Source organism: Burkholderia sp. 9120 (assembly GCF_000745015.1).
GTDB lineage: Bacteria > Pseudomonadota > Gammaproteobacteria > Burkholderiales > Burkholderiaceae > Paraburkholderia.
Map to the genome: position 1 here is coordinate 4,534,772 of NZ_JQNA01000002.1, position 230,686 is coordinate 4,765,457.

At 63.3% G+C, this 230,686-nt stretch carries 207 protein-coding genes and 4 pseudogenes (2 of these 211 cut by a window edge); 93 read left to right on the forward strand and 118 right to left on the reverse strand.

Translation table 11 applies throughout. The features are described 5' to 3' along the window. Both FA94_RS28340 and FA94_RS28345 read right to left on the reverse strand, forming a co-directional pair. Positions 1–585 carry the 5' portion of a GNAT family N-acetyltransferase gene (locus FA94_RS28340; RefSeq protein ID WP_231585047.1) on the reverse strand. 120 nt of this gene lie to the left of the window's left edge, so the window shows 585 of its 705 coding nt (coding positions 1–585); its start codon is at positions 583–585; its stop codon lies beyond the left edge, outside the window. Positions 586–609: 24 nt separating this feature from the next. Beyond that, positions 610–1,122: a GNAT family N-acetyltransferase gene (locus FA94_RS28345; RefSeq protein WP_035557577.1), complete on the reverse strand. Its 513-nt coding sequence runs from the start codon at positions 1,120–1,122 to the stop codon at positions 610–612. A 386-nt stretch (positions 1,123–1,508) separates the two neighbouring features. Between FA94_RS28345 and FA94_RS38850 the strand changes: the two genes are divergently transcribed. Beyond that, positions 1,509–2,285, forward strand: a complete 777-nt coding sequence (locus FA94_RS38850; protein ID WP_156126724.1) for a hypothetical protein — start codon at positions 1,509–1,511, stop codon at positions 2,283–2,285. Between the two features lie 259 nt (positions 2,286–2,544). Here FA94_RS38850 and FA94_RS28355 read toward each other — a convergent pair whose 3' ends face one another. The 4 genes from FA94_RS28355 to FA94_RS28375 all read right to left on the reverse strand — a co-directional run bounded on the left by FA94_RS28355 (position 2,545) and on the right by FA94_RS28375 (position 6,632). Beyond that, a complete protein-coding gene (locus FA94_RS28355; RefSeq protein WP_081936190.1) occupies positions 2,545–3,027 on the reverse strand; it encodes a GNAT family N-acetyltransferase in 483 nt (160 codons plus the stop codon). Between the two features lie 131 nt (positions 3,028–3,158). Further along, positions 3,159–3,743 carry a GNAT family N-acetyltransferase gene (locus FA94_RS37420; protein ID WP_051980824.1) on the reverse strand — a complete coding sequence of 195 codons (585 nt, stop codon included), beginning with the start codon at positions 3,741–3,743 and terminating at the stop codon, positions 3,159–3,161. 550 nt (positions 3,744–4,293) lie between these two features. Next, positions 4,294–4,752, reverse strand: a complete 459-nt coding sequence (locus tag FA94_RS28370; RefSeq protein WP_035557582.1) for an NUDIX domain-containing protein — start codon at positions 4,750–4,752, stop codon at positions 4,294–4,296. 77 nt (positions 4,753–4,829) lie between these two features. Next, positions 4,830–6,632, reverse strand: a complete 1,803-nt coding sequence (locus tag FA94_RS28375; RefSeq protein WP_035557584.1) for an ABC transporter transmembrane domain-containing protein — start codon at positions 6,630–6,632, stop codon at positions 4,830–4,832. Between the two features lie 352 nt (positions 6,633–6,984). On the opposite strand from FA94_RS28375, the gene FA94_RS28380 reads away from it, so the two are divergent. The 4 genes from FA94_RS28380 to FA94_RS28395 are packed head-to-tail and all read left to right on the forward strand — an operon-like array spanning position 6,985 to position 10,830. Further along, positions 6,985–7,824, forward strand: a complete 840-nt coding sequence (locus tag FA94_RS28380; protein WP_035557586.1) for an ABC transporter permease subunit — start codon at positions 6,985–6,987, stop codon at positions 7,822–7,824. After that, positions 7,821–8,564, forward strand: a complete 744-nt coding sequence (locus FA94_RS28385) for an ABC transporter ATP-binding protein (RefSeq protein ID WP_035557589.1) — start codon at positions 7,821–7,823, stop codon at positions 8,562–8,564. The genes FA94_RS28380 and FA94_RS28385 overlap by 4 nt, the downstream gene beginning before the upstream one ends. Positions 8,565–8,599: 35 nt before the next feature. Beyond that, on the forward strand, positions 8,600–9,604 hold the full coding sequence (locus FA94_RS28390) for an NrtA/SsuA/CpmA family ABC transporter substrate-binding protein (protein WP_035557591.1): 1,005 nt from the start codon (positions 8,600–8,602) through the stop codon (positions 9,602–9,604). An 11-nt stretch (positions 9,605–9,615) separates the two neighbouring features. Then, on the forward strand, positions 9,616–10,830 hold the full coding sequence (locus FA94_RS28395; RefSeq protein WP_035557595.1) for an acyl-CoA dehydrogenase family protein: 1,215 nt from the start codon (positions 9,616–9,618) through the stop codon (positions 10,828–10,830). An 80-nt stretch (positions 10,831–10,910) separates the two neighbouring features. On the opposite strand, the gene FA94_RS28400 is transcribed toward FA94_RS28395, so the two are convergent. Both FA94_RS28400 and FA94_RS28405 read right to left on the reverse strand, forming a co-directional pair. Beyond that, positions 10,911–11,972: an LLM class flavin-dependent oxidoreductase gene (locus FA94_RS28400; protein ID WP_035557598.1), complete on the reverse strand. Its 1,062-nt coding sequence runs from the start codon at positions 11,970–11,972 to the stop codon at positions 10,911–10,913. A 141-nt stretch (positions 11,973–12,113) separates the two neighbouring features. Then, positions 12,114–13,238, reverse strand: a complete 1,125-nt coding sequence (locus FA94_RS28405) for a branched-chain amino acid ABC transporter substrate-binding protein (RefSeq protein WP_035557601.1) — start codon at positions 13,236–13,238, stop codon at positions 12,114–12,116. A gap of 343 nt (positions 13,239–13,581) precedes the next feature. Between FA94_RS28405 and FA94_RS28410 the strand changes: the two genes are divergently transcribed. From FA94_RS28410 to FA94_RS28430, 5 genes are all read left to right on the forward strand, one after another. Continuing rightward, the gene (locus FA94_RS28410) at positions 13,582–14,673 is read left to right on the forward strand and encodes a GlxA family transcriptional regulator (protein ID WP_051980826.1); all 1,092 of its coding nucleotides are present in this window, start codon (positions 13,582–13,584) and stop codon (positions 14,671–14,673) included. A 147-nt stretch (positions 14,674–14,820) separates the two neighbouring features. Then, complete coding sequence (locus tag FA94_RS28415) at positions 14,821–15,813, forward strand: asparaginase (protein WP_035557605.1); 993 nt, start codon at positions 14,821–14,823, stop codon at positions 15,811–15,813. A 236-nt stretch (positions 15,814–16,049) separates the two neighbouring features. Continuing rightward, on the forward strand, positions 16,050–18,005 hold the full coding sequence (locus FA94_RS28420; protein ID WP_035557609.1) for an AI-2E family transporter: 1,956 nt from the start codon (positions 16,050–16,052) through the stop codon (positions 18,003–18,005). Between the two features lie 210 nt (positions 18,006–18,215). Continuing rightward, positions 18,216–19,949: an FAD-dependent oxidoreductase gene (locus tag FA94_RS28425; RefSeq protein WP_035557612.1), complete on the forward strand. Its 1,734-nt coding sequence runs from the start codon at positions 18,216–18,218 to the stop codon at positions 19,947–19,949. A 15-nt stretch (positions 19,950–19,964) separates the two neighbouring features. Continuing rightward, positions 19,965–20,156 carry a hypothetical protein gene (locus FA94_RS28430; RefSeq protein ID WP_035557615.1) on the forward strand — a complete coding sequence of 64 codons (192 nt, stop codon included), beginning with the start codon at positions 19,965–19,967 and terminating at the stop codon, positions 20,154–20,156. A gap of 60 nt (positions 20,157–20,216) precedes the next feature. Here FA94_RS28430 and FA94_RS28435 read toward each other — a convergent pair whose 3' ends face one another. The 3 genes from FA94_RS28435 to FA94_RS28445 all read right to left on the reverse strand — a co-directional run bounded on the left by FA94_RS28435 (position 20,217) and on the right by FA94_RS28445 (position 23,343). After that, positions 20,217–21,200 carry a 2-dehydropantoate 2-reductase gene (locus FA94_RS28435; RefSeq protein ID WP_035557618.1) on the reverse strand — a complete coding sequence of 328 codons (984 nt, stop codon included), beginning with the start codon at positions 21,198–21,200 and terminating at the stop codon, positions 20,217–20,219. 70 nt (positions 21,201–21,270) lie between these two features. After that, positions 21,271–22,062, reverse strand: a complete 792-nt coding sequence (locus tag FA94_RS28440; RefSeq protein ID WP_035557622.1) for a class II aldolase/adducin family protein — start codon at positions 22,060–22,062, stop codon at positions 21,271–21,273. Positions 22,063–22,143: 81 nt separating this feature from the next. Further along, complete coding sequence (locus tag FA94_RS28445) at positions 22,144–23,343, reverse strand: amino acid aminotransferase (protein ID WP_035557625.1); 1,200 nt, start codon at positions 23,341–23,343, stop codon at positions 22,144–22,146. A 142-nt stretch (positions 23,344–23,485) separates the two neighbouring features. On the opposite strand from FA94_RS28445, the gene FA94_RS28450 reads away from it, so the two are divergent. Beyond that, complete coding sequence (locus FA94_RS28450; RefSeq protein WP_035557628.1) at positions 23,486–24,427, forward strand: LysR family transcriptional regulator; 942 nt, start codon at positions 23,486–23,488, stop codon at positions 24,425–24,427. 26 nt (positions 24,428–24,453) lie between these two features. Here the strand turns inward: FA94_RS28450 and FA94_RS28455 are convergent, their stop codons facing one another. Next, positions 24,454–25,272, reverse strand: coding sequence for a helix-turn-helix transcriptional regulator (locus FA94_RS28455; RefSeq protein ID WP_035557630.1), 819 nt, complete (start codon positions 25,270–25,272; stop codon positions 24,454–24,456). A gap of 96 nt (positions 25,273–25,368) precedes the next feature. Further along, positions 25,369–26,259, reverse strand: a complete 891-nt coding sequence (locus tag FA94_RS28460; protein WP_035557631.1) for a LysR family transcriptional regulator — start codon at positions 26,257–26,259, stop codon at positions 25,369–25,371. A gap of 107 nt (positions 26,260–26,366) precedes the next feature. Here FA94_RS28460 and FA94_RS28465 point away from each other — a divergent pair, with 107 nt between their 5' ends. Then, positions 26,367–27,725 carry an MFS transporter gene (locus FA94_RS28465; RefSeq protein WP_081936192.1) on the forward strand — a complete coding sequence of 453 codons (1,359 nt, stop codon included), beginning with the start codon at positions 26,367–26,369 and terminating at the stop codon, positions 27,723–27,725. Between the two features lie 24 nt (positions 27,726–27,749). Continuing rightward, complete coding sequence (locus FA94_RS28470; RefSeq protein ID WP_231585048.1) at positions 27,750–29,300, forward strand: TonB family protein; 1,551 nt, start codon at positions 27,750–27,752, stop codon at positions 29,298–29,300. 25 nt (positions 29,301–29,325) lie between these two features. Here the strand turns inward: FA94_RS28470 and FA94_RS28475 are convergent, their stop codons facing one another. After that, entirely contained in the window at positions 29,326–29,637 is a 312-nt protein-coding gene (locus tag FA94_RS28475) for an H-NS histone family protein (RefSeq protein ID WP_035557633.1), read from the reverse strand. A gap of 193 nt (positions 29,638–29,830) precedes the next feature. Between FA94_RS28475 and FA94_RS28480 the strand changes: the two genes are divergently transcribed. The 3 genes from FA94_RS28480 to FA94_RS28490 all read left to right on the forward strand — a co-directional run bounded on the left by FA94_RS28480 (position 29,831) and on the right by FA94_RS28490 (position 32,307). Beyond that, positions 29,831–30,409: a TetR/AcrR family transcriptional regulator gene (locus tag FA94_RS28480; RefSeq protein WP_231585049.1), complete on the forward strand. Its 579-nt coding sequence runs from the start codon at positions 29,831–29,833 to the stop codon at positions 30,407–30,409. Positions 30,410–30,483: 74 nt separating this feature from the next. Then, positions 30,484–31,458, forward strand: a complete 975-nt coding sequence (locus FA94_RS28485) for an alpha/beta hydrolase family protein (RefSeq protein ID WP_035557637.1) — start codon at positions 30,484–30,486, stop codon at positions 31,456–31,458. A 252-nt stretch (positions 31,459–31,710) separates the two neighbouring features. Further along, positions 31,711–32,307, forward strand: a complete 597-nt coding sequence (locus FA94_RS28490; protein ID WP_051980831.1) for a P-loop nucleotide/nucleoside kinase family protein — start codon at positions 31,711–31,713, stop codon at positions 32,305–32,307. A 180-nt stretch (positions 32,308–32,487) separates the two neighbouring features. On the opposite strand, the pseudogene FA94_RS38260 reads toward FA94_RS28490, so the two are convergent. From FA94_RS38260 to FA94_RS28500, 3 genes and pseudogenes are all read right to left on the reverse strand, one after another. Next, positions 32,488–32,850: pseudogene (locus FA94_RS38260) on the reverse strand (DDE-type integrase/transposase/recombinase); the annotation flags it as partial. A gap of 249 nt (positions 32,851–33,099) precedes the next feature. Continuing rightward, entirely contained in the window at positions 33,100–33,906 is an 807-nt protein-coding gene (locus tag FA94_RS28495) for a DUF4410 domain-containing protein (RefSeq protein ID WP_035557639.1), read from the reverse strand. Between the two features lie 308 nt (positions 33,907–34,214). Then, positions 34,215–34,913 (reverse strand): O-methyltransferase, encoded by a 699-nt coding sequence (locus FA94_RS28500; RefSeq protein WP_035557640.1) that lies wholly within the window; start codon positions 34,911–34,913, stop codon positions 34,215–34,217. 194 nt (positions 34,914–35,107) lie between these two features. On the opposite strand from FA94_RS28500, the gene FA94_RS28505 reads away from it, so the two are divergent. Further along, positions 35,108–35,944, forward strand: a complete 837-nt coding sequence (locus FA94_RS28505; RefSeq protein WP_035557642.1) for an AraC family transcriptional regulator — start codon at positions 35,108–35,110, stop codon at positions 35,942–35,944. A 216-nt stretch (positions 35,945–36,160) separates the two neighbouring features. On the opposite strand, the gene FA94_RS28510 is transcribed toward FA94_RS28505, so the two are convergent. The 7 genes from FA94_RS28510 to FA94_RS38265 form a co-directional block, all read right to left on the reverse strand. Then, the gene (locus FA94_RS28510; protein ID WP_035557644.1) at positions 36,161–36,658 is read right to left on the reverse strand and encodes a hypothetical protein; all 498 of its coding nucleotides are present in this window, start codon (positions 36,656–36,658) and stop codon (positions 36,161–36,163) included. A gap of 298 nt (positions 36,659–36,956) precedes the next feature. Next, positions 36,957–37,301 (reverse strand): immunity protein CdiI family protein, encoded by a 345-nt coding sequence (locus FA94_RS28515; RefSeq protein WP_051980833.1) that lies wholly within the window; start codon positions 37,299–37,301, stop codon positions 36,957–36,959. 558 nt (positions 37,302–37,859) lie between these two features. After that, positions 37,860–38,171: a hypothetical protein gene (locus FA94_RS28520; RefSeq protein ID WP_197070253.1), complete on the reverse strand. Its 312-nt coding sequence runs from the start codon at positions 38,169–38,171 to the stop codon at positions 37,860–37,862. 231 nt (positions 38,172–38,402) lie between these two features. Then, positions 38,403–39,278: an NAD(P)-dependent oxidoreductase gene (locus tag FA94_RS28525; RefSeq protein ID WP_035557646.1), complete on the reverse strand. Its 876-nt coding sequence runs from the start codon at positions 39,276–39,278 to the stop codon at positions 38,403–38,405. Between the two features lie 32 nt (positions 39,279–39,310). Further along, positions 39,311–40,330, reverse strand: coding sequence for an alpha/beta hydrolase (locus tag FA94_RS28530; protein ID WP_156126725.1), 1,020 nt, complete (start codon positions 40,328–40,330; stop codon positions 39,311–39,313). 319 nt (positions 40,331–40,649) lie between these two features. After that, a complete protein-coding gene (locus FA94_RS39945) occupies positions 40,650–41,276 on the reverse strand; it encodes a hypothetical protein (RefSeq protein ID WP_353611451.1) in 627 nt (208 codons plus the stop codon). Further along, positions 41,176–41,550 (reverse strand): tetrahydrofolate dehydrogenase/cyclohydrolase catalytic domain-containing protein, encoded by a 375-nt coding sequence (locus FA94_RS38265; RefSeq protein WP_502690850.1) that lies wholly within the window; start codon positions 41,548–41,550, stop codon positions 41,176–41,178. The genes FA94_RS39945 and FA94_RS38265 overlap by 101 nt, the downstream gene beginning before the upstream one ends. Here FA94_RS38265 and FA94_RS28540 point away from each other — a divergent pair. Next, positions 41,469–42,119 carry a GNAT family N-acetyltransferase gene (locus FA94_RS28540; RefSeq protein WP_156126726.1) on the forward strand — a complete coding sequence of 217 codons (651 nt, stop codon included), beginning with the start codon at positions 41,469–41,471 and terminating at the stop codon, positions 42,117–42,119. The genes FA94_RS38265 and FA94_RS28540 overlap by 82 nt on opposite strands. A 90-nt stretch (positions 42,120–42,209) precedes the next feature. On the opposite strand, the gene FA94_RS28545 is transcribed toward FA94_RS28540, so the two are convergent. The 3 genes from FA94_RS28545 to FA94_RS28550 form a co-directional block, all read right to left on the reverse strand. Next, positions 42,210–43,130, reverse strand: a complete 921-nt coding sequence (locus FA94_RS28545; RefSeq protein WP_035557652.1) for a proline dehydrogenase family protein — start codon at positions 43,128–43,130, stop codon at positions 42,210–42,212. A 127-nt stretch (positions 43,131–43,257) separates the two neighbouring features. Next, the gene (locus FA94_RS38855; RefSeq protein ID WP_156126727.1) at positions 43,258–43,443 is read right to left on the reverse strand and encodes a hypothetical protein; all 186 of its coding nucleotides are present in this window, start codon (positions 43,441–43,443) and stop codon (positions 43,258–43,260) included. Positions 43,444–43,475: 32 nt separating this feature from the next. Further along, positions 43,476–44,999, reverse strand: coding sequence for a hypothetical protein (locus FA94_RS28550; protein WP_156126728.1), 1,524 nt, complete (start codon positions 44,997–44,999; stop codon positions 43,476–43,478). Between the two features lie 122 nt (positions 45,000–45,121). Between FA94_RS28550 and leuB the strand changes: the two genes are divergently transcribed. Further along, on the forward strand, positions 45,122–46,201 hold the full coding sequence (leuB, locus tag FA94_RS28555; protein WP_035557656.1) for a 3-isopropylmalate dehydrogenase: 1,080 nt from the start codon (positions 45,122–45,124) through the stop codon (positions 46,199–46,201). Between the two features lie 46 nt (positions 46,202–46,247). Here leuB and FA94_RS28560 read toward each other — a convergent pair whose 3' ends face one another. Beyond that, positions 46,248–47,273, reverse strand: a complete 1,026-nt coding sequence (locus FA94_RS28560) for an AraC family transcriptional regulator (RefSeq protein ID WP_408305048.1) — start codon at positions 47,271–47,273, stop codon at positions 46,248–46,250. Positions 47,274–47,323: 50 nt separating this feature from the next. On the opposite strand from FA94_RS28560, the gene FA94_RS28565 reads away from it, so the two are divergent. Next, positions 47,324–48,163, forward strand: a complete 840-nt coding sequence (locus tag FA94_RS28565) for an oxidoreductase (protein WP_035557658.1) — start codon at positions 47,324–47,326, stop codon at positions 48,161–48,163. Between the two features lie 32 nt (positions 48,164–48,195). Here the strand turns inward: FA94_RS28565 and FA94_RS28570 are convergent, their stop codons facing one another. Continuing rightward, a complete protein-coding gene (locus tag FA94_RS28570; protein ID WP_408305066.1) occupies positions 48,196–48,651 on the reverse strand; it encodes a hypothetical protein in 456 nt (151 codons plus the stop codon). Positions 48,652–48,855: 204 nt separating this feature from the next. On the opposite strand from FA94_RS28570, the gene FA94_RS28575 reads away from it, so the two are divergent. After that, complete coding sequence (locus FA94_RS28575; RefSeq protein WP_035557660.1) at positions 48,856–49,521, forward strand: glutathione S-transferase family protein; 666 nt, start codon at positions 48,856–48,858, stop codon at positions 49,519–49,521. A gap of 33 nt (positions 49,522–49,554) precedes the next feature. Here FA94_RS28575 and FA94_RS28580 read toward each other — a convergent pair whose 3' ends face one another. Beyond that, positions 49,555–50,442, reverse strand: a complete 888-nt coding sequence (locus tag FA94_RS28580; RefSeq protein WP_035557662.1) for a class I SAM-dependent methyltransferase — start codon at positions 50,440–50,442, stop codon at positions 49,555–49,557. Between the two features lie 73 nt (positions 50,443–50,515). Here FA94_RS28580 and FA94_RS28585 point away from each other — a divergent pair, with 73 nt between their 5' ends. After that, entirely contained in the window at positions 50,516–50,947 is a 432-nt protein-coding gene (locus FA94_RS28585) for a helix-turn-helix domain-containing protein (protein ID WP_035557664.1), read from the forward strand. A 66-nt stretch (positions 50,948–51,013) separates the two neighbouring features. On the opposite strand, the gene FA94_RS38860 is transcribed toward FA94_RS28585, so the two are convergent. Next, positions 51,014–51,412 (reverse strand): hypothetical protein, encoded by a 399-nt coding sequence (locus FA94_RS38860; RefSeq protein WP_156126729.1) that lies wholly within the window; start codon positions 51,410–51,412, stop codon positions 51,014–51,016. A gap of 77 nt (positions 51,413–51,489) precedes the next feature. Here FA94_RS38860 and FA94_RS28590 point away from each other — a divergent pair, with 77 nt between their 5' ends. Continuing rightward, entirely contained in the window at positions 51,490–52,317 is an 828-nt protein-coding gene (locus FA94_RS28590; RefSeq protein WP_035557667.1) for a hypothetical protein, read from the forward strand. Between the two features lie 64 nt (positions 52,318–52,381). Here the strand turns inward: FA94_RS28590 and FA94_RS28595 are convergent, their stop codons facing one another. The 5 genes and pseudogenes from FA94_RS28595 to FA94_RS28620 form a co-directional block, all read right to left on the reverse strand. Beyond that, a complete protein-coding gene (locus FA94_RS28595) occupies positions 52,382–52,759 on the reverse strand; it encodes a hypothetical protein (RefSeq protein WP_156126730.1) in 378 nt (125 codons plus the stop codon). A gap of 91 nt (positions 52,760–52,850) precedes the next feature. After that, positions 52,851–53,861 carry a response regulator gene (locus tag FA94_RS28600; protein WP_035557671.1) on the reverse strand — a complete coding sequence of 337 codons (1,011 nt, stop codon included), beginning with the start codon at positions 53,859–53,861 and terminating at the stop codon, positions 52,851–52,853. A gap of 232 nt (positions 53,862–54,093) precedes the next feature. Next, positions 54,094–54,468 (reverse strand): annotated as a pseudogene (locus tag FA94_RS40005) (response regulator); the annotation flags it as partial. A 7-nt stretch (positions 54,469–54,475) separates the two neighbouring features. Further along, positions 54,476–55,813, reverse strand: a complete 1,338-nt coding sequence (locus tag FA94_RS28615) for a sensor histidine kinase (RefSeq protein WP_035557677.1) — start codon at positions 55,811–55,813, stop codon at positions 54,476–54,478. Between the two features lies 1 nt (position 55,814). Next, a complete protein-coding gene (locus tag FA94_RS28620) occupies positions 55,815–57,221 on the reverse strand; it encodes a class I SAM-dependent methyltransferase (protein ID WP_035557679.1) in 1,407 nt (468 codons plus the stop codon). A 480-nt stretch (positions 57,222–57,701) separates the two neighbouring features. On the opposite strand from FA94_RS28620, the gene FA94_RS28625 reads away from it, so the two are divergent. Together FA94_RS28625 and map are read left to right on the forward strand one after the other, a co-directional pair. After that, positions 57,702–57,914, forward strand: a complete 213-nt coding sequence (locus FA94_RS28625; protein ID WP_035557682.1) for a ParD-like family protein — start codon at positions 57,702–57,704, stop codon at positions 57,912–57,914. After that, positions 57,911–58,678: a type I methionyl aminopeptidase gene (gene map / locus FA94_RS28630; RefSeq protein WP_035557685.1), complete on the forward strand. Its 768-nt coding sequence runs from the start codon at positions 57,911–57,913 to the stop codon at positions 58,676–58,678. Before FA94_RS28625 ends, map begins: the two co-directional genes overlap by 4 nt. Positions 58,679–58,700: 22 nt before the next feature. Here map and FA94_RS28635 read toward each other — a convergent pair whose 3' ends face one another. Then, positions 58,701–59,357 (reverse strand): HAD family hydrolase, encoded by a 657-nt coding sequence (locus tag FA94_RS28635; protein WP_035557688.1) that lies wholly within the window; start codon positions 59,355–59,357, stop codon positions 58,701–58,703. A gap of 49 nt (positions 59,358–59,406) precedes the next feature. Continuing rightward, complete coding sequence (locus FA94_RS28640; protein ID WP_035557691.1) at positions 59,407–59,721, reverse strand: YdhR family protein; 315 nt, start codon at positions 59,719–59,721, stop codon at positions 59,407–59,409. Between the two features lie 246 nt (positions 59,722–59,967). Here FA94_RS28640 and FA94_RS28645 point away from each other — a divergent pair, with 246 nt between their 5' ends. Then, complete coding sequence (locus FA94_RS28645; protein ID WP_035557693.1) at positions 59,968–60,282, forward strand: winged helix-turn-helix transcriptional regulator; 315 nt, start codon at positions 59,968–59,970, stop codon at positions 60,280–60,282. A gap of 41 nt (positions 60,283–60,323) precedes the next feature. On the opposite strand, the gene FA94_RS28650 is transcribed toward FA94_RS28645, so the two are convergent. The 11 genes from FA94_RS28650 to FA94_RS28700 all read right to left on the reverse strand — a co-directional run bounded on the left by FA94_RS28650 (position 60,324) and on the right by FA94_RS28700 (position 73,387). After that, positions 60,324–60,740, reverse strand: a complete 417-nt coding sequence (locus tag FA94_RS28650) for a VOC family protein (protein WP_035557696.1) — start codon at positions 60,738–60,740, stop codon at positions 60,324–60,326. Further along, positions 60,737–61,279, reverse strand: a complete 543-nt coding sequence (locus FA94_RS28655) for a helix-turn-helix domain-containing protein (protein WP_035557699.1) — start codon at positions 61,277–61,279, stop codon at positions 60,737–60,739. The genes FA94_RS28650 and FA94_RS28655 overlap by 4 nt, the downstream gene beginning before the upstream one ends. A 118-nt stretch (positions 61,280–61,397) precedes the next feature. Further along, complete coding sequence (locus FA94_RS28660; RefSeq protein WP_035557702.1) at positions 61,398–62,525, reverse strand: hybrid sensor histidine kinase/response regulator; 1,128 nt, start codon at positions 62,523–62,525, stop codon at positions 61,398–61,400. 9 nt (positions 62,526–62,534) lie between these two features. Next, positions 62,535–63,164: a chemotaxis protein CheB gene (locus FA94_RS28665; protein ID WP_035557705.1), complete on the reverse strand. Its 630-nt coding sequence runs from the start codon at positions 63,162–63,164 to the stop codon at positions 62,535–62,537. A gap of 6 nt (positions 63,165–63,170) precedes the next feature. Further along, a complete protein-coding gene (locus FA94_RS28670; RefSeq protein ID WP_035557708.1) occupies positions 63,171–64,016 on the reverse strand; it encodes a CheR family methyltransferase in 846 nt (281 codons plus the stop codon). Between the two features lie 52 nt (positions 64,017–64,068). Next, the gene (locus FA94_RS28675) at positions 64,069–67,623 is read right to left on the reverse strand and encodes a response regulator (protein ID WP_035557711.1); all 3,555 of its coding nucleotides are present in this window, start codon (positions 67,621–67,623) and stop codon (positions 64,069–64,071) included. Positions 67,624–67,853: 230 nt separating this feature from the next. Next, complete coding sequence (gene katE, locus FA94_RS28680; RefSeq protein WP_035557714.1) at positions 67,854–69,965, reverse strand: catalase HPII; 2,112 nt, start codon at positions 69,963–69,965, stop codon at positions 67,854–67,856. A 188-nt stretch (positions 69,966–70,153) separates the two neighbouring features. Further along, entirely contained in the window at positions 70,154–71,050 is an 897-nt protein-coding gene (locus FA94_RS28685; RefSeq protein WP_035557716.1) for a MipA/OmpV family protein, read from the reverse strand. A 394-nt stretch (positions 71,051–71,444) separates the two neighbouring features. Continuing rightward, on the reverse strand, positions 71,445–72,191 hold the full coding sequence (gene msrA / locus FA94_RS28690; RefSeq protein WP_051980841.1) for a peptide-methionine (S)-S-oxide reductase MsrA: 747 nt from the start codon (positions 72,189–72,191) through the stop codon (positions 71,445–71,447). 19 nt (positions 72,192–72,210) lie between these two features. Next, the gene (gene msrB / locus FA94_RS28695; protein WP_035557718.1) at positions 72,211–72,726 is read right to left on the reverse strand and encodes a peptide-methionine (R)-S-oxide reductase MsrB; all 516 of its coding nucleotides are present in this window, start codon (positions 72,724–72,726) and stop codon (positions 72,211–72,213) included. Positions 72,727–72,859: 133 nt separating this feature from the next. Further along, positions 72,860–73,387, reverse strand: a complete 528-nt coding sequence (locus tag FA94_RS28700) for an Lrp/AsnC family transcriptional regulator (RefSeq protein ID WP_035557721.1) — start codon at positions 73,385–73,387, stop codon at positions 72,860–72,862. A gap of 162 nt (positions 73,388–73,549) precedes the next feature. Here FA94_RS28700 and FA94_RS28705 point away from each other — a divergent pair, with 162 nt between their 5' ends. After that, the gene (locus FA94_RS28705; RefSeq protein WP_035557724.1) at positions 73,550–74,566 is read left to right on the forward strand and encodes a 1-aminocyclopropane-1-carboxylate deaminase; all 1,017 of its coding nucleotides are present in this window, start codon (positions 73,550–73,552) and stop codon (positions 74,564–74,566) included. Between the two features lie 2 nt (positions 74,567–74,568). On the opposite strand, the gene FA94_RS28710 is transcribed toward FA94_RS28705, so the two are convergent. Beyond that, a complete protein-coding gene (locus FA94_RS28710; protein ID WP_035557726.1) occupies positions 74,569–75,459 on the reverse strand; it encodes a LysR family transcriptional regulator in 891 nt (296 codons plus the stop codon). A 129-nt stretch (positions 75,460–75,588) separates the two neighbouring features. On the opposite strand from FA94_RS28710, the gene FA94_RS28715 reads away from it, so the two are divergent. Together FA94_RS28715 and FA94_RS28720 are read left to right on the forward strand one after the other, a co-directional pair. Continuing rightward, a complete protein-coding gene (locus tag FA94_RS28715; RefSeq protein ID WP_035557729.1) occupies positions 75,589–76,314 on the forward strand; it encodes a pirin family protein in 726 nt (241 codons plus the stop codon). 93 nt (positions 76,315–76,407) lie between these two features. Then, on the forward strand, positions 76,408–76,821 hold the full coding sequence (locus tag FA94_RS28720; RefSeq protein ID WP_035557732.1) for a DoxX family protein: 414 nt from the start codon (positions 76,408–76,410) through the stop codon (positions 76,819–76,821). A 49-nt stretch (positions 76,822–76,870) separates the two neighbouring features. Here the strand turns inward: FA94_RS28720 and FA94_RS28725 are convergent, their stop codons facing one another. From FA94_RS28725 to prpR, 5 genes are all read right to left on the reverse strand, one after another. Beyond that, positions 76,871–78,025 (reverse strand): alkane 1-monooxygenase, encoded by a 1,155-nt coding sequence (locus FA94_RS28725; protein WP_035557735.1) that lies wholly within the window; start codon positions 78,023–78,025, stop codon positions 76,871–76,873. A gap of 452 nt (positions 78,026–78,477) precedes the next feature. Beyond that, positions 78,478–79,065 (reverse strand): YjaZ family protein, encoded by a 588-nt coding sequence (locus tag FA94_RS28730; RefSeq protein ID WP_035557737.1) that lies wholly within the window; start codon positions 79,063–79,065, stop codon positions 78,478–78,480. A 285-nt stretch (positions 79,066–79,350) separates the two neighbouring features. Beyond that, positions 79,351–80,943: an alkyl hydroperoxide reductase subunit F gene (gene ahpF / locus FA94_RS28735; protein WP_035557740.1), complete on the reverse strand. Its 1,593-nt coding sequence runs from the start codon at positions 80,941–80,943 to the stop codon at positions 79,351–79,353. A 161-nt stretch (positions 80,944–81,104) separates the two neighbouring features. Next, positions 81,105–81,668: an alkyl hydroperoxide reductase subunit C gene (gene ahpC, locus FA94_RS28740; RefSeq protein WP_035557742.1), complete on the reverse strand. Its 564-nt coding sequence runs from the start codon at positions 81,666–81,668 to the stop codon at positions 81,105–81,107. Between the two features lie 136 nt (positions 81,669–81,804). After that, complete coding sequence (gene prpR, locus FA94_RS28745; protein WP_035563297.1) at positions 81,805–83,829, reverse strand: propionate catabolism operon regulatory protein PrpR; 2,025 nt, start codon at positions 83,827–83,829, stop codon at positions 81,805–81,807. Positions 83,830–84,035: 206 nt separating this feature from the next. On the opposite strand from prpR, the gene FA94_RS28750 reads away from it, so the two are divergent. The 4 genes from FA94_RS28750 to FA94_RS28765 all read left to right on the forward strand — a co-directional run bounded on the left by FA94_RS28750 (position 84,036) and on the right by FA94_RS28765 (position 88,014). Next, positions 84,036–84,917, forward strand: a complete 882-nt coding sequence (locus tag FA94_RS28750; RefSeq protein ID WP_035557745.1) for an isocitrate lyase/PEP mutase family protein — start codon at positions 84,036–84,038, stop codon at positions 84,915–84,917. A gap of 313 nt (positions 84,918–85,230) precedes the next feature. Then, positions 85,231–86,670, forward strand: a complete 1,440-nt coding sequence (locus tag FA94_RS28755) for an MFS transporter (protein WP_035557748.1) — start codon at positions 85,231–85,233, stop codon at positions 86,668–86,670. Positions 86,671–86,794: 124 nt separating this feature from the next. Continuing rightward, entirely contained in the window at positions 86,795–87,229 is a 435-nt protein-coding gene (locus tag FA94_RS28760) for a GNAT family N-acetyltransferase (protein ID WP_035557751.1), read from the forward strand. Positions 87,230–87,342: 113 nt separating this feature from the next. Beyond that, the gene (locus FA94_RS28765) at positions 87,343–88,014 is read left to right on the forward strand and encodes a cation diffusion facilitator family transporter (protein ID WP_286166071.1); all 672 of its coding nucleotides are present in this window, start codon (positions 87,343–87,345) and stop codon (positions 88,012–88,014) included. 34 nt (positions 88,015–88,048) lie between these two features. Here the strand turns inward: FA94_RS28765 and FA94_RS28770 are convergent, their stop codons facing one another. From FA94_RS28770 to FA94_RS28780, 3 genes are all read right to left on the reverse strand, one after another. Then, entirely contained in the window at positions 88,049–88,927 is an 879-nt protein-coding gene (locus FA94_RS28770) for a 2OG-Fe(II) oxygenase (protein ID WP_035557754.1), read from the reverse strand. Positions 88,928–89,015: 88 nt separating this feature from the next. Continuing rightward, the gene (locus tag FA94_RS28775) at positions 89,016–89,495 is read right to left on the reverse strand and encodes a nuclear transport factor 2 family protein (RefSeq protein ID WP_035557757.1); all 480 of its coding nucleotides are present in this window, start codon (positions 89,493–89,495) and stop codon (positions 89,016–89,018) included. 131 nt (positions 89,496–89,626) lie between these two features. Next, positions 89,627–91,204: an MFS transporter gene (locus FA94_RS28780; protein ID WP_035557760.1), complete on the reverse strand. Its 1,578-nt coding sequence runs from the start codon at positions 91,202–91,204 to the stop codon at positions 89,627–89,629. 115 nt (positions 91,205–91,319) lie between these two features. On the opposite strand from FA94_RS28780, the gene FA94_RS28785 reads away from it, so the two are divergent. The 3 genes from FA94_RS28785 to FA94_RS28795 all read left to right on the forward strand — a co-directional run bounded on the left by FA94_RS28785 (position 91,320) and on the right by FA94_RS28795 (position 94,504). After that, complete coding sequence (locus FA94_RS28785; protein WP_035557763.1) at positions 91,320–92,195, forward strand: LysR family transcriptional regulator; 876 nt, start codon at positions 91,320–91,322, stop codon at positions 92,193–92,195. A 205-nt stretch (positions 92,196–92,400) separates the two neighbouring features. Next, positions 92,401–92,994, forward strand: a complete 594-nt coding sequence (locus tag FA94_RS28790) for a hypothetical protein (protein WP_081936196.1) — start codon at positions 92,401–92,403, stop codon at positions 92,992–92,994. A 148-nt stretch (positions 92,995–93,142) separates the two neighbouring features. After that, complete coding sequence (locus tag FA94_RS28795) at positions 93,143–94,504, forward strand: DUF2325 domain-containing protein (RefSeq protein WP_035557766.1); 1,362 nt, start codon at positions 93,143–93,145, stop codon at positions 94,502–94,504. A 47-nt stretch (positions 94,505–94,551) separates the two neighbouring features. Here FA94_RS28795 and FA94_RS28800 read toward each other — a convergent pair whose 3' ends face one another. From FA94_RS28800 to FA94_RS28810, 3 genes are all read right to left on the reverse strand, one after another. Continuing rightward, complete coding sequence (locus tag FA94_RS28800; protein WP_197070307.1) at positions 94,552–94,950, reverse strand: winged helix-turn-helix domain-containing protein; 399 nt, start codon at positions 94,948–94,950, stop codon at positions 94,552–94,554. 52 nt (positions 94,951–95,002) lie between these two features. Further along, a complete protein-coding gene (locus FA94_RS28805; RefSeq protein ID WP_081936197.1) occupies positions 95,003–95,602 on the reverse strand; it encodes a nitrogen fixation protein NifQ in 600 nt (199 codons plus the stop codon). Positions 95,603–95,725: 123 nt separating this feature from the next. Further along, the gene (locus FA94_RS28810; RefSeq protein WP_051980843.1) at positions 95,726–96,226 is read right to left on the reverse strand and encodes a molybdopterin-dependent oxidoreductase; all 501 of its coding nucleotides are present in this window, start codon (positions 96,224–96,226) and stop codon (positions 95,726–95,728) included. Positions 96,227–96,472: 246 nt separating this feature from the next. Between FA94_RS28810 and FA94_RS28815 the strand changes: the two genes are divergently transcribed. The 3 genes from FA94_RS28815 (at position 96,473) to FA94_RS28825 (ending at position 100,238) form a co-directional block, all read left to right on the forward strand. Next, complete coding sequence (locus FA94_RS28815; protein ID WP_035557769.1) at positions 96,473–97,399, forward strand: NHL repeat-containing protein; 927 nt, start codon at positions 96,473–96,475, stop codon at positions 97,397–97,399. Between the two features lie 84 nt (positions 97,400–97,483). Further along, positions 97,484–98,377, forward strand: coding sequence for an extracellular solute-binding protein (locus tag FA94_RS28820; RefSeq protein WP_035557771.1), 894 nt, complete (start codon positions 97,484–97,486; stop codon positions 98,375–98,377). A 4-nt stretch (positions 98,378–98,381) separates the two neighbouring features. Further along, positions 98,382–100,238 carry an ABC transporter ATP-binding protein/permease gene (locus FA94_RS28825; protein WP_035557774.1) on the forward strand — a complete coding sequence of 619 codons (1,857 nt, stop codon included), beginning with the start codon at positions 98,382–98,384 and terminating at the stop codon, positions 100,236–100,238. Here the strand turns inward: FA94_RS28825 and FA94_RS28830 are convergent, their stop codons facing one another. The 3 genes from FA94_RS28830 to FA94_RS28840 form a co-directional block, all read right to left on the reverse strand. Then, entirely contained in the window at positions 100,239–101,681 is a 1,443-nt protein-coding gene (locus FA94_RS28830; RefSeq protein ID WP_035557777.1) for a nicotinate phosphoribosyltransferase, read from the reverse strand. Positions 101,682–101,801: 120 nt separating this feature from the next. Then, entirely contained in the window at positions 101,802–103,004 is a 1,203-nt protein-coding gene (locus FA94_RS28835) for a CpaE/TadZ family protein (RefSeq protein WP_035557780.1), read from the reverse strand. Between the two features lie 73 nt (positions 103,005–103,077). Then, positions 103,078–103,368 carry a hypothetical protein gene (locus FA94_RS28840; RefSeq protein WP_035563325.1) on the reverse strand — a complete coding sequence of 97 codons (291 nt, stop codon included), beginning with the start codon at positions 103,366–103,368 and terminating at the stop codon, positions 103,078–103,080. A gap of 1,368 nt (positions 103,369–104,736) precedes the next feature. Here FA94_RS28840 and FA94_RS28845 point away from each other — a divergent pair. The 4 genes from FA94_RS28845 (at position 104,737) to FA94_RS28860 (ending at position 111,568) form a co-directional block, all read left to right on the forward strand. Beyond that, positions 104,737–106,170 (forward strand): sigma-54-dependent transcriptional regulator, encoded by a 1,434-nt coding sequence (locus tag FA94_RS28845; RefSeq protein WP_035557782.1) that lies wholly within the window; start codon positions 104,737–104,739, stop codon positions 106,168–106,170. A gap of 140 nt (positions 106,171–106,310) precedes the next feature. Next, positions 106,311–108,047 carry an MFS transporter gene (locus tag FA94_RS28850; protein WP_051980845.1) on the forward strand — a complete coding sequence of 579 codons (1,737 nt, stop codon included), beginning with the start codon at positions 106,311–106,313 and terminating at the stop codon, positions 108,045–108,047. Between the two features lie 187 nt (positions 108,048–108,234). After that, on the forward strand, positions 108,235–108,564 hold the full coding sequence (locus tag FA94_RS28855) for an NIPSNAP family protein (protein WP_035557784.1): 330 nt from the start codon (positions 108,235–108,237) through the stop codon (positions 108,562–108,564). Between the two features lie 325 nt (positions 108,565–108,889). Further along, complete coding sequence (locus FA94_RS28860; protein ID WP_035557786.1) at positions 108,890–111,568, forward strand: mechanosensitive ion channel family protein; 2,679 nt, start codon at positions 108,890–108,892, stop codon at positions 111,566–111,568. Here the strand turns inward: FA94_RS28860 and FA94_RS28865 are convergent. The 4 genes from FA94_RS28865 to FA94_RS28880 all read right to left on the reverse strand — a co-directional run bounded on the left by FA94_RS28865 (position 111,507) and on the right by FA94_RS28880 (position 118,056). Continuing rightward, positions 111,507–112,358 carry an alpha/beta fold hydrolase gene (locus FA94_RS28865; protein WP_051980846.1) on the reverse strand — a complete coding sequence of 284 codons (852 nt, stop codon included), beginning with the start codon at positions 112,356–112,358 and terminating at the stop codon, positions 111,507–111,509. The two genes, FA94_RS28860 and FA94_RS28865, sit on opposite strands and share 62 nt — an antisense overlap. Before the next feature lie 146 nt (positions 112,359–112,504). Then, positions 112,505–114,790, reverse strand: a complete 2,286-nt coding sequence (locus FA94_RS28870) for an ATP-dependent DNA helicase (protein ID WP_035557788.1) — start codon at positions 114,788–114,790, stop codon at positions 112,505–112,507. After that, entirely contained in the window at positions 114,787–116,568 is a 1,782-nt protein-coding gene (locus tag FA94_RS28875) for a VRR-NUC domain-containing protein (protein WP_035557792.1), read from the reverse strand. The genes FA94_RS28870 and FA94_RS28875 overlap by 4 nt, the downstream gene beginning before the upstream one ends. 72 nt (positions 116,569–116,640) lie before the next feature. Continuing rightward, positions 116,641–118,056, reverse strand: coding sequence for a cytochrome P450 (locus FA94_RS28880; RefSeq protein WP_035563334.1), 1,416 nt, complete (start codon positions 118,054–118,056; stop codon positions 116,641–116,643). Between the two features lie 134 nt (positions 118,057–118,190). Between FA94_RS28880 and FA94_RS28885 the strand changes: the two genes are divergently transcribed. Beyond that, positions 118,191–119,129, forward strand: a complete 939-nt coding sequence (locus FA94_RS28885; RefSeq protein ID WP_035557794.1) for a helix-turn-helix domain-containing protein — start codon at positions 118,191–118,193, stop codon at positions 119,127–119,129. Positions 119,130–119,246: 117 nt separating this feature from the next. Next, positions 119,247–119,630 (forward strand): hypothetical protein, encoded by a 384-nt coding sequence (locus FA94_RS28890; RefSeq protein WP_035557796.1) that lies wholly within the window; start codon positions 119,247–119,249, stop codon positions 119,628–119,630. 18 nt (positions 119,631–119,648) lie between these two features. On the opposite strand, the gene FA94_RS28895 is transcribed toward FA94_RS28890, so the two are convergent. The 7 genes from FA94_RS28895 to FA94_RS28925 all read right to left on the reverse strand — a co-directional run bounded on the left by FA94_RS28895 (position 119,649) and on the right by FA94_RS28925 (position 128,171). Then, entirely contained in the window at positions 119,649–120,236 is a 588-nt protein-coding gene (locus tag FA94_RS28895) for a LutC/YkgG family protein (protein WP_035557798.1), read from the reverse strand. Continuing rightward, positions 120,223–121,614, reverse strand: a complete 1,392-nt coding sequence (locus FA94_RS28900) for a lactate utilization protein B (protein ID WP_035557801.1) — start codon at positions 121,612–121,614, stop codon at positions 120,223–120,225. The genes FA94_RS28895 and FA94_RS28900 overlap by 14 nt, the downstream gene beginning before the upstream one ends. Then, entirely contained in the window at positions 121,611–122,354 is a 744-nt protein-coding gene (locus tag FA94_RS28905; protein ID WP_035557805.1) for a (Fe-S)-binding protein, read from the reverse strand. The genes FA94_RS28900 and FA94_RS28905 overlap by 4 nt, the downstream gene beginning before the upstream one ends. A gap of 229 nt (positions 122,355–122,583) precedes the next feature. Continuing rightward, complete coding sequence (locus FA94_RS28910) at positions 122,584–123,330, reverse strand: FadR/GntR family transcriptional regulator (protein WP_035557808.1); 747 nt, start codon at positions 123,328–123,330, stop codon at positions 122,584–122,586. A 145-nt stretch (positions 123,331–123,475) separates the two neighbouring features. Further along, entirely contained in the window at positions 123,476–125,203 is a 1,728-nt protein-coding gene (locus tag FA94_RS28915) for a S10 family serine carboxypeptidase-like protein (protein ID WP_408304133.1), read from the reverse strand. 94 nt (positions 125,204–125,297) lie between these two features. Beyond that, positions 125,298–126,488, reverse strand: coding sequence for a pyridoxal phosphate-dependent aminotransferase (locus FA94_RS28920; RefSeq protein WP_035557813.1), 1,191 nt, complete (start codon positions 126,486–126,488; stop codon positions 125,298–125,300). Between the two features lie 189 nt (positions 126,489–126,677). Beyond that, a complete protein-coding gene (locus FA94_RS28925; protein ID WP_035557816.1) occupies positions 126,678–128,171 on the reverse strand; it encodes an RNA polymerase factor sigma-54 in 1,494 nt (497 codons plus the stop codon). Positions 128,172–128,696: 525 nt separating this feature from the next. Here FA94_RS28925 and FA94_RS28930 point away from each other — a divergent pair. Together FA94_RS28930 and ilvD are read left to right on the forward strand one after the other, a co-directional pair. Continuing rightward, on the forward strand, positions 128,697–129,035 hold the full coding sequence (locus FA94_RS28930; protein WP_035557819.1) for a BON domain-containing protein: 339 nt from the start codon (positions 128,697–128,699) through the stop codon (positions 129,033–129,035). 359 nt (positions 129,036–129,394) lie between these two features. Beyond that, the gene (ilvD, locus tag FA94_RS28935; RefSeq protein ID WP_035557822.1) at positions 129,395–131,254 is read left to right on the forward strand and encodes a dihydroxy-acid dehydratase; all 1,860 of its coding nucleotides are present in this window, start codon (positions 129,395–129,397) and stop codon (positions 131,252–131,254) included. Between the two features lie 240 nt (positions 131,255–131,494). Here ilvD and FA94_RS28940 read toward each other — a convergent pair whose 3' ends face one another. Beyond that, on the reverse strand, positions 131,495–131,947 hold the full coding sequence (locus FA94_RS28940) for a ferritin-like domain-containing protein (protein ID WP_035557824.1): 453 nt from the start codon (positions 131,945–131,947) through the stop codon (positions 131,495–131,497). Between the two features lie 352 nt (positions 131,948–132,299). Between FA94_RS28940 and FA94_RS28945 the strand changes: the two genes are divergently transcribed. Further along, entirely contained in the window at positions 132,300–132,542 is a 243-nt protein-coding gene (locus tag FA94_RS28945; protein ID WP_035557826.1) for a hypothetical protein, read from the forward strand. Positions 132,543–132,663: 121 nt separating this feature from the next. Here the strand turns inward: FA94_RS28945 and FA94_RS28950 are convergent, their stop codons facing one another. The 5 genes from FA94_RS28950 to FA94_RS28970 form a co-directional block, all read right to left on the reverse strand. Next, positions 132,664–133,245, reverse strand: coding sequence for a membrane protein (locus tag FA94_RS28950; RefSeq protein WP_035557828.1), 582 nt, complete (start codon positions 133,243–133,245; stop codon positions 132,664–132,666). 118 nt (positions 133,246–133,363) lie between these two features. Continuing rightward, positions 133,364–133,708: a DUF1488 family protein gene (locus FA94_RS28955; protein WP_035557831.1), complete on the reverse strand. Its 345-nt coding sequence runs from the start codon at positions 133,706–133,708 to the stop codon at positions 133,364–133,366. Then, complete coding sequence (locus tag FA94_RS28960) at positions 133,705–134,268, reverse strand: DUF4142 domain-containing protein (RefSeq protein WP_035557834.1); 564 nt, start codon at positions 134,266–134,268, stop codon at positions 133,705–133,707. Before FA94_RS28960 ends, FA94_RS28955 begins: the two co-directional genes overlap by 4 nt. 95 nt (positions 134,269–134,363) lie before the next feature. Continuing rightward, positions 134,364–134,915, reverse strand: a complete 552-nt coding sequence (locus tag FA94_RS28965) for a type 1 glutamine amidotransferase domain-containing protein (protein ID WP_035557837.1) — start codon at positions 134,913–134,915, stop codon at positions 134,364–134,366. A 121-nt stretch (positions 134,916–135,036) separates the two neighbouring features. Further along, positions 135,037–135,396, reverse strand: a complete 360-nt coding sequence (locus tag FA94_RS28970; protein ID WP_035557841.1) for a hypothetical protein — start codon at positions 135,394–135,396, stop codon at positions 135,037–135,039. Positions 135,397–135,568: 172 nt separating this feature from the next. On the opposite strand from FA94_RS28970, the gene FA94_RS28975 reads away from it, so the two are divergent. The 11 genes and pseudogenes from FA94_RS28975 (at position 135,569) to FA94_RS29025 (ending at position 153,218) form a co-directional block, all read left to right on the forward strand. Next, positions 135,569–136,879 (forward strand): DNA topoisomerase IB-related protein, encoded by a 1,311-nt coding sequence (locus tag FA94_RS28975; RefSeq protein ID WP_081936200.1) that lies wholly within the window; start codon positions 135,569–135,571, stop codon positions 136,877–136,879. After that, positions 136,846–137,373, forward strand: coding sequence for a PRC-barrel domain-containing protein (locus FA94_RS28980; RefSeq protein ID WP_051980848.1), 528 nt, complete (start codon positions 136,846–136,848; stop codon positions 137,371–137,373). Before FA94_RS28975 ends, FA94_RS28980 begins: the two co-directional genes overlap by 34 nt. Positions 137,374–137,471: 98 nt before the next feature. Further along, entirely contained in the window at positions 137,472–138,791 is a 1,320-nt protein-coding gene (locus tag FA94_RS28985) for a cation:proton antiporter (protein WP_035563343.1), read from the forward strand. A 395-nt stretch (positions 138,792–139,186) separates the two neighbouring features. After that, on the forward strand, positions 139,187–142,105 hold the full coding sequence (locus FA94_RS28990) for a bifunctional glycoside hydrolase/polysaccharide deacetylase family protein (RefSeq protein ID WP_081936202.1): 2,919 nt from the start codon (positions 139,187–139,189) through the stop codon (positions 142,103–142,105). Then, a complete protein-coding gene (locus FA94_RS28995) occupies positions 142,080–145,988 on the forward strand; it encodes a tetratricopeptide repeat protein (protein WP_035557844.1) in 3,909 nt (1,302 codons plus the stop codon). The genes FA94_RS28990 and FA94_RS28995 overlap by 26 nt, the downstream gene beginning before the upstream one ends. A gap of 110 nt (positions 145,989–146,098) precedes the next feature. Further along, on the forward strand, positions 146,099–146,614 hold the full coding sequence (locus FA94_RS29000) for an LpoB-related protein (RefSeq protein WP_051981346.1): 516 nt from the start codon (positions 146,099–146,101) through the stop codon (positions 146,612–146,614). A gap of 122 nt (positions 146,615–146,736) precedes the next feature. Next, complete coding sequence (locus tag FA94_RS29005; RefSeq protein WP_035557848.1) at positions 146,737–148,215, forward strand: PelD GGDEF domain-containing protein; 1,479 nt, start codon at positions 146,737–146,739, stop codon at positions 148,213–148,215. Further along, complete coding sequence (locus FA94_RS29010; RefSeq protein WP_231585052.1) at positions 148,202–149,575, forward strand: sugar ABC transporter permease; 1,374 nt, start codon at positions 148,202–148,204, stop codon at positions 149,573–149,575. The genes FA94_RS29005 and FA94_RS29010 overlap by 14 nt, the downstream gene beginning before the upstream one ends. Next, positions 149,572–151,194 (forward strand): GT4 family glycosyltransferase PelF, encoded by a 1,623-nt coding sequence (pelF, locus tag FA94_RS29015; RefSeq protein ID WP_081936204.1) that lies wholly within the window; start codon positions 149,572–149,574, stop codon positions 151,192–151,194. The genes FA94_RS29010 and pelF overlap by 4 nt, the downstream gene beginning before the upstream one ends. 69 nt (positions 151,195–151,263) lie before the next feature. Next, positions 151,264–152,634 (forward strand): annotated as a pseudogene (gene pelG / locus FA94_RS29020) (exopolysaccharide Pel transporter PelG). 14 nt (positions 152,635–152,648) lie between these two features. Further along, positions 152,649–153,218 carry an FUSC family protein gene (locus FA94_RS29025; protein WP_035557852.1) on the forward strand — a complete coding sequence of 190 codons (570 nt, stop codon included), beginning with the start codon at positions 152,649–152,651 and terminating at the stop codon, positions 153,216–153,218. Between the two features lie 7 nt (positions 153,219–153,225). Here the strand turns inward: FA94_RS29025 and FA94_RS38865 are convergent, their stop codons facing one another. The 3 genes from FA94_RS38865 to FA94_RS29035 form a co-directional block, all read right to left on the reverse strand. Next, positions 153,226–153,507 (reverse strand): hypothetical protein, encoded by a 282-nt coding sequence (locus FA94_RS38865; protein WP_035557856.1) that lies wholly within the window; start codon positions 153,505–153,507, stop codon positions 153,226–153,228. A gap of 14 nt (positions 153,508–153,521) precedes the next feature. Next, on the reverse strand, positions 153,522–154,067 hold the full coding sequence (locus FA94_RS38275; RefSeq protein WP_353611446.1) for a DUF2778 domain-containing protein: 546 nt from the start codon (positions 154,065–154,067) through the stop codon (positions 153,522–153,524). A 207-nt stretch (positions 154,068–154,274) separates the two neighbouring features. Then, positions 154,275–155,258 carry an AraC family transcriptional regulator gene (locus FA94_RS29035; RefSeq protein WP_035557860.1) on the reverse strand — a complete coding sequence of 328 codons (984 nt, stop codon included), beginning with the start codon at positions 155,256–155,258 and terminating at the stop codon, positions 154,275–154,277. Positions 155,259–155,377: 119 nt separating this feature from the next. Here FA94_RS29035 and FA94_RS29040 point away from each other — a divergent pair, with 119 nt between their 5' ends. Continuing rightward, positions 155,378–155,737, forward strand: a complete 360-nt coding sequence (locus tag FA94_RS29040; RefSeq protein ID WP_035557863.1) for a carboxymuconolactone decarboxylase family protein — start codon at positions 155,378–155,380, stop codon at positions 155,735–155,737. Positions 155,738–155,807: 70 nt separating this feature from the next. Here FA94_RS29040 and FA94_RS29045 read toward each other — a convergent pair whose 3' ends face one another. Then, the gene (locus FA94_RS29045; protein WP_035557866.1) at positions 155,808–156,857 is read right to left on the reverse strand and encodes an aldo/keto reductase; all 1,050 of its coding nucleotides are present in this window, start codon (positions 156,855–156,857) and stop codon (positions 155,808–155,810) included. A gap of 385 nt (positions 156,858–157,242) precedes the next feature. On the opposite strand from FA94_RS29045, the gene FA94_RS38280 reads away from it, so the two are divergent. The 8 genes from FA94_RS38280 (at position 157,243) to pdeR (ending at position 166,529) form a co-directional block, all read left to right on the forward strand. Beyond that, positions 157,243–157,608, forward strand: a complete 366-nt coding sequence (locus tag FA94_RS38280; RefSeq protein WP_081936208.1) for a tlde1 domain-containing protein — start codon at positions 157,243–157,245, stop codon at positions 157,606–157,608. Next, complete coding sequence (locus FA94_RS29050; RefSeq protein WP_051980851.1) at positions 157,605–158,093, forward strand: hypothetical protein; 489 nt, start codon at positions 157,605–157,607, stop codon at positions 158,091–158,093. The genes FA94_RS38280 and FA94_RS29050 overlap by 4 nt, the downstream gene beginning before the upstream one ends. A 395-nt stretch (positions 158,094–158,488) precedes the next feature. Further along, entirely contained in the window at positions 158,489–158,695 is a 207-nt protein-coding gene (locus tag FA94_RS39600) for a lysozyme inhibitor LprI family protein (RefSeq protein WP_231585053.1), read from the forward strand. 69 nt (positions 158,696–158,764) lie between these two features. Further along, entirely contained in the window at positions 158,765–158,956 is a 192-nt protein-coding gene (locus tag FA94_RS29060; RefSeq protein ID WP_051980853.1) for a hypothetical protein, read from the forward strand. After that, positions 158,953–159,255, forward strand: coding sequence for a hypothetical protein (locus tag FA94_RS29065; protein ID WP_051980855.1), 303 nt, complete (start codon positions 158,953–158,955; stop codon positions 159,253–159,255). The genes FA94_RS29060 and FA94_RS29065 overlap by 4 nt, the downstream gene beginning before the upstream one ends. 8 nt (positions 159,256–159,263) lie before the next feature. Beyond that, entirely contained in the window at positions 159,264–159,614 is a 351-nt protein-coding gene (locus FA94_RS29070; RefSeq protein ID WP_035557868.1) for a hypothetical protein, read from the forward strand. A 173-nt stretch (positions 159,615–159,787) separates the two neighbouring features. Next, positions 159,788–164,296, forward strand: coding sequence for a DEAD/DEAH box helicase (locus FA94_RS29075; RefSeq protein WP_035557871.1), 4,509 nt, complete (start codon positions 159,788–159,790; stop codon positions 164,294–164,296). 229 nt (positions 164,297–164,525) lie between these two features. Continuing rightward, the gene (pdeR, locus tag FA94_RS29080; protein ID WP_035557874.1) at positions 164,526–166,529 is read left to right on the forward strand and encodes a cyclic di-GMP phosphodiesterase; all 2,004 of its coding nucleotides are present in this window, start codon (positions 164,526–164,528) and stop codon (positions 166,527–166,529) included. A gap of 73 nt (positions 166,530–166,602) precedes the next feature. On the opposite strand, the gene FA94_RS29085 is transcribed toward pdeR, so the two are convergent. Then, positions 166,603–167,490, reverse strand: coding sequence for a crotonase/enoyl-CoA hydratase family protein (locus FA94_RS29085; protein ID WP_035557877.1), 888 nt, complete (start codon positions 167,488–167,490; stop codon positions 166,603–166,605). A gap of 489 nt (positions 167,491–167,979) precedes the next feature. Beyond that, a complete protein-coding gene (locus FA94_RS29090) occupies positions 167,980–169,443 on the reverse strand; it encodes a M20 family metallopeptidase (RefSeq protein WP_035557879.1) in 1,464 nt (487 codons plus the stop codon). A 205-nt stretch (positions 169,444–169,648) separates the two neighbouring features. On the opposite strand from FA94_RS29090, the gene FA94_RS29095 reads away from it, so the two are divergent. Continuing rightward, positions 169,649–169,960: a superinfection immunity protein gene (locus FA94_RS29095; protein WP_035557882.1), complete on the forward strand. Its 312-nt coding sequence runs from the start codon at positions 169,649–169,651 to the stop codon at positions 169,958–169,960. A 38-nt stretch (positions 169,961–169,998) separates the two neighbouring features. Here the strand turns inward: FA94_RS29095 and FA94_RS29100 are convergent, their stop codons facing one another. The 5 genes from FA94_RS29100 to FA94_RS29120 all read right to left on the reverse strand — a co-directional run bounded on the left by FA94_RS29100 (position 169,999) and on the right by FA94_RS29120 (position 174,480). Further along, positions 169,999–170,274 (reverse strand): YodC family protein, encoded by a 276-nt coding sequence (locus FA94_RS29100; RefSeq protein WP_035557884.1) that lies wholly within the window; start codon positions 170,272–170,274, stop codon positions 169,999–170,001. A gap of 490 nt (positions 170,275–170,764) precedes the next feature. Next, complete coding sequence (locus tag FA94_RS29105) at positions 170,765–172,237, reverse strand: MFS transporter (protein ID WP_081936210.1); 1,473 nt, start codon at positions 172,235–172,237, stop codon at positions 170,765–170,767. Between the two features lie 31 nt (positions 172,238–172,268). Beyond that, positions 172,269–172,907, reverse strand: a complete 639-nt coding sequence (locus FA94_RS29110) for a TetR/AcrR family transcriptional regulator (RefSeq protein WP_035557886.1) — start codon at positions 172,905–172,907, stop codon at positions 172,269–172,271. A gap of 73 nt (positions 172,908–172,980) precedes the next feature. Then, the gene (locus tag FA94_RS29115) at positions 172,981–173,829 is read right to left on the reverse strand and encodes an isocitrate lyase/PEP mutase family protein (RefSeq protein ID WP_035557888.1); all 849 of its coding nucleotides are present in this window, start codon (positions 173,827–173,829) and stop codon (positions 172,981–172,983) included. Between the two features lie 225 nt (positions 173,830–174,054). Then, entirely contained in the window at positions 174,055–174,480 is a 426-nt protein-coding gene (locus FA94_RS29120) for an OsmC family protein (RefSeq protein ID WP_035557889.1), read from the reverse strand. 359 nt (positions 174,481–174,839) lie between these two features. On the opposite strand from FA94_RS29120, the gene FA94_RS29125 reads away from it, so the two are divergent. Beyond that, positions 174,840–175,148 carry a DUF4148 domain-containing protein gene (locus FA94_RS29125; RefSeq protein WP_035557892.1) on the forward strand — a complete coding sequence of 103 codons (309 nt, stop codon included), beginning with the start codon at positions 174,840–174,842 and terminating at the stop codon, positions 175,146–175,148. Positions 175,149–175,286: 138 nt separating this feature from the next. Here the strand turns inward: FA94_RS29125 and FA94_RS29130 are convergent, their stop codons facing one another. The 5 genes from FA94_RS29130 to gltA all read right to left on the reverse strand — a co-directional run bounded on the left by FA94_RS29130 (position 175,287) and on the right by gltA (position 182,236). Further along, positions 175,287–175,841 (reverse strand): carboxymuconolactone decarboxylase family protein, encoded by a 555-nt coding sequence (locus tag FA94_RS29130; protein WP_035563371.1) that lies wholly within the window; start codon positions 175,839–175,841, stop codon positions 175,287–175,289. A gap of 58 nt (positions 175,842–175,899) precedes the next feature. Continuing rightward, positions 175,900–177,228 carry an aspartate aminotransferase family protein gene (locus FA94_RS29135; RefSeq protein ID WP_035557895.1) on the reverse strand — a complete coding sequence of 443 codons (1,329 nt, stop codon included), beginning with the start codon at positions 177,226–177,228 and terminating at the stop codon, positions 175,900–175,902. Between the two features lie 169 nt (positions 177,229–177,397). Further along, entirely contained in the window at positions 177,398–178,252 is an 855-nt protein-coding gene (locus tag FA94_RS29140; RefSeq protein WP_035557899.1) for a MurR/RpiR family transcriptional regulator, read from the reverse strand. A 98-nt stretch (positions 178,253–178,350) separates the two neighbouring features. Continuing rightward, complete coding sequence (locus FA94_RS29145) at positions 178,351–180,624, reverse strand: amylo-alpha-1,6-glucosidase (RefSeq protein WP_035557902.1); 2,274 nt, start codon at positions 180,622–180,624, stop codon at positions 178,351–178,353. Positions 180,625–180,937: 313 nt separating this feature from the next. Beyond that, positions 180,938–182,236, reverse strand: coding sequence for a citrate synthase (gene gltA, locus FA94_RS29150; protein ID WP_035557905.1), 1,299 nt, complete (start codon positions 182,234–182,236; stop codon positions 180,938–180,940). Between the two features lie 419 nt (positions 182,237–182,655). On the opposite strand from gltA, the gene FA94_RS29155 reads away from it, so the two are divergent. After that, a complete protein-coding gene (locus tag FA94_RS29155; RefSeq protein ID WP_035557907.1) occupies positions 182,656–183,057 on the forward strand; it encodes a hypothetical protein in 402 nt (133 codons plus the stop codon). A 24-nt stretch (positions 183,058–183,081) separates the two neighbouring features. Here FA94_RS29155 and FA94_RS29160 read toward each other — a convergent pair whose 3' ends face one another. The 3 genes from FA94_RS29160 to FA94_RS29170 form a co-directional block, all read right to left on the reverse strand. Further along, a complete protein-coding gene (locus tag FA94_RS29160; protein ID WP_035557910.1) occupies positions 183,082–183,870 on the reverse strand; it encodes an alpha/beta fold hydrolase in 789 nt (262 codons plus the stop codon). 305 nt (positions 183,871–184,175) lie between these two features. Next, a complete protein-coding gene (locus tag FA94_RS29165) occupies positions 184,176–185,228 on the reverse strand; it encodes a rod shape-determining protein (RefSeq protein ID WP_035557912.1) in 1,053 nt (350 codons plus the stop codon). A gap of 191 nt (positions 185,229–185,419) precedes the next feature. After that, entirely contained in the window at positions 185,420–186,079 is a 660-nt protein-coding gene (locus FA94_RS29170) for an alpha/beta hydrolase (protein ID WP_035557914.1), read from the reverse strand. A gap of 287 nt (positions 186,080–186,366) precedes the next feature. Here FA94_RS29170 and FA94_RS29175 point away from each other — a divergent pair, with 287 nt between their 5' ends. After that, on the forward strand, positions 186,367–187,953 hold the full coding sequence (locus FA94_RS29175) for a DHA2 family efflux MFS transporter permease subunit (RefSeq protein WP_035563375.1): 1,587 nt from the start codon (positions 186,367–186,369) through the stop codon (positions 187,951–187,953). A gap of 11 nt (positions 187,954–187,964) precedes the next feature. Here FA94_RS29175 and FA94_RS29180 read toward each other — a convergent pair whose 3' ends face one another. Continuing rightward, positions 187,965–188,723 (reverse strand): AraC family transcriptional regulator, encoded by a 759-nt coding sequence (locus FA94_RS29180; RefSeq protein WP_081936380.1) that lies wholly within the window; start codon positions 188,721–188,723, stop codon positions 187,965–187,967. A 157-nt stretch (positions 188,724–188,880) separates the two neighbouring features. On the opposite strand from FA94_RS29180, the gene FA94_RS29185 reads away from it, so the two are divergent. The 4 genes and pseudogenes from FA94_RS29185 (at position 188,881) to FA94_RS29200 (ending at position 193,726) form a co-directional block, all read left to right on the forward strand. After that, complete coding sequence (locus tag FA94_RS29185) at positions 188,881–189,795, forward strand: glutaminase (RefSeq protein ID WP_035557919.1); 915 nt, start codon at positions 188,881–188,883, stop codon at positions 189,793–189,795. 718 nt (positions 189,796–190,513) lie between these two features. Then, positions 190,514–191,338, forward strand: a pseudogene (locus FA94_RS39605) (PadR family transcriptional regulator); the annotation flags it as partial. Between the two features lie 216 nt (positions 191,339–191,554). Further along, the gene (locus FA94_RS29195; protein ID WP_035557921.1) at positions 191,555–192,382 is read left to right on the forward strand and encodes a siderophore-interacting protein; all 828 of its coding nucleotides are present in this window, start codon (positions 191,555–191,557) and stop codon (positions 192,380–192,382) included. Between the two features lie 87 nt (positions 192,383–192,469). Then, positions 192,470–193,726 (forward strand): MFS transporter, encoded by a 1,257-nt coding sequence (locus FA94_RS29200; RefSeq protein ID WP_035557924.1) that lies wholly within the window; start codon positions 192,470–192,472, stop codon positions 193,724–193,726. 91 nt (positions 193,727–193,817) lie between these two features. Here the strand turns inward: FA94_RS29200 and FA94_RS29205 are convergent, their stop codons facing one another. From FA94_RS29205 to FA94_RS29250, 10 genes are all read right to left on the reverse strand, one after another. Next, positions 193,818–194,903 (reverse strand): AI-2E family transporter, encoded by a 1,086-nt coding sequence (locus tag FA94_RS29205; protein ID WP_035557926.1) that lies wholly within the window; start codon positions 194,901–194,903, stop codon positions 193,818–193,820. A gap of 155 nt (positions 194,904–195,058) precedes the next feature. Then, on the reverse strand, positions 195,059–195,301 hold the full coding sequence (locus FA94_RS29210; protein ID WP_035557929.1) for a CsbD family protein: 243 nt from the start codon (positions 195,299–195,301) through the stop codon (positions 195,059–195,061). Positions 195,302–195,391: 90 nt separating this feature from the next. Continuing rightward, positions 195,392–195,574: a CsbD family protein gene (locus FA94_RS29215; protein WP_035557932.1), complete on the reverse strand. Its 183-nt coding sequence runs from the start codon at positions 195,572–195,574 to the stop codon at positions 195,392–195,394. A gap of 259 nt (positions 195,575–195,833) precedes the next feature. Then, positions 195,834–197,411, reverse strand: coding sequence for a helix-turn-helix transcriptional regulator (locus tag FA94_RS29220; RefSeq protein WP_081936216.1), 1,578 nt, complete (start codon positions 197,409–197,411; stop codon positions 195,834–195,836). Between the two features lie 309 nt (positions 197,412–197,720). After that, complete coding sequence (locus FA94_RS29225) at positions 197,721–198,860, reverse strand: enoyl-CoA hydratase/isomerase family protein (protein WP_035557936.1); 1,140 nt, start codon at positions 198,858–198,860, stop codon at positions 197,721–197,723. Further along, positions 198,857–199,684 carry an enoyl-CoA hydratase gene (locus FA94_RS29230; protein ID WP_035557940.1) on the reverse strand — a complete coding sequence of 276 codons (828 nt, stop codon included), beginning with the start codon at positions 199,682–199,684 and terminating at the stop codon, positions 198,857–198,859. Before FA94_RS29230 ends, FA94_RS29225 begins: the two co-directional genes overlap by 4 nt. Further along, on the reverse strand, positions 199,681–200,586 hold the full coding sequence (gene mmsB, locus FA94_RS29235) for a 3-hydroxyisobutyrate dehydrogenase (protein ID WP_035557943.1): 906 nt from the start codon (positions 200,584–200,586) through the stop codon (positions 199,681–199,683). Before mmsB ends, FA94_RS29230 begins: the two co-directional genes overlap by 4 nt. Positions 200,587–200,632: 46 nt before the next feature. Further along, complete coding sequence (locus FA94_RS29240) at positions 200,633–202,162, reverse strand: CoA-acylating methylmalonate-semialdehyde dehydrogenase (RefSeq protein WP_035557946.1); 1,530 nt, start codon at positions 202,160–202,162, stop codon at positions 200,633–200,635. 59 nt (positions 202,163–202,221) lie between these two features. Continuing rightward, positions 202,222–203,916 (reverse strand): AMP-binding protein, encoded by a 1,695-nt coding sequence (locus tag FA94_RS29245; RefSeq protein ID WP_035557949.1) that lies wholly within the window; start codon positions 203,914–203,916, stop codon positions 202,222–202,224. Positions 203,917–204,129: 213 nt separating this feature from the next. Then, positions 204,130–205,263, reverse strand: coding sequence for an acyl-CoA dehydrogenase (locus FA94_RS29250; protein ID WP_035557952.1), 1,134 nt, complete (start codon positions 205,261–205,263; stop codon positions 204,130–204,132). A 244-nt stretch (positions 205,264–205,507) separates the two neighbouring features. Between FA94_RS29250 and FA94_RS29255 the strand changes: the two genes are divergently transcribed. The 6 genes from FA94_RS29255 to FA94_RS29280 all read left to right on the forward strand — a co-directional run bounded on the left by FA94_RS29255 (position 205,508) and on the right by FA94_RS29280 (position 211,905). Continuing rightward, the gene (locus FA94_RS29255) at positions 205,508–206,644 is read left to right on the forward strand and encodes an AraC family transcriptional regulator (RefSeq protein ID WP_081936218.1); all 1,137 of its coding nucleotides are present in this window, start codon (positions 205,508–205,510) and stop codon (positions 206,642–206,644) included. 83 nt (positions 206,645–206,727) lie between these two features. After that, positions 206,728–208,470, forward strand: coding sequence for an NfeD family protein (locus FA94_RS29260; protein WP_035557955.1), 1,743 nt, complete (start codon positions 206,728–206,730; stop codon positions 208,468–208,470). Next, positions 208,467–209,240, forward strand: a complete 774-nt coding sequence (locus tag FA94_RS29265; RefSeq protein ID WP_035557958.1) for a slipin family protein — start codon at positions 208,467–208,469, stop codon at positions 209,238–209,240. The genes FA94_RS29260 and FA94_RS29265 overlap by 4 nt, the downstream gene beginning before the upstream one ends. A gap of 153 nt (positions 209,241–209,393) precedes the next feature. Continuing rightward, positions 209,394–209,654, forward strand: a complete 261-nt coding sequence (locus tag FA94_RS29270) for a DUF4148 domain-containing protein (protein WP_035557961.1) — start codon at positions 209,394–209,396, stop codon at positions 209,652–209,654. Positions 209,655–209,887: 233 nt separating this feature from the next. Continuing rightward, positions 209,888–210,394: a YaiI/YqxD family protein gene (locus tag FA94_RS29275; RefSeq protein ID WP_035557966.1), complete on the forward strand. Its 507-nt coding sequence runs from the start codon at positions 209,888–209,890 to the stop codon at positions 210,392–210,394. A 209-nt stretch (positions 210,395–210,603) separates the two neighbouring features. Next, positions 210,604–211,905: an NCS2 family permease gene (locus tag FA94_RS29280; RefSeq protein WP_035557969.1), complete on the forward strand. Its 1,302-nt coding sequence runs from the start codon at positions 210,604–210,606 to the stop codon at positions 211,903–211,905. A gap of 194 nt (positions 211,906–212,099) precedes the next feature. Here FA94_RS29280 and FA94_RS29285 read toward each other — a convergent pair whose 3' ends face one another. Continuing rightward, complete coding sequence (locus tag FA94_RS29285; RefSeq protein WP_035557972.1) at positions 212,100–212,390, reverse strand: DUF1488 family protein; 291 nt, start codon at positions 212,388–212,390, stop codon at positions 212,100–212,102. Between the two features lie 404 nt (positions 212,391–212,794). Between FA94_RS29285 and FA94_RS29290 the strand changes: the two genes are divergently transcribed. After that, positions 212,795–214,801, forward strand: coding sequence for a sigma-54-dependent Fis family transcriptional regulator (locus FA94_RS29290; RefSeq protein WP_035557976.1), 2,007 nt, complete (start codon positions 212,795–212,797; stop codon positions 214,799–214,801). An 85-nt stretch (positions 214,802–214,886) separates the two neighbouring features. Continuing rightward, a complete protein-coding gene (locus FA94_RS29295) occupies positions 214,887–215,198 on the forward strand; it encodes a 2Fe-2S iron-sulfur cluster-binding protein (RefSeq protein ID WP_035557979.1) in 312 nt (103 codons plus the stop codon). A 46-nt stretch (positions 215,199–215,244) separates the two neighbouring features. Here FA94_RS29295 and FA94_RS29300 read toward each other — a convergent pair whose 3' ends face one another. From FA94_RS29300 to FA94_RS29310, 3 genes are all read right to left on the reverse strand, one after another. Continuing rightward, positions 215,245–215,439 carry a YqaE/Pmp3 family membrane protein gene (locus tag FA94_RS29300; RefSeq protein WP_035557981.1) on the reverse strand — a complete coding sequence of 65 codons (195 nt, stop codon included), beginning with the start codon at positions 215,437–215,439 and terminating at the stop codon, positions 215,245–215,247. A gap of 137 nt (positions 215,440–215,576) precedes the next feature. Then, complete coding sequence (locus FA94_RS29305) at positions 215,577–215,771, reverse strand: DUF1653 domain-containing protein (RefSeq protein ID WP_035557983.1); 195 nt, start codon at positions 215,769–215,771, stop codon at positions 215,577–215,579. A gap of 86 nt (positions 215,772–215,857) precedes the next feature. Next, positions 215,858–216,502 carry a helix-turn-helix transcriptional regulator gene (locus FA94_RS29310; protein ID WP_035563390.1) on the reverse strand — a complete coding sequence of 215 codons (645 nt, stop codon included), beginning with the start codon at positions 216,500–216,502 and terminating at the stop codon, positions 215,858–215,860. Between the two features lie 229 nt (positions 216,503–216,731). On the opposite strand from FA94_RS29310, the gene FA94_RS29315 reads away from it, so the two are divergent. From FA94_RS29315 to infA, 3 genes are all read left to right on the forward strand, one after another. Then, entirely contained in the window at positions 216,732–216,950 is a 219-nt protein-coding gene (locus FA94_RS29315; RefSeq protein ID WP_035557984.1) for a hypothetical protein, read from the forward strand. Positions 216,951–217,560: 610 nt separating this feature from the next. Beyond that, positions 217,561–217,842, forward strand: coding sequence for a hypothetical protein (locus FA94_RS29320; RefSeq protein ID WP_035557986.1), 282 nt, complete (start codon positions 217,561–217,563; stop codon positions 217,840–217,842). A gap of 132 nt (positions 217,843–217,974) precedes the next feature. Then, on the forward strand, positions 217,975–218,250 hold the full coding sequence (gene infA / locus FA94_RS29325; RefSeq protein ID WP_035557988.1) for a translation initiation factor IF-1: 276 nt from the start codon (positions 217,975–217,977) through the stop codon (positions 218,248–218,250). 237 nt (positions 218,251–218,487) lie between these two features. On the opposite strand, the gene FA94_RS29330 is transcribed toward infA, so the two are convergent. Next, on the reverse strand, positions 218,488–219,231 hold the full coding sequence (locus tag FA94_RS29330; protein WP_197070256.1) for a GntR family transcriptional regulator: 744 nt from the start codon (positions 219,229–219,231) through the stop codon (positions 218,488–218,490). A 316-nt stretch (positions 219,232–219,547) separates the two neighbouring features. On the opposite strand from FA94_RS29330, the gene FA94_RS29335 reads away from it, so the two are divergent. The 5 genes from FA94_RS29335 (at position 219,548) to FA94_RS29355 (ending at position 227,442) form a co-directional block, all read left to right on the forward strand. Next, complete coding sequence (locus FA94_RS29335; protein ID WP_035557991.1) at positions 219,548–220,957, forward strand: MFS transporter; 1,410 nt, start codon at positions 219,548–219,550, stop codon at positions 220,955–220,957. A 529-nt stretch (positions 220,958–221,486) separates the two neighbouring features. Beyond that, positions 221,487–223,601 carry a S8 family serine peptidase gene (locus tag FA94_RS37425; RefSeq protein ID WP_051980857.1) on the forward strand — a complete coding sequence of 705 codons (2,115 nt, stop codon included), beginning with the start codon at positions 221,487–221,489 and terminating at the stop codon, positions 223,599–223,601. Positions 223,602–223,716: 115 nt separating this feature from the next. Then, complete coding sequence (locus tag FA94_RS29345) at positions 223,717–225,621, forward strand: tetratricopeptide repeat protein (protein ID WP_063771807.1); 1,905 nt, start codon at positions 223,717–223,719, stop codon at positions 225,619–225,621. An 80-nt stretch (positions 225,622–225,701) separates the two neighbouring features. Beyond that, a complete protein-coding gene (locus FA94_RS29350) occupies positions 225,702–226,277 on the forward strand; it encodes an ANTAR domain-containing response regulator (protein ID WP_035557993.1) in 576 nt (191 codons plus the stop codon). Positions 226,278–226,287: 10 nt separating this feature from the next. Further along, positions 226,288–227,442 (forward strand): CmpA/NrtA family ABC transporter substrate-binding protein, encoded by a 1,155-nt coding sequence (locus FA94_RS29355; RefSeq protein ID WP_035557994.1) that lies wholly within the window; start codon positions 226,288–226,290, stop codon positions 227,440–227,442. 60 nt (positions 227,443–227,502) lie between these two features. On the opposite strand, the gene FA94_RS29360 is transcribed toward FA94_RS29355, so the two are convergent. Both FA94_RS29360 and FA94_RS29365 read right to left on the reverse strand, forming a co-directional pair. Continuing rightward, on the reverse strand, positions 227,503–228,921 hold the full coding sequence (locus FA94_RS29360) for a sensor histidine kinase (RefSeq protein WP_035557996.1): 1,419 nt from the start codon (positions 228,919–228,921) through the stop codon (positions 227,503–227,505). Continuing rightward, complete coding sequence (locus FA94_RS29365) at positions 228,918–229,613, reverse strand: response regulator (RefSeq protein WP_081936221.1); 696 nt, start codon at positions 229,611–229,613, stop codon at positions 228,918–228,920. The genes FA94_RS29360 and FA94_RS29365 overlap by 4 nt, the downstream gene beginning before the upstream one ends. A 115-nt stretch (positions 229,614–229,728) precedes the next feature. On the opposite strand from FA94_RS29365, the gene FA94_RS29370 reads away from it, so the two are divergent. After that, positions 229,729–230,686, forward strand: the 5' portion of a protein-coding gene (locus FA94_RS29370) for an ABC transporter substrate-binding protein (RefSeq protein WP_035558000.1). Its footprint extends 131 nt past the window's final position; 958 of the gene's 1,089 nt are visible here — the first part of the coding sequence; the start codon lies at positions 229,729–229,731; its stop codon lies off the right edge, out of view.

Below are 230,686 nucleotides of genomic sequence, written 5' to 3' on the forward strand. Positions count from 1 at the left end.
CCTCGCAGAGTTTATGTTTCGAGGATCGATGTCGGCCTCGACCCGGTTGAGGTCGAGTTCCGAGAATCCGTAATTCAGAAGCGCAACGAGCGCCTCGTGCATGTAGCCTCGGCCCCATGCGTCTGAGACAAGGCCGTAGCCGACTTCGGCGCTTCGACATTCCTTATTCCAGTCAAACAGTGTGCATATCCCAATCAGAGCTTCGTCTTCAATGCGCTCAACGCCGAGTCGAATGCGCTCATTGGCTGCCATGGCCTTGATATCCCGATTGATCATCGCGTGGGCTTGATCGATCGAATCCCACAGCGGAGTGGTGCCAAACTGCATGAAATTCTGATCGGAGAAAATAGCTAGCACGGATGGTGCATCGCGATCTCGGAGCGGCCGGAGCAGCAACCTGTTCGTTTGCAACGTGATCTCACTGAACGCCGGCGAATTGCGACTGGAGGCGAACGCAGCGCCCCGCGACGCGGCTGGTTCTATCGGATTTTCAAGCGTCATTTCAATGTGTGATTCGTCCACTTTCTGGATTGACAGGCAGAAGGCCTGGAGGCTGGCGCAACGGCTCGATACCGCGAAATCCATCCGCTTGTGCAAAATATGCGAGAGCTAATTCGGACGTAGCACCGAATAGCGGACACTGACCGTCCCCTCATGAACCACCTCCCCGCGACGTATCAACCCGATCTTCTCAGCGACCCGCATCGAACTAACATTCCTTGCATCGATCTCAGCCACAACTTCGAGTAGTTCCAGCGTTGCGAACGCATGCTGAAGCACCGGCCGAGCGGCTTCCGTCGCGATACCGGAGCCCCAAACTTTTCGTGGCAAGCGCCATCCGATTTCAATCTCGGATCCTGACGCATCGGTGGGAATCAAAAGAACCCACCCTAAAAAGTCGGTCGGGTCAGCTCGAGATCTGATCGTCCAATAACCCATCCCCGCCGGGTAGCTGGCGAGCGTGCGCGACTCGACGAACGCCCGGTGTTTCAGACGATCCCCCCATGGACCTACGACGAAGCGCGTCACCTCTGGATCATTATCCATGGCGAGACAGTCGTCTGTGTCAGCCAGCGTGCGTGGCCGCAGAATCAGGCGTTGAGTTTCGAATACAGGCTGCAACCGTGCTCTCCTGACCAGTACTGCGCTCACCCGAGGGATTCGAGGCGTTTCAGCTTCTGCAGACATGGGTTAGATAGATCCCAAAGCTCTGGGAAGACTTCGATCGGTACGAAACCCATCCGCTCGTAATATGCACGCATTTGAGCATAGTGTAGGTTGGGAGTTGTAGTCGCGATACTCTTGACCTTAAAAAATCAGCCGCCTTGTGCGACGAGCGAGTTTTCCGCACGAGAAAGAATCTGTGCTGCAATTCCCTTATTGCGCACCGTCGCACGTGTGCACCTTCGCTGAACGCATGGCGACAACTTCGCAGAAAATCGACATAATGCGCCCGCGTGGAATGCACGCCGAAGCACAATCGCAAAAGAAGGGATCCTCGTAGCACTATGAAATCTCGTCTGAAAGCATATCTTGCCATCGGAGCTCTTGCCGGCTTCCTGGCCGCGCCATGTGGCTCAGCATCACAACGAGCGGAGCCCGCCCTCAAGACCGTTGAGTCCTCTCGACCGCCGTATGTCGCCAGAATCGCAGGCACTGCGCTGATTTCGATTGCATTGCCACCGAAGCTATTACGGCTGGACATGAATGCCGAGAATTCGATCGCGTCCGAAACCGGAGATTTCAAACCGGCACGCTATTCATTTCCTGACGCGGCTGTTCCGCAATCGGTTCTCCGTGACCTGACCAGAATCTATAGTTACGATCGTCGACGAGACGTTCCGATTGTCTCTTCCGGAGGCGACTGGGTCATTGCGGAATATTTCGTGGCGGGCTCTCATGTCCCCATGTCACGATACCGATTGCTGGGCAAGCAGGTCCAGCGTCAGGAACAACTGGACCGGACCGGACGAACGACCCGGATCATCGCGATTGGCTGGGCCCGCTCGTCCGCGGCGGAAGATGACGAGACGGCAGACATGTCAAAGCTCGGCGAACATCCTGTTTGGATTCGAGTATTCAAGGTGTCTCCCGCAGGAAAAAAGTCACTCGTTGCATTGGCCTGGCGACGGCAGGGTTTCACCGCTGCGCCCGCGATCTATGACGAACCGGACGACAAGTCACTCATGTTTGGTCTACCGGATGGCACAGTAAAGTGGCATACCAAAGCCGAATTCTTGAAAGCACAGGATATCGATCTCAACGCGAGAAGATTGTCGGGATGAGTCGTATCAACAGCAAAGTCGCCGGCAGATTTTTGATCAACAGGTGCCATGCGTAACGCACCAATAATGTGGACTAGCCGCTGCAGTCGTTCTGATCGCTTTGCCATGTCCGCACAGTTCACCAAACCGCTTGTCATCAGGTTGACCATCCACGCCATGCGCTCGAATGGGTCTTCCTGACCGAACCAAGACGAACGCCAAGCCTCCTGGGTTCGCCTCCCTATTCACCCGCCCTCTCCAAAGCAGACGCTCCAACCGCTCAACCGAGGGCGCAAAACCGATACGTTATAAAATGCTCATCGGTTTCCACTGCCCGGAAACCCAGCCCCTCATAAAAACGCATCGCCCCTTGATTGCACAAAAAACATGACAACGTCAACGGCCGACTCGACCTCGACGCGTCTGACATTAACGTTCGCATGACCTCTCGACCGATCCCCCGACTGCGATATTCTGGCCGCAGAAGCAACAGCGACAAATGAACTTCTCCGACGTCATCCTTTAGCGCAACATACCCTACGTCTGCCGAACCCAGCGTGACCGCAATGAACTCAGGATCACGATACGACTGATTGAATCGATCTTTCTGGAAGTTCTCGTCCCAGCCGAATGTCTGATCGATATGTTCGTGAAGCGACACTTTGTAGAGTGCGAATAGCGCTTGCCTATCGACAACACCCTCGGCCATCGGGCGCAATCCAATTGCGCTGGCGTTAGAGCCAGGCAGCGGTGTGGTATTCATCGTGCAGATCAGCTAAATATGTGCGAGGAAGTCAATCTAAAATCATCCGGCGAGCCTCCCATCGCCGTCTTGACAGGCGACGCCGTTAAAGTCAGTTTGCCAAAACCGCTGTAACCGGAAGGAGGTCATCGTTACCTCCGCGTCTCACGCTGGTGGCCTAACCCACCACCTCCCGGCACAGCGTACGAATAGTGATACTCATCACTAACTGCACCTTTGAACTCGTCGGCGTGAGGCACTAACCGGGTTCGTAAGAAACCGAGCGTCTCGATCAATGCGATTGAAGCCGCATTCCGGGTGTCGATCTCTGCGTCCACGCGAGCCAGTCGAAAACCTGCGACGACTTCCGCTATCGATGCGCGAATCGCCTCGCTTGCAACTCCCTGTCGGCGATGCGCCGCAAACACGAAATAGGCGACAAGGGCGCGCTGCTCAAGAGGCTTGACCGTGAATTGTATGTAACCGAGAAATTCCCGCGTCGCTGCCGAGCTTATTACCCAGTTGAGCCATGCCTCCTGGCCATCCGGCGATCGACGGCGTTCCAGGCGTCGATATCGTTCCTCGAGAGCCGCCACGTCCTGGTAAGGTATATCTGGCGTGAAATCGTAGCTGGGCACATCGCTCAGTCCGGCGAACATTTCTGCGGCATGGTTGGCCTTCAGCGGAAGCAGGATCAACCGCTCCGTTTTGATAAGCTTTTCGTCAAGTTGATCCATGCGCTTTTTTCTCTTGTGCTCTGCCAAGGACCATGGCCTCACCTGGACCGACACGAAACATGTCGCCACAAAAAATCACTTCACACGAACCCACGACCCCCAATCCCCCCGGAGCTTTACAACATAGGTACATGCCACCCAAATAAAGAAAACAGCGAGCGTCACTCCACCAGCACGATCAAAAAGCGTTGCATACTCCGGCGCTGCCCCCGAAGCAATCCAGAGACCGGCGAGGCTAAACACCGCAGACCCTGTTAAACCACAAATCGAATGCAGCGTACTTTTTGTCATCTGAATTTCAACCTGTGAAAGAAAGTTCACCCGCCGAACCGTGCATTTAATCAACGGTACAGGTGCGTCTCACCCAGTCCCTGAGTGGAACCATGCCGGCGTCATATATGCGTTATGAATTCCCGAATTATTCCGGGAACCTCGTCGATCTATCTGACCGGACCGAATTGTCGGCATTTCTGGGCCGCTTGTCGAGTGCCCGTAAATAGCCAAGCCAGAAAGCTCAATCAAACCGCGAGCGGGCCAACACGCCGACGTTTCAGAATATGCGAAACAGGTCGTCTTTCGGATACGGCAGCGCCAGTTCCGGCATTTCATTCCTTTTGAAATACCGAATTGACTTTGTTTCAGAATCGAAAGGCACGCCGGAACCACCAACGATCTTGCATTGAAACAACGTCACGACATACTCAACCTGGTCGCCATTAGGGTAGGCGTATCGAAACGCATGCCCACCAAAGACACCGAGAATGGCGTGGATGCGAACGGCATATCCCGTCTCCTCCATGACCTCCCGAATGATGGCTTCCTGCGGACTTTCTCCCAATTCGATTCCGCCAGCCGGCAGGCTCCAGGCTTCACCGGAGGACTTTTCCTGAAGGAGCAGTTCTCCTTCCTCGTTATGAATCACTGCCGCAACGGAGGGACTCAAAATCAGTTCGTTGCCAACCTTTCTCCGCAGCCAGCTCATATAGCTTTCGTTATCGAAAAACGGCATGCCCCTAAACCCTCGAAAAGTTCTTATCGGCCGATAGTCAGCAACTCACACGCATCCACCTGGGCGGCATCGTCCCCTCACGCGAACCCCACCTGATCGCGCACCACCCCACCCTGCCCCTGATGCTCACCAAACTGCAACGCGGCAAGCTGCGCATACAGCGGCGAGCTAAGCAGAAGATCGGCATGCCGCCCCTGCGCGACGATACGACCTTGCTCAAGCACAATAATCCGGTCCGCTTGCTGCACCGTCGCAAGACGGTGCGCGATAACCAGTGTCGTGCGATTCTGCGCGGCGTTATCCAGCGCCGTTTGCACGAGCCTTTCGCTCGCGGCGTCGAGCGCACTGGTCGCTTCGTCCAGCAGCAAAATCGGCGGGTTCTTCAGAATCGCGCGCGCGATCGCAATGCGTTGACGCTGTCCACCCGACAAGCGCACGCCGCGTTCGCCGAGAAACGTGTCGTAGCCTTCCGGCAGTTCTTCAATAAATCTCGCCGCCGCAGCCATGTCGGCCGCGCGCTGTACTTCCGCGAGCGTGGCGTCGGGCGCCCCGTAGCGAATGTTGTCGAGCACGCTGCCCGAAAAGATCACCGACTCCTGCAGCACGACCCCGATGGCCCTGCGCAACTCGACGAGCGGCACCTGTTGCGTCGGAACGCCGTTGATCAGAATGCTGCCGGTCTGCGGATCGTAAAAACGCAACAGCAGTTGAAACAGCGTGGTTTTGCCGGCGCCGGAGGGTCCAACCAACGCAACATGCTCGCCGGCGCGGACATCGAGTGAAAGACCGGAAAGCGCGGCAATGCCCGGACGCGACGGATACGAAAAGCCAATGTTCTCGAACCGGATACCGTCGCCACGCGCAGGCAACGGAACCGTGGTCTGCGCCTCCACCACCGGCGAGCGTGCCGCCAGCAATTGCAGCAGACGTTCGGTCGCGCCGGCCGCCCGCTGCAGATCGCCCCACACTTCGGCGACAGCGCCAACCGCGCCGGCCGTGAACACCGCGTAAAGAATGAACTGGGACAATTGACCCGCCGTCATCCGCCCGGCCAGTACGGCTTGCGCGCCGAGCCACAACACGAAAACGATCGCCGTGAACACCAGCACGATCACGACCGCGGTCAACCACGCACGCGCCCGAATCCGCGTCAGGGCGGTCTCGAAGGCCGTCTCCACGGCACCGGCAAAACGCCGCGCCTCGTACGGGCCTTGCGTGTACGACTGCACGGTCGGCATCGCATTGAGCACCTCGCCGGCCAGCGCGCTGGCGCCCGCCACCTTGTCCTGGCTGGCGCGCGAGAGCCGCCGCACGCGTCGACCGAAAATAACGATGGGCGCCACCACCACGATCAGCGTCGCGATGATGTAACCGGACAGCACCGGACTGGTCACGGCCAACATCGCCACGCCGCCGGTCAGCAAAAAGAAGTTGCGCAAGCCCAGCGACAGGCTGGTGCCCACCACGGTCTGGATCAACGTGGTGTCCGTGGTGAGTCTCGACAGCACCTCGCCGGTCTGCGTGGTCTCGAAGAATTGCGGGCTCATCTCGAGCACATGGTCGTAGACCGCGCGCCGCAAGTCGGCCGTAACGCGCTCGCCCAGCCACGACACGAGGTAAAAACGCAGCGCCGTGGCGCCGGCGAGCACCAGCGACACGCCAAACAGCGCGAGGAAATAGCGATCGATATGCGTGCGGTCGCCCGCGGCGAAGCCATGATCGATCAGATATTTGAACGCCACGGGCAACAGCAGGGTCGCGCCCGCCGACGTCACCAGCGCGAGGAACGCCAACGCCCAGCGCCCCGCATAGGGCCGCAGGAAGGGCAACAGCGAGAACAGCGGACCGATACGGACCGGGCGCGCGACAGCGTCTGACATGAGGGTTCCCAAGCGGATCGAAGAAGAAATCATCCGATTGTGCCAGCACCGATGAACCCGTTGCGAACTCCGCTGACAGACACGTCGCCCTCACCGCAGCGAACGGCTCATCACCCGGCAGCAATCGCCAACGGCAAGCTATGCGTCATAACTAAAAAGCAAAGCATAAATGAGTGTTTGTCGCCGCCCTATCCGCCGGTCTTTAATAACAAACTCGCCGTCGCGAGGCAGCGTCTTGGCGGATCGGTTCGCTATCCGGATCGCTGGGCAACACGTATCCGCCCTGAGGTGGTTCGACCTGTGCTGACTCCTTCCCGGAGCAGTCCTTTTTCCTCGCTAATCTGGAATCGGCATGGCTGACGTCACTTATTCCCGCAACGGCTATGTTGCTTCGACCCGGTTGTACCTTGGGATTTCAAAAGGCACGCTCTACCGCTGGCTTTCGTGGCTGGTCCCCGTGCTCGTGCTGGTGCTTTGGCAGGTCGCCGCACAGGTCGGACTGATCGCCCCGCAGGTTCTGCCCGCTCCGAGCAGCGTCGCGGCCACCGCGCTGGAGCTGGCCAGAAGCGGCGAGCTCTTCGTTCACCTCGGCGTTTCGCTGTTGCGTGCCGCTACCGGCTTTGCAATCGGCGCAAGCGTCGGACTCGCGCTCGGCGTGCTGGTCGGCTTCTCGCCACTGGCGCAGGCGCTGCTGGATCGCTCGGTCCAGATGGTGCGCGCGGTCCCGTTCCTCGCGATGCTGCCACTCGTCATCGTCTGGTTCGGCGTCGGCGAGGTGGCAAAAATCTTTCTGGTCGCGCTCGCGGTGATGTTCCCGATGTATATCAACACCATGCTCGGGATTCGCCAGATCGATCCGAAACTGATGGAGCTGGCGAAGGTGATCGGCCTCGACTGGACCGCGATCGTACGACGGATCGTTCTGCCCGGCGCGATGCCGTCGATCCTGACGGGCGTGCGCTATGCGCTCGCTCACGCGTGGCTCGCGCTCGTCATCGCCGAAACGCTCGCGACGACCAAAGGCATCGGCTTTCTGGCGATGGATGCCCGCGAATTCCTCCAGACCAATGTGATTCTGCTGACCATCGTCATCTACGCGATCATCGGCGTCGTGGCGGACGCGCTGGTGCGACTGCTCGAAGCGCATTACCTCTCATGGCACGCGAATTACGCGCGGGGAGCGCAGCCATGACCGTCACGCTCGCCCACCCTTTGGATGCCGCGCTTCCGGCTTTCACCGAGCAACTGGTGAGCCGGTCGCCGCTCGCCGTCTCGGTGCGCGGCCTGCAGCGCCGCTACGGCAAGCGTGTCGTGATCGATGCGCTGGATCTGGACATCCGCGAAGGTGAATTTATCGCGCTGCTCGGCGAGAGCGGCTGTGGCAAGACCACCTTGTTGCGGGCGCTGGCCGGGCTCGACCGGCCCGACGCCGGCCAGATTCGCGCGCCCGACCGCCCGTCCGTGGTGTTCCAGGAGCATCGGCTTTTGCCATGGGCAACGCTGTGGGAGAACGTCGCGCTCGGTCATGAAACGACGGTCGGCCGTGCCGGTGCAGCGCGCGCATTGGCCGAAGTCGGGCTCGCAGGCCGCGAAAACGACTGGCCGCGCAACCTGTCCGGCGGTCAGGCACAACGCGTGGCGCTGGCGCGTGGCCTCGTGCGCGATCCCGCCTTGCTGCTGCTCGACGAACCGTTCGCGGCGCTCGACGCCCTCACGCGAATCAAGATGCACGGACTCGTCAAGGAACTCGTCGCGCGCCATCACCCCGGCGTGCTGCTCGTGACGCACGACGTGGACGAAGCGCTCACGCTCGCCGACACGATTCTGGTGATGCGGGCGGGACGCATTGCAGCGTCCTTCCAACCGAAAAACACTACGCCGCAGGCATTGCGGCCGATTCTGCTCGAAGCACTCGGCGTTCAGTCTCACTGAACGCTCTTCCGCCTGACTCCAAGGACCTGACAAGAATGAACGATTCTCCGCTGAGCCGCCGCCAACTGTTGCGCGCGGCGGGTGGCCTGCTGGCCGGCGCCGCCGCCGGCAGCCTGTTTCCGGCTCGCGCCGCCGAGCCGCGCAAGCTCACCCGCAACACCGATACGGTTCGCGTCGGCTGGGGCTACGGCAGCTTGCCGGACATCGCCCGGCAGCGCGGTGTGTTCGACAAAACGCTCGCGGCCAGAGGCATCAAGGTCGAATGGGTCGGGCCGTTCCCGAATCATGCGCCGTCGATTCAGGCGGTCGTGGGCGGCAGCGCGGATTTCGGTTTCTGGGGATCGACGACGCCGGCACTCGCCGCCATGCTGGCCGGCTCGCCGCTCGTCTTCAACGCGTTCGATATTTATTCGCCGCGCTCGACCGCGATCATCGTGAAGAAATCGAGTGGTATCAATTCTGTGGCCGATCTCGCGGGTCGCAAGGTCGCGGTCAACCGCTCGGGACTCGGTGAATTCCTGCTGATCGCCGCGCTGGAAAAGCATCACGTCGATCGCAGCAAGGTGGAGTTCGTCTATCTGAATCCGCCCGATGCCGCGCCGGCGTTTGCGCAAGGCGTAGTCGACGCATGGTCGATGTGGTCGCCGGCCGTGGATATCTCACGCTACGCCAACAACGCCAAAGACATTTTCAACGAAGGACGCGACCTCGATTTCCTGATCGACTACAGCTCGCTCGTGTCGCGCCGCAAATTCACCGAAGAGAATTCTGAACTGGTCCGCGCGGTGATCGACGCGTACTACGTGGAAGGCACGTGGCAGTCGGCACATGCGGCCGAATCCGAACAACTGGTGCAGCGGCAAGCCAGATATCCGGATCAGGTGCGCGACTACCTCACGAGCCTGAAGCGCGTGAATCAATTCCACGAGCCCGACGACGCCGCGTTCATCGCGCAGTTCCAGCGCGCCGCAGACTGGCTCGCGGAACGCAAGATCATCAACGCGCGCATCAAGGTCGCGGACTACAGCGTGAAGGTTTGAGGGGAGACACCATGGCTACCTCACTCGTCTCGCCCTTGTCGGCAACGCTCGGCTTCGCCGGGACCCTCACGCAACTCGCCGCGAGCGCGGCGGAGCGGGAACGCAATCAGCGTTTGCCGCACGAGGAAATCGCACAGCTCAAAGCGCTCGGCTTCGGCGCGCTGCGCCTGCCGGCCGACGCGGGCGGCCTCGGCCTGTCGTTGAGCGAATTGTTCGTCATAGCGCGCGACGTCGCGGCGGCGGATTCGAATATCGCGCATGCTTTTCGCAATCATCTGTGGCAAGTCGAAGCAGCGCTCAGACGACGCGATCATCCGTTCCATGCCCACGTTCTCGAACTGACGGGCCAGAAGAAAACCATTGGCCTCAGTTTCGCCGACACCGACGCCGTGGCGGCCGGCGCGCGGCCGAGCCGGGTATTGAGCCGGCTTGAATGGGACGAGGCACGGCGCGCGTATATCGGCTCAGGCGAGAAGGTCTACGCGACCGGCAACCTGTACAACGATGCGTTCGTTGGCCTCGCGGTCGAAAGCCGCGCGGGCAAAACGGTGCAATACGTCCTCGAGCGCGGCGAAGGCGTCGGCAACGACGACGGCTGGCAAGGGTTCGGCCAGCGACTGACGGGTTCGGGCACAGCGAAGTTCGACGCCGTGAGCGTGCCCGCGGCGCATGTCTATCCGCCCGATCCGCCGCGCGCCGACGAAGCCGCGCCATGGGGATACACGTTTCACCAGGTCTATCTGACGAACTGCATCGCGGGTATCGTGCGGCGGGTCGCGCTGGACGCCGTCGAGGTGTTGCGCGCACGCGGACGCAACTTCTATCACGGCGACGCCGCGCATCCCGCCGACGAGCCGGTACTGCAAACGCTGCTGGGCCGGATTCGCGCGTATGCCGCCAGCGTGGAGGCAACCGTCGATCGCGCCGTGGCAGCGCTGCAGAACGCGTGGGATCGCTACGGAACCGCCGACGAATACGACGCCACGCTTGCCGCAACACTCGCGGCGGCGGAAGCCAAGGTCGTGGTCGACGATCTCGCGCCGCAGATTGCCAGTTGGCTGATCGATCTTGGCTCGGGTTCGGTGGTGTCGCGCGTGGGCGCATTGGACCGGCATTGGCGCAACATCAAGGTGATTGCTTCGCACAATCCGCGCCTTTACAAGGAGCGGCTGCTCGGGCAGAACCTGCTGACCGGGCAGCTTCCGCCGACCGGAGCGTTCTTCTGATCGCACACGGCTCGCCGTGTTCGCCCTGATCGCACGCACGCGGTATCGCGTGCGATGTGGGACCCACCGCGCTCAGTCGCTCACCTCGACAGCAACCGGCGAACCCGTGGCACGACCTCTTCCGCGAAGCTGCGCATGTCCGCTTCGAACGGCTGGAACTGCAACATGAAGAGTTCGATGCCCGCCCGGTGAAAGTCGGCCACGCGCTGCGCGACGGTGTGGTAATCGCCGACGAGCCCCGCGGCCGTGCCGCCATTCGACCCGACGCGCGCCGATTGCGCGAAGGTCTGATGCATCACCACGTTGGGATCGATATTGGCCTTCTGCCGCTCGCGCAGCGGCTTGTCCAGCTCGGCCAGCGCGAACAGATGCGCAAGATGAGCCGCTGCCTGCTCCGGCGTTTCCCGCGCGATCACGAACGCCGACAGACCGAAGCGCAACGCCGCCTGCCCGGCAGGACGCTGGCGTGCGCGGACATCCGCAATCAGCCGCGCGACGTCGTCGTGCGGCTGTCCGTTGATAAACCACACATCGCCCTGCGCCGCCACCAGTTCGCGCGCCGGCTCCGATTCGCCACCCACATAGATGGCCGGACGCACGCGATACGGGTCGGCGGGATGCAACTGGTAATCGTCGAGCCGAAAGTTGCCGCCATGATGATTCACGACCTCGCCGCGCAACAGCGCCGCGACGACCTCGATCCATTCACTGCCGTACGCGTAGCGCGCATCGTGCTCGGGAAAACCGATGCCGGCACGTTCGAGCTCGGGTCGATTCCACGCATTCACCAGGTTGATTGCGAAGCGTCCGCCGCTGATGTGCTCGATCTGCTGAGCCATCTTCGCGAGCACGACCGGGTGATAGAGATAAGGCTTGATCGCCGTGATGATTTCGATGCGCGAGGTCAGCGCCGCCAATGCGGCCGACGCGGTCCACGCCTCGAGCTGGTCGAGCGAAGGATCGTGCGGATTGATGGTGTGCTGGGCGACGAGCACCGAGTCGTACCCGAGGCGCTCGGCCTCGAGTACCAGCGCCTTGTTGCGGGCCCATGAGGCATCGTAGGGTTCCGCGGGATCCTGCAACGCGGCGCGGCTGCCGTGCACGAGCGCCCAGACGCCGAAGCGGAGAGGTTTGACTGACATTGCTGAAATACGCGGTGAGGCGGAAGAGCAAAACACCCATGTTAGCCCTGCCTGCACGCGCGTCCTTCCAATTTCTATCGATATGAAAGTGACGTAAACGTATTAAGGCCCGCGGAGCGCGGCGGGCCGTCTCGTACTTCCCTACTTCTCCACCACGCCCAGCAGCGCCTGTTTCCCGCCGACGTATTTGTACAGCGAAATCACGCCATGCCGCAGATCGCCTTTCGAATCGAACTGCGTTTCGCCCAGCACGCCCTGGTAATCGGTCGCCGGCATCGCAGCGAGAATCTTCGCGGAGTCGGTCGATTGCGCGCGCTTCATCGCCGCAACGATCACGCCGACCGCGTCATACGCGAACGGCGAATTCAACACCGGCGCGTAGCCAAAGCGCTTCCTGTAACGTTCGACGAACGCCGGACCGTCGGCCATTTTCAGCAGCGGTGCGCCGGCAATCGAGCAGATCACGTTATCGGCGGCGTCGCCCGCGAGCCTGGCAAGATCGTCCGCGCACAGACCATCGCCGGCCAGCACTTTCACCGTAATGCCGAGTTGCTTCGCCTGCTTCGCGAACGGGCCGCCGGTGCCGTCGAGCCCACCGTACATGATCGCGTCGGGCCTCTCTCCTTTGATCTTCGTGAGAATCGCGCGGAAATCGACGGCCTTGTCGGTGCTCGCGTCGTGCGACAACACGGTGATGCCGTTCGCCTTCGCCTGCTTCTCGAACTCGACCGCCAGCCCCTGGCCGTACGCGGTCGAATCGTCGACGATCGCCACCGTCTTCACCTTCAGCGTTTTCGCCGCGTAGTCGGCGAGCGTCGGACCCTGCTGCGCGTCGGTGGCGACCACGCGGTAGGCGGTCTTGAACCCTTGCAGCGTGTAGGCCGGATTGGTCGCGGACGGCGACACCTGCACGACCCCGGCGTCGTTGTAGATCTTCGACGCGGGAATCGTCGAACCCGACTGCATGTGTCCGACCACCGCGACCACCTTGTCGTCCACCAGTTTCTGCGCGACCTGGGTCGCCTGACGCGGATCGCCCGCATCGTCCTGCGCGTCGAACACCAGCGTGACCTTCTTGCCGCCGATCACGAGACCCGCCTGATTGGCTTCCTCGATCGCCAGACGCGCGCCGTTTTCCGTGTCCTTGCCCAGATACGAGGCCGGTCCGGTGACAGGCGCGGCCTCGCCGATTTTCACCATCTCGTCGGCACGGGCGACGCCCACGGCAGCCACCGCGAGGCTCCCCAGAATGCCGACAGTCGCCATGCCGCGACCCAAGGCTGTACGTTTGCTCATGCTTCACCCGAATAGTAGTGAGTGGTGGTTGGCCGCGACGAACCGGCAGCGCCGTTCGTCGATTGCCGTTCGTCGATTGCCGACTGGATACACAGGCCGCACGCAACTGCACACGGCCGGTCTTGCCGCCTTCGTTTGATCGCTTGCCGCTCGCGGCGCTGCGTCGTTCGTCAGCGGTTCCAAATTTATGTAGCCAGAATGCGCGGGCATTGCACCGATCTGCCGAAAAATAGAAGAATTGCGTCAAGCCGGGAATGCGTGAATCTGTGGCACGTCACCGTATAATCGGAGCAAACCGCCCTCGAGTTCGCGCATGCCGACTGCCCGCTCCGCCCCCTCTGTTTCCGTGCCCGCCGGGCCGTCGGCTCATGCGCTGGTCGAGCAACTGGACACGTTGCCGCGCACGCCGCAGACTCGCCCGAGCCGTTCCGATGCGGAGTTGAGCGTCGCCATTCTGTTGTGGCCGCGCTTTCCGATGCTGTCGCTCGCCGGCTTGTGCGACGCGCTGCGCCACGCCGCGGACCGGGGCGACCAGAGCCGCCAGTTGCGCTGCCTCTGGACGATCGTCGGGGTGCAGGCCGAAGCGGTCGAAGCGAGTTGCGGCATCCCCGTGCAGGTGCAGTCGGCGTTTCCGGACGTCGCGCAATTCGACTACGTAGTCGTGATCGGCGGACTGCTGCCGCATCTGGACCAGGTCGACCGGCGCTACTGGGACTATCTGCAACGCGCCGCTCAGGCCGGCATTCCACTGGTCGGCATGTGCACCGGCAGCTTCGTGCTCGCGCGCGCCGGTCTGCTGGAGGACCGGGTAGCCTGCGTGCACAGCTTCCATCTCGACGACTACAAGCGCATGTTTCCGGCGCTGCGCGTCATCACGCACGCCGACTATCTGATCGACGGCGACCGGATCACCTGCGCGGGCGGCATTTCCGTGGTCGAACTGGCCGCGCGTCTGATCAGTTTGCATTGCGGGCCGGACCGCGCGTCGAAGGTGATTCATCAGATGACGGTCAGCCGTCAAGGCGGCTCGTCGTTCGTCGAGCGGCGCGCCGCGCTGGGTTATCTGTCGGTCGAGGACGCGACCGTCCGTCACGCGGTGCTGCTCATGGAAGAAAATCTGGAAGCGCCGCTGAATATCGCCGTCATCGCAAAGATGATCGGCACTAGCGTGCGCAATCTCGAACGCGCGTTCATGACCGAGATGGACGCATCGCCCAACGAGTTCTATCGCCGGATGCGACTGCGCTACGCGCGCTGGATGCTCGTCAACACGGCGCGCAAGATCACCGACATCGCTTACGAATGCGGCTTCGCGGATTCGGCGCATTTCATCCGCGTATTCCGCGAAGCCTATGGCGTGACGCCCGGCAAGCTGCGCACCTCGCGCGGCGCCGTCACGGCCTGAGCTTTCCAGGGCTGCGACCCACGCCTCGCATCTCGGCGCGATGGGTATCTGCCGCGTTTCTTCTACTTTCCGGCAGATCGATGCAATGCCTCGACCCGAGGCGCGCCGTACATTCAGGTCTTGTACTCCCAACCTGAACGAACCCGCATGACAGCAAAAGCCAATCTCGTGGTGATCGGCACCGGCGGCACCATCGCCGGCCAGGGCAAAGCCAGCGTCAATACGTCCTCGTATCTGTGCTCCGTGCTCGGCATCGACGAGATACTCGGCGCGATTCCCCACGTGGCCAACCTGGCGAATCTGCGTGCGGAACAGTTACTGCAGACCGGCTCCGAGAATTTCAACAATGCGCATCTGCTGGCGATCGGCCGCCGCGTCGCCGACCTGCTCGCACGAGATGATGTCGATGGCGTGGTGGTCACGCACGGGACCGATACGATCGAGGAAACCGCCTACTTCCTGCACCTGACGCTCAAGAGTGCGAAGCCGGTGGTGGTGGTCGGCTCGATGCGGCCACCGTCGGCGATGAGTTCGGACGCGGCGCTGAATTTATACGATGCGCTGGCGGTCGCCGCGCATCCGTCGTCGCGTGGACTCGGTACGCTGGTGGTCGCCAACAATGAGATTCACACGGCGCGCGACGTCGTCAAGAGCAACAGTTTCAAGCTCGACGCGTTCCGCTCGCCGTACGGTGCGCTGGGGGTGGTGATCGAGGGCGTGCCGCGCTATTACCGTCGACCGGCGCGCGCCCATACGCTCGACACGCCGTGGTCGATCGAGTCTCTCTACACCTTGCCCAAGGTCGACATTGTCTATGCGTACGGCGCGCTCGACGCCGACGCGCTCGACGCGATCACCGCGAACGCGCGCGGGCTGATCTATGCCGGGACCGGCAACGGCAACGTCGCCGGTCATCTGATCAATCCGTTGCGGGTGGCGGCAAGGCGCGGTGTCCACGTGGTGCGCGCATCGCGCACGGGCAGCGGCGTTGTGCTGCACAACGGCGCGCAACCCGACGACGAATTCGGCTGGCTCACAGTCGACGACCAGGCGCCACAGAAAGCCCGCCTGCTGCTGACGTTGGCCCTGACGCAAACCGACGACCGGCAAGCGTTGCAGGCTGTTTTCGAGCGTTACTGAAACGGGCGAATCCGGCGCGGCGCGACTGGCGCGCGCCGCTACGCTCAAGCGCCGGGCCGCACGGTCACGAGATCCGCCATGCTGCGAAGGCAAACGCCTCCAACCGGTCACCACCCCACCAAAGCGCCTACAATCCGGGCATAAGGTTTGCTCTGCCGTTTTGCCTGCACGACCTCGTTGTGTCCACACGCGGCCCCGCATAAAACGACAGCGCTCCTCAACCGGAAAGTGTGCTCATGAAAATATCGTTACCGCCGCCGCAGGGGCGGCCGAACCGCGTTTACCCACCCGGCACGCCCAGTCTGCATGGTCTCGCGTCCGTGGTTACCGGCGTGGTGGTGGTGTGCGGGCTTTACTTCGCGCGCGAGGTGCTGATTCCGATCACGCTGTCGGTGCTGCTCAGCTTCCTGCTCGCCCCGCTCGTGCAAATGTTGCGACGGCTGCATATGGGCCATCTGCCGTCGATTTTTATCGCGGTGCTGTTTGCCCTCGCCACCCTGCTCGCGGTCGGCGGGCTGATCACGGCGCAACTGGTGCAACTCGCGGGGGATCTGCCGCAGTACCAGGTGGCGATCGAACAGAAGATCGAAACGGTGCAGGAAAAAACCGTCGGCCGCGCCGATTCGCTGATGAGCCGCGCCGCCGCAACCTTGCAACGGGTCGCGCCGTCCAAGCCGAGCCCGCCGCGTCTCACCGGACGCGCCGCGCGCAATGCGCCGCCGGTGCCGACGCCGGTCGAAGTCCACGAGCCCTCGCCCACGCCGATGCAGCTCGCGCAACGCGCGTTGTCGCCGGCTATCGCGCCGATCGAGACCACTTTCATCGTGCTGGTGGTGACGATCTTTATCCTGCTGCAACGCGAGGATCTGCGCGACCGGCTGATCAGCCTGTTCGGCTCGCGCGATCTGCACCGCACCACCACCGCGATCAACGACGCCGCCGGACGCCTGAGCCGCTACTTCGTCGCGCAACTGGGCGTGAACCTTAGCGCGGGCGGCACGATCGCAATCGGGCTGGCGATCATCGGCGTGCCGGGTGCGCTGCTGTTCGGCGTAATCGCCGCGCTGCTGCGCTTCGTGCCGTATATCGGCATCTGGATCGCGGCGATCCTCGCGGTGTTTCTCGCCGCCGCAATTCAGCCGCAATGGACCATGGCGGTCTATACGCTGATCCTGTTCATCGTCGTCGACGTGGTGGCCGGGCAGATCGCCGAGCCGCTGCTGTACGGCCATCGCTCGGGACTGTCGCCGCTCGCGGTGGTGGTCGCGGCGATTTTCTGGAGCTGGCTGTGGGGGCCGATTGGCCTCGTGCTGTCCACGCCGCTCACGCTGTGTGTCGTCACGCTGGGGCGTTACGCCGACCGGCTGAACTTCCTCACCGTATTGCTCGGTGATCAGCCCGCGCTCACACCCGCGCAGAACTTTTATCAGCGGCTGCTCGCGGACGATCCGCACGAAGCGATCGTGCAGGCGGAGCGCCTGCTGCGCGAGATGTCGCTGATCGACTACTACGACAAGGTCGCGCTTGAAGGCCTCAAACTCGCCCGCAACGACGCGATGCGCGGTGTGCTGATGCCGGACCAGTTGCAGCGGATCAACGACGCGCTGGTCGATATCGTCGAGAACCTGGAAATCGCCGACGGCTTGCCGGACCGCATGTCGCGCCCCGATCCGGCGAACGCGGCTGGTGCGCTGCTGGCGTCGGTGTCGGCGGATCTTTCCGAGCGGCACGACAGCCACATTGCAGCGCATCCGCAGTTGCGCGCCAATGCGCAGAAGACTTCCGTGCTGTGCGTGCCGGGCCGCGGCGCATTCGACGAAGTCACGACCGCGGTCGCCGTGCAGTTGCTCGGCCGCTACGGCCTCGCGCCGATGATGGCCACGCACTCGGGCTATCGCAGCGCGCGCGCCGACGAACCGAGCTTCCAGGACGCGCCGATCATCTGCATCGTCTCGCTCGACGCGCCGGAGTCGCCGCCATACCTGCGCAATATGCTGCGGCGCACGCGCGAATGGCGGCCACGCGCGACGCTGGTGGTCGGTGTAGGCGGCGCGGCAGAGGGCACGCCGGAGACGGGCGCAACGGGTGCTTCGCATTCGGCACCGACCTTCCGCGGGATGATCGAGGAATGCCAGGCGGCGTCGAGTGTGCAGCACACGCGGCAGGCTTCGCATGTGGGTGGAGCGGATTGATTGTCGGCACAGGTTAGGTTGAATGGGTTGAATGCTTGAACAAAAAACCGCGAGTCACGTGAGTGGCCCGCGGTTTTTTTGTACCCAAAATGAGGACAGCCCAGCACACACCCTCCTTCATACTCGATTATCGATTCGCCCCGCGTCGAACCAAGGGCCCATCAGCGGCCCCGGCGGGCAATCCTTAGCCTTGAGGACCAGGAGACACGCATGAGCCGCAGCTTCAAACCCTATCCGTTTTCGCCGCGCCACTATGAAGGCGCGGCACCGCCGCTAATCGACGGCCGCGACCCGGTGCGGCGTGCCGTGGCGATTGTCGGCGGCGGGCCGGTGGGCCTTACGCTCGCGCTCGCGCTGGCCCGCCAGGGCGTGCGCTCCGTGCTGATCGAAGCCGACGACAGCGTCTGCACCGGCAGCCGCGCAATCTGTATTTCGCGGCGTAGTCTGGAGATATTCAAGCGGCTCGGCGTGCTGCCCGGTTTCCTGCAGCAGGGCTTGCCGTGGACCGGCGGCCGCAGCTTCTACCGCGACGCCGAAGTGTTCCGCTTCGCGATGCACCAGGACGACGAGCAGTCGCTGCCGCCGATGATCAACATCGCGCAATATCAGATCGAACAGTTGCTGCTCGACGAGGTGGAACGACACGCGGATCTGATCGACATCCGCTGGCAAACCCGCGTGACAGGTATCCAACGGCATGACGGCCACGATCGGAACGGCGGCGCTACCCTCGACCTGCGCACCGGCGACACCGCGTGGCAAATGGACGCCGACTGGGTCGTCGCGTGCGACGGCGGCCGCAGCACGATTCGCGAGGCGCTCGGCCTCAAACTGACGGGCACCACGTACGAAGGCCGCTATGTGATCGTCGATATCGAGCTGAACAGCTCGCGCGCCACCGAACGCCTCGCCTATTTCGATCCGCCATCCAATCCGGGTTCAACGGTACTGGTGCATAAGCAGCCGGACAACGTCTGGCGCATCGACTACCAGCTTCGCGACGACGAAGATCCGGACGCCGCCATCCGACCGGACAACGTGATGCCGCGCGTACAGAGTGTGCTCGATTCGATGGGCGAAACGGGCGACTGGTCGCCGATCTGGATCACCGTCTACAAGGCCAATGCGTTGACGCTGGAGCGCTATCGCCACGGCTGCGTGCTGTTCGCGGGCGACGCCGCGCATCTGGTGCCGATCTTCGGCGTGCGCGGCGCGAACTCGGGAATCGACGACGCCGACAATCTCGGCTGGAAACTCGGTTGCGTGATCAACGGCATGGCCGCGCCGCGTCTGCTGGACAGCTACAGCGACGAACGCGTGTTCGCGGCGCGCGAGAACCTCAGCTATGGCATGAAGAGCACCGAATTCATGGCGCCCCCTTCGTTCGCGTTCGATCTGATGCGCAACGCGGTGCTCGGACTCGCCGCGCAGCATGCCGCCGTGCGGCCGCTGATCAATCCACGGCAGACGCATGCGATTGCGTACGCGCAGTCGCCGCTGAATCACGTTACGTCCGAGCCGATGGGTACGTTTAGCAAGGGTCCGGCGCCGGGCAGCGTGCTGCCCGAATGCCGGCTCAAAAAGCGCAACGGCGACGGCGTGGATGTCGACATTCATCTGACGGATTTGCTGGGGCCTTGCTTTACGGTTTTGCGTTTCGGTGCTGATCCGGAAAGTGGCCACGGCAACGTCACCTGGCAGCAGATGAAAAACACGCTCGCCGCACAAGGCATTCCATTCAGCCTGGTCACACTACTCACGAGCGACGCGGCAAGTACAACGGCACGGCAGGTACGCGATCACACCGGCCGCTTGCACGACCTGCTCGACGCCACGCCCGGCACGGTCTATCTGATCCGCCCCGACGGCCATGTGCTGGCCCGCTGGCGCAACGGCAATGCGGCCGAAACGCTGCGTGCGCTGGCCGCCGCGCTGGCCAACTAAAACAGGAGACCCATCATGACCGATAGCGATCTCGACCTCGTCTACACGACGCTCTGCAAAACCCTCACGACCGAAGGCGAAGCACATGCGTCGCTGTATCTCGCCCGCCTCACGCTGCTGTGCATGACCGAACTCGACGACCCGCAGCAAGCGTTGGCGTTGATCGAAGCGGCTCGCTTGCCCGCCTCGTCCGCTATGACTTCGTGAGACGCAAAAAAGCCGCCGCGCACCTGAAGCGCGCAGCGGCTTTTCGTTTCTGCAGCCGTGTTACTGCCTCGGATACAAACCCAAGGTGCTCGCATGCAAACGCGCGAGACCGAGCAATGCATCGGTGTACGGCGTCAGCACGTCGGTCAGTTGACCCAACTCACGCACCGCGGCGACCAGCGCGTCGAGTTCGACCGCCTTGCCCGCCTGCACGTCCTGCAGCATCGAGGTTTTCATCGCGCCGAGTTTCAGCGTGACCTCGTGCCGGTCCGCCGGTGCCTGCGCAATCGGAATACCGAAACGTGCGCCGATTTCCTTCGCCTCCAGCATGATGCTCGTGACGAAATTGCGCACCAGTTCGTCGCTGAGAATCCGGTCGGTGGTGGCACCCGTGAACGCGCTGATCGGGTTCATCGTCATGTTGCCCCACAGCTTGTACCAGACGTCGCGCTGAATCTGCCCGGACGCCGACGCGTTGAAGCCGGCCGCCTTGAGCGTGGCGGTGAGCGCCGCGACACGTTCGCTCGCGTGCCCCGATGCCTCGCCGATGATCAAGCCATTGCCCTGGTGATGACGGATCACACCCGGCGAATCGATCAGGCAACTGGCGTGCACCACGCAGCCCACCGTCTGCGCACTCGGAATCGCGGCGGCAATCGCGCCGTCGGGATCGATCGACTTCAGCCGCTTGCCCGCGAAGTCCTCGCCGAGCCCGTCGCAGAACCACCACGGCACGCCATTCATGGCCGTCAGCACGATGGTTTGCGGGCTCAGTAGCGGCGCGATGCGCGCGGCCACCGACGCCATGGCCGGCCCCTTGACCGCCACCACGACGAGATCCTGCACGCCGAGATCCGCCGGTTTGTCGCTGGCTGTGACGTTCACGGCGTGTGTTTCACCGCCTTCGATCAAACGCAGGCCATGCTGCTGCAATGCCGTGAGCGTCGCGCCGCGCGCCACCACGCTCACGTCATGACCGGCCTGCGCCAGCTTCACGCCCATCCAGCCGCCGATCGCGCCGGCGCCGTAAATTGCTACTTTCATCGGTTGAATCCTTGTTTGTGCTCGCGTTGATGCGGCGTTATTCGCGTGTTATTTCCGCACTATTCCCGCGTTATTCCTTATAGCTCGCGTCGATGCGGTCGACCTTGCGCACCAGCGCGTCGAACACGTCCTGCCCGGCGCCGTGACGCGGATCGAACTGTAGCGCGTCGCGCGAGCAGCGGATCGCGACCTCTTCCGGCACCGGCCGCGCGCGGCCCATCGAGAAGGTCGCCATCTGGATCTCGCAGGCGCGATTGAGCGTCCACAGCATCGCGAAAGTTTGCGGCAGCGTATGGCCCCACGTCAGCAGCCCATGATTGCGCAGAATCACCGCCTGTTTATTGCCGATATGCTCGAGCAGCCGCGGCCCCTCTTCCGCATGCACCGTGATGCCCTCGAAATCGTGATACGCGACACGGTCGTGCAATTGCGCGCTATAGAAGTTGGTCTGCTGCAAGCCCCCTTCCAGACACGCCACCGCGACACCCGCCGTGGTGTGCGTGTGCATCACGCAATGCGCGTCGGGCAAGCCTTCGTGAATCGCCGCATGCACGACGAACCCAGCGGGATTCACTGGATACGGCGAGTGATCGAGCACGCGACCGTGCGCGTCGATCTTCACGAGATTGCTCGCCGTCACCTCGCTGTAGTGCAAGCCGAACGGATTGATCAGGAAATGCCGCTCGCCACCGCTCACGCTCGCCGGGACCCGCAACGTGATGTGGTTGTAGATCATCTCGCTCCAGCCGAGCATGTCGAAGATGCGATAGCACGCCGCCAGTTGCACGCGCGCGTGCCATTCGTCGGGATGCATCGCGGCGGTCTTCGGCACGCTTGCGGGTTCCATTTCGAGGGTGGTCATGAGGATCTCCGGGGTTATCGTTCTGGCTTATGGGTTCGGCTTGCACTTTTGCTCCGGCGCTGCGCGGCCATTACGCGATCGTTACGCGCCCGACACCACGGCCGCGATCGACGACGCCACATACTCCGCGTTGCGTGCATTCAGCCCCGCCACGCACATGCGTCCCGAGCGCAGCACATACACCGCATATTCGCTGCGCAGACGTTCAACCTGGCTTTCGCTCAAGCCCGTGTAGGTGAACATGCCGCGTTGCGCGACGTAACGCGCGCGCATCACTTCATCGACACGGCCGGCGAGTCCGCTGTGGATCGTGCCGCGCATCGCCAGAATCCGCTCGCGCATGGTGGCGAGTTCGGCTTCCCACGAAGCGCGCAACGTTGCGTCGGCGAGCACGTTGGCGACCAGTCGCGCGCCGTGCGTCGGCGGATTGCTGTAGTTCGCGCGCACCGTGGAGCTCAATTGCCCGAGCACGCGGCTCGCTTCTTCCGCGCTGCGGCACACTACGCTCAACGCGCCGACGCGCTCGCCGTACAGCGAGAAATTCTTCGAGAACGAATTGGCGGCGATCAGCGGCACGTCGGCATCGGCCAGCATGCGTACGCAGGCGGCGTCTTCTTCGAGACCGGCGCCGAAACCCTGATAGGCCATGTCGACAAACGCGATCAGCTTGCGGCGCAGCAACACCGGCACCAGTTCGGCCCATTGCGCCGGGCTCAGATCGACGCCGGTCGGGTTATGGCAGCACGCATGCAGCAGCACGATGCTGCCTTCCGGCAGGCGGCCGATGGCGTCGAGCATGTCAGCGAAGCGCAAGCCGCCAGTTTGCTCGTCGTAATACGGATAGGTGTTGACCGTGAGGCCCGCGCCTTCGAACACGACCCGATGGTTTTCCCAGCTCGGATCGCTGATCCAGATCTGCGCACCCGGAAAATAACGTCTCAGGAAATCGGCGCCGACCTTGAGCGCGCCCGACCCGCCGATAGTCTGCAGCGTCGCGATCCGGCCCGCGGCGCGCGCCTCGCTGTTCGCGCCGAAGACCAGCGCCTGCGCGCCGTCGCGATAGAGTGGCAGGCCCGACATCGGCAGATAGGAACGCGGGCCGATCGCGTCGAGCAGCGCGGTTTCGGCGCGGCGCACCGCGCCCATGACCGGCAGCTTGCCGGCGTCGTCGAAATAAATGCCGATGCTCAGATTGACCTTGTTGGGCCGGGGATCGAGTTGGAAGTCCTCGTTCAGGCTCAGGATCGGGTCGCCGGGATAGGCGGGAATATGGTCGAACATGGCAAATCCTTGTATGCGGAGCGAGACGGAAGTCTAAGCGGCTTGGCGGCTTGCGTCGATCAGGAGAAGTCTCAGCTACCAGCGCGCTGCGCACAATCAATCGATTTTTCACGATTCGTAAGTTTTTCTTTAGAATCGACAGATGCCACTCACCCGCGCCACTCTCCGCCAGTTCGAAGCGTTTCTCGCCATCGTCGATTTGCACAGCATCGGCGCGGCGGCGGAACGGCTCGGGCTGACCTCGTCGGCGGTCAGCCAGTTGCTGGCCGAACTGGAAACCGAACTCGGCTTTCGCCTGTTCGATCGCACCACGCGGCGCGTTGATCTGTCGAGCGCGGGGCAGGACTTTTTATCGTCGGCGGAATCGGTGTTGCGGCACGTGCGCGCCGCCGCCCAAACCGCCGACGACATCCGCAACCGCGCCGCCGGCATCGTGCGGGTCGGCGCGCCGCTGGTGCTGGCGGCCACGGCGCTGCCCGCGGCCATCGCCGACTACGCGCGCGACAAACCGAAGGTAGTCGTGCGCATTTACGACACCGTGGTCGAGCAACTGGTGGAGCGCGTGGAAAGCGGCGATGTGGATCTCGCGATCGGACCCGACCGGCAAAGCGGCACGCGCGTGCGCTGCGATCCGGCGTTCGCGAGCCCGTGGGTGATGTGGTGCGCGCCGACGCATCCGTTGAACGCGCGGCGCCGGGTGCAATGGCAGCATTTGCGCGACGTGCCGATCGTCGCCACCGGCCGCGATCACGAGCGTGCGGTCGGGCAGATGCTGGCCAATCTGCCACCGGAGGCGCGCATCATTCCGATGGATGTGGTGGACAATGTCACCACCGCGTTCGGGCTGGCGTCGCAAGGGTTGGCGGTGACGCTCGCGCCGGCGTATGTCGCGCCGCTCGCGCGCACCTTCGGGCTGGTGATGAAGCGTATCGTCGATCCGGAAACGATCCGCGAGGTGTGCGTGTATCGCGCCACGGAGCGCGCGTTATCGCCGCCCGCCGACGGTTTCGCGGATTTCATCGTGCCGTGGCTGAAACGTTGGGACCGTGAGACGCAGGCGGAAGCGCGCGCCAAGCGCAGTTGACAAATGTGACTGACAAACGCAGTTGACTACAGACGCTCTGGCAGCAGACACAGCGCGAACAACTGCCGCTGACTCGAAATACCGAGCCGCGCATAAGCGCGCTTCTGATACGTGATAACGCTGGCCGGTTTGATGCCCATTTGCAGCGCGATCTCCGAGGCGGTGGCGCCTTCGAGCGTGCCGCGCAATACATCCAGTTCACGCGACGTCAGCGCCGGGCACACGCGCCGCACGCGTGCGAGCATCGCGGCCGCCGTCCCCTGCTGATGCTGTCCGTTCAACGCGTAATGGCTCTTCGCCACGTGCGCGAAAAGCGGAGCAACGCGTTCTACCTGCTCCAGTTCGCCCGGCTGAAACACGCCATACGCGCTGTCGCGATACAGATTGATGGAGAGCCACACGTGTTCCATCGGTTGCACGAGCAACGATAAGCGGTCGGACACGTTCGGCTGCGCGTAGCAGGCGGCCCGATAGGCCTCGTTTTCGATCTCGGCGCTTTGCTGCTGATGCAGCACGAGCGCGTCGCGCGAATGCCGGTCCGGCGAGCGTTCGATGATGGTGCGATTGCCGTCCAGCGCGTAGAAATGGGTGGCGTAGCGATCCGCGACGTCGCGCAGAAAGCGTCCGCCGCGATGATCCGCCGCCGACACGGTGCGCGGTTTAGCGTCGAATTCGTAGGCGAAGACGGTGCACTGCGAAACCGGCAGCGTATCGCCGACGATCTTCAGCATGCTGGCCGCGAGCGCATCCGGATCGGCCTGCGAGATCGCCATGACGAGATCGGTTGCACGCAACGTGCTGAGTTGTCCGCTTCCGTGCGGTGCGGCGAGGCGCCAGGAACGCATGATGAGATTCGGCTCGTGCGGCGTAGATAGGGATCCGCCAAGCGTAGCACAGCGGCTATCGGCGCGACTCTTCGCCGCGCCGGCGGCGGTCTGCTCCTAAAGCTGCCACAGCTTGACCGCCAGAAAATCCACCAGCAAGCGCGTTCGCTGGGGGAGACGGCGCGTTTTCACCCACATCGCGTGCAGCGGCAGCGGCGCAAGCTGGAAATCGGGCAACAGCACTTCCACGCTGCCCGCCTCGACCCACTCCTGTATCTGCCAGTAGGCGGCCACGCCAATGCCCATTCCGCCGAGCACGCCGGCGTTCACCGCTGCGACCTGATTGCTGTCGAAACGGCCTGACACGGTCACCGCGATCTCTTCGCCGCCGGGTTCTGCGAGAAGCCAGCGTCCCGGATGCGGGCCGCCGGTTCGCACCACGCATTCATGTTTGAGCAGGTCGCGCGGATGAGCCGGCCGACCGTGCTCCGCGAGATACGCGGGCGCGGCGAACACCACGCGCCGCAGCGTGCCGATCCGCCGCGCGATCAACCGCGAATCGGGTGTTTCGCCGATCCGGATCGTCACGTCTGCGCCGGTCTCGGCGGGATCGCGATAGTCGTCGCTCAGATCCAGCGATAACGTCAGTTGCCGGTGACGCTGCAAAAACTCCGCCGCGAGCGGTGCAACGAATTTCGGGCCGAATAGCGTGGGCGCGTTGACGTGCAGGCGGCCGCTGAGCTGGTGCGCTTCTTCGGCCAGCTCGGTACGCGCCAACTCCAGTTCGCTCAGCGCGCCTTTGACGCGCTCGTAAAAGCGCATGCCCGCCGCGCTCGGTTGCGAGGTGCGGGTGGTGCGCACGATCAGCGTCGAGCCGTGCGCGCGTTCGAGCATTTGCAGCGAGCGGCTCACGGCTTGCAATGAGCGGCCGAGCCGACGGGCGGCGCTCGTCAGACTGCCTTCTTCGACGATCGCCACCAGGGTTTCCAGATCGCGCAGCGCGTCCATAGTCGATTCTCCCGAATATCGTGAGGATGTATCCCGCTTGGTGCGAATTGTGTTTGCCGGACGTGAGAGTAGCATCCTCTGCACCTTCCCTTGCTGCGAGACCGACTATGGATTCATCCGCAATCGAATGCCAGACAGCGCGCCCGACCCAGACCCCAAGCCGCGCCGCCGTGCCGCCGGAACAGAGCGTGCCCACCGCCCGCTTCGCTGCGATGGTCGCGGTCGCCGTGTTGCCGCTTTATGCATCGCAAACGTTGATCGGTCCGCTGGACGCGTCGCTGCATCTCGGCGCGTGGACCACGCTCGTCACCGCGTTGACGCTGCTCGGCTATGCCGTGGGGCTCGTCGGCCTGGTGCCGTTGATCGACCGGCTGCCCAACCGGCCGTTGATCGCCGCGACCTTGCTCGCGCAGATCGCCTGTCTCGCGCTGGCCGCCGTCGCGCCGTTCGCGCCGGTGTTTCTGGCGGCGTCGTTCGCGGTCGGCGTCACGTCGAGCGTGGTGCAGATGCTGGTGCCCGCGGCCGCTTCACTCGCACCGCCGGCTTCGCGCGGCAAGGTGGTCGGCAATGTGATGAGCGGCCTGATGCTCGGCATTCTGTTGTCGCGGCCGCTGGCCAGTCTGATCGGCGGCCTGATGGGTTGGCGCGCTTTCTTCGCGGCTGATTCGCTGGTGCTCGCCGCCGTCGCGCTGGCCGTGGTGCCGCGTCTGCCGGACGTTCGGCCGGCCGGTGCGCCGTCGTATGGGACGTTGCTGGCGTCGATGGGACGGTTGATCACGCAGGAACCGGTGCTGCGCCGGCGCGCGCTGTATCAAGGCCTGCTGATGGCCGGCTTCAACGTGTTCTGGAGCAGCGTCGCGATCGTCTTGACGCATGCGCCGCTCGGACTCGGCAGCAACGCGGTCGCGCTGTTCGCGCTGGCCGGCGGCGGCAGCGTGTTCATCGCGCCGCTGGCGGGCCGCGCCGGCGATCGCGGGTGGTCGAGGCGCGCCACGCTCGTCGCGCATCTGGTTGCGATGACGGCGTCGTTGCTGGCGGCATGCGCGTTGATGCCGGGCGTGTCGCGCGGTGGGTCGATTGCGATGCTGGCTATCGCGGCGTTCTTTATCGACGGCGGTGTGATCGCCGATCAGGCGCTCGGTCGGCGCGCCATCAATCTGCTCGCACCGGAGTCGCGCGGGCGCGTCAACGGGCTGTTCACGGGGCTGTTTTTTATCGGCAGCGCGATCGGCGCGACGATCGCCGGGCCGGCTCTCGCGCATTGGGGCTGGCCGGGCGTGTGCGTGGTCGCGTTGGGGTTCTTCGGCGCGGCGATGGGTTTGCATCTGCGCGATGGTTGGCGGGGGCGTGATGCGGGCTCGTGCTTCTCGCGTCGTGCTGCTGATCTTTGGAACATCCGGATGGACGCGGTGCACCGATTCTCGCTATCCTCTGCCACTGCCCGGCTCGCTGCGGGTCGGCAATAGCGTGATGTCCAACCCGAAAGATAAATGAAAACAACGCATCCATTGCACGGCAAGACTTCTCAAACACGTATCCGGGCAGCACAAGCATTCGTCATTCTCGCCTGCGTCATGGGCACAGTCACAGCGGAGGCCAATACGACATCGGCGCCGTCGTATGTGCCGGCGCAGAGCATTCCATGCACCTATGGGCTGTCTGCCGACGATCTGAAATCCGCGGGTCCGGCAGTGGAACACGCACCTCGCCCGGACGTCGCGGTTCGGGCATCGATCGATGAACGAGGACAGATTAGCGACGTGGTTGTGGAACAGTCGTCGGGCAATGCCGCGTTCGACAATCTCGCCCTGCAGGCATCCCGGCGAGCACAGTGCCGACCTTTTCCCGGTATGGACGGCAAGCCGGTCGCGGTCGAAACGAACTTCGTCTTCAATCTGCCGCAGCCGAACGCCAATGCAACGCACGCCGCCCCGAATCTGGCGGCGGCCGCAATCAATCCGGGCGCTGCGGGTGGCCGCCCTACACCGTCTTTCCCCATGAGCGCCGCCACGCCCCCGCTTCTGGCCGCGGCCCTCCCGTTTGAATTCAGCAAGCCGCTCGATACCAGCACGCTGGCCAGGTTCGGCATCGCGCCCGGCTCGTCCAAGGCGAAGCTATTCGACGACTGGGCCAAAAAACTCGCGGCTGATCCGGACATCAAGAACTACTTCACGTCCGACAACAACCCGGCTAACGCGGGCCCGTTTGCGTTATCGCGCGCGCTGGGCGTGCTGGACGCGATGGCGAGAATCTCGCGGGACGACCGTGAACGGCTGACGCGTTTCACGACACAGGCGCTGGACAATGCGCCGCCGGATTGCGGCGGCATCAAGAATCTGCAGATAATCACGTCGCGCTATCTGTCAATGAGCACCGAGAGCGACGCAGAGCTTCAGGCTCAGTTGGACACGATCTACAACCTGCTCAAGCAAGCCCCCCAGAGCACGCCGCTGCCACAGATCACCCCCGGCCAGCGATTGCAAGGTCAACTCGCGCTCTCGGCGTCCCTCTCGGATGCACTGAAACGCGATCCCGATGAGACCGAAGATCTCGGCCTTCTGATGAGCGGCAAACAGGCGGAGCTTTCGCCTGCCGCGTGGTGTAAAGCCACGCGTTTATACCGGCATGCTTTCGACAAAACGCCGCAACCAGCGCGCGACTGGCTCATGCTTTCGGAGTTGGAAACCCAGCGACGTGCCGCCGCCGTTCTGCTGACCACGCTGAATAATCTCAACGCGATGGCTCAGGCCGCCCGACAGCCCGTCGCCGCGCCTCAGGTGTTCGACTATCCGGAGTTGTTGCGGCGACGCATCCGTCCCAACATCGTCTGGAATGGCAAGGCGAGCCGACTCGAAACGGTGGTCGAAGTCCACTGCGCTCCTTCAGGCAATCTGGAGTCGGTGAAAATTGTCCGCTCGAGCGGTGACCCGGCGTGGGACCGCGCAGCACTTGAAGCGGTCAAGCGGTCCGATCCCATGCCGCTGGACGAAAGCGGCCAGGCGCCCCGGACGTTCAAGATCACGCTGAGACCGGGGGTGTGAGGGTGCGGCGCCATGCCGACCGACCCTAGTCCGATCCCATGTCATCGGACTGCATGACCAGAAAGTCCTCGTAGCGTCGATTCCTGATCCAGGACGGCGCGCGTCCACGGCCGCTCCAGGTCGCCCCGGTGACGGGGTCCTGATACTTCATCCGAAGCGGCCTGGTCTTATACGTGCCGCGCCGGTCCACGCGTAACTGGTTAGGCACCAGGTTGAAGAAGTTCATGACCTGGCGGACATGTTCGATGGCCGCTTTCTGCTCCTGCTGCCACGCGATCAGGATCCGCTCATCGAGTTGCGCGAGTTGCTGTTTCAACGTCTTTACCCTGCCGCTCATACTTTGTTTCCGTAGTACATGACCCGGTCGTTGCACTGCATCCCGGTCTTTGCGATTGCGATCATTCACATATCAAGTGAGATATGAAATGCAATCGTAATACTAGCGAGTTGAATTTTAAATATCAACTGATATCCTTGCGACCATGAACACGGCGAGCAAACCCCAGCGGCTGAGCCGCGAAGAAAGTCGATTGCAGACGCGGACCCATTTGCTGGCTGCGGCGAAGCGTCTGTTTGTCGACCGAGGTTTCGGCGCCACCTCGCTCAGGGATATCGCGACCGAGGCCGGCTATACGCAGGGCGCGTTCTATTCGAATTTCGCGAGCAAAGAAGAACTGTTTGTCGAACTGATGCGAGAGCGGTCGAAGGCGCAAGTGACCGACATTGCCCAAACGCTGAGCGATCCCGCTGCGTCCGCGGACGACATTCTGAGCGCGTTGGAAATGTGGGCGCAGACACTCGATGCCGAGCCCGAGTGGTCCGTGCTGGGCGTTGAATTCAAGCTGATGGGACGCCGCAGTCCTGGTTTTGCAACCGCGGTGCAGGCATTGCTGGACACTCACCGTGACGGCCTCGCCTATTGCATCGGGCAGATTTTCGCCAGACTGAAAAAGGTGCCGCCCGAATCGCCGATCGTATTGGCCACGTCCTTCATGGGCCTCTCGCAAGGCCTCGCATTGCAACGGTCGATGCTGTCCGAAGTGCCTATCGGACACATGATCATGGTGTTTCTGCGCAGCCTGTTAGCCGCGGCGCCGCGTGTGCGCTGATTGACGATGGCGAGGTGATTGCTCATCGGCCTTCGATTGGCGCAGCCATAACAAAGGAGACCGCCGTGAGATTGATGGCCGTGATCGTCACGCTCTTTGCTCTGCTTGCCACACCTGCCCTCGCCGCCGATGTCGGCTTCGTGGAGGTCAAGATAGCGAACGGCGCGGAGCCGCCGCTAACGGCCGGGGTCTGGTATCCGACTGATGCGACGGCGACGCCACATGCTCTGGGCAATGTCACGCAGACGGTGGCGCTCGACGCGCCCATCGACGGTCATAGCCTGCCGCTGGTGGTGATGTCGCATGGCGGCGGAGGGTGGTACGGCAGCCATTACGACACGGCGCTAGCCCTGGCTCACGCGGGCTTCGTGGTGGCGGCTGTCAGCCACGCCGGCGACACGTTCGATGACCAGAGCCGCGTGTTGCAATTGTGGCGCCGTCCCGCGCAACTTCATCGTTTGTTGGACTACATCCTCGACGACTGGCGTTGGCATGAGCGGCTGGATGCGGGCCGCGTCGGCGCATTCGGCTTTTCTAACGGCGGCTTCACCGTGCTCGTAGCCGCGGGCGGGATTCCGGATCTTTCGAAGATCGCACCGTATTGCGAGGCTCATCCTGAGCATGACCTTTGCACGGCCTTGAAACAGGCCGGTGTCGATCTTCATTCGATCCCGGAGGTTCCCGCCAGTGCCTGGGTCCACGACCCACGCATTAAAGCCCTCGTCATCGCCGCGCCCGCGTTCGGCTTCAGCTTCGGCCGCGCAGGGCTCAGCAGCGTGCACGCCCCGATCCAACTCTGGCGAGCTGCCGATGATCGTCATCAGCCAGATCCGTATTATGAGGAAGCTGTGCGCGGCGATCTGCCTCAGGCACCTGAATATCGTGTGGTTCCTGATGCAGGGCATTACGACTTTCTGCCGCCCTGCGATACGCGGCTGTCCCGGAAGATGCCGGAAATCTGCAATAGCCAGCCGGGCTTCGACCGTGCGGCGTTCCATGAACAATTCAATGCCGACGTGGTGCAGTTCTTTCAGGCGACGCTGCGATAGCCGTTTGCGAGACTTTTACCGCCAGCCGGTCGTATGAGGTCACTCGTGGTGAGCGGAGCATTTCAATGCGAACGACACTTGTTCTATTTCCCTCACTGCATTAGGCTTTGGCCTATGAACCCGTCCCAAATCCACTCGATTATTACCGCCGCGAAAATCTCGGCGGGATAGCTATTGAGTTGACAATAAGCCATCACAACCCGCCCAGAAGGCGGGTTTTTGCTTTCTGGGCGCTAATCGGAGCGCCACGAAATGACGAGTAAGAACACGTTGGATACTGCAGTTGGCCTTTGCGATGCGGCCGTTCTGCATATGGTCTGCGGCAAGATTGCGTCGGGCAAGTCCACGCTCACGGCTCGCCTGGCCGATGCTCAGCGGACGGTTCTGATCAGCGAAGACGTATGGATCGCGCGTCTTTATCCGGACGAAATTCATACGCTGGCGGACTATGTGCGCTGCGCGGCACGCTTGAAGACGGTCCTCACCGAACACATTCAGTCGCTTCTTGCGGGGGGAATATCCGTGGTATTGGACTTCCCGTTTAACACGATCGACACGCGTACATGGGGACATGCTTTAGCGCGAGCTATCGGCTGTGAGCATCGGCTTCACTATCTGGAAGTGAGCGACGAGATTTGCAAATCTCGCTTAAGGGCAAGGAACGCGTCAGGCGAGCATCCGTTCGAGACTTCTGAAGCGCAGTATGAATTGATCACTCGTTATTTCGTCCCGCCGACCGCAGATGAAGGGTTTGAGCTTGTTGTCTACGATGAGACGGGGAGTGTTCGTGGACTGAGTGCGGCGGAGATGGGATTGTTCGGAATGCCCGATACAAGCTCATTGCTGTAGACGAAACATAAGTCGTGAAAGAACTGAACCCTCACTTCCGAGGGACGGCGAATGTCGAACTCCTGCCGGTTTCATTTCGCGACACGGGCGCTCGAGAAGCGCGGACACGAGTTCGTCAACAGGCTTGCCGGCATCTTTCGAACGAAATGCAGTTCCCGCCAAAGCAACGCCCATGGAGCACCAGGCCATCCATTCCAGCGTTGCCAACTCGACGGACTCCCGTGTTTTCCAGGTGCGGCGATGAATCAGTTCGGCCTTGTACAAACCGTTGATTGTCTCGGCCAGTGCGTTATCGTAACTGTCGCCACGTCTACCCGCCGAGGGCTCGATGCCCGCTTCGGCCAATCGCTCGCTATAGCGAATGCTAACGTATTGCGAGCCTCTGTCGGAGTGATGTATCAACGTTCCATCGCCGCCTGGGCGCCGCGCATAAAGTGCCTGTTCAAGTGCATCCAGAACGAAGTCTGTAGTCATCGACGAACTGACGCGCCAACCGACAATCCGTCGCGCGAACGCGTTTGCCGCACTTGCGAAGTACGACCAGCAGCAGCGGATTCTGAAGGATGGCGAAGCATCGCTGGCGCAGGCCCGCGAATCGACATCGGCCGGCTATCGCAACGGCAGAAACAGCCAGCTCGATGTGGTCGAGGCGGATGCGCAACTTCAACATATTCAGGAAGCACGCATCCTGGCGCAGTCGGCGAGCGCGCGTTCAGCCATCGCAACGTTCAAGGCGCTGGGTGGCGGATGGAATAGCGGGCCGGGGACAACGGGACAGACCGTTGCGAACCGTTAGAGATGATTGGCGGAGACAAGGCTTGCAGAGCGTCCGACCGGGGCGAGTGCATTCGCTTGCGCGAGTGGGCCAGCAGACGCCGGTTGCTCTCCCATCAGGCTTTCAATTTGCTTCGCGACCAGTTTCGCCATGTGGGCGGCATCGGCGTCCACCGTCGACTTCCTGTCTCCCACCGCTTTCTCGGCCGCGCCTACCGCTAGCGAACCGGTGCCGAGGGACGAGATCGCGCCGGGTTTTTTCCCGCTCGTCGAATCGAGATCAAACGCCAGCATGACTGTCGCGTGTCCCGCCGTCACCGACGACACCGTCACGTGGGCCTTGAGATCGCTGGCGCCGCTGCCCAGGCCGATCATCACCCGCTCGCTCTTGCTGCCCTCGTCTATCGCTGTAAATTCGCCGTCTACCACGAGGCTCGTCCCTCTGCGTTCAGCGTCGGCATTGCCGGTCGTTGCTGCCGCAATGTGGTCGGTAGCGAGTTGATCGGCCAGCGCCTTGCCGAATACGGCTTGAACGTGCTGAGCCAGCACGTCGGGTGTCGAGTCCGCATCTTTCCCATGTTTCACCAGCCGGTTCCTGCGCAAACGGCCGGCGATAGACTGATCGAGCGAGACGGCATCGGCGCGAACCGCGAAGTCGTGAATGGCGACCCGGTCAGGCTTCGGAACGATTTGCCCTTTGCCATCCTGCTCGACCGACTGCACCTTTGCGCGCCCACTCCAGAAGTTGCCAACGCTGCTCTGGGCGTGCGCTACCTGAATTTGCATGACCGCCACAAGCGTAGCTGCGATGAGCGTCGGTTTCATCTTTCGTCCTTTGGGGAACCGGCTCGCCGGACGGCCTCGCGAGCCCCGACAACTCTTTGGTGAGTCGTGGAGACAAGCTAGTTAGCTGGTGTGAAACCGATCTTCGCGGCTCCGCTCTTTAGCGGCCATCCGTTTGCGACGAAGCGACACGATGTGTCGCGAAACGACGCCGATCGGGCGCGACCGAACCCGGGCGGCTGGCGAAAGACTTCATCTCCTGAACCGAGGTCGTTGCCATGCGTGCGCTTTCAAATTCTCCCTTCCGACACGTAGTCCACTTCGCGATATCGCGGCAACCGCGCGCCGCCTCATCGCGTCACGAGGCTGAGTTCGTTGCCCCGACCCGGGGCGATCGGAATAGGTTGCGAGAGATAGCCGTTCGCCGGATCGCGGACATACTCAAGGTAGGCGTTCCCATAATCGAACGCGTTTTCCGCGAGGATCAGTGCGCCGCTTCTTAAGCGCGGTTCGAGCAACTTCAAGATGGGCAGATACAGGCTGAACGCACCGTCGAGCAGAACCAGGTCGATTTCACCCGGCACCTCGGCGAGCGTCTCGCGCGCATCCCCTACGCGGATGTCGACCAGATCGGCGAGGCCCGCGGCTTCGAGGTTGGCACGCGCGCGCGCCGCTTTGCCAGGTTCCAGCTCACTGCCGATCAGCTGTCCACCGCCCATGTCGCGCAGTGCTGCCGCCAGATAGACGGTGGACACCCCCATCGACGTCCCAAACTCGACGATCCGCGTTGCCTTGCTTGCGCGCGCGCATTGGTAGAGGAATTGCCCGTAGGCCGGCGTCACGTTCAGGAAGTTGTTCACGTAGCCGTGATAGAAGCCGCGCAGATCCCGGCGTTCTTCGGCGAAATGTTCGGCGATCGAGTCGGCCAACAACTGCTCCGGCTGGTCGCTCTCGCTGAAGGCTGCCATCAGCGCGCCATCGGCTTGCTCCGCTTCCGCGAACATACGCTGCAAGGTCTGGGCGACGCGCCCGGTGCTCAATGAATTCATGGTGTCGAGTGCTCTGAAGAGGTTCGGAAATTTTTCGGCGGATGCGGTTGGGACCGTCCCGCTCAGCCGATCGGTCAGTGCCCATGGGCATGCTAAATAACCTTGCTCTTGGCAGCATCAGGAAACTTGGCCAAAATATGTGGAGTTCTTGCCAATCAACCTACTGACGCGCAGCGCGTCCATCGGGCCACGCCATGCCGGTTCTCAGCCAGTTGTCAGATCCCTCGGAATGGCTGGATCCCGACGATGTGCCCCGTCCCGTGGTGACGGTTGGCGCGACCGGTTTCGACATGAAAACGCTCGATGAAAAGGCGGCCGCCCTGTATCGGGAACGGAAGGAAATGGGCGCGCATCATCATCGCAAGGGCGAACTGATGCTTGCGATGCACGGAGTGCTCACGTGCGAGGTGGAAGGCAGCTTATGGATCGTTCCGCCGCAGAGCGCGATCTGGGTGCCGGGCGGCGTCGTGCATAAGTTCGTCGCCGCCGGCAGGCTCGAGTGCTACGTCGCCTTCATCGATCCGGGCGTCGCGTCAAACTTGCCGTCCGCGTGCTGCGCCCTTTCCGCGACGCCGCTGTTGCGCGAACTGCTCATCCGTTCCGCCAGCCTGCCCACCATGTATGTGGACGGTGGCATTGAATCGCATCTTGTCACGCTGCTGCTGGATGAAATCGCGGCAGCGCCGATCGGCAACCTTCATCTACCGATGCCAACCGATACGCGATTGCGCAGGATCGTCGAGATGATCACGGCCAATCCCGCCGATCGCAGCACGATAGAGATATGGGCGCGGCGAGTCGGCATGAGCGAGCGCACCCTGGCTCGTGCGCTCACCAGTCAGACGGGCATGAGTTTTGGGCGCTGGCGACAGCAACTTCATCTCATGCTGGCCGTGCAATGGCTGGGCGCTGGGGCATCGGTGCAGCAGGTCGCTGACGATCTGGGCTACGAGAGCGCAAGCAGCTTCGTGTCGATGTTCCGCAAAAAGCTCGGCTCTCCGCCCGCGCGTTATATGTCGGAGCGGGCTTGATGGAGATCGCTTCGTGTTGAGTGCCGCGCTTGGTGCTGCGCCTGGGTCGGTCCATGCTCGCTCCTGCCGCCGCAATGTTGACGCGGCCCGATAGGGACAACTGCGTGTGACGCAGGGTGACCCCGTTGCGGTGGTCTCTGCCTGGACGGCTATGCCTTCGATGACGGATCGACCCGCATGCCACGCGGATCGACCCGTCGGGTATCGCCGAGCCCGTCAGGAGAAGTTCGACGAAATATTTTCAATGTGGTCAGGGAGATAACCTGCCGCATGCGCCCCGCGCAACCCGCCTGCGCCGAGCGCCGCCGTGCTGGCCGCCGTATGGGCAGCGCCGTTACGCGCGAAGCCTGCCGCCGCTGCAATTTTGTCGGCCGACGTGGCGGCGCCGGGCCCATTGGCGGCCGCATGTTCGAATGCCGAGAGCTTCGCCATATTCTCGGCCGTGGCCGGCAGCTTGCGTAGTGCCTGCCCTTGCGCGCCACCCGACTCGTTCACGACCTTCGGAGAAACCCCGGTCGTGAAGCTAAACACTTTCTTGGCCATGTCCTGCACCTGACCCACACTGTGCGGCGGTCGCTGCAAGGCGCCCAACTGCGGGTGCGCCGAACTGTCGCTCGACGCGGTGCCGACATTTTCCTTTGGCTTGGCGCTGGATTGCTGCGGCGCGGACGTGTTTTGAACCGGGGTTCTGCTTGAGACTCCGTCCAATGGCATGCTGACCTCCTTGAATCGGTTGACGTAGGTGCGGGAAGGATGTTCCCGCAGTGCCTGGACGCCCTTGGCGCTATCGCTTGCTTATGGCAGAGCGAAGCCGACCATACGGGGCGTTAGTCGATCTTGAGTGCGGCCGACGATTTCGTCGTTGAGAGGTGCGAAGCTAGCGCCACGGGAGCGAACTGGAACTACGGGTTTTCGGATGAGGAGGCGTGTGGGGTCGGGGGAAATAGGCGCGCGTACTGTGCGCGTCGTCAGCACGCAGCGAGACGAGACGCTCCGTCACTGGCAAGTCGGGCTACTCGCTTTCGAGGCGGCCCTCATAAAATCCCAATCGCTCGTAGACGATGGAAAAGCGGTCTCCCAACTCCGATTGAAGATGATCACGCATCGCGAACGCCGCCGCTTCGAAGCGCTCGTACTCGTGCGCATCCCATGGCCCGGGGTCTGGCGGATATTCCCAGTTGAGGGATAGGTCATGCCACACAGTTATCTCTGCAAGCTTTCTTCGCGTCTCATCGGCTAACGGCAGCGAGTCTTCAATCGGACCTACTCCGTATTGGCGACGAGTTGTGTCGTCTCCCACCCAAATACAGCCACCGCCCCACTCGAACATGAGCCTGAGTCGATAATTTTCGGCCATCTTTTATCCCAATCAAAAACACGTCCGATAGTACGTGCCGACGGTAGAAGTCGCAGGGAGAAAAACTCCTTTCACCCGTTAGTCGCCTACCCAACCTTTGCGCGAACTTTCTTTATCGCCCCGGAACGGTCCGTCAGCGCTCTACAAAACGGCTGGTCAATCCGTATCAGGAACGCCCATATGCGGATTCAGTTCGACCAGCTCTCGAACCAGACCGGCAGTGATTATGAAGCCGCAATGGGTACAAACGCCGTTCTCGGTTTGCTTACCGCAGCAGGGACAAAACCATCGTCCTAGTCTGAACTGAAAGGCTTTACGGGAAGGGAGAACCCCTTCCAACGCAGCCGTCTCAAACTGCGCTCGAATAGAACGGCTAAACAGGGCGCCCGTCGACAGGCATCGGAACTCTCCCGCGGCGGTGTCTACGAGTTTTGCGGCGCAATAAGGACAATGCATTGAATATCGGGTGTGGGCAACCTGGTTGCTGACAATCTTCGACGAGATGCCCGAAGTCCGCAAGTGGCTGGACCTGGCCCGAGGTGACCGGCGCGGGCGCAATCAAGCGCCGGGACGCACAAATTGCAGCCCGAATTTCACGTTATAAGCCAGGAACTTCCCATCGGGTGTCGCGACGAGTCCCGTGATATTTGCTCGTTGGAAGTCGTCCAGATTAGAGTCATCGTCGGCGTGAAGGCTCACAGTCAGAGCCCCGTCCCTCTCGACAATAACTTTGTAGTCATAGTCCACGACCGTCCCGAAACAAATGATCTCGCCTCCATCCACAACCAGCTCTGAAAACGGATCATCTGCGGCTATCCAATGGCCCTGCATTTGCTCAGGGAGCGGCTCTTCACGTCGTAATCGATTCACGCTTGCCTCTCATCCACGAAGGAGATAAATGGCATTGTCGGCAATCTAAGCGGCGATGTCGAACGGCCGTTCCTGCCCGACATGTGCCTGAGGTCGATGCTCATCAATAGCATCATGCGACAGAATCCGGGCATTCTCCCGCCTTCCAGGCTGCATAGGCTTTTTTTGTGGGGCGTCGCAGGATGCATTGCTATTCTTTTGATTGGAGTCCCCATGCTCCAAGCCCTGAATCTACGCCATTGACCTCTTGCTCCCTTGCCCATTCGGGTCAATCGTCAATGCCGCCATTGCCGACCAATCCCTGTCCCCCATACCTGCTTCCACAGTCGCGGCCATCTGCCCATACACAGCCGCGAGCATTGGCAAAGACCGGCCGGCCTGTTCGGCTGCTTCGGACGCGATACGCAGATCCTTCAATCCAAGCGACGCCTTGAAGCCAGGCTCAAATTGACCGGCGACAATACTCGCCGAATAGACCTGATACGAACGGCTGCCGAACAGCGTGTTCAGGATCAGTTCGAAGAACGGTTCGCGAGCAAGCCCATTGGCTTCGGTCAGCACCACGGCTTCCGCCATCGCCTCGATCGCCATCGTGATCATCATGTTGCAGGCGATCTTTGCGGCATTCGCGGCCGGCGCGTGAGCGCCCATGTCCCAGACACGTTTGCTGATTGCATCGAGCAACGGTCCGACCTTCGTCAGCGCGTGCGGCGCGCCGCCGGCCAGCACGTTGAGCTCGCCCTTCTCCGCAACATCCGGACGCCCGAGGACCGGCGCCGACACATAGTCGATCCCCGCGGCTTCGTGCAGCGCAACGAGTTCGCGTGCGAAGGCCACGGAAATCGTCGACGAAACGACATGCACCAGCCCGGGCTTTGCATGCTTCAGCACGCCGGGATCGAGCAGCGTCGCGCGGATCACACTGTCCTCAGGCAGCATCGTGAGCACGGCGTCGCTCTGGAACGCATCGATGGGTGACGCGACCATCGTCACGCCTTCAACCGAACCGCCTGAACGGTTCCATGCCTTCACTGTGTGACCCGCTTGCACGAGATTTCGCGCCATCGCCCGGCCCATTGCGCCGAGACCAATCATGCCGATATCCATCTGCGTTCTCCTTTTCGACTGGGGATACAACATCAGCGCACGGCTTCCTCATGCGCGGCTTCCGTCTTCAATATGAGCCATTCGAGCACCGGCGCGAGCGCGGCGTCGGAGTTCTTTTCGTAGATCAGGCCGTGTCCGTTGCCGCGCACGTCGTGATCGGCGAGATCCATCAACTCGGCCGACGCGCCGCACGCGTTGAGAAACGCGGCCGTCGGCGGGCTGGCCGCGGCGAATTCGGAGGCCTCCGCTGTCACGATCAGAATCGGCAAATCGCTTAGCGCGGGCAATGCGTACGTGCCGGGCGCTGCGTTGCGCACGTCGTCAGGGTTCGCTGCCGACGGCTCGAAACGCAACGGCGCAGCGGTGGGCCCCCAGCGCATAGAACCGATGTTGGGAATCTGGGCGAAGGGCGGCCCCATCGGCTCGATCGCTGCAATCGCCTTGACGAGATGGGGACGACGGTCGGCGACGAGCCAGCCGTCTGGACCCGACGCGGAATGCGTAATCAGGATCGCGGGTCCGATGCGGTCGAGCAGCGCCGCGGTGCGATCCGCGTCCATCGTCTCTGACGCTTCGAGGTCGGCCGGCAGCGGCCCGTATCCCGCGATGAACTCGTCCATCGCAGACGCGTCGTCTGCGGCAAACGGCCATTGCGTATGCCGCGGATCGTCGCCGGGAAAGTAGATCTGCCGCCCTCCTTCGTACGAAAACGGCGGCCCCATCGTCCCCAAGGTGTCGACGTGATACGGCGAGCGTCCATGCCCGGGCCGGTCGACCACCAGCACCGCATAGCCCGCTTCAACCAGACGCTGCGCCCAGCCGGGACGGCCGTCCGGCGTATCGAACCATTCCGTGCCCTGAAAACCACCACCATGCATCAGCACGACCGGCCATTGACGCGTGACCTGCTCCGGCGCTTCCCATTCCACGTACATCGGTCCGCGCTGAACCGTCCGGTTGCCGATCTCCACGCGCTCGCCGGGAATCCAGAAGTGACCGCGCCTGATCGTGCGTGAGGGCACGGTCGTCCACGGGGCAAATGTTTGAGTCATCGGCATCTCCTGCTCAGACCGAAACGGCACGTACGTGCTCGTTGAATTATTGGAGCGATCACTATATATTTCACAAAACGACGATGCAAGGTATTTGTGTAGTGACCACTACTTTAAAGACAACCGCGAAGCGAGGCCGCGGCCGCCCTCGTGCCTTCGACCCCGAAGCGGCATTGGCCGTCGCTCAACGACTGTTCCACGCGTCCGGCTACGACGGCGTCGGACTGAGCGCGCTGACCAGTGAACTCGGCATCACGCCGTCCAGCTTTTACATGGCGTTCGAGAGCAAGGCGGTGTTCTTCGAGCGCGTCCTGGAACGCTATGCGCGCACCGAAATCGCGCTAGCGGATGTGCTGGAGGCCGGTCGGCCAACGGGCGAGGCACTCGCTGATTTGCTCGAGCGTGCGGCTCGAACGTATGCACGCGACCCGGAGCGGCTGGGTTGTCTGGTACTCGAAGCGGCGCGCGGCGCCGACAGCGAAAGCGCGCTGATGGCGCGCCGTACCGCGGAAGGCCGGCGCGCACAGGTTCGCGCCTTTATCGCCGAAACCCATCCCGAAGCCGCCGATGTCGTCACGGACTTCATATCGACCGTCATGTCGGGGCTGTCCGCGAGTGCGCGCGAAGGCATGGGGGAAGCACGGCTCGTCAAGGTGTCGCGCGCCGCGGCGGAGAGCGTTGAGGTGATGCTTCGTTGAATGCGTCGGAAGTTCGGCTCGCGATATGTATTCAATCGATGGCCGCACACGCACATTCGGCGGCGCTGACGGTTTGGGCGATAAGCGTTGACATGGTCATCGGCCACGCACCACCTGGAGCCGGCGTTACTGCCGCGCATCGACCCATCAGACCATCGGGCCATCGGCTTTCCGAGAATGGCGCTGCGCCCTACGACCACCACCCGCTTGCCAGATACGCCGATCTTGTAATGGGCCAGCAAGCGCATGATGCTGGCGGGCTTTGCCCTTCATGCTGACGTAAGTCGCCGACGAAGGATCATCTCCTACCAGGATCGTGGCCAGTATGGCTGTCTGGCCGCCATTTCTTGCCTTGATGGACGTAACGTGTTCGGATAGTTCCCGCTCGCGCAAGGCCGCTACTGCTTTACCGTCGAGAAGTATGCTCATGCGTTTTCCCCTTGTATGACGCATCGGGAACGGGCATCGCTCACCATCCCATCCAGCATTTTGAACAGTTAAATTATCGAGCCGCAACAACATTCGTCGAAATGACTTCAGCCCACCACAGCAACACGTCGTATCGCACGGTATCGCTCGAAACCGACCGCCTGCTTCTGCTTCCACCCACGCTCGACGATTTCGAAGCCTTGCATTCGATGTGGTCGGACAGACAGGTCGTCGCTCAAGTCATCGACGCGCCACTCACCGAGGAAGAGGTTTGGGCGCGGTTACATCGGATCGTGGGGCACTGGGCGCTGCTCGGGTTCGGTCATTGGATTGTCCGGGAAAAGCACAGTGGGAAATTTGTCGGCGAGGTGGGGTTCTTTCGATTCAAGCGCGCGCTAACCGCCGACTTCGACAACGCGCACGAAATCGGCTGGATGTTTGCGAAAGACTCACAGGGACGCGGTTATGCCACCGAGGCGGCGACAGCGGCGCTAGAGTGGCTGGAGGCAGATTCTCCCTGCAAGGAAACGGTATGCCTCATTGCCCCTGACAATCCCGCGTCGCTAGCCGTGGCGAAAAAGCTCGCGTATGAAATAAAGGATGAGGTTACCTACCGCGGCAGGTCGATGCTAGTTTTGCGGCGGGAAACGTCCTCGAATTAGACATCGCAAGACATTGCGTTCACCACCCGGCGACCTCGAAGCGGGACCGACGATTCCGTCGCTCCCGCCCCGCCCATGTCGCTCTACTCGTCACGCCACCCGAACGCTCCGTATCATCGCCGCCAGGATGTAGCCCGCAATCCGCGGGTTCTCCTTGATCCTCCGTGTGCTATAGCCATACCAGTCATGACCGTACGGCACATACACGCGCACGATGAAACCTTGTGCGAGCAAATCGTCGCGCAATGGTTCGCACACGCCGAGCAGCATCTGAAATTCGAATCGTGACCGGTCAATCCGCTCGCGTCGCAGCCAGTCGATCAGCGCATCGATCAATTCGGTGTCATGCGTTGCAATGCCGACAAACGATCCCGCCTCTATCGCGCTCTCAACGTGACGAACGAAGTGAGCGTTGATCGCGGCGCGGTCTTTCGATGCACCGTCGACGAGATGCTCGTTTGCCTCCGCGTAGATTCCCTTGCAGATGCGCAGCCGGCTCTTGCGTGCCTGCAACGGGACAATGTCCTCGTTCGTCCGTGTCAGATACGCCTGAAGGGCGATCCCAACCGGATACCCATCGGCTTCGAGACGGAGGAACGCGTCGAGCGTTTTCTGGGTGCAATTGACGTCTTCCATGTCGATGCACGCGCTGATGTCGTATGGCGCGGCCGCCCGCAGAATGGTCGAGACGCGCTTCATGCAGGCGCCTTCGTCGAGATGTAGCCCCAACGCGGTTAATTTTATCGACAGCTCCGCCCGCATATTGTTTGCGCCGAGTGCGTCGACGAGATCGAGATAATCGCGAGTCATCGACTCGGCCTGATCGAACGAAGAAGCCGACTCGCCCAGCACATCGACGGTTGCTCGAAAGCCTGCCGCGTCGAGCGACTGGATGCGTGCACAGGCATCGTCGAGCGTTTCGCCGGCGATATAGCGACGCGAAATCTTACGGATCAGCGAACGAGGAACGAACGGGATGGCGCGCGCCGCCATCGTATTGAGAATACGCATGTTGTGGTCTCGTGAAAATGCAGTCGCGCGAATCGGGATGCAATCAGTCGATTCGAGCGACATCACCGGACTGTGTTGTTCACAGAGTCCGGAGCGAACGCCCACGTGGATGCATCACTGCATCGACTCAGGCTTTCAGTGCGTTTTCGAGGGAGGCCAGGCTGCTGCGTGCATGGTTCGAGTAAAGGTTATTGCGGTTGACTGCGGAAGAAGTCGAAGCCTGCTTTCGTTCTTTCAATAAGGCGGCACGATCGTAGCACGAGCCTGTCCAACCGAATGGCGGTTCCTGCAGGTAAGCAATAGTGACTTTCACGATCCGCCTCGCTTAGCTGGAACCCATTTGCCTCACTGCGGCGCACGCTCGATCGTGACGTTTCGAATCACGACCTCGGTTCGCCCGTCTTCGTCGTCAATGGACTGGGTCCAGGCGATGTTGTAATCGGTCAACCACACGGAATGCCAACTCTCATTCTTGCCGCGCGTCACGGTGTCCGTGCACTGCAGACCGATAGCCGTGCCCGTCAGCGACGGGAAGATCGTCGACGCGGGCACCGCCTGACCAATCTCGCAGCGCCTCGACTTCACGCCCTTCCGGGAGGGTTGCGGCACGGCGAGTTCAAGGCTTTGCCCGGGCACGAGCTCGCGGTCGGCCGCGGGAATCGCGGCCTCGTCCTCGATCGTGCTCCGTTGAGTCAAATCGGTGCCTTTCACCACGACTTGCGTGCGCAAGACAGCGATACCGTAGCTCAACGTAAAAGCCGACCACCTGTCTGCATTGGCGACATCGGCAATCACACCGTTATTGCGCCGATTGATAAAGACGTTTTTGAACGCCACATTGTCGGCGGGCGTCTTCTCGTTCACCCAGTCGGCTTCGAAGGTCAAACGCGAATACGGCAACGGATGGCTACCGTCGGCAGGCAAGTGACGGCGAAGCGTCTCGGGCAATTGACGCTCGTCGAACGCGTCGTCGAGATAGGCCGACGGGTTATCGAGCACGGTCTCGAATGCCGCCTTTTGACCGCTCATCATGCGGATAAATTCGAACGACGCACGCTGCCGCACGGGCTCAGGTAAACCGGTGATTGCGTCGACCGAGAATGCGAGGATGCCGCATGCGCCCGGTGGATAGCCATGCGTTCCCGGCGCGACGGGCGGCGTCGCATTCAACTGTGCGTCCGCGTCGAGAAGATCCGTCACGCTGTACTGATCCTGCGGATGCTGCGATTTTCCGCTATTGATCGAGATTTCCAGAATCTCCATTAAGTCCTCGATAACGCGAGGCGACGCCGTCTTTGCGAAGCCGATGAAGTCAGAGCCAGCCATCGACGGCAGGTGACAGTCTTTCTGCGAGTCCATGGCCATGTCTTTGAGCAACTGCAGCATTCGCAGCCGATCGTCCGCCGAGAGAGGCGCCGACCAGAATTTCTGCGGGTCGCCAGCCCGCTGCGCCAAAGCAGCCTTCCATGCGGGATCGCTGGAGAATTTCGCAAGCCAGCGCATCAACACCTTCCCCTGCCCGGAGTCCGGATCGATACCGGCCGCGAGCAGATTGCCGCGATACTGCGCCACGCTCAGCGTGGTTCCGCCCGCTGTCGCCGCGTGCTGCGGTGACGAGTCCGATATCGACGACGCCGGTTCGGGCGGCGCGCCGGACATATCAAGGCCATAGGCCGCCGCCGTTGAAAACATCAACAGCGCGCCGAGCATTCTTATGGTGGTTGTCATTTTTTTTTCAGAGCAGATCTGGCTGCGGAAACAGATGAAGCCGTTTTGCGACCGTCTTGTCAGTGAGTCGTGATGAGTTTTTTCCTTAGCCGACGTTAACGGCATGCAGTGGAAGAACTTGATTGCGATCGCGTCTATCAAGGCACTCCTTATACCAGGATCGATCGTTGCCTTGTCCCGGCTTGATAGGGGATCAACAATGCGTAACCCATCCAGACAGGTCCGCGTCGACAGGCAGGGACCACGAACAGAGAAAATCCCCCATGAAAATCGCGGTCTTGCCGGGCGACGGCATCGGCACTGAAATCGTCGCTGAAGCCATCAAGGTGCTGCATGCCCTGGAGCTGAACTTCGAAACCGAATTCGCCCTGGTTGGCGGCGTCGCCTACGCGGCGCACGGCCATCCTCTGCCGCAAACCACACTTAAGCTGGCCAAAGAGGCCGACGCCGTGCTGTTCGGCGCGGTGGGCGACTGGCGATACGACCAGTTGGATCGCCCGCTACGTCCCGAGCAGGCGATCCTCGGACTGCGCAAGCACCTGGGGCTGTTCGCCAATCTCCGGCCCGCGATCTGCTTCGAGCAACTGGCGGACGCTTCAAGCCTCAAGCCGGATCTGATCTCCGGTCTCGACATACTGATCATTCGCGACGCGACCGGCGACGTCTATTTCGGGCAACCTCGTGGACGCCGCACCGCGATGGACGGCCATTTCCCCGGCACGGAGGAAGGCTTCGACACCATGCGCTACTCGCGCCCCGAAGTCGAGCGCATTGCGCACGTCGCCTTCCAGTCCGCCCGACAGCGCGCCGGACGCGTCACCAGCGTCGACAAGGCCAACGTGCTGGAAACCTCCCAGTTCTGGCGGGACATCATGACCGAGGTCGGCAAACACTACCCCGATGTGGAACTGGATCACATGTACATCGACAATGCGGCGATGCAACTGGTCAAGGCGCCCAAAAATTTCGACGTGATCGTTACCGGCAATCTGTTCGGCGATATTCTCAGCGACGAAGCCGCCACGCTCACGGGCTCCATCGGCATGTTGCCGTCGGCCAGCCTGAGTGCAAGTCACCGGGGTCTCTACGAACCCAGTCACGGCAGCGCGCCGGATATCGCGGGCAAGGGCATCGCGAATCCGTTGGCGACGATCCTCTCCGCCGCCATGATGTTGCGCTTCTCGCTGAAACAGAACGCCGCCGCCAACCGCATTGAATCCGCAGTCAGGGACGTGCTTGCATCGGGATTACGTACGGCCGATATCTATTCCGAAGGCACACAGCGGGTCGGCACGAGCGAGATGGGCGATGCAGTCGTGGCAGCTATCGCGAGAAGCGCTTGAACCGACTAATGTCGTCGCGCTATCGAACAGCATTGCACGCGGCATCTCAATGCGACGAAACAAACTTTGCCTCTGGAAAAGCGGGAGGCAGCGCAAAGCTCTGGCGAAGATGTTTCGTCTCCGCGGCAGGCGTTCGGCCAAAGAGTCGCTTGAACTCGCGATTGAATTGAGAGGCGCTGGTATAGCCGACTGCATGACATGCCGCCTCCGCGGTCATATCCTGGCGCACCATGAGCAAACGGGCCTGATGTAAGCGGGTGGACTTCACGTACTGCATCGGCGAGGTCGACGTGACGGTTTTAAAGTGGCTGTGAAACGTCGCGACGCTCATCCCGGCCTGGCTTGCCAGTCTAGGCAGATCGAGCGGCTCGGCATAGGTCGCGTGGATACGTTCCAGCGCCCGGCCGATCTTGCCGAATTGCCCTTGCATCGACAAAGCCGTACGCATTGCGCTGCCTTGTGCGCCGGTGAGAACCCGGAAATACAATTCACGCATCAGTGCCGGCCCTAGGATGGCCGCGTCGAGCGGCTGGCTCATTGCCTCCAGAAAACGCAGTACAGAGGCTCGCATGGCCGCATCCATCGGGCTCGACATCATGGGCTGCGGCACCTCGCCCGACGGCGGCAAACCATGGCGGTCGATCTGAATCATGAGTTCGGCCGCCACCTGAAAATCCAGATGCAGGTAGAGAGCCAGCAACGGAGACTCGGGCGTTGCGTCGGTCTCCATGGTGAAGGGAACCGGGACCGCCACGGCGAGATAGTGCTGCTCGTCATACACATAGACCTGGTCGCCCAGATATCCCCGCTTTCTACCCTGACACACGATCACGATGCCGGGATCGTAGAGCACCGGCGTGCGAGATAGCGCCCGGTCCGAACGCAGAATACGCACATCGCGCAACGCGGTCAGGTTGTAGCCTTCCTGCGGAGCCAGCGCGGTCAGCAACGCCACCGTGCGGCGCTGCTCATGTGCGCCCGCAGCGGAAACCGCTCGTTTGACGCTTTCCTTGCAAACCGCTTGGCTCATAGAAATAGGCAATAAAGACAGAGGATCCGGGCTGATTTTCATGGGAAACCCAGAATAACATGCAACTCTCAACCCAGCTCCGGAGTGTTGCCATGTCATCGAATAGAACCATCTTTATCACTGGCGTCAGTAGCGGCTTCGGCCGCGCATTGGCCGAAGAAGCGCTCGCCGCGGGCTATCGAGTCGTCGGTACGGTACGAAGCGAGCAGGCGAAACAAAGCTTCGAATCGCTCGACCCGGCGAACGCATTCGGTCGGGTGCTCGACGTTACCGACTTCGATTCCATCGAAGAGGTCGTCAGCGAAATCGAGGCAAACGTGGGTCCGCTGGACGTGCTGGTGAACAACGCCGGTTACGGGCACGAGGGCGTGATGGAAGAGTCGTCGCTTGACGACATGCGTCGCCAGTTCGACGTGAACGTGTTCGGCGCTGTCGCCGTCATGAAGAGCGTGTTGCCGTACATGCGCGAACGCAGACGCGGACATATTCTCAACATCACATCGATGGGCGGCTTTATCACCATGCCGGGCATCGCCTACTACTGCGGCAGCAAATTCGCCTTGGAGGGCATCTCCGAAGTCCTCGGCAAAGAGGTCAAGCCGTTCGGCATTCGTGTGACCGCAGTAGCGCCGGGTTCTTTTCGCACGGCGTGGGCGGGTCGTTCGATGGTTCGAACACCGCGTTCGATTCCCGACTACGATGCGCTGTTCGACCCGATCAGAAAAGGACGCGAAGAGAAAAGCGGCAAACAACTCGGGGATCCCGTGAAAGCCGCGCGCGCCATGTTGTCCGTTATCGAAAGCGATGCGCCGCCAGCGCATCTTCTGCTGGGCAGTGATGCGCTTGGTCTGGTTCGGGAAAAGCTCTCGTTGCTTGGCGCGGAATTTGATGCGTGGGAAGGGGTTACCCGCTCGACGGATGGGTCAAGCTGACGCGGATCAAAGGGCACGTAACGCCAGGGCGATCAGTGATACGTCGTCGACGACGACTGAAGCTTCGTCAACTCGCCGCCCACGAACCGGAACCAGCCTTGCGATCCTTGCATAACGACTTCGTCGCCTTGCCAGAACACGCGCTTAACCGTCATGCGCCGGCCCGAGCGCTGCACGAGCGGCGGACGGCGTCGAAAATCGTACAGCACCGGACCGGCATCGGTTTGCACGAGCATGCGGGTGACCGTGTCGTTTGCGTTGCCGGTAGCGTCGAAATGGGCGAGCGTGTTCGCGTCGAAACGATCGAACGTTTTCTGGTCGAGCATGACGACGACGTCCCGGTCATTGCGCACGAATTGCAGTTCGCCTGAGGCTGTCGCGATTGGGCCGGCGTCGCTGCTTTGCGCATGGGCGCACGTCGCGAACGACAGGGTTGCGAGCACCGCGAAGAGCCATCGCTTCCCGTCGCGTTTGATAAGTTGGCTGATCACAAGTCCTTCCCGCTTTGGTCTTCGAGTTTCATCGAGTTTCACTAACGCCTGCAATTCAGCAGTCTAATGTGAAATGAAGCCGATATTGAACAAAGAAGTCGTTCTGCGATGTCGATCTAACCCGATCTCGAACGTCGAACAGGTAGGCGCCGGGTTGGCTATCCGGCATGCAATGAGACGTCCAACCAGGGAGAAAACACCATGCCCCCTCCACTGCTTCCCGTTATCACCGTCTTTGAACGGTCACCCGATCGCGGCAAGGGACTGGCGCGTGACATGCGTGTTCGCTGGGCGCTGGAAGAAGCGGGCCAGGCTTACGAGGTTCGTCTGGTTTCGTTCAGTGCGATGAAGGAACCCGTGCATCGGGCGCTGCATCCTTTTGGACAGATCCCGACCTATGAGGAAGGCGCGCTTGTTCTGTTCGAGTCGGGGGCGATCGTGCTGCATATCGCGGAGTGCCACGCGGGCCTGCTACCTGACGATGCTCATGCCAGACCACGCGCCATCACATGGCTATTCGCCGCGCTCAACACAGTCGAGCCGCCGATCCTCGATCTCCAGACCATCAGGTTCCAGGAGCGCGACAAGCCCTGGTACGAGCAGCGCCTGCCCATGGTCGAGGATCGCATCCGTGGCCGGCTTGGCGAGCTTTCCGAGCGCCTTGGCAACGCCGATTGGCTCGATGGCGCATTCAGCGCGGGAGACCTCATGATGGTGTCGGTGTTACTCAGGTTGAGAGCATCGGGTCTGCTGGACGACTATCCGAACCTCGCCGCCTATGTCGCTCGCGGCGAGGCGCGGCCCGCGTACAAGCGCGCTTTCGCGGCTCAATTGGCGGTGTTCACAAGCCAGTCGTCCACCGGTTGATGACGATCAGCTTTCCGCTCATCGGGTCATTCATTACGTGGACGTTCCCTGCCCGCTTCGACCCGCTGACACAGACGAAGCTCGCGCATTGATCATCCAGCAGGCAGCGGTGTAGCGAACTTCAGCACCGTGTACATAGGGCTCAAAAGCCGTGCGAACCGACTCGATGACCTGCGTGCGCGTCCGCTCATTCATCTCTCCCTGAAGCATCATGCCGAGAGGGCCGAGCCGACTGAAGTAGCCGACCAATTCCCGCTCGGGCAGCGTGCAGGCTATATCGATCGGCTGGATATCTACGTCCACCCAACCGCTCGCTTCGAGGAGAAAAGCAACCCGCTGCCGATCCGCAAAAGAGAACTGCCCCGGCGCGTTGGGTCGGCGCGCGGGCAAGTCGGGCAACAGAGAAGCAGCGGCGCGCTCGGCGGTCGTCATGAACGGATTGTCCACCGCACTGCGCCAGGCGATGCAATGCAATTCGGCGCCGTCCCTGCCCGCCCGTGCCAGATTCGCGAAGGCCGACACCGGGTCGTCGAAAAACATGACGCCGAAGCGCGACAGGATCCTGTCGAAACTTGCCGGCTCGAAGGCATGCATCTGCGCATCGGCACAGATGAAACTCGCCGTCGAATGCGCCCGTTCGGCACACCCTTGAGCAACGGCGATCATCGGCGCCGAAACATCGACCCCGATGCAGTGGCCTTTCATGCCAAGCCGTCGTGCCGTCGCCAGCGTCGTACTGCCCGTGCCGCACCCGACGTCGAGCACCCGAAGCTCGGCGCCGACGCCCATCATGTCGACAAGCAGGTCTTCGAACGGCTGGAACATTTGATCGAGTACCGCCTGCGCGGCGATCCATGCGCGCCCGGAACTACCATTCCAAAGCGCCGTCTGTGCGTGGCCGGTGTGCTGTGTGTTGCCCATGATCGTTGTCCTTGGCTTGTCGCGGGGAGCGGAAGCTAAACTATGCAAGTTCAAGTCGACTTGAGGTCAAGCGATGATCAGGCTAGATATCGGCGAGGTGGTGCAGCGCTCCGGCGTTCCCGCGTCGACGTTGCGGTTCTATGAGGAAAAGGGGCTGATTACATCGAACGGTCGCAGAGGATTGCGCCGTCTCTTCGATCCCGGCGTGCTGGACCGGCTCGCATTGATCGCGCTGGGACGCGCCGCGAGTTTCTCGCTCGACGACATCGCGGCGATGTTCGCGCCGGAGGGAGCGCCGAACATCGATCGTCAGATGCTCGCGGCCAAAGCCGAGGAACTGGACCAGACGATCCGCACACTGAGCATCATGCGCGACGGACTACGACACGCCGCTGCGTGCCCTGCACCGAGCCATATGGAGTGCCCCAAGTTTCGCCGGATACTTCGTGCTGTGGCGTCCGGGGCTACGGGCGCGCGAACCAGGAAAGCCCCTCGGCAAACGTAGCGCTCTACCCAGGCGTGTTGACTGTCGACTATCCGGCTCGACCGCTTCTCTGCGCATCAGCGCAGACTAGCGTTTTCGCGCACAAAACCCGCAGTCTGTTGGCGTAAATGCGGAGAACCCAAGCGCGATGAACGCCAAACGCAGCCGTTCGGTAAGCGATACCCCGTAGACCTCCAGGATCGAATAACCCGGCTCGTAAGCATGACAATTGTGGTGGTCATCGACAGAATCAAGAATTGCGTCGCACCAGCTTTCTCGATCTGCCCCATATTGAATGAACGTGGTCACGCCGCCTCCCCCATTGAGACCGGGCGGGTTCGGTGACGATCTCCAGACTTGCTCGGCAACGGCAATATTCGCAGGAGTAGCCACCACCCATGCGTGTCGCACTCTGGCGACCACCTCTTGAATACGTGGGCCGAAATGGGGATCCAGGATCAACGCAACCGTGTCGTTCGTCGGCATTCCTTCCTCCTGTTTAGACCCAGGTTCGAGCCTGATGTGTAGACTCTGAAACAGGACACGAACTTCATCACATCGCCATGACCAACACGATTCGCCGAATTACAGGCAATATCGCCGAACTCCGCTATCAATCCGCGAGTGAACTTCCTCCAGGAGCAGCAGGCTTCACCCAGTCTCTGCGCCGCTATGCGCCCATCCTCGCCGCGCTTTCAGGCAATGGCGGAATTGCCGTTTCCGCGCAGGGGCAGAATATGGACGTGGATGATGCGGTCAGGAAAGAGCGTATTAAAAGCGAGAATCTCAAACGGCAAGGGAAAGAAGATCGCACAACGCAGGGACCCTTCCTGGTTACTATCAAAGTGCACGATACAGACTATAGCGGCTGGCTTTCCGGAATTTGCATATCCGAGGGTGATGACGCGACGCTGATAGTCGATCAAGCCAACTCACTGCTCGGCGTCATCAACCAGAAGGATCGATGTTTTACCCTATCCGGCGGTTACTATCAGGGATTCGGGTACTTCCTGAAACAGGCCAGGCTGTCTTACAAGATATTCCTGCTGTTCATGTCGCCGGCACTGGTTCTTGTTGCGGGCTTTGCACTGTTCGACCATGACAGTACCTTACGGAACTTCGCAATCACGCTAGGTATCGCCATACCTAGCGTGCTGGGAACAGCGGCATTTCTCGTTCTACTCATGCTTCGCTCGGAAATCATTCCATCATGGCGAGGCACGCGCGTTCTGTCGGCGCTAGGAATTCAAGACCCCTCAAACCTGAGCTTGCTCGACGACAGCAGATTTACCACGCCAGAGTATGGCAACCCCGACTATCGATATACCAGTGAGAGCTATCGAGGATTCATTTACTACTACCAGTTGGACGCACTAAATTCTCCTGGCTAAATTCGAACTTTTATAACGATCCCATCGCAGTCGGCCAACCATTTCCAACGGAACGGCGACTTCTCTACTGGTCATTCACAGATGGTGCGGCAGCGGTCTTTCCCCCCGCTGCAAACGGCCCTTTGTAGACCAGATCGTTGCCGAATGCATAAAGTTGGCACCCGACTCCGCCTCTTTCCTCGCAGGCCTTTGTCGCTTTTGCTTGCGCGTCCTTCCCGATCGCGAATCCATAGTGGCCATTCGACGCGATCACGAATGCCCGTCCACTGCGCGGGTCCGCGCGAACAAACATCTTCATGCCGTCGCCAATAGCGGCATTGAAATCCTGACACGTAACGATGTCGATCGTTATCGAGTACGACGGATGCCCCCTGATGTCTGTCAAGGTATCGGCCTGTCCAATCCAGGCCCAGCGAGTCGAAATCGCGAGCGACAGAACCACCGATATTGCCATCGCCAGCAGAACGCTGAACCCAGCTGGAACCCGTCTTCATCCGTCGTTGCGCGCTTTTTGAGCGCGCTCGTCTCGCCAACTACCCGAACGTCGGCTCCAGAAACCGCTCGATCCAGACTGCCAAACGGTCGGCCGCAAAACTGGCATTGCGTGTGCCGGCACGGCAGACAATCGCGTCACCCTCACGCACAAACTGCAACGCGCCACCAGCCTCTTCCAGCCACAGCAGACCAGCCAGCCACGCCGCGTGCTCGGCCGATACGACCTGCCCCACCGGCCGCGTGAGGAACTCGTTCAGCGTGGTCGGCGAAGTCCAGATCAGCGCGTCGCCACCGCCGCGTACCGTGGCGCCGAGGACTTCAGCGAACACCTGCAACGCATCCGCCGCGCTGCGCCCCGCATGCTGCGTACGCAGCTCCACCAGACGCAGGCTGACCGCGTGGCCGAAGCTGCCGCCGCACTCGCTCTCGGCACGCACCAGGTCGGCGTAGTCCATACGCTGCCAGTCCGGCTCTGCATTGCGCGTACCGGCCAGTTCGGTGCCGGCCAGGTAGGTTTCCATCGGCTGGAAGCGGCCCGGACCGATCAGGCTGGCGCACAGCGTATGCACGATGCCGATGCGGGTGGCCAGGGTCTGCGTCTGCAGCACGCTCAGCTTCTCGCGCACGAGCTGGTCGCGCTCCTTGCGCAGCCCCGCCAGCTCCAGCGCCTGCTTCATCTCCATACGCAGCGCCGTGATGTCCCACGGCTTCTTGATATAGCGATGGATTTGCCCCTGATTCACGGCCTCGACGGTCTGGTCCAGCTCCGAATAGGCCGTCGTCAGAATCCGCACGATGTGCGGATAGCGCTCGCGCGCATAGCGCAGCAGTTCGTTGCCGTGTTCGCCCGGCATGCGCTGGTCGGACACCAGCACGGCCAGGCTGTCGGCGTGGGCGTCCAGCATGGCCTTGCCGTCCTCCACGGAGGCGCCCGTCACGACCGGCGCGATCGCGCCGATGGCGCGCTCGAAGTATTTGACCGCGGTGGCTTCGTCATCAACGAACAGAATCGCCGGGGGCGGTGTCTGGTTGGCAATCGTATTGCTCATTGGTAACTCCTGTGGATTCGATCCTTGAAATTTTGGAATGCCAGCGTCACGGTCGTGCCGGCGCTGGACGCGGATGCGATCCTGATACTCCCGCCAAAGGACTGCATAACGCGGTTGCAGAAAATCATGTGGATGCCTATGCCGATGCCTGTACCGCTAACGCCGGCGTTCGTGATAACGGGGTCGACCCGCAGGCGCGGTATCACTTCGGGCGCAACGCCGAAGCCGCTGTCGCTGCTGCCAGCATCTCGCGGACCGTACTCAGGCCTAGCGGCTTCTCCAGGACTCGAAACACCTCGCCAGCACTGTCCGCTTCCAGTAGCGCGTCCTTATCCGCGTAGGCTGTCACAAGGATCCGCACGATATGCGGATACGCCTGCGACACCTGTCGCAACAGGTCGCCGCCGTGCCGGCCCGGCATGCGAAAGTCGGTCACGAGGATCGCCACCCGTGCCCCTTCGCGGCTCAGGATCGACAGGGCTTCGTCCGCGTCGCTCGCGAGCAGCACCTCATAGTCGCTGCCGGCCGCGCGCGCGAAGTACTTGCGAGCCAATTCCTCGTCATCGGCATAGACGACAATCTGCCGTGCTTGCTGAGTCTCGCTCATGTCGGCATCACTCGGCACGCGGCAGATCGAAGTTGAACGCCGTCCACTTGCCCAACTCGCTTTCCGCAAACAGTGTGCCGCCGTGCCGCTCCACCACCGCATAGCTGATGGACAGACCAAGGCCGAGGCCCTGGCCGACTTCGCGGGTCGTGAAGAATGGCTCAAACACCCGCGCCAGATTCTCCGCGGCGATCCCCGGCCCGTTGTCGCGCACCTTCAGGTGCAACCGCTCGTCTTGCCATTGCGCCTCGACATGAACCTGCGGCGATACGGTGCCGGCCTTGTGCATAGCCAGCGCGGCATTCGAGAACAGGTTGATGAGCACGCCGATCACTGCGGCTTCGTCGCCCAGCACCAGGGTGTCGAGGGGCAGCTCGCGCGTAATCGTCACGCCGCGCAACTCATGCGCGCTCAGCCGGATCGACGAATCGAGCGCCTTCTCGAACAGGAACGGCACGTCGTCGGCCGTCGCTCCGGGCTTGCGGTACGCAAAGGTCTTCAGGTCCGACACGATATGCTGGATGCGGTGCATGCCCTGCCGGGCATCCGTCAGGCATTCCTGCAGCGACGGGCTGTCTTTGACCTGCGGTTCTTCCATCGCGACTTCGATCGCCATCAGACAGAAGTTGACCGGGTTGTTGACCTCGTGGAGCAGCCCCGCGGACAACGTACCGATTGCCGCCATCTTCTCCTGCTGCAACAACTGGCCCTTGATCTTCGCGAGACTTTCGTTGGTGCGGGCGAGTTGCTCGTTCTTGTGCGCCACCTCATCCTTGAGCCGGAAAAGCTGGAAGCGGCCCTTCTCGTTGAAGTAGGTGTAAATGGAGCTGGCCAACGCGCAGAAGAAGATCAGGATGAGCTGGAACTGAAACTTGCTTGGGTTGAGTATGCCGCCCGGATGCGCCGTGCAGGCGATGTAATAGAGGCAAACCGTAGCCAGGCCGAACGCGAGCGTCTGCCAGTAGCCGGAGGGAAACAGAATCCCCACCGCGAAGATCGTCAGGCTGAGCCCGGCATAGAACAGCGACTCCTCGCCCTGCGTGAAATAAATCATCCACGAGATCATGGCCTGCGGCAGCAGCAGCCAGAAGAACGTGATCACCTGCACGTGGCGCCGGCCCATCTTCGTGTAAAGCGAGAGCAAGGCCACGCCGATGGCGACGCTGGTCAGCACCCGAACCATCGCAAAGTACTTCTGCTCCGACGGATACACGACATAGTCCAGCGCCACGCCCATCAGCACCAGCAGGATCACGGTCAGACCGCCGGCCTTGCTGCATAGCAAGCGGTAGTCGCGCAACTCTTCACGATAGTTCGAATGCAACTCAACCAGGGATGTTGTCATCTCAGGCCACTTGTTGCTGGCCGACGAGCACCTCGGCAAACACATTCACGCCGGTTACGTCCGTGTACAGACGCGGCTGGCCGCAGTCCTCCGGCATGATTTCGGCCATCTGTGCCTCGTTGCGGTAGATCAGATACCACTCCAGCACGTGCTCCATGCTGAAGCGCTCCGGGTTGTCGGCGTGAACGTTGGTGACCAGCAGGTGGCCGCCGCGCCGGGTGCGGCTGGCGAAATGCTGGTTCAGCCGCGCACAGACCTTGTCCGACAGATAGTCGAACAGGCCGGCGCAATAGACCGCGTCGAACTCCCGGACATCCGGTGCGTCCGCATCCATGCGGCGCTTGAGCAGATGATGAACCGAATCATGCGTAAAGCTGATGGTCATGCGCTTGCCCATTTTCTGCGCGATGGAGCCGAGGCGCTCGCGCGTCCAGTCCAGTGTCTCCTGACTGAAGTCGAGCAGCTCGAACGTCAGCCATTCCGGTTCGTCGTATTCATGGATGAAGCGCTGAATCTCCTGAGCCGGACCGCAGCCCACGTTCAGCACCTTGAACGGCCGCCCCGCGGCGCGCGCTTCATTGGCGAGGCGGGTCAGGTAGTCCACCAGCAGTTCGACGCGATTGCGGTGCGCGCGTGCCACGGCCGTCTGCAGGAAGGCCGCGTTGACGATCTGGAAATACGTGCTCGGGCCCTGGCGCGGATCGTCGAGCATCTGGTTGACCATCTGGTAGTCACCGGCATAGCCCAACGGCTTCGTGAAAGTGCGGAACACGAAGGGCGAGCGCAGCAGCAGCGGATGTAGCGCCGCCTGCGCAAAGGCACGGTGGGCCGGCGCCAGTTCTTCGTCGACCAGGCGCGCCTCGCCTTCGAATTCGTCGAAGTAGGACTTGGTCTTTTCCATCAGCGGCGAGGCGAGTTCGAGGAAGTAGTCCTCGCGCAGGCTTTTGCCTTCTTTCGGCATGGTGTCCGCCAGATCCGCCTGTTCGACCCAGCGCGACATGTCCGAGAGAAACGCACGGATATGGTTGACCGCGATCTGGTACTCGGGTCGAATCTGGAAACGCTCGGCCCAGCCCTGCACGAACCGGCGGGCTTCTTCCCCCACCGTGCGCGCTTCCAGCGTGTTGCCGCTCAGTTCGCGCCACTCGGCGATCAGCGTGACCGAGACAATCGCGGTCAGGCCGGTATTGACCATACTGATCACGACCGCCTTGCCCGAATAGGCGAGTTCAACGCCCATCTTGACCGACAGATCGTTCAGCACCTCACTGACCTGAACGATCGAGTACGGGTTATAGACCTCCATCACCAGGGACTTCCGCTGGAGATTGATGATCGTGCCTCGCACCTGCTCACCTTGCGAGTTGAGGAAGCTCACTACCGGATCGATTTGCGTTTTGGAATACACAGTATGGCGGCCAGGTAAGTACCACAAGAAGTTGGTTTGAAATCTGGTGCCATACCCAGGCCAGTAGGTGGCCCGGTTCAGCGTCGATGGTTCCTCGGTTCAGGTGACGAAGCGTCGCCATCGGTCTTTCAGTTGCCGCCACGGCAGCCCGCTTTTTCCGGGCAACACACCGCTTCCTCCCGAACTGCATCGGCCAGACAAAATATGCATTTGACTTATCCGCGTTACCTCGCAACTGCACGTGCACAAATGGCATCGCGGTTCAACGAGACTCGTTAGCCTGGTGGACCTGACGGCCCGTTTCGGAACAGCACTGACTTTTGCGTCTGCAGCATTCTACTGATAAAAAAGAATGCTGTCGTCTTACTCGCGCAACGAGATTCAATAGCCCGCGCACGCCGATCAGGCGGCAAAGATCACTTGCACTCGCGCTCGCGTTGAATATATGATCCGTATACGTTTCATATATCGAGGAAGATGATGGGCATCGTGAACATTGACGACGATCTGCACGATCAGATGCGCAAGGCAAGCACCGTGTCGTGTCGATCGATCAACGCGCAGGCAGCGTTCTGGATCAGGATCGGCATGTTATGCGAAATGAATCCGACGCAAAGTTTCAACGAGATCGTTGCGAGAGAATTGCGCGCGGCGGGCGTCGTCGAGCCAACCGCCAGGATGGCTGCCGCATGACCAGGCGGCCGGAAGAAATCGCCTTGATGGCGGAGTCAGGCAAGTTGCTGGCGGAAGTGTTTGGGCACCTGGACCAGTTGAATTTGATCGGCATGTCGACCATGCAGATCAATGATCTCGTCGACAGCCTGATCGTGAATGACCTGAACGCGCGCCCTGCAAGCAAAGGGCAATACGACTATGCCTACGCACTGAATTCCTCGCGCAACAGCGTGGTTTGCCACGGCGTTCCCTCCTCGACGGAGGTATTGCAAAGCGGCGATATCGTTAATTTCGACATCACGTTAGAGAAGAACGGCTATATCGCCGACTCGAGCAAAACCTATCTTGTCGGCGAGGTTTCACCACTCGCCAAGCGACTCGTGCAAGTGACTTACGAAGCGATGTGGAACGGAATCAAAGCCGTTCGTCCGGGTGCAAGACTGGGCGATATCGGGCACGCAATCGAGCGCCACGCGCGGCGAAACGGCTATACGGTCGTGAGGGAATATTGCGGACACGGCATCGGGCGTGAGATGCACGAGGAGCCGCAAGTACTGCATTGGGGACAGCCGCGGACGGGTTTGTTGTTGCGCGAAGGCATGGTGTTCACCATCGAACCCATGCTTAACCAGGGACGGCATACCGTTCGAACCGAAGAAGATGGCTGGACGGTCGTCACGTGCGACGGGCAACTGTCGGCGCAATTCGAGCACACCGTCGCCGTGACTCAGAACGGTGTGCGCGTCCTGACGTTGCGTCCCGAGGAAAAGACGCTGAACTGAGGGCGCAGTCCGTACCTTGATATCAGCGTACTAACTGAACCAGTTCTCCAATATGTTCCGCCACGCACCGCTCGCCTCTCGCGGACCAACGCTCGCCCGACATCGTGCCGCTCACCACGCCAATAAAGCTCACGCCGGCAGCCCGCGCCGCGTCGGCATCGACAGGATGGTCGCCCACGTACACCGCCGAAGCGGCTGCCACGCGCAATTGCGTCAATGCCAGCACAAGCGCATCGGGGTGGGGTTTGTGACGCTGCACGTCCTCCGCGCCAACAATCACGTCCACCAACGGGCGCAAGCGGGCGACATCCAGAATCGCTTCGATGCGGTAGCGAAACTTACTCGACACGATTGCCACACCGATGCCCTCGGCGCGCAGCCGTTCAAATAGATCGGGAACTTCCGGATAGATTCGAGTCGATGACACCATCACTTCATCGGCCCGCTCGACGAACAGACGCGCGAATTCATCGGCGCGTTCTGCCTCTCCGTTTCCCGTCAACGTGCGGAACATTGCCTGTAACGGCAGACCAATAACGGAGTGGATCAGCCCGCTCCCGACTTCCGCGAATCCCATTGCTCGTAACGCGTACCGTGTACATTCCACGATCCCGCTGGACGAGTCGGCCAGCGTGAGATCGAAGTCGAACAGGATGGCTTCGACATGTCCAACTGACATTAAGAGGCTCCCGGTTTGAGGTTCAGATAGCCGCGCTTTAATCCGCGACCTATTCGTCAGAGAGAATCTGGTCCATCACGTTATCGACCACGACAGGGCTCTCAAAGTACGTGACCGAAGGAGCCGCGCCGAATGTCTCCTGCGCTAGTACTTTCCAGTGCTCGGTGTACATCTTCTCCGCTTCGGCGCGCGAGCGCCAGAGATAGACGCCACCGGCGGCGCTTCCGTCTTCCGACAGGACATAGTACTTACGCACAAGGCCGGGCACGCCTCTATATCTCGCGGCCTTACTCAGGAAAAGACTTCGTGCCTCTTCGCGTGTGATCGGCTCTGGCAACCTGAACGACGTGATGACGGTGATCATCGAAACGCTCCTTCCGTAGTAACAACCGTTGGATACATCGCCGACTCATTGCGGAGCCCGCTGGTCGCGCGCGATCGTGGTAAAGAGGCCAGGCGGCGACACGTCTGGCGGCATGATCTTCTCCAGCGCTTCATGGATGGCTGGCGGAAATGGCGGCTCAACGGGCGCAATACGGGCAGGCAGGTGATCTCCGCGTGCTATATTTTCAATAGCATATCCTGGACACGTTGCTATGAAAAGTAAAGCATGAAGATACCGAAAGTAGGTCAGCCAGTACGCGGGTCGACAACGGGCCGCCCTATCATGGTCGTGCTCGATCTGCTCGGGCGCCGGGCGGCGTTACGCATTCTGTGGGAATTGCGGGGCGAGCCGCTAACGTTTCGCGCGTTGCAGGAAGCGGCCGAAACCAATCCCAGTCTGCTCAATACGCGACTCAAGGAATTGCGGGAAGCGGGGCTCATCGATCATCAAGGACAGGGATACTGTCTGACCGAGGCCGGCGTGGCGTTACGGTTGGCGTTACGGCCGCTAAGTAATTGGGCGGAGACCTGGTGCAAGTGATGCCGGGCCGGCATCACTTCACGCCAGTCACACAGGCTTGACTACTTCGAACCTGCCGGTGCCTGAATCATCTTCCAGCCATTCCCGGCCGGGTCGCGAAACCCTGCATCCACGCTACCAAAACGCTCCACCGGTTCCTGGGTGAATTCCACACCGCAGGCTTTCAGCTTCGCATAGGTAGCGCGACAGTCATCCACGGAGAGCACCAGCGGCGGCATCGCGCCTTTCGCGACCATCGCCCGCAGCGTTTGCGCGGTGGCTTCGTCGTGAATCGGCGGGCCAGGCACGAACAGCCCGAGCTGGAACGAAGGCTGATCCGGATGCTGCACCGTGAGCCAGCGATACGACCCATTGCGCACGTCGGTATGGACCTTGAAGCCGAGTTTATCGACGTAGAACGTCAGCGCTTCGTCCTGGTTATCCACGTACAAACCCACCACATTGACACCTTGATTCATGACACCTCCCTGGTTGATGACGGGACTGTATCGTCGGTCACGCGGCGGCGCTTCTCCAAAACTGCGATGTTGAGATCCGGGCGTTGCGCGGCCTTCAGTACGCAGGCCGGCACGCGTTCGAGTTCAGGCATGCCGGCTCGCAGATCGACGCGCATGGCGCCCGGACTTTTCCCGGTGATATCGCGAAAGATGCGGCCGAAGGTGCCGAGGCTCTCCCAGCCGGTCGTGAAGGCGATCGTGGTGATGCTGAGATCGGTGTCGCGCAGCAAGGTGGTGGCCTGTTCGATGCGCCGAGTCAGCAGATACCGATGCGGCGGAACGCCGAAAGCCCGCTTGAAGGAGCGCGCGAAATGGGCTTCAGAAACGCCGCTGACTTCAGCCAGATGTTTGACGGGCCAAGCCTCGTGCGAAGCGGCGTCCATGCGGTCTTTGGCGCGCAGCAGGCGGCGCAGCAAGGCCGGATCCTCCAACGCATCGGCGCCGGCCGGTGCGGGCGATGAGACAGGCGGCTGGGCGTGACGGTCTTGGAGAGCGCGCATGAGTTCCAGGGAAGCTGGCGGTATGCGCGTAGTTTAGGCTCAACGCCAGCCGCAGCAAAGCGCGGCAAGCGCCTGAGAAATCCTGCAAAGGCCTTAAAAAAGCACACTCAAACGCGCATCACTTGCGGGTAAACGACCCACGCTGCAACGTCACCATCCGCGGCAGTTCGATCGTGAACACCGTGCCCGCCACTTCATCCGAATTCACGCTGACGTTGCCGCCATGCATCCGCGCAATCTCCTGCACGATATGCAGGCCGAGCCCCAGACCTTCACGCGAACGTGCGCCGCTGGTGTTCTGCCCAAACGCCTTGAACAGATGCGGAAACACCTCCGACGGAATCGTGCCCCGATTGGCCACCTTCAGACGCACCGAATCCACCGCCTCGCCGTCCACCTCGACGCCGATATCGCCACCCGCCGCGCCGTGATGCAGCGCATTGCTGACCAGATTCGACACGGCCTGCCACACCAGATCCATATCCCACGCGCCGCTGCTATTGCCGCTACTCGTAAACACGATGCGCTTGCCGTTCTCGCGTGACGCGAATTCGTCGATCACCGAGCGGCACAGCGTCGCCAGTTCGATCGAGCGCGGCTGCAACGGTAGCCGCCCGCCCTGCAGACGCGCCAGATTGAGCAGTTGATCGACCATCCGCGCCATGCGCAGCGAACTGTTCTTCACGCGCGTGGCGACGGTAATCGACTGCTCGTCGGCCGCGGTGCGCATCAGATATTCCGCCGACGCCAGCACCGCGCCGAGCGGCGTGCGCAAATCGTGGCTCAGTACCGCCATCAGCATTTCGTTGGCTTCGAGCATTTGCCGCGTCGTGACGAGCTGCGCCGCGAGCTGGCGTTTCTGCTGTTCCAGTTGCACGAACACGTCGACCTTCGACTGAAGAATGCGCGGATCGAACGGCTTGTACAGAAAGTCGACCGCGCCGGCCTCGTAGCCACGGAACGTGCGCGAAGCGTCCTGCGCGGTCGCCGTCAGAAAGATGATCGGCACATGCGACGTGCGCGGACTACCGCGCATCAACGCCGCGAGCTCGAAGCCGTTCATGCCGGGCATGTTGACGTCGAGAATCGCCAGCGCGACCTCGTGCTTGAGCAGCAGATCGAGCGCGGCGGTGCCCGAATCCGCCACCAGCACGTGCACGTCCGGCCGCGCCAGCAACGCTTCGAGCGCGGTGATGTTGTGGACGATGTCGTCGACGATCAGAATGTTCACGGGTGAGTTCGTCATGGCATCGGGTCAGAGAGAGGCCGGCAATGCGGCAAGCCGCAGCGCCATAGTTTCGGGAGTGTAAATGTAATCGGCCGCGCCGGTTTCGATCGCGGCGCGCGGCATTTCGGGCGAGCTGGCGGTGTCCGGCGCCTGCACCCAGGTGGTCCCGCCGAACGCTCGCACGCGCTTCAACCCTTGCGCGCCGTCGTCATTGGCGCCGGACAGCAGAATCGCCAGCAAGCGTGCGCCGCACACCGCCGCCGCCGACTCGAACAACACGTCGATCGAAGGCCGCGAAAAGCGCACCGCGGCATCGGTGGAAAGCGCCACGGTGCGATCGACTTCGACCAGCATGTGATAACCGGGCGGCGCAACATGCACGCGCCCAGGCAGAATCCGCTCGCCGGCATCGGGTTCGAGCACCGGCAACGCGCAGCGATGCGTGAACGCCGGCACCAGATAGCTCGGCGAATCGGGCGGCAAATGCGTGACGATCATGACCGCCGCCGCGAAGTCCGCGGGCAATGCGCCGAGCAGCACGTTCAGCACTTCGATCCCGCCCGCCGAGCCGCCGATCACCACGAGCTCGTACGCGCGCGACTCGGCCTTGCCTGGCTGGGCGGCGGCAGTAGCGGGCTGAACGGTTGAGCCTGACATGGCGGCCTAGCGCTTCTGATAAATACGTTCGCTCGAACGAAACTCGTCGAACGCTTCGTAATGACGGGAAAAACGCAAACTTTCCTTGCTGCCCAAGCCGAGAAAACCGCGCCGCACCAGCGCGTTTTCGAACAGGCCCAACGCGCGATCCTGCAGGCCGCGATCGAAATAGATCAGCACGTTGCGGCACGACACGAGGTGCGCTTCGAGAAAGACTTCGTCGGTCGAGAGGCTGTGGTCCGCGAACACCACGCGATCTTTCAGCGAGCCGGCAAAGCGCGCGCCGCCATACGCGGCGTGATAGTAATCGGACAACGAACGCTTGCCGCCCGCCGCCAGATAGTTTTGCGTAAAGCCTTGAATCCGGTCGAGCGCGTAGATGCCGGACTCGGCGCGCGCGAGCGCGTCCGGATTGATGTCGGTCGCGTAGAACAGCGTGCGCTCGGTCAAGCCCTCTTCGTCGAACAGGATCTTCAGCGACCAGAGTTCTTCGCCGGTGCTGCAGCCCGCCACCCACACCTTGATCGACGGATACGTGCGCAAACGCGGCAACACATGTTCGCGCAGCGCCAGAAAATACGCGGGATCGCGAAACATGTCGCTCACCTGCACCGTCAGGTACTGGAACAGCCGCGAGAATTCGTCGCCGTGACGCATGATGCGATCCTGCAACTGCGAGAGCGTCTTCAGGCCAAATTCCTCGAGCGCCTGCGACAGCCGGCGCCGCAGCGACGACATCGCGTAGTGGCGAAAGTCGTGCTGGTATTTGAGGTAAATCGCCTCCAGCAGCAATTTCAACTCGATGTCGAAATCGCTGATGCGTTGCGGCGCGTCGAATTCAGACCCACTCATTCGTTCAGGCTCATCCGTTCAGACTGGTTTATCGGGTTCCCGCGACGACCGTTTACCGTTGACGCAGCCAGACGCGGCACAGCGCGACCAGCTTGTCCACATCGATCGGCTTGGACACGTAGTCGTCCGCGCCGGCTTCGAGACAGCGCGTGCGGTCGTTCGCCATGGCCTTCGCCGTCAGCGCGATGATCGGCAGATGCGCGAAGCGCGCGTTGCGGCGAATCTCGCCCATCGCGGTCAGCCCGTCCATCTCCGGCATCATGATGTCCATCAGGATCAGATGCACTTCGGGGCCGTTCTCCAGCGCCTCGAGCGCCTCGCGTCCGTTGCGCGCAATCTGCAGTTTCGCACCGAGCGGCTCCAGCACGTGCGAGAGCGCAAAAATATTGCGCACGTCGTCTTCGGCCAGCAGAATCGTGCGGCCTTCGAACGCGTTGTCGCGCTGCCGCACGGTGCGCAGCATGCGCTGCTGTTCCGGCGCCAGCGACGACTCCACGCTGTGCAGGAACAGCGTCACTTCGTCGAGCAAACGCTCGGGCGATTTCGCGCCCTTGATGATGATCGACTTCGAATAGCGGCGCAGGCGGTGCTCTTCCTCGTCGGACAGCATGCGGCCCGTGTAGACGATCACCGGCAGCGCGGCATGCGCGGTGTTCGCGGCGAGCCGTTCGAGCAGATCGTAGCCGGTGCCGTCGGGCAGCGCGAGATCGGTCACCACGCAGTCGAAGCTGAACTTCGTCAGATAGTCCAGCGCTTCGGCGAGCGTGGCGACCGCGACGATCTCGGTGTTTTCGCTTTGCAGCAACGCGCGGATGCTCTCGCGCATCGGTCCGTCGTCCTCGATCACCAGCACGCGTTTGATGCGCTGCTGCAGGCGCGCTTCCAGACGGCGAATCGCGGCTTCCATCGTGCTGCGCGCGGTCGGCTTGAGCGTGTAGCCGATCGCGCCGAGATGCAGCGCCTTGTCGGCGTGGTCGGTGGCCGAGACGATGTGAATCGGAATGTGACGCGTAAGCGGATCGTTCTTCAGCCACTCCAGCACCGTCAGGCCGGAGCGGTCCGGCAAACCGACGTCGAGCAGCACCGCCGCCGGGCGCATGTCGCGCACCAGCGCGAGGCCGCTCGCCGCATTGCTGGCGTGGACGAAATCGAAGTCGAGTTCGTGCGTCAGATCGCGCAGGATTTCGGCGAACGCGAGATCGTCTTCGACCGCGACGATCAGGCGGCCGGTACGCGTGCGGTTGTCGCGGTCGTCGGCGATCGCGCCGCCGGTCGTTTCGGGCGTGTCGCCGAGGCTCAGACCGTTGGCGGGCGTAATGACGGCCGTCTGGTTGAAGCTCGACGGCGCGCGGACCAGTGGCGGTTCGGCTTGCGCCACGGCCGCCGTCGGCGCGACTGCATGCGCCGGCGCGAATGCCGGCATCGGCGTCGGCGCGTTATGCCCCTCCGCCAGAGCCGCCTCGGCATCGACCGGCAGCCACAGCGTGAACACGCTGCCCTTGCCGACTTCGCTGGCCACGGTGATCCGGCCACCCAGCAAACGCGAGAACTCACGCGAGATCGACAGCCCCAGACCGCTGCCGCCGTATTGACGGCTGGTGGAACCGTCGGCCTGCTGGAACGCTTCGAAGATCATCTCCAGCTTGTCCCCCGCAATACCGATGCCGGAATCGCGCACGTCGATGCGCAGCATGTTGTCCTGCGACGCCGCGATCGACAGCGCCACTTCGCCACGCTCGGTGAACTTCACCGCGTTCGAGAGCAGATTGCGCAGAATCTGTGTGACGCGCTGACCATCGGTGACAAAGGTATCGGGCGTACCCGGCGTACGTTCGAAGTGAAGCCGCAAATGCTTGGCGGCCGCCAACGGCTTGAACATTTCTTCCAGCGACTGCAGCGTCGCGTCGATCGACACCGTTTCGAGTTCGACCGTGACCTGACCGGCCTCGACCTTCGACAGATCGAGAATGTCGTTGATCAGTACCAGCAGATCGCTATTGGACGCGTGGATCGTTTCCGCGTAGCGCACCTGCTCGTCGCTCAGGTTGCCCGTACGGTTCTGCTGCAGCAGCTTGGCAAGAATCAGCGAACTGTTCAGCGGCGTGCGCAGTTCGTGCGACATGTTGGCAAGAAACTCGGACTTGTAGCGGCTCGACTGTTCGAGGCGTTCCGCGTTGGCCGCGAGGTCGTCCTGCGCGCGCAACAGATCGGACTTCTGCCGCTCGAGACGCTGCGCGTATTCTTCGAGCTGCACGTTGGTCTGTTCCAGTTCGGCCTGCTGCGCTTCGAGCCGCACTTGCGATTCCATCAACGCGCGGCCGCGCTCTTCGAGGCCTTCGTTCGAGACGCGCAACTCTTCCTGCTGCACCTGCAATTCTTCGTTCAGTTGCTGCGTTTCGGCCAGCGCATCCTGCAGACGTTCGCGATACAACGCGGCTTCGACGAAGTCGCCCAGCGCGTTGCCGATCAGCTCCATGAACTCCTGATCGCGCACGGTCAACTCGCGAATAAAGCCGAGTTCAATGACGCCGTTCACCTGCCCGTCGTTGACGATCGGCATGATGAGAAGATTTTTCGGCGCGCTCTTGCCGGTGGCCGACACGACCTGCACGTAATTGTCCGGCAGGTCGCGCAAAACCAGCGTGCGGCGCGCGGCGGCGGCCTGGCCGATCAGCGTTTCGCCCTCTTCGAAATTGCGCGCGCTGCCCTGCTCGCTTTCGCGGCTAAAGCCATACGCGGCGATACGGCGCAGCGTGCCGTGCTGCCGGTCGCGAATGTAGAGCGCGCCAACAGCAGCGTCCAGATACTGGGCGAGAAAATCGAGCACCGCGCGGCCCACCAGTTGCGGGGTCGTCTGCCCGACTACCTTCTCGGCCAGCAAGCGCTGCCCCGAGCGCAACCACACCTGCTCCTGCAACATCTCGGTCTGTTCGGTCTGCTGCCGCAAGACGCCGTCGTAAGTCGAAGACAGGCTCAACAATTCGCGGCGGCCCATCCACGCAAGCAGCGCACTCACGCTCAGACTGAACAGCAGGAATACGCCCACCAGCGTGGTGGTAACGCGCCGGGTCGCATCGCCTCGGTCCTGGCGCAGGCGCAATTCGACGTCGAGAAAATCGCCGAATTCGCGGCGTGTTTCGTCGAATTCGATTTTGCCGCGACCGCTCGCCACCGCGGCTTCATAGTTCTGGTTGCGGCGGCGCGCGTCGATCATCTCTTCGGCGTAGCGGGACCAGCGCTGCTGAATCGCCTCGATCTCCTTGAGCTTGACGACCTGCGGCGAATTGTCCGACACCATCTGCTGCAGCATTTCAATCTGCGTCTTGAACTTCGGCCCACCGGTTTCATAAGGCACGAGGAAGCTCTCGTCGCCCGTAATCAGGAAACCGCGCATGGACGATTCGCGATCCACGGCGAGGCGCAGCATTTCGTTGGCCTGGCCGATCACGCGTTCGGAGTGCTCGGCCCAGTTCATGGTGGACACGAGATACGCGATCAGCCCGACGAACACCGCCATCGTGACCAGGCCAACGCCTAAAGGCAGCGCGATGTTACGGCGAATGATGCTGCGAAAACGATTCTGGTCGACGGCCTGAGATGCGGTCATTTTTTCTGTCTTCGGCTTAGCGAATCAAGTCGATTCGGCATATTTTTCGGATTTTTCGCGCGGAGCGGTATGTCGTTGAACGACCCGCGTCATCATACAGGAAGGGGCCCATTTTTGAGGCGTTATACGACGGCTCAGGCTTGCTGGGCGGGGCTGTTGCCGATCCACGCAAGTTTGCACGGCTGACGCGAGTCAGCCGTGCAAAGCATGCGAAGGAAGCTGAAATACGCCTACGCCGGCACGGTCTCCGCCAGCGCCGCGCGCGACCACACGCGATGCTGTTCCGCCGCCGCGATGAACGCCTTCAGCACATCGGCGACCTGCTTGTCGTCGCCGGTGGCGACGCCGTCGGCGTTGTCCGGCAACTGCGCCGCGGCGAGCACGTCACGCCCCGCGCCGAGCGCCGCAATCGCCTTCAGATGCTTGAACGCCTCGAGCACGAAATGCCGCGCGTCGCCCGATTGCGCGAGCCGCTTCGCACCCGCCTCGCCACCTGGGACGATCACGGCGTCGAACATGATCGACGGCAAGCCGGCAATCGTCGCGTCGGGCGCCATGCCGTCGATCGGCGCGAGCGTCGGGGCGATCAGCATGGGCGTTGCGCCTTCGTCCTGCAGCGCCTGCTGCAGTTTCCTGATCGCCGCGCCATCGGAACCCGGCGCGACCAGCAACGCGATCTTGCGCGTCTTGATGCCGGGCTTCACACGGTTCAGCAGACTCAAGGCCGGGGAATCCTTGGGACCGCTCAGCCTCGCTGTACCCTTCTTCGGCGCGGGCAAGCCCAGACCTTCGGCGACGGTCGCCGCGAGCCCCGCGTCGAAGTTCGCGAGAATCTCGTTCACCACGCGCGCGCGAATCTCCGGCTTGCTGACCTTGCCGAGTTCGAACTGATACGCGGCGGCGATATGGTCCTTCTCGGGCTGCGACATGCTGTTATAAAACAGCGCGGCCTGCGAGAAATGATCGGCGAACGATTCACTGCGCACGCGGATCTTGGTGCCCTCCACGCGCTCCTGATAACTTTCGAAACCACCGTCGCTGGGCGCGGGATCGGTTTCCTTCGGCCAGCCGCCACTCAGCGAATTCGGTTCGTAGGAAGCCTGCCCGACGTTGATCGTCTGGCGATGCATCGCGTCGCGCTGATTGTTGATGAACGGACAGACCGGCCGGTTGATCGGAATCTCGTGAAAGTTCGGCCCACCCAGCCGGCTGATCTGCGTATCCGTGTACGAGAACAAACGCCCTTGCAATAGCGGGTCGTTCGAGAAATCGATACCCGGCACGACATGCCCCGGATGAAACGCCACCTGTTCCGTCTCGGCGAAAAAGTTATCCGGATTGCGATTGAGGGTCATCTTGCCGACGATCTTCACCGGCACCAACTCTTCGGGAATCAGCTTGGTCGGATCGAGCAGATCGAAGTCGAAGTTGTGCTCGTCCTCTTCTTCAACAATCTGCACGCCGAGTTCGAACTCGGGGAAATCGCCCCGCGTGATCGCTTCCCACAAATCCCGCCGATGAAAATCCGGGTCCTTGCCCGCGAGTTTCTGCGCTTCGTCCCATAGCAATGAGTACGAGCCCAGCACCGGCCGCCAGTGAAACTTGACGAAACGACCTTTGCCCTGCGCGTTGACGAAACGGAACGTGTGAATGCCGAAGCCTTCCATGGTGCGCAGGCTGCGTGGAATCGCGCGGTCCGACATGGTCCACAAGACCATATGCGCGGATTCGGGCACGAGCGACACGAAGTCCCAGAAGGTGTCGTGCGCGGAGCCGCCGGTCGGCATTTCATTCGGCGCTTCCGGTTTCACCGCGTGCACGAAGTCGGGAAACTTGATGGCGTCCTGAATGAAGAACACCGGCATGTTGTTGCCGACCAGATCGTAATTACCTTCCTGCGTGTAGAACTTCACCGCGAAACCGCGCACGTCGCGCACCGTGTCGGCGGAACCGCGCGGGCCTTGCACCGTGGAGAAACGCACGTACACCGGCGTCTGCACGCCGGGGTCCTGCAGGAATGCGGCCTTGGTGTATTCGCGCATCGACTCGTAGACCTGAAACACGCCATGCGCCGCCGAGCCGCGCGCGTGCACGATGCGCTCCGGAATACGCTCGTGGTCGAAGTGCGTGATCTTCTCACGCATGATGAAGTCTTCCAGCAACGACGGACCGCGCGGACCCGCGCGCAGCGTGTTCTGGTTGTCGGCGATCTTGACGCCCTGATTGGTTCTCAGCGCCTCGCCTTGCGGACTCGCTCGAAACTGTTCGAGGTCTTGCGATTTCGGATCGCTCGCCGGCGCGTTTTTCGGTGCGGGCTTGTGCGTACTCGTTTTACCAGCCATGGGGATCTGCTCCTTGCGTTCGGGCGTGCCGGGGGGAATCCGGTCTCACGCATGGAGAGAAGGCAGCAAGGGATATTCCCGCGAGCAGGCGTCGCGTTGGCGGGTGGACGAAAAACGCGGCGTACGTCAAGCAATGGCGCTCGGTACGCCGCCGCGTCCTTCAGGTTGAAACGTGTGAATACGCTATGTCAGAAGCGATAGTTGATCGAGATATCCGCGACGCCGTTCGCTTTGCGGTGCGTGATCGGACTATTACCTGCACTACCCACCAGTTGCTCGTACGCACCGTCCGCAGTCGCGAACCAGTGCTTGTTGAATAGCCACACCGCGCTGATGCCGAAGCCCACCGACTTGAAGCCGGCGCTCGCGTGATATTGCGAGTACTGCGATTTCGCCGCCTGATTCTGATTCACGCCGAACCAGCTATTCATATACGTGGAGTCCGCCAGCGACACGTTCGGGCCGGCGAACCAGAAGAACTTCTTCGTGCTGCCCGGCATGGGCATATACGCGCCGAAGTCGCCGGTCCAACCGTTCGAACCGCCGAAATAGCGCCGCACGTCCGCGCGCAGCACCAGCGGAAAATCTTTCGAGATCACGTATTCGCCGGCCAGTTTGACGCCCGGCGCCGCGTTGATATTGCCGAGGCCGTTCAGCTCCTGCGGATCGTCGTGAGCGCGTCGGCCGAGATCGTAAACCGCAGCCAGACTGGCGCGCCAGTTCTGCCCTTGCGCGAAGTTAACCCCGAAGCCTTCGCCGCTCGAAAGGAAGAACAGGTCCTTGTAGCGCACGTCGATGCTCGGGCCGCCCATTACGTGGTAGCGATCCGAACCTTCGTAGCGCGGCTGGAACGAGGAGGCCAAACCGAGGCGCACCTGCCAGTCGGGGATGTTCGGCTGCCACATCTTCTGCAGCGGAATGCCGACCGAGTATTGCCATTCGTTGAGTGGCGAAGGCGTTTGTGCCATGGCAGAGCCCGGCAGGAAGGAAATGCCGCCCAGGGTCACGGCCACCAGAGACGTCGCCGCGATGCTTGTTTGTTTATTGCGGAACTTGCCAATCCGCTTTCTACGGCTGTTCAACACCAGAAGCCTCCGATTCTCGCGTATCGCGAAGAGGGTTATGTTCTCGCCCGAGGTTCGCGGTGGCCTGTGGACCTCAGGCGACCGCCGCGTTGCTACGAGCGGCATGTAATTTTTTCAGCTAACGACACGCACTATCCGGCAAAACGCGCTGCTCGATTCTATTAAACCCTGTAAAACGGGCTTTTGTACGAGCAAAGACGTGCGAAAGATTTGCCGATGGACACGCTAGTGCAAATTGCGGGCCTGGCGTGTGGAGAGCCGCCTCCAGTGGGATAAGAGCAGGCAGGAAGCGATGAAGAGGGATGGCAAAAAAGACGTCCGGCGCCACCGTTGCGGCGCCGGACGGACAGGAAAGGTGCTTGAAGCTGTATGAGTTGCGTGAGGGCGCTCCAGGCTATTGCGCCGCTTCCACGAGCACGGCTTTGTCGCGATAGAGATTCGGGAACAGCCGCTTCAGATTAGCGACCTTCGGCATATCGTTGATCGCGATATACGCGGAGTTCGGGTGCAAGGTCAGATAGTTCTGGTGATAGAACTCGGCCGGATAAAAGCCCTTGAACTGCTCCGTCCGGGTGACGATCGGCGCCGGGTACACATGGGCCTTGTCGAGTTGCGCGATATAGCTCTGCGCGACGCGCCGTTGCGTGTCGTTCAGCGGGAACACGGCCGAACGGTATTGCGTGCCGCTGTCGGGTCCCTGCCGGTTCAACTCGGTCGGGTCCTGAATCACCGAGAAATACACCTGCAGCAACTGGCCGTAAGTCACCTTGCTCGGGTCGAAGGTGACCTGCACCGATTCCGCGTGACCCGTCTCGCCGCCGCTAACCGTCTCGTACTGCGCGGTGTCGCGCTGACCGCCGGAGTAACCCGACACCGCCCGGGTGACGCCGCGCACGTGCTGGAACACGCCCTGCACGCCCCAGAAGCAGCCGCCCGCGAACACCGCGGTTTCCTCGTGCGCGGTGGCGGCCGAGATCGGTTCGTCGAGCGCGGGCGGCGCAATCACGACCGCCGTCTCCGACGAAAACGCCATTCGTTGCGCCAGCAACAAAGCCAGCGCGCCAAAGCCGACCGAGAGCGAAATGGCAGTCAGCCGCGAGCGCGCGGGCCGGCCTTTCGTGATGCGTGTCTCGAAGTTCATGATGTCCGTCCTGATCCGCTCAGCTCACACCGTTCGATGCGGGCGTAAAGGTCAACGCAAGACCGTTCATGCAATAACGCAGACCGGTCGGTTTGGGGCCGTCGTCGAACACGTGGCCGAGGTGGCTGCCGCAGCGACGGCACAGTACCTCGTCGCGCGTCATGCCGAATGACTTGTCCGTATGCGTGATGACCGCGTGGTCGAGCGGCTGGTAGAAGCTCGGCCAGCCGGTGCCGCTGTCGAACTTGGTCTTCGATGAAAACAGCGACAGTTTGCAGCCCGCGCAGCCGAACGTGCCGGCGTGGTGCTCATCGTTCAGCGGGCTGCTGAACGGCCGCTCGGTGCCCGCATCGCGCAGGATCCGGTATTGCGCGTCGTTCAGCATCTTGTGCCATTCGGCGTCGCTGTGCGACACCTCGTAGGCCGCCGCCGCGCCGCTGTCCGCCGCGCGCGTCACGTTCCACATCGAAGCCGTGCCGCCGGCCAGCGACGCCGCGCCGATAAACCTGAAGAATGTTCGTCTGTTGCAAGTCATGATGTTCGCCCCGGAAAGTCCGTGCCGTTCACCCGGTCAGGCGCCGGTCGCGCCGTCTGCGAGTGGTCTCGATGCTTGGTCGTGCGAGATCGGGTTTTATGACAGCATGCTCGTCTTTTTTGTCAGGCGGCGCTTACAGCGGAAATTTCGTGGTCGAGAGAATTTCCTTCAGCACCATGAACGAGCGGATTTGCCGGACGCCCGGCAGATACAGCAACTGTTCCGCGTGCAGTCGGTTGAAGCTGTCGCTGTCGCGCGTGCGGATCGTCATGAAATAGTCGAATTCGCCGGTCACGACGTGGCATTCCATGCAACCGGCCACCTTCTGCGCCGCTTTCTCGAACTCGGCGAAGGATTCCGGCGTGGACCGGTCCAGCACCACGCCGATGATCACCAGCATCCCCGCGCCCGCCGCCTTCGGGTCAATCAGCGCGACCACGCCACGAATCAGCCCCGACTCCCGGAGCCGCTCGACTCGCCGCAGGCAGGCCGGCGCGCTCAGCTTCACTTTGGCCGCGAGCGCGACGTTCGAAATCGACGCGTCGGTCTGCAACTGCCGCAGGATCGCGCGATCGATACGGTCGAGCGCCTGCAGGGGATCGGTCTGGACGGCGGCGGGGTCGACCGCTGTGTTTGTGCGACGAACTTTTGTTGTGCTCATAGGTTGGTTGGCAGACTTTTATTAATTCGATTTTCGATATGCATTTTTAAAAGTAAGCTTAAGCCATTTATTTCGCAAGCTCATTTCAGACGGTTTTCCCTACCATGTGTTTCGACGCGCCGGGTTCCCGGCCGCCTCGACACCACGGACAACGGAGCTGCCATGAACCTGCAACGATTCCCTCGTTACCCGCTCACTTTCGGGCCGACGCCGATTCAACCGCTCAAACGGCTGAGCGACCACCTCGGCGGCAAAGTGCATCTGTATGCGAAACGCGAAGACTGCAACAGCGGTTTCGCGTTCGGCGGCAACAAGACGCGCAAGCTCGAATATCTGATTCCCGAAGCGCTCGCGCAGGGATGCGACACGCTGGTGTCGATCGGCGGAATTCAGTCGAACCAGACCCGCCAGGTGGCCGCGGTCGCGGCGCACCTCGGCATGAAGTGCGTGCTGGTGCAGGAGAACTGGGTCAACTACTCGGACGCCGTGTACGACCGCGTCGGCAACATCCAGATGTCGCGCATTCTCGGCGCGGACGTGCGTCTGGTTGCGGACGGCTTCGACATCGGCTTTCGCAAGAGCTGGGAAGACGCGCTCGAGAGCGTGCGCGCCGCCGGCGGCAAGCCGTATGCGATTCCGGCCGGCTGCTCGGACCATCCGCTGGGCGGGCTCGGTTTTGTCGGTTTCGCCGAAGAAGTCCGGCAGCAGGAGGCCGAACTGGGTTTCAAGTTCGACTACGTCGTGGTGTGCTCGGTGACGGGCAGCACGCAGGCCGGCATGATCGTGGGCTTTGCCGCCGACGGCCGCGCCGAACGCGTGATCGGCATCGACGCCTCCGCGAAACCCGTGCAGACGCGCGAGCAGATCACCCGGATCGCGAAGCAGACCGCGGAACAGGTTGGCCTGGAACGCGACATCACCGCGGCCGACGTGGTGCTCGACGAGCGTTTCGGCGGCCCGGAATACGGCCTGCCGAACGACGGGACGCTCGAGGCGATCCGCCTATGCGCGCGTCTGGAAGGCGTGCTGACGGATCCGGTGTATGAGGGCAAATCGATGCACGGCATGATCGAGATGGTCCGCAACGGCGAGTTTCCGGCCGGTTCGCGCGTGCTGTATGCGCACCTGGGCGGTGTGTCGGCGCTGAACGGCTACAGCTTTATCTTCCGCAACGGCTGAGCTCACGCCGCGAGGCGCTGGCGCAAATGCTCCCTCAGGAACTCGACAAACGTGCGGATCGTGAGGGAGCTTTGCCGATGCTGCGGGTACACGGCATAAACGCTGGCTGCGGCGGGCAGGAATTCGTCGAGCACGGTGACCAGCAAACCGCTTTTGAGCGCGTCGGCAACGATAAAGTCCGGTAGCCGCACAATGCCGAGCCCGGCCACCGCCGCATCGCGAATCAGGTCGCCGTTATTGGCGCGCAGCGGCCCGTGCACTTCGAGGCTTTTCAGCGCGCCCTCTATTGCAAACTCCCAACTCACCGTACCGCCATGGCCGTACAGCAGGCATGAATGCCGTGCCAGATCGGCGGGCACGGCGGGCGCGCCACGGCGCCGCACATAGCCCGGACTGCAGCACGCCACCATCCTGACGTCGGCGAGTTTCTGCGCGATCAGCGTGGAGTCGGCCAGCGTGCCGATGCGGATCGCCATGTCGAAACCTTCGCCGACCACGTCGACGGTACGGTCGCTCAGTTCCATGTCGAAGCGCACTTCGCCGTGCTCACGCAGAAACAGCGCCAGCACCGGCGACAGATGCATCATGCCGAACGACATTGGCGCACTCACCCGCAAAAGCCCGCGCGGGCCGGCGCGCTGCCGCGACATGGCCTGCTCGGCATCGTCGACTTCACCCAGAATGCGCGTGGCGCGCTCGTAAAACTCCTGACCGAGCTCAGTCACGGCCAGCTTGCGGGTATTGCGGATCAGCAACTGCACGCCGAGCGTTTCCTCCAGCGCCATCACACGTCGGCTGACGAACTGCTTGGACAGCGACAGCCGCTGAGCCGCCGCCGTGAAGTTATGCGCGTCCACTGTCGCGACGAAAATCCGCATGTCGTCGAGTTGCATTTTATTGTCCACTCCATGGTGACAGTGTTTCCTATTTCACCATGATTATAACGATCCAGATTGACCTACACTCCTGTTCATGGATCGCGGACAACATCTGGCCGGATCGCACAACCCAAGGAGAAAAAAATGCTCGATATCAGACACGCCAATCAACGCGGCCGCGCGGAGCACGGCTGGCTTAGTTCGCGTCATACGTTTTCCTTTGCGAGCTACCACGATCCGAAGCAGAACGGCTTTTCCGACCTGCTCGTGATCAACGACGACCGCGTTGCGCCGGCTCAAGGTTTCGGCAAGCACCCGCACCGCGACATGGAGATCTTTTCGTACGTGCTGGAAGGCGCGCTGGAACACAAGGACACGATGGGCACCGGCTCGGTGATCGTGCCTGGCGACATCCAGTTGATGAGCGCGGGAACCGGCGTCGCGCACAGCGAATACAACCATTCGAAGACCGATCCGGTGCACTTCATGCAGATCTGGATCGCGCCCTCGAAGAACGGTGCGGCGCCGCGTTACCAACAACGCCACTTCAGCGCGGAAGATAAGCGCGGGGTGTTGCGGCTCGTGATGTCGCCGGACGGCGCGGATGGTTCGCTGGAGTTGCAGCAGGATGCGCGGGTCTACGCCGGTTTGTTCGACGGCGACGAAACGGCAAAGCTCGAATTGGGCAGCGAGCGTTATGCGTATGTTCAGGTGGCGCGCGGCAGCGTGATGGTGAACGGCGTCGAGTTCGGCGAAGGCGATGGTGCGCGAGTGCGCGATGAAAAGTCGCTGACCTTCACGCAAGGTCACGATGCCGAAGTGCTGGTGTTCGATTTGCGGAACATCGAAACGTCGGCGTTGTGGGCTTGAGCCGGATCACTTTTTGTTAAAGGCAGCTCGCCGGAGAGTTTGCGGCGAGCTGCCTCACTTCCCTGCTTTTAAAATTTAGATCGAGAAAAAATCATGCGCTACACGCTATTTGAAAACCAGAAAGACGGGATTATTCTCGTCGCCCGTGTGCTGTTGATGGTGCTGTTCGTGATGTTCGGCTGGTCGAAGTTGACGGGTTTTTCCGGCACGGTCGCTTATATGACGTCGAGCGGCGCGCCGGTGCCCGAGTTGTCGGCGGTGATCGCCGTGGTGATGGAGTTCGTCGTGGGTGTCGCGCTGCTGGTCGGCTTCTTTACCCGGCCGCTTGCGCTGCTGCTCGCGGTTTATACGCTCGGCACCGCGATTATCGGTCACCACTACTGGAACATGACCGGCGCCATGCAGTACGACAATATGATTCACTTCTATAAGAACATCAGCATCATTGGTGGCTTGCTGTTGTTGGCTGTGACCGGCGCGGGTAAGTATTCGATCGATCGGCGGTAAGCGTGGGGTGTTGACGTGCTAGATACAACATCTCGCACGTCTGCGCCGATTAACCCGCGAATTGCGCCAGCACCCGTTCGCGGATAGCAGGACGAATATTCGACTGCGCCATGTCGCCGTGATAGTGCGCGACGACGCGTGGGTTCATCACATGGAACCACAACGGCGGCACGTACGCGAACATGATCATCGTGGCGTAGCCGGACGGCAATTGCGGCGCGCCGTCGAAATGACGCAGCGCCTGATACGAGCGCGTCGGATTCGCGTGATGATCGGCGTGACGCTGCAACTGGTACAGAAACAGATTCGTCACGATACGGTTGCTGTTCCACGAGTGCTGCGGCTGGCAGCGCTCGTAACGGCCGCTCGCGAGCTGCTTGCGGCCCAGCCCGTAGTGCTCCAGATAGTTGACCACTTCGAGCAACGACGCACCGTACACCGCCTGGATCAGCAGGAACGGAATGATCGTTTTGCCGAACAGCGCGATCAGGCCGCCCCACAGCACCACCGTCATCGCCCACGCATGCAGGACTTCATTGCGCCACGTCCATGGCGATTTGCCGAGACGTTCGAGGCGGTGCTTTTCGAGCCGCCACGCGGACGCGATGCTGCCGAACACGGTGCGCGGCAGGAAGGCCCAGAACGATTCGCCGTAGCGGGCGCTGGCCGGATCGGGCGGCGTCGCCACCCGCACGTGATGACCGCGATTATGTTCGACGAAGAAATGCCCATAGCAGACCGGCGCCAGCGTGATCTTGGCGAGCCAGCGCTCGAAACGATCGGTTTTGTGGCCGAGTTCGTGCGCCGTGTTGATCGACACACCGGTCGCCGCGCCCAGCGACAGCGCGAAGCCAAGATAGTCGTACCACGCCAGGGCATGCGTGCCGACAATCCACACCGCGCCGAAGAACGACACGTATTCGATGAACGTGGCGAGATAAACGACGCGCCGGTAATAGCGCTCACGCTCAAGCGTCGGGACGACGTCTTCGGGCGGGTTGCTGGGGTCGTCGCCGATCACATAATCGAGCAGCGGGATGATGCCGAACACGAATATCGGCCCGAACCACCAGAAAATATGCCAACCGGTATGCAACGCCAGATTCGCGGCATGCAGCGGCAAGGTGATCGTGAGCGCGCCGAGCAGCCACAGGTAGCGTTTGCTGTCGACCCACCGCGCGGGGGCCACTTGCGATGTTGCCATTGTCTCCCTCCTTGTTTTATGTCGCCCTTATCCGCGCATGGCTCGATGAAGGCCCGCGCATAGGTCGGTAGGACTTTTTCCGACTTCCAGATTTATATGGCCTGGAGCGCGGGATCGCCAAGGAATTGAGCCAGGTGGGAGTCTCCAAACAGGGCAGCGGCAGATGAGGCTTGTTGGCGCGGGGTCGAGCGGGTGAATGAAACGGGTGTTTGGGTGGAGCGGGAATGGGCTGCGTATGCGGCGCGTTGTCCCGTCCTCCCGCTTGACCGCAATTGCCGGAATTCATATAATCAGGCCTCAAAACTACGTACGAGCGGGTGCGAAAAACGTAGCGCCACCCGGGCGACCGGGTTCCACCTGGAGTGGAAATTCTGCCGAAAGGCAGATAGAGAATCCCGCATGCGACGGCTGCCGAAAGGCGGCCGTTGGTTTTTGTGGCAACGCTTTTGTCGCTAGGACCGAATCTTCCGTCCCTCGTAGGTCGCCCGCAGCAACGTCTTGAAGCTGACCTTCTTCGCCTGCCGCTGGCGCTTCGACAGTTCGTTCTCGAGAAGATATGCGGACTGAATCCGCAAAATCAGACGCTGTTTTCTCGCCCGGTCTTTCTCCACTTCAAAAAACACCGCATAAGGCGACGACGTACCGTCTGCACGGGTCTTTTGCAGTGTCATGAAATTAGGCTGCCGCTCATTTGCCACGACTATCGGACGCTCGGCAAGCGTCATGGCCAGGTCACGCAGCAGCGCCCTGGATAACGCATAGCGCTCAGCATCGAGCACCCGCTGCTCACGGCCGTCGTCATAGAGTTCCGAGTGAGGAATCTCCGCGCGCGCTCTTCCATCCCGAGCAATGCTGCGGGAAAAGCAATGGCACGAAAACATCACGAGCACGGTCACCGCGCAACTCAAACCAGGATCGCACTTGAATGCAAAGGAATCGAGGTGACTTAGGTCCCAAATTGTCTCGTTATTAACGATGGGTGAAAAGCGATGCGCTGCATATTCGGCAGATTCGAAAACGTGTACTTCAAACTTCGGCATAGGCAATCGACGTCGTTGTATCGATCACATTTTACGTCCGCCAAAGTCGTTCGTTTTCCGAATTAACGCTGCCGAATGGCATAGGAATGGCGTTATTCTTAACGTCCGCTGAAGCCGTCTGATATGAGCACGCCGCTCGCGCCATTCAATCAGATTTTCCACAGACGCTGTCAGGCAGTTGCGACTCCATCGCCGAATCAGTCCTTGGCCAGCCGAACCCAATCCCCAAACAAAAACGGCGACCCGAAGGCCGCCGCGCACTACTTACCCAACCACACTCCACCCTCAGACCGTCGCTTCGGCCTCAGCCTCGCTCACCGTCTCAAGCTCTTCGCTGTTGCGGATCAGGTGATCAAAAGCGCTCAGCGATGCCTTCGCGCCCTCGCCCACTGCAATCACGATCTGCTTGAACGGCACCGTGGTGACGTCGCCGGCCGCGAACACGCCCGGCACCGACGTCGCGCCGCGAGCGTCGACAACGATCTCACCGTGCTTCGACAACTCCACCGTGCCCTTGAGCCACTCGGTGTTCGGCACGAGACCGATCTGCACGAATACGCCTTCCAGTTCGATCGTCTTCACTTCGTCCGAACGCAGGTCTTTATAGACCAGACCGTTGACCTTCTTGCCGTCGCCGGTAATCTCAGTAGTCTGTGCCTGCGTGACGATGGTCACGTTGGCCAGGCTGCGCAGCTTGCGTTGCAGCACTTCGTCCGCACGCAGCGTGGCGCCGAATTCGAACAGCGTCACTTCACGCACGATCCCCGCAAGGTCGATAGCCGCTTCGACACCCGAATTACCGCCGCCGATCACCGCGACGCGCTTGCCCTTGAACAGCGGGCCATCGCAATGCGGGCAGTACGCCACGCCGTGATTGCGATACTCGCGCTCGCCCGGCACGTTGATTTCGCGCCAGCGCGCACCGGTGGCCAGAATGATGGTCTTCGCCTTCAGCACGGCGCCGTTGGCCAGGCGCACTTCGTTGATGCGGCCCGGAATCAGCGCGTCGGCGCGCTGCACGTCCATGATGTCGACTTCATACGTCTTGACGTGCTGTTCGAGCGCCGTGGCGAACTTCGGCCCTTCGGTTTCCGTGACGGAGACAAAGTTTTCGATGGACAGCGTATCGAGCACCTGGCCGCCGAAGCGTTCCGCCACGACGCCGGTCACGATACCCTTGCGCGCCGAGTAAATCGCCGCTGCCGCGCCCGCCGGCCCGCCGCCGACGATCAGCGTATCGAACACCGGCTTCTTTTCCAGTTCCTTGGCGGCCCGCGCACCGGCGTTGGTGTCGAGCTTGGCGAGAATTTCCTTCACGCCGCTACGGCCCTGGCCGAACACTTCGCCGTTCATGAACATGGTTGGTACCGCCATGATCTGGCGCGCTTCGACTTCGTTCTGGAACAACGCGCCGTCAATCGCCACGTGGCGAATGCGCGGGTTGATCAACGCCATCACGTTCAGCGCCTGGACGACTTCCGGGCAGTTCTGGCATGACAGCGAAAAATACGTTTCGAATTGATAGTCGCCGTCGAGATTGCGGATCTGTTCGATCACCGAATCCTCGAGTTTGACCGGATGGCCGCCGACCTGCAGCAAGGCCAGCACGAGCGACGTGAATTCATGCCCCATCGGAATACCGGCGAAACGGATGCCCGTTTCCTTGCCGGGGTTGCCGATCGAGAACGACGGCTTACGCTCGCTGTCGCCGCGACGTTCGATCACGGTGACGCGTTCCGACAGCGTCGCGATATCGTTCAGCAATGCCAGCAGCTCTTGCGATTTTGCGCTGTCGTCGAGCGACGCGACGATCTCGATAGGGTTACTAACCTTTTCGAGGTACGTTTTCAACTGAGTCTTGAGATTGGCATCAAGCATGGCGATTCGATTCCGTGGCGATGGGTATTGGGTTCCCGGCGCCGCACGCATCCGGAGAGGAAACGTGCGGCCCGGGGACGCGCGAACCGTTCTATTGAACGGTCCGCACGCTGACACGCCGTGAGGCGCCTGTTGCGGTTGCTACCAGCGGTCTGGAGACCTTAGATCTTGCCGATCAGGTCCAGCGACGGCGTCAGCGTTTCTGCGCCCGGCGTCCACTTGGCGGGGCACACTTCACCCGGGTGAGCCGCGACGTATTGCGCAGCTTGCACCTTGCGCAGCAGTTCGCCTGCGTCACGGCCGATGCCGTTGTCGTGCACTTCGCACAGCTTGATCTCGCCTTCCGGGTTGATCACGAACGTGCCGCGCAGTGCCAGGCCTTCTTCTTCGATCAGCACGTCGAAGTTGCGCGAGATCGCCAGCGTCGGGTCAGCGATCATCGGGTACTTGATCTTCTGGATCGTGTCCGACGTGTCGTGCCATGCCTTGTGCGTGAAATGCGTGTCGGTCGACACGCTGTAGATTTCAACGCCCAGCTTCTTGAATTCGTCGTAACGATCGGCCAGGTCACCCAGTTCGGTCGGGCAAACAAACGTGAAGTCAGCCGGATAGAAAACGAACACCGACCACTTGCCCTTCAGACTTTCTTCCGTGACGGTCTTGAAATCGCCATTGTGAAAAGCCTGTGCCTTGAACGGTTTAACTTGACTATTGATGATCGGCATTTACTGAGTCCTCTTTCGGAGTGGTTGGAAAGTGGAGTCAGTATGTCAGACGACGCTTAATAGGTAAAGTGAAGTGTTTCAATAATTGTGATAGTTTTACACTATTTGTTGCGCCGCCGCAGGCTATTGCGTCGGATCAGCCTTTCATCAAGCGCCAGAGGGTGGTTCGGCCGATTCCCAGCGCCCGGCTTGCCGCGGCGCGGTTGCCGCCGGACTCGTCGAGGGCGCGCATGACGTCTTCGCGGGTTGGCGTGGCGCGGGCTTTGTCGGCACTGGGTTGAGGATCGCGCTGCACAAGATCCGCCGCCGCTGCCCGCGTCATTCGCCCGAATTCGGGGAACACCGCCTGCCAATCCTCGCCGCCTTGCGATGTGGCCAAGGCGGCCATGCTGCCCGTCGTGGCCGCCGTAGCGGCGTCGTCGAGATAAATCGCGGCGCGCGCCAGCAGATTTTCCAGCTCCCGCACATTGCCGGGCCACGCGTAGCCGTCGAACAACGGGGCGAGAAAGGCCAGCACCCGGTCCAGCGCGACGTCCGACAAACCATATTGGAGCGCGCCGCGGCTTAACAAGTGCCGCGCCAGTTGGGCGACATCGCCGCGCCGAGCGCGCAGCGGCGGCAATTCTATCTGAAGCAGATTCAGCCGAAAGTACAGATCCGCGCGAAACACGCCCTGCTCGACCAGCGCATGCAGATCGCGATGGGTCGCGGCAATCACCCGCACATCGACCGGCGTGGCGCGCCCGGCGCCGAGTTTCATCACCTCGCGCTCCTGCAGCACGCGCAGCAGCCGGCTTTGCAGCGCCGCCGGCATTTCACCGATTTCGTCGAGAAAAATGGTGCCGGTATGCGCGATTTCGAACAGGCCGGGCTTGCCGCCGCGCCGCGCGCCGGTGAACGCGCCCTCCTCGTGCCCAAACAGTTCGCTTTCGATCAGCCCCTCGGGCAACGCCGCGCAATTGAACGCGACGAACGGATTGCCGCGCCGCCGGCTCGCGTTGTGAATGCCCTGCGCGACCAGCTCCTTGCCGGTGCCGCTTTCGCCCGTGAGCAGCACGGTGGCGTCGTGCGCCGCGCCCGCGCGGGCCAGCCGCCGCACCCGCTCGAGCGCCGCCGAATCGCCGACCAGATCGCCCAGATGATGCCGCGCGACCAGATGCTTCGGCCGCTGGCTGGTGCGCAGCGAACGGTCGATGCGCTGCGCGACCAACGCATCCTGCAACGTCACGACCGACCCGGAACGCACGCCCTGCTCCACGACCGGCACGCAGTTGACGATCAGCGCCCGGCCGCCGATCTGCTCGACACGCTCCTCGATCGGCTGGCCCTGTTCGAGCATTTCGCGCAGCAACGGCCCGACGGCCTGCGACACCTGGGCAGCCACGTCCCGTTCGCGGCCGGCCAGCAGCATGTCTTTCGGGGCATCGAAGCCCAGCAGATCGAGCATGGCCGGGTTGACCGCTTCGAGCTGGCCGGCTTCGTCGAAGGCAGCCACACCGTCGCGCAGATGGCCGACGATCGTATTCAGCCGCTCGCGCTTCGCTTCTTTTTGCCGGCTCACGCGCGCCAGTTCCACCGAGCGCTCGAACGCTTCCTCGACCGCGCCGAGCGAGTACAGAAACACGCTGGCCAGCCCCGCCTGCTGCGCGACGTCGCAGGCCATGCCGGGACCGATGATCACGCTGCAGCCTTCGGCGGCCAGATTGGCGACGGCGAGCCGCACTTCGTCGATCGACCGGTAGGCGCGCTGCTTCAGGCCGACTTTCAGCCACGCACTCAGGTCCGCCAGTTCATGCGAGATCGTCTCGTGCAGCACCAGGCCGATCTGCGCGCCGGGCCACGTGGTGGTGGCGCGGGTAATCGCGCTTAGCACGTCGAAACCGTTCACCTTGACCATCACGACCGGCACGTTCAGGTTGTCGCGCAGATACGCGCCGTTCGACCCGGCAGCAAGCACGACGTCGACGGCGCCCGCGTCCACATAGGCCTGCAAGGCCGTGACGGCCGCGCCGTAGCCCTCGCGCACCGAAAAGAATCGCGCACGCCCGGCGTAGCGTGGCGCGACGGTCTCGCAAAGCGATTGCAACCGGCTGATACTCACCAGTGCAACGCCCGGACGGCCCGCCTGAGGCGCCGCCAGGGACGATGTGAAAGTGGACACCACGGCACTCCGCCTCGAATATGAAACGTTCCATGAAACGTTTCATGGAACAGCCTGCTCATTGTGCCACGAACCGCCGCGCGCCTTGTATCGCAGCTAAGTCGCTGATTGTTGGGCACAAAGCCAAAGCCGAGGCCAATGGCATGCTTCCTGCAAAGCTACGTCCAGCTTCCTTTACACCTATTCCTAACTGGAGACACACCGTCATGACCACTTCCGCCACCCGCCGCGCCGCGTTCCGCGCCAAAGTCTACGAACGCCAGGGCCTGCTCGTGCCCGGCGCTTTCAATGCGATGAGCGCGCGCGTCATCGAGGACGCCGGTTTCGAAGCGATCTACATTACCGGCGCGGGCGTCACCAACATGTCGCTGGGCCTGCCCGACCTCGGTTTCATCGGTCTCGCGGAAGTCGCCGAGCACACCGCGCGGATTCGCGACGCGGTCGCGCTGCCGCTGATCGTCGACGCCGACACCGGTTTCGGCAACGCGCTGAACGTGCGCCAGACCGTGCGCGTGCTCGAGCGCAGCGGCGCCGACGTGATCCAGTTCGAAGACCAGATCATGCCGAAGAAGTGCGGCCACTTTGCCGGCAAGGAAGTGGTCAGCGCGAGCGAGATGGTCGGCAAGATCCGCGCGGCCGTCGACGCCCGCGAAGACGGCAATCTGCAGATCATGGCGCGCACCGACGCGGCCGCGGTCCATGGTATCGAAGACGCGATCGAGCGCGGTCATCGCTTTATCGAAGCCGGCGCCGATATTCTGTTTATCGAGGCGACCGAATCGCTGGCCGACATCGAACGACTGCCGGCGCTGTTCGACACGCCGCAACTGATCAACATCGTGATCGGCGGCAAGACGCCGGTGCAGTCGCGTGAAGCGCTGGCGAAACTCGGTTACGGCATCGTGCTGTATGCAAACGCGGCGCTGCAGGGCGCGGTGCTCGGCATGCAGCGCGCGCTCGGCACGTTGAAGAGCAACGGCCGTCTCGACGAGGACGCCACGCTGGTCGCGCCGTTCAGCGAACGTCAGCGGCTCGTCAACAAGCCGCTGTACGACAAGCTGGATCGCGAATACGCCGCGAAGGACTGAAGCGGAGAGATAACCGGGGACACGGAGGGCCGTCGCGTGCTTGCGGTCGGCCCGCCATCCGCCGTTATGACGGCAATCCCCGGCGATACAAGCGGGTCGGTTGCGTTACGATTCAAGGCTAGCGGCCATGAGCCCTATTTCTACTGGTACGTCACCGTGTGGGCCGCGATCTCCTTGCTCGTCTACATACGCACACCGGAAACCCGCTTTCGAAAGGTAGTTGCAAGAACATGAAGCCAATTGAGCATCGCGCCAGCCGTCCGCGCGTCGTACGCGCCTTCGTATCCCGCACGCAGTCGATGAGGATCGCGCAATGACCGCAGGCGGCGCACGCAATTCGCACATCGGCTGGCTGCCGTATATCGTCGCGGCGACCTTCTTCATGGAGTATCTCGACACCACGGTGATCGCCACCGCTCTGCCGCAGATGGCGCGCTCGTTCGGCGTCGGTCCCAACAGCCTCAGTCTCGGCATGACGGCCTACATGCTGGCGCTGGCGATCTTTATCCCGGTGAGCGGCTGGGTCGCCGATCGCTGCGGTTCGCGCACGGTATTCTTCAGCGCGATCGGCGTGTTCACGGTGGCTTCGGTGTTGTGCGGGCTGTCGCAGAACGTCACGGAATTCACCGCGGCGCGTCTGCTGCAAGGCATCGGCGGCGCGATGATGGTGCCGGTGGGCCGTCTGATCGTGGTCCGCAGCACCGAAAAAAGCCGCATGATGCAGGCGATTTCCACCATCACGTGGCCGGCCATCGCCGCGCCGGTGATCGGACCGCCGGTCGGCGGTTTCATCACGACCTACGCGTCGTGGCGCTGGATCTTTCTGCTCAACGTGCCGTTCGGCATCGCGGTCATGGCGGTGGCGCTCGCGTTGGTACCGAACCTGCGCGGCACGGAGCGCAAGCCGCTCGACGTGGTCGGCCTGCTGCTCAGCGGCACGACGCTCACCGCGATTCTGTACGGCGCGGAACTGGCGAGCCAGCCCGGCGAGAACCCATGGGTCGCCGGCGCGGTGGTGCTGTTCGGCTTGTTGATGGGCATCGTGGCGTTCCAGCATGCGAAGCGTCATCCGCATCCGCTGATCGACGTGTCCACGCTGAAGATTCCGACTTTTTCCGTGACGGTGGTGACCGGCTCGTTCACGCGGATCGGTATCGGCGCGGTGCCGTATCTGATGCCGCTGCTGTTCCAGGTCGGCTTCGGGTTGTCCGCGTTCAAGTCGGGGCTGTTGCTGCTCGCGAGCGCGCTCGGCAATCTCGGCATGAAGGCGCTGACCACGCGCATTCTGCAGCGCTACGGCTTCCGCATGGTGTCGATCGTCGATGTGACGGTGGCGGGCCTGTTCATCGTCGCCTGCGGGCTGCTGACGCCGAACGTGCCGCTCGCGCTGGTGCTGATCGTCGTGTTCGTCTACGGCGTGGCGCGCTCCATGCAATTCTCCACGCTCGCCACCCTCGCCTACGCCGACGTCGCGCAACCGCAGATGAGCGCGGCCAGCACGCTGTGGAGCGCCGCGGCGCAGATGACGATCGGTCTGGGTATCGCGTTCGGCGCGGTGTCGCTGCGCGCGGCGGCGTTCTTCAACGGCGAGACGACGGGCCGCGTGTTTACGCTCGACGATTTCCGCCTGGCGTTTCTGTTCGCCGGTGTGCTGACGCTGGTGTCCGTGATCGGCTACTGGGGTCTGCCGCATAATGCGGGACAAAGCATTGGCGGCGGCTCGCGCGGCACGGAAGATCCCGCGAAAAGTTGACGGCGAACGCGTGACACGTCACGGCGTGAGACCGCGACCTGAGACAGTGACCTGATACGGCGGTGCGCGAAATGCAGCACCGCCGTATTCTTTTGAGGCATCGACAAACCGGAGGAGACACGCGGTGCAAGCCAGCGATTTGACCATCTCGAGCAACAAGGCCGATCTCGACATCGAGATGATTTACACCTTCCTGACGCAACACACCCCGTGGGCCAAGGGCATGCCGCGCGACACCTTCGAGCGCGCCGTGGCGGGGTCGCTATGTTTCGGCGGCTATCTCGACGGCAAGCAGATCGCGTTCGTGCGTCTCGTCACGGACGAAGCCACTTTCGCGTACCTGTGCGACGTTTTCGTGTTGCCGGACTATCGCGGCAAGGGCGTCGCGTCCGCGTTGCTGAAGCACGTTTTCGCGAGTCCCTCGCTCACCGGTTTGCGACGCATCGTGCTGGTCACGAGCGACGCACATCACGTGTACGCGCCGCATGGTTTCACCGGGCTGGCGAATCCGGAGCGTTATATGGAATTGCATAACCCGGCTATCTACGAGACAGACTGAGCACCATCGGACCGCTGTCATCGCCGTGCCACGTTCGCCCGGTACTTTGCTGCGACAACAGAAAAACGGTCCCCACCCAATGTCCCAGCTTTTCGAGCGCGACTGCCGCAACCATGCCCTTTTCGGCGGGCACCTTGTTTAAGGCCGCCTCCGCGAGCGCGCTGCTCAACGCTTTCCTCTGCGCGATGCAAATTGCCATCGGCGTGATGGCGCATTCGGACGGACTGTTTGCCGACGGCATCCACACGCTGAGCGATCTGGCCGCCGACAGCGTCGTGCTGGTCGTGCTCTACCTCACCACGCGACAGCGCGGCACCGCCCCGCGCGCCGCCGGCAACGGCATCGAGCAGGCGCTGGCGTCGCTCTTCATCGCCGCCGTGCTGTGCGTCACGGCGATCGAAATGTTGTGGAACAGCATCGCGCAGACCTCGACGCTGACCGACAGCACCGCCATGCATATCGGCGCGCTCGCCATCAGCGGCTTCGTCACGATCGCCAAAGAAACGCTGTTTCGCTACATGCGCGCCGAAGCCCGCCGCACCGGTTCGGCAATGCTACTGGCGAGCGCCTATCACGCTCGCGTGGATGCGGTGTCGGCGCTGGTCGCGACGTTGGGACTGGCCGGCAGTCTGGCCGGCGTACCGGTGCTCGACCACGTGGCCGGCGCCGCGATCGGCCTGATGATTCTGCGGATGGGTTACACGAGCGGACGCACCGCGTTGAAGCAACTGCTCGCCGGCTCGACCGACGCCGCCACCATCACGGTGGGCCAGACGGTCGAATAGCGAGTCAAATAACGCCGCGTCGAATAGCGCGGCGTCAGCCGTAGGCGCGTTCGCGCATCCACTTCGTCATGATCCATTTGTCGCCGCCAAGCACGGGCGAGCCGCCGTGCAAGGTCAGCGGATCGAGCTGACGCTGGCCGTTCATATAGCGGAAATACACCGCGCCGCCCTGGTTCGCCGCGACCGATAAACCCGCTTCCGGGAAGATCGTTTCGCCGCCGTCGGGCACATCGTTCAGATAGATCACCAAGGTCGAGACGCGCTGGCCGCCCTGCGCGGTATGCACGGCGCTGCCGGGTTGATCGGGTGGGAAGTAGTCGAAATGCGGACGGTATTCGCCGGTCACGCCGTAATGCAGAATCTGCAGCCCTTCGCCGTTTTCGACCGGCCAGTTCATCAGGCTGGAGATGCGGCGGTCCATCTTCTCGATGAACGCGTCCTCGCCGCGCTGATACCAGATGCCCTCGCTTGTGCGGTTGCGGATCACGTCCTCCTTACCGGTGTCCGGATTGACGATCGTGGAACGTTTCAGCCGATGCCGCGAACGCTCGATCATCTCCTCGCATTCTTCGGGCGACAGCACGTCGGCGAACACGATCACTTGCGGCCGTTCGCAGCGCATCAGCACGCGCACGTCGCGGTCATGGGCGCGGATCACGTTGCCGGCGGCGACCGGCGACTCGTCGTAGTGATACGTGCGCGGCGCGGTTTTGGCGAGCACGGCTTCGGTCGCGGCGAGCGACGCCGCTCCGGCGTCCTGCGCTTCCTGGCCGAACGCTTTGTGGACGGCCGAGCGCGCGGCGTCGGCGGCGAAACCGGCCTGCACCATCGAGTCGATCATCGAATCCACGCTGCAGCCGCGCGCCACATTGCTGCTGAGCCACTCTTCCCAGGCGGAATCCACTACTGGCATGACATCCCCTCGTTTCGTCGGCGTGACGAAATACTATCAACTCGCCGGCACATGGCAAGCGGCGGGAGGGATGGGCGACGGCGGGCGGTCAGCCCTGCAACTGTCGGCCGCGATAAAGCGCCAGGCCTTTTTTCGCTTGTGCGCGGATGGCGCGCTTCACCAGCGGCGACCAGCCGAGCAGCATCCCCTTGACGCCCAACGCCTGACGCGACCAGAGCCACACATCGAAACTGTCGCGATGCTCGACGATAAGGCCGTCGCGAAACACGAAACGCGCGTCGATCCGGTTGACCACCTCGCGGCCCGTTTGGCTGAACAGGTAGCGGGCGACCCAGTGGGCGCGGCCGTTACGCTCGTCCGAGTCGACGTTGTCGAAGCTCAGCGAGAAGTTCTGCGCACGCGCCACCAGCATGCGCCACATGTCACGCGCTTCGTCGCCGCGCAATTCGCCGAACACGGGATCGCTGAAGACCACGTCGTCGGCATAGCAGGCGGCCATGGCTTCAGCGTCGCGCTGCTGGAACGCCGTGTAAAACCGCTCGATCAATGCGTTGTGGGTTTGGCTCATTTTTTTTCGTATTGTGCGTTGCCGGGATTAGCGAAGAAACCTGGGTCCGGAAGTGCCGCGCGGTCATTCGGGCGCGAGCACGCAGCACACAATATCGGAAAACCGCGCGGGCTGGATAGCCTGGCCGCGCTCTAGCCGTTCGACATCACCCCACGTACCCGCGCCGCTTCGGCGCGGCCGCCCAGCAGCCAGACGCCGGCAGCGATCGCCGCAGCGGCGAGCCCGGCCAAGCCCAGCGCGGCGGCAAAGCCGCTGGCAAAGCTCGCATGCGCGGCCGACATCAGCGTCTGCCGCAGCGCCGACGACATAGGCGCGGTCGCTTGCGCCGTGTCGCCTGACAGCACGTGGGACAGGAAACCGGCGTCGAGCGCGGCTTTGACTTCGGGCGTGAGCGGCGTATTGGCGATGAAAGCCGTGTGGGTGCGGGCCGCGAGCACCGCGCCGAGCACGCCGACCGAGGTCACGATCGCGGTGAAACGCGTGGTCGTGCTGATGCCGGACGCCATGCCGGTGCGGTCCGGCGGCACGCACGCCATGATCGCTTTCTGGGTATCGCCGTTCAGAATGCCGGCGCCCAATCCCGTCACGATCATGCCGAGCGCGACCAGCGCATAGCGCTCGTCGCCGGCCACCAGCGCCGTCAGCAGATTGCCCAGCGCGATCAGCAGCAAACCGGCCGACAGCAGCGCCATCGCCGAAAAGCGCCTGCCGAGCGCCGCGCCGATGTACGGCCCGACCACCATCGCCAGCGCGAACGGCAGCATGCCGACGCCCGCCGCCACCGCCGACAACCCGAACGCGTTCTGCAGATACAGCGGCAGGAACGTCATCATGACCTGCGCGCAGGCGGCGTAACCGAACATCGCGAGCACGGCGGCGACGAAACGCGGCTGGCGGAACAGCGCGAGATCGACCATGGCGTGCGTCCGCGCGCGTTGCAACTGGACGAACCAGCCGAGCAGCAGCGCGCCGCCCGCGAGCCTGGCGGCCGTGGGCCAGCTCGCGAGGCCGTCGGCGGGCACTTCGATCAAGGCCCAGATGCCGAGCGACAACGCCAGCCCGAACAGGACGCCGCCGGCGACGTCGAGTGGACCGCGCTGCGGATTGCGCGATTCGACGATCGTGCGCGACGCGCACCACGCCAGCACCGCGCACACCGGCAGATTCAGCAGAAAGATCCAGCGCCAGCCGAGCCACTGCGTGATGACGCCGCCGACCAGCGGCGCGATGGTGGTCGCCAGTCCCATGCAAGTGCCCCACACCGCCCATGCGCGCACCCGCGCCGGGCCTTCGTGGAAGGTGTTCGCGATCACCGCGAGCGCCGCGGTCAGCAGCATCGCGGCGCCCACGCCTTTAACCGCGCGCGCGACGTTCAGGAACAGCGCGGACGGCGCCGCCCCGCAACCGAGCGACGCCAGAAAGAACACCGCGAGGCCGAGCAACAGCATCTTCTTGCGACCGACGCGGTCGGCCAGACCGCCCGCGGGCAGCAGACACGAGGCGAACGCGACCATGTAGGCGCTGACGACCCATTCGACGTCGGCGAAACTCGCGTGGAACGAACGCGCGATTGATGGCAGCGAGACGGCGACGACGTTGGTGTCGAGCACGATCAGCGCGCAGGTCGCGGAGGCGGTGGCGAGGATGAACGCGGGGTTGGGGGCCGGCTTGGGCGTGGGCGTTGTGGCGTGAGCAGAGTCAGGTGGCATGGGCGCGGTGTCTAACTAACGAGGAGCGGAGTCACCTCATCGTAGCGACGCTGGTATTTCCTGTCATTGGCATAGAATCGCAAAATAATTAGCCTCAGATGAAATACAGACACCCATGCGCCAGCTCGAACTCCGTCATATCCATGCCTTCGTTTGCGTCGCGAAACAACTGCATTTCTCGCGTGCCGCCGACGAACTGGGCATCGCCGCGCCGTCGCTGACCAAGCTGATTCAGGAAGCCGAACGCCTGCTCGGCGTGTGCCTCTTTCATCGCACCAAACGCTCGGTGGCGCTCAGCGCCGCCGGCAGCGCTTACCTCGCCGAAGCGCTCACCGCGCTCGACCACCTCGCCCGTGGCGAAGAGCGCGCGCTGCTCGCCGAGCGCGGAGAACTGGGGCGGATCGAACTCGGCTATGTGGCGTCGGCGGTTTATGCGGGCGTGCTGCAACGGTCAGTCGGCGGCTTTCGCGACACGCATCCGGGCGTCGACATTTCGATTCGCGAGGTGCCGATGGACGCCGTCGCCGCCATGCTGCACGACGGTCTGCTCGACGCCGCCTATGTTCGTCCGCCGATGCCGCTTGCCGACGGCATTCAGGCCGCCACCGTGCATCACGATCGCTTCGTGCTGGCCATCCCCGCGGATTCCCCGCTGGCCGCGTCGGAAAGCGTCAAACCCGCGCAACTGCACGACCAGTGGTTCGTGCTGCCGGAACAGGAGGCGCCCACCTTCGAAGTGGCGCGGCGCGGGCGCTTCTCACCTCGCCTCGGGCCCCGGCCCGGCACGCTCGCGTCGGTGCTGGCCTGCGTATCGCTGGGCGGCAAGGTCGCAGTGGTGCCGCAGACGCTGGCCGAATGCGTCGCGTTGCCCGGTGTCGTGTACCGCGACATCGCCGGTAAAGCGATCGCGTCGGAGATCGCGATTGCCTACCGGAAGTATGAAAAAACGGCGGCGGTGAAAGCATTTCTGGACTTCGCGCGCAAGGGATAGAGGTAGCGCAACCAGGCCACAAGCCAGGCATCACCCCAGGACAAACCCAAACCGAACGCTCGTTTGGATCAACACCCTGGCGGCCTTTCGTTATATCCTGTCGAATATCACGGTCGGCTTTATGCCGCGTGGCGGCTGGTCCTCCAGCCTTGTCCATCGCCTCGCCGACCCTTGAAGCCCAACCAGCCAGCAGGAGCCTTTAGCGGTGCGCAGCCGATCCACTCCGTCCGACCCGGCAAGTAGCCGCCAACGCTTTGCGAACGAGATTTCGTCGACGATCGTCGCGGTGAAATCGGCGTCCGAGCGCGGCCGCGCCGAATCGATCCGCGACGTCGTGGATGCTTACCGGCGCCTGTACGGCAGCGTGCAGCGCTTCGTGCTGATGCTGACCCACGACCAGTTCAACTTCGCGTCGGTCGGCACGTCGGGCTCGCATTCGCTGAACCAGTTGCTGTCGATTCTCGCCGAACGGGCCCGGGCGGCGGGATTCGCGCGTCTGCACGACCTGAAGGCGACGATCGAGGAAGCCCGGTCGGCCGAACAGTTGCGCGACGCGATTTTCTCGGATGCGTTCAGCAACGATCTGGCCGCATTGCGCAACGTCGTGGCGCAGCTTGAACGGCTCGATACCGTTTTTATCGGCCTGTGCGTCGGGCATGTTCTCGAGCAGCACGGGCCTGTCACGACTAACTTTGCATCGAGCGCCGGCACGCGCGCCACGGGCCGCCGCAGCCGCGCCGCTACGGCGGTTCAGCGCGATGCGCACGCCGAACCCAGCCTCGTCGGCTCCAACGACTGATTCGACCGTAACGAACATGAACGCTCCCTTTCGCTTACCGCTATATCTTCGCGAATACACCGTCGCTTCGGCGTGCGCGGAAAACCTGCCGCGCGCGTGTCACGTTCACGTCGAGCAAGACTGACCCCGAACCGGATTCGAGGACCTCATGCACACGCCCCCGTTTCGCCTCGCCCAGCCCTCGCGTCTGAAACTGTCCGGCGACGATCTTGCCAACGCCGGCATGCATGCCGCCGCCGACGCATGCTGCACGCCGGGCAACGCGCCGCAGTCCCGGCCGGGCGCCCAACGGCGCGCGCGCCTCGCCGAACTCGACGGTCATCTGCATTGCTCGATCATCGGCACCTGTCTGAGCACGCAGGAACTGCGCAAGCTGGTCCCCAAATTCACGAACCTCGATCGCCGCGACGCCAGCGACCTCGAGATCCATCACGCCGCGGTGGAACTGGCGATTGAAGGCGGTGCCTGCGCCAAGGCGCTGCACAAGTCGCTCGACGAACACTATGCGGCGGCGATCCGCCGCTTCGACCAGGCCAGCGACGACATCGAGTTGCTGAAACTGTGGGACGAGGCGTTGAAAAACGGCGACATTCCGCCGGCGTACTGGGCGTTGATGACGCATCGGCACGCAACCCTGCCCGCACGCCAGAAAGCATTCGGCGACCTGCACATGTTGTCGCATCTGGTCGGCGCGGCGAACCGTGCGGATATTCGCCGGCTGGTCGCGCTGGAAGAAGAAAACGCCGCGCTGAAAGAGAAAATCGAGCGCCAGCAGAGCCGGCTGAACGAATTGGGCGCACAGCGCGATGCCTCGATCGCCGCGTTGAACGAGCAGATCGCGCAACTCAGCGCGAGCGTCGCCCGTCAGATTTCCGCCGACGCCGCCGATCTCGCCGCCGAAGCGCAGCACTTACGCGAACGGCTGAGCGACGCCGATCAGCGCGTGGCCTTGCACACCAGCCGCCGCGAAGTCGCCGAGCAACGCGTGCTGCAGGAACAGGACGCCGCACAGGCGCTGCGCAGGAGCCACGACCAGGCGCTCGCGCTACTCAAACTGGTGCAAAGCGAATGCGACGCGCTGGAACGCGCAACCGTCGACGCCGCCGATGCTACGCATGGCGCCGGCGCGCGCCGGGCGAGTCTCGACAGCGTGCAAGGCAAGCGGATCGTTTATGTGGGCGGCAGGCCCGGCTCGAACGCCGCGCTAAAGCGTCTGGTGGACGCGGCTGGCGGCGAACTGCTGGTGCATGACGGCGGCCTGGAAGATCGCAAGGGGCTGCTTGCGGCCGCTTTGCCGGGCGCGGATATCGTAGTGTTTCCGGTGGACTGCATCGATCATGATTCGATGAACACGCTCAAACGCGTCTGCGAGCGTCATCAGATCGACTATCACCCGTTGCGCACGGCGAGCGTGGCGAGCTTCGTGGAGTTGATGGCGCGGCTGCATCCTGAGCAGGTTGCGCAACTGGGCAACCCGCCGCCTTCGGCGTTTTGCTTGCGGCATGGTTGAGGGCAGAGTTTGGACGGGCGGAGGTCCGCCGTTCGCGCACCCTCAGCTCACGAACGAATCAACCGCGTCAACTCGGCAATCTGCTTTGCGCAGCTTCGCTCCGCTTCCACTTCGACGTCCCGATACAAACGGATGATCGTCTCGCCGACCGGCGTCAGCGTGCAGCCGCCGCCGCTTTGGCCGCCCTGCTCCGAATGCGTGGCAGGCGATTTCAGCGAGCGGTTCAGTTCGTCGATGAGCAGCCACGCACGCCGGTACGACATGTCGAGACTGCGCGCCGCCGCCGAGATCGAACCGAACTCGCGCACGGCTTCGAGCAGTTCGACTTTGCCCGGTCCGAGCGCCACGGTGTCTCCGGTACGGATACGCATTCTGAAGCGCACTTCGGGGCGCACCTTAGCGGATTTTTTCGCGGATGCTGGTTTGGTTTTTGCAATGTCGGCCATGCGCGAAAGCATACACGAACCGCCTCGCACTGCCACCCACGCGAGACGGTGCCTAACCGAGGTTTGGAAAGCAATGGCCGTAGTCTTCGCAGCCTGGGCAACCGGGCGCGGGGCCGGGCGTCAACCCCAACGAAAGCGCACGTTGTTCAGCGAGGAATTTCTTCCATCGCAGGTTCGCGACGTTGCGTTCGACCAGTGTCGGGAAGTAACGCGTCAGCATCCACGTGACGTCGTCGCGGCCGCGCAGGCCCAGGTCGCGCCACAGGTGATCCGGACGCAAACACGCATGCGCGATGATCGTCGCGAGGCAATCGGCGTCGGCCGGATCGACCGACGCGTCTGCGTGCGCGAGCAACAAAGTGTGAAGCGTGCGGACGAAGTCGATCTGGTCGATCGCATTGACCAGAGGCGGCGGCGCCGAGGCCGATGCGCGCGTGAAGTGTCTTGCCAGAAGCGCACGCCATGCCGGCTGGTGCAGACCGAGCAGCGCGAGTTCGCTGCGCGCGTCGCGCGCGGCGATCAGCCTGGCGAGGAGTTGCGTGTCGGGCGAGGCGGCGCTGGTGGCGACTGAAAGCCAGGCGGCCGTGCGTGCGGCGACGTGCGCGTCGAGCGAATCAGGTGCGGCAACACCAGCAAGCGGATTGTCAGACATGGCATCGACACGCGGAAGAAGAGCGGACCATGTTACGCCTGCAGCGTGCTACTGATCGCCCGCCTTCGCCCAGACAACTCAAACCACGCAAACCCGAAGCCAACCCCAAACCCAAACCTAAACCTAAACCGAAGCCGAAGCCGAAGCCGTCAAAACCTGCGCCTCGATCCGCGCAAGCCTCTTGACATGCCGCGGCGCCGGCAAGATATCCGAGCCCGAAAACAGAATCGGCGCGCCCTCCCCGGCATCCAGCGCGCGGCCGCCGCATTCGTAAGCCACCAGCACGGTCTCGCCAACCGGCGTGTTAAACAGCTCGTGCCACGAAAACGTCACGACATACCCGTCCTGCCCGACCGCGACAAACACCGTGCGCTTGAACTCGCCCGGCACCGCATCCGGCAAACCCGCCTCGTTGATCAGCGTCGTCAGACGCACGCCACGATACGGCTCGACGCTGCGAATAAAGCGGTTCGTCGTATAGCAGCGCAGATCGAACGGCGTGGCCAGCACGCTCTCGTACTGCCGCAGTTGCTCGATACTGAACCGTAGCGGACGCTGGAATCGTCCGGTCAAAACCAGCGCGCCGTCCACAGCCGGCGCGGCAATCACGTTCACACTATCCATTCGCGCTTATCTCCAGCATCGGCAGCCTGGCGGCTTGTTCATTCGTTATGTCCGTGTGTATATTACGCGGCGACGATGGCTTGCGCATAAAACCGCGCCGAAACTTCGTCGATGGGCACTATATCGCCGGGCATATCAGCCGACCGGCGGCAGCACCCTGACGCAAAACAACCAACAACAATGAACGGCGCACCGTCTTGCGCTGGCCCATGGCCAACGCACACGCTCGCCACTCCAGGAGATCTCATGCGCCTCGCTTCCACCCTGCACCGCAGCACCCGTCTCGCGCTCGTCACCGTCGGCCTGATCGCCGCGCTGGCCGGTTGCGGCGGCGACAACGTCACCGCCTCGCCGCAACGCTTCGCCGTGAGCGCCGCGCCGAACGGCATCGCGGTGCGCGCCGCCGACGGCACGGTTTTCATTACCGACGACCAGACCAGCAGCGTGCTCTCCTCACCCGACGCCCACGCGTTCGCGCATTACGCCAGCGTGCCGACCGTCACGGGCCAGGCGAACAGCCTGAGCCAGCTGAGCTTCGCCGACGCGGGCGCGCTGATGATCGAACGCTTCGGCTTCGGCACGGCAAGCGCGGTGTTCAGCATCACCGGCGCCGATACGATCGCGGCGCTGACCGGTCCCGATCCGACGCGCCGCCGCCTCGGCCTGATTTCGATCGGCTCGAACCGTCTGCTGTCCACCTGGTTCATCAAGAGCGGCAGCAATCCGCCGCAAGGCGCGTTAAGCCTGATCACCTACGATCCGAACGTCCACACCGCGGTTGAACGCGATCTGCTGACGGGACTCGGCAAGCCGGTCGGCATCGCCGTGTCGGGCGACAACGTGTACGTCTCGGACCAGGCGAATAACGACATCGTCAAAACCAGCCTCAGCGCGTTGCTCGCCAGTTCGCAAGCGGTGGCGGCCAGCGGCGCGTTCGTGCAGATCAACAGCCCTGACCTGATGAGCGTCGACGCGCGCGGCACGCTGTACACCAAGTGCAACACCACAGGCCTGTGCCGGATCGCGCCGGACGGCACGATGAGCGTGCTTGCAAACGACTTTCAGGATGCTCGCGGCCTCGCCGTGGACGCGCCACGCGGCCTGCTGTACGCGATCGACCGCGCGACCGCCAGCGGCGGCACCAGCTACGTCCGCACTTTTCCGCTGAACTGACGTTGCGCTGGATGACGCCATCCGTGCAACACGACACGATGGCGTCGTAATATAGCGCTCTTAATAACGTATCGGGGTTATCGCATGATTCGCAAGCTGCTCGCTTCTCTCGTCGCTCCACTCGTCGTGGTCACCGGCATCGTGACGGCCGCGCCCGCCTTCGCCGACGACAGCAACACGGTCAACGTGCTGTACGCCGGTTCGCTCGTCAATCTGATGGAGCGCAGCATCGGCCCCGCGTTCGAGAAAGCCACCGGCCAGCAGTTCCGCGGCTATGCGGCGGGCTCGAACAAGATCGCCAACGAAATCAAGGGCAAGCTGCGTCGCGGCGACGTCTTCATCAGCGCGAGCCCGAAGGTGAACGCGAGCCTGATGGGCGAAGCGAACGGCGATCACGTCACGTGGTACGTGAATTTCGCCGAATCGCCGCTGATGATCGGCTACAACCCGCAGAGCAAGTTCGCGGCGCAGTTCAAGAGCAAGCGTTGGGACCAGGTGCTGCAGGAGCCGGGCATCCGCATTGGCCGGACCGATCCGAAGCTCGATCCGAAGGGCGCGTTCACCGTCGAGATGGTGACGAAGGCCGCCGAGCTCTACCATCAGCCGGACCTAGTCGAGAAGACGCTCGGCGCGGCGGAAAATCCCGCCCAGGTTTTGCCTGAGGAAACGCTGGTGGGCCGCCTGCAATCGGGCCAGCTCGACGCCGGCTTTTTCTATTCGACCGAGACGTCCGACCTGAAGATTCCGGCGATCCGTCCGGCGCCCGAATTGCAGGCCAAGGCCAGCTACACGCTGACCATTCTCAATGACGCGCCGAACCGTAACGGCGCGAGCAGCTTCGTCGACTTCCTGCTGAGCGAGAAAGGCCGTGCGCTGCTCAAGCAACGTGGCGTGGACGTCGTCAAACCGACCGTGAGCGGCAATGTGCAAGCCATGCCGCCTTCGGTGCAAGCCGTGATCGACGCCAACGCGCCGTAACGCGGTGAGCCGTTCTAGCGCGCGGCCGCTGCTGTGGCTGGCGGCGCTGCTGGCCGTCTATCTGTGCGCGCCGTTTATCGCGAGCGTGCCGCAGCTTGGCGCGGCCGATTGGGCGAACGTCGACTGGGCGGCCACGTGGTCGGCGGTCGGCGTGTCGGCGGCGAGCGCCAGCGTGGCATCGCTCGTGATTTTGCTGGGCGGCGTGCCGCTCGGCTATTTTCTGGCGCGTTCGAACGCACGCAAGGTGGCGCTGCTCGGCTTCGTCGTGCAGTTGCCGCTGGCGCTGCCGCCGCTCACCAGCGGCGTGTTGCTGCTGTTTCTGCTGGGGCCGTATAGCTTCGTCGGCCGCTTCACCGGCGGCATGCTGACGGACTCGTTCACCGGCATCGTGCTGGCGGAAACCTTCGTCGCGGCGCCCTTCCTGATCATCGCCGCGAAATCCGCGTTCGCCGCCGTCGATCCGGTCCTCGACGACGTCGCCGCGACGCTGGGTCATCGCGCCGGCAGCCGTTTCTTCCGTGTCATGTTGCCGGTCGCGTGGCCGGCCATCCGCGCCGGGCTCGCGCTCGCATGGCTGCGCGCGTTCGGCGAATTCGGCGCGACCGTGATGGTCGCCTATCACCCGTATTCGTTGCCGGTCTACACGTACGTGGTGTTCGGCGGCCAGGGGCTGCCCGCGATGATGCCGTTGCTGCTGCCCACGCTGGCCATCGCGATTCTGTGCGCGGCCTTGTCGATTTACAGCCTTCGGCAAAAAGCGGCGTTGGAACAAACCGAAAATGGCGACGACGCGCTCGATCCCATCGCCGGGCAGGCGACGGCGAGTCGTGGCGAGGCTGAAGACCGGCGCCTCGCGTTTCATCTGCGGCGCCAACTCGGCGCGTTCGATCTCGACATTGCGTGGACACCCGCCACGCGCCGACTCGCCATCATCGGGCCATCGGGTTCGGGGAAATCGCTCGCGTTGCGACTGATCGCGGGACTCGACACCAACGCAACGAGCACCGTGCAACTCGGCGAGAAACAGCTACACACGCTGCCGCCCGAGCGTCGTCAGATCGGCTACATGCCGCAAGACTACGGCCTGTTTCCGCACATGAGCGTGGCGCGGCAACTGAGCTTTCCCGTCGATGCCGACGCCGCGAGCGCGCGTTACTGGCTGGAGCATCTGGGTCTCGCGCAACTGGTCGCGCGTTTGCCGCATCAGTTGTCGTTCGGCCAGCGCCAACGGGTTGCGCTGGCGCGAGCGCTGACGCGGCATAGCGAACTACTGCTGTTCGACGAACCGTTCGCCGCGCTGGACACGCCACGGCGGCGCCGTCTGCAGCAATCGTTGCGCGCGTTGCAGCGCGAGATCGCCGCGGTGACGATCATCGTCACGCATGATCCGGACGAAGCCGCGTTGCTGGCCGATGAAGTGCTAGTGGTCGAACAGGGGCGCGTGCTGCAATCCGGTTTTATCGATGCCGTGTTCGAACGGCCGGCCTCGATGCGGGTAGCCGGCCTGCTCGGTTTGCACAATGTCGGCGAAGGCATGATGACGGGTCCCGCGCAGGTCGAAATCGCGCCGGGCTTCTCGCTGACGATCGGCACAGTCGCAAGCGAACAGGATCTGCAAACGGGACAACACGTGATGTGGCGCGTCTCGTCGCACGCGGTGACGATTTCACCGGACGGTGAGCATAACGGCGTGGTCGAGTCGGTCGAGTTGCGACGCGGCGAGCGCTATCTCCGCGTGAATCTCGGCGGCGTTCATTTCGACCTGGCCAGCGAAGATGCGCAACTGCGCGAAGGCGCGCCCTGCCGGATCGACGTGCGGGCGGCAGGCGTGACGGTTTGGCTGCCAGGCGCCGCCGATTGATTAGCCTTCGTGCGCGTGAGCGCGGTTGCGAATGTCGGTGAGCGAGACGTCGATCAGCAGCTTGCCGGAATCGAATACCGTCACCAGCGCGTCGTCCCACTCGCTTTCAACCGTGCGCTCGTCCCACTCGACCGGCAGCGTCGTCGTTCGATACTCGCCGGTGTGGCGATTTCGCAGCAGCGTGAGGCGGCCTTTCATCGAGCGCTTGCCGGCATCCGTGACCGGATCCTTGAGCACGTCGTGCCATTCGTCGCCGAGGCGGATCGCCGAGCACTTCATCGCGAAGCGCTGGGTGTCGCGATTGATCTGCTGCAACAACGCGCCACCCATGCCGAACACGATGTTGTCCGCCGCGAAACCGGCTTCGTCCATCGCCGCAAGAATTGCCGCGATGGATTCCGGATTCACGCCGTCGCCCTGAATCACGCGTACGTTGTTGAGCACGCGCCTGCCCTTGCCGTTCAGTGTCGAACCGAACGACGTGTCGAGCGCGCGCAAGGTTTGCAACACGATAGTCTGCGGATCGCCGGAGTCCGGCCGGATCACCAGCATACCGCCGGAATCGAGCACTGCCTGCTTCAACTCCGTGCCCCACACGTCGAGCGCGGCGAACAGATCGTAGGAATCGGACACCACCGAAACGATCGCGCCCGGCTTGCCGAACTGCGCGAGCATGTTGCGGAACGCGTCGGTTTCCCGCTCGCGCCCCCATGACGTGATCGTGCTGTGCTCCGCCGCCGGCACCGAAAACGCCGCCATGGTTTCGTTGTAATAGTGGTTCGCCGCGACCACGCCCAGCACCGTATCCGAGCCCATGAAACTGACCAGATGCGCCGCGCCGCCAATCGCCGCCGACTCCGCGCTCGACACGCCGCGCGCGCCGAAATCGTGCAGCTTGAACGGCAATTGCGTGAGGTCGTCGCTGCTCTGTTCCAGCGCGCCGCGAATCGTCTGGCGCACATGCCAGCTTTGCGTTGCCACCGTGATCGGATACCAGACGCGCAGCAGCATGGTCTCCAGATACGAGGCCAGCCAGAACACCCGCGGATCGTCGCATTCCACCGTGACCAGCACGTTGTGAGTCGGCACGACCGATCCTTCCGGCACCGCGCGAATCCGCACCGGCAGATAGCCGCCGAACTGCTCGACGATATAGCGCCAGCCGGCTTCGTTGAACGGCTCGCCGTGCGCGGTGAAGAACGCCTTGGCCTGATCGATCATCGCCGGGGTGATGGGCCGGCACAGATACTCCTTGATCAGCATCTGCAAGCCGAAGAACAGCGTGCGCCCATAGCGTCCGCCGCGCGACTCGATGTACGAGAACATCGCCGACGCTTCGGGCGGATATTGCAGGTAATGCGAGGCCTTGTACGAATCCGTGTTGAGGATCGGATTCGACAGGATCGACGCGATGTCGTTGAGACCGTGGCTAACGTTGTGCATGGACGATGCGGCGCCCGAAGGCGCTCTCGAGAGTGATCGGGCGGGTGGTGGTCTTTTTACCATACACCGCCGCGACACCTCGTACGGAATCGCTGGGAGCCCTCGCTACGACAACGCCGCTCAATGCCCCGGCTTCAACTGCGGCGGAATACTCGGCCGGCTCGAAAACAACCGCCCAAGCACCCCCTTGCGACGCTCGACGAGCGGCGGCCACAGCATGTCGGCCAGCAACCGGATGCCTTGCGCCAGCGCACTATCGCGCGCCGACGTCACCACTGGAACGCCACGACTCAGCGCCTCGTTGGTCAACTGTTCGTCGCGCGGAAGCTGATGCGCGACCTTCGCGCCGAGCGTTTTTTCGAGGGTCGGCAGATTGATCTGCGCGTTCTTGTCGTACTGGTTCACGACCACCCGCACCTTGCTCGCCGGATAACCCAGCTCGCGGAAAATATCGAGCATGCGGCGTCCGCCATGCAGGTACAGCGGATTTTGCCGCACCACCATGCAGATCGAGTCGCTGCGATTGAGCGCATGGATCGTCAGCGGATTGAGACTTTGGCCGACGTCGATCAGCACCGCGTCGTAACGCTCGCGCACCAGCAGAAGAATCCGCTCCAGTTGCGAGGGCAACAATTCGGCCGCTTTCAACGGATCGCCGGCGCCCGCCAGCACGTCGAGATTCGCATGCACGTGCATCAGGCAGGATTCGAGCAGGGCCGCGTCCAGCCGGCCGATCTGCGAACACAGATCGGCGAGCGTGGTAGGCGGCGGTTTATCGGCGAGCAGCAGGCTCGCGTCGGCGAATTGCTGGCTCAGGTCGATCAGCAGCACGCGCCGGTTGCGCGCGGCGGCCAGCGAATAGGCGAGATTCACGGCAATCAGCGTCGTGCCGCTGCCGCCCTTGGACGACGCGAGCGAAACGATCCGTCCGGCACGGCGGCTGCGGGCGGTCTTGCGGGCATGAATCTGGGCGAGCGCGCCGGTGATCTCGCCGGTTTCGAGCGGCCATGCGAACACATGCCGTACGCCCACCCGCATCGCCGCGCCGAGCAGCGCGGTCGACGGCTCCGGCGTTACCAGCATGCAATGCAGCGCCGGCGTGCAGGCCAGCGCCTCTTCCACGCCGTCCAGCTCGCGGGCATTCAGATCGATGTCGTCGACGATCAGCAGGTCCGCGCTCCGGAAGGCGCGTACGTGCGTCAGCAATTGCCGCGCGGTGCCGTAAATAATCCGCAGCCGATGCGGCACGGAGCTTTCTTCAAGGCGCGCGGCAATCTGCGACGCGCGTTGCGCGCTGGAGGAAATCAGCAAAATGTCGATCATGTCGAGTCTCCGCCGTTCTTGGGCCGTTCGGCCGGCGAGGCCGTGTCGATCACGATCGACGTTCGGTTCGGGTTTATTCTTCGTCGGCGTCGGATGGATAGACGTCCGTGCCACGTTCTTCGTGCCGCTCCGGTCGCACCGGCATGTCGTAGAGCGCTTCGCGCAACGCGTCGCGCTGAATTTCCGCCTGCGCCCGGCGCTTGATCTGGTCCGCGATCACGAGCGTCAACAGATCGGGCGGCGGCGCGGCGAACAGCGCACGCGGCGCGTCCTGCAGCCGCCGCCATGACAAGGCGTCGGCCCGTCCGTTGATTCCACGATCGAGCCGCGCTGCGGCGACCGGCTTGCTAGTCTGTGTTTTCATGACAACCCCCGAGTGATGATCCACTTCACGACTGCTGCTTCGCGACTGCTGGTTGATCTTCACCAAGAGCCGTGTCCGCCACCACGCGAACACGGCGCCCAGCTCACCTCGTACTGTGGTCTCTCTATGGAGACTCGGGCCCTGGCTCCCCGCTTCGTCGCGCCGACTGATCCTGACCGTGCGCTGCTTTCCCCGTCGCTACTTCCTTGCGTCGCTGGTTCGCCGACTGCGCGAACTCGGTACGTGTCGTCGTTGCCTGCGCTTCGATTCCGTCATCCCGGACGGAAAAAGTGGCGAGGTCAACGCGTCACGTTGTCCGGTCAGCGAATGACCGATACCCCGTACCGGTCATTCGCGCCGTTTTTTTGACATCCGCTTCTTTTGGCCCCGCCGTACCCTCGTAAGTCACATTCGATTCCACTGCCGTGCTTACGAAGTCTGTGTTTGCCGCCGGTCTCTTGTGGACTCTGCTTCCCCGTTGCGAACCGGGCGGCAACGCATTCTTTCTGTATGAGTCATCTATTGCAATGGCTATGCCATGTGCCCTCAAACCCCGATGGCATCGTGTTTTTTGCTGCATTGCACCGTATTACCCCCACCTGAGCGCATGGGTTGATTCGGATTCGAGACGCGCCGCAACCGGCCACCGACCGCTCCGGAAAGCGGGTCCGGCGGCCAGTCTTACCGACCGTCCACAGGGACGCCTTTGCAGCCAAGGGATTACGCCGGGTGCCGGTCAAATGTGCCGGTGCTTCGGGGCATGAAAGGGCACCAAGCGGCATAAAGCGACGCGTCTCACGGCTTGCCCAAGTTGTCGCAAGCTTGAGACGCGACGCATGACCTACGTCGCGTGTGTTTCAGGATGACGAAATGGCGGAATACACCGGTATGTGGGATTCCCCGCATTGCCGGGATTGACCGATGATTTTTGAACGGCCAGCGCGGCGCGCGCCGTGTGGGTGAGGCTCTGAATCCAGATTTGTTTGTATGGCGCTCCCAGGCGGTTTCGCTTATGGTTAAGCCATGCGCCACCTAGAGCGCTGGTATCAGGCCAACGAGGTAACAAACGGTTGTCGTTCGGGGATGAAAACGTCTGGCGGGTTTCAGCAGTGAACTGCTGCTCTGCCATCTGTCCGATATGTAGCACCTCGCGGCTCGCGCCGCCTGTTCATGCCCCCGCCGTTGCCGCCATCGTGAATCCGTCATCGCCCGGTTACTCGGTTAGAGAAACCGCAAGCGGCGGCGAAACGCAGGTCGAGTTCGTGAAAACGAACCGGCTGGCTCAGTTGGCCGAAGACCGGTGCGTGTTGCCGGTCTGTCCAGTACGTTGAACTGCAGTCCTGAGAGCAGCATCGAACCGGGGGAAACATGACTACCAATTGCACGCCTGTCGACACTGAACGCACCGTTCTGTACGTGTCCACTACGCCGGATCACAAGCTCGCGGATTTCCTCGCGGCGTCCGGCTGGCAAGCTGTGCATGCTAAAAGCACGGCGATCGCCGAACGGCTGATCGAGCGCGGCAACATCAAGGTCGGGCTCGTCGAGCTGCCCGGCGACTGCACGTCGCAGCATCTGTCCGCACTGGCCTCGTGCATGCGGCGCGTCGAAACCAATTGGGTCGCCCAGATTGCGCCGGGGCAGGCGGAAAACGAACTGGTCAGCCGCTTCATCCTCGACTATTGCTTCGATTTCGTGACCCGGCCGTGGCTGAACGACCGGCTCGTGTTCGCGCTCGGCCATGCGCACGGCCTCTCCAGCCTGCGGCAAACCCAGGTCGCCCCCGAGCCGTCGCTCGGCCGGCACGGCATGGTCGGACAATGTGAAGCAATGCAGCAGTTGTACCGGCGCATCGACAAATGCGGCGTGACCGACGCCCCGGTCTTCGTGGCCGGCGAATCGGGCACCGGCAAGGAACTGACTGCCCGGGCCATTCATGAGCGCTCGCCTCGCGTGGGCCGCGCGTTCGTCGCGATCAATTGCGCGGCGATTCCGCCGAGCCTGCTGCAGGCCGAACTGTTCGGCCACGAGCGCGGCGCGTTCACCGGCGCCTTGCAGCGCAAGATCGGCCGGATCGAAGGCGCGCACGAAGGCACCCTGTTTCTCGACGAAATCGGCGACATGCCGCATGAATGCCAGGCGGTGCTGTTGCGCTTCCTGCAGGAAGGCACGATTGAGCGGCTGGGCGGCAATGGTCCGATTCATGTCGACGTGCGGGTCATTTCGGCGACCCACGTGGATCTCGACAAAGCAGTCGAAGACGGCCGTTTCCGCTCCGACCTGTATCACCGCTTATGCGTGCTGCGTCTGATCGAACCGCCGTTACGCGAGCGCGGCGGCGACATCAAGCTGCTCGCCAATTACGCGCTCAGCATGTACAAGCAGGACGGCGCGCGCAAACTGCGCGGGCTCTCCAGCGACGCGATCGTCGCGATGTCGAACTATCCGTGGCCGGGCAACGTGCGCGAGCTGATCAATTGCGTGCGCCGCGCGGTCGTGATGAGCGAAGGCCGCTTTATCACGGCCAGCGATCTCGGCCTGCCGGAAGCGGACAACGGCCCGGCGGTGACGCTCGCCGAAATCCGCAGCAAGGCCGAGAAAGACGCGATCGAACATGCGCTGCAGCGGCATGGCTACAAGCTGTCGGAAGCGGCGGCCGAACTCGGCATTTCGCGGGCCACGCTGTATCGGCTGATGCATGCGAACCGGCTGCATCAGGAACCGGCGGCCGGGCGTGCGTCGGGTGCGAGCGGTGCGGATGCCGACGACGAGGCCGAGCGGCAGGCAAGTTCGATGGTTTGAGTGCGGGCGGGCCGTGAAGGCCCGCTTTTTTTGATTGACGGCTGCCGTGTGCTTGCCGTCTCGTCTGCTTGTCATTCGCGCCTTTCGGATGCCCGCCGCCGTTGCTATGCTGAAAGCCGTTCATCCCACCCGGAGCGGACTTGGCTGATCAGCAGATTCCGGCGCTCGAGCGCCGTCCCTCCTCCACGCTTCCCGCGCAAGCCAGTCCGTGCGACGCGCTGACCATCCGCGCGCAGTCGCTCAGCGCCGGCTCGCCCTGCCGACGTAAGAAACTCGCGCTGGCCGCGACCATCCTCGGCTCCAGCATGGCGTTCATCGATGGTTCCGTGGTCAACGTCGCGTTACCGTCGATCCAGACCGAACTGGGCGCGAGCGTGGCGGCGATTCAATGGGTCGTCGATGCGTATCTGCTGTTTCTCGGCGCGCTGGTGCTGGTGGGCGGTTCGCTCGGCGACAAGCTCGGCCGGCGCACCGTGTTTATCGCCGGCATCGTGCTGTTCACGCTGGCGTCGATCGGTTGCGGCCTCGCGCCTGGCGCCGCCGCGCTGATCGCGGCGCGCGCCGTGCAAGGCGTCGGCGCGGCGCTGCTGGTGCCGAGCAGCCTGGCGATCATCGGCACGGTGTTCGACGACCGCGAACGCGGTCAGGCGATCGGCACGTGGGCGGGCGTCGGCGCGATCACGTCGGCGCTTGGACCGGTCTCGGGCGGCTGGCTGGTGGACGCGTTTTCGTGGCGGGCGATCTTTTTTCTCAACGTGCCGATTGCCTGCGCGACGGTTGCGTTGGCGGTGATCGCCGTGCCGGACAGCCGACTGGACGATGTCGCCGCGGAGGAACCGGCGGGCAGCGGAGCGCGGGTTCAACCCTCCACGCCAGTGAAACTCGACTGGCTGGGCGCGGCCACCGCGACCGTCGGGCTTGCCGCGCTGACGTATGGCCTGACGCTCGCGTCGGCGCACGGTTTCGGCGACCGCTGGGTGCTGGCCGCGATAGTCGGCGGCTTGCTGGTAATGGGCGCATTCATCGCGCTTGAAGCGAGAACGCCGAATCCGATGATGCCGCTCGACGTGTTCCGTTCACGCGATTTCGTCGGCGCCAACCTTGTCACGCTGCTGGTTTACTTCGGGCTCGGCGGCGCGCTGTTTTTCCTGCCGTTCACGCTGATCCGCGCTTATGGCTACAGCGCGACCCAGGCCGGCGCGGCATTGCTGCCGGTGCCGGTGACGATCGGCCTGTTGTCGCGCTTTACCGGCGGTCTGACGAGCCGCTATGGCGCGCGCGCCTTGTTGACCGCGGGTCCGGTGATCGCGGCGGCCGGCTTCGCGATGATTGCATTGCCGTGGGTGCGTGGCGAATACTGGCGTGGGTTTTTCCCCGCGCTGACGGTGCTTGGACTCGGCATGACGATCACCGTCGCACCGTTGACGACGACCGTGATGACCTCGGTCCCGGCGGCACGCACGGGCGTCGCGTCGGGGATCAACAACGCGGTGGCGCGGGTCGCGAGCTTGCTGGCAATCGCGGTGCTGGGGATCGTGTTCGTCTGGTCGCATGATGCGGCGCTCGATGCTCGGCTCGACGCGTTGCATGTGCCGCGAGCGGAGCGCGAGGCGGCCAGTCTTGCGCGCAGTGGTGGCGAGGCGGTCGATGGCGGCGATGAGCCGTCCGGGTCTGTGCCTGCGAAGGGCAACGCTTCTTCGGACTCAGGGCTGCAAGCGTCCGCGCCGGGCGCAGCTACGCAAGCGGCAATTGCTGCTGCGCAAGCCGACTCGCTAGGCGCCGCATTACGAGCCGTGGCACTGATGTCGGCGTTGTGCGCACTGATCGGCGCGGCACTGGCGGCGACGACCATCCAGCGCGCGGAGCGCAAGCCATAGCACGTCCGTGACACTGGCCTCGGCATAGTGCTCGTTGGCCGGCGCAACGCAGCGCCATAGCACTTACCAACCCGCCGCAAGCTCCCCGCTTCCGACACTTCACAACACCCTGAAACGTCCCCGCCCGCCGATCTCCATACTCACGTCATGGCAGTGCAAACGCCCTCACTCCACCGGGAGCTTCTCCATGACGATCACCTGCTTCATCCGTTACCAGATCGATCCGTTCCAACGCGACGCTTTCGACGACTACGCGCGCAACTGGGGCCGCATAATTCCGCGCTGCGGCGGTCATCTGGTCGGCTATTTCCTGCCGCACGAGGGCACCAACGACATCGCGTGGGGCTTGATCGCGTTCGACAGCCTCGCCGCCTACGAGACCTACCGCGCCAGGCTGCGCACCGATTCCGAAGCGCGCGACAATTTCCAGTTCGCGCAAACCCGGCGCTTCATTCTGCGTGAAGAGCGGACTTTCACCGAAGTCGTCGACGGCACGTTCGAGGTCGCGCCGCAGTAAAGACGACAACCGGCCAGGCGCGATATGCGGAGACGGCGCGCACCGTCCCGCATATCGCGCGCGCCCATCTGCGAACCAAAGCCCCCAGACCGCCGACCACCCCAGCGCCGTCCGACAGGCCGGTTTTTTGCTGCCCGTGCTAGCCTGTCGGCTGCCGCTTGTCGCCCGCCCGGCGTCGAAGCCCGCCCAGCTTGCCCGAGGCGGCCGCCGACCCCGCCGCGAGGAACTTGTATGACCTGAGCCGTGTCGGTTCAAGGTCACGCCGCCGAACCGGTCCACGCGTCCCGGCCCAGCCGTCCGCACCTGGAACCCCGCCTTACACCCTATGCGCAAATTACTACTCGTCTGGTTGGTCCTCCTTTTCACCGTCGGCGCGTCGCCGGCCTTCGCCGCTGCGGCGCAAGCCGCGCCCGCCTCGTCGGCCTCCGGCGCCGGCGTCACGCTGACGCCCGAGCAGGCCCGCCAGGCGCTCGCCGTCCTCAACGATCCCAAACGCCGCGCGCAGGTTGCCGACACGCTGCAAGCCATCGCCGCCGCCGGCGCGCTCAGCGCACCCCCCGCGGCGTCCGCCGCATCGGCCGCCTCGGCCCCAGCCGCGGCCAGCGCCGCCGCCCTCGTCCCAGCCGCGTTCCAGTCCAACGGACTCGCGTCGCAACTGGCTCGCCAGGGCGCGCATTGGGCGATCCATCTCGGCGAATCATTACGCGCGTCAGTGGCTGCGCTGCTCGATACGACGTCGGTGCGCGCATGGTGGAACTGGCAACTGACCAGCCCGCAAGCGCGCGCCGTGCTGGGTCACGTCGCGTGGTCGCTGCTGGCGGCGCTGGTGCCGGCGCTGGTGATCGAATGGCTCGCGCGACGTCTGTTGCGCCGCGCTTATAGAGCGCTCGCCGCGCGCCGCGAACTCGGCACGGAAGACGACTCGCCGCAAGCCGGCCTGCCGGTCGACGTGACGCCGCAACCCGCCGACGCCCCGAACGCCGCGCCGCCGCTGCCGGTCATGCCGGTATCGAACGACGAGGCAACAGCCGGCGCGGCGGCCGCGACGGCAAGCCCCGCCAGCGCGCCAGCCGCCAAAGGCAAGCTCGACGAAGCGCAAGGCAAACAACGCGCCGCGCATCACTGGACCTTGCTGCAGCGTCTGCCGCGCGGACTGTTGACGCTGGTGCTGCGCTTCATCCCGCTCGCGGTGTTCGTCGGCGCGGCCAGCGGACTGATGTCGATCGTCACCGACGACGGCACGCCGCAAGACCGCGCGCTCGATTCGCTGATCGACCTCTACGTACTCAGCCGCGTGATCGTGATCGTCAGCGGCTTTTTCCTGCAGCCGGGCGCGCCGCGTCTGCGTCTGTTGCGCATGAGCGATGCGTGGGCCGCGTTCATGCAGCACTGGATCGTCCGGATCGTCAGCGTGGTGGCCGCCGGTTCGGCGATCGCGGAGATCGCACAGTCGCTCGGCCTGAACGACGCGGCGCATCTCGCGCTGATGAAGGTGGTCGCGCTCGCCGGCCACGTGATGATCTCGATCCTGATCCTGCAATGCGCGACGCCGGTCGGCGAACTGATCCGCAAGCGCTTTGCCGCGCGCGAATCGCTCGCGATGTTCGGCAACGCGCTGGCGGACCTGTGGGCGTGGCTCTCCGTGTTCGTCGTGATGGCGCTGTGGTTCATCTGGGCGCTCGACGTGCGCAACGGCTATCACGAGTTGCTGCATCTCGGCGGTATTTCGCTGGCGGTGCTGGTCGGCGCGCGGGTGGCGTCGATCGTGATCTTCGGCGCGTTGGCGCGGCTCTTCAACGTGCAGGACGACGCCGACAAATCGCTCGTGCATCGGCACGCTTACCGCTATTACCCGCTGCTGCGGCGCGTGGTGTCGTGGATCATCGGCGTGGTCACCGCGCTGGCGCTGCTGCAGGTGTGGGGCGTCGACGTGATCGATCTGTTCCGCGCCGGCTCGATCGGCCACCGGCTGGCGTCGGCGCTGGTCACGATCGGCGTCGCGGCGGTCGTCGCGCTGCTGGTGTGGGAAGGCGTCAACGTGTCGGTCGAACAGCGGCTGGAGCGCTGGACCACCAGCGGCGACCTGGTGCGCGCCGCGCGCCTGCGCACCTTGCTGCCGATGCTGCGTAGCGCGCTGTTCTGCGTGATCGCGCTGGTGGTGGTGCTCACCGGCCTCAGCGAACTCGGCGTGAACATCGGGCCGTTGCTCGCGGGCGCCAGCATCTTCGGCGTGGCGCTCGGCTTCGGCTCGCAGAAGCTGGTGCAGGATTTCATCACCGGCATTTTTCTGTTGATGGAAAACGCAATGCAGGTCGGCGACTGGGTCACGCTCGCGGGCGTGTCCGGCACCGTCGAATATCTGTCGATCCGCACCGTGCGGCTGCGCGGCGGCGACGGCTCGCTGTACACCGTGCCGTTCAGTTCGGTGTCGACGGTGAACAACACCAACCGCGGGCTCGGCAACGCGGCGGTGAAGGTCAATATCGTGTTCGGCGAGGACGTGGATCTGGCGATCGACACGCTCAAGGCAATCGGCGCCGCGCTGCGTGAAGACGAGAAATTCAAGGACGGTATTCTGTCCGACTTCAGCTTCTGGGGCGTCGATGGCCTGGATGGGTCGGCGGTCACGCTGGCCGGCCAGATCCAGTGCCGCGACAGCGCGCGCTGGGGCGTGCAGCGCGAATTCAACCGGCGCATTCTGAACCGCTTCAGCGAACTGGGTATCGCGATCGCGAATCCGCAGCGGCATCTGCTGACGTGGGACCCGGAGAGCGTGCCCGCGCAGGTTGAAGCGGGCGATGCAGCGAAGACGGCGCGGCAGGATGAGCCGCCTTCAAACCCGCCGTCCGCTGCGGAAGCCGCTGAAGCCGCGAGGGCCTCCGATGCTGATGCCACGACGCGCAAAGGCGATGCGCCCGTGGACGATCAGTTGCCCGTCGACCCTAAGCCGGCCGGCGGTCCAGGAACGCCAGCAAATCCTGGTTCAACCTCTCCGCATGCGTGAAGTAAAGACCGTGGGCGGCGTCCTCATAGACGTAGAGTGACGCGCCGGGGATCAGCCGCGCCGTGGGCCGCCCGGTCAGTTCGAGCGGCGCCGACACATCGCGCTCGCCATGCACCACCAGCGACGGCACGTCGACCCGCTTCAACTCCTCGCGGAAATCGGTAATGGTCTGCAAGTGCGCGAGTTCCAGCACGGCCTGATGCGAGGTCTGCAGCATCATCCGGATCGTCCAGTCGCACGGCGCGCGCGACACGCCTGCGCCGAAGTACGGCGCCGCATTCGCTTCGATCCAGTCGGGAAACGAGCGACGTAGCGCGGCGCGGCCCTGTTCGAACAACACGCCGTCGATACCGTTCGGGTTGTCGGCGGTTTTCAGCAGATACGGCGTGGCCGCGGGCGCCACGAACGCGATCCGGGCAATCCGCGACGAGCCGTGCCGGGTCAGATAACGCACCGCTTCGCCGCTGGCGATCGAATGCGTAACCAGCGTCACGTCATGCAGATCGAGCGTGCTCAACACGCTGTTCAGATCGTCGGCCAGCGTATCGAAGTCGTAGCCGCGGCCCGGGTCGCTCGAACGGCCATGGCCGCGCCGGTCGTACGCGATGCAGCGGCAGTTCAGCCGCGCCAGCGGTTCCATCTGATACGCCCACATGTCCGAATTCAGCGTCCAGCCTGACAGAAACACGATCGGCGTGCCTTGGCCCCAGTCGCGGTAGAACAGACGCGTGTTGTCGGCCGCGCGGATGGTGTTGGGTTCGTCGGCGAGATGCGGGGCGGTGGCATTCATGGCGGCCTCTGGGTCCGTAGGTGGAATTCGTGATGCGATGGCGTCACTGTGCCGGGCGGCCGTACGCGGGTCGATTACGTGGGAGGTAAAGAAATCGGCTTCGGAATGAGTTGGCGAGACGGCTCCGGTGTTATCGCGTCGCGGGCTCAATCCACCTGCCACCAGCGCGGCAGTAAGCGCCGCACCTCCGCTCGCCGGTAGCGGTCGTCGATCAGATGCACCACGCCCTGATCCTGCTCCGTGCGAATCACGCGCCCCGCCGCCTGCACCACCTTCTGCAAGCCCGGATACAGATACATGTAGTCGTAGCCGCTGCCGAACTTCGCGTCCATCGTGCGGCGCATCTGCTCGTTGACGTCGTTGATTTGCGGCAAGCCGAGCGTCGCGATAAACGCGCCGATCAACTGCTGGCCGACCAGATCGACACCTTCGGAAAACGCGCCGCCCAGCACCGCGAAGCCGACGCCCTGGTGATGCGTGCGAAAGCGCGCGAGGAACGCGTCGCGCGCGGCTTCGTCCATGCCGGGTTCCTGAGCCCAGACCGGCACGTCGGGATGCCGTTCGCGCATCAGCTCGACCACACGTTGCAGACAGTCGAAGCTGCTCAGAAAACCCAGATAATTGCCCGGCTGCGCCGCGTATTGCCGCGCGATCAGATCGACGATCGGCATCAGCGAACGCTCGCGGTCGCGCCAGCGGGTCGACACGTTGCCGGCCACGCGCACCTGCAATTGCTCCGCGCGAAACGGTCCCTCGACATCGAGCCATGACGTCGACTCGGGCAAGCCCAGCGTATCGCGATAGAAGTGATACGGATTCAGCGTGCCGGAGAACATCACGGTCGTGCGTGCGGCGGCGTAGCGCGGCGCAAGAAACGGCGCGGGAATCACGTTGCGCACGCACAGCGTGGCGGCGGTTTTATCGCGCGGTGCGAAACGATCGGCGCTGAGCGTGATGTCGAAAATCGAATGCTCGCCGAACTGCTCGGCCAGCGCGACGAAATGCATGGCGTCGAAGAAAAACCGCAGCGAGGCTTCGTCGATGGAAAGCGGCGCATCGGCGAGTTGATCGGTCACTTCGCCGATCAGCTTTTGCGCGGCGAACAGCAGTTTGCTGGGGACGTCGTCGTACACCTGGTACGTTTCGCTCTGCGCACGTTTGAGCGCGTTCCACTCGCGCTGCAAGCGCTCGAGCGGTTTGCGCAACGTGGCCGGCGCGGTTTTGCGTGCAAGCCGCAGCGCCGCCTGATCGAGCGACGCGCTGTACATGCGGCGCGCGCGGTCGAGCAGATTATGGGCCTCGTCCACCAGCACGCCGACGCGCCACTGATTGATCTGCGTGAGCGCGTACAGCATCGCGCTGCTGTCGTAGTAGTAGTTGTAGTCGCCGACCACCACGTCAGCCCAGCGCGCCAGCTCCTGCGCCAGATAGTACGGACAGACCTCGTGCGCGAGCGCGACGTCACGCACCGTCGCGCGATCGAGCTTCGGGCCGGCCAGCGCCGCGCTGCGCGCCGCGTCGAGCCGGTCGTAGAAGTCGAGCGCGAGTGGGCACGACTCGCCGTTGCAGGCTTTGTCGGGATGCTCGCAGGCTTTGTCGCGCGCGACCAGTTCGAGGGTTCGCAAGGGCAGCGCTGAACTGGCCGAGCCGGCCGCCGCAGCGCTGCGGTGAAGCGTGTCGATTGCATCGAGCGCGAGCGCGCGGCCCGGCGTCTTCGCGGTAAGGAAAAAGATGCGCTCGATCTGATCCGCCGCGCACGCCTTCAGCAGCGGAAAAATGGTCGCAAGCGTCTTGCCGATGCCGGTGGGCGCTTGCGCCATCAACGGCTTGGCGTCGCGCGCCGCGCGATAGACCGACACCGCCAGCTCGCGCTGCCCGCTGCGAAATTGCCCGTGCGGAAACTGCAGCGCGTCGAGCGCGGCATTGCGCGCGGCGCGATGCGCTTCTTCCTGCACGGCCCAATCGAGAAAGCGCTCGCATTGTTCGACGAAGAAAATCTCCAGATCGCGCGCGGTATGAAACTCCTCCAGCACCGTCTCTTTCTGGGTGCCGATGTCGAAGTACACCAGCGCAACCGTCAACCCGGCAAGCCCGCGCGTGCGACACAGCAGATGCCCATAAACGCGCGCCTGCGCCCAGTGCAGCGTGCGGTGATTGTCGGGCATGCGCGTGAGGTCGCCGCGATACGTCTTGATCTCTTCGAGCCGGTTCGCCAGCCGATAGAAACCGTCGGCACGGCCGCGCACGGTCAGGCCGCGATGCGTGCCGGTCAGCGTGATTTCGGTTTCGTAGCCGCTCGCGCGACGGCCGGCCACCGCGACGTGGCCCGCCATACCTTCGAGCGATGTCGGCGCGGGCGTGAAGCGCAGATCCAGATCGCCGCGCTTCGCGGTGAATTCACACATGGCCCGCACGGCGACGACGTAGGTCATGGGGGCGACTCGGTAGCGTGGATGCTGAGGGCGGCGGCGGTGGCGTCATCCCCCACCCAGCGCACGTCGACCACGCGCACCGGCATGCCGTGCTCCACGCAGTACGCGAGCCAGCGAATCTGGTTGTCTTGCAAACGGTCGCCCGGTCCTTTCACTTCGATCAACTCATAGCGACGTTCGGCTGGCCAGAAACGGATCAGATCCGGCAACCCCGAGCGATTGCTTCGAATATCGTGCAACAAGCGCTCGAACCACAGCTTCAGATGCGCGGCCGGCAGACAGTCGAGTGCGAGCGCAACCAGTTCCGGCGTCAGCATTCCCCAGAACACGAACGGCGATTGCAAACCCGCCTTGCTCTGCAGATGCCGCAAAATCGTCTCGCGATAAGCGTCGCTGTCGAGTTGCGCGAGACACGCCGCGAATTGCGCCGCGCGACGCGCCTGAAAATCCGGCGCATGCAGATCGGCCGGACCGCGCTGGAACGGATGAAAAAACGCGCCGGGCAACGCGGCGAATACCGGTTCCCAACACAGCAAGCCGAATAGCGAATTGATCAGCGCGTTCTCGACGTAATGCACCGGCGCGGTTTCGCAGGTGAGATGGTCGCGCGTGACGTATTCGACCGGTAGCGCATCTTCAGGTTTAGGCAACACCAGCGTGCTGCGCTCCACCGGACGCGCCGCCGCCACGCGAACCATCGGCTCGCCGAGCTTGCGCCGCAGACGCGGCATCATCCGCGCGACACGCTGCGCTTCTTCTTCGCTTTCCGGCGCGGCGCAGGCCTCGCCGGCCAGCGCGAACGCTTCGCCGAAACGCTCACTGCGTTCAAGCACGCGCACGCGCCGATGACGCGCGCCGGGCCATGCGCAAGCCGCGTAAACGGCGAGCGCGGCGGCCCAGTTCTGCCGGCGTTCGCAATGCTGTCCGATCCGGAACAGCAGTTTCGCGCGACGCGTTTCGAGCCACGCGTTCGACGTTGCAATCTCGCGGATGGTAGCGATCAGCGTGTCGATTGCCGCCGGCTCCGCGTCGTCGTCCGGCAGCCAGTCCAGCGCTTCACGGCACGCATGCAGCGCGAGATAGACATCGACGTCGGCCCGCTGCTGGAATGCGCGCGACGACGGCGCGAACGGCACCGTTTCATACTGGAACACGCCGAGATCGGCGAGCACGAACTCCGACCAGTCCTGCTGCAAATTGCCGAAGAACATCAGCCGCAGACGCTCGCAGAGCGGCGCGATCGCGACGTGGAGAATGCGATCGGACGTGGCGCTGTGCCACGAGGAAAGGGGACGTTCGGTCGGGTTTTCAGCGTCGCCTTCAAGGCCGCTACCGCCCTCACCCTCATAAAACGGCCGCAACGTTTCCAGCAAATCGGCCTTACGCAACGCCCTCGCGCCAGGAATCAGCGCAATCGCCTCCGCAAAAATCTCCAGCAACGCCGGCCGCGTAGTCAGCGCGAACAGGTTCTCAAGCGTGAGACCGGGTTCGGTATCGATCCAGCCGAGCGCCGTCATCGGCGCGGCCGCGAGCAACGGGCAGCCGACCTCGTCGTAAGTGAGCCGGCTCGCGCGGAACAGCGTGCCCTGGCGCATCAGCATGCGCACCAGCAGCGCGCGCGACGCCTGCGGCAAGCCCGCGAAAGCGCGCAGAAACGCCTGTTCCTCGGTGTCGAGCAGGTCGTCGTAGCGCTCGGCCAGCCACGCCAGCGCACGCTCGAAGTTCAGCAGATAGTAAGGGACGTCAGACCGCAGATCTGACCGGGCGCCGGTTGCCAAGGTGCTTTCACGATACCTGTATGTTTATACAGTGATCATAGCAAAGTCCACGGCGGTTTCACTACCTGCGTGTTAGCCGGCGATCTGGCTGAGCCGCAAGCGCAGCAGCGCTTCGGGCCTGAGCGACACGTTCAGCACGGGCCGCGGCGCTTTCATCCCTTGCGGCACGCTTAGCTCGAAGCGCTGCAATAGCACGGCCGCGATCACGGTCAGCTCGGTCATCGCCAGGTGCTGTCCGAGGCACACACGCGGCCCCGCGCCGAACGGCATATACGCGCCGCGCGGCAACTTCGGCGCGTCCGAAGAGAAGCGCTCGGGCCGAAACGTCATCGGCTCGGGAAACCAGCGCGGGTCGTGATGCATCAATTGCACCGGCACCATGAACATCGTCCCGGCGGGCAATTGCCAGGGGCCCAGCGTGAACGGCTGCGTCGACCGGCGGCTGCTGAGCACCGGCACGGCCGGGTAAAGCCGCAACGTTTCCTGCAATGTCTGCGTCAGATACGGCAAGGACGCCAACGCGTCCGCGTCGGGTTCGGCGCCTTGCAGCACCCGCCGGACTTCGTCGCGCGCGGCCGTCTGCGCGGCCGGATTGGCGGCCATGCACCATGCCCACCAGATCAGCGTAGCGGCGCTGGTGTCATGGCCCGCGAGGAAGGTCGTCATGCACTCGTCGTGGACGGCCTGCAGCGGCCATGCCGCGGGGTCGGACAGATGCAGCTTCAGCAGACGCGACAGCAGATCGTCCGGCCACGCGTCGCGCGCCAGCCGCAATCTCGTTTGCAGATGACGTTCGATCAAGCCGTCCAGCATCGCCTGCGCCCGCCGCGTGGCACGCTTCCACGGCACCCAGCGCGGTGAGCTCATCGGCCAGTAGAGGCCGGTATAAGTCGACACGATCAACGTATGCGCGGCTTGCTCGGCCATGCGCGCATCGCTGCCGATCTCGCTCGAGAACATCATCCGCATGATCACGTCCATGGCCAGCGACGTGATCGCGCTCTCGATCGGCCACGCCTCCTCCTTCTGCGGCCAACCCGCGAACGCCGCGCCGGCCGCCGCGACCATGGTCGGCACGAACGCATGCACCGCCGCCCGCGAGAAGCCCGGCTGCAACGTGTGCCGCTTGTCTTTCCACGCATCGCCCTCGGCGATCAGCACACTGTGTCCGTGCACTTCGCCGAACACGCGCATGCCGTGCTCCCAGCGGATCAACTCGTCATGGCGATTGACCAGCAGCTCACGCACTAACTGCGGATCGCTGACGACAAGCTGATGCTCCGGCCAGATCCGCAGATAGACGACGTCGCCGAAAGCTTGCTGCCACTCGGCCACCGTCGCCAGCAGATCGTGCGACATGCGTCTCAACGCGCCCCAGCCGGTCAGGCCGACGGACGGCCCGGGCGGCCAGACGCCGGCAGCGTGAGGGACAGGCGGAGGCGGCTCATCCGCGTGGAAGGGGCACTGGGAGGAAGGTGAGGTGGTCATGTCGCGCATTGTTGGCCAGCGCGCCGCCCTCGTCTTGAACGCAAACGACATCGTGCCGTTGTCGGCATCAATGCTCCGCCGTGACGCTCGAAGCTTGCTGACACCCGCACCGGTTTTACTTAAACTCTGCCGCCATGACACTCGACTTGCTTCCGCAACAGGCGTGCTGCCCCGATCCGCTCGCGCGCGCCACGCGACTCTCCCGTGAGAGCGACACCGCGCATGGGCGGATTCATCTTGCGCCCGCCGTATTGCAAGGCGCGATCGTCGCGGTGATCACTCGCGACACGCGCGGCCTGGCACTGAACGACGCGCAACGTCTGACGCATTTTCCGGCGTCGCCGCTGGTGAGTCTGTCGGCGTTTCAGCACATGAACGGCGGACTCGTGGACCGCACTCCCGACGGGCCGCGCTGGCAGCCATTCAGTGCGTCCGTGATGCTGTCGGGCAGCCAGTCCCAGCCAACCGTCAGCTGGTCGCCTACGGGTGGCCGTGGCTGCATGATCTGCTTCACGGCGGATACCGCGCGGTCGCTGTTCGGGCTCGATCCGGCAGCCGTGCAGGACCGCTTCGTCCCCGCGCAAACGGTGCTCGGCGAGGTCTGGCAGCCGCTACTGCAAGCGCTGCTCGACGCCCCCGACGATGCGGCCACGTTCGCCGCCTTGCAGCAACATCTGGCCGCGCGCTGGCAAGCGTTGCAGGGCCGCGCGTCGGCCACGCCGTCGTTGCGGCAGATCGGCCGTCATTGGGTCGAACGTCTCGGTCTGCAGGCGCATGAATGGCGCAATACGCACAGCGCGCGTCAGGTCGAACGCCGGATCAAGGCGCATAGCGGACGGTCGCTGCGTGAATGGCAATGGCTCGTCAAAACCGAAGGCGTGTTCTTCAACGCGCGGGACCGCTACGACGCGGGCGAATCCGTCGATTGGGCCGCAGTGGCCTTCGACGAAGGGTTCGCCGATCAGGCTCATTTGAGCCGCACGGCCAAACGCATCACCGGTTTTTCGCCGGGCGAATTCGCGCAGCGTTTTGCCGAGGATGAATCGTTCTGGCTGTACCGGTTGTGGGTTTGAGAGGAGTGAACCGAGGCCGCTTGGGCCGCTTGGGCCGGTTTGCGCGGTCCGCCAGCAATACCGATACTGTTGTGACTTGAAATACGCACCGGACTCATCGACAGGGAACTCACTGCCATGCCCTCTTCCGTTCGCAACTCGCTGGTCTGGATTTTCGATGCCTTCGAGCGCGATCCGACCTACATCACCAAGCGGATGTTCGGCAGCGACGCCGCGTATCTCGACGGCCTGCTGTGTCTGATCGCCGCCGATCGCACCAGGCCATGGAATGGCCTGCTGATCTGCACATCGCACGATCGTCACGCGGCGTTGATCGAAGAGTTTCCCGCTTTGCAACCGCATCCGGTGCTGGGGAAATGGCTTTATATCGCGCAGGACGACCCGGCATTCGAAGCCGTCGCCGACAGCATGACCGCGCTGGTACTCGCGCGCGATCCGCGAATCGGCGTCGAGCCGAAACCGCGTCGCAGCAGAAAGAAGTCCACGTTGCCGGATGCCTGACTACGCGTTTGCCGTGTGCTATCGCGCGGCCACCCACACCACCATCAGCGAGCGCACCCCTTGCGCGCCGCGAATCAGCACGCCTTCGATATCCGCCGTCGCCGACGGTCCGGTGACCAGCGCCGCATAACGCGCGCCGCGGAAATCGTCGCGCCGGTAGACGTCCTGCAAGCCGTCCATCAACTCGGCCGGATCGAGCAACACGATCAGATGCTGCACGATGTAGCCCAGCGCGTTGACCACATACTCACGTTCGCTGAACCACACCGAGCCGGTTTCGGCGACACCGAAGCGCGCTCGCACCACACCGACATCGATATCCTGCAACGACGCCGGTTCGGTATCCGCTGTCAGCGCACGAGTGCCCGCGACTTCCGGCGTAGCCGACGCCACCGACGCCGCGTCGCCGAAGCGCTCGCGGATCAGCGCGCTCACGTCGGCAGCCGAGGCAACTTCGACGCAAGTCCCGCCCATTGCCTGTAACGCAGCCGTAAAACGCGCACGCAGATCGCCGCCCACCGCGTCGAACAACGGCACGTCGGGCCGTGGCCGCGCAGCCGGTTGCGCTTGCCGCACCTTCTCCAGAAACGCCTCACGCGTTGCCATCTTTAACTCCACGATTCTTCTTGTACCAGGCGTGGAAGGTCAGCTTAGGCGCCTCCGGCAACTCCCGTTGCTTGCCCCAGATATTCAGCGGGTTGTACAACATGAAATTCGGCAGCCCGCGCAACGCGCTACCCATCGACGACACCGTCGCGCGATACAAGGTCGGACTCGCGAGCAAGCGCCCCGCCATTTTCAGCACTTCCTGCTTCACGAACGGCACTTCATGATGCTCGGCGATCACCGTGCGCCACTTGTAGATCTGCTCGTGAATATTGATCTTCACCGGACACACGTTCGTGCAACTGCCGTTCAACGTCGACGCGAACGGCAACGCGCTATAGCGCTTCAGATCGTAGGTGGGATTGATAATCGCGCCGATCGGCCCCGAGTACGTGCCGCCATAAGAGAGCCCGCCGCTGCGCCGGTACACCGGACAGGTGTTCATGCAGGCGCCGCAGCGAATGCACTTGAGCGAGTACCAGAAGTCTTCCATCGCGAGCCGTTCCGAACGGCCGTGATCGACGAGGATGAAATGCATCTCCGTGCCCGGACGCGGCGCGCGGAAATGCGACGTGTACTGCGTGATCGGCGAACCCAGCGCGCTGCGCGACAGCATGCGGATAAACACGCCGAGATCGGCCACTTTCGGAATCAGCTTTTCGATCCCGATCGACGCGATATGGAGCGGCGGCACGTTCGCCGAGAGATCCGCATTGCCTTCGTTCGTACACACCACCACGGTGCCCGTTTCCGCCACCGCGAAATTGCAGCCGGTCATGCCCGCCGTTTTTTCGCGCACGAAGTACGGCCGCGTGTTCATCCGCTGGCTCTCCGCGAGATAGTGGATGTCGCTGTTCTTCGGATCGGTGCCGATAGTGCGGCCGAACAGTTCGGCAACGTCGGCGCGCAGCTTGTGCACCGCCGGCACCACCATATGACTCGGGTCCTGATGATCGAGCTGCTGGATGCGCTCGCCCAGGTCCGTTTCCATCACCGTGATGCCGCGCGGTTCCAGATACTCGCGCATCTTGCATTCGTCGGTGAGCATCGACTTGCTTTTGACGAGCGTGGTCATGCCGCGCTCGGACATGATCTGGTGCACCAGCGCGTTGTGTTCTTCGGCCGTCGACGCCCAATGTACGGTCACGCCGTTCGCCTCGGCTGTGGCAGCGAACTGCTCCAGATATCCGGACAGATGCGACAGCGTGTGTTCCTTGATGCCCGACGCCAGCTCGCGCATCGTCTCCCATTCGGCAATGCCGTGCGCCTGCGCGTCGCGCTTCTCACGCAAATCCCACAACCGCTTGTCGTGGAACGCCACGTGCTCGGTCTTCTTGATGAAAGCGCCGGCGGCTTTCGCGTGATCGATGCGGCTCATGTGCGCGCTCCGTTGAGCACCTGCGCGATGTGGATGAAGCGCGCCTCGGCCTTCATGCGCTCCGCGCAGCCTTGCTGATGCATCAGGCACGACATGTCGCCCGAAACGATGTATTCGGCGCCTGCCTGCAGATGATCGCGGACCTTGTCCTGCCCCATGCGCACCGACACCGGTTCCTCGGTCACCGAGAACGTGCCGCCGAAACCGCAGCATTCGTCGGGCCGCGCCGGCTTGACGAACTCGATGCCCTTCACGCCTTCCAGCAGCGTGCGCGGCTTCGAGAACGGCGTGCCCGACACTTCGGAAATGGACGCTTCTTTCAGATGCCGCAACGCGCTGCAGCTATTGTGCAGACCCACGCGATGCGGAAATTCGGCCCACGGAAACTCGCGCGCGCCGACCACGTCGTGCAGAAACTCGACGAGTTCGTACGCGTTGGCGCGGACCTGTTTCACTTCGTCGGTCTGTTCGAGCGCGGTCAGATGTTCGCGCACATGGTGGATGCAGCTCGCCGACGGTCCGACGATGTAGTCGTAGCCCGCGAAATTGCGCGCGAACACGCGTTCGGCGCCGGCCGCGTCGGAGTGCGCGCCGCTGTTGGCCATGGGCTGCCCGCAGCAGGTCTGCTCCTGCGGATAGTCGACCTCGATGCCAAAGCGTTCGAGCAATTCGAGCGTGGCGATGCCCACTTCGGGATAGAACGCGTCGATAAAGCACGGGATAAACAGAGCGACTTTCATAAGCTTTTTGAAAGAAAATCGGCAGCCGACGATTCACCTACTTTACTGCGGAATCATGCCGATGAGCCGGACCGCGGGTTTTGCCCAATCGGTCAGCGTGGTAATGTTGGTCTGACCACGAAATATAAGGAAGTCGCCGGGCGGTGTCAATCCGCGAATGGGCCTGGAAGGGGGTGAGGCGGCGTGCGCTCTCAGCGCGTAAGGCGTGGTCGCCTTACGTCAACGGCGATTACGAAACGACATTCGCCGCGGGATTCGCGGCGTCGTCCTTGTAGATTTCGCGGACAAAAGTCAGATGACGTTCGGCCGCCTTGCGCGCCTTTTGCGCGTCGCGCGTCATCACGGCGTCGTAGATCGCCTGATGCTGGGTCATCAACTGCTTTTCCATCGCGTTGTCGTAATCGATCAGCCGATGGTACTGGCGCATGCCCTCGCGAATCAGCGTATGGATGCCGTGCATCACATGCGCCAGCGCGATGTTGTGCGTGGAATCCGCGATCGCGAGATGAAACGCGGCGTCCAGTTCCGCGAGATTCACGCGGTCTTGCGACTGCGAACCGGCCTTCAATGCCTCGAACGCGTGAGTGATCTTTTGCTGATCGGCGGCCGTGGCGCGCTCCGCCGCATACACCGTGGAAATCGCTTCGAGCCCCTGGCGCAGCTCCAGAATATCGGCACTGGTGCGCGGATTCTGCGTGAGCAGTTCGGCCAGCGGCTTGGAGATGATCGGCGCGGTGACGTCGACCACCGTGAAGCCGCCCCGCCCCGAGGTTTCGATGTAACCGTCCGCTTCGAGCCGGATCAGCGCTTCGCGCAGCGAAGGCCGCGATACGCCGAGTTGCGTGGCCAGATCGCGTTCGGCCGGCAAGCGGTCGCCGGGCATCAGCGTGCCGTCCGAGATCAGTTGCTTGATCTGGTCGGACACCACGTCGGAAAGCCGTTTGCGCGTGAAAGACTGGATCGGGCGAAATGGCATGGGCAGCGCTGGAACAGTGGTGAGAGCCGGGTTGATGAGGCGGGATTCAACGCACTCGGCCGCCGCGCGAGCGAGGCCTGATGCGAGTGCGTTGAAGCATTGAATTATACCGGTCCACGGTTCGCGCCGATCCCGCCTTCAAGGCCTAATGCGCCGCCGCCCCCGCATAAAAGCTCGTCAGATCGCGCTTGAGCGCATGCAACGCCGCGTCGTCGAGATAGATCATGTGGCCGGTCGGATAGTAGGCGAGCCGCACGTTGGCGCGCAGCGGCGCGTCCACGCCGAGATGCGCGAGCGCGTATTCGGTCGCGTAGAACGGCGTGGCGAGATCGAAATAGCCGTTCAGCGACATCACGCGCAATTGCGGATTCTGCCGCATCGCCTCGGCCAGATCGCCCGCCGCGTACGGCACCGGCAAATGTTCGCCCCACCATTCGCGATGCTTCCAGTCCCATTGCGTCAACGCATCGTCGTTGAAAACGCGGTAACGGTCGGTCGGCGTGAAATGCAGGTCTTGCGCGAGGTGCTGATGCAGTGCAGCGTCGAACGCGCTCGACACGCTGGTCACCGACGCGTCGTAATCCGGGCGCTCGGACACGCCGTCGAATTCGAGCCCTTCGAAACGCGCGTCGTAACGGCCGACGCTGCGCCCCTGATCGCGCAGCAGTTCACTGCGAAAACGCGACGGATACAAGCGCAACCGGCTGCGCTTCACATAGCCGACGTCGAGTCCGGTGAACTGTGCAACGCGTGCCGCGATCGCATCGCGCTCGGCGTCGGGCAGCGCGTCGCCCTGAGCCAGTGCTTGCGCGTACGGTCCGCGAGCGAACGCGCGGGCCTCGTCGAGAAAAGCCGGCAGGCTGGCCGGCTTCGGCACGATCTTGTCGTGATACCACGCAATCGCGGCGAAGCTCGGCAGATAGCTTTCGCTCTGGAAATCGGAGCCCGGTGAAAAGTCGGCGGAATCGAGCACCGACGACATCAGGATCACGCCGTTGAGCCCGATATTGTCCTGGCCCAAGCGATACGCCAGCATCGCGGCGCGCGCGGTGCCGTACGACTCGCCGAGTAGATACTTCGGCGAATTCCAGCGCTGGTTCACCGTCAGATAACGGTCGATGAATTGCGAGAACGCGTCGAGATCCTTGTCGACGCCCCAGAAGTCCTTGCCCGTGCCGTGCCCGACGACCCGCGAAAAGCCCGCGCCGACGGCGTCGATAAAGACCAGGTCGGTGCTGGCGAGCAGGCTGTCGGGGTTGTCGTCGAGTACGTACGGCGCGGGCGGCGTGATCGCGGGGCTCGCCGTATGCGCCCGCTTCGGTCCGAACGAGCCCATCATCAGGAACACGCTGCCGGCGCCTGGGCCGCCGTTGAACAGGAACGTGACCGGGCGCGTGCCGGGCGATTTGCTGGCTACCGTGTACGCCACGTAGAAAACGCTCGCGTTGGCCTGGCCGCTTTTGTCGCGCAGCAGCAGATTGCCGGCGGTCGCGGTGTAGTCGAGCTTGCGGCCGTCGAGGCGGATCGTGTGCTGGGTGACCGCGGCGGTTTCCGGCGGCACGGGGATCGCGGCGGCTTCGGGCTTCGTCGGATCGCGCGAAGAAGCGTTGGGTGTGCCGCTGCGCGTGGCGGCGGACAAACGCTGCGGCGTGTCGTTGCTCGGCGGGCTATTTGCGTCGATGTGCCGGCTGGACGCAGACGCCTGCGCCGACGGCACGCTTGACCCCGAAGCGGCTGTTGCGGCGTTCGTGCTCGTGCCAGGACTCATGCTCGTGGGCGAATCGGGCCCAACATCGGTTTCGGCTGCCGCGGATGGCTGACCGAATGCGATCATCGCGGTAAAAACCCCCGCCGCCACGCGAGCGGACATCATTGACCGCGCCGCTCCTGACCCCCGCAACGAACAATCAAAACGAACGCCCATGATGTCCCCGATGAAGAATCGCCAGTCGTCGATCTACGCCGATCTACGCCGATACCCGCGCCGCCTTCAATCCGCCGACAAACGCCGCGATCCGCTCGCACGCGTCGATCAGTTGCGCTTCATCGACCACGAAACCGAGCCGCACGAAGCCATTCGCGGTATCGCCGAACGCGCTCGCGTCGAGCAGCGACACGCCTTTCGCGCGAAACAGTTGCCACGTGAAATCGACCGTATCGAGGCCGGTGCCGCTCACGTCGACCATCATGAACATGCCCGCTTCGGGCAGCAGACAGCGCAAACCCGGCACGCGATGCAGGCGCTCGAACACCACGTCGCGGCGACGCCGATAGATCTCGCGCATTTCAGCGGCGATGTGCGCCTTATGCTGCAACGCCGTCAACGCGGCCTCCTGGATAAAGCCCGGCAAACCATAGAGCATGGCGAGCGCGAGCCGCCCCCAATGCTCGATCAACTCTGTCGGGCCAATCGCCCAACCGACGCGCCAGCCCGCCATGGCATGCGATTTCGACAGACTGCCGAGCGTCACCGTGCGCTCCGCCATGCCGGGCAACGCCCCGATGCTCACATGCTCGCGTTCGAACGTGAGCTCTGCATACACCTCGTCGGACAGCACCCACAGATCATGCTCGCAAGCGAGCCGTGCGATGCGTTCCAGATCGACACGCGGCATCACCACGCCGGTGGGATTGCACGGCGTCGCAAAGAAAATGGCCCGGGTGCGCGGCGTGATCGCCGCTTCGAGCACGTCGCAGTCGATATGAAAGGCGCGCGCGGCGTCGACCGGCACGGCCACCAGCGTGGCGCCCGCCGCGCGCACGCAGGCCTCGTAAGTCAGATACATCGGCTCGGGGACGATCACTTCGTCGCCGGCTTGCAGCAGGCACAGCGACGCGGCGAATACGCCATTCTGCGCGCCGGCGGTCAGGATCACGTTGGCCGCGCGGGTGGCGCAGCCGGTCATGCGCGTGTGCTCTTCGGCGATCGCCACACGCACGGGTTCGCGGCCGGACACCGCGCTGTAGTGTGTGTCGCCGCCGCGCAATGCCTCGACCGCGCGCTCGACAATTGGCGCGGGCGTCGCGAAATCGGGGTCGCCCACGCTCAGCACGATGACATCTTCGCCGCTGGCCAGCGCCTGTTGCGCGGCGCGATGAATTTCCCACGCCGACGTGCGTCTGCCCTGCAGGCGCTCCACCAGATTCGAGTACTTCATTGCGTTCACCCCGTTTTTACTGGACCCGCCAATGTAATGGGGCAAACACTAAACGTCCAGATACGAAAAAGCGCCACGCGAACGGACAGTTCGCGTGGCGCTTCTTTTGACTTTTGACATCGGTTCAGCGCAGCCTTTTCGCGGCAAGCATGCGCCGCCTGGTGACGACGCCGGCAGCGACGCCGACGCTCACATCTGCCGACGCAATTCCGCCGGCGGCACCTTCATCAGATGCCGGTACTTCGCCACCGTACGACGCGCCACCAGCACGCCCTGATCGGCGAGCATCTTCGCAAGCGAGACGTCCGACAGCGGATCGCGCGCGTTTTCCGCTGCGATCATTTCCTTGAGCAGCGCCCGCACCGCGGCAGCCGAACAGGTTCCACCGCTTTCCGTGCCCAACTCGCGCGGGAAGAAATGCTTGAATTCGAAAATGCCGCGCGGCGTGGCCATATATTTGTTGCCCGTGGCCCGCGAAATCGTGGACTCGTGCAGACCGAGTTCGTCGGCCACATCGCGCAGCACCATCGGCTTGAGCGCGATTTCACCATACTGGAAGAACGCTTTCTGATGCGCGACGATGCATTCGGCCACGCGCTGAATCGTGTCAAAGCGCTGCTGCGCGTTACGGATCAGCCAGCGCGCTTCCTGCAACTGCTGCGCGAGCGGCGAACGGCTGGCGCCGGCCGACTGCGCGAACAGTTCCGCATACATGCGGTGAATGCGGGCACGCGGCTGCACCGCCGGATTGATCGCCACCGCCCACTTGTTGCGCACCTGACGCACGATCACGTCCGGCACCACGTAGTTGTCTTCGGTACGGCCGTAGCAGTTGCCCGGCTTCGGGTCGAGCTTGCGCACCAGCGCGCAGGCCACGCGCAATTCATCCGCGCTGCAGCCGATCTGCTTCTGCAATTCGGCCTGCTCGCGCCGCGCGAGACGTTCCAGATGATGATCGACGATCTGTCGTGCGACATCACGTCCCGGCGTGTCGGCCGGCAACGCATTCACCTGCAGCGACAGACACTCCGACAGCGAACGCGCGCCCAAACCCGGACGGTCGAGCGATTGCACGAGACGCAGCGCCACCAGCAATTCGTCTTCAGTCAGTTCCGGTTCGAGATCGACGCTGTCGGCGAGATCCGCGAGGTCCTGACGCAGATAGCCGTCGTCGTCGAGCGCTTCGATAATGAAACGGGCCACCGCGCGATCGCGATCGTCGAGGCGATACAGGCGCAGCGAATCGTGCAGTTGCTCGCGCAACGTAGGTTGCGAACGCGCCCATTCGGCGGGATCGCTGCTGTCGGAATCGCCGTTCTGACGCGACGAGCTACGGCTGCCGTAGTCGCCCGAGAACTCGCCGCCGAAGTCGCCCGGCATGTCGTCCTGGCCCGAGCTTTCCATCGAGTCGCCGCTGGCTGCTTCGGCGGGCATGGCCTCGGGTTCGGCGCTCGCGACGGTATCGGTCGAGGGCAACGCGCCGGCGTCTTCGCCCGACGAGGTGGTTGCCAGCGCAACGTCTTCCGTTTCCGACGAGTCGTACTCGAGGAACGGGTTGGTGTCGAGCGCCGTGCGCAACTCCTGTTGAAACTCGAGAGACGACAACTGCAACAGACGCACCGATTGCTGAAGACGCGGCGTGAGTGCGAGAGACTGCCTTGTGCGAAGTTCGATGGAAGGCATTGTAGTGAGGTCCCGTTAGTAGCCGAAAGATGGTTCGTGACCTCAATAGAGCAACTGTCGTACCAGCTCGCGCAACACACTGTTTTTTATATGGTTTGCGTTTTCAGGCCCGCCAATTGCGCAGGAGCCGCGCGGCCTTTTTTACAAACACCCGGCAAATTCCGGACCCCGTCGGCGCAAGCCGCCTGGCGCCGCGTCGCGCCGCTATTCCCCGCTATTCCTCAGGCGAAATGTCCGCCCCGTAACGGCTTGGCGGGTTCGTGGGACGACTCGACCCTCAGCCGGGCACACCCCTTGCGGATGAGCACTATGTGGACGGACGCGGGTTTTTGCAGCGGCAGTCAGCGCGGCAACGCAGCACGGCAGCAACGCCGCGAAGCGCAGCAAGCACCCTCGTCCGGTGTCGATAACGGGCCGTGACGGAACCGTAGCGGCAACGACCCCACGCGAGTCATCAGCGGCTTCGGCCGCGATCGTTCGCAGGCAACAAGACCGCCATTTTCATCAACACCCGAAGGAGAAACCATGAAGACGATCCAATTTCTCAAGGCAGCAGGTAGCATTGCTTGTGTCGCATTCGCACTGAACGCTACGGCGCAAACGAGCGCTTCGGCGCCGTCGGCCGCGTCGGAAACCATCGGTCAGCACGTTGACGACGGCTCCATCACCACCAAGGCCAAGGCCGATCTGCTCGCGGCCAAGAACGTCAAGTCGACCCATATCCACGTGAAGACCCGCAAGGGCGTGGTGTGGCTCACGGGTTCGGTGCCTTCGTCCGACGACAAGGCCGCGGCCGGCGAAGTGGTCGAAGCCGTCAAGGGTGTGTCGAGCGTGAAGAACCATCTGAAGATCGCCGCCGAATAAGCTCGGGCAAGCCGACGGGTGGGGCCGGTCAGCACCGGTCCCTTCCCGCGGCGCCTCTGCGGAATACAGCAAAGCCGTTCGCCCTGCGCGAACGGCTTTTTCTTTGCCGCGCCGTTCCTGGAGTTTTTGCCGCTTCTGCCGTGTGTTCGCGCTGCGTGAGGTGCGTCCGGCGCATTCGCCCCGCCTGGCTCCGCCTGGTCCCGCTCGCCCGGAACCCTTGAGCCGCACGCCTTCGACCGGTATGGGATAATCACAAAGTTTGCCCGAAGCGCGGCTCAAAAGGTTGTTCGCACGGGCGCGTGAGGGGCCTTTACTCCCGTGGCCCGCTACCCTTTCCGCGTTACTTTTCAACCACCACCATGCCCGCATACCGTTCCAAAACCTCCACCGCCGGCCGCAACATGGCAGGGGCGCGCTCGCTGTGGCGCGCCACCGGCATGAAAGACGAAGACTTTTCCAAGCCGATCATCGCGGTCGTCAATTCGTTCACGCAGTTCGTGCCCGGCCACGTGCATCTGAAAGACCTGGGCCAGCTCGTCGCGCGCGAAATCGAAGCCGCGGGTGGCGTCGCCAAAGAATTCAACACCATTGCCGTCGACGACGGCATTGCCATGGGCCACGACGGCATGCTGTATTCGCTGCCCAGCCGCGACATCATCGCGGACTCGGTCGAATACATGGTCAATGCGCACTGCGCCGACGCCATGGTCTGCATCTCGAACTGCGACAAGATCACCCCGGGCATGCTGATGGCCGCCATGCGGCTCAACATTCCGGTGATCTTCGTGTCGGGCGGCCCGATGGAAGCCGGCAAGACGCGCCTCGCGAATCCCAAGACCGGCACCATCGAGTTCAAGAAGCTCGACCTGGTGGACGCCATGGTGATCGCCGCCGACCCGAGCTATTCCGACGCCGATGTCGCCGAAGTGGAGCGCTCCGCCTGCCCGACCTGCGGTTCGTGCTCGGGCATGTTCACGGCCAATTCGATGAACTGCCTGACCGAAGCGCTCGGTCTGTCGCTGCCGGGTAACGGCACGGTGGTGGCCACCCACGCGGACCGCGAGCAGTTGTTCAAGCGCGCCGGCCGCCAGGTGGTGGAACTGGCTCGCCAGTATTACGAAGAAGAAAACGCGTCGATCCTGCCGCGCGCGGTGGGCTTCAAGGCGTTCGAAAACGCCATGACGCTGGACATCGCCATGGGCGGTTCGACCAACACGATCCTGCACTTGCTGGCGATTGCCCGCGAAGCGGAGATCGACTTCACGATGACCGACATCGACCGCCTGTCGCGTATCGTGCCGCAGTTGTGCAAGGTGGCGCCGAACACCAACAAGTACCACATCGAAGACGTGCATCGCGCGGGCGGCATCATGGCGATCCTGGGCGAACTGGACCGCGCCGGCAAGCTGCACACCGACGTGCCTACGGTCCACACCGCCACGCTGAAAGATGCGCTGGACCAGTGGGATATCGTCCGTACGCAAGACGAGGCCGTGCGCACCTTCTACATGGCAGGCCCCGCCGGTGTGCCGACGCAGATCGCGTTCAGCCAGAACACGCGTTGGCCAAGCCTGGATCTGGACCGCGCCGAAGGTTGCATCCGTTCGTACGAACACGCGTTCTCGAAAGAAGGCGGCCTCGGCGTGCTGACCGGCAACATCGCGCTCGACGGTTGCGTCGTGAAGACCGCGGGCGTCGACGAGAGCATTCACGTGTTCGAAGGCACGGCCCATGTGACCGAGTCGCAGGACGAAGCGGTCGAAGATATTCTCAACGACAAGGTCAAGGCCGGCGACGTGGTGATCGTGCGCTACGAAGGCCCCAAGGGCGGCCCCGGCATGCAGGAAATGCTCTACCCGACGAGCTACATCAAGTCGAAGGGTCTGGGCAAAGCCTGCGCGCTGCTGACCGACGGCCGCTTCTCGGGCGGCACCTCGGGCCTGTCGATCGGCCACTGCTCGCCTGAGGCGGCAGCCGGCGGCGCGATCGGCCTGGTGCGTAACGGCGACAAGATCCGCATCGACATTCCGAACCGCACGATCAACGTACTGGTGTCCGATGAGGAACTCGCGCGCCGTCGCGAAGAACAGAACGCGAAGGGCTGGAAGCCTGCGAATCCGCGTCCGCGCAAAGTGTCCGCGGCGCTGAAGGCGTACGCCAAGCTGGTGATGTCGGCCGATAAGGGCGCAGTGCGCGATCTGTCGCTGCTGGACGACTGATCTCGCGGCGGCCCGTGTGCCCGTTCGTATTGAAGCCGCTCTGTGGAGCGGCTTTTTTTATGGGCGCGATGTTCACTGCGACGTTCACAGCGATGCGCAGTGCGATCGCTGTGGCGAGCATCGCGCAGCGCCACGCTTAATGCGAAACGGCCTGGCGCTTTTACAAGCACCAGGCCGCCAACCTACTCAAGCAACGACCTCATGCGGCCACTAACAACGCGGCCGCAGATTCGCCCACTATCAACGCTTCGCCGCCGCATACTGATCGCGCAGATCGCGCACGCGGTCATGGTTCTGCAGCACGCCCTGATACTGCCGTTCGACGATCGCGCGAACGTCCACCGGCAAATCCTTTTCGAGCGCGTCGTGATAGTGCTTCTTCGCGACGTCTTCGCCCTTTTCACAGTCGGCCAGAATGTCGTGGTCGCTGCGGTCCGTGACGGCCGACTTCAGATCGACCCAACCGCGATGCAACGCGCCGCTCATGCTGCCGCCCGTGTCGGGCTTGCCGCCCAACGCCTGCACGGCGTCCTGCAACTCACGCGCGCCACGCGTGCAGTCTTCGGCACGCGATAGAAACATCGTCTTCAACTGCGCGTCGTGCGCGTCATCGGACGCTTTGCGAAAGCCCTTCTCGCCGTCCTTCGACGTTTCGACCAGATCGTTCAGTACGGAAACAACGTTCGTAGCCATGCAATACCTCCAGGGGTTTCGTTGATCGTCGAATCCGTCAGCCGGCAAGTGCGACCCGCCGACGGCCTTCGTAGAGATATCCGCATGACGCGTGCCCGGCAGGCAAAGGTGATAAGGCGAATTCGGCGCGAAAGAGCCTTCTGTGCCGCTGCCATTCTTGCCAAGCCACGTAAATGTTGCGCGCCGCACTCGTCACGCATGCGCTGAGCGCCCTGTTGCACGGCGCTTTCACGAATGGCACGACTGTTGCTCTATATGCTGCGCCCGCACGACGCCGACAAACACAACATACGGCCACTCGTGCGAAGGAATTCAGAACAACAGGCAGGCAAAAACGACAGGGAGTGTCACCATGAAAATCAGGCGCGCGGAATGTCTGGTTGCGGTTGCAATCGTCACCTCAGCGACCGTGATGCAGATTCGCGAACATCTCCTGCAACACGAAACGCCGCCGGCGAGCATGCAAAACATGTCGGCGACTTGCGGCGCGATGCACGAAGGTCTGGTGCCCGCCGGTTGCGAAGCAACCGGCGACAATCGTCAGGTGGATCGTGCGCCGGTGCCGCCGCATGACGCGCCGCGAATCTGGGTGTGAAGGGGGCGTCCCAGCCATCGAGTCAAGCAAGTCAAGCAACGCAAAAACGGCCCGACATCGTCGGGCCGTTTGCTATTCAAGGCGTCCAGAACGAATCAGGACGCCCCTCACGCGCGCTGTATCAAGCGTGTCTTTCCTTGAACTCGTTCAACGGCTCCGGCTGCTTCAGCGGATCGAAGTCCGCCCAGCGTCCCTGCTGCCAGCGGCCGGTCGCGCGCTCGACCGCCGCGCCGCCCGCTTCACGCAGCACGCGCGCGGCGTCGAACTGATTGTCCGGCGATACATGAACCGCGACCAGCACGCCCGAATCGCGGGTTTCCTCGTGAAAAGGTGAGCGATGACCCGGCGTCCCGCCGCCCCGCGTACGCATCATCGCGCCGGCGAGCGAGCCGATATAAGCGCCAACACCGGCCGCGATCAGCGACACGATAATCGGCGCCGAAAACGCCGCAAAAATACCGACGCCCACCACCGCGCCCGCTACCGCACCGATCGTGACGCCGAGACCGGCGCCCTTCGGCGCGTCCTTCGCATTCGCGTCGGTGCCGGTATCGCCGCCAATCGGATAACGCGCATGCTGGCCGCGCGGATTGACGAAAAACAGCGTGACGTCTTCTTCGACGAAACCTGCGTTGAAGAGCTTCTGCGCCGCGTCTTCTGCGGTCGGAAAAGTCGTGAAACGTGCTGCGACGATGAGTGACATAAGGCCTCCTTGCATCGTTGATTGACGTTCGCGAACTGCGCGATCATGCATTGCTGCGCTGCAAGACGTTCAAGCAGGCACACACCAAACACACAGCGAGCACACGACCGCATTGGCACTACGCCGTGGCGCCGCGATCCGGTTCCATGCCTTCCACTCTGAACAGTCCGCTATGCAACACTACGCCTTCGCCGGCATTCAGGTCGAGCGCTTCCGCGCAGACCGAACGGATGCGATGGCGGCCTTTGTCGAACGCGGACATCAACGCGGATTCGAGCGCGGATTCGGCGCCGAAATGATCTTCCAGCGCTTCGGCGGTGATCGCGCACGACACGACTTCGCCGTCCACGCGCGCCATGAAGCGCACCACCAGATTCGCGCCGTCGAAGGCCGGTTTGTCGTCGGGAAAAGTGATCTGCATCAGTGAGTCCTCATAGGCCGGACGCGGCAGGATCGCGTTCATGACGAACCCTTCAAGGCGCCGGCGAGTTGCTGCGCCATCGCGAGATGATGTTTGATGGTCGGCAACGCATGCGCGGCAGCGGCCTTCAGTTGCGAGTCGGTGCCGCTCTGCGCTTCCTGCTGGAACAGGTCGACCGCGCGCTGATGCGCTTCCAGTCCGATCTGCTCGACGTACGCCTGATCGAACGCGTTGCCCTTCAGCGTTTGAAGTTTGCCGACCAGTGCGGCATCCGCGGACGGCGTCGTCGTGAAGCCCTTCTTCGCGACCAGCGCCGCCATGCCATGCGAGAGTTTCGTGTGATCGACGATCATCTGCTGCGCGAATTTCTTCACGTGCGGATCGCTGGCGTTCTTCAGCGCGATCTTGCTGGCGGCGATTTCGGTGGCGTCGGCTTGTGACGCGTCCTGCACGAACTGCTGGTCGGCCGGCGAGAGTTGCGTGCCGCTAACCGGCGCATCGCTGGCCGGGGCGTCGCTGGCTTGCGCGTACACCGCGCCGATCGACGCCACGCCCAGCCCCAGCGCGGTCGTCATCACTTGTAGGGAATACCGGAGTTTCATGCATTTTCTCCCTGTCGACGGGTTCACCGACGCACTGCGTTGCCACACGACGCCGCCGGGTTTGTGGTCCGGCGCGCCGCGTTCATCGCTCGCGCTTATGCCGCCTTGCGCCTGGATAGTTGCGCAATCAGCGTTTTGTTGAATGCGGGCAGATCGTCGGGTTTGCGGCTCGTAATCAGGTTGCCGTCCTCGACGACCTCCTGATCGACCCACGTCCCGCCCGCATTGCGAATATCGTCCTGCAAGCTCGGCCAGCTCGTCACCGTGCGGCCCTTGATGATCCCGGCCGACACCGGCAGCCATGTGCCGTGGCAGATCACCGCGATCGGCTTCTTCGCGCTGTCGGCGGCTTTGACGAAGGCCTGAGCCTGCGGCAGCAGACGGATCGCGTCGCCGTTCACCACGCCGCCAGGCAGCACCACGGCGTCGTAGTCGGACGCGGTGACTTTGTCGAAGGTGATATCGACGTCGACCGTGTCGCCCTTGTCGACATGTTTGAAGCCCTGGATCTTGCCGGGCTTCGACGAAATAACGTGTACGGTGGCGCCCGCATCGGCGAGCGCGCGTTTCGGCTCGATCAGTTCCGCCTGCTCGAAACCGTCCATGGCGAGGACCGCGATCTTGCAGCCATTCAGCGTGTTGCTCATTCGTGCTCTCCATCTTTAGATGAGTGCTGGGACCGGGCGCGTCACGCGGCGAGGTCCCTTCGTTGTGGGGATAGCAGCAAAAGGTGTGCCTATGTCGGTACGCCTATGCCACCGTCGCGCATCAAAGTCCGTGCGGATCGTCGTCGAGACCGTCGTCGTCGCGGGCTAAAGGGTAGATCGGGTCGATCGGGTCGATCACGCGGTCCGGTTCGATATCGCGGTCCGGCGTGAGCGTCGAGTCGCCGTCGGCTGCGGCGCGCTCGCCCGTGCCCGCGCGATCCGTATCGCTACCGAGTTCGCTGTCGCCGGTTTCGAGCGCGTGGTTGTCCAGTTCCGAATCGACGTCGAACGCATGGCGTTTCGCGCCGGCAATGTCGCTGCCGCTGTCGGACGAATCGCTCGGACCGAGCGCGCCGGTCGTGCCCGCCGTTTGTTTGACCACCTGTTGCGGCTCTTCATCGGGGTTTAGCGTGCTGCTCATGGCTGGCTCCTTCGTGTATTGAGGTCGGTAGTAGAGCTGGCGCAAGGACCGTTCCGCCCGTGTTTGCGCAGTGCGCTGCAGCATGCGCCGGGCACTGCCTTTGCTTGATGCGCAGGCATCGGCGACGTAGTGCCCCATCGGCGCCCCATGCTTGAAACTTCTACCTGCGACCATGACCGACACGTCCATTCCGAACCCGCGCCGCGCGGAACGTCCCGGCGACAGCGCAGCTCAAAGCGCGACGCCAGCCGCGCCGCCGGCCATGCCGCCAGGTCTGCGCCACGCCGACGACACCAAACCCGGCTACACCCGCAAGCGCGATAGCGATAAGAACGGCTTCACCTACTTCGACGCGGCGGGCAAGCTCATCGACGACGAAGACGAGATCAAACGCATCAACGCACTCGCGATTCCACCGGCTTATGAAGACGTGTGGATCTGCCCCGACAGGCGCGGCCACATCCAGGCCACCGGCCGTGACGCGCGAGGCCGCAAGCAATACCGCTATCACCCGCGCTGGCGCGAAACACGCGATGCCGACAAATACGAGCGCATGGCCGAGTTCGGCCGCGCGCTGCCGAAGATCCGCGCCCGCGTGGCGCGCGATCTGAAGCTGCCGGGCATGCCGTGCGACAAGGTGATCGCCGCGATCGTGCAGTTGCTGGATACGACGCTGATCCGCATCGGCAGTGTTGAATACGCGCGCGATAACCAGTCGTACGGTTTGACGACGCTGCGCAAGAAGCACATGAAAATCGAAGCCGGGCAATTACGTTTCAGGTTTCGCGGCAAGAGCGGCATCGAGCACGACGTCACGGTAAACAATCCGCGCATCAAGCGGATCGTGCGGCGCTGCGCGGAACTGCCGGGTCACGACCTGTTCCAGTATCTCGACGACGACGGCTCGCGCCACACGGTCGGCTCGGCCGATATCAACGACTACCTGCGCAGTGCGAGCGGTGCGGATTTCACCGCCAAGGACTATCGGACGTGGGCCGGCAGTGTCTATGCGCTGGCCGCGTTGCGGCGCTTGATCTGCGGCAGCGCGGCGGAAGCGCGCCACCATCTGGTGGCGACCGTCAAGGACGTGGCGGCGTTATTGCGCAATACGCCCGCGGTGTGCCGGCGTTGCTACATTCATCCGGCGGTGATCGGCGCGTTTGAAGCCGATGAGTTGCAAACGCTACCGCCGGGTCAGACGCGCCGGGGCTTGCGGGTGGATGAAGTCGCGTTTGCCGCGTTGCTCGCGCATGCGGAGAAACGCGCGGCCAGTTTGGCACGTCAGGCCGGCGCGAAGGGACGCAAGACGCGCGAGGCGGCGGTAGCGGAGAGCGTCGACGATACGTTGACGAGTTTGCTGAAGAAATCGCGTGTGGTGCGCAAGGCGAGACGCCAGGGAACGCCGGTTGCTGCAGCTTGCGTACATCCAACCTGTAGAGGAGTCACATCATGCTCAACCAGTCACAGACGCAAGCCGGCATGAGCCAGGGCCAGGGCGCCCGCATCGTCGGCAAAGGCAGCGCAACCGCGGAAGGTCCCGGTCCGGACGTGATGGCCGCGGCCACCCTCGACGGCAACAAGGTGCTCAGCAGCGACGGCGAAGACATCGGCAAAATCAAGGACATCATGCTTGACGTCGGCTCGGGCCGGGTGGCGTACGCGGTGCTGTCGAGCGGCGGTTTTCTCGGTATCGGCGACAAGCTGATGGCCATTCCCTGGCACGCGCTGACGCTCGATACCGAGCAGAAGTGCTTCATGCTGAACATGACCGCCGAGCGCGTCAAGAACGCGCCGGGATTCGACAAGGATCATTGGCCGGCCATGGCGGACCAGACCTGGGCCACCTCCGTGCATCAGTACTACGGCAGCGAACCGTATTGGGGCCGCGGTGCATACGACACACGCGACGACCTGGGCGTCGGCGATATCCCGGCGGGATCGTCGGACGCGCCCGAAGCGGGCGGGTTGAAGCTCTAAGGCCGCGCCAGCAAACTCTGGCGTAACGCGTCCGGCTTCACGCTGCTCTTCAACCGGTCGGCATGCATTCCCCGCATGCCGACCTTAACCGGATGCTCATGCACGAAACACTGTGGTTTCTTATCGTCGGCGCCGTGCTGGTTTTCATGGGCGTGGCGGCGACGACACTGCGGCGGCTGCCCGTCAGCGCCGCGATGTTTTATCTGCTGATCGGCTACCTGCTCGGGCCGCCCGGCTTCGATCTGTTGCGCCTCGATATGGTCGCCGACGCGCATGTGCTGCGTGTCGTCACCGAAATCGCGCTGCTTGTTTCGCTGTTCGCCATCGGTCTGCGCCTGCGGCTCGGCGTATTCGACAAACTCTGGACCGTGCCGCTACGGCTCGGCTTCGTCGCGATGCTGGCGACCATTCCGCTGCTGACGCTATTCGGCGTGTACGTTCTGCAATTAACCTGGGGGCCGGCCTTGCTGCTCGCCGCGATTCTCGCGCCGACCGATCCCGTGCTCGCGCACGACGTGCAAGTCCACAATCCCGGCGATCACGACCTCTTGCGCTTCGCGCTCTCCGGCGAAGGCGGTTTGAACGACGGCATTGCCCTGCCCTTCGCGGCGCTCGGCCTCGCGCTCTGCGCCACGCCGGCCGGTCACGCGGCCAGCTTGCTGAACCTCGCCCTCGTCGGCGGCATGGTGTGGGGCGTGGCGGGCGCGATCCTGATCGGCGGCGGGCTCGGTTGGGTCACCACGCATGCGGTCGCCTGGCTGCGCACGCGTCACGCGCAGGCGCTAGGGCTGGAAGGCTTTTTCGCACTGGGGCTGATCGTGTTGTCGTTCGGCGCCGCGCAACTCGCGAATACGTACGGGTTCCTGGCCGTGTTCGCCGCGGGCGTCGCGATGCGCCGCGTCGAACATCGCGCGAGCGGCGGCGTCTCGCCACGCCAAGCGATCGGCACGGTCGATTCCGAAGACGTCGAAGCCACCGCCGCGCATCCCGACAAAGCGCACGCGTATATGACGGAGTCGGTGCTCGGTTTCACGATCGAACTCGAACGCATTGCCGAAGTGGCCGTCATGGCGATGGTCGGCAACGTGCTCGCCAACCTGCCGGGCCAACTCTTCACATGGCAGACGGTTGCGCTGTGCGCCGCGCTGTTCGTGATCGTACGGCCGGCTGCTGTCGAACTCTCACTGCTCGGCTCGAGCGCGACGCCTACGCAACGGCGGCTGATGAGCTGGTTCGGCATTCGCGGCATCGGCTCGTTTTACTACCTCGCATATGCGCTCGAAAACGGCGCCCCCGCCGACGTCACGCGACTCGTGCCGCTGACGCTCGCGGTGATTGCCGCCTCTGTCGTCATTCATGGTGTATCGGCTACGCCGTTGATGAACTGGTATCACCGCTTGCGCAGCCGCGAAACCTGATCAGCGCAGCACGCTGGCCACCGAAACGAACATGCACCGGCCGCCATGCAAACGGCATGCATAGCGGCCGGTAAAGCCTCTGCCGATTACACGCGGCATTTCAAACAAATGACTGAAACATTCGCGCTCGATTCGAATACCGATGCGTCATGCATTTTTTGAAAATAATTAGCGCCAATAGACATTGGAGGAAAGCGAAAAACCCAAAATCGAGTCTAGTCGCTTTAAGCATTGTTAACTAAGATAGCCGCTAACTCATTGCTGAGAGCGCGACGACATCGATGCGAAAGTACCGGGTCAATTTTGCCGTTCCAGGCGAATGCCACGTATAAATGACGCAATGTGGCTCGCGTTACTCGCCCAGGGTTTGGCTTCGGCCGGCAGCACGTGAGCCGATGTCCGCGCGGCCTGAGCGCGCGGCGTCGCACGTCGTGCGGCTCGCGTTGCGGTTTGGATTATTCGCGCTGGTTACCGTTTCAATCTGGCTGCATGGCGGCGCCGCAAACGCCGCGACGGATACCAGCACCGCGATAGCGCCAGGCGCGTTTGCGTCCCAGACCTCATCCTCCGCGAATGTCCCAGCCGCAACCCCGCGCCAGCCTTCGTTCGCGCTGTATTACGGCAAGAACCCGCCCGTCGAGCTGCTGTCCGCCTACGATGCCGCCGTAGTCGAACCCGACAGCGGTTTCAACCCGCTGGCTCACGCGCTGCCGCACACCACCTGGTTCGCTTACGCGAGCGTCGGCGAAGTGCTCCCTTCGCGCAGCTACTACGCGGCGCTGCCTAAAGCCTGGCTCGCGGGCCACAACGAAGCCTGGGCCTCGCGCGTGGTCGATCAAAGTCAGCCGGGCTGGCCCGCGTGGTATGTGGAACAGGTCATTACGCCGCTCTGGGATAAAGGCTATCGCGGCTTTTTTCTCGACACGCTGGATTCATGGCAATTAGTCGCCAAAACGGATGCCGATCGCGCCGCTCAACAGGCCGGATTGGTGGCAGTCATTCGCGCCATCAAACAGCGCTATCCCAATGCGAAACTGATCCTGAATCGCGGCTTCGAAATTCTGCCGCAAATTCACGATCTCGCTTATGCGGTCGCATTCGAGTCTTTATATCGCGGCTGGAATCAGGCGCAGCAGCGCTATACCGAAGTCCCGCAAGCCGATCGAGACTGGCTGCTGGGCGAGGCGAAGACGATCCGCGAGCAATACCATCTGCCGGTGATTTCGATCGACTATTGCGCGCCCTCCGATCGCGTCTGCGCGCAGAACGCCGTCAGCCAAATCCGCGCGCAAGGCGTCGTGCCGTACGTGACCGACGGCGGGCTTGTCACCGTGGGCGCGGGCGCGGTCGAACCGCTGCGGCGTCGCATTCTCGTGATCCAGGACCCACCGGCGCGCACCGATCTGAACGTGTCGCCGGGTGTGCGTTTTCTGGCCATGCCGCTGAACTATCTGGGCTACCGGATCGATTACGCCGACGCGCGCGAGCCGTTGCCGCCAGGCGATCTGCGCGACCGCTACGCCGGTATCGTGCTGTGGATGAACAACGACGTGCCGCGCGCCACCGACTATCGCGCGTGGCTGTCGGCGCAAATCGATGCGGGCTTGCCGATCGCGGTGTTCACGTCGTTCGGCGCACAACTCGATCCGGCGCTCGCGCAAAAGCTCGACTTGCAGGTCGTGCCGGGCCAGCCGTCGAACGGCAAACTCGAGGTCGAATCGTTCGATCCGAAGCTGATGGGTTTCGAAATGAAGCCGCGCCCGGACCCGCACGATTACACCGCCGTGCGCGTCGGCCCGCATAGCCGCTCATTGCTGCGGCTGCGCTCGGGCAACTTCGTGATCGACGGCGCGGCGCTCACGCCGTGGGGCGGCTACGCGATGCGGCCGTTCGGCGTGTTCGATCTGGGCGCGGTCAATCAGGCGCGCTGGGTCACGCAGCCCATCGCCTTTCTGCAAGCGGCGCTGCGCTTGCCCGCCGACATGCCGGTGCCCGACACCACCACGGAGAACGGCCGCCGTCTGCTGATGTCGCATATCGACGGCGACGGTTTCGCGTCACGCGCGGAATTCAGCGACCACGGTATGCCGAACACCGACGCGTCGCCGCAATATTCCGGCGACGTGCTATTCCGGCTGTTGCGCGACTCGGGCATGCCGACCACCGTCTCGCTGATCGAAGGCGAAGTCAGCGACGACGGGCCGTATAAGGCCTTCGCCGCGCATTTGCGCCTGCTCGGCCGGCGCATCTTCGAACTGCCTAACGTGGAAGTCGCGACCCACACTTACACGCATCCGTTGCAATGGATGCGCGTCACCGGACTCGGCATTTCCAACGACAAGGACGTGCCGACCGAAGGCGGCAGCCAGACCAACAGCACCGGCCTGTCGATCGACATTCCCGGCTACCGCTTCAACATCGACCGCGAGATCGGCGGGTCGATCAGCTATATCGACAAACAGATCACGCCGCTCACCAAGCCGGTACGCATGGTGCTGTGGAGCGGCGACTGCCAGGTGCCCGCGCCGGTGCTGAAGGCCGCGTATGACGCCGGCGTGCTGAACATGAACGGCGGCGACACGCTGATCACGAAAAGCTATCCGAGCTGGACTGCGATCGCGCCGCTCGGCGTGATGAAAGACGGCTACTTCCAGGTGTTCGCGCCGAACCAGAACGAAGAGTTGTACACCGACCTGTGGCATGGACCGTACTACGGTTTCACCCGCGTGCTCGAAACCTTCGCGATGACCGACCAGCCGATCCGTTTCAAGCCGATGGACATTTACTACCACATGTTCTCCGGCACCAAGTTCGCGTCCGTGCAGGCGCTGCAGCAGATTTTCGACACCGTGTTGCGGCAACCGGTGAATCCGGTGTTCTCCTCTGACTACGCCCGCAAGGTGCTGGATTTTCTCGACATGAGCATTGCCCGCGACGGCGCGCGCTGGGTGGTGCGCGACGCCGGTCAACTGCGCACCGTGCGGCTGCCGCCCGGCCGGGTGCCGGACATGGCGAGCGCGACCGGCGTGGCCGGCTATCTGCCCGGTCCGGGCGGCACCTATGTCCATCTCACCGGCGGTGAGGCGAGCTTCACGGTAATCGATGCGGCCAGCGCGCCGCGCGTGCCGTATCTCGCCGACGCGAACGGCCGCATCGACCATTTCGAACGCACGTCGGGCGGCTTCTCGTTCGATCTGCGCTCGCGGATCGCGCCGCAATGGCGCCTCGCGAATGCGGGCGCCTGCCGCGTGAGCCGCCGACCTCTTTCCAACGACGCCCATCAATTGCATGTCGACGTCGCCTGCGACACCTGAACGGCAACGGCTGTTTTCGCCGGCCGTCATCCTCGTGCTCGGCGCGCTCACCGCGCTGATGCTGGTGCTCGCCTATCCGCGCGACAAGCTGGAAGCACGGCTACTGCGCGGCGCCAACGCGGACGGCTTGACGATCGCGTATCTGGAAGCGTGGCTGCGGATCGATCCCGACAATCCCGACGTGCTGTCCGAACTCACCCGCGAGTATCTGAAGGGACAGCGGATTGCGGAGGCGTCGCGCGTGCTCGACCGCTTGCAGCAGTCGCACGATCCGGCCGCGCGGCAAGGCGCGCTGGCGATTCGCGTGTCGATCGCGCAGCAGCGGCTGTACCTGCTGAAGACCGACGATCCCGCGCGGGCGGCGCGACTGCGCGAACTCGACGCGTTGCTGCACGAGGCCGCCGCGTACACGTGGGACAACGAGCAGCTTGCGTTGCTGGCGCGTCAGGCGCGCGGATTGAACGACAGCGATCTTGCGGCGCGTTATTACCGTCAGTTGATCCAGCGCGATCCCGCGCATGCGAGCGGCTGGCTGGTCGACCTCGCGCAAACCGAACTCGGCAACGGCCGCTATGCAGCGGCGGCGAATGCGTGGTTCGAGGCGCAACGGCATGCCGACGATCGGGACCAGCGGCGCGCGCGTTTCATCGCGGGCGTGAAGGCGCTGCAGGCAGGCAACGATCCGCTCGCGGCGATTCAGGCGGCGAACGCGCATCTCGGCGATCTCGCCGACGATCCCGATACGTTGCGCTATCTCGCCAATCTGGCGCTCGCGGCTGGCCGGCCTGATCTGGCCGAGCAGTATGTGAAGCGGCTGCTCAAGATATCGGCGGTGATGCCGCGCGAGATGCGCTCAGTGCGGCCCGCAGCGCTTGCCGATCGTGCGCCTGCTGACTATCGCAATGCTCAGGGCGTCTGGTTACGCGCCGCGTGGTATCGGCCCGCGCGTGTGGTTCGTGCTGACGCGCCGAACAACCACCACGGCGGCTTCCTTAAAGTCGCCGCCAGTGCGGCGCCCGCAACCGGCGCGCCACCCCCCGCAACCGTGCCCACGAGCGCCGCCGAATCCGACAACGAACTCGCCTACCGCGTGTTCCTCGCCAATGGCGACGTCGCCAACGCGCAGCGCATTGCTCAGGCCGCGCTCGACAAAGACCCGCAATCCGCGCTGTGGCGCGGCCGTCTCGCGCAGGTCGCGGAATGGAATCATCAACCGCAGGTGGCGCTGCGTAACTACCTCGCGCAGGCGCAGGCCAATGGCGACGCCAACGCCTGGCAGCAGGTCGCGCGCCTCGCGCCCGGCCTGAACGACAACGCCGCCGTGCTGGCCGTCACCTTGCATCAGTCGGAGCAGCAACCGGACAATCTGAAGCTGATCGACGCCGTGGTGTTCTCGTACGAACAACTCGCCGACCCGGACAGCGCGCTGCGCTTTCTGCAAGCGCGCATGCACGGCGCGCAGCGTCGCGCGGTGATGGAGCGTTACGCGCTGATCGCCGAGCGCAAAGGCGACGACGATCTCGCGCTGCGCACCTGGCGCGACCTCGAACGCGAGTTCGGCCCGAACAGCGCCTATGGCCTGAAAATCGCCACGCTGCTCTACACGCGCACCCAGTTCGACGCCGCGCTCGCCGCGATGAACGAAGCCAAGCCCGCCGCGCCGAACACCGATGGCGACTTCTGGCGCTTCTACGCGCTGCTCGCCAACACGGTTCAGCATCCGCACGAGGCGAACCAGGGCTATCGCGCGCTGATTGCCGGCGGCAAGGCCGACGCCGACGACTACGAAGCGATGACCGGTTTCTACAACGATTCGCCGCTCGACGCCGGCCGCCTCGCCGAATACGCGTACCGCCATGGCGGGCCGCCGCGCGCGCTCTCGCAAGCGCTGTATAACTATCAGCGCGCGCGGGCCTGGGGCCGGATTCGCGTATTGCTTGCATCCCTCTCGCCCGAGGAACGCGGCGCCGCCGAACAGTCCGCCACCTTCCTGCTGGCGCGCGCCGAATACGAACGGCAAACCGGCTCGGTGGAAGACGCCGAGCGCGACATCAAACGCGCCGCGCGCCTCGCGCCCGACAACGTCGAAGCGCGCGCCGCGTATCTGTGGATGCTGACCGACCGCGGCACCGACGCCGAGCTGCGCAATGCCATGCGCAACGAGGCCGGCGACGCCGAAAACGACCCGCAACTGTGGGCGCCCTACGCCGCGGCGTCGATGCGTCTCGGCGACGGCCGCGCGGCGCTGCACTATCTGCACAAGCAGTCGGCGCAGGCCGCGCAGAGTCCGCTGTGGCGGCTGACCTATGCGGACGCGCTGGAGCTGAACAGTCGCATCGACGAAGCCTGGCAATTGCGCCGCAGCGTGTGGCTCGAACTCGCGCGGCGCCGTCGCGATCCGGCGCAGGCCAACGCGCTGCCCGCCGCCGAGCAGGACGATTTGCGCGGCCGCTATGTCGCGCTGACCACGCTGTTCGACAACGGCGACCGCTCGCGCGCCGTGCTGATCGAGATGCTGCGCGCGGACCAGGCGAGTCAGGCTGACGCGCAGTCGACGCAGACCTCCGAACTCGGCGACATCGGCCTGCTGCCGCCCGCGCAACAGGACGCGATCCGCAAAGAGCGGCGCGTTTATACGGCTATCGCGCGCGAGGCGGCAATTTCGTGGGCCCAGGTGCAGGACGCGTCCGACATGGAACGCGCGTGGCTGGAAAAGCAATACATTCAACGCAGCACGCGGCCGGTGTACGCCGAGGCGCAACTGGCGATCAACGAGGGCGACGTCAACGAACTGTCGCGGCTGCTCGACACCCTGCCCGATCTGATTCCCCGGCAAAACAGGGTCGATGCGCAAACGCTGACCGGCCGCAACGCCGATGCGCAAACCACCGCGTTCGAGTCGCTCACGAGCCTGCCCAACGACAGCGTGATGCACGGCCAGTTGCACGACCGGCTGCTCAGCAACGCGCAGGCGGTCTCGCCGTCGGTGCGTTACAGCGACCAGGGGCCGTTGCGCTTCAGCGAGGAATCGGTCACGGGCGGCGTGCGGTTGACGCCGTCGCAGGCGCTGCAATTGCGCTACCGGCAACGCGACCAGAGCACTGACGCCGGGTCGCTGCCCAACGCGCCGAATCACGACCGCTTGCTCGAAGGCGTCTACTCGCACAAGGGGCAATACGACGAAGAACACGTGATCGTCGGCCGCCGCGAAGCGTTGAAGGATTTCGTGACCGCGCGCGTGGAAGGCACCTACGCGGTGAACCCGAAACTCACGCTCACCTATGCCGCCGGCTACAACCAGTCCGCCACCGAAACCACGCAACTGACCGTGGCCGGCGTGAAAGACATGGCGTCGGTCGGCTTCAACTACCGGCTCGATTCGCACTGGTTCGGCGGCGGCCGTTACGAGTACGACCGTTTTCACGGCCAGGACCGCTCGTCGCTCGGCGACGGCCATCTCGTCGAATTGAACGCCGGCTACAAGATCAAGGCCGACTATCCCGACTACACGATCCGCGCGGTGTTCTCGCACGGCCAGTACAGCGCCAACGGCACACCGGGCGCGGCGCTGCAGAACCTGCTGCCGGCCGGCACTCCGTTCAACGCGCAGGCCTTCATGCCGCAAACCTTCACGCAGGGCGGCCTGCTGTTTTCTTTCGGCGACGACCTGCCGGAGAACTACTCGAAAGGCTGGCGGCCGATGTTCTCCGCCGGTCCGTTGCGCGACTCGCGCGCGGGCTGGTCGGGCCAGGTGATGGCCGGCCTCGTGGGCAGCCTGTTCGGCGGCGATCAGGTGCTGATCTACGGCTTGTATCAGGGGGCGTCGTCGAATCACTCGACCTCGGTGAAGGAAATCGGCGCGCGGTATCAGTGGCTGTACTAGAAGACGTCGGCAAGCCGCGGCTTGCCTCGCAAATCAAGCCTGTCTGACTGGAGAGCAAGATGGACCAAGCAAAACAAGCTCAAACGAAGCGGCCCCGTGTGCGCGCCGCGATGCTGTCGATCGTGCTCGGCGCCGCAGTCGGCGCGGCCCTTGGCGGTTGCTCGGTGATCGACCGGAGCACCGCGCCGGCGTTCTCGAAGAGCGATACGTGGGTGATCCTGCCGATCGCCAACAACACCGAGACGCCGCAAGCCGGACAGCGAGCCGCATCGATCGCGCAAAGCCTGTTGAGCGCGTATGGCTACGCCAATCTGACGCGCTATCCGACTAGCGCCGACGACGAAACGCTGTTCGATCCGGCCAAGCCCGACGCCCAGCAGAACGCGCTGAACTGGGCCCGTCAGCAGAATGCGCACTATGCGCTGAGCGGCGCGGTCAACGAGTGGCGCTACAAGGTCGGCGTGGATGGCGAGCCGGCCGTCGGCATCACGCTCGACGTGCTCGACGTGCAAAGCGGCAAGGTCGTCTGGACCAGCACCGGCAGCCGCACTGGCTGGAGCCGCGACGCGGTGTCGGGCGTGGCGCAGAAGCTCGAGCGCGAGTTGCTGAGCCCGCTGGCGCGCTGACGCTGAGCCGGGATCATGCCGATACGTCCGGTGCCATCTCAACGTTCGCAGCGTTCACGCGGAACGTGCGGGCCAGGCGCTCACGCCAGCGGTCTTTCAACCGAAATCAGGAAGCCCTCGCCATGAACACGCGTGCTCCGGATCAATTCGCGCCGCGCTCCCGCTTCAAGCGTCGCCAGGCGCAAAGCATCGGCGCGGGCTCGTGGTGGGCGCGGCTGGTCGCGCCGCCGCGCGGCTCGGCGCGTCGCCGCGCCGTCACCACGCTCGAATCGGTCCTCGCGACGCTGCTCGCGATCGGCCTGTGCTGGCTGTTCCGGCCGCTCAACCCGTTGCTGATTCACGTCGGCTTCGTGTGGATCTGGAGCGTGCCGATCGTGCTGGCGTTGCGCTACGGGTCGATTGCCGGGACGTTCTCCGGGCTGATTCTGCTCGGCGCCTGGTACGTGCTGTATCCGGGCGCGGACCCGTCGTCGCTCGGTTCGATCGCGCATGCGCTGGGCGAGCCGCAAATGGAACCGCAGCCGTTTCCGGTCGGCTTCTTCTTCGGCGGCTTTGCGTTCACGCTGCTGTGCGGACAATTCGGCGACGTGTGGATCACGCGGCTCGGCCAGGCGCGCATGGCGAACGACTACCTCGCCGAGCGACTGTCGATCCTCACGCGCAATCAGTTTCTGCTGCGGCTTTCGCATGAACGCCTCGAACAGGATCTGCTCGGCCGTCCCGCCACGTTGCGCGATTCGCTGGCGCGTATGCGCGCGGTGACGCTGACCCAGGAGCCCGGTAACGCGCAACGCGGCGTGGTGGATCTGCGTGGCGCGCAACAGTTTCTCGATACCGCGGCGCAGGCTTGCCAATTGGAAGGCGCGCGTCTTTACGCGTGGCGCGACGGCCATCCGCATCACGAAGCCGCCGCATGGATCGGCACCACCTTCGAGCTCGACGCGGACGATCCCCTGGTGCGCGAAGCACTCGAAGTCCGCACGCTGGTGCATATCGAGTCGGCGACCCAGCAAAAGGCCGCGCAAAGCCGCTATATCGCGTGCGTGCCGTTGATCGACGCGCTGAAGCAACCGGTCGGCCTGCTGGTGATCGAGCGCATGCCGTTTCTCGCGTTGACGCGCGACAACCTGCAATTCCTGCTGGTGCTGTGCAACTACTACGCGGACGGCGTGCAGCATGCCGACGTCACGCGCGACCTGCTGCAGGTGTTTCCCGATTGTCCCTACGATTTCGCGCTCGATTACGCGCGGCTCGTGCATCTGTATCGCGATACGCGGGTGCGCTCGTCGCTGGTCGCGCTGGTGTTCGACGAGCGCACGGCCAGCACCACCTGGTACGACCACGTGCTGCGCACGCGGCGCGCGCTGGACGTGCAATGGGCGCGCAACAACGGGCCGCTGCGCGCGATTCTGACGCTGATGCCGCTGTCTGGCGAAGGCTCGATCGATGGTTATCTGCTGCGGATCGAAGACAATCTGCGCGCGCAATACGGCGTCGATTTCGAATCGGCCCGGATTGCCGTGCACGCGATGCTGATCGCCGACGCGGATCCGGTGAATGAATTGCGGCGTTTGCTGGAGCGTTGCGATGCACGAGCCTGACGCGGATTCGGTGCGGGCAGCCTCCGAGTCGGCCTATGTGTCGCCCCGTGGCTCCGCTTCGGCTTCACGCTCCGGCGTGTTGTCCGCAGCGCTGGCTTTGCTCGCCGGACTCACGGGCGTCGCGTTGCAACTCGCGGTTTTCCTGATCGCCACCCACGGCGCGCCGGACACCTCCGCGCAATGGCTCGGCGGCCTCCCCGACGACGCACCGGCCAGCGACGCCGCGCGTCTGAACACGCACACGCTGCTGCTCTGCCTGCTGATGCAGGCGCTGGCCGCCCTGCTGATCTCGCTCGGCATCGCCCGCGCGCTGCCGCCGCGTTACCGCGCGCCGCGCACAGGCGTGCTCGCCGCGCTGTGGTTCCTGAACTTCGCGCTGCCGATCGGCGGGGTGGCCTGCACGCTCGGTGCGCTGGCCATCGCGCGAATCCTGCCGCGTCCGCCTGAACGCTTGCCGGTCACGCAGATCGACGAGCCCGAATTCGCCGCCAATCTGATCGGCAACGTGTCGTATGGCCGTGGCGCGCGTCTCAAGGCGGAGTTGCAGAACGCCGACGCCGGCACCGCGTTTCGCATGACCGCCCTGCTGGCCATGCAATCGATGCCCGCGCGCACCGTTTCTCCGTTGCTGCAAGGCATGCTGGCCGACCCGCTCGACGACATCCGCCTGCTGGCGTACGGGATTCTCGACAATCGCGAGAAAGCCCTCACGCAGCGGATTCTGGTGGAACGCCCCAAGCTCGACCGCAAGCTGCATCCGGAGCTGAACGACACCGACCGGCGACGCGCCAACAAGACCCTCGCCGAGTTGTACAGCGAGCTGATCTACGAGCATCTGGTGACTGGCGACGTCTATCGCAACGCCGCCGATCAGGCCGACGGTTTCGCCATCGCGGCGCTCGACGCCGATCCCGACGACGCCTCGCTCTGGCGTCTGCGCGGCCGCCTCGCGCTCGACCGCCGCGAACTCGACAACGCCGACACGATGCTGCAACGCGCTATCGACTGCGGTTTTCCGCGCGAACGGATGCTGCCGTATCTCGCCGAAGCCGCCTATTTGCGGCGCGATTTCTCGCGCGTGCGCCGTTTGCTGCGCGAGATGGACAGCCACGCGGGCGGCTCGACGCTGCACGCGGTGCTGGCGTTCTGGCAAGGGCGTGAAGCGCGTGCAGCGAGTACAGCGACTAACGCTGCCGACCCGCGCGATTCGCGTGGCCCGCGCGCGGCCGACGCCGACGCCAACGCACCCGACGCATCCAGCTTGTCTAACGCTTCCGACTCATCGGCTCGCGGCGCCATGCGCCGTGCCATGCCCGACCCCCTGTCCGCGCCGGACGCACCGCCGAGACGCCCAACATGAACACTCCCAAAGCCGCCACCGCTACCGTCGCACACGCTGCGCAAACCCCGCACACTCCGCACGCCGCGGCCAAACTCCCGCGCGCGGCCTCAGCCGATATCGCGCTGCTGCTCGAAGGCACGTTCCCTTATGTGAGCGGCGGCGTCTCCAGTTGGGTCAATCAGATCATCCGCGCGTTCCCGGAGTACACGTTCGCGCTGTGCTTTCTCGGCAGCCGTCCACAGGACTATCCGAAGATGTCGTATGCGTTGCCCGATAACGTCGTGCATCTGGAGAATCACTATCTGTACGACTTCGCGCCGCCGCCGATGATCCGCCACCAGGCCGGCGACCCTGCCGCCTTCATGCAGGCCGGCCAGATGCACGAGAAACTGCGCAACCCTGCCATGCGCCAGGCGGCCGGCCGGATGCTCAGGGACATGCTCGACGATCTGCGTCCCGGCGGCGCGCTCGGCGAAGAAGCGTTTCTGTATTCGAAGGAATCGTGGACCTACCTGACCGATCAATACCGGCAGTTCTGCACCGACCCGTCGTTCGTCGATTATTTCTGGACCGTGCGAATCATGCACAAGCCGCTGTGGCAGTTGGCCCGCATTGCCGAGGGACTGCCAAAGGCGAAGATGTTCCATACCGTCTCGACCGGCTACGCGGGTTTTCTGGGCGCTTTGCTGCGCTACCGGCATGGCCGTCCGCTGCTGGTGTCCGAACACGGCATCTACACGAAGGAACGCAAGATCGATCTGTTCCAGAGCCAATGGATTCGCGACAACCGCAGCATTTTCGAACGCGACGTGTCGCAGATCGGCTATTTCCGCGATCTGTGGGTGCGTTTCTTCGAAACGCTGGGCCACGTTTGCTACGACGCTGCCGAGGACATCATCGCGTTGTACGAGGGTAACCGTCGACGTCAGATCGTTGACGGCGCACCCGAGTACAAGACCGCCAATATTCCCAACGGCGTGAACCTGCCGCGGCTCGCGCCGCTGCGCGCGCAACGCGGCGCGCAGATACCGAAGACGCTGTGCCTGATCGGCCGCGTGGTGCCGATCAAGGACATCAAGACCTTCATTCGCGCGATGCTGACCGTGGTGCGCCAGATGCCGGAGGCCGAAGCCTGGATCGCCGGCCCCGAAGACGAGGACGAGTCGTACGCGAACGAATGCCGCGCGTTGGTCGAGAGTCTCGGTTTGCAGGACAAGGTCAAGTTTCTCGGCTTCCAGAAGATCGACGAGTTGCTGCCGAAATGCGGCGTGCTCGTGCTGAGTTCGATTTCCGAAGCGCTGCCGCTCGTGGTGCTCGAAGGGTTTGCGGCGGGCGTGCCCTCGGTGACGACCGATGTCGGCTCGTGTCGCCAGTTGATTTATGGACTCGACGGCGAGGACGCGGCGCTCGGTGCGGCGGGCCGCGTGGTGCAGATCGCCGATCCGCGCGCGCTCGCCGAAGCGGCGCTCGACCTGCTCGACGAACGCAACTGGCACGCGGCGCAAAAAGCGGGCATTGCACGGGTCGAGCGGTTTTATACGCAGGACCAGATGGTGCGCTCGTATCGCGAGTTGTACGCGCGGCTTACCGCGCTAGCGAATCTGGAGCCGACGCCGCAGCAGGCGCTGTCGTCCTGAAGCGGCGCTCAGACGACGCGGATGCCGCACTGAGCCACTCCCCACTCAACGCAAACGGGACGGATCGCCATGGCCGGAATCGGGTTCGAACTGCGCAAGATGCTCCGCCGCGATACGCTGCTGGGGCTGATGCAGGCTTATACGTACGCCGGGCTGATCGGCGCGGGGCCGTGGGTGCTGTCGATCGTCGGCATTCTGCTGATCGGTGTGCTGAGCCTGCCGTTCGTCTTGCCCACCGGGCTCATCACACAGTTTCAGGTCTCGGTGACGTATCTGATCTCGTTGTCGCTGATTCTCACCGGCCCGTTGCAACTTGCCTACACGCGCTTTACCTCCGACCGTCTGTTCGAAAAGCGCGACGACCTGGTGCTGCCGAACTATCACGCGGTGGCGTTCGTCGTGACGGCGGCATCCGCGGTGCTCGGCACGCTGGCGATCGTGCTGCTGTTTCCGCAGCAGACCGTCGCGTACCGGCTGCTCATGCTGGCCGGCTTCGTCGTGATGTGCAACATCTGGATCGCGACGATTTTTCTGTCGGGCATGAAGCAGTATGTGTCGATCATCGTGGTGTTCTTTATCGGCTATACCTTCACCACCGGTGCGGCGCTCGCGCTCAACCGCTTCGGCCTGACCGGGCTGCTATCGGGCTTCGTGACCGGCCAGACTATCTTGCTGGTCGGCCTGCTCGCGCTGATCTACCGCGATTACCGCAGCGATCATTTCATCTCGTTCGAAGTGTTCTGGAAACAGTACCGTTACCCGTCGTTGATGCTCACCGGTCTGCTGTACAACCTCGCGATCTGAGTCGACAAGTTCATGTTCTGGTACTCGCCCGGCACGGGCCAGCCGGTGATCGGGCCGCTGCGGGCGTCGCTCATCTACGACATTCCCGTGTTTCTCGCGTATCTCGCGATCATTCCGGGCATGGCGGTGTTTCTGATGCGGATCGAAACCGACTTTGTGGAGTACTACGACGCCTTCTACGACGCGGTGCGCGAAGGCGCGTCGCTGCAGCATATCGAGCGCATGCGCAACGCGATGGTGGAAGCGCTGCGCAACGGCATCTGGGAGATCATCAAGGTGCAGACCATCGCCGCGATGATGCTGTTCGCCGCCGGCACCGTGCTGCTGTCGTGGCTGAAAATTTCGACGCTTTATCTGCCGCTGCTTTATATCGACGTGATCGCCGCCAGCATGCAGGTCGTGTTCATGGGCACGATCAACGTGTTCTTCTATCTCGACAAACGCAAGATCGTGCTGTGTCTGGTGGCGGGGTTCGTCGTGTTGAACGTGATTTTCACGGCGTTGACGCTTGCGCTCAATCCCGCTTTCTACGGCTATGGTTTCGCGGGCGCGCTGCTGGTGGTCGTGCTGGCGAGTCTTTACCTGCTCGATCGTAAATTGGAATCGCTAGAATACGAGACCTTCATGCTGCAATAAGGCCTCCTCTTTCGATGACCTTACCCAACGAATCGACACGTAACGCGCGAGCGAGTGCAGCCAACTCGCTGTTTGCCTTTCTGAAGGCGTTGCCGCTTGGCGAGCGGCTGATCGAAGGCGGTTTCATGGCGGTGCAGGCGGTGGCCGGCGCGAGTCTCGCGTTCGAGATCGGCCGCCTGCTGCATACCGAGCAGGCGTTCTGGGCCGCGATCACCGCGATCGCGGTCAGCCAGCATAGCTATATCGACACGCGCAATCTGTCGCGCGATCAGTTTATTGGCGCGATGGTGGGTGGCGTGTGCGGGCTGGCGGGCGCGCTGCTTGGCGGCGGGTATTTCGCGGCTTATGCGGCGACGGTGGGCGTCGCGATTGTCGTGTGCTGGATTCTGAATGTGGGCAGCGCGGCGCGGCTGGGTGGGATTACCGCGACGATCATGCTGCTGGTGCCGGGGATGGGGCCGCCCTGGGATAAGGCGCTGCTGCGGTTGGGTGAGGTGACCCTGGGCACGGTGTGCGCGTTGTTGATGGCGTGGTTGATGTCGAAGGTTGAACAGCGGTGGTTTGGGAAGCCGCGCAATACGTGAGGGACGGTCAGCGATGAGCCGTTCGTTGGTAGCGCCATAGCGTGCGGTAGCCGGCGAAGATCAGGCCTCCGACTAACAGCGTGGAAACGATCCAGTAAAGAAGTAAGGCGAGCATTTCCATGTCGTCGGCGTTCGCCAGGTCATTGTTTCCCGTCACCGAGAGCACGAAGCGGATGAAGCCGTCGACGAAATCCGGCATGTTGAACGGCAGGAGACTGAAGAGGCACGCGAGATACCATCCTCCTATAACGGAAACAACCACAAAGACCACGACGGCTAATATTTTCATTGCAAGCTGTCTATTCATTTCACTTCAACCGTTCCGTATGCCTTCATCGTAGTGCCTGGAACCGGCATCGTGAGCCCCCTGGATCGAATGAATTTTTGAAGTGCATCAAATGCACCCGAATTGACGACGGTAATGCATCCTTGGCTCAGTCGGAGCGGCCCCATTGGATGCAACCGGAAATTTCCCCTGGCGATTCCGTTAATGTTCGTGGTATCGCCCGACACGGGATTCCACAACATGAACCAGTACTGCCTGTCGGTGGAGCCAAAGCCGTATGTGCTCCACAAGTCACGCATCATTCCCATACGCCCACCCGAATGGCGGTCGACCAGATAATAAACTCCTTTAGGTAGCGGTCCGAGATTCGGAATAGCCGTGTCGTCCGGATTGTCCCGCCCTCGATCAGTTCCAGAAAAGGCCGTACAGGTGCGGTTCCTGGACATGTGAGAATCGAAGTTTTCTGCTTGTTGAGAATGAAAGTGCATGCGACTGGCATATGACCATTCTTTATGTCCGTTCGGGGACGGCCATACTATCAACGTGGCTCTCTCATAAATCATTGAAGCCACTCCGTGATTTCACTCTCTCGCGTCACGCCGTACTTCAAGGAGTTATTCTCGATACAGCCAGCCTCGGACCGGTAAAGCGCACGTAAGCACGGCATGCAATCTGAATGTCCCGAGCAACGTACGTATTTTCTGACACACGATTTGCAAACCTCACGATCGCCAGGTGCGCAGAGCGGCATTCGCCGCAAGCAAGCGCAGCTAGCCTTGCGCCGCATCATCCTCTTGCGGCCGACGCCGGTAACGCCCCGGCGTCACGCCGATACTTTGCTGAAACGCCTTGCCAAACGCGGCTTCCGATTGATAGCCCACCATCTCGCCGATCTCCGCCGCGCTACGCTGCGTGCGCAACAGCAGGTCGCACGCGATCGTCATGCGGATCTGCGTGAGGAAATCCATTACCGTCATGCCCGCCCGCTCGTTGAAATGGCGCGCGTAAGTGGCCCGGGACATCGCGGCGACGTCGCCTAGTTCGGCAATCGTCCATGCACGCTCCGGCGCGCTCAACATGCTTTGTACGGATGCGCCCAGACGCGCGTCAGCGAGCAGCGTCAGCACGCCCGAGGTCGACGCGTTCTGTTCGCCATGCACGCGCAAGGCCATCGCGAAGAGCGCGTGGCTCAGCGCGGTGACGATGGCCAGCGCGCCCGGTTGACGATGCTCCGCCTCGGCGCGCATCAGCGCGATCACCGTTTGCAACGGCCCGAGTGCCTGCGCGCCGCCGAGCGACACGTGGAACGGATCGGGCAGCGCATTCAGCAGTAACGCGGATGAGCCCGGCGAGTAAACGAAGCGGCCGCAGAGGAGATCGACATCGGGCTGCGCCGCGGGCGCGTTGCTGTTGTCGCCGTTGTTGCTATCGTCGCTGTCGTGGCCGTCGTTGCGTCGCACGGGCAGCATGCCGTCGTGACTTAGCGTCAACGGCGCCGTGGCGTTAGTTCGCGCCACATTGCGCACACGATGCGCCGCACCGTGCGGAAACAGCACGAAATCGCCCGGCCGCAGCGCCACTTCCCCGCCGCCGGTGGTTTCGATCAGGCAGGCGCCTCCGAGCACCAGATGAAACGGCGCGATACCCGTTTCCATCGGCGCGTGATCGATATCGAAGCCGCCCGAGAGAAGGCAACGCAGATCGAGGCTGGCTTGCGGGCGGGCAAGGTCGATCAATCGGCTGAGCATGTCCATGAGACGATCGCGCTAAAAGTTGAGCGAATTGAGTATTCAGGATATCGCGGCGCAGCGCAATACTTTGTCTCACGACGCCGGCACCCGCCGACGCGCAATAGAGACGAAGGAGCATGGCCATGTTGAACTGGATCGAATACCGCAAAGAACTGTTCGGCCGCATCGGCGAGATCGGCAAACTGTCGCCGGATACCGTCCGGGCCTATCAGACGATGTCGAGCGCGGGTCAGAAAAGCGATCTGCTGGGCGCGAAGACGCGTGAGCTGATTTCGCTGGCGGTCGCGGTGAGCTTGCGTTGTGACGGTTGTATTACCGTGCATACGGCCGAAGCGCTGAAGCATGGCGCGACGCGCGATGAAATCGCCGAAGCGCTGGGCGTGGCGGTGGCGATGAATGCCGGCGCGGCGATGGTGTACTCGGCCCGGACGATGGATGCGGTCGCGGCTTATTCGAGTGACGCGGCGGATGCGGGTCGGTAATCGTCCGACTGCATGAAAAAAGCCGGTTACATGCACACGAGCATGCAACCGGCTTCGTTGCGCGCGGTAGTTACACCGCGTGCCGCGCCTCTTCCAACTGCTTGCGACGCACCTCACCCTGGCGCTCCAGCATCCAGCCCGGATACTCGGCCGGCAGCGTGCTGACCTGATCGAGCTTCGCTAGCTCATCCGCGGTCAGCGTGACGGCGGTCGCGGCGATGTTGTCGTCGAGCTGCTCGACCTTCTTCGCGCCGACGATCACCGACGTCACCACCCGCTGGTGCAACAACCACGCGAGCGCGATCTGCGCGACCGATACGTGCTTGGCCTCCGCGATATCGCGCATCACGTCGATGCAGTCGTACGCGCGCTCACGGTTGACCGGCGGAAAATCGAACGTCGTGCGACGGCTGCCCGTCTCGCCCTGCTGCTCACGTCCATATTTGCCGCTCAGCAAACCGCCCGCGAGCGGACTCCACACCATCAGGCCCAGGCCTTCGCTGTGCAGCATCGGCACGAGTTCGCGTTCGAGGTCGCGCCCCGCCAGCGTGTAATACGCCTGCAGCGATTCGAAGCGCGCGAGCCCAAGGCGCTCCGCGATACCGAGCGCCTTGACGATCTGCCACGCGGCCCAGTTCGACACGCCGACATAGCGCACGTGGCCGTGCTGAACCAGCGTGTCGAGCGCGCGCACGGTTTCTTCGATCGGCGTGGCCGGATCGAAACCGTGGATCTGATACAGGTCGACATGATCGAGTTGCAGGCGTTTCAGGCTTGCCTTCACACCGTCGATGATGTGATACCGCGACGCGCCGCGCGCATTCGGAAACTCGTCGGTCTGGCCGAACACCTTGGTCGCCACGACGACTTTGTCGCGCGGCACCTTGAGGTTTTTCAGCGCCTGGCCGGTGATCTGTTCGGACAGGCCGCCCGCGTAGACGTCGGCCGTGTCGATGAAGTTGATGCCGGCGTCGAGCGACCGGCCGACCAGCCGCTCCGCGTCGGCCTGCTGCAGATCGCCGATCTGCTTCCAGATGCCCTCGCCGCCGCCGAAGGTCATCGTGCCCAGACATAGTTCTGAAACAAAAACTCCAGTGCGGCCTAACGGGTTGTAACGCATTGCGGAGACTCCATCGTGAAGGGGTGGATGGGTGAGGCGTAGAGGTTACTGCAATTGGGGGAAGTCGGCTGGCGGGGCGGCAATGCTCATCCGGTACGTCAATGATCCGTCGAACATGGGCGCTTTTGATTGTGGGGGATTTTGACAGACGGCGGGGCTGTGGGATTAGTCGTGATGTATTCCTGGCTCAGAGATGTTTGACGACATGAATACGAGTTCCGTATGGGACTAAATTGATTCGTGTTTATATCAGGCCAGGCAGCGGATTTAACGCCAGAGCGTGAGGATGTAAAATTTTGCAACGGCATCAGAATCAGATTCCCGATGCATAAAATCGCCCCTATTCCTCATATAGAATTGCCGTTTTTAGCTTTGGGACAGCCTCATGCCGTGGACATTTCAGCAAAGCACCGGGAAACTTTCGTTTAATGGCGAATCTGTCGAAACGGGTTATTCAGGTGCTGCCACCGGTAAAAACAATCCGGCCATGCAGTCAATTCAAAACGTAGGGCCGATCCCACGCGGTAGCTGGCAAATCGGTGCGCCTCACAGCTCTCCACACACCGGAAGCTTCACGCTCAACCTCGCGCCCATGGTGGGAACGAATACCTTCGGGCGAAGCGCTTTCCGAATCCATGGCGACAGCACGGCTCATCCGGGACAGGCATCTGACGGATGCATCATCATGGGCGTTCATACTCGCCACCGAATAGGGTCAAGCGGCGACCGACGCTTGGAGGTTATCCAATGAAGCGCGCTTCTGGTTTCACATTGGCACTCGTATTCGCTTGCTCAGCCGCACCGGCAATTGCGGCTCAACCAAACGCGTCCGTCCTGGCAAAGCAGCTTGATAACAAAGGTGCAAAGGCCACGGTGAGCGGCATGTCGGAATCCGAGTGGGACAACGTCCTGACTCGTATCGATTCCGGCAATACGGCATGGGTTGCGCTCGCGCCTAAGCTGGCCGAAGGGACGGACGGCGGAAATTCCGAAGACCTTGGAATCGGGTTGGCGTACGCTCTTCCGAAGAACCCCAAAGCGGTACTCAGGGCCATTGATCCGAATAACGGGCCGGTGCTCGGCGTCGGTCGCGTCTGCTCTGCTCCGTTCATCGAAGACACGGTTAAAGATATTCCGGCGTACATCAGGCGCGCCAAAGCCGCGTTGCGCGACGTGCATGACGCGGCGTTGCAAAACGTGAGGGATGCGTGTCTGGCGGAGTTGGCGAAGCCTTAAAGTGAAGCGGATCGGTCGATACATTGCAAACGTGGCGGCAACGCTTGTGCCAGGCGTGCTGCTCGCCCGGTACATTACGAATCTGCCTGTCGAATGACCAGGCACATGGCAGGCGCCGGCCACCACGCAAGGTGAACGGACTCATCAATCGACGCTGCAAAGAGGCCGAACCCTTCAAACACGGTGCGCAATGAAGCGCGCGTCCGTGCTGTTGGCACTCGTATGCTCATCGGCATTCGCCAAGGCTTCAGACCCAGCTGACGTGATTTCGAAACAAAGCGGACTACCCGCGAGTGAAGTGCAAGGCATGCTCGCGAACTGCGACGCCAACCAAATCAGTCTGAACTTCTGCGCATGGCGCGATCGGTAGTGGCCGCGCAGAGCTACAAGATGCGTTGGACGAGAAACCCGCTGCCTGCAAGACAGGACTCGAAAAGAAAATCACCGCGTGGAAGAAGCGCCGCGATGCAAGTTGCAAGAAGTCAGCAGTGGAGGAAAACGGCGGCGGTTCGATCGTTCCGATGGAAATTGCCGCCTGCGAGGCCGACGAGACAGAACGCATGACGAAGGTCATCCGGGCGAAAAAATGCCACGATAATTGACGCGGCCGCGAGCGGGGTAATGAGAAACTGCCGTTAGCGTGAATCCATGCCCTTTCAGCAGGCCGCGCAATGGTCGGCCGTAAGCTTTCATATGCGGCTATCGCGTTGATGGCCTGCGCCTTCGTGTGTGCAGCGCAAACGCTACATGCGACGATTAGCGATTTCGTCGGCAAGTGGACTTTTACAGATGTGGTTGACTACCTTGATCTTTCCGATGGTCTTCCCGAGGCGAAGCGGATCCTTGGCTTGATGAAGAGATGAAAAAACAGATTCTGATAAAAGCGTCGTTGAGCGTCCTCTGGATTCTCACTTCCATCTTCGGCGGATTGCAACTGACCTATTACTTCGACGACGTGTATCCCGGCAATATGCCGGACCCCGTCGACAGGTTCATCCGCTTTTGCCTGGCCGTCACGCGACACAACGATCTGGCGAATCCCGATGACATGGAAGTGCTCGCACTGCTCCTCTATTGGACGATAGCTACGTTACTGGTCGCTGCGCTTCTGTTCATCTGCTACACCGTCGTGCGTCGTTACCGGAATCCCGCTCGTCGATAAAGGCCTCCATGATGACTCGATGGACCATTGCAATCGCGTTGCTGGCTAGCTGCGCTTTCGCTCACGCAAGGCCTTTGGCCGTGCCGGATGATGGCACTGCGGCGGTATGGGCATCCAGGCTGGTTAGCAAGTATCAGTTGACCACGGACAAGATTGATTGCCTGTTCTTCGACACGTTCGATAAAGGCGCTAGCTTCGACGTCCGGGTTCGTGAGAACCATGCACCGGAATGCGGCGGAATGGTTGACACTTCACCCACGCTTTTCTTCATCAAGATCAGAAAGAGCGACGGCCGCGCGTCAACGAATGCATACGACAGCGCGCGCTTCGTGCCACTGCGGCGAGTGACGAAGAAGTGAGTGACACGAATTTGCCAAGATTGAAGCCGCGTGCAGTTGAATCCTCCAAACCCGCCACCTCGCCCCTATTTCACCCGCCTTTCAATCCCCCCAGCAAACCCCGCGTAAACCTGCCAGACTGACCCGAAACCGCGCCTCTAGATATGGCACCCCACGCCCCCATCTAAGCCCTCATGACTTCGGCAAAGACAAAGCCCACCGCCGCGCTAAACGCGGCTCGCCCTTCCAAAGCGTCGCGCAAAGCGGCGGGCACAACCTCGGCCCAATCAACCACGTCCACCGCACTAAACGCACTAAACGCACTAACCCCCTTCCACCCCGCCGTCTCCAACTGGTTCAAAAAAACATTCCCCGCGCCCACCGACGCCCAAACCGCCGCATGGCCGCAAATCCGCAGCGGCCGCTCCACGCTGGTCGCCGCTCCGACCGGCTCCGGCAAAACCCTCACCGCCTTCCTCTCCGCACTCGACGATCTGGTCCAGCAAGGCCTCGCCAACGGCGGCGCCCTGCCCGATGAAACGCTGGTGGTCTACATCTCGCCGCTGAAAGCCCTTTCCAACGACATCCGCATCAACCTGCAATCTCCATTGCAAGGCATCGCCGAAGAACTCGCCGCGCTCGGCCTGCCGCCGCTCGATATCCGCACCGCCGTGCGCACCGGCGACACCACCCAGCAAGAGCGCAACGCGCTAAAAAAACGCGCGCCGCACATCCTGGTGACCACACCCGAATCGCTCTACGTGCTGCTCGGCTCGGACTCCGGCCGCCGCATGCTCGCCACCGTGCGCACGGTGATCGTCGATGAAATTCACGCGCTCGCGGGCAGCAAGCGCGGCAGTCATCTCGCGCTCAGCCTCGAACGGCTCGACGCGTTGTGCCAGCGTCGCTTGCCGCGTATCGGCCTGTCGGCCACGCAAAAGCCGGTCAGCGCGGTCGCACGCTTTCTGGTGGGCGGCGCAAGTCTCGCGAGCAGCGAGCCCGCCGACTGCGCGATCATCGACGTCGGCCATATCCGCGCCCGCGATCTCGCGCTGGAAATCCCGCCGGTGCCGCTCGAAGCGGTCATGTCGAACGAAGTGTGGGAACGCGTCTACGACCGCCTCGCCGAACTGGTGGCGATGCACCGCACCACGCTGGTGTTCGTCAACACGCGCCGCATGGCCGAACGCGCCGCGCGTCATCTGACCGAGCGGCTGGGCAAGAACGCGGTCGCCGCACATCACGGCAGCCTCGCGAAAGAACATCGTTTCGACGCCGAACAGCGCCTCAAACGCGGTGAATTGCGCGTGTTGATCGCGACGGCATCGCTGGAACTCGGCATCGATATCGGCGATGTCGAACTGGTCTGCCAGATGGGTTCGCCGCGCGCGATCGCGCCGTTCCTGCAACGCGTCGGACGCTCGGGCCATCAGGTCGGCGGCATGCCCAAAGGGCGGCTGTTTCCCGCCTCGCGCGACGATCTGATCGAATGCGCGGCGCTGCTCGATTGCGTGCAGCGCGGCGAACTCGATGCGCTGCGGATTCCGCGCGCGCCGCTCGACGTGCTCGCGCAGCAGATCGTCGCCGAAGTCTCCAGCGCCGAGTGGGACGAAGACGCGCTGTTCGACATGATGCGACACGCCGCGCCCTACGGGGATCTCGAACGCGAGCAGTACGACGCCGTGCTGCGCATGCTTGCCGAAGGCTACACGAGCCGCAACGGTCCGCGCGGCGCGTATATCCACCGCGACGTGGTGAGCGGCACGCTGCGCGGCCGGCGCGGCGGCAAGCTGGTGGCCGTGACCTCGGGCGGCACGATTCCCGAGAACGCCGACTACGCCGTCGTGCTCGAACCGCAGGCGATCAACATCGGCACCGTCAACGAAGACTTCGCGGTCGAAAGTCTGGCCGGCGACGTGTTCCAGCTCGGCAATGCGTCGTACCGGATTCTGCGGATCGAGAGCGGCCGCGTGCGGGTCGAGGACGCGCAAGGCCAGCCGCCGAATATTCCGTTCTGGCTCGGCGAAGCGCCGGGACGCAGCGACGAACTGTCGTTCGGCGTGGCGCGCTTAAGAGAGCAGATCGGGCATTTGCTCGAAGCGCAAACCGAAACCGAAACGCACCCCGCCCACCTCGACCACGCGATCGACTGGCTCATCGACACCCTCGGTCTCGACGAAGCCGCTGCGCGCCAGATCGTCGACTATCTCGCCCGCGCCCGCGCCGCGCTCGGCGTGCTGCCGACGCAAAACACGCTGGTCATGGAGCGTTTCTTCGACGAATCCGGTGGCACCCAACTCGTGATTCACGCGCCGTTCGGCAGCCGCGTGAACCGCGCGTGGGGACTCGCGCTGCGCAAGCGTTTTTGCCGGACCTTCAACTTCGAACTGCAAGCCGCCGCTACCGAGGACGCGATCGTCCTGTCGCTGACCGGCAGCCACTCGTTCGTGCTCGACGAAGTGTGGCGCTATCTGCATTCGAACAGCGCCGAACATCTGCTGATCCAGGCGCTGCTCGACGCGCCGCTGTTCGGCGTGCGCTGGCGCTGGAACGCGACCACCGCGCTCGGTTTGCCGCGTTACACCGGTGGCCGCAAAACCGCGCCGCAACTGCAGCGCATGCGCAGCGAAGACCTCCTCACAAGCGTGTTTCCGGAGCAGGCGGCGTGTCTGGAGAACGTCGTCGGCGAGCGCGAATTGCCGCGTCATCCGCTAGTCGACCAGACCGTCGACGACTGTCTGCACGACGCGATGGATAGTGACACCTGGCTGGCGCTGCTGCGCCGTATCGAACAGGGAGACGTGCAACTGGTGGCGCGTGATTTGCCGGCGCCATCGCCGCTGGCCGCCGAAATCCTGACCGCGAAACCGTACGCCTATCTGGACGACGCGCCGATCGAGGAACGCCGCACGCAGGCGGTGATGAATCGCCGCTGGACCGATCCCGCCAGCGCCGACGACCTTGGCGCACTCGACGCCGACGCGATCGACAGCGTGCGCGACGAAGCCTGGCCGCAGGCGCGCAACGCCGACGAGATGCACGAAGCGCTGACGGGCCTCGCCTGCATCACCGAGGCCGAAGCGCAGGCGCACGAAGACTGGCCCGCATGGCTCGCCGCGCTGGCCGGGTCGGGCCGCGCGACACGCCTGCAGGTCAGCGAAAAAGTCGCGCTGTGGCTGCCCGCCGAACGCCTCACCGGCTTCCAGGCGCTCTACCCTGACGTCCCGGCCGCTCGCTACGCGCCGCCGCTCGTCGCGCCCAAAGGCTACGCCGAAACCTTGACCGCCGACGACGCCCTGCTCGACGTCCTGCGCGCGCGCCTGACCGGCTTCGGCCCGCTGCCCGTCGAAGCGATCGCGCAAGCGCTCACTTTGCCGGCGGCATCGGTCGAACAGACGCTGACGCGCCTTGAAGCGGAAGGCTACGTAATGCGCGGCCGCTTCACGCCGCACGCCGACGTGGAAGAATGGTGCGAACGCCATCTGCTCGCACGCATCCACCGCTACACGGTGAAACGCTTGCGTCGCGAAATCGAGCCGGTGGAACGGCACGACTTCATGCGCTTTCTGTTCGCATGGCAGCACCTGACGCCCGACACACGCAGCGAGGGCCGCGACGCGCTCGCCGCGGTGCTCGACCAGATGGAAGGCTTCCAGGCCGCCGCGGGCGCGTGGGAAGACGACATCCTGCCGGCTCGCGTGAAGGCTTATTCGAACACTTCGCTCGACGAACTATGTCGGGCCGGCAAGATCGTCTGGACCCGTCTGAGCGACCGTGCGCGCAGTAGTGCCGGACCGGTTCGCAGCACACCGATCGTGCTGTTGCCGCGCGGCCAGGTGCGCATGTGGAACGCGTTGATCGATCCGTCGAAGCAAGCGGCGTTGTCGGCGCGCGCGCAAAGCGTCTACGACGCGCTGGCGCAACACGGCGCCATGTTCTTCGACGAACTGCTGACGGAAGTCCGCGTTTTGCGGATGGAACTGGAGAGCGCATTAGGCGAACTGGTGGCCGCCGGTCTCGTAAACTCGGACAGTTTCGCGGGCCTACGCGCGCTGCTGAAGCCCGTGGCCAAACGCAATGCGTTCCCCAGCAACCGGCGCGCGAGGTCGAGCGCATTGATCGGAGGAATGGACGATGCGGGTCGTTGGGCGCTGGTCAGCCGCCCGGCGCCCGCCGCCGAGCCAGTGCCCACACCTGCACCCGAGCGGCGCAGGCAGTTGCCGCCCGACGTGCTCGAACACGTCGCCATGACGCTGCTGCGCCGCTATGGCGTCGTGTTCTGGCGTCTGCTCGAACGCGAGGCCGACTGGCTGCCGCCGTGGCGCGATCTGCTGCGCGTGCTGCAGCGCCTCGAAGCGCGCGGCGTGATTCGCGGCGGACGCTTCGTCAACGGTCTAGCGGGCGAACAGTTTGCGTTGCCGGAAGCGATTCCCCTATTGCGAGAGGTTCGCCGCCATGCGAACGACAGTGCTTTTGTGTGCGTCGCCGGCACCGATCCGTTGAATCTGGCGGGCACCTTGCTTGTCGGCGAACGCGTGCCCGCCGTGGCCGGCAATCGGGTGCTGTATCGCGATGGCGTGGTGATCGCCACACTCGTGGCAGGGACTTTCTGGTTCGCGCCCACTGTGGAGGAAAACCCGGTCGAACGGGAGCGGGCACGCGGCTGGCTGGCAAAAAGGTTCCAGGGTTTGCACGCGGTTTGAACGCGAATTACACAGCGAATTACCCGGCTAATTACACAGTCGGGTCATTTAGAAGCACTAAAGCCGATTTTGAAGCAAGCCCTAAAGCTCCGGGCTGTCCTACCGTTAATGTTTATAAGCCCGAAGCGCAGCCGCTTAGCTACAATGGGTAGAGTCTTAAGTATGATGAAGACTGTCTGCCGCCTTCCGCCTTTACGGCGGCCAACGGCACACATCGCCCGGGGATCCCATGAACGACGACCAACACGAGCAGGTGCTTTTTGCCCAGTTCGGCACAAGCAGCCCATGCTGGCGTCTGTCGACCGACAGCAACGCGCTTGAACTCACGCCCGTTACCGGCGACGTACCCGCCAATGTCGCGATTCCGCTGAACCCTCAACAAGCTTCGCAGATTCGTTGCCTGACCGGCGTCACCTCGCATCTGATCTTCGACGTGCGCCTCTTCGGCGAACCGTTGCGTCTGCATCTGGTCGGCAAAAAACTCAACAGCAACACCTGGGCCGGCACCGCGTCCGCGTACGACGACACCGAATCGGTGGCGCGCGATCTGGTGCATGGTCTGTCGTTCGCCGAACAGGTCGTCTCCGAAGTGAATTCGGTCGTGGTGATCGTGGACCGGCATGGGCGAATACAACGCTTCAACCGGCTGGCCGAAGAACTCACCGGCGTCAAGGAAGAGAACATCATCGGCCGCAACGTGTGGGCGCTGTTCATGTCCACCGAAGACGGCGCCGCCTCCAGCCAGAACATTGCCGGCTTCTTCAATCGCGGCGTGTCGTATGAAGTCGAGCGGCGTATCAAGACGGTGCACGGCGAACGGCTCTTCCTGTTCCGCAATAAATTCGTCCAGAGCGGCAGCGGCGTCGAAGAGCAATTCCTGATCTGCTCGGGCACCGACATCACCGAAGAACGCCTCGCGCAGGAACGGCTCACCCTGCTGGCCAATACCGACGCGCTCACCGGCCTCGCCAACCGCAACGCGATCCAGGACAAGATCCGCGTCGCGATCGAAGAAGCCGCGCCCGGTGAAGCGGTCGGCGTGCTGTTCCTCGATCTCGACAACTTCAAGAAGGTCAACGACCACTACGGTCACGTGTTCGGCGACCGGCTGATCCGCGACGTGTCGTCGGCCATCAGCACCTGCCTGAACGAAGGCGACGTGCTCGCGCGACTCGGCGGCGACGAGTTCATCGTGCTCGCGGCCAAGGGCACCGCGCACGAACTCGAAGCCACCGCGCAGCGCATTCTCGAACGCATGCGCACGCCGTTCGCACTGGGCCTCGTGGAGGTCTACACCGGCTGCTCGATCGGCATTGCGTGCTATCCGGAACACGGCGACAGTCTCGAATCGCTGATCCGTTCGGCCGACACGGCCATGTACGTCGCCAAAGACGAAGGCAAGCGCACGCACCGCGTGTTCTCGCCGGACATGAACCGCCGGGTCGCCGAGTACATGTGGCTCGACACCAACCTGCGCCGCGGGCTCGACGAAGGCCAGCTAACGTTGCACTACCAGCCCAAGCTGTCGCTCGCCACTGGCACGGTGCAAGGCGCCGAAGCGCTGGTGCGCTGGAATTCGCCGGAGCGCGGGCAGATCATGCCGGCGGAGTTCATCCGCTATGCGGAGGAATCCGGTCTGATCGGCGTGCTCGGCCGCTGGGTCATGAACACCGCCGCGAAGCAGGCCGCCAGGTGGAAAGCAGACGGCTACAACCTGCGCATCGCGATCAACGTGTCGGCGCGGCAACTGGTCGATACGGCCGTGGTGCGTCATTTCACCGAGGCGCTGCAGAACGCCAGTCTCGACCCTTGCCTGATCGATCTCGAGCTCACCGAGAGCTGCCTGATCGAAGACGAAGCGGCCGCACTGGAGCTCATCAAACAGTTCCGCGTGCTCGGCGCGCAGGTGCATCTGGACGACTTCGGCACCGGCTACTCATCGCTGTCGCAACTGGGCCGCATTCCGCTCGACCTGATCAAGCTCGACCGCAGCTTCGTGCGCTCGATCAACGCCGACACCAAGGCGCAGGCGCTCGTGCGCTCCATGGTGGCGGTCGCGCAGGAGCTGGATCTGAAGGTGGTGGCCGAGGGGATCGAAACCGAATCGGAAGAACTGTTCATGAAGGGACTCGGCGTCGATTACGTGCAGGGCTTCCTGTACGGCCAGGCCATGCCGGCCGCTGAATTCGAACGCTGGTTGCAGGATAGACAGAAGCTCAGGCTGATTGCCTGAGCTTCCGCCCGCTCCGTAGAAAGTCCCATTGAGACCGCCCGTTGCGGTTCGACGCGTTTGAATCAGCCGCGATTCACGCGAAGTTGGCCGCGCTGGTAGCCGCCTGGCGCATGTTGGACGTGCGGCGGTTTTGCAGCGTCACCAGCCGCTCCATGAAGGCGAGGTCCTTCTCCTCGATCGTGAAAGCAGCGTCCACCCAGTCTTCGGTAATTTCCATCAGTTCGGCACGCGACAATTGCAGCACGCGCTGGCGGGCCCGCAACATCGCGCGAATGCCGTTCATCTTCGGCTTGAGCGTATCGATAAACGTGCGCGTGGCGAGATAGGCGTCGCCGGGTTCGAACAACTGATCGACCAGCCCCTTGCCGTAGTGCCATTCCGCCGTATGCGATTCCCCCACGCCGATCAATTCCTCGGCGAGCCGCATGCCGGCCTTGCGCGCCACCAGCGAGTACCCGCCCATGCCCGGGAACAGATTGAACGCGATCTCCGGGAAGCCCATGCGCGCATCGTTCTGCGCCAGCAGGAAATGATGGGCGAGCGCCGCCTCGAAGCCGCCGCCGAGCGCCGTGCCCTCCACCATCGCGATCGAAATCGCGCCGGTGTCGAAGCCGCGCGCCGCGGCATGCACGCAATCCACACAGGCCCGCGCGTAGGCCATCAGCGCCTGACGCTTGCCCGAACGAATCGTTTCGGCGAAGAAATCGAGATCGCCGCCGACGTTGTACATGGTCGGAATCAACGACCCGGTCACCCAGAAATCGATCTGCAGCCCCGACTCTCGCGCCGCCTGCGCGAGCCCCAGAATGTCATGCACCAGATCGAGGTTGAAACAGGGACGCGGTTGCGCTCGCAACATCATCCACATGATGTTGCGGCCTTCTTCATAGTAAGCGGAGATTTGCGACAGGTTGCCGGCTTCGATGAACGGACGGCAGGCGTGGTGGCTATGCAGATTCATTTTGAACGGTCCTTTAAGGTTAAACACTGGTAATGCAATGCGAGCCTAAAGCAGACCGGAATCGGATGGGAGCGGTGTAACCAACAGATGAATGCAAGCGCTTATCGAAGCCACGCCGGGCGGCGCTCCGGCGGCAGGCGGCCGTCTATTCGCACGATGCCGCGGACGCAAACGGTTGCGCACCGAAGATGGGCGAAATTAGCCCGCCAATGAGCATGCCGCCGCATGCAAAAAGCGGGCGGCGTAAATCCGAATTTTTTGCCGAATTGGAATGAAAAGGAAATAACGCGCGGTTAGGCAATGCAATCGAAAATACGTATTGCGGATGTTTATTTTTTAAATGGTGGCCTGACAGACGGAATACCCAAATTGCATAGTGCGGGCCTTTCCCCGCGGCTATGCGAGTCGTGCCGGTCGGGTCTGACCGAGCGGCACGAACTCATGGACCTACGGACCTACGAACTTACGGGCGCACGAACGTACGAACGCTCACGGCGCGGCGGCGATCACATCGGCCACCGCGGCGGTCAGCTTCTTGCCGTACGGCACATGCAGGAACTCGTTCGGCCCGTGCGCATTCGACTTCGGCCCCAACACGCCGCACACCATGAACTGCGATTTCGGGAAGCCCGCCTTCAGCACGTTCATCAACGGAATCGTGCCGCCCTGCCCCATGTACGCGACGTCGGCGCCATAGTGTTGACGCGATGCGTCGTTGAGCGCGGTGGCGAGCCACGGTGCGAGATCGGGCGCGCTCCAGCCGCTCGCCGCGCCCGCGTCCGGCTTGAACGTCACCTTCGCGTTGTACGGCGGATCGACTTCGAGCAGCGCCTTCAGTTCGGCGACGGCCTTCTCCGCTTCGATCATCGGCGGCAGACGCAGCGACAGCTTGAACGCGGTGCGCGGACGCAGCACGTTGCCGGCATCGGCGAGCGCGGGCATGCCCGCCGCGCCGGTCACCGACAACGACGGACGCCACGTCGAATTGAGCAGCGCTTCCTGCGGATTGGTGGTGGTGGGCAGCACCTGGCGGCCGTTCTCGCCGCAGGCCCACGGCAGTTTCTTCCAGACGTCGTCGCCGAGAATCTTCGCGGTCGCTTCCGCTTCGCGCAGGCGGTCGGCCGGAATCTGAACGTGGAAGCCCTTCGGCAGCAGCGTGCCGTTCGCGGAGTCTTCGAGACGGTCGAACAGTTGCCGCATGATGCGGAAGCTCGACGGCGCGATACCGCCGTAACCGCCCGAGTGAATGCCTTCGTCGAGCACCTGCACTTCGAGGTCGCCGGCCACGAGTCCGCGCAGCGACGTGGTGAGCCACAGTTGATCGTAGTTGCCCGCGCCCGAATCGAGACACACGACGAGCCCGACCTTGCCGAGTCGCTCGCGCAAGACGTCGACGTACGGCAGCAGATCGTAGCTGCCCGACTCCTCGCAGGTTTCGATCAGACCGACGCAACGCGGACGCTCGATACCTTGCGCGTCCAGCGCGGCGAGCGCGGTAATGCTGGCATAGATCGCGTAGCCGTCGTCGGCGCCGCCGCGGCCGTAGAGTTTGTCGTTCTCGAGCTTCGGCGTCCAGGGCCCAAGGTCGTTGCGCCAGCCGTCAAACTCGGGCTGCTTGTCGAGGTGACCGTACAGCACGATGGTTTCTTCGCTGCCCGAACGGGTCGCGGCCGTTTCGAAGAAGATCACCGGCGTGCGGCCCGGCAAGCGGATCACTTCGAGCTTCAGGCCGCGCACGGGTTGCTGTTCGGCCCATTGCGCGGCGTCGGTGATCACGCGTTCCAGATAGCCGTTCTTGACCCACTCGGGATCGAACGCCGGGCTCTTCGCCGGAATCGCAATGTAGTCCGTCAACGCCGGCACGATCTCATCGTTCCATTTACGGTCGACGAATTCGCGTAGCGTGTCGTGGTTGATGCGTTGGGTCTGCTGGGTCGTATCGTCGGAGATCATGGTGGCGTCCGTGTCGGCTCTGGTCGGTCGAAACGGACATGATAGTCCTGATGCCCGATGCGCTGAAGCCCTCGCCACCTGGCCCGGCCGCCAGCGGCCCGCGGCGACCGGTCGCTCGACACGAAAAATCGTTCCGCATGGACGCTGCGCAAAAGAAACAATCGCGCGACAATCGTGGTTTACGTTGCGTTTGAGGAGTGCCCCCATGGCGGGCAATGTCATCGTTCAGGCTGTGGCCGCCGTGCTCGCATTGGCGCTGTATTTTCTGCCGGCGATTCTGGCGGATCGTCGCAAGCGTCACGACGTGCTGACGCTGGCGCTCTTCAACGCGTGCCTGGGTTGGACCGGTTTCGGCTGGCTGCTTGCGCTTTACTGGTCGTTGCAACCGAACCCGCCGAAGAACGTCGCCGGCGAGGTGGTCGAGACACGCAAGATCGTGCGGATGAAGGCATTTTCGACCGCGTTGCTGGTGCGCGTGCAACGACGCGCCACCGCACGGGATAGTTTGAAGAAGTAAGGCCGCGAAGCGGACCTGATTTGGCTGGCCGCGAGCGCTCAGGCGGCCCGGCGCCCCACCCGGCTCCATTGCACGGACCCGGCGGGGATGGAGCGCGGCTCGGCGCGCACGCTGGCCGGCGCGAACATCTCGCGGCGCAATTCGCCGTGTTCGTCGAACCACTCGCAGATCAGCCAGTCGCCGGGATTGAGCGCCACCGGTCCCGCATAGGTGACCGTCATGCGCGAGCCGCCGTCCTTCAACGTCACGACGTCGCCGACGTTGAAGCTCGCGGCTGGCGGTATCTGAAGTGCGTCAATGGTGGCGGTCAGCATATTCAATCCCCTGGAACTGTTGAGCGGCATTTAAGTCATTGCACCGGACTTTTCGACGTTGGAACTTCTGAGGGATGACTCTAAAAAGTGAACCCAGATTAACAATTGAATTTAATCCCGGCAAGCGCTTTTTATTGACATCGTTTTCAGCGGCACTGCAATAGGTTTGGCATAGCGGGCCAACGCACAGAAAGCAGGGAAAACCCTTCAACACCAAGCCAGTCATGCCGCCCATGCGGCACCGCACGATCGCAAGAGTTACGGCTTTCGACTCGCTTCCCAGTAGAAAATGCGAGTTGTATTTCGTCATATTTAATGCGCTTATATACCGTTATCCGGGTTTATTGTGATCCCCGTCAAACGCCGCAAACGGAATTACCTGTGAACGACGCGCTCACCGGCAAATAAGCTATGCCCGATATTACGGTTTGTTGAAAGTGCATAATAATTTCCGGCCAGCTTGCTGAAAACGATTACCAGCCCGCGATTTTCAAACCGGCTGTGTCGCGAGGCGCAGCGCATGTTGCTGATGCCGCACCAGCAGCACGCTCAAACCGATACATACGAACATCAGCAGCGCATTGATCGCGAGGCTGAACTGGAAGCCATGCGCGTACGCGGTGGCCGTCGAATGACCGCCGATCACACCAAAGAACGCGCCGCTGATCGCCGCCGTGCCGAACGCCGAGCCGATCTGCAAGGTCGACGAGACCACGCCCGACGCGAGCCCGGCCTTCTCCGGCGGCACTTCCAGCAGCACGATGCGCACAATCGACGGCAGCAGCAAACCGTTGCCGATGCCCGCGCACACCAGCCCCAGATAGAACGGCAGATCCGGCGTCACGGAGTGGGCGGAGGCCCAGCCGGTGATCGCGAAGCCGACGGTCATCATCGAGAAGCCGAGCGTCAGCACGTGACTGCCGATCCGCTTGACCACCATCGGCGACGTCAACGGTCCAGCGACGAAGCCCAGCGCGAACGGCATGATCGCCATGCCGGAGGCGAGCGGCGTCCAGTGCAGACCCGTCTGCAGGAAGATCCCGTACGTCAGGAAAAACGCGCTGTTGCAATAGAACAGGAACGCGAGCACCAGACCCAGTGCGAAGGCCGGATTGCGGAACAATTGCAGATCCACCAGCGGATAACCGCCGCTGCGCTCCACCCGCCGCTCGGTCGTCACGAACAGCGCGAAGACCGGCACGGCGAGCGCGAACATCACGAAGGTCCACACCGGCCAGCCGGCTTCGCGGCCATGCGTCAACGGGTAAATGATCAGCAGCAGCACCGCGGAGAGCAAGGCCACGCCCTTCAGGTCGATGCCCGCGCGGGTGGCCGGCTGATTTTCCGGCACGAACTTCCACGTGCCGATGAACGCCACGATGCCGATTGGAATGTTGATCAGAAAGATGATCCGCCAGTCGAGTCCGAATGGGTGATACGTGATCAGCGCCCCGCCGCCCAGTTGCCCGACGATCGACGACAGCCCGAACATGAAGCCATACAGGCTCATCACCTTGGTCTGCCGATGCAGCGGCACCACCGCGCGCACCGTCGCGAGTACCTGCGGCGCCATCACCGCGGCGGCGATGCCTTGCACGATCCGCGAAATCACCAGCATGTGGCCGCTGGTGGCGAAGCCGCACAGCGCGGAAGCGATCACGAAGGCCGCCATGCCCGTCATGAACATGCGACGGCGGCCATATAGATCGCCGAGCCGCCCCCCCGTGATCAGCAGCACCGCATACGACGACGCGTACGCGGACACCACAAGTTGCAACTGCGCGTTAGTGGCGTTCAGGCCGCTGTGAATCGACGGCAGCGCGAGATTGACGATGAAGTAGTCGAGCGGCGCGAGAAACGCGCCGACGAACAGCACGGCCAGCGCGAGCCCCTGCCGTTCACCGCGCGGCGCGGTTTGCTTCGGGGTTGCCGCCGCAGCGGACTTGATTGCTTCACAATTCATGACCGATCGTTCAAAAATTAGGCAAAAAAATTTAGACGAGCGCACGCATCGCGACGTCCACGATTTTTATCAGCGCGTCTTCCTGATGGGCGACGCGGCCCATCACGCGCAACCCCTGCATGACGCACAGCAGGAAATCGCCGACGGCTTTTTCGTCGAGCGTGGCATTGAATCCGCCGCTCGCCTGGCCGCGAATCACCGACGCCGCGAGCAAGGTCGCCATGCGCCGCTGAATCGCGGCGACGCGGGTGCGCAGCTCGTCGTCGCCCGGTTGCATTTCGAGCGTGGTGTTGGTGATGAAGCAGCTACGTTCGCCGGTCAATGCGCAGGCAACCCGCGCGTAATGCAGCAACGCGTTGCGCAGCGCTTCCTCAGCCGGGACCGGCGCGTTCAGCCGCTCGGCGAGCCGCGCGACCGAACCTTCCGCGTAGTGATCCAGCGCGGCCAGCATGATGCCGTGCTTGTCGCCGAATACGCCGTACAGGCTGCCGCGCAACAGGCCGGTCGCCTTGCACAGGTCGTCGATCGAAGTGGCGTGGTAGCCGTGGTTCCAGAACACCTGGCTCGCGCTCGCCAACACCGTGTTGGTATCGAACTCGCGCGGCCGGCCTCTTGGACACCCCGCACCTGCTTTCTTCGCCGATTGATTGGGAGAACCGGATTGCTTCATGGGACGGATATTATGACTACCCGTTCAAGAAAGCAAGGTCGAGTTTTCGTAGACCCACGGGCTTGCTAGCCGCTCAGCCCGGCTTTCGCCACTTCTGGTCCGCCGCCGTGAACAACTGATTCATCTCACTCCCGCTGGCCGCTTCTTTCGTGAAATCGAACGTGCCGTGCTCGCGCATCTCGTGCGCCGCGCGCTGGAATGCGCCCAACGCCGCGCGCGCCAACGATCCGCCGACGCTCACGCGACGCACGCCCAGCGCCCGCAATTCGTCGAAGCTGAGCACGACGCCTTGCAGGCCCATCAACACGTTGACCGGCCGGTCCAGCGCGCTGACCACCGAGGTGATTTCTTCGCGCGTCTTCAGACCGGGCGCGTACAACACGTCCGCGCCGGCTTCCTGATACGCCTGCAAACGGCGGATCGTATCGTTGAGATCGGGACGGCCGGTCAGATAGTTTTCGGCGCGTGCGGTCAGCGTGAACGGGAACGGCAGCGCGCGAGCGGCTTCGACCGCGGCGCGCACGCGCTCCACGGCGGCCTCGAACGAATAGATCGGGTCGTCGTCGCGGCCGGTCCAATCTTCGATCGAACCGCCGACGACCCCGGCCGCCGCCGCCTGGCGAATGGTTTCCGCGCAATCTTCGGGGGCGTCGCCGAAGCCGTTTTCCAGATCGGCGCTGACGGGCAAATCGGTAGCGCCGGCGATCTCGGCGAGGTGCAGCATCATCTGCGCGCGGCCGATCGCGTTATCCGGCAAACCGCGTGTGAACGCGTAGCCGGCGCTGCTGGTAGCGAGCGCTTTGAAGCCGGCCAGCGCGAGCAGTCGCGCGGTGCCAATGTCGTACGGATTGGGGATGATGAAGGCTTCGCCGGCGGCGTGATACGACTGGAATTGCCGTGCTTTGTCGGATTGCGTTGTCATTGACGGTTCCATGGAAGACCACCAGCCCCGGCAGGTTGCCGCGGCGCAGCGGTGAATCGTTGAGGAGGCTTGCGAGCAACGAGAAAAGCCGGTGGCGGGGTCAGCCCGCGCACCGGCTTGCCGCATTATGACAGCGGGTTTGAAAGCGGCAACTCGCGATGCGGCTTGGGTTGGAACTCAGGTTCCAAGCCAGGTTGCGGCTTAGGTTTCCGCTCAGGTTGCGCCTTAGGTTTCGAGCTTCGCGTCCAGCGTGATGGTGGCGTTCAGGACTTTGGAAACCGGGCAACCCGCCTTGGCATCCGCCGTGGCTTTTTCGAAAGCGGCCTTGTCGCCGCCGGGAATCTTCACGGCCACATCGAGATGCACGGCGGTGATCGAGAAGCCGCCGCCGTCTTTATCCAGCGTGACGGTGGCCGTGGTGCCGATCCGTTCGGGCGTGATGCCGGCCTTGCCCAGTTCCGCCGATAGCGCCATCGAGAAACACCCCGCATGCGCAGCCGCGATCAGCTCTTCCGGATTCGTGCCGATGCCGTCCGCGAAGCGGGTCGCAAACGAGTACTGGGTTTCCTTGAGGACGCCGCTGTCGGTGGAAATCGAGCCCTTACCGTCTTGCAGGCCGCCTTGCCAGACTGCTGATGCTTTGCGCTTCATCGCTTTCTCCTGTCGACCAGAGTTGGCGCTTTAGCGCTTACTCTGGTCCCATGCAACGAAGTTGCGCTCAACCAGCGTTAGCGCTTCAGCGCTTACTCTGGTCCCACGCAACGCAGTTGCGAGTTGTACCCTCTCGGGCGGAAATCGAACTTCATCATAGGCGCTTCCGTGTGCTAACGCCGTGACGGTGCCATAAACGTCCAGCACGGAACCCACCTCAGCAACCATATCAATATCAGTAACAATCTTTCTCTGGAACACGGCTTTTTCACGGACCTTGCAAGAAATAGACTGATTTCAACAGATCGGGACACAGCATTCCACCCGGTCTCTCCAACAATCGAATACCGGAGGTCATCATGAAATCGCTTATTTCCGCTGTGGTCGTTGCATCCGCTCTCCTCGTTCCGGCCGTGTCGTTTGCGCAGCAGACGAATGGCCCGGTGACGCGCGCCCAGGTTCGCGCCGAACTGGTTGCCGCGCAGCAAGCGGGGCTCCTGAACCAGAACGACACCACCTATCCGAAGACCGTGCCGCAAAACGCGGTCCCGGTCGCAGTCGCTGAACAAGGTTCGCAGGATGTGGGCGGGACGAGCGCCGGGTCGTCGGCGGCTGGCGCGCCGACGTCGGTGCAACAACGCCTGTTCTCGACGTATCGCGGGCAGTAAGACGCTCGCCGCTCAGTCGGCGGCAACGAAGGGGTCTGGCTGTAGCAGTAAAAAAGCGCTGAGGTGGCGAATTAGCTCGCCACCTCAGCGCTTTTTGTTTGCAGCGCAAAGATCGAATGCGCCTGGTTCAGAACGCCGTTATTCGTCGAACGGCAAACTCTCCTGCCCCACCGCCCGCATGCCGAACACGTTCAACGTCATCGCCACCAGCGCGTAGTAGCCGAGCAAGCCGACCAGGTTGATCACCACCTGATGCCCGAAGCGCTCGACCGCCTTCGCATAGGTCGCGTCCGACACGCGTTTCGTGTCGTACAGCTCGCTCGCGAAATCGTGGATCAGCGCGTCGTCGGCATCCGCGAAATCCGGGCGATGCCCCTGGCGGATCGTCTCGGCATCCGCGGCCGGCACGCCCGCTTCCAACGCGATCGGATAGTGGATGGTCCACTCCGCCTGCGCCTGCCAGCGCGCGGCAGTCACCAGAATCGCCAGCTCCGAGAGGCGCAGCGGCAACCCCGTCCGGTAGCGGCAGAACGCACCCAGGCGCTGCGCCTGCTGCGCCAGTTCGGGACTATGAATCCAGCCGAGAAACGGCCCGTTCAGATTGCCGCGCGGACCGGACAGAATCTCGTCCAGCACAGCCTTCTGTTCGGGGGTGGCGTCGGACGGGTCGAAGTGAGGCAAACGCTCGGTCATCATCGGTCTCGCAGGTCGCGTGGCGTAGTCGGAAAGGTGAATGAGAAGTCGCCCGGGATCACACGGCGGCCAATGCGCCGCTAATCGCGTCGCTCAATCGCCCGACGATCTCGTCGATGTCGCGTGCCGTGCAGATGAACGGCGGCGCCAGCAGCACATGATCGCCGATCTTGCCGTCGACCGTGCCGCCCATCGGATACACCATCAAGCCGCGCGCGAAAGCTTCGCGACGGATCGCCGCGTGCAGTTTCACGCCGGCATCGAACGGCGTTTTGCTCGCGCGGTCCCTGACCAGTTCGACACCGACGAACAGTCCTCGTCCGCGCACATCGCCGATATGCGGATGCTGCGCGTAGTGCTCGCGCAAGCGGCCGCGCAACTGTTCGCCGCGCGCCAGCACGTTCGGCAGCAGGTGCTCGTCGGCGATCACGCGCTGCACTTCGAGCGCGGCGGCGCAGGCGGTCGCGTGGCCGATATAGGTGTGCCCGTGCTGAAAAAAGCCCGATCCGCCGACGATCGTCTGATAGACACGATCGCTCACCAGGGTCGCGCCGATCGGCTGATACCCCGCGCCGAGACCCTTGGCGATGGTCAGCAGATCCGGCGCCACGCCGTCTTCCTCGCAGGCGTACAGATAGCCTGTGCGGCCCATGCCCGACATGATCTCGTCAAGTATCAGCAACACGCCGTAGCGGTCGCACACCGCGCGAATCTTGCGGAAATACTCGCGCACCGGCGGCACCGCGCCGGCCGTTGCGCCCACCACCGTTTCCGCGACGAACGCCGCCACCGAATCCGCGCCGAGTTCGAGGATCTTCTGCTCGAGTTCATCGGCGAGACGTTGCGCGAAAGCCTCTTCGGTTTCGTCGGCGTGTTGCTCGCGATACGCGTAACACGGGCTGACGTGATGCGCCTCGATCAGGATCGGCAGGAACGGCTCGCGGCGCCACGCATTGCCGCCAATCGCCAGCGCGCCCAGCGTATTGCCGTGATAACTCTGCCGGCGCGCAATGAAATGCCGACGCTGCGGCTCGCCCTTCTCGACGAAATACTGACGCGCCAGTTTCAGCGCGGCCTCGATCGCCTCGGAGCCGCCCGACACGAAGTACACGTGCTCGAGCCCGGCGGGCGCGCTCGCGACCAGACGGTCGGCGAGTTCCTCGGCGGCCTCGGTCGTGAAGAACGACGTGTGCGCGTACGGCAACTGCTGCGACTGCCGTTTGATCGCGTCGATCACGCGCTGGTTGCTGTGGCCGAGACACGACACGGCGGCGCCGCCGGACGCGTCGATATAGCGCTTGCCGGTGGAGTCGATGATTTCGATGCCGTCGCCCGCGACGGCAACCGGCAGCGACTGCTTCGGCGAACGATGGAAGACGGTGGACATGGTGGTCGGTTTCCTGGTAAATCCTGCTTTCACAGCACGGCTAGCACTGATTCAACAATCGATCCGCATTTATACACTATTACAACATTTGTTGTCAAATAGCATGAGTGTGAACCACCCGGAGCCATGCTGCTCCGGGTGGTTTTTACCTCAATTCAAACGGACATTTTCAAGGGACGTACGCGCCCTTGGCGTGCAACGACTGCTCGGCGATGGCGAGCTGCTCGACCGCGTCGGCGCCTTCCAGCGCCAGCAGATGCGCGACCAGCGATTCGGTAATCGCGGTCGCCGCCACCAGCGACGGAAAGAACGACGGGCTCTCGTGCGAAAAGATCAGCACCTTGTCGGCATTCAGCGCGATCGGCGAGACCGCGCTGTCGGTAATGGCGATCAGCTTGCTGCCTTTTTCCTGCGCGGCTTCGGCCACGCGCGCCGCTTCCACCGAATACGGCGCAAAACTGACGACGAGGGTCGCACTATCGCGCTCGACCGAACGCAACTGCATTTCCAGCGTGCCCGCTTCACCGTTGATCAGCGACACGGACGACCGGAACAGCCGATACTCGTAGACGAACCCGAAAGCCACCGCATAACAGGAACGGAAACCGGCCACATGCACATGCGGCGCGCGCCGTAACAGGCGCGCCGCCTCCACGATCGCGCGACCGTTGTGCGCGGCGGTGACCGCGAGATTGTGCTGTTGCGCGGCCAGCAGATCGATAGCCAGCGCGTCTTTCGATTTGACCAGCGAGCGGGCGCGGCTGGTCAGGGCTTCGGGCCGCGTGCGCACGCGCGCGACGAACAGGTTGCGCAATTCGTTCCAGCCGGGGAAACCGAGTTGCTGCGACAGGCGCACCAGCGAAGCCGGTTGCACCTGCGCACGCTCGGCCACTTTGCGCATGGACGAGACCGCGACCTCGTCGGGATGATCGAGCAGGAAACCCGCTCCCATCTGGAACTGCGGACTCAGTTCGGAAAAGCGCGCCCTGATCAGGGCGGCGAGCTGGTCGAAACTGTCTGGCATGCGGATGTACCGGGCGAACGGCCGATGAGGATGACAACAAATGTTACCACCCGGCACATCGCATCCAACATTAGTGACAACACGGTTTTACCGCCGATTTACAACAGCGCCACCACCCGCACATCGCCCTGCTCGGCCGACGCAACCACCTTCTCGCCAATGCGGCGGAACGTGATCGACACCGACGAATCGCCGACCCGCAGATCGCCGACTTCGAGCCAGTCGATGCCTTCGGGCAGCATCGGCTGTTCGATCAGCACTTCGCGGCGCTCGGCGTCGATCGTGATGCCCAGACACGCTTCGAGCATCATGAACGGCGAGCCCGCTGCCCAGGCTTGCGGCAGACACGCAACCGGATACGCGGTAGGCGGCTCGCCGCGTCGCCGCGGAAAACCGCAGAACAGCTCGGGCAAACGCATGTCGAAATTCACCGCCGCCTGGAACAGCGCCTGCAGAAGCCGAACGGCGGCCGCTTTACCGCCGTAGCGCGACAGACCGCGCGCGCACAGCGCGTTGTCGTGCGGCCAGACCGAGCCGTTGTGATACGCCATCGGGTTGAAGCGCGCCTGGCTCGCGGCCAGCGTGCGCACGCCCCAGCCGGTATGAAACAGCGTGGAGTCGAGCGCGCGCACCACCGCTTCGCCGCGCTCCCGCGCAGGCAAACCGAAGGCCAGCAGATGGCCCGCGTTCGACGCCATCACGCGACACAGTTCGCCGTGACCGTCGAGCGCGATGCCGTAGAACCCGGACTCTTCCATCCAGTACTTTTCTTCCACGCACTGACGGATTTTTTTCGCGCGTTCGCTGTAGTGCTCGGCCGGTTCGTGCAGGCCGCGCAGCTTCGCGAAGTGCGCCATCGTGTCGAACGCGGCGCTCGCGTAGGCCTGCACTTCGACGAGCGCAATCGGGCCGTCGGGAAAGCGGCCGTCGGCATGAAACACCGAGTCGTGGCTGTCTTTCCAACCTTGATTCGCCAGACCGCCGTCCGACTCGCGCTGATAGTCGAGCAGGCCGAAACGGTTCTTGTCGCACACGCCCGCGACCCACTGCGCCGCGCGCTCAAGCGCCGGCCACAATTCGTCGATCAGCGCGAGGTCGCCCGTGCGTGCCGCGTAGGCGCCGGCCAGCACGATAAACAGCGGCGTAGTGTCGACGCCGCCGTAGTACAACGCGAACGGCACTTCACCCGTGGCGGCCATTTCGCCCTTGCGCATTTCGTGCATGATCTTGCCGGGCGCGGCGTCGCGGAACGGCGAGTTTTCACGCGCCTGATGCTCGGCGAGAAAACGCAACACACCGGCCGCCAGTTGCGGCTGCAACCACAACGTCTGCAGCGACGTGATCACGGCGTCGCGACCGAACGGCGTCGAGAACCACGGAATGCCGGCATACGGATACGGACCGGTGGCGAGGTCCGTGGTCAGTAGACCCAGGTCGGCGAGCGAACGGTCGATCCATGCGTTGAACAGCGGATTGCTCGAACGTACCCTCGCGGTCACGCGACGGCGCTCGCGCATCACGAGGTGGGCGTCGACCAGCGCGGCGCGCACCGCGGCGCGGCCGACGCGCGGACGCTCCGCGTCGATCTGCGACATGTGCGCTTCACTCTGCGCGTGAGTGGGCTGGGAGACTTCGGCGGCGGGCTTGCCCGCTTGCGGCACGACCTGCACCGCCACCGACAGATAAATCGACACGCACGCCTGCGCCGGCAGCTTGACGGTGTAATCGGCACGGTCGGCGAACAGCTTGTCCGGTTCCGGCGAGAACGCGATCTGCACGTTGCGCGCCACGTCGTCGAGACCCAGATAGCCGAGCAGCACCTCGCGGTTTTCAATCCGTGCGGGTTCGATGCGGCCTTGCTTGTCGCGCTTCAGGCCGCGCACTTCGAACATGTCGCGGAAGTCGCTGGCGAACGAAATGGACAGCGGCACGGTAGCGTCGCTGGTGCCGTAATTGGTGAGTTCGATCGCTTCGTTGAGCACGGTGCCCGACAGCACCCGCACGCGCTCGACGTGGATCACGCCCTCCGGTGTACTGTCGCCGCCGAGCGGCGGCAGCGGACGATTGGTCAGATGCGCGGTGAACGACGTGTTGTCGCTGCTGACACTGCCCGACAACAGCGACGGCGCGCGGCCGCCGAAGGTCAGCCGCAGTTGCGACAGCACCCGCGTGTCGTTGACGAACAGGCCGTCGTCGTGGCCCGTGATATCGCCGAGCGGATCGTTGACGATGAAGGTGTCGCCGGACTTCAGCACATGCTGGGCGGCGCTCGCGACGTTGAGATTTTCCGTCGGGATGAATGCGCCGTCCGGCTCGGGTTCGTGATGATCGATTCCGCCCGAAAGGCCGCCGAGGGCTTCTGGCTGCTGCATCAGAGTCACTCCTATGGGTTCGCTTGTGCGTTCATGGTGCGTTCGGTGTCCCATCCGGTTGCTGCTGGGACCAGCCCGGTCGCTTCCGATTGTAGAGGGTCTACCCGCGTCAGACGAACTTATCACGGCGGAGTTTCGGATTTTTTTCCGTGGCACAGGACGTGCAGGGTTTTCGCGGCGGCGGCGGCAACGACGCAACGCAGCGCCGGCAGCGGCCATAAAAAAAGGCGCGATCGCTCGCGCCTTTCATCGGCTTACTTCCGGTGAACGGAAGTAATTGTTTCAGCCAATCGTCATGCACCACACGATTGCTTTACCGCTGTGCCAGCGGCTTCGCTTCACGTTGCGTCTCGCCCACGAACAGCTGACGCGGACGACCGATCTTCTGTTCCGGATCGGCGATCATTTCGTTCCACTGCGCAATCCAGCCGACCGTACGCGCCATCGCGAAGATGCACGTGAACATCGCGGTCGGAATACCCAGCGCGCGCTGCACGATACCCGAGTAAAAGTCGACGTTCGGGTACAGCTTGCGCGACACGAAGTAGTCGTCTTCCAGGGCGATCTTTTCCAGCGCCATGGCCAGCTTGAACAGCGGGTCGTCGTGCAGGCCCAGTTCTTCCAGCACTTCGTAGCAGGTTTCGCGCATCAGCTTGGCGCGCGGATCGTAGTTCTTGTAGACGCGGTGACCGAAACCCATCAGCTTCACGCCGGAGTTCTTGTCCTTCACCTTCGCGATGAATTCGGGAATGTTCTCGACCGAGCCGATTTCTTCCAGCATGTTCAGCGCGGCTTCGTTCGCGCCGCCGTGTGCCGGCCCCCACAAACACGCGATACCGGCCGCGATACACGCGAACGGATTCGCGCCCGACGAACCAGCCAGACGCACGGTCGAGGTCGACGCGTTCTGTTCGTGGTCCGCGTGGAGGATCAGGATACGGTCGAGCGCGCGCACCAGCACGTCGTTGACCTCGTACTCTTCGGCCGGATTGGCGAACATCATGCGCATGAAATTCGCGCTGTACGACAGCTCGTTCTTCGGATAAACGAACGGCTGACCGACGGTGTACTTGTACGCCATCGCCACCAGCGTGGGCAGCTTCGCGATCATGCGAACCGCGGAAATGTCACGATGCAGCGGATTGTTGATATCGAGCGAGTCGTGATAGAACGCCGACAGCGCGCCGACGGCCGCTACCAGAATCGCCATCGGGTGCGCGTCGCGACGGAAGCCGCGGAAGAAGAAATGCATCTGGTCATGCACCATCGTGTGCTGCGTGACGGTCTCGACGAACTCTTCCTTCTGCTGCGCGGTGGGCAATTCGCCTTTCAGCAGCAGATAGCAGGTTTCGAGGAAGTCGGCGTTTTGCGCCAGATTGTCGATCGGATAACCGCGATACAGCAGCTCGCCCTTGTCACCGTCGATATACGTGATTTCCGAATTGCAGGCCGCCGTCGACATGAAGCCCGGGTCGTACGTGAACTTGCCGGTCTGGCCGTAAAGCTTGCGGATGTCGATTACGTCCGGCCCGAGCGAGCCTTGATAGATCGGCAGATCGATAGTCTGGTCGCTGTCGGAAAAGCTCAGCGTTGCGTGTGTCTTCGAGTTCATCTACACGTTCCTTTTACTGTCACATCGCACACGTGCCGGCATGCTCGATCGTCACAGCGTGCTATGACCGGGTTGGCATGCTCAGGCTCCGCTTCGCATTCTAAGGTCCAGAGGGGCCTTCATTGCGACGATTGGCCGCAACAATCCATCTCGACTGGCGCAACATTCGTTGCCGCGGACGGCGCTGAAACGCACGCCGGCAGGCTGCGCGAAAACGCGTCGTGCAACTATTTACAAGCGCCGCTGAAATGAAAGCTAGCGCGCTCGTTGCAACAATGTTTTGCGGTAGTCAAGCTGCGCGGGCGGAATCCATCTGCGATACTGGCTTCGTGTTTTGCTTCCCCTGCGAACACATGCTGTCTTTGGCCCGCCGGTTGACGGCGGGCCTTTTTAATCGGCCAGAACAAAGGAAGGACCCGATGAACGCCTCTCTCGAAACGCTGTTTCCGGACCATGTCCACAACGAAGACAACATCGTCACTGCGCTGAATCATCAGGACATCGTGGTCGCGTTGTCAGCAGCGCTGAAGACGCAAGATGTAGCGGTACTGCACATGCTCTACCCGCGCACCGACGCACGCACCCATCGCAGCCTCGACGCGCTCGTCGACGTGTTGCACGGCCACGGCCTGCACGAAGTCGCGGATCTGATCGCGCAGGAAGCGCACTATCTGCTGTTCAAAGACCCGGTGAAAGCGTGGAAAGCGTTCCACGAAATCCGCAACGACTCGCTCGCGATCGGCGTGCATCTGTACTACCACGGTCTGGTTGGCGAAGCGGCGGAACTCGCGCTCGACAAAGACGCCCATCGCAAAGCTTGAGTTTTTTGCAGGCTTGCCGCGCGTTCAACCCGCGTTGATCGCACCGATAAACTCGTGCACATAGCGATTGAACGCGGACGGATGCGCCAGGTTCATCCCATGCGACGCGCCGCGCACCGTCTCGCGGCGCGCATCCGGCAACCATTCCTGTAATGCGTCGGCGGCCCGGCGGAACATCAGCGGGCTCTTTTCGCCATCGATCAGCAAGACCGGGCAGCGAATTTCAGTGGCTTCGTCGCGCACATACGCCGGCAACGGATCGCGGAATTGACGCGCGAGCGTGTGCGCGTTGTCGGTCGCCATCTGCCGGAAACCCGGCGTGCTCATCGCCCAGAAGCCAGGTCGGCTCACCGAGTCGACGAACAGTTGCAAGCCGGCTTCCACTTCCCCCGTTTCAATCAATTGCGCGGCTTTGGCGCGTAACGCGTTGACCATTTCCGGCAAGCTCGCGGGCGGACGCCCGGCAATCTGCAGCGGACCGCCCGGATCGGCGAGCGTCAAAGTGCGCACTCGCCCAGGGTGACGTCGCGCGAAATGGTAGGCCACGCAGCCGCCGCGCGAATGCCCCACCACGTGCGCGGGCCCCATGCCGAAACGGTCGATGAATTCAGCGACTTCGTCCGCATGTTCGCTCCAGCTGAACGGCAAGTCGGGTTCGGTATCGGTCACTGGCCAGTAATGCGTGAGACTCACCGCGACGCAGCGGTAATGCTTCGACAGTCCCGCGAGTTGCGGTTGCCAGTAACGGAGATCGCACAGCGAGCCATGCACGAACAGCAGCAACTCGCCTTCGCCGGCTTCGACGTAAGGCATGCGCAAACCGCTTTGGAGTTCGACAAAGGAAGACGACGACGGGGACGAAGCGGAAACAGATTGATTCACGGGTGGTTCACGGACAGCGCGGCGACGCGTGGATTCAGCGTTACCGGCTTGAAATTGAATTGAAAGAAAAAGCGAGTCCGCGTCCCTGCAAGTGGGACGCGTGGCGTATTGTCACACAGCCACTCGAACCGCGTGGCAGGTGTTCAACGCGATGCAGCGGTGCTGCACTCAGCGTGGGGTCCGGATTGCGCCACCGGCAATCGCGATGGCAACGACGCGGGCGGGCCCGCGCCGGCTCATTCGTACGCGAGATCGTCGAGCAAACCGGCGCTCGCCGCCGCGCCCGCGCCACGTACTGCGCAGGTGAGCGGTTCGTCGGCGACGCGCACCTCGAGTCCGATTTCATTCGTCAGGCGGCGACTCAGATTGCTCAGCAGCGCGCCGCCGCCGGTCAGCACGATGCCGTTGTTCGCGATGTCGGTCACCAGTTCGGCCGGCGCCTGTTCGAGGCCGCGCTTCACCGCGCCGATCACCTGGCGCAGCGGGCCTTCGATCGCATCGGCGATATCGTGGTTGCTCAACTGGACCGTGCGCGGCAAACCGTCGTCGACACTGCGACCGGTCGCGTTCATATGTTCGGCCGGCACGTCGCGGATGGCCGAACCGATACTCTTCTTGACATGCTCAGCGGTCTGCTCACCGAGCAGCACGCCGTACAGATTGCGCACGTAACTGATGATCGCCATGTCGAAGCTGTCGCCGCCGACGCGAATCGAGCCGTTGTACGCCATGCCGCCGAGCGCGATCACCCCGACTTCGGTGGTCCCGCCGCCGATATCCACCACCATCGAACCGGTCGCCTCCGACACCGGCAAGCCCGCGCCGACCGCCGACGCCAGCGATTCGCCGATCAGGCTCACCTTCCACGCGCCCGCCGCAACCGCTGCTTCCTTGATCGCGCGACGTTCGACCTGGGTCGCGCCGGCCGGCACGCACAGCGTGAACGCGGCGCGGCGGCTGAACAGCGGCCGTGGCCGCGCCATGTCGACGAATTGGCGAATCATGTGTTCGGCGGCGGAGAAGTTGGCGATCACGCCGTGGCGCATCGGCCGTACCGCTTCGAGGTTGCGCGGCGCGCGGCCGAGCAGTTGACGCGCCTGAGTGCCGACCGCGGCGACGCGTTGCGCCCCGGAAGCAGGCTGTTTCTCGAAGCAGACCACGGACGGCTGATTCAGCACGATGCCGCCGTCGTCGGTATAGATCAGGGTATTGGCCGTGCCGAGGTCCACCGCCACGGCATGACGGAACAGGCGATCGAAAAGCGGGTAATGCGGCGTCGGTTTGGCCATAAGAAGGCTCTGTTGTGTCGTTATCCGCCCATACCGGGCAGTCTGAAAAGTGCGCCCCCGGTCACCCGAGCCGCGTGGCACGCCCAGCAGGACGTAACGCGGTCCGCGCGGCGGGGGTGATTTTCATGCTAATGAGCTATTAACGGCAAGCAGATCGAAATCTTTAGGGCCACTTTTCAATCGGGGCCGTGTCAGCCGCGCGACAAAGCGCCCAATGCGTGCTCCAGCGCTTCCTGGCCGAGCGCGACGCCGTCGGCATTGATCGTATGACCAATGCCTGGCAGCGCGTAGGCGTCGACCGTATAACCGGCGTTGCTGAAGGTGTCGGCGGCGTATTCCAGTTCCTGCACCGGGATCACTTCGTCGTCTTCGCCGTGGATCAGCGTGAGCGGCGTGCCGTTGTGCACCGTGACCACCGACGCGAGCCGCCCCGAATACGCAACCACGCCGGCCGCGCCCTCCGCGCTGGTCGCCACGTGATGCATCGCCATGATCGAGCCTTGCGAGAAACCCACCAGTGCAAGCCGGTCGAAAGCTACGCGCCAGTGCGCGAGTTCCGCGTCGAGCACGGTGCGCAGTGCCGGATAGGCGGCGGCGACGCGTGCTTCGCGGTTGCCTTCGTTGACCTCGCGCAGGCTGAACCATTGGCGGCCGCCGAAGCCGCCGTCGAATGCGTCGGTGCCGTCGAGCGACGTGAACGCGACGTCCGGCAGACTCTCGCTCCAGATGTCCGCAAGCGGCATCAGATCGCGCGCGTTGCTACCGACGCCGTGCAACAGCACGACGAGACCTTTGGCCGGCGCCGTTGCCGGTGCGCGCCGCCAGCCGTGTTCGAATTGCTCCCAGGCCATATCTGATCCCTTGTTTCGCTGATGTTTCGTGTTGTGTGGTTCCGCACGCGACGGCCTTGCCTGGCAGCCTGCCGCCATGTGCCCGTACGGCTTCAGCCGCGAGCATACGCTGCCCGCTTTGTTTCCGCCGCCCTGTCTGCGGAGTTCGACGACGCCCGGGCGTGATTGCGGGTATGCTTTTGCGAGCATCCGGCCGTCTCGCCGCGGCGCCAGCCGCGCGGGCGTGGCAGGCCATCAGCGGCAGGCCATCAGCGGCCCCGTCGCCGCATCCCGATCTGGAGAATCCGTTGAGCCAGCCCTCGTCCGCGCCTGCCTCGGCGTCACCGCCACCGCCCGCACCGCCACCGCCACTTCAAGGTGGCCGACTCGTGCTGGCGACCATCGCCGTCGCGCTCGCCACGTTCATGAACGTGCTCGACACGTCGATCGCGAACGTTGCGATCCCAACCATCTCCGGCAACCTCGGTGTCTCGGTCGATGAAGGCACTTGGGTCATCACCGTGTTCGCGGCGGCTAACGCCGTGTCGATTCCGCTGACCGGCTGGCTCACGCAGCGCATCGGCCAGGTGAAGCTTTTTGTCGGCGCGATTCTGGCGTTCGTGCTCGCTTCGTGGTTGTGCGGCATTGCGCCGACGCTGCCTATCCTGCTGCTCGCGCGGATCTTCCAGGGCGCGGTGGCCGGCCCGTTGATTCCGTTGTCGCAAGCCATTCTGCTCGGCTCGTATCCGAAGGAGAAATCGTCGACCGCGCTCGCGCTATGGGCGATGACCGCGACCGTCGGCCCGATCGCGGGCCCGGCGCTTGGCGGCTGGATCACGGACAGTTATAGCTGGTCGTGGATCTTCTATATCAACATTCCGGTCGGCATCTTTGCGGCCGGCGTGACGTGGATGATTTATCGCACGCGCGAGTCGCCCACCCGCAAGCCGCCTATCGACGTGGTGGGGCTCGGCCTGCTGATCACCTGGGTCGCGTCGCTGCAGATCATGCTCGACAAAGGCAAGGACCTCGACTGGTTTTCGTCGCCGGTGATCGTGATTCTCGGCATTACCGCGCTGATCAGTTTCGCGTTCTTCCTCGTGTGGGAATTGACCGAAGAACATCCGATCGTCGACCTGAGGCTATTTCAGCAGCGCAATTTTCTCGGCGGCACGATTGCGATTTCGGTCGCGTATGGTGTGTTCTTCGGCAATCTCGTGCTGCTGCCGCAATGGATGCAGGAGTACCTGAACTACCGCTCGGTGGATGCCGGCCTCGTCACCGCGCCGCTCGGCATATTCGCGGTGCTGCTCGCGCCGGTCATGGGCCGTGTGCTGCCGCGCTCGGACGCGCGCGTGATCGCCACGCTGGCGTTTATCGGTTTTGCGATCGTGTTTTACATGCGCTCAAAATACGTGGTCGAAATCGATACGTGGCACCTGGTGCTGCCCACGCTGCTGCAAGGCATTCCGATGGCGCTGTTCTTCGTGCCGCTGACGTCGATCATTCTGTCCGGCCAGCCACCCAGCAAAATTCCGGCTGCCGCGGGTTTGTCGAACTTTGCGCGGGTGTTTTGCGGTGCGGTGGGGACGTCGATCGCGGGCAACGAGTGGAACAACCGCACGGTGCTGCATCATGAACGGCTCACCGAGCAGGCATCCGTCACCAACCCGGTGTTCAATCAGCAGATCGAATCCACGCAGACGCTACTGCATCTGAATACGCAATCGGCGCATGCGCTGTTCGATTTCACCGTCAACACGCAAGCGGCGATGATGGGCCTGAACGATATTTTCTTCGTGTCGGCGGTGATCTTCATTCTGATCATTCCGCTGATCTGGATCACGCGGCCGGCCAAGGGTGGCGGCGGTGCGGATGCGGCGGGCGCGCATTGAGGGTGTGAGCGTCAACCCGAGCGGAAATAACGCGCCGGCGTGTCGCCGAAAACATCGCGGAACACCGCGATAAACGACGACACGTCCTGATAGCCCACATCGAGCGCTACCTGCGTGACGCTCGCACCGGCGCCGAGATGTTCCAGCGCGACCAGCAAGCGCAACTGCTGACGCCACTGACCGAAGGTCTGGCCCGTTTCCTTGACGAACAGACGCGCCGCCGTGCGCGCGGTCACGCCCGCGCTCGCGGCTAACTCGTCGAGTACCGCCGACACTGTCGGGTCGGCGTTCAACGCGTCGGCAATCTGCCGGATGCGCGGATCGCGCGGCCAGTTCAACCCGAGCGGCGCGGCGGGCACGCGCGCGAGGCGATCCAGCAGCACTTGCAGAAGGCGTTTGGCGGGCTCATCGTAGGGTTGGTCGTAGTGCAGTTCCGCGGCGGCGGTCAATAAAGCTTCCACCAATCGATCAGGCGCGATCGCGCCGCTTTGCGACGGTAGCGGCGCGGCGTCTTTGCCGGCGTACAGCGAAACAAACTGAACCGGACGGCTGGCGGACAGGCGGTGCATCACGTCGGGCATCATCCACACCGCGTGGCCGGGCGGCGCCACCCAACGTCCCGTTTCCGTGCGCACCGTCAGCACGCCTGCGCTGACGTGAATCAACCGCGCGCGCCGATACGCCCGCCAGGGTTCATCCAGCGCGTCATGGCGCTCGCTGACCACGAATGGCGTCGGCTCGACGAGGTCTGGATCGAAAGCTTCCATCAGGCGTCCGTTTTGCCCGGTTATGGGCGGAAAGGCAGCAAGATTAGCATAAGCCGTGCGACGGCCTACCCTACGCGTTTGCGACCTGGCCGCGCCTTCCACGCAGGTCCCACTTGGGCGCCCTTGCCAGTAGAATCGCGGCTTCAACGGTCCGAGCCCAATGAACTACGCATCCATCCTCGAACAGATTCACCGCGATCTGCAGCCTTATCTGGGCACCGGCAAGGTCGCCGATTACATTCCCGAACTCGCCAACGTCCGCGCCGACAGCTTCGGTATGGCGATCGTGACGACGTCGGGCGACGTGTTCCGCACCGGCGAAGCCGACACGCGCTTTTCGATTCAAAGCATCTCCAAGCTGTTCGCCTGCACGATGGCGTTCCGGCTACTCGGCGACGCGCTCTGGCAGCGCGTGGGACGCGAGCCGTCCGGCAACGCATTCAACTCGCTGGTGCAGCTCGAAGCCGAGCAAGGCAAACCGCGCAATCCGTTCATCAACGCTGGCGCCCTGGTCGTGACCGACGTGTTGTGCCGCCGTTTCGTGCAGGCCGAAACCGCGCTGGTCGAATTCATGCGACGGCTGACCGGCGAAACCGGCATCGACTACGATTCGCGCGTCGCGCAATCGGAATTGCAGCACGCGCACCGCAACCGCGCGATGGCGCATTTCATGGCGAGCTTCGGCAACATGGAGATGCCGCCGGAGGTGGTGGTCGACGCTTACTGCCGTCAATGCGCGATCTCGATGAGTTGCGTCGAGCTCGCGAAAGCGGCGCTGTTCCTGACTAATCATGGCGTGGTGCCGGCTACTGGCGAGCGGATTCTGGATACCAGTTCGGCCAAGCGGCTTTCCGCGTTGATGCTGACGTGCGGCACCTATGACGCGGCGGGCGATTTCGTCTATCGGGTCGGCTTGCCGGCGAAAAGTGGCGTAGGCGGCGGGATCGTGGCGGTGCTGCCGGGCGAGATGGCGGTGTGCGTGTGGTCGCCAGGGTTGGATAGCAATGGGAATTCGCTGGCGGGGGTGCTGGCGCTTGAGTGGTTGACCACGTTTACGGGGCAGTCGATTTTTTGATTTTTATCGACTGCGTGGGGCGTGATCGGCTTCGCCATCACGCAACACGCTGTGGCGTTCGCTGTTTTATCTGGCGCGCTTCACCCGTTCCGCCAACATCCTCCGATCCCCTCGCGTTCGTTCATGTCGTCCTCGAACTCGGTGTAACCCGAGTTGAATCCATCTATTGTCTAAATGACGTGCCGGCTTTGCTACCTGGCGTCCAGTAGCACGCGCGCCGTCGACCTGCCCTGCCTCGCTCCCGCCGCTTACCACGAACACGTTCGTTGCCCCTGAATTTGTCGATACCACCCAAGCAAGCATTCCAGACCGCCTAAGCGATTTTTCGACGCATAAGTGCCGCCTTTTCAATGACATTTCGTCATGTGACCGGAGCGGCGAACGGTCATATCGCAAAAAAGATGTTTGACAAACTATCTTTAGATATATATCTTACGATGCATCTTAAGACACAAACGGAGCGCCCAAGATGCGTCATCATCACCGTTTTTCCCGTTCGCGCAGCGCGGACGACAGCATCCATACCGGCCCTGAACGTGCGTCGCTGCATGCGCTGTGGCACGCGTTCACCCGCCAGCACCCTGAGTATCGCGGTGAACGTCGCGAAGGCGTCGAACGCCGCCACGGCGAGCGCGGCGAGCGCGGCGAGCGGCACGAGTTTCAACGCGATGCCGAAAGCCATGGGCGTCATCACGAGTTTCATCGCGACGAACGCAGCCATCGTGGCCATCACGCCTATGCTGATGAAGGCCACGGCCGCCACGACCGCCACGAGTCGCGCAGTGAAACCCACGGTCGCGGTCACACCCATGGTCACGGCCACGCCCACGGCCACACCCACGGCCGCCGCGGCCACGACCGCCTCTCACTCCACGCGTTGTGGCACGCCGTCGGCGGCCACCATGAGCATCGCGGCGGCGGTCGTGGCGGCCGCTTCGGCGGAGGTGGTGGAGGTGGCGGCGGCGGTTTCAGCGGCGACGGCGACGGTTTCCCGCGCGGCCGCAAATTCAGCTCCGACGACCTGCAGTTGCTGCTGATGTCGTTGATCGAAGCGCAGCCGAGCCACGGCTACGAGCTGATCAAAGCGCTCGAAACGCGCTCGAACGGCTTCTACACACCGAGCCCCGGCATGGTCTATCCGGCGCTCACGTATCTGGAAGAACTCGGCTACGTGACGGTACAACTGGAAGGCAATCGCAAGCGCTACGAATTGTCGGACACGGGCCGCGACTATCTGGCCGCCAACCGCGACCGCATCGACCTGATGCTCGCGAAGCTGAGCCATTTCGCCCGCAAGATGGATTCGGTGCGTCGCGCGTTTGCCGGCGAAGAACCGGCCGACATCAGCGAAGGCGGCTGGCTGCCCGAGCTGACCGAAGCGCGGCGCAAGCTGAAGAACATGCTGGTGCTGCGTGGCAACGCGTCGGCCGACGAACAGCGCCGCATCGCCGTGATTCTGATGCGCGCGGCGAGAGAAATTGAAAGCGACATCAAGCCCAGCAACGACAACAACGAGCAGAGCGGCGAACAGCCCACCTCTTGAGATCGCACCGCCCGTCCCCGCAATACGCTTGTCCCCGCGATCCCCGCGAGAAGCCGCCGCCCCCGTGCGCGCTCTCGCGTCAACCGACCCACCGCAACCCTGTTGCATCGCACCGAATGAGCGCTGAAACGCTAATTCGAATCGATACAACCCGGTTGCATGGGACCCGAGGCAGCGCTGAAGTGCTAACCCGGGTCGACACAGGAGCAACCCTCTATGCTGACCAATGATCACCGAGCCGACCTGACAGTCCAGCGCGTACGGCATCCCTTGAAGTTCCGTCTGCTGCAGGTCAAGCAGGTAAATGCGCTGACCCCGCACCTGATCCGCGTCACCTTCACGGGCGACGATCTGCACGACTTCGTCTCCGCTTCGTTCGACGACCACATCAAGGTGTTTTTCCCCGAACCCGGCGCGGACCGACCGGCGCTGCCGGAAGCCGGCCCCGACGGTCCGGTGTTCCCGGCCGGCCAGCCGCGTCCGACCGCGCGCGATTTCACGCCGCGCCGTTTCGACCGCGACGCGCGCGAGCTCGACATCGAATTCGCGATGCACGAAGCGGGCCCCGCCGCCACGTGGGCGGCGCAAGCCAAAGTCGGCCAGTATCTCGGCGTCGGCGGGCCACGCGGTTCGCTGGTGATTCCTACCGGCTTCGACTGGCATCTGCTGATCGGCGACGACACCGCCTTGCCGGCCATCGCTCGCCGCCTGGAGGAACTGCCGGCCGGCACGCGTGCCGCCGCCGTCATCGAAGTGGCCGATCCGTCCGCGCGCATCGAGTTCACCACCCGCGCCGAACTGCATCTGGTCTGGTGCTACCGCAACGAAACAGGTTATCGCGGCGAGCCGCTGCTGCAAGCGGTCCGCGAAATCTATCTGCCCGAAGACGGCGAAGGCTACGTGTGGGCCGCCGGCGAATCGGCGACGATGCGCGCGGTGCGCTATCACCTGTGCACCGAACGCGGCGTCGACAAATCGCGCATTCGCGCGGCCAGCTACTGGAAACAGGGCGCCGTGGCGGTTCACGAAAACCTTGATGACTGAGCCAAAGCGCCGCGCGATAATTCGCACGGCGTTTCGGCATCGAGCGGCGCGTGTCGGACAACAACAACTACAACGAGGAATCATTCGATGTATTCAATCAGCAGCAAACACGAGCGCCATCTGCTTTGGCTGCTCGCGCTGACGCAGTTCACCATCATCATGGACTTCATGGTGATGATGCCGCTCGGCCCGCAGATCATGCACACCTTCGCGATCACGCCGGCGGCATTCGCCACGGCCGTATCGGCGTATTCGTGGTGTTCGGGTCTGTCGGGGCTGTTCGCGGCAACCTATATCGACCGCTTCGACCGGCGTCGCCTGCTGCTCACCGTGTATGCGCTGTTCGCGCTGTCGAACCTCGCCTGCGCGCTCGCGAGCAGCTTTCCGCTGCTGCTGGCGGCACGGGCCTTTGCGGGCCTCACCGGCGGCGTACTGGGCTCGGTGATCATGGCGATCGTCAGCGACGTGATTCCGGTGAATCGCCGCGGCGCCGCGACCGGCACGATCATGACGGCCTTCTCGCTCGCCGCGATTGCCGGCGTGCCGGCCGGCGTGATGCTGGGGGCGCACTTCAGTTGGGCCGCGCCGTTCTTTCTGCTGGTGGTGTTGTCGGTCGTGGTCTGGGTGGTCGCCCAGAAGCAGGTGCCGTCGCTTGCCGAGCATTTGAGCCGGCGTCCGCCGCCGCTCGCCGAAGTGCTGCCAGATCTGTGGCGGCTCCTGAGCAACCCACGCCACCTGAACGCGTTCGCGCTGACCCTCGTCATGATGGTCTCGCACATGCTGGTGATTCCGTTCATTTCGCCGGTGCTGGTCGCCAATCACGGTGTAGCGCCCGAGCAGTTGTCCTGGCTGTACATGGCGGGTGGCGCGGCGACGTTCTTCACGTCACGCCGGGTGGGCCGTCTCGCGGACCGCTACGGCACGCGGCGCGTATTCCGGGTCATGGCGGTGCTGTCGTTCCTGCCCGTGCTGTTTGTCACGCATCTGCCGGATTTGCCGTTCTACGGTTTGGTGCTATTTTTCCCGTTCTTCATGGTCCTGCTGTCCGGGCGGATGGTGCCGATGCAGGCGCTGTTGACCACCGTGCCCGAGCCCGCGCGGCGCGGCGCGTTCCTCAGTGCGAACAGCGCGATTCAGGCGCTGAGCATGGGCTGCGGCGCGTGGTTCGGCGGCTTGATGTTGAGCAATTCGCCGACCGGCCGGATCGACGGATACGGCACCGTGGGCGTGGTCGCGGTAGCCATTGCGTCGATCGGTTTGTTCTGGGTCTCGCGCGTGCACGGCTCGAAACATAATGCACCGCCGCCCAGCGCGTTGCCGGTCGACGCGATCGGAGAAAGCTGATCTACTGGCCGCTCCGCGTTTCTGGTCCAAAGCATCCAAAGCGTGGAGCGACTCGCTCACCCGGAAGAATCCACGAGACGCACGTACATCGTCAATCGGTTTTACCCGTCAGCGCACGCCGCGCCGCTTCGCCTTCGGCACGCGAAGCCGAGTAGAAAACCCAGGCGCGGCCGATAATGATCTTCAGCATCGCGATCACCGGCACGGCGAGAAAGATTCCCGCCACACCGCCGAGTTGATCGCCGGCCAGCAGGCCGACAATCACCAGAAACGGGCTGACCTCCACCCCTTCGCTCATCAGATAAGGATTGAGCACGTAGTCCTGGAACAGCCGGTAGAGCACGATAAAAATCACCAGCCACAGCAGGTGCGGATAGCCGCTGAACACCGCCACCACCAGCGTGATCGCCACCGCACCTAGCGGTCCGGCGAACGGCACGAACTCCAGCAAACCCGCGCTCACCGCGAGCAGAAACGCGTAAGGCACGCCGAGCAGCGAGAACGCGACGCCGTAGCAGATCAACGTAGCCAGCGACAGAAACAGCAACGCTCGCACGTACTTCGACAACAGCACGTTCAGATCCGTGACGATCTCCGCCCACAAAACACGATGCCGGTCCGTCAGCAACGCGAGACACGCGTCGCGCATTTGCGGGCCTTCCTTGATCAGCAGGAAGCTCAGAATCGGAATCAGCACGAGATAAATCAGGTTGCTTGCCGCATGCACGACGCCGAGGCCGACGCTGCGCGCCATCGGCACGGCCTTGTCGGAACCGGTCTCGATCTGGCTGCGCACGAAATCCACGATCCGCTCGCGCAACGGCTCAAGGAAATGCGGCAACGGAAGACGATTGGGCACGTCCGACTTCATCAGCTCGGGCAGTTGCGCGAACAGATGGGAGGCCTGGTCCTGCAACTGAACGCCGAAGATCGAGCCGACCACCGCGATCACCGCGACCACCACGACGAACACCAGCGCGATCGACGCCACGCGCGGCACGCGCCGCGGCCGGATCCGCTCGACGAGATCGACCATCGGGTAAATCAGGTAGCTGAAGAAGACCGCGAACACGACCACCAGCACAGCGGACGAAGCGGTATAGATAACAAACAGCAGCAGCGCGATCAGAAACGCGGTCCAGACTTTTCTGGCCGTGGAAACGTCGAATCCCAGCATGAACCTTCCTCGAATAGACGATGAGATCCGGCGCCTCGAACGCGCCGGGAGCATCGGACAACCATCGGATCAATCAGGCACCGGCGGGGTTAAAACAGCGAAGCGTGCCGCGCGGCCGGTGCCGAACGCATCGGACGGCGCGACACACGCAAGCGTCACATCAGCTTGCCCAGCAGAAAACCGACGCCGACCGCGATCAGCAGCGCGCCGATCGGATTGTTGCGCGCAGTTTCGGCGACATGATCGACGCTGTCGCCGTATTTCGCCTGCGCCTTGCCGGCCAGTTGGCGGACTTTGCCTTCGGCTTGCAAATCCATATCGCCGGTGAGGCCGCCGACCGCGTCCTGCACCTTGCCTGCCGCGTCTTTCACGGTCCCTTCGAGCTGATTGGCATTCATCGTGTTTGTCCTTGAATAGAGTGAGCAAGCGGCCGGCGCCCGAAGGCGGCCGGCCATGACGGCCTCATGTGCCGGTAGTGCGATATCGGCCTAGCGCTTCACGCGGTCGCGCACCGCGTCCGCGGCCTCGCCGACCTTCGATTGCACCTTGCCGGCGAGCTTTTCCGCCGCGCCTTCGGCTTGCGTCGTGCGATTGCCCGTGACCTTGCCGATCGCTTCCTTCACGGAGCCCTTGACCTGTTTTGCCGCACCTTCTACGCGATTCTTGTCCATGACGGTTTCCTTGAAAAAAGTTGAGTTGCCAACGAGTTGCCGACTCAGGATTTCATTGTCCCGGCTCAATGCACCAGACGACAGCCGCGAATGCAGGTGATCGTCTGGTGCATTTGAGCCTCTCCTACGAGCCGTCTCCACCTACACCGCCTGACCATTCGCCCCACTTCGACCCGATCCACTTCAGACCAGGGCGAACATCAGCAGCACGATTCATTCCCGGACCGTTTCTCCGGCAAAAAAAACGCCTGAAACCCGCTCACGCGCCCTTCGCACCCTTTCTGCGCGGCGCACTCCCCTGAGCGAGCCCAAAGTGCCCGCGAGTCTGCGCCCACACAATCGCCTCGCCGCGACTATGCACGTCGAGCTTTGCGTAGATCGTGGCGACGTGGTTACGCACCGTGTTCGGCGCCAACCCCAATTCGCGCGCGATCTCCTTGTCAGCGAGACCGCCGCACAGGCAGGCGAACACGTCGCGCTCGCGGGCGGTCAGATCGGCGAGATGGCCGCCCGCGTCGGGCGCATTCGCGCGCCGCACGTTGACGAGCTTTTCGATCAGGGTCTGGCTGAACCACGAGGCGTCCTGCATAACGGTTTCGATCGCGGTCACCAGTTCCATTTCGGAGCGCTTGCGCTCGGTGATATCGAGCAAGGTCATCAACACGCAGTCCTTGCCGTGAATGCTGACCGCTTCCGCCGACACGAGGCAATTCAGCGTCTCGCCGCCATGGCTCTTCACCAGAAATTCGACGTTGCGCAAACTGCCGGATTCGACCAGCGCCGCGCTGATCCGCGCGCAGGCGTCGTCGGTCCAGAGCGGGCTCTGATCGAGCGGCTTGCCGAGCAATTCTTCGGAGCCGAAGCCGGTGGTCACGGTAAACGCGTCGTTGATATCGAGCGTGGTGTAGTCGTCGGCGACGAATAGCGCGGTGGATACCGGCGTCATCCTGAACGACTTCTCGAAGCGTTCCTCGCTCTGGCGCAGCGCGCTTTCCGCGCGTTTGCGCGGCTCCAGATCCATGAACGTGAACAGCATGCAGGCCTCTTCGCCAATATCGATCGGCTGGCCGGCCACCACCACGAACTTGGTGCCGCCTTCGGGCAGGCGCAGCAACGCCTCCATCTGCGGAATGGTCGCGCCCTCGCTGAGGCGTTCGATCGCGAGCTCGCGTTTATCAGCGCCTTCGAACACGTCGAGCTCGTACACCGAGCGGCCGATCACGTCCTCGCGCGCGTAGCCGGTCATCTCCAGAAAGCCGAGGTTGACCTTGATGTAGCGCTGGTCGCTCAGCCGGCAGATCACGGCCGGCGCGGGATTCGCGTTGAAGGTCTTTTCGAAGCGCTTCTCGGCGCTCGCCCATTCGCTGGCATCGTGCAGAATCAGCGCGAGACAGTCGGGCTCGCCGCGCGCATTGGTCAGCACGAGGCTGCGCACGCGGTGCACCCAGTTCACTTCGTCGTCGTGCGCGGGAAAAACTTCGACCACTACGTCGCTAAAGCATTCGCCCGCAACCACGCGCTCGATCGGATAACTGCCTTCCGGCAGCGGATGGTTATTGCGGTAGCGCAGCCGGAAGCGTTCGCGGTACTCGGTGACATCGGCGCCCAGTTGCGCGACTTCGGTGATGCCGTGCATCTCCAGCGCCGCCTGATTGGCCCAAACGATGGTCTGATCCGGCTCGACGAGAATCACGCCCTCGGTGAGCCCGGTGATGATCTGCTGCAACTGGCGACGATCGGTCTGCGAGCGCAGCACTTTGTCGTCCGGCGGCGGGGCGTCGTCCGAAGCGGGAGATTGCACCAGTGACGCCGGTGCAGCGGAAGTCGTGTCGGTCATTATGATTTTGCGCGCGCGAACCGTGCGCGATAGCCTGTCCAGACCGCAGAATCGCCGAAATCGCGGCGTTATGCCAATAGCCAATGCACCAGGCGGTCTGATGCAAGTGCACCAGATGCAGGGGAGACAGGCCGGTCGCGTGGGCAAACCGGCAAACTTCACGCTTTTTCCGGGTCTGATACGAGCAAACTTCAGGACGAACCGGTAGAAAGTACGAATACGGCGCCATTGCAGCGCCGTCAGAAGGATTCACGCGTCATTCCGCGGCGCTGACCGGCGCCGCGTCAAACCTTGTCAAATCGCGCTCCGCTAAGCCCCCAACGCAACCAGTGGATGCGCCTCGCGCTTCCACTGCGAAGCCAGAAAATGCCGGACCCGCTCGGGCCGCACTTCAGCCAGCTTGGCAGGCGCCCAGCGCGGCTTGCGGTCCTTATCGATCAATTGGGCCCGCACGCCCTCGCAGAAGTCGCCCTCGTCGATCACGCGTTTGACGATGCCCAATTCCATCCGGAAGCACTCGGCGAGCGTCATCTGCCGGCCGCGCAACAGCGCCTCACGCGTCACGTACAGCATGGTGGGCGAATGGCCGGCGAGCGCGTCGTAGGTGGACTGCAGCCATTGCCTGACCTCGCGCGGCGGCTCGCGCTCCAGATCGTGGCGCAATGTCGCGACCATGCGTTCGATGCTCGAGCGCCGGTCGAAGTGCCGCAGGATCAGTTGCGTAAACGGCCCTACCGCCGCGTGCGGAATGATGTTGCACGGCGGTTCGAACACGCCGCGCAACGCGGCGAGCAGATCGCCGTCGTGCGGCATGCGCTGCAGGCGTTCTTCGAAGGTAGCGAGCCACTCGGCCGGCACGCACAGATCGGCGAGTTGCAGGCGCAATGCATCCGCGCCGGACAGCGTCGCGCCGGTCAGCCCGACATACAACGCCAGTTCCGGCGGCATCACGCCCAGAAAGTGCGTCGCGCCGACATCAGGCAGAAAGCCGATACGCGTCTCCGGCATCGCGATCTTGCTGCGCTCGGTGACGATACGCAGCCGCGCCGCCTGGCCGAGCCCCATGCCGCCGCCCATCGTCACGCCGTCGAGCAGCGCGACCACCGGCTTCGGGAACGTATGCAGCGCGTAGTCGAGCCGGTATTCGTCGACGAAGAACGCCAGCCAGCGGCTGTCGGCATTCTTCGCCAGCTTTTGCACTTCGCGCACGTCGCCGCCGGCGCAGAAGCCTTTGGTGCCCGCGCCCTTCAGCACGAGCGCGACGATGCCGTCGTCGCTACGGCAATGTTCGACCAGCACCGCGAGTTCGCGCACCATGGCGTGCGATAGCGCGTTGAGCGCGGCCGGCCGGTTCAGTGTGATGATCGCCACGCGATTGACGACGCGAAACAGAATCTCGCGTTCCGCTTCGACTTGCGTGTCGAGCGCGGCGCTTTGCACGGCGCTCATCGATTCGTCTCCTGCACGGCCTGAGCAGAGTGATCGCCCTGCTGCCCCTGCGCCACCTCCCAACGCGGTGCGCGTTTTTCGAGGAACGCGTTGACTCCTTCGCGCTGATCGGCGCCGTCGAACAGATCGACGAAACGCTCGCGCTCCAGCGCCAACGCCGCCGAGCGCGGCACGCCGTTGCGTCCCTGATGAATCAACGTCTTGCTGAAGCCGACCGCTTGCGGGCTCAGATTCGCGACCCGTGCCGCCATGCTCAGCGCGGCCTCGCGCGCGGCGCCTTTCTCGACGACTTCCTCGACCAGACCGATCCGCAACGCGGTCGCTGCGTCGACGCGTTCGCCAGTCAGGATCATCCGCTTGGCCCAGCCTTCGCCGACCAGCCAAGGCAGTGTCTGTGTGCCGCAACCGCAGGGCAGCAAGCCGACCGCCGTCTCGGGCAACGCCAGCAACGCGTGCTGTTCCGCGATGCGGATATCGCACGCCAACGCGCATTCGAGTCCGCCGCCCATCGCGTAGCCGTTGATCGCCGCGATCACCACCGGGCGCGCGTTCTGCAAGGTTTCGAACGCCGCGCCGAAGCGCGCCGCCGCAGTGCGCGCGACTTCGCGATCGCCGTCGGCGAAGGTGTTCAGATCGGCACCCGCGCTGAAAAACCTGGGGCCGTCGCCGGTGATCACGATGGCTCGCACGCGCGCCTCGACGTTCAATCGCTCGACCGTCTGCTGCAATTGCAGCAAGCCCTCGGGCGTAAACGCGTTGGCGGGCGGCCGCTTCAGCGTCAGCAGCGCGACGGCGCCGTCGTGCGCGTAGTCGAGTTCGATCATGACGCGTCCCCGTCCTTGCTGTCGTTGCGATACAACTTGATCACGGCGGAAAAGTCGAGACGTCCCGCGCCTTTCGTGCTCATCGTTTGATAAAGCTGCTGCGCAAGCGCGCCGAGATACACCGGCTGACGCGCGCTTCGGGCGGCGTCGGTGGCGAGGCCCAGATCCTTGAGCATCAGATCGGTGCCGAAACCGCCCGTATAACCGCGCGTGGACGGCGCGGTCTCGATCACACCCGGCATCGGGTTATACGTGTCCGAACTCCAGCAGCGCCCCGTCGACGTATTGATGATGCCGCCCAGCACCTTCGCGTCGATACCGAGCGCTTCGCCGAGCGACATCGCCTCGGCCACGCCCGCCATCGTGATGCCGAGCACCAGGTTGTTGCAGATCTTCGCGACCTGGCCGGTGCCGGTGTCGCCGCAATGCACGATGTTCTTGCCCATGGCCGACAGCACCGGCTTGACCTGCTCATACGCGCTCGCGCTGCCGCCCACCATGAAGGTCAGCGTGCCGGCCGCCGCGCCGCCGGTGCCGCCCGACACGGGCGCATCGACAAACCCATTGCCGTGCTGCGCCGCGAGTTCGGCGAAGGCCTTCACGCTGACCGGATCGATCGTGCTCGAATCGATGATCGTCACGCCTTTGGCGATGCCCGCGAACACGCCGTCGGCCGCGGTCAGCACGCTGCGCACATGCGCGGCGGCCGGCAACATCGTGATCACGCATTCCATGTCGGTCACCGCCGCTTGCGGCGACGCGGCGGCTTTCGCGCCGGCGTCGACCAGCGCCTGCACCGCCTGCGCGTTGAGGTCGAACACATTGACCGCGTGGCCGGCTTTGAGCAGGTTGTGCGCCATCGGCGCGCCCATGTTGCCGAGTCCGATGAAAGCTATTTTCATAATGTCGTCTCCGTGTGTTCGCGTGATCGCTGATTAAACCAGGCGCTCAGCGCAGGCTGATGGTCGTGTTGACGCCGTCGTTGACGGTGTCGTCGTCGAACCAGCGGGCCGTGACGGTCTTGGTCTGCGTGTAAAACTGCACGACCTGTTTGCCGTACGGGCCGAGATCGCCGAGTTTCGAGCCGCGCGAACCGGTAAAGCTGAAGAACGGCACCGGCACCGGAATCGGAATGTTGATGCCGACCTGCCCGATATCGATCTCGCTCTGGAACTTGCGCGCCGCCGCGCCGCTCTGCGTGAACAGGCCGACGCCGTTGCCGAACGGGTTGCGATTGACGAGCGCGATTGCGTCGTCGAGCGTGGCGGCATTCAGAATCACCAGCACCGGTCCGAAGATTTCCTGCGTGTAAATCTGCATCTCGGTTGTGACGTCGGTGAACACCGTCGGGCCGATGAAATTGCCCTGCTCGTAGCCCGGCACCTTCACGTCGCGGCCGTCGAGGGCGAGCGTGGCGCCTTCTTTCACGCCCGCTTCGATCAGGCCGAGAACGCGTTGCTTCGCCGCGCGCGAGACCACCGGGCCGACATCCGTATTCGGCTCGCTGCCCGCGTTGACCTTGAGCGTTTTCGCCTTCGCGACGATCTCCGGCACCCACTGCTGCGCCGCGCCCACCAGCACCACAACCGAGGTCGCCATGCAACGCTGCCCGGCCGCGCCGAAGCCGGCGCCGGCCAGCGCGTTCAGGGTCTGCTCGCGATTCGCGTCGGGCAGCACCACGGCGTGGTTCTTCGCGCCCATCATCGATTGCACGCGTTTGCCGTGTTCGCTGCCCAGGCGATACACGTGCGTGCCGACCGCCGTCGAGCCGACGAACGACACCGCTTTGATCAGCTCATGCGTGCACAGCGCGTCGACTACGTCTTTGCCGCCGTGCACGACGTTCAGCACGCCCTTCGGAATGCCGGCCTGGAGCGCGAGTTCGACCAGTTGCATGGTCGACATCGGGTCCTGTTCGGAGGGCTTCAGCACGAAGGTGTTGCCGCAGACGATCGCCATCGGAAACATCCACAGCGGGATCATGGCGGGGAAATTGAACGGCGTGATACCGGCGCACACGCCGATCGGCTGACGCAGCGTGTACGTATCCACGCCGCCCGCCACGTTTTCCGCAAATTCGCCCTGCTGCAAGGTGCCGATCGAACACGCATGCTCGACCACTTCCAGACCGCGGAAGATATCGCCTTCGGCATCCGGAATCGTCTTGCCCTGTTCGGCACTCAAGGTCTTCGCGATGCGCGGCATGTTCTCGCGGATCAGCGCCTGGTACTTCAGCATGATGCGCATGCGGGCGCCGATCGGCGTGTCCTTCCACGTTTTGAACGCGGCGTGCGCGGAGCTGATCGCCTCGTTCACTTCCGCGGCGGTGGCGAACGGCACGCGCGCCAGCACTTCCTGCGTGGCCGGGTTGACGATATCGCGCCATTCGGTGGTCTTCGATTCGACGAACTCGCCGTTGATCAGCAACTTGACGGTGGCCACTTCGTGCGCCGCCTGGTTCGAAGCAATTGCGTTCATGCTGAAACTCCTGTGCAGTGGCCGCGCGGCGGCCGGGCAGTAACTGGGAATGAAAAGAATCAACGCAGGTCCGGGAAATCCTCTTCCCAGTACTCGTCCGGCAAGCGCGCGGGTTCGGCTTCGCGCTCCATTTCGCGGCGCCGCAACTCGACGCGGCGAATCTTGCCGGAGATGGTTTTCGGCAGCTCGCTGAATTGCAGACGGCGAATCCGTTTGTATGGCGCGAGCTTTTCGCGCGAAAACGCAAACACGGCACGCGCGAGTTCCGGGCCGGCTTCGTAACCTTGTCGCACGGTGACGAATGCTTTGGGCACGGACAGACGCAGTGCGTCGGCGCTTGGCACTACCGCCGCCTCGCCGATCGCTTCGTGTTCGATCAGCACGCTTTCGAGTTCGAATGGGCTCAGACGATAGTCAGACGATTTGAAGACGTCGTCGGCACGGCCCACATACACGTAGTAGCCGTCGTCGCGGCGCAATGCGACATCCGACGTGCGGTAGAAACCGTTGCGCATGGCCTGCGCGGTGGCGTCGGCATTATTGGCGTAGCCGGTCATCAGGCCGAGCGGACGCGCGCCGTTGAGCGGCAACGCGATTTCGCCTTCCGTGACGGGTTGATCGTCGGCATCGACCAGTTCGATCCTGTAGCCGGGCAACGGACGTCCCATCGATCCCGCCACCACCGGTTGTCCCGGCGAGTTGCCGATCTGGCAGGTCGTTTCGGTCTGGCCGAAACCGTCGCGGATCGTAATGCCCCAGGCGTGCTTCACGCGCTCGATGATCTCCGGATTCAACGGCTCGCCCGCGCCGACGATCTCGCGCAGCTTGACCGGATAGTCGGTCAGAGGCTCCTGCACCAGCATGCGCCAGACGGTGGGCGGCGCGCACAACGTGGTGACGTTGAAACGCACCAGCACGTTCAGCGTGTCTTTCGGCACGAAGCGCGGGAAGTTGAACACGAACACGCAGGCCTGCGCATTCCACGGCGCGAAGAAGCAGCTCCACGCGTGCTTGGCCCAACCCGGCGAGCTGATGTTCCAGTGGATGTCGTTCGGTTGCAGGCCGATCCAGTACATGGTCGACAGATGCCCGACCGGATAGCTTTGATGCGTATGTTCGACCAGCTTCGGCTTCGACGTCGTGCCCGACGTGAAGTACAGCAGCAGCGGATCGGTGGCGAGCGTGACGCCCTGCGGGGCGAAGTGCGGCGACGCTTCGTAGGCCGCGGCAAGATCGAGCCAGCCGTCGCGCGGTGCGCCGGCCGAGATGCGCGTGAGCGGCACGTCGAGCGTGTCGAATTTGCTCAACTCCGCGCTGTCGACCACCACGAATTTCGCGCCGCCGATCTGCACGCGATCGCGCACGTCGTCGGCTGACAACTGCGTGGTGGCGGGCAGCACGATCGCACCGAGCTTCATCGCGGCGAGCATCACGTCCCATAGTTCGACGCGGTTCGGCAGCATCAGCAGCAAGCGGTCGCCGCGGCCCACGCCGACACTGCGCAGATAGTTCGCCATGCGCGACGAGCGCTCCGACATCTGCGCGTACGACAGGCGCAGACCGTCGCTGGTGGGGTCGTCGACAATCCACAGCGCCGGGTTGTGATTGTCGCGCGCGATCACGTCGAAGTAGTCCAGCGCCCAGTTGAACTCGCCCAACGCCGGCCACGTGAATTCGCGGTACGCCCGGTCGTAGTCGGTTCGGTGGCGCAGTAGGAAGTCGCGCGCGTCGAAGAAACCTTTCGCTGCCGTCATCGTCGTCTCCTGTGTCGATCCGGGTTGGCGGTGGGCGCCGACTCGGGTCGCATTGGTGGCGCGCTATGCGCTCCATTTTTTTGGCTTTGCTGCGTTGCTGCTTTGGTTCTTTGCCACTTTGGTTCTTTGCCGCTTTACACCCACGCGCCGACTTCCTCGCGCGTCGGCTCCGCGGTCAAACTATTTTGCGCTCAAACGCGGTCTGCCTCGCGTTTAAACATTGCGCGCAATCACCATACGCTGCACTTCGCTGGTTCCTTCGTAAATCTGCGTGATGCGGGCATCGCGATAGTGACGCTCCACGGCATAGTCTTCCAGATAGCCGTAGCCGCCGTGAATCTGGATCGCCTTCGAACAGATCTGCTCGGCCGCTTCCGACGCGAACAGTTTCGCCTGCGACGCCTCCGACAAACACGGCAACCCTTCCGTGCGCAAGCGCGCGGCGTGATGCACCAGCAAGCGCGCGGCGTTCAATTGCGTGGTCATGTCGGCGAGCATGGAAGCGATGGCCTGGTGATCCTTGATCGCCTTGCCGAACTGCATGCGTTCGCTCGCATAGAGGCGCGCGGCGTCGAACGCGGCCCGCGCAATGCCAACCGCCTGCGCCGCAATGCCGATCCGACCGCCTTCCAGATTCGACAGCGCGATGCGCAAGCCCTCGCCCGGTGCGCCGAGCAGGTTCTCTTCCGGCACCGCGCAATCGTCGAGCGAGATCGGGCAGGTGTCGGACGCGCGAATGCCGAGCTTGTGCTCCGGCTTGCCGACGTTGAAGCCCGGCGTATCGGTCGGCACGATGAAGGCCGACAACCCACGCTTGCCGAGCTCGGGATCGGTGACGGCGAACACGATCGCGATATCGGCGCGCGAGCCGTTGGTCACGAACTGCTTGCTGCCGTTGAGGATCCACTTGCCGTCCTGCAGCACGGCGCGGGTGCGCAGATTGTTCGCCTCGGAACCCGCCTGCGGCTCGGTCAGACAGAACGCGCCGATACTGCGGCCAGCCGCGAGGTCTTGCAGATAGCGGTCTTTCTGCGGCTGGGTGCCGAAGTTGAGAATCGGCCCGCAGCCGACCGAGTTATGCACGCTCATCAGCGTGGCGCACGACGCGCAGCCAGCCGCGATCTCTTCGATCGCGAGCGCGTAGGCCACGTAGTCGGTGTAAGAACCGCCCCATTCCGCCGGCACGATCATGCCGAGCAAGCCGAGCTCGCCCATCTGCGTGACGACCTCCGCGGGCAATTGCGCTTCGCGGTCCCATTGCGCCGCGTGCGGTGCGAGTTGTTCGGTGGCGAAGTCACGCGCGGCGTCGCGGATCATTCGTTGGTCTTCGGTGTAGAAGCTGTCCATGGCGCTCGATCCTGTCTGGTCCGTCTGATCACGGTGAAGGCCCTGTCTCCCGGGCGCCCGCGATCTCATAAAAGACAAGTGTAGGCAAGCCGCTGGACAGGTTCGATGCTCAGCCCGATCATTCTGGCTGAGCGCATTTGCCATACTGATACTATGCAAGCCCGATTCGAGCCGCAAGTTCAAGGGCTTGGCGAATCGTCACAAGGAAAATGTTGAGCGCTTTTGCCAGCTTGAGCAGAGTCAGATGAAAAACGACAAGGGCACGATTTCCGTCAGCATGGTCGGGGAAACCCTGGCGCTGGCGCGCGCGAGCGGCTTCGACGCGCTGCCGCTGGCCGAAGCGACCGGCATCGCGGCGGCGCTGCTGGCTTCGCCGAAGAGCCGTGTGTCGGCGGCGCAATACGGCGCGCTGTGGGCCGGCATCGCGCGCGCACTGGACGACGAGTTTTTCGGCCAGGATTCGCATCGCATGAAAAGCGGCAGCTTTATCGCGATGACGCAGACCGTGTTGACCGCGCGCAACGGCGCGCAGGCGCTCGCGCGGGCGGTCGGCTTCATGCGGCTGGTGCTGGACGATCTCGGCGCGCGCGTCGAAACCGATGCGCAGCGCGTGAGGCTGCGTTTCGTCGAGCGCGAGGGCGCGCCGCCGCCGGCCATGTTTGCCTATGCGACGTGGTTCATCCTCGTTTATGGACTGCTGTGCTGGCTGGTCGGGCGGCGTATTCCGTTGTTCGAGGCGCGTTTTCGCTGCGCCGAACCGCCCGCCGCGCGCGAATACCGGCTGATTTTCTGCGACGAGATGCGCTTCGATCAGGCCGAGTCTTATGTCGATTTATCGCCGGCGTTTCTCGAACTGCCCATCATTCAGACGACGAAATCGGTCAAGCCGTTTCTACGCGATGCGCCCGGCAGTTTTATCGTCAAGTATCGCAATCCTGGCTCGCTCGCGGCGCGCGTGCGCAAGATGCTGCGCGCGCTGCCGATGTCTGGCTGGCCCGCCGCCGACCGGATGGCCGGGCGGCTGAATGTGGCCGAGGCGACCATGCGGCGGCATCTGAAGCAGGAAGGCTATACGTATCAGTCGATCAAGGACGACCTGCGGCGCGACATCGCGATCGGCGAGTTGCAGGACACCGACCGCACGATTGCGGATATTGCCGCGTCGGTGGGCTTTGCCGAGCCGAGCGCGTTTCATCGCGCGTTTCGGAAGTGGACGGGGATGCGGCCGACTGATTATCGGCCGGTGGGAGGTGGGGTGGGTGCTGGTGCGGCTACGGCTGGTGCGGCTGGTACCGCGAGCACGGGTAGTACGGCGGTAAAGGCGGTGAAGACGCCAGGCAAGGCGCGCGGCGATTTCACGCGGCGCGCGGAATCGGACTAAGCTGTAAGAAGCAGGCCTGCCTTACCAGAGGGTTCGGCCCGCGCCGCTCGCATCCTGTCGACGCGGCGCGGCAGCCGTCAGCGATGAGCACGTATCCGCGTCTCCCGTTCCGGCAGTCTGGCTCGCGCATGCCGCTTATCCGTGGCGGTGCCGTGAGCCGGTTGATGCGCGGCATGACCGCGCTCGGCGTGCTTTTGACCATTGGATTCGCATCGTGCGAATCGATGGCGCCGTTGCGGGCCGAAGCGGCGGTGGCGCCCGGCAGCGTGGTGGTGATTCCGGTGGATGGCGCGATCGGTCCGGCCAGCGCCGACTTTATCGTGCGCAGCCTGCAACGCGCCGCCGAGCAGCGCGCGCAACTCGCCGTGCTGCAACTCGATACGCCCGGCGGCCTCGATACGTCGATGCGGCAGATCATCAAGGCGATTCTCGCGTCGCCGGTGCCGGTGGCCACGTTCATTGCGCCGAGCGGCGCGCGGGCCGCGAGTGCCGGGACGTATATCGTCTATGCCAGCCATATCGCGGCGATGGCGCCGGGGACCAACCTCGGCGCGGCGACGCCGATTCAGATGGGCATGGGCGGTGCGGAGCCGCCCGCGGGTGGTGGAATGCCGGGGTTGCCCGGTGCCGGTGCCGGTGCCGGTGCCGGTGCCGGTGCCGGTGCCGGTGCCGGTGCCGGTGCCGGTTCAACGAGTGCCAGTGGCACATCAGGCGCGTCCGCCGCTGCCAAGGCTAGCGCCAACACCCTCCCCCTCGACACCCAATCGACCGAACTCCGCAAGCAGGTTCACGACGCCGCCGCCTACATCCGCGGCCTCGCGCAAATGCGCGGGCGCAACGCCGACTGGGCCGAGCGCGCGGTACGCGAAGCCGTCAGCCTGTCGGCCGCGGAAGCCCTCGCGCAACACGTGGTCGATCTGAACGCGCGCGACCTCCCCGACCTGCTGCGCCAACTCGACGGCCGCAAGGTCACCACCCGCAGCGGCGACGTCACGCTCGACACCGCCCACGCCCCGATCGTCACACTCGAAGCCGACTGGCGCAGCCGCTTCCTCGCCGTCATCACCGATCCCAATGTGGCACTGGTCCTGCTGATGATCGGCATGTACGGCCTGTTCTTCGAATTCGCCAACCCGGGTTTCGTGCTGCCGGGCGTGGTCGGCGCGATCAGTCTGCTGATCGGCCTGTTCGCGATGCAGATGCTGCCGGTCAATTACGTCGGCCTCGGTCTGATCTTTCTCGGCATCGCGTTCCTGATCGGCGAGGCGTTCCTGCCGACCTTCGGCTCGCTCGGTTTCGGCGGCGTGGTCGCGTTCGTGATCGGCGCGTTGATGCTGATCGATACCGACGTACCCGGCTACGGCATTCCCCTGCCGATGATCGCCGCCGTCGTCGTGTTCAGCGTGCTGTTCGTGCTCGGGGTATCGCGGCTCGCGTTGCGCGCGCGGCGGCGGCCGGTGGTGACGGGAGCGGAGGCGCTGATCGGCAGCGTCGGCGTGGTGCTCGACGGGGGTTTGCTGCCTGAAAACCCAGCTGAAAACCCGGCTGAATACGCTGCTGGAAGCGCTGCTGAAAACACAGTTGGCAACGCAACCCCAGGCCCCACGAGGAGCGCGGTCAGCGCCGCCAACCGCACCGCCACCCTCCCCGAAACAACCCCCGCCGACGCCCCGCTCGCCGGCTGGGCGCAAGTGCATGGCGAGCGCTGGCGGGTGTCCAGCGCGGCCCCGGTTGCGGCGGGCCACACCGTGCGGGTCATCGCGCGGCGCGGCCTGACGCTCACCGTGGTGCCGACGGAAGGGCGACAACAAGGAGAACGCTCATGATCGGTTTCACATTCGGCTTCACCAGCATTCTGATTCTGCTGGTGGCCGCACTGATTGCTTCATCGATACGGATTTTTCGCGAGTACGAACGCGGCGTCGTGTTCATGCTCGGGCGCTTCTGGAAGGTCAAGGGGCCGGGCCTCGTGCTGATCATTCCGATCGTGCAGCAGGCGGTGCGCATGGATCTGCGCACGATCGTCTTCGACGTGCCGCCGCAGGACGTGATTACGCGCGACAACGTCTCGGTGAAGGTCAACGCGGTGGTCTATTTCCGCGTCGTCGATCCGGAGAAGGCGGTGATTCAGGTGGCGCGTTACTTCGAGGCGACCAGCCAGTTATCGCAAACCACGCTGCGCGCGGTGCTCGGCAAACATGAACTCGACGAACTGCTAGCCGATCGCGAGCAGCTCAACGCCGACATCCAGAAAGTGCTCGACGCACAAACCGACGCGTGGGGTATCAAGGTGTCGATCGTCGAAATCAAGCACGTGGACATCAATGAAACGATGATTCGCGCGATCGCCCGTCAGGCCGAAGCCGAGCGCGAGCGGCGCGCCAAGGTGATTCACGCGGAAGGCGAATTGCAGGCCTCGCAGCATCTGCTGGAAGCGGCGCAAACGCTGGCGCAGCAACCGCAGGCCATGCAACTGCGCTATCTGCAAACCCTCACCACGATTGCCGCCGACAAGAATTCGACGATTGTGTTTCCGCTGCCGATCGATCTGTTGAGCGCGGTGCTGGATCGCTTCAGCAAACCGTCGGCTTCCTAGTTGGCTTTATCAGCGGCTTCATCAGCGACCGTGTCGCGAGATCCCGATTGAGCCGCGAAGTGAAACGGTGCATTGCCTTCAATCGCCTTACTCGACATAGAGGCCAAAACTAGAATACGGGGATTGTTTTTAACCGCTCCCTGGGAGCTCGTCATGAAAATTGCATCTCTGGTTGGACTCGGCGCGTTGTTGACCGCCGTGAGTATGAGCAGCGCGTTCGCGCAGACTTCGGTTCGCGCCAATGACCCGTCAGCGCCGAAAACGCGCGCCGAGGTCCGGGCCGATCTCGCCGATTGGCGCGCCGCCGGATACGATCCGCTCGACTGGATCGACTATCCGGACAACGCGCAGCGCGCGGGGCGCATCGTCGCGGCACGGCGCGCGCAAGCGGCCGGCGGGACGATGACGCAGTAAGCGGCTTCCGCCGTTACGCGGCATGCCGGGCCGCCCGCGACTGCAACGGTCGTGGGCGCTGTGGGTTAGGCGTGTCTTTCCTGTCCGCTTGGTCCGCTTGCCTGCGTCTACGCTCCACGCTCGCGTTTTCCGCACTTCCCCACAACATCGTAAATCCGCTTGCCGCGCCGCCTCGCTCGCTGGCAAGGTATCATCTCGCCCCTTCGACACACCCCGCAGTGGGAATCCGCACGATGCCAATCTGGGTTGACGCCGACGCCTGTCCGGTCGTGATCAAGGAAATGCTGTACCGCGCCGCGCGCCGCACCGGCATGACGCTGACGCTGGTCGCCAATTCGTTTCTACGCGTGCCGCCCTCGCCGCTGATCCGCGCGATCCAGGTGCCGGCCGGTTTCGACGCCGCCGACAATCTGATCGCCGAGCGCGTCGTCGCGGGCGATCTCGTGATTACCGCCGACATTCCGCTTGCCGCCGCCGTGCTGGCCAGACACGCGCAGGCGCTCGACCCGCGCGGCGAGTGGTACACGCCCGGCACGATCGAAGAACGGCTGCGCATGCGGTCGATGCTGGACCAGTTGCGCGGCAGCGGCGTCGACACCGGCGGCCCGGCCGCCTTCAGCCCGCGCGACAGCAAGAGCTTCGCGAGCGAGCTGGATCGCTGGCTGGCGCGGCAACCCAAACCCGCCGCGCCAATTGATGCGCCGACGCCACAGTCGCCCGACGAATCGTCCACCGCCTAAGCGTTTGCGCATGACTTCAAGCCCCGACACGCCGTGCCGCCGTCAATCGTGATTACAATCCGGCCGTAGCGCCGCCGTGCTGCTCGGCAGTTGCGGCGCCGACGCAAGAGCCACACAAACAAAGCGACGCCGAGCGCCGCATCGCCCGATTTTCAGCCTCACCGCCTCAACCACAAGAAACGCTTTCTGAACGACGAGAGACCCGCCTCATGGACGCCATAAACCGCTACTTCGGCTTCGACGCCGCCGGCACCAACCTGCGCACCGAAGTGCTCGCAGGACTGACCACCTTCCTGACGATGGCTTACATCATCTTCGTCAACCCGGCGATTCTCGGCGACGCCGGCATGCCGAAAGACGCGGTGTTCGTCGCGACCTGCATCGTGGCCGCGCTGGCCTCGCTGATCATGGGTCTGTACGCGAATTACCCGATCGCGCTCGCGCCCGGCATGGGCCTGAACGCGTACTTCGCGTACACGGTCGTCAAGGGCATGGGCTTCACGTGGCAGGCCGCGCTCGGCGCGGTGTTCATCTCCGGCTGCCTGTTCATGATCGTCACGCTGTTTCGGGTGCGCGAGGTGATTGTCAACGGCATTCCGCACTCCATCCGCATCGCGATCACTGGCGGCATCGGCCTCTTTCTCGCGATCATTTCGCTGAAGACGGCCGGCGTGGTGGTCGGCAATCCGGCCACGCTCGTCACGCTCGGCGATCTGCACAGCCCGCACGTGATTCTCGCGGTGATCGGCTTCTTCGCGATCGTCACACTCGACTATCTGCGGGTGCGCGGCGCGATTCTGATCGGCATTGTCGGCGTGACCGTGTTGAGCTTTTTCTTCGGCGGCAACCAGTTTCACGGCATCGTCTCCGCGCCGCCGTCGATCACGCCGACGCTGTTCCAGCTCGACATTCGCGGCGCGCTGTCCACCGGCGTGCTGAACGTGATCCTCGTATTCTTCCTCGTCGAACTGTTCGACGCGACCGGCACGCTGATGGGCGTGGCCAATCGCGCGGGGCTGCTGGTGGAGGGCAAGATGCATCGACTGAACCGCGCGCTGCTCGCCGATAGCACGGCGATTCTGGCGGGCTCGATGCTGGGCACGTCGTCGACCACCGCGTATATCGAAAGCGCGTCGGGCGTGCAGGCGGGTGGACGCACCGGCGTCACCGCGATCACCGTCGCCGTGCTGTTTCTCGCGGCGCTGTTCTTCGCGCCGCTGGCGGGCGTGGTGCCCGGCTATGCGACGGCGCCGGCGCTGCTCTACGTGTCGTGTCTGATGCTGCGCGAAATGCTCGACCTGCCGTGGGACGACGCCACCGAAGTCGTGCCGGCCGCGCTGACCGCGCTGCTGATGCCGTTCACCTATTCGATCGCCAACGGCGTCGCGTTCGGCTTCATTTCGTATGCGGGATTGAAACTGCTGACGGGCCAGGCGCGCAAGGTGAAGCTGGTAGTGTGGATCATCGCCGCGATCTTCCTGTTCCGCTACTTCTATCTCGGCAGCGAATAATGGCGACGCCTGATCTGAATATCTAAAAAGTCGGCTGCCGCGCGATGCGGCAACGACATGAGTCGATGCGGCGCAAAGCCGCACGCTCAGACAAGCTCAAGCACGATTGGACTCGTTCAGGCTCGATTACTTGGGACGCCGGTTGGCGCGGTTGCTTCACCCTCCACGCTTCCGGCAGTCAGACCATTGGCGCCTCAGTTGCGCCAGTTCGCTTCGTAGAAGCGCACATAGCCGCTTCGCAACACCAGGCACTGCGCGCGCGTTTCCGACAGCAAACGCCGCGTGGCCGCTTCGATCCGGGTGCGATGCGCGTCGAATGCGCCGACCATGTCTTCCAGCCGCGGCGATGCCGCGCCGTAGTGGTCTTCCAGCGCTTCCGCGGTGATCATGCATTCCACCCTTTGCCCGTCGACCATCGCCGGGAACGCCAAAGTGAGTTCGCGACCTGAATATTCAGGAGTTTCTTTCGGGAATAGGATCTGCATGGGAGTTCACCTGGAAGGTTGGGCGCCGCGCATGATGCCGCCGGGTTATGCGCACGCCGGTTACGTCCGATCGCGCCTGCCGTTGCCTCCTCCTTGTTCGATTGCCGGCGACGCGGGCTCGTCACCCCATGACGACGGCCGCGCAATTCGCGCCCCGCGGAGGTGATTTGATTCACTCTAGACGAGTTCTGGCGCGGCGCAAGTTTTCCTTTTCGTTTGCTTGATTTTGGTGCCTGTTGCGGTTTTTTTAGGGCGCGCGGTGGGCGCGAACCCGGTTCTTTCCGGTGCCGCGCACGATGCGCTTCGTCCTGTAATATCGCTGTTGGGCCGCAAACGCATATGTTGCGATGCGGCATCGAGCGACGGGCAACGCACCCGTCGCGTCCGATCACCGGAGACACGCATTGACCCAACGCCCAGCCTCGCCGGCCAGCATCGGTCGGCCTGATGTCATCGCGCAAGCTCACGCCCGCTCGGTCGAGATCGGCCTGCGTGCGTCGGAAACGCCGGATTTTCATCCGCTGCGTCAGCCGGTGTTGCGCGAGCTCGTCGAGCGCAATCAATCGCTTTACACGCATGCTTTGCCGGTCATGGAGACGCTGCACGCGCAGATCGTCGACACGCAAAGCATGGTGCTGCTCACCGATAGCCACGGCGTGATCCTGCATAGTCTCGGCGACAGCGACTTCGTCGAGAAAGCCAATCGCGTCGCGTTGTGTCCGGGCGTGTCGTGGGCCGAAGCGGATCGCGGCACCAATGCGATCGGCACCGCGCTGGTCGACGGACAACCCACCGTCGTGCATGGCGGCGAACATTTTCTGCATGCCAACCGGATTCTCACCTGTTCGTGCGCGCCGATCGCCGATCCGTTCGGACGCACCATCGGTGCGCTCGACGTGAGCGGCGACACGCGCGGCTTTCATAAGCACACGCTCGCGCTCGTCAGAATGTCGGCGCAGATGATCGAAAATCATCTGTTCTCCAACCAGTTCGCCGATGCGATCCGGGTTCACTTTCACGCGCGCGCGGAATTCATCGGCACGCTGTTCGAAGGGCTCGCGGCCTTCGCGCCGGACGGCCGGTTTCTGTCGGCGAATCGCAGCGCGCTGTTTCAATTCGGGCAGCCGCTCACCGATCTGCAACGGCAACCGATCGATGCGTTGTTCGGAATCGCGTTCGCGAAGCTGTTGCAGCAGATCACGCGCGCGCCTGGCGAGAGCATTGAACTGACATTGCCGAGCGGCGTGCGCGTGGTGGCGCGCGGCGAGTACGCGACGCCGCGTTATGTCGCGCCGGCGGAGAGTCGGGCGGGTTCGTCGCGCGAGTTTGGATCCGGGTCGGCGCAGGCGACCTTCACGGCGGCACAGCAGCGAGGCGAGCCCGTCCCGCTCGCGACCCTGGAAACGCTCGACACCGGCGATGCGCACATGGCCACGGTGCTGCGGCGTGTGGCCAAACTGCGTGGCCGCGATATTCCCCTTCTCGTGCTCGGTAAGACCGGCACCGGCAAGGAATGGCTCGCGCGTGCGATCCATCACGATTCGCCGCGACGGAGCGCGCCGTTCGTCGCGTTGAATTGCGCGTCGCTGCCGGACACGCTGATCGAAGCCGAACTCTTCGGCTACGAAGACGGTGCGTTTACCGGCGCGAAAAAGCGCGGCAGCATCGGCAAGATCGTGCAGGCCGACGGCGGCACGCTGTTCCTCGACGAAATCGGCGATATGCCGCTTGCGCAGCAGGTGCGGCTGATGCGGGTGCTGCAAGAACGCACCGTCGTGCCGCTCGGCGGCACGCGCGCGATTCCGGTCGATCTGCGCGTTATCTGCGCAACGCACCGCAATCTGCGTGAAATGATCGAAGCGGGCACCTTCCGCGAAGACCTGTATTACCGGATCAACGGGCTCGTCGTCACGTTGCCGGCGCTACGCGAGCGCAGCGATCTGGCGGCGCTCGTCACGCGCATCCTGGCGTTGCAGCCGGATGGCGAGCGTCTGCCGCGCCGTGTGTCGGCCGCGGTGCTCGAGCGTTTCGCGCAGTGTCGCTGGCCAGGCAATTTGCGGCAGATGGCCAACGTGCTGCGCACCGCGAGCATCATGGCCGAAGGCGCGGAGCAGATCGAGCTCGATGATTTGCCGGAAGACTTTTTGCAGGATTGCGTCGATTTGGCGGGCGGTGAGGGGGTGAGGCCGTTGGCGGCGGTGACGGCGGCGGTGGCACGCTGCGATGATGGCGACGCTCGCGGCGCGCGTGTTGCGACGCAATCGCCCGCGCGAATGGAGGAGTGGCAGGCCACGTTGATCACGCAGACGCTCGCTCGGCTCGGCGGTAATGTGTCGGCGGCGGCACGCGAACTGGGACTGGCGCGTAATACCGTGTACAGGTATTTGCGGCGCACCGGGACGACGCATTGAGGTGGGGCATTGAGGTGGCTTGTTAACACAGTCAACAGAACCAGCACCGTGTAAAGTGTGACGCAATCCGTCACAGACTCACACGATGTCCGATTCCACCCGCCCGCCGCTGGTTCGCGTCGAACCGCTCGGCCAGAGCTTCGACGCACCCGATTCTCTGACCATTCTCGAAGCCGCCGGGTTCGCGAATCTGCGTTTGCCGCGCTCGTGCCGCAATGGCACGTGCCGCACGTGTATGTGCCGGATGACGGCGGGACGCGTGCGCTACACGATCGAATGGCCGGGGCTGAGCCGCGAAGAAAAGACCGAAGGCTATATCCTGCCGTGCGTGGCGATCGCGGAAACCGATGTGGTGCTGCACGTCCCCGATGCGCTCGGGCTGGCGCCACTGAAATGAATGCAGCGCCATCGGCATCTTGAGCACCGATGCGCGCTAACCTGGCTTAGCGCGAGTTGCCCATTGCCCGGGCGATTTTTTTATCCGTGGTGTACTGGCTCAGCGCATACACCGACCAGATCGCGGCCGGAATCCAGCCGATCACCGTGAGTTGCAGCAACAGACAGATGATCCCCGCGAACGGACGGCCGATCGTGAAGAACTGGAACCACGGCAAAACGATGGCGAGCAAGAGACGCATTCGAAATTCCTGTCTGGGTAATGATGATGGCGGCAAGCGTGTTTCGAGTGCGAGCGCAATGACGATGGCTATGGCGATAACAACCGCTACCGCCTTACCGCCAAACTGAACGCAAACACAAACACCAACACGAACGTCTAGCTGATCGGCGCGAAGCGCGCCACCTTTACGCCGTCGACCTCGACCAGCTCGAAAAACACCGAAGCCGGACGCGTCCAGATCGTACCATTGGCCGCTTTGTACACAATCATCGTGACCGTGGGATCGGACTCCAGCGTGGCCTCGCAAACCAGTTCATACAGACCGCCTTTGTAGTGCCGGTAACGCACCATTCGAATGCTCCTTCGTTGAATTGAAAACCGCAGCACGTGGGGCCGGTGACGCTCGACGCATCCCCTGCGGAAACATCGTTCCGAGCTCAGCCGCCCTCTTTCATCTGCTTCAGAATCTTGTAGACGGTGGCGCGCCCCATCGTCAGCACGGCCGCCACGTAGTTCGCCGAACTGCGGCCGCGAAATGCGCCTTGCGCATGCAGCGCTTCGACGATTTCACGCTTGTGCTCGCGCGTGAGCGCGTTGACGCCGATCTGCCGCTCGCGCAGCCACGTGTGCAGGTACGTATTGATGCGGTCCTGCCAGTCGTCGCGGAACAGGTCCTCCGAGGGCGCGTCCGACAGCGTGCCGCCCTTGATGAACAGATCGAGCGTCGAGCGCACGTCTTCGAACACCGCGATGTTGAAGTTGATGCACAACATGCCGGCCGGCTTGCGCTCGTCGTCGAACAGGATGTTGCTCACGCAGCGCATGCGCCGGCCGTCCCAGTTCAGCTTCTCGTACGGACCGATGGTCTGGCCGCGCGCCGCATAGTGGACTTCGTCGAGCACCGACGGGCCGCCGACCTCGAGCTTCGACAGATTGTTCACGAGGTAGACGATGGTCTGATCGCGCAGGTCGTGTATCACCACTTCGGCACACGGATAAAACAGCGCCGCTATGCCGTCGGCGATGGGAGCGTAGCGCTCCAGCAGCAGGTCTTTCACAGGAGACACGGTTGTCTTGCGCATTGGAAAATCGCAGTGTTCGAAGGATGCCGCGTGCCCGCCATGCCGGATGGCCTCGCGCGGCAACTCGCCATTGTAGCCACCCGGCCCGGCCGCCGCGACCGCCGCACCGATCACGCCCTCAAAAACCGGCAGCGCGCGCAACGTCGCCATCGCACGCGGCGAATTTTGTTCGCTTGGCGAGTGTTTTTTTTTCGTGCGATAAAAGACCATCTATTCCACGGAGCAACAGATGGCCACGCTCGAAGCGTTTCGCGCCGTGCTCGATGACGAAGGCACGCCGGAAATCATCCGCAATCACATCATCGATTCGCTGCAGTACACGCTGCGCAATCACGGACAGATCTTTACGTCGAAGGAAGTCGAATGGCTGGCGGGCTGGGATGACGCGCGCATTCCGCTGGCGGCGTCGCGCGAGTTGCAGAAGCGCGTTGCCGAGACCGCCCGCTGAGGCGGTACGCCGCTCGCCGCGGCCGACATTGGCACGCTGAACGACGCGCTGAAGGTCGCGCCGGCCGCGTGACGGCACGCGACGGCTGTGCGGGCACCCCGCCCGTGTCGGTCGCGATTCGCTCAAAGCCCCGCCAGCCGGGCGGCAGACTCGCGCGTGGAACTTTTCGCTATCCAATCAGCCCCATTTAGTGCATCATATTGGAATAGCTGCATTCCGAATTCGCATTGTCGGGAGCAAAAAGCGGCAGCAACACGTAACACCCAGGCAACACCGGGCAGTCTCAAACCCGCATCTCCGCACCACCCTCGACTGTTCGACCGCCGCCTGTCGGCGATCCCGTCACTCCGGCAATGCGCTGCATGCATGCGCCGTCGCGAGTAGTGCAGCTGAGTGGTTCAGCTTTTACGCGCCCGATGTCCGCGCGACATCAGCGTGTTTCTTCTCCATCGAATCCGCGATTTTGCGCGGCCGCGCTCAAGCCCTTGCCATCGGGCCTGTGCCAACCTTTTTCCATGGCGGCGCGCCCCAGGGTGCTGCGCTGCCCGGCCTGTCGTGCCGCGCGTAACACGCGTGACACGCTGGCCACGTAATACAGGACACGTGCTTCATGAATTCAGTTGTCAAGACGTACAAGGGTTATGAAATTCACCCGCTCGTCTATCCGCGCCGTCCGGCGGACGGTCAAACGAGCCGCAATCCGGACGCGGGCTACGACGCGTCGGTGCGCATCTGCCGCGTGGGCGCCAATCCGGCGGCCGACGGCCGGGTGTTCCGTCTGCAGTATCTGTTTCCGTTCGACGGTACGGGCAAGGCGCGCATCGCGTGCATGGCTCACGCCGAACAACTGATCGACGGCCGTGTAGACGGCCAGTCCGTCGCCGATCTTTGAGCGGTACTATCAGCGCATAGGCTGATGCCGCACGACAGTGGGCCTGAAAGCCAACTGTCAACCGTAATCCCTGCTGTTCACCCGGTCTTGCCGGGACCAGCAACCCGCTATCCCATCGACCAGGAGTTATGCATGGCGAAAGAAGAACTGCTTGAACTTGACGGTATCGTCGACGAAGTACTTCCGGACAGCCGTTACCGCGTGACGCTCGACAACGGCGTCGTGGTTGGCGCTTACGCGTCCGGACGCATGCGCAAGAACCACATCCGTATTCTCGCGGGTGACCGCGTTACGCTGGAACTGTCGGTCTACGACCTGACCAAAGGCCGGATCAATTTCCGTCACAAAGACGAGCGCGCCAGCGGTGGTGGCGGAGCCCGCAACAATTCGCAATTCCGTCGCCGTTAAGACGGACCGCACGCTGAGCGCGTTCCACACGGCGCCGGTGTGATTTATTGCAGTCAGTTGTACGCGAAGCCTTTCGCGCGCCTTCTCCGGCTTGACTCGTTGAATCGAGCCTGAGCGGCGCGCTGCGGCGGCGTTCGTTCACCAGCCTGACCTCGACCTGCCGCTTGCGGCGGCAACGGCGTTTCACACCCTCGCGGCCCTGAACGGCGCCAGGCGTTTTTGTCTCCGTCTCTATCTTTACCCTCCGAATACCGCACCGAGATCCTCGTCGGCGGCGCTTTGGCGCACCTGCGCGATCACGCGCTCTTCCAACTCCGCCAGATGCTCGCGCATCGCCGCCAACGCGGCTCGCAGGTCGCCTTTGTCGAGCGCCTCGATGATTTGCAGGTGTTCATCCGCGGAACAGGTCGAGCCTTTCGACGGGTCGAACAAGGCCTTGTAGAGCTCGGTCTTCGCGACGAGTTGTCCGACCAGCCCCAACAATTCCGTGCCGCCCGCCAATTCCGTCAATAACACGTGAAACTGGCCCGCGAGACGCACCGACTCGTCGATCGCGCCACCGCGCACCGCTTTCTCCTCGCTGCGCACGTGCGCGCGCAGACGTCGCCTGTGCTGCGCGCTCAACGCCCCGCACAGCGCCGCGACGATGCCCGCTTCGACGATCTGCCGCGCGCGATAGACCTGGTGAATGTCCTCTTCCGACGGCGACGGCACGAACGCGCCGCGATTCGCCTCCAGCACCAGCTTGCCCTCGAAACCCAGCCGCGCCAGCACCTTGCGCAACGCGCCCCGCGTGCAACCGAACGCGGCGGCGAGATCCCGCTCGACCAGTTGCGCGCCCGGCCGCAAGCGGCCTTGCAGCAACGCCGTGGTGATCGACGCGTAGACGCGTTGTTCGACGCTGACAGGATCGTCCTCGGGCACGCTGGGGATGACCGTTGCGGTGTCGGCGGACGGTGAACGACGGGAACGTGTGGCCATGGTTTCGGTGATGGGTGACTGAGCGATAACAAAGCGATGACTAAGCGATGACTAAGCGCGACTCCGCGCGCTGAAAACCGCGTGCCGGCGCGGGGCATTCTAGCGGCGACGCCAAGCCGGCGCCATCCGCTTACGTCGTGAGCTATACCGGGCATTGCAAAAATGGTTAACCATTCCAGGTTATTATGGTTGACCAAAAATTCGCTTGTGTGGTTTTTTCATCGCACGTCAGTGTCCTTGCCGTCGCTGGCCGCGCCACGTTTTGAACCGGCGCTCGCTCGCGCGATGGCGCCGCTTTTCCGTCTCCAGGTCTATCGTGAATTCGCCCTCCAGCGCCAGCCCGACCCCTCGCCATGCGAACGACGCATCCCAAACGCTTACCTGGCAGGACGCGTTGTGGCTCGGCGCGATCGTCGTTATTGGCGTGAATCTGCGGCCTTTGCTGACGTCGATCAGTCCGCTGATGACCACGATTCGCGCGGCCACCGGTCTGAGCTTTTACGGCGCGTCGTTGCTGACCAGCTTGCCGGTGGTGGCGATGGGCATCGGTGCGTTCGGCGCTAGCGCGTTGACCCGCGTCCTCGGCGAAACGCGCGGCGTCGCGCTGGGCTTGCTGGCGATCGCGCTCGCGTGTGGCGCGCGCTGGGTAACGGCCAGCGGCGCGGCGTTGTTGCTGACGGCCGCGCTCGCCGGGGTCGGCGTCGCCGCCGTGCAGGCGTTGCTGCCGGCCGTGATGAAGCAGCGCTTTCACGCGCGTGTGCCGCTCGCCATGGGCGTGTTCTCGGCGTCGATCATGGGCGGCGGCGGGCTTGGCGCGCGCCTGAGTCCGTGGGTGAGCAATGCACTGGGGTCGTGGCATGCGGGTCTCGCGGTGTGGGCGTTGCCGGCGGTGGTTGCGCTGGCTTGCTGGCTGGGATTGAATCGGTGGCGCTCGGGCGTGTCTTCGGGCGTGGGCGTGGGCTCGGGCGTGGGCTCGGGCGTGGGCGTGGGCTCGGGCGCGGCCTCAGCCGTGCCTTCGAACTCCCCCTCAACCGCGCCTTCGCCGCACGGACATTCAACCAGTTCCTCAACCAGTTCCTCAACCCAGCATTCGAACCGATCTTCGACGCAGCCCGCGCCAACTCATCCCTACGCCTCCACGACGCAATCCCCACTCTGGCGCAAACGCCGCGCATGGACGCTGGGCTTGTTCTTCGGCATCGTCAACGGCGGTTACACCAGCCTCGTCGCGTGGCTGCCGGCGTTCTATCAACAGCGTGGCGTCAGCGTCACGGATAGCGGTTCGCTGCTTGCCGGCATGACGGTTTTCCAGGCCGCCGCGGCCTTGTTGTTGCCGCTTGCCGCCGCGTCGTTCCGGGATCGGCGGCCGTGGCTGGTGCTCGGCCTGTCCGCCCAACTCGTCGGACTGCTCGGACTGATCGCGTGCCCCGACACGGCCGCTTGGCTGTGGGTCGGCGTCGCCGGTGCGGGGCTCGGCGGCACGTTCTCGCTGACGCTCGTCACCGCGATGGATCATTCCGCCGACCATCGCGTCGCCGGCAAGCTGGTCGCCTTCACGCAAGGAGTCGGCTTCGTGGTGGCCGCGATCGCGCCGATGCTCGCCGGCATGGTGCGCAGTTGGACCGGCAGCTTCGGGGCCGCGTGGGTGATGCTCGCCGCGTGCGTCGTCGCGATGATCGGGCTAAGTCTGCTGTTTTCGCCACGGAGCTATGACCGGTGGAATTGACGAGGCAGGTCGGTCCGTCGTCATTCCGCTAAAACCGCGCACTCGAAACAAGTGGCCGGCAGTTAGCTGACCAACGCCACGCCGGCCGATTCAAAGTCGACTTAAAGCCGACTCAAAGCCGACTCATTTCCGCCCGCCCCAATCCCCCGCCCTCCCGCCGCGCCCACTCCAGACGCGGCTTACGCACGCTCGCCCGGCCCGTCGCGCATGAAGTCCTACGCGCCGGGTAATTCCTCCGACACACAAATAGAAACACCTGATTGCCTAACCTCGTCAGGCTATTTAATCTCCTGTTCGAGCTAATTTTTCAACTGCCCAGAAAAACCGCGATACCTCACCCAGTTCATCGCGGCGAAAAAGGAATTCACAACGGGCGTTAGCAGCATCGATTAGTTAGCCATCCTGACGTAGCCGCAACACGACCACATCAGGCGAGACAGTCATTTTCATTTGTCGTACGAGGTAGAACAAGATGCAAAAAGAGAGACACGAAAGCGGGAGCAAAGCTTCCCGCACAACGATCAAGGCAATGGCCACGCCGCGATCAACCAGCACCGTACGCCGGACGCTAGCCCAAGCCGCCGCGCTATCGCTTTCGCTGACCTTCGCCGCCTGCGGCGGAAGCAACGGCAGCAGCGCAATCGGTTCAGGTGCGAACAGCGAAGCCGCAACACCCGACGCCAAAGCCGACGTCGAAACCTCGGCCGCATTCGCCGCGGCATCGACCACCGTGCCGCTCGCGCTGTCGCTGAAAATGAATACCGACGGACTCGAGGCCGACGCCAGCAACGACCGCTTCATCATCAAATACCGCGACGGCACAACCGAACGCGACTCGACTTCGGCGGTGCAATCGAGACTGCAGAAACTGTCCGGGGCGTTCCCCGCGAAAGCGCACCATTTCCGCCGTACCGGCATCGGCGCCGACGTCGTGACGACCGACCGCAAGCTGACCATGAAAGAGGCGAAGGCGTTCATGCGCGCCATCGCCTCGGACCCGAACGTCGACTATATCGAGGCCGACCGCGAGATGTCCACGACGATGGCGCCGAACGACCCCGACTACAGCAAGCAGTGGAGTTTGAGTTCGACCCAGAAAGCCGGCGGCTATCCGGGCATTCGCGCGGAAAGCGCGTGGGACATGGCGAACGGCGCCGGCGCGGTGATCGCGGTCGTGGATAACGGCACCACCAGCCATGCCGACCTGAACGCGAACATCCTGCCCGGTTACGACTTCACGTCGACCAATCGCGGCGGCAACGGGACCAACCCCGGCATCCTCACCGAAACCTGCGCGATCGACTGGCACGGCACGCATGTCGCGGGCATCGCCGCCGCGCTGACCAACAACGGCTACGGCGGTGCCGGCATCGCGCCCGGCGCCAAGGTCGTGCCGGTGCGGGTGATGAATGCCTGCGGCAAGGGCTATACGTCCGACATCGCCGACGGCATCGTCTGGGCAGCCGGCGGCACGGTGTCGGGCGTCCCCGCCAACACGCACCCGGCGAAGGTCATCAACCTGAGCCTGGGCGGCCTCGGCGGCTGCGAATCCACGCTGCAGAATGCGCTCGACTTCGCCGTTTCGCGCGGCGCCACCGTGGTCGCCGCGGCGGGCAACAACTCGACGAGCGCGACGAATTTTTCGCCGGCCAACTGTCGCAATGTGATCAGCGTCGGCGGCAGCAACCGCTGGGGCTCGCGCTGGGTCAACTCGAATTACGGGCCGACGGTGGACATCGCCGCGCCCGGCGACTCGATCTGGTCGACCTATAACAACGGCACCGCAAAGCCCGGCACCGAAGGGTATGCCTATGCGTCCGGCACGTCGATGGCGGCGCCGGCGGTGAGCGGCGTGATCGCGCTGATCCAGTCGGTGGCGCCCGCCCCGCTGACGCCCATCGAAATGCGGACCCTGCTCGCGCAGAACGTGCAGCCGTTTACCGGCGGCGCACCGGACCAACCGATCGGCGCCGGAATTCTGGATGCGACCGCAGCGGTGACAGCGGCACGGCTCGGAAGAATTCCGGCGGCGGCGAACTTCACCTGCAAGCAGAGCGATAAGTTGATGCATGTCTCGTGCACGGATCTGTCGACCGCGCGCGGCGCGCCGATCCGCTCATGGACATGGAACTTCGGCACGGCGGCGGCCGACACGGTCACCACGAAATCGACCAACCCCGAGCTCGATGTCGAGCAACCCGGCACGTACGAATTCACGCTGACGGTAACGGATGCCAACGGTGGCATCAGCAAAGTGACGCGCCCGTTCGAAGTCGAACCCATGCGGGTCACGGACATTAGTGACGACGGAACCGCGGTGCGATTCCCGATGAACGCCGCCGACAAGCAGTATTTTTCGGTGACGATTCCGCCGGGCGTGAGAAGTTCGGTGGCGCAGGTGGGCGTCAAAAGCCTGACCTTCACGCTGTCGCCCGACACAACCCGCGACGTTGCCACGATGTCGCTGAAAAGCGGTACGGCCTTGATGACCAACCCGAGTTGTACATCCGTCATGTCGGGCGGAAAGTCGGCCGTCTGCGCGGTGAATGGCGTGGCGGTTGGCACTTACTACGTGCTGGTGAGCAGCGCGTCGGCGATCGATAACGTGTCGATCAAGGCTGTCTCGTTGTACTACTACCAATAGGCAACCTCGCCACCTCGCCACCGCGCCACTGAAGTTGAAACGCGAGCGCCTGCCTGCGGCAATCGCATCGGGAACTCGCGTTCCACGCACATCGATCATCGGAAACACCAGTCGCGTGTCGAAGCAAAGCCTCTCCATTCCGTATCGCGACGAAACCGCCGCGAGTTTCGACACGCTCATCGCGCAGGCAGACGTTCTTTTCTCCGCGCGTCGCATGAATGCGGCGATGAACGCTTACTGCCGCGCACTGCTTCTGCATCCGCACAACGCGCATGCCTTGCATCGCATGGCCCTTGCGTGTGTTCATACCGGCGAAGCGGACCGTGCGCGTTACTTTCTCGCGCAGGCCGTGCGAGCCGCGCCGGAAAGCGCGGAATTATGGGAACACGCGGGATTGATCGCGGCGATGCAAGACGATCACGCCACAGCCGAAGCGTATTACCGTCGCGCGTTGGCGTTGAGTGCGAATACAGCGAGCCTGCATCGCAACCTCGCCGACAATCTACGGCTGGCAGGAAAACTCACCGACGCCCTCGCGCATTACGAACGAGCGCTTGAAATCGAGCCGTGCCTGCATCATGCATTGCGCGCGGCAGCGCGCATCTGCGCGGAACTCGGCAAAACGGAAGGAGCCGCCGACTACTGGCTACGCGCATGGACGCTGAACCCGGCACATCTGCAAGACGGCTTCGATCTACTCGCCGCGCTCGTCCGCGACAATCGCAACCGCAACCGCGAACTCAACGACGTAATCGAACAACTGAGAACCCGCTGCGCGCATCACGCCGAATCGCTCAAATCACTCGCCTTCGTATTGAACAGCCACGACCGTTTCCGCGATGCGCTCAGCGTCGCCCGACAGGGCCTCGCGGTCGATCCGCATCATCCGCTGCTGCATCACAACGCGGCGCGAGCGCTGAGCATGGTCGGCTGTCTCGCGGAGAGCTTGCCGCACGGTCTCGAAGCGGCGCGACTGCTGCCGGACAACGCCCATCTGCAATTTCAACTGGCGGGCGTCCAACTCGGCCTCGGCGATTTCGCGGCGGGCTGGCGGCGTTATAGATGGTTCTACGCGCTGCCGGGCAAAGATAGCGAACGGGTTCACCCAAGCTTTCCCGAGTGGCAAGGTGAGCCCGTTGCAGGACGCCAGTTCCTGCTGGTCGGCGAGCAAGGGCGCGGCGACGAAATACAGTGCCTGCGATTCGCCGCGTGGTTGCATCGACAAGGCGCCACCGTGGATGTACTCGTCAGTCAGCCGATCGTTGCGCTCGCATCGAGCATGACCGGCGTGCGGAGCGTTTTCGCTACGCTGCCGCCCGGTCCCTACGACTACCATTGCCTGATGCTCAGCATGCCGGCGCCGATGAAACTCGACGTCTCGATGCTGCCCATCGCCATGCCCTACCTCATCGCGGATCCGTGCAAGACGCGGGACTGGCACGCTCACCTGGAAGCAATCTCTCCACGCGGCGTGAATGCGAAACGCAGACGCGTCGGCATCGTATGGGCAGGCAGCCCAGCTCACGTACTCGACCGTTTTCGCTCGATACATCTCGACGCGCTGAAGCCAATGTTCGTGCTTCCGGACATCTCGTGGTACTCGCTGCAGAAAGGCGAACAGGAACATGACAGCGAGTCGCTAGCGAGTACGTACGGCGATTTGCACACACTCGGCCCAGCCATCCACGATTTTGCGGACACGCTCGCGATCCTCCATTCGCTCGACCTGCTGATCACCGTGGATACATCCGTCGCCCATCTCGCCGGCGCGGCGGCGCTGCCGGTCTGGGTCATGGTGCCCGTCTACGGCGAATGGCGATGGTTGACCGAACGCACCGACAGCCCTTGGTATCCGTCGATGCGCCTGTTCCGCCAACGCGAACCGGGCGAGTGGACGCCGATCGTCGACGAAATCGCCGACGCGTTGCGCGCATGGCTCGATGCGCCGCTTCGGTGCATACCGCCCGAATGCCCCGTGCGGGTGCAGAAGGCAGGGTCCGAGAAAACGCCAACGCGGTGATTGCGCTGAATGCATCGCGCGTTGCGACAACTGGCATAGCCGTTGCTTTAACCTTGGCCAGTCGTCGATAAATTGATTCCATGCTGCGTGTTCTCCTCGTCACCGATACCGATAAGCCCATAGGCGATCTGCGTGACACCCTCGCCCGCCTCGGCTACGACATGCTGGCCGGCACGGCGACGCCGCAAGCGCTGCATCGCGTGGTGGAAAGCGAGCGGCCCGATGTGATCATCATCGACACGGAATCCCCCTCGCGCGATACGCTCGAACAACTCGCGGTGATGAACGCCACCGCGCCGCGTCCGGTGCTGATGTTCAGCCACGACGCCAACCAGCAGTTGATCCGCGACGCGGTCGGCGCGGGCGTCACCGCGTATCTGGTCGAAGGCCTCGCCACCGAACGGCTCGCGCCGATCCTCGAAGTCGCGCTCGCGCGCTTCGCGCAGGAATCGCAATTGCGCGAGCGCCTCGCGCAAGCCGAAAACGAGCTGGCCGAACGCAAGCTGATCGATCGCGCCAAGCGTGTGCTGATGGATCAGCAGAACCTCACCGAACCCGCCGCCTACGCCAACCTGCGCAAACGCGCGATGAATCAGGGCGTCAAACTCGCCGAGGTCGCACGCGCGATCGTCGCGTCGGCCGATCTGCTCAAATGAAGCGCCGCTCATGAACTCTTCTTCCTCCCTCACCGCGCCGTCTTCGTCGGGTCAACTCGAGAAGACCCATTTGCGGCTCGGTTTCGTGGCGCTCTCCGACGCCGCGCCGTTGATCGCCGCGAAACTGCTCGAATTCGGTCACGCACACGGGCTGACCCTTGAGCTATGCCGCCAGCCTTCGTGGGCCGCCGTGCGCGACAAGCTGCTGTCCGGCGATCTCGACGCGGCGCACGCCCTGTATGGGCTGGTCTACGGTGTGCAATTGGGTCTGGGGGGACCGCAAACGGACATGGCCGTGCTGATGGTGCTCAACCGTAACGGCCAGGCGATCACGCTGTCGAACCGTCTCGCCGCCGCGCTCGCCGAACATGGCACGCTGCCCAAAGCACTCGCGACGCTCGGCCGCAAGCCCGTGTTCGCGCAAACCTTTCCGACCGGCACGCACGCAATGTGGTTGTATTACTGGCTCGCGTCGCAAGAGGTGGATCCGTTGCGCCATATCGATAGCGTCGCGATTCCGCCGCCGCAAATGGTCGCCGCGTTGGCCGACGATAAACTCGACGGCCTGTGTGTCGGCGAGCCTTGGAACGCGCAGGCCGAAGCCGATGGCGTCGGTAAAACGGTGGCTTATTCGAGCGAGGTATGGCCCGATCATCCGGAGAAGGTGCTGGCCTGTCGGCGCGATTTTGCCGAGGCGCATCCGAATACCGCTCGCGCGCTCGTGCAGACCCTGCTTGAAGCGTGCCGCTGGCTCGACGGTGCGGGGCATCGCGACGAGATCGCACACTGGCTCGCGCGGCCTGACTACATCGGTATCGATGCGGCGCTGATTGCCGCGCGGCTAGGTGGCGACATCGCAGATTCGGCGCCGCGTGGCCTGCCGGTGCGTTTCTTCGATGACGGTGCGGTGAACTACCCGCATGCGTTCGAAGGCGCGTGGTTCCTCACGCAATTCGAGCGATGGGGCATGATCGACGCGCGCGGGGACTACGACGCGATCGCGGCGCGGATCAATCAGACGCAGTTGTATCGCGAGGCGGCCGCGCGTGTGAACGTCGCGGTGCCGGGTGACAACGTGGCGCCGAGCGTGTTGATCGACGGCAAGGTGTGGGGTTGCGACACGCGCTCTGACGCGTATGCGTCGAATTTTCCAATTCGGCGTTGAGTTTGGCGGCGGGTGTTGGTGTTAATTGCACGGAGAAACGCACCACGAAATCACTCACCCTCATTCACCCTCACACAGCGGAAACAACACACTCACCACCAACCCGCCACCCTCCGCATCGGTCAACGCAATCAACGCGCCATGCACGCGCGCGATTTCCCGCACGATCGACAAACCCAGCCCGCTGCCCTCCACCGCCTGCGTCGCTTCGCTGCGATAGAAGCGTTCGAACACCGCCTCGCGTTCGCCGACCGCAACGCCCGGCCCGTTATCGATCACCTGCAACAACGGCTGCCCGCCTTCGGTCGCGACCCGCACGGTAATCACCGCGCCGTCGCCTGAATAGCGGATCGCGTTATCGATCAGATTGCCGACCAGTTCCGCGAGCAGATCGACCTGGCCCATCACGTCGATCCGACTCTCCTGTTCGAAACCCAGATCGATGCCGCGCGAACGCGCCACCGGCGACCAGTCGAGCGTCACGCTACGCGCCACTTTATGTAGCGGCACCGCGGCGTGCTTGACGGTATAGCCGCTGTCCGCGTCGAGCCGCGAGAGCGACAGCAACTGCTGCACGATCCGCACCGCTTGCTGCACCGCGCCGTTCAAACGCCGCAAATGCACGCCTTGCCGATGGTTACCGTTGGCGTTTTCCTCAACGCCGTCGAGATCGCGCAACGCCAGTTCAGACTCCGCCTGAATCACGGCCAGCGGCGTTTTCAACTGATGCGCGGCGTCGTTGAAAAAGCGCCGGCGCGACGACTGCATCAACTGCGTGCGGCCGATGTACTGATTGATCGAATCGACCAGCGGCGTGACCTCACTCGGCAAACCCACCGTATCGAGCGGCACCGGATCGTCTTCGGCACGCGCAGCGACTTTCGCCGACAGACGATTCAGCGGCCGCAAGCCGCGCGCGACACCCAGCCACACAATGCCAAGCGCCAGCACCACCAGCAGACACTCCTGCTGCAACGAGCCGATCAGAATCTCACGCGCCAACGCCTGGCGCGGTTCGATCGTTTCGCCGACCCGCACCAGCACGACCCGCGTCTGCGCGCTCGGCACGTCATGCACGGGCAACCTGAGCATCGCAATGCGCAGCGGCCGGCCGCGAAACTCGTCGTCGTAAAACTGCACGCTGTAGGGCTCGGCCGGTACTTTGCGCGGATTCGGCAGATCGGGATAACCCGTCACCACGCGGCCACCCTCCTCGCGAATCTGGTAATAGATATTGCCGCCGCCGTTCGATTCGAACATTTCCAGCGCGAGATACGGCAGGTCCACTTCGATTTCGCCGTCGCGCAGACGGATACCGTCGCGGATCGAGCGCAGCGAAAATTCGAGCGTGCGGTCGAACGCGTCGTGAGCCGCGTTCATGGCGCGTTGATAGGTGAGCCACGCGTCGAACGCGAGCAGCAGAAGCAGCGGCAATAGCAACCACAGCGCGACCCGTACGCGCAGATTCGGCTGCTTCATGCGCCCCGTGCTTCCAGCAGATAGCCCAATCCGCGCAGCGTCACGATGCCCACCGAACTGTGTTCGAGTTTCTTGCGCAGACGGTGGACGTAAATCTCGATCGCATCCGCATTCACGGATTCGTCGAGCCCGAAAATTTTCTCGGACAGCGTGTCTTTATTAATCGCGCGACCGTTGCGCAGAATCAGCACTTCCAGCACCGAACGCTCGCGCGGCGTGAGCGCCAGCGGCTCGCCGCCGAGCGTGAAACCGCGGTCCACGCTGTCGTACTGCAGCGTGCCGCATTGCGCGCGCTGCGGCTCCTGCCCATGACTGCGACGCAACAGCGCACGAGCGCGCGCTTCGAGTTCGGTCAGCGCGAACGGTTTGGCCAGATAGTCGTCCGCGCCGAGGTCGAGACCGCGCACGCGCTCCTCCACCGACCCATGCGCAGTCAGCATCAATACCGGCACCGCGTTGCGCCGCGCGCGCAGACGCCGCAGCACTTCGAGACCGTCCAGCTTTGGCAGACCGATGTCGAGAATCACCAGCGCGTAGTCCTGCGTGCGCAAGACGTGATCGGCGGATTCGCCGTCGTGCATGCAGTCGACGGTGAGTTTTGCGCCGGTCAGCGCGTCGGTCAGCGAACGGGAAAGGATCGGATTGTCTTCGACGAGCAGCACACGCATAACCAGAATCCCAGGGAAATCCATGAGGCGAATTCGACCATTGTGACGCATTTCCCTTCAAAAATGAAAGCGTTCAGAAAGCGATCATCTCTTACCATTCGCCTACACAAAACCAACACAAAGTTTTCTGGAGGAAGACGTGCAAAACGCTTTGAAGGCTCTCGCCATTGTTGCCGCATTCGCCGTAAATCCCGCGTGGGCGGCCATTCCTGCCGGTTATCCGGGCGACTATCAGAGCACGATCGACGGGGCGAAGAAGGAAGGCAAACTGATTGTCTACTCGGTCACGGATACCGCTTTGGTGCGCCCGCTCATCAAGGATTTTGAAAGCCTGTACGGCATCAAGGTCGAGTACAACGACATGAACAGCACCGAGCTATACAACCGCTATATCAGCGAAAACGCGGCCAGCAGCACCAGCGCCGACGTGCTGTGGAGCTCGGCCATGGACCTGCAGGTCAAGCTCGTCAATGACGGGCTGATAGCCTCGTACGAATCGCCCGAAGCGAAGCACTTGCCGCAATGGGCGCAATACCAGAAGCAGGCGTACGGCACCACGTACGAGCCGTTGGCAATCGTCTACAACAAGCGCCTCGTGCCGGCCGGCGACGTGCCGCAAACGCGCGCCGATCTGATCAAACTGCTGCAAACCAGGGCCGATCAGTTCAAAGGCAAGATCACGACTTACGACATCGAGAAGTCAGGTGTGGGCTTCAACTATCTGACGCAAGACGCGCGCGTGAACCCGCAGGTCACGTGGGATCTGGTGAAGGCCATGGGCGCCACCGGCCCGAAACTGCAGTCGAGCACCGGCGCGATGATGGAGCGCATCTCGTCGGGTGAAAATCTGATCGGCTACAACATTCTCGGGTCGTACGCGCTGACCAAGGCGAAGAAAGACCCGTCGATCGGCTACGTCTACCCGAAGGACTACACGCTGGTGGTCAGCCGCCTCGTGACGATTTCGAAGAAGGCGCAAAGCCCGAATGCCGCGAAGCTGTGGGTCGATTATCTGCTGTCGCAACGCGGCCAGACGCTGCTGGCGAATCAGGCGAACCTGTTCTCGATTCGCGCGGACGTGGACGGCGAAACGTCCA

Excerpts from the sequence above, each read along its gene's own strand:
- FA94_RS38850 (WP_156126724.1), top strand. The coding sequence starts at position 1,509 with ATGAAATCTCGTCTGAAAGCATATCTTGCCATCGGAGCTCTTGCCGGC.
- FA94_RS28355 (WP_081936190.1), bottom strand. The coding sequence starts at position 3,027 with ATGAATACCACACCGCTGCCTGGCTCTAACGCCAGCGCAATTGGATTG.
- FA94_RS37420 (WP_051980824.1), bottom strand. The coding sequence starts at position 3,743 with ATGGATCAACTTGACGAAAAGCTTATCAAAACGGAGCGGTTGATCCTG.
- FA94_RS28370 (WP_035557582.1), bottom strand. The coding sequence starts at position 4,752 with ATGCCGTTTTTCGATAACGAAAGCTATATGAGCTGGCTGCGGAGAAAG.
- FA94_RS28375 (WP_035557584.1), bottom strand. The coding sequence starts at position 6,632 with ATGTCAGACGCTGTCGCGCGCCCGGTCCGTATCGGTCCGCTGTTCTCG.
- FA94_RS28380 (WP_035557586.1), top strand. The coding sequence starts at position 6,985 with ATGGCTGACGTCACTTATTCCCGCAACGGCTATGTTGCTTCGACCCGG.
- FA94_RS28385 (WP_035557589.1), top strand. The coding sequence starts at position 7,821 with ATGACCGTCACGCTCGCCCACCCTTTGGATGCCGCGCTTCCGGCTTTC.
- FA94_RS28390 (WP_035557591.1), top strand. The coding sequence starts at position 8,600 with ATGAACGATTCTCCGCTGAGCCGCCGCCAACTGTTGCGCGCGGCGGGT.
- FA94_RS28395 (WP_035557595.1), top strand. The coding sequence starts at position 9,616 with ATGGCTACCTCACTCGTCTCGCCCTTGTCGGCAACGCTCGGCTTCGCC.
- FA94_RS28400 (WP_035557598.1), bottom strand. The coding sequence starts at position 11,972 with ATGTCAGTCAAACCTCTCCGCTTCGGCGTCTGGGCGCTCGTGCACGGC.
- FA94_RS28405 (WP_035557601.1), bottom strand. The coding sequence starts at position 13,238 with ATGGCGACTGTCGGCATTCTGGGGAGCCTCGCGGTGGCTGCCGTGGGC.
- FA94_RS28410 (WP_051980826.1), top strand. The coding sequence starts at position 13,582 with ATGCCGACTGCCCGCTCCGCCCCCTCTGTTTCCGTGCCCGCCGGGCCG.
- FA94_RS28415 (WP_035557605.1), top strand. The coding sequence starts at position 14,821 with ATGACAGCAAAAGCCAATCTCGTGGTGATCGGCACCGGCGGCACCATC.
- FA94_RS28420 (WP_035557609.1), top strand. The coding sequence starts at position 16,050 with ATGAAAATATCGTTACCGCCGCCGCAGGGGCGGCCGAACCGCGTTTAC.
- FA94_RS28425 (WP_035557612.1), top strand. The coding sequence starts at position 18,216 with ATGAGCCGCAGCTTCAAACCCTATCCGTTTTCGCCGCGCCACTATGAA.
- FA94_RS28430 (WP_035557615.1), top strand. The coding sequence starts at position 19,965 with ATGACCGATAGCGATCTCGACCTCGTCTACACGACGCTCTGCAAAACC.
- FA94_RS28435 (WP_035557618.1), bottom strand. The coding sequence starts at position 21,200 with ATGAAAGTAGCAATTTACGGCGCCGGCGCGATCGGCGGCTGGATGGGC.
- FA94_RS28440 (WP_035557622.1), bottom strand. The coding sequence starts at position 22,062 with ATGACCACCCTCGAAATGGAACCCGCAAGCGTGCCGAAGACCGCCGCG.
- FA94_RS28445 (WP_035557625.1), bottom strand. The coding sequence starts at position 23,343 with ATGTTCGACCATATTCCCGCCTATCCCGGCGACCCGATCCTGAGCCTG.
- FA94_RS28450 (WP_035557628.1), top strand. The coding sequence starts at position 23,486 with ATGCCACTCACCCGCGCCACTCTCCGCCAGTTCGAAGCGTTTCTCGCC.
- FA94_RS28455 (WP_035557630.1), bottom strand. The coding sequence starts at position 25,272 with ATGCGTTCCTGGCGCCTCGCCGCACCGCACGGAAGCGGACAACTCAGC.
- FA94_RS28460 (WP_035557631.1), bottom strand. The coding sequence starts at position 26,259 with ATGGACGCGCTGCGCGATCTGGAAACCCTGGTGGCGATCGTCGAAGAA.
- FA94_RS28465 (WP_081936192.1), top strand. The coding sequence starts at position 26,367 with ATGGATTCATCCGCAATCGAATGCCAGACAGCGCGCCCGACCCAGACC.
- FA94_RS28470 (WP_231585048.1), top strand. The coding sequence starts at position 27,750 with ATGAAAACAACGCATCCATTGCACGGCAAGACTTCTCAAACACGTATC.
- FA94_RS28475 (WP_035557633.1), bottom strand. The coding sequence starts at position 29,637 with ATGAGCGGCAGGGTAAAGACGTTGAAACAGCAACTCGCGCAACTCGAT.
- FA94_RS28485 (WP_035557637.1), top strand. The coding sequence starts at position 30,484 with ATGGCCGTGATCGTCACGCTCTTTGCTCTGCTTGCCACACCTGCCCTC.
- FA94_RS28490 (WP_051980831.1), top strand. The coding sequence starts at position 31,711 with ATGACGAGTAAGAACACGTTGGATACTGCAGTTGGCCTTTGCGATGCG.
- FA94_RS28495 (WP_035557639.1), bottom strand. The coding sequence starts at position 33,906 with ATGAAACCGACGCTCATCGCAGCTACGCTTGTGGCGGTCATGCAAATT.
- FA94_RS28500 (WP_035557640.1), bottom strand. The coding sequence starts at position 34,913 with ATGAATTCATTGAGCACCGGGCGCGTCGCCCAGACCTTGCAGCGTATG.
- FA94_RS28505 (WP_035557642.1), top strand. The coding sequence starts at position 35,108 with ATGCCGGTTCTCAGCCAGTTGTCAGATCCCTCGGAATGGCTGGATCCC.
- FA94_RS28510 (WP_035557644.1), bottom strand. The coding sequence starts at position 36,658 with ATGCCATTGGACGGAGTCTCAAGCAGAACCCCGGTTCAAAACACGTCC.
- FA94_RS28515 (WP_051980833.1), bottom strand. The coding sequence starts at position 37,301 with ATGGCCGAAAATTATCGACTCAGGCTCATGTTCGAGTGGGGCGGTGGC.
- FA94_RS28525 (WP_035557646.1), bottom strand. The coding sequence starts at position 39,278 with ATGGATATCGGCATGATTGGTCTCGGCGCAATGGGCCGGGCGATGGCG.
- FA94_RS28530 (WP_156126725.1), bottom strand. The coding sequence starts at position 40,330 with ATGACTCAAACATTTGCCCCGTGGACGACCGTGCCCTCACGCACGATC.
- FA94_RS39945 (WP_353611451.1), bottom strand. The coding sequence starts at position 41,276 with ATGCGCTTGCTGGCCCATTACAAGATCGGCGTATCTGGCAAGCGGGTG.
- FA94_RS38265 (WP_502690850.1), bottom strand. The coding sequence starts at position 41,550 with ATGTTGTTGCGGCTCGATAATTTAACTGTTCAAAATGCTGGATGGGAT.
- FA94_RS28545 (WP_035557652.1), bottom strand. The coding sequence starts at position 43,130 with ATGCGTATTCTCAATACGATGGCGGCGCGCGCCATCCCGTTCGTTCCT.
- leuB (WP_035557656.1), top strand. The coding sequence starts at position 45,122 with ATGAAAATCGCGGTCTTGCCGGGCGACGGCATCGGCACTGAAATCGTC.
- FA94_RS28560 (WP_408305048.1), bottom strand. The coding sequence starts at position 47,273 with ATGAAAATCAGCCCGGATCCTCTGTCTTTATTGCCTATTTCTATGAGC.
- FA94_RS28565 (WP_035557658.1), top strand. The coding sequence starts at position 47,324 with ATGTCATCGAATAGAACCATCTTTATCACTGGCGTCAGTAGCGGCTTC.
- FA94_RS28575 (WP_035557660.1), top strand. The coding sequence starts at position 48,856 with ATGCCCCCTCCACTGCTTCCCGTTATCACCGTCTTTGAACGGTCACCC.
- FA94_RS28580 (WP_035557662.1), bottom strand. The coding sequence starts at position 50,442 with ATGGGCAACACACAGCACACCGGCCACGCACAGACGGCGCTTTGGAAT.
- FA94_RS28585 (WP_035557664.1), top strand. The coding sequence starts at position 50,516 with ATGATCAGGCTAGATATCGGCGAGGTGGTGCAGCGCTCCGGCGTTCCC.
- FA94_RS38860 (WP_156126729.1), bottom strand. The coding sequence starts at position 51,412 with ATGCCGACGAACGACACGGTTGCGTTGATCCTGGATCCCCATTTCGGC.
- FA94_RS28590 (WP_035557667.1), top strand. The coding sequence starts at position 51,490 with ATGACCAACACGATTCGCCGAATTACAGGCAATATCGCCGAACTCCGC.
- FA94_RS28600 (WP_035557671.1), bottom strand. The coding sequence starts at position 53,861 with ATGAGCAATACGATTGCCAACCAGACACCGCCCCCGGCGATTCTGTTC.
- FA94_RS28615 (WP_035557677.1), bottom strand. The coding sequence starts at position 55,813 with ATGACAACATCCCTGGTTGAGTTGCATTCGAACTATCGTGAAGAGTTG.
- FA94_RS28625 (WP_035557682.1), top strand. The coding sequence starts at position 57,702 with ATGGGCATCGTGAACATTGACGACGATCTGCACGATCAGATGCGCAAG.
- map (WP_035557685.1), top strand. The coding sequence starts at position 57,911 with ATGACCAGGCGGCCGGAAGAAATCGCCTTGATGGCGGAGTCAGGCAAG.
- FA94_RS28635 (WP_035557688.1), bottom strand. The coding sequence starts at position 59,357 with ATGTCAGTTGGACATGTCGAAGCCATCCTGTTCGACTTCGATCTCACG.
- FA94_RS28640 (WP_035557691.1), bottom strand. The coding sequence starts at position 59,721 with ATGATCACCGTCATCACGTCGTTCAGGTTGCCAGAGCCGATCACACGC.
- FA94_RS28645 (WP_035557693.1), top strand. The coding sequence starts at position 59,968 with ATGAAGATACCGAAAGTAGGTCAGCCAGTACGCGGGTCGACAACGGGC.
- FA94_RS28650 (WP_035557696.1), bottom strand. The coding sequence starts at position 60,740 with ATGAATCAAGGTGTCAATGTGGTGGGTTTGTACGTGGATAACCAGGAC.
- FA94_RS28655 (WP_035557699.1), bottom strand. The coding sequence starts at position 61,279 with ATGCGCGCTCTCCAAGACCGTCACGCCCAGCCGCCTGTCTCATCGCCC.
- FA94_RS28660 (WP_035557702.1), bottom strand. The coding sequence starts at position 62,525 with ATGACGAACTCACCCGTGAACATTCTGATCGTCGACGACATCGTCCAC.
- FA94_RS28665 (WP_035557705.1), bottom strand. The coding sequence starts at position 63,164 with ATGTCAGGCTCAACCGTTCAGCCCGCTACTGCCGCCGCCCAGCCAGGC.
- FA94_RS28670 (WP_035557708.1), bottom strand. The coding sequence starts at position 64,016 with ATGAGTGGGTCTGAATTCGACGCGCCGCAACGCATCAGCGATTTCGAC.
- FA94_RS28675 (WP_035557711.1), bottom strand. The coding sequence starts at position 67,623 with ATGACCGCATCTCAGGCCGTCGACCAGAATCGTTTTCGCAGCATCATT.
- katE (WP_035557714.1), bottom strand. The coding sequence starts at position 69,965 with ATGGCTGGTAAAACGAGTACGCACAAGCCCGCACCGAAAAACGCGCCG.
- msrA (WP_051980841.1), bottom strand. The coding sequence starts at position 72,191 with ATGAACTTCGAGACACGCATCACGAAAGGCCGGCCCGCGCGCTCGCGG.
- msrB (WP_035557718.1), bottom strand. The coding sequence starts at position 72,726 with ATGACTTGCAACAGACGAACATTCTTCAGGTTTATCGGCGCGGCGTCG.
- FA94_RS28700 (WP_035557721.1), bottom strand. The coding sequence starts at position 73,387 with ATGAGCACAACAAAAGTTCGTCGCACAAACACAGCGGTCGACCCCGCC.
- FA94_RS28705 (WP_035557724.1), top strand. The coding sequence starts at position 73,550 with ATGAACCTGCAACGATTCCCTCGTTACCCGCTCACTTTCGGGCCGACG.
- FA94_RS28710 (WP_035557726.1), bottom strand. The coding sequence starts at position 75,459 with ATGCAACTCGACGACATGCGGATTTTCGTCGCGACAGTGGACGCGCAT.
- FA94_RS28715 (WP_035557729.1), top strand. The coding sequence starts at position 75,589 with ATGCTCGATATCAGACACGCCAATCAACGCGGCCGCGCGGAGCACGGC.
- FA94_RS28720 (WP_035557732.1), top strand. The coding sequence starts at position 76,408 with ATGCGCTACACGCTATTTGAAAACCAGAAAGACGGGATTATTCTCGTC.
- FA94_RS28725 (WP_035557735.1), bottom strand. The coding sequence starts at position 78,025 with ATGGCAACATCGCAAGTGGCCCCCGCGCGGTGGGTCGACAGCAAACGC.
- FA94_RS28730 (WP_035557737.1), bottom strand. The coding sequence starts at position 79,065 with ATGCCGAAGTTTGAAGTACACGTTTTCGAATCTGCCGAATATGCAGCG.
- ahpF (WP_035557740.1), bottom strand. The coding sequence starts at position 80,943 with ATGCTTGATGCCAATCTCAAGACTCAGTTGAAAACGTACCTCGAAAAG.
- ahpC (WP_035557742.1), bottom strand. The coding sequence starts at position 81,668 with ATGCCGATCATCAATAGTCAAGTTAAACCGTTCAAGGCACAGGCTTTT.
- FA94_RS28750 (WP_035557745.1), top strand. The coding sequence starts at position 84,036 with ATGACCACTTCCGCCACCCGCCGCGCCGCGTTCCGCGCCAAAGTCTAC.
- FA94_RS28755 (WP_035557748.1), top strand. The coding sequence starts at position 85,231 with ATGACCGCAGGCGGCGCACGCAATTCGCACATCGGCTGGCTGCCGTAT.
- FA94_RS28765 (WP_286166071.1), top strand. The coding sequence starts at position 87,343 with ATGCCCTTTTCGGCGGGCACCTTGTTTAAGGCCGCCTCCGCGAGCGCG.
- FA94_RS28770 (WP_035557754.1), bottom strand. The coding sequence starts at position 88,927 with ATGCCAGTAGTGGATTCCGCCTGGGAAGAGTGGCTCAGCAGCAATGTG.
- FA94_RS28775 (WP_035557757.1), bottom strand. The coding sequence starts at position 89,495 with ATGAGCCAAACCCACAACGCATTGATCGAGCGGTTTTACACGGCGTTC.
- FA94_RS28780 (WP_035557760.1), bottom strand. The coding sequence starts at position 91,204 with ATGCCACCTGACTCTGCTCACGCCACAACGCCCACGCCCAAGCCGGCC.
- FA94_RS28785 (WP_035557763.1), top strand. The coding sequence starts at position 91,320 with ATGCGCCAGCTCGAACTCCGTCATATCCATGCCTTCGTTTGCGTCGCG.
- FA94_RS28795 (WP_035557766.1), top strand. The coding sequence starts at position 93,143 with ATGCACACGCCCCCGTTTCGCCTCGCCCAGCCCTCGCGTCTGAAACTG.
- FA94_RS28800 (WP_197070307.1), bottom strand. The coding sequence starts at position 94,950 with ATGGCCGACATTGCAAAAACCAAACCAGCATCCGCGAAAAAATCCGCT.
- FA94_RS28805 (WP_081936197.1), bottom strand. The coding sequence starts at position 95,602 with ATGTCTGACAATCCGCTTGCTGGTGTTGCCGCACCTGATTCGCTCGAC.
- FA94_RS28810 (WP_051980843.1), bottom strand. The coding sequence starts at position 96,226 with ATGGATAGTGTGAACGTGATTGCCGCGCCGGCTGTGGACGGCGCGCTG.
- FA94_RS28815 (WP_035557769.1), top strand. The coding sequence starts at position 96,473 with ATGCGCCTCGCTTCCACCCTGCACCGCAGCACCCGTCTCGCGCTCGTC.
- FA94_RS28820 (WP_035557771.1), top strand. The coding sequence starts at position 97,484 with ATGATTCGCAAGCTGCTCGCTTCTCTCGTCGCTCCACTCGTCGTGGTC.
- FA94_RS28830 (WP_035557777.1), bottom strand. The coding sequence starts at position 101,681 with ATGCACAACGTTAGCCACGGTCTCAACGACATCGCGTCGATCCTGTCG.
- FA94_RS28835 (WP_035557780.1), bottom strand. The coding sequence starts at position 103,004 with ATGATCGACATTTTGCTGATTTCCTCCAGCGCGCAACGCGCGTCGCAG.
- FA94_RS28840 (WP_035563325.1), bottom strand. The coding sequence starts at position 103,368 with ATGAAAACACAGACTAGCAAGCCGGTCGCCGCAGCGCGGCTCGATCGT.
- FA94_RS28845 (WP_035557782.1), top strand. The coding sequence starts at position 104,737 with ATGACTACCAATTGCACGCCTGTCGACACTGAACGCACCGTTCTGTAC.
- FA94_RS28855 (WP_035557784.1), top strand. The coding sequence starts at position 108,235 with ATGACGATCACCTGCTTCATCCGTTACCAGATCGATCCGTTCCAACGC.
- FA94_RS28860 (WP_035557786.1), top strand. The coding sequence starts at position 108,890 with ATGCGCAAATTACTACTCGTCTGGTTGGTCCTCCTTTTCACCGTCGGC.
- FA94_RS28865 (WP_051980846.1), bottom strand. The coding sequence starts at position 112,358 with ATGAATGCCACCGCCCCGCATCTCGCCGACGAACCCAACACCATCCGC.
- FA94_RS28870 (WP_035557788.1), bottom strand. The coding sequence starts at position 114,790 with ATGACCTACGTCGTCGCCGTGCGGGCCATGTGTGAATTCACCGCGAAG.
- FA94_RS28880 (WP_035563334.1), bottom strand. The coding sequence starts at position 118,056 with ATGACCACCTCACCTTCCTCCCAGTGCCCCTTCCACGCGGATGAGCCG.
- FA94_RS28885 (WP_035557794.1), top strand. The coding sequence starts at position 118,191 with ATGACACTCGACTTGCTTCCGCAACAGGCGTGCTGCCCCGATCCGCTC.
- FA94_RS28890 (WP_035557796.1), top strand. The coding sequence starts at position 119,247 with ATGCCCTCTTCCGTTCGCAACTCGCTGGTCTGGATTTTCGATGCCTTC.
- FA94_RS28895 (WP_035557798.1), bottom strand. The coding sequence starts at position 120,236 with ATGGCAACGCGTGAGGCGTTTCTGGAGAAGGTGCGGCAAGCGCAACCG.
- FA94_RS28900 (WP_035557801.1), bottom strand. The coding sequence starts at position 121,614 with ATGAGCCGCATCGATCACGCGAAAGCCGCCGGCGCTTTCATCAAGAAG.
- FA94_RS28905 (WP_035557805.1), bottom strand. The coding sequence starts at position 122,354 with ATGAAAGTCGCTCTGTTTATCCCGTGCTTTATCGACGCGTTCTATCCC.
- FA94_RS28910 (WP_035557808.1), bottom strand. The coding sequence starts at position 123,330 with ATGCCATTTCGCCCGATCCAGTCTTTCACGCGCAAACGGCTTTCCGAC.
- FA94_RS28915 (WP_408304133.1), bottom strand. The coding sequence starts at position 125,203 with ATGATGTCCGCTCGCGTGGCGGCGGGGGTTTTTACCGCGATGATCGCA.
- FA94_RS28920 (WP_035557813.1), bottom strand. The coding sequence starts at position 126,488 with ATGAAGTACTCGAATCTGGTGGAGCGCCTGCAGGGCAGACGCACGTCG.
- FA94_RS28925 (WP_035557816.1), bottom strand. The coding sequence starts at position 128,171 with ATGCCTTCCATCGAACTTCGCACAAGGCAGTCTCTCGCACTCACGCCG.
- FA94_RS28930 (WP_035557819.1), top strand. The coding sequence starts at position 128,697 with ATGAAGACGATCCAATTTCTCAAGGCAGCAGGTAGCATTGCTTGTGTC.
- ilvD (WP_035557822.1), top strand. The coding sequence starts at position 129,395 with ATGCCCGCATACCGTTCCAAAACCTCCACCGCCGGCCGCAACATGGCA.
- FA94_RS28940 (WP_035557824.1), bottom strand. The coding sequence starts at position 131,947 with ATGGCTACGAACGTTGTTTCCGTACTGAACGATCTGGTCGAAACGTCG.
- FA94_RS28945 (WP_035557826.1), top strand. The coding sequence starts at position 132,300 with ATGAAAATCAGGCGCGCGGAATGTCTGGTTGCGGTTGCAATCGTCACC.
- FA94_RS28950 (WP_035557828.1), bottom strand. The coding sequence starts at position 133,245 with ATGTCACTCATCGTCGCAGCACGTTTCACGACTTTTCCGACCGCAGAA.
- FA94_RS28955 (WP_035557831.1), bottom strand. The coding sequence starts at position 133,708 with ATGAACGCGATCCTGCCGCGTCCGGCCTATGAGGACTCACTGATGCAG.
- FA94_RS28960 (WP_035557834.1), bottom strand. The coding sequence starts at position 134,268 with ATGAAACTCCGGTATTCCCTACAAGTGATGACGACCGCGCTGGGGCTG.
- FA94_RS28965 (WP_035557837.1), bottom strand. The coding sequence starts at position 134,915 with ATGAGCAACACGCTGAATGGCTGCAAGATCGCGGTCCTCGCCATGGAC.
- FA94_RS28970 (WP_035557841.1), bottom strand. The coding sequence starts at position 135,396 with ATGAGCAGCACGCTAAACCCCGATGAAGAGCCGCAACAGGTGGTCAAA.
- FA94_RS28975 (WP_081936200.1), top strand. The coding sequence starts at position 135,569 with ATGACCGACACGTCCATTCCGAACCCGCGCCGCGCGGAACGTCCCGGC.
- FA94_RS28980 (WP_051980848.1), top strand. The coding sequence starts at position 136,846 with ATGCTCAACCAGTCACAGACGCAAGCCGGCATGAGCCAGGGCCAGGGC.
- FA94_RS28985 (WP_035563343.1), top strand. The coding sequence starts at position 137,472 with ATGCACGAAACACTGTGGTTTCTTATCGTCGGCGCCGTGCTGGTTTTC.
- FA94_RS28990 (WP_081936202.1), top strand. The coding sequence starts at position 139,187 with ATGTCCGCGCGGCCTGAGCGCGCGGCGTCGCACGTCGTGCGGCTCGCG.
- FA94_RS28995 (WP_035557844.1), top strand. The coding sequence starts at position 142,080 with ATGTCGACGTCGCCTGCGACACCTGAACGGCAACGGCTGTTTTCGCCG.
- FA94_RS29000 (WP_051981346.1), top strand. The coding sequence starts at position 146,099 with ATGCTGTCGATCGTGCTCGGCGCCGCAGTCGGCGCGGCCCTTGGCGGT.
- FA94_RS29005 (WP_035557848.1), top strand. The coding sequence starts at position 146,737 with ATGAACACGCGTGCTCCGGATCAATTCGCGCCGCGCTCCCGCTTCAAG.
- FA94_RS29010 (WP_231585052.1), top strand. The coding sequence starts at position 148,202 with ATGCACGAGCCTGACGCGGATTCGGTGCGGGCAGCCTCCGAGTCGGCC.
- pelF (WP_081936204.1), top strand. The coding sequence starts at position 149,572 with ATGAACACTCCCAAAGCCGCCACCGCTACCGTCGCACACGCTGCGCAA.
- FA94_RS29025 (WP_035557852.1), top strand. The coding sequence starts at position 152,649 with ATGACCTTACCCAACGAATCGACACGTAACGCGCGAGCGAGTGCAGCC.
- FA94_RS38865 (WP_035557856.1), bottom strand. The coding sequence starts at position 153,507 with ATGAAAATATTAGCCGTCGTGGTCTTTGTGGTTGTTTCCGTTATAGGA.
- FA94_RS38275 (WP_353611446.1), bottom strand. The coding sequence starts at position 154,067 with ATGATTTATGAGAGAGCCACGTTGATAGTATGGCCGTCCCCGAACGGA.
- FA94_RS29035 (WP_035557860.1), bottom strand. The coding sequence starts at position 155,258 with ATGGACATGCTCAGCCGATTGATCGACCTTGCCCGCCCGCAAGCCAGC.
- FA94_RS29040 (WP_035557863.1), top strand. The coding sequence starts at position 155,378 with ATGTTGAACTGGATCGAATACCGCAAAGAACTGTTCGGCCGCATCGGC.
- FA94_RS29045 (WP_035557866.1), bottom strand. The coding sequence starts at position 156,857 with ATGCGTTACAACCCGTTAGGCCGCACTGGAGTTTTTGTTTCAGAACTA.
- FA94_RS38280 (WP_081936208.1), top strand. The coding sequence starts at position 157,243 with ATGCCGTGGACATTTCAGCAAAGCACCGGGAAACTTTCGTTTAATGGC.
- FA94_RS29050 (WP_051980851.1), top strand. The coding sequence starts at position 157,605 with ATGAAGCGCGCTTCTGGTTTCACATTGGCACTCGTATTCGCTTGCTCA.
- FA94_RS29060 (WP_051980853.1), top strand. The coding sequence starts at position 158,765 with ATGGTCGGCCGTAAGCTTTCATATGCGGCTATCGCGTTGATGGCCTGC.
- FA94_RS29065 (WP_051980855.1), top strand. The coding sequence starts at position 158,953 with ATGAAAAAACAGATTCTGATAAAAGCGTCGTTGAGCGTCCTCTGGATT.
- FA94_RS29070 (WP_035557868.1), top strand. The coding sequence starts at position 159,264 with ATGATGACTCGATGGACCATTGCAATCGCGTTGCTGGCTAGCTGCGCT.
- FA94_RS29075 (WP_035557871.1), top strand. The coding sequence starts at position 159,788 with ATGACTTCGGCAAAGACAAAGCCCACCGCCGCGCTAAACGCGGCTCGC.
- pdeR (WP_035557874.1), top strand. The coding sequence starts at position 164,526 with ATGAACGACGACCAACACGAGCAGGTGCTTTTTGCCCAGTTCGGCACA.
- FA94_RS29085 (WP_035557877.1), bottom strand. The coding sequence starts at position 167,490 with ATGAATCTGCATAGCCACCACGCCTGCCGTCCGTTCATCGAAGCCGGC.
- FA94_RS29090 (WP_035557879.1), bottom strand. The coding sequence starts at position 169,443 with ATGATCTCCGACGATACGACCCAGCAGACCCAACGCATCAACCACGAC.
- FA94_RS29095 (WP_035557882.1), top strand. The coding sequence starts at position 169,649 with ATGGCGGGCAATGTCATCGTTCAGGCTGTGGCCGCCGTGCTCGCATTG.
- FA94_RS29100 (WP_035557884.1), bottom strand. The coding sequence starts at position 170,274 with ATGCTGACCGCCACCATTGACGCACTTCAGATACCGCCAGCCGCGAGC.
- FA94_RS29105 (WP_081936210.1), bottom strand. The coding sequence starts at position 172,237 with ATGAATTGTGAAGCAATCAAGTCCGCTGCGGCGGCAACCCCGAAGCAA.
- FA94_RS29110 (WP_035557886.1), bottom strand. The coding sequence starts at position 172,907 with ATGAAGCAATCCGGTTCTCCCAATCAATCGGCGAAGAAAGCAGGTGCG.
- FA94_RS29115 (WP_035557888.1), bottom strand. The coding sequence starts at position 173,829 with ATGACAACGCAATCCGACAAAGCACGGCAATTCCAGTCGTATCACGCC.
- FA94_RS29120 (WP_035557889.1), bottom strand. The coding sequence starts at position 174,480 with ATGAAGCGCAAAGCATCAGCAGTCTGGCAAGGCGGCCTGCAAGACGGT.
- FA94_RS29125 (WP_035557892.1), top strand. The coding sequence starts at position 174,840 with ATGAAATCGCTTATTTCCGCTGTGGTCGTTGCATCCGCTCTCCTCGTT.
- FA94_RS29130 (WP_035563371.1), bottom strand. The coding sequence starts at position 175,841 with ATGACCGAGCGTTTGCCTCACTTCGACCCGTCCGACGCCACCCCCGAA.
- FA94_RS29135 (WP_035557895.1), bottom strand. The coding sequence starts at position 177,228 with ATGTCCACCGTCTTCCATCGTTCGCCGAAGCAGTCGCTGCCGGTTGCC.
- FA94_RS29140 (WP_035557899.1), bottom strand. The coding sequence starts at position 178,252 with ATGCCAGACAGTTTCGACCAGCTCGCCGCCCTGATCAGGGCGCGCTTT.
- FA94_RS29145 (WP_035557902.1), bottom strand. The coding sequence starts at position 180,624 with ATGCAGCAGCCAGAAGCCCTCGGCGGCCTTTCGGGCGGAATCGATCAT.
- gltA (WP_035557905.1), bottom strand. The coding sequence starts at position 182,236 with ATGAACTCGAAGACACACGCAACGCTGAGCTTTTCCGACAGCGACCAG.
- FA94_RS29155 (WP_035557907.1), top strand. The coding sequence starts at position 182,656 with ATGAACGCCTCTCTCGAAACGCTGTTTCCGGACCATGTCCACAACGAA.
- FA94_RS29160 (WP_035557910.1), bottom strand. The coding sequence starts at position 183,870 with ATGCCTTACGTCGAAGCCGGCGAAGGCGAGTTGCTGCTGTTCGTGCAT.
- FA94_RS29165 (WP_035557912.1), bottom strand. The coding sequence starts at position 185,228 with ATGGCCAAACCGACGCCGCATTACCCGCTTTTCGATCGCCTGTTCCGT.
- FA94_RS29170 (WP_035557914.1), bottom strand. The coding sequence starts at position 186,079 with ATGGCCTGGGAGCAATTCGAACACGGCTGGCGGCGCGCACCGGCAACG.
- FA94_RS29185 (WP_035557919.1), top strand. The coding sequence starts at position 188,881 with ATGAACTACGCATCCATCCTCGAACAGATTCACCGCGATCTGCAGCCT.
- FA94_RS29195 (WP_035557921.1), top strand. The coding sequence starts at position 191,555 with ATGCTGACCAATGATCACCGAGCCGACCTGACAGTCCAGCGCGTACGG.
- FA94_RS29200 (WP_035557924.1), top strand. The coding sequence starts at position 192,470 with ATGTATTCAATCAGCAGCAAACACGAGCGCCATCTGCTTTGGCTGCTC.
- FA94_RS29205 (WP_035557926.1), bottom strand. The coding sequence starts at position 194,903 with ATGCTGGGATTCGACGTTTCCACGGCCAGAAAAGTCTGGACCGCGTTT.
- FA94_RS29210 (WP_035557929.1), bottom strand. The coding sequence starts at position 195,301 with ATGAATGCCAATCAGCTCGAAGGGACCGTGAAAGACGCGGCAGGCAAG.
- FA94_RS29215 (WP_035557932.1), bottom strand. The coding sequence starts at position 195,574 with ATGGACAAGAATCGCGTAGAAGGTGCGGCAAAACAGGTCAAGGGCTCC.
- FA94_RS29220 (WP_081936216.1), bottom strand. The coding sequence starts at position 197,411 with ATGACCGACACGACTTCCGCTGCACCGGCGTCACTGGTGCAATCTCCC.
- FA94_RS29225 (WP_035557936.1), bottom strand. The coding sequence starts at position 198,860 with ATGAGCGCCGTGCAAAGCGCCGCGCTCGACACGCAAGTCGAAGCGGAA.
- FA94_RS29230 (WP_035557940.1), bottom strand. The coding sequence starts at position 199,684 with ATGATCGAACTCGACTACGCGCACGACGGCGCCGTCGCGCTGCTGACG.
- mmsB (WP_035557943.1), bottom strand. The coding sequence starts at position 200,586 with ATGAAAATAGCTTTCATCGGACTCGGCAACATGGGCGCGCCGATGGCG.
- FA94_RS29240 (WP_035557946.1), bottom strand. The coding sequence starts at position 202,162 with ATGAACGCAATTGCTTCGAACCAGGCGGCGCACGAAGTGGCCACCGTC.
- FA94_RS29245 (WP_035557949.1), bottom strand. The coding sequence starts at position 203,916 with ATGACGGCAGCGAAAGGTTTCTTCGACGCGCGCGACTTCCTACTGCGC.
- FA94_RS29250 (WP_035557952.1), bottom strand. The coding sequence starts at position 205,263 with ATGGACAGCTTCTACACCGAAGACCAACGAATGATCCGCGACGCCGCG.
- FA94_RS29255 (WP_081936218.1), top strand. The coding sequence starts at position 205,508 with ATGAAAAACGACAAGGGCACGATTTCCGTCAGCATGGTCGGGGAAACC.
- FA94_RS29260 (WP_035557955.1), top strand. The coding sequence starts at position 206,728 with ATGAGCACGTATCCGCGTCTCCCGTTCCGGCAGTCTGGCTCGCGCATG.
- FA94_RS29265 (WP_035557958.1), top strand. The coding sequence starts at position 208,467 with ATGATCGGTTTCACATTCGGCTTCACCAGCATTCTGATTCTGCTGGTG.
- FA94_RS29270 (WP_035557961.1), top strand. The coding sequence starts at position 209,394 with ATGAAAATTGCATCTCTGGTTGGACTCGGCGCGTTGTTGACCGCCGTG.
- FA94_RS29275 (WP_035557966.1), top strand. The coding sequence starts at position 209,888 with ATGCCAATCTGGGTTGACGCCGACGCCTGTCCGGTCGTGATCAAGGAA.
- FA94_RS29280 (WP_035557969.1), top strand. The coding sequence starts at position 210,604 with ATGGACGCCATAAACCGCTACTTCGGCTTCGACGCCGCCGGCACCAAC.
- FA94_RS29285 (WP_035557972.1), bottom strand. The coding sequence starts at position 212,390 with ATGCAGATCCTATTCCCGAAAGAAACTCCTGAATATTCAGGTCGCGAA.
- FA94_RS29295 (WP_035557979.1), top strand. The coding sequence starts at position 214,887 with ATGTCCGATTCCACCCGCCCGCCGCTGGTTCGCGTCGAACCGCTCGGC.
- FA94_RS29300 (WP_035557981.1), bottom strand. The coding sequence starts at position 215,439 with ATGCGTCTCTTGCTCGCCATCGTTTTGCCGTGGTTCCAGTTCTTCACG.
- FA94_RS29305 (WP_035557983.1), bottom strand. The coding sequence starts at position 215,771 with ATGGTGCGTTACCGGCACTACAAAGGCGGTCTGTATGAACTGGTTTGC.
- FA94_RS29310 (WP_035563390.1), bottom strand. The coding sequence starts at position 216,502 with ATGCGCAAGACAACCGTGTCTCCTGTGAAAGACCTGCTGCTGGAGCGC.
- FA94_RS29315 (WP_035557984.1), top strand. The coding sequence starts at position 216,732 with ATGGCCACGCTCGAAGCGTTTCGCGCCGTGCTCGATGACGAAGGCACG.
- FA94_RS29320 (WP_035557986.1), top strand. The coding sequence starts at position 217,561 with ATGAATTCAGTTGTCAAGACGTACAAGGGTTATGAAATTCACCCGCTC.
- infA (WP_035557988.1), top strand. The coding sequence starts at position 217,975 with ATGGCGAAAGAAGAACTGCTTGAACTTGACGGTATCGTCGACGAAGTA.
- FA94_RS29330 (WP_197070256.1), bottom strand. The coding sequence starts at position 219,231 with ATGGCCACACGTTCCCGTCGTTCACCGTCCGCCGACACCGCAACGGTC.
- FA94_RS37425 (WP_051980857.1), top strand. The coding sequence starts at position 221,487 with ATGGCCACGCCGCGATCAACCAGCACCGTACGCCGGACGCTAGCCCAA.
- FA94_RS29350 (WP_035557993.1), top strand. The coding sequence starts at position 225,702 with ATGCTGCGTGTTCTCCTCGTCACCGATACCGATAAGCCCATAGGCGAT.
- FA94_RS29355 (WP_035557994.1), top strand. The coding sequence starts at position 226,288 with ATGAACTCTTCTTCCTCCCTCACCGCGCCGTCTTCGTCGGGTCAACTC.
- FA94_RS29360 (WP_035557996.1), bottom strand. The coding sequence starts at position 228,921 with ATGAAGCAGCCGAATCTGCGCGTACGGGTCGCGCTGTGGTTGCTATTG.
- FA94_RS29365 (WP_081936221.1), bottom strand. The coding sequence starts at position 229,613 with ATGGATTTCCCTGGGATTCTGGTTATGCGTGTGCTGCTCGTCGAAGAC.